The sequence below is a fragment of the Flavobacterium sp. genome, from assembly GCF_041392085.1.
In the GTDB taxonomy this organism is placed as follows: domain Bacteria; phylum Bacteroidota; class Bacteroidia; order Flavobacteriales; family Flavobacteriaceae; genus Flavobacterium.
In genome coordinates this window covers 57,672-288,357 of record NZ_JAWKMW010000004.1, presented here as the reverse complement: position 1 = coordinate 288,357, position 230,686 = coordinate 57,672, and the positions used below count along the sequence as shown (strand labels likewise).

The 230,686-nt window shown below is 33.3% G+C and carries 212 protein-coding genes (1 of these 212 running past the window's edge); 110 read left to right on the top strand and 102 right to left on the bottom strand.

Translation table 11 applies throughout. The features are described from left to right. The first annotated feature begins 92 nt into the window (after positions 1-92). The 27 genes from R2782_RS01345 (at position 93) to R2782_RS01215 (ending at position 28,928) form a co-directional block, all read left to right on the top strand. Positions 93-1,307: a hypothetical protein gene (locus tag R2782_RS01345; RefSeq protein ID WP_371266260.1), complete on the top strand. Its 1,215-nt coding sequence runs from the start codon at positions 93-95 to the stop codon at positions 1,305-1,307. A 25-nt stretch (positions 1,308-1,332) separates the two neighbouring features. Continuing rightward, positions 1,333-1,593 carry a DUF4212 domain-containing protein gene (locus tag R2782_RS01340; protein WP_187347468.1) on the top strand — a complete coding sequence of 87 codons (261 nt, stop codon included), beginning with the start codon at positions 1,333-1,335 and terminating at the stop codon, positions 1,591-1,593. 85 nt (positions 1,594-1,678) lie between these two features. Next, entirely contained in the window at positions 1,679-3,391 is a 1,713-nt protein-coding gene (locus R2782_RS01335) for a sodium:solute symporter family protein (protein WP_371266259.1), read from the top strand. Between the two features lie 261 nt (positions 3,392-3,652). Beyond that, on the top strand, positions 3,653-6,346 hold the full coding sequence (locus R2782_RS01330) for an ATP-binding protein (protein ID WP_371266258.1): 2,694 nt from the start codon (positions 3,653-3,655) through the stop codon (positions 6,344-6,346). A 1-nt stretch (position 6,347) separates the two neighbouring features. Beyond that, on the top strand, positions 6,348-6,719 hold the full coding sequence (locus tag R2782_RS01325; RefSeq protein ID WP_371266257.1) for a response regulator transcription factor: 372 nt from the start codon (positions 6,348-6,350) through the stop codon (positions 6,717-6,719). A gap of 64 nt (positions 6,720-6,783) precedes the next feature. Continuing rightward, positions 6,784-8,679 (top strand): acetate--CoA ligase, encoded by a 1,896-nt coding sequence (locus tag R2782_RS01320; RefSeq protein WP_371266256.1) that lies wholly within the window; start codon positions 6,784-6,786, stop codon positions 8,677-8,679. Positions 8,680-8,781: 102 nt separating this feature from the next. Then, a complete protein-coding gene (acs, locus tag R2782_RS01315; protein ID WP_371266255.1) occupies positions 8,782-10,689 on the top strand; it encodes an acetate--CoA ligase in 1,908 nt (635 codons plus the stop codon). 87 nt (positions 10,690-10,776) lie between these two features. Then, entirely contained in the window at positions 10,777-11,898 is a 1,122-nt protein-coding gene (locus tag R2782_RS01310; protein ID WP_371266254.1) for an NAD(P)/FAD-dependent oxidoreductase, read from the top strand. Continuing rightward, positions 11,898-12,608, top strand: a complete 711-nt coding sequence (locus R2782_RS01305) for a methyltransferase domain-containing protein (RefSeq protein WP_371266253.1) — start codon at positions 11,898-11,900, stop codon at positions 12,606-12,608. Before R2782_RS01310 ends, R2782_RS01305 begins: the two co-directional genes overlap by 1 nt. 10 nt (positions 12,609-12,618) lie before the next feature. Continuing rightward, a complete protein-coding gene (locus R2782_RS01300) occupies positions 12,619-13,671 on the top strand; it encodes a type III polyketide synthase (RefSeq protein WP_371266252.1) in 1,053 nt (350 codons plus the stop codon). Further along, positions 13,665-14,444 carry an SDR family oxidoreductase gene (locus R2782_RS01295; protein ID WP_371266251.1) on the top strand — a complete coding sequence of 260 codons (780 nt, stop codon included), beginning with the start codon at positions 13,665-13,667 and terminating at the stop codon, positions 14,442-14,444. Before R2782_RS01300 ends, R2782_RS01295 begins: the two co-directional genes overlap by 7 nt. Positions 14,445-14,456: 12 nt before the next feature. After that, a complete protein-coding gene (locus R2782_RS01290) occupies positions 14,457-14,885 on the top strand; it encodes a 3-hydroxyacyl-ACP dehydratase FabZ family protein (protein ID WP_371266250.1) in 429 nt (142 codons plus the stop codon). A gap of 1 nt (position 14,886) precedes the next feature. After that, positions 14,887-16,191: a beta-ketoacyl synthase gene (locus tag R2782_RS01285; protein ID WP_371266249.1), complete on the top strand. Its 1,305-nt coding sequence runs from the start codon at positions 14,887-14,889 to the stop codon at positions 16,189-16,191. After that, positions 16,188-16,442: an acyl carrier protein gene (locus tag R2782_RS01280; protein WP_371266248.1), complete on the top strand. Its 255-nt coding sequence runs from the start codon at positions 16,188-16,190 to the stop codon at positions 16,440-16,442. The genes R2782_RS01285 and R2782_RS01280 overlap by 4 nt, the downstream gene beginning before the upstream one ends. Continuing rightward, complete coding sequence (locus tag R2782_RS01275) at positions 16,439-16,915, top strand: 4'-phosphopantetheinyl transferase superfamily protein (protein WP_371266247.1); 477 nt, start codon at positions 16,439-16,441, stop codon at positions 16,913-16,915. The genes R2782_RS01280 and R2782_RS01275 overlap by 4 nt, the downstream gene beginning before the upstream one ends. Before the next feature lie 160 nt (positions 16,916-17,075). Next, complete coding sequence (kduI, locus tag R2782_RS01270; RefSeq protein WP_371266246.1) at positions 17,076-17,912, top strand: 5-dehydro-4-deoxy-D-glucuronate isomerase; 837 nt, start codon at positions 17,076-17,078, stop codon at positions 17,910-17,912. 1 nt (position 17,913) lies between these two features. After that, positions 17,914-18,699 carry a gluconate 5-dehydrogenase gene (locus R2782_RS01265; RefSeq protein WP_371266245.1) on the top strand — a complete coding sequence of 262 codons (786 nt, stop codon included), beginning with the start codon at positions 17,914-17,916 and terminating at the stop codon, positions 18,697-18,699. A gap of 11 nt (positions 18,700-18,710) precedes the next feature. Further along, a complete protein-coding gene (uxaC, locus tag R2782_RS01260; protein ID WP_371266244.1) occupies positions 18,711-20,114 on the top strand; it encodes a glucuronate isomerase in 1,404 nt (467 codons plus the stop codon). Between the two features lie 8 nt (positions 20,115-20,122). Continuing rightward, the gene (locus tag R2782_RS01255) at positions 20,123-20,461 is read left to right on the top strand and encodes a cupin domain-containing protein (RefSeq protein ID WP_371266243.1); all 339 of its coding nucleotides are present in this window, start codon (positions 20,123-20,125) and stop codon (positions 20,459-20,461) included. Continuing rightward, on the top strand, positions 20,462-21,466 hold the full coding sequence (locus tag R2782_RS01250; protein WP_371266241.1) for a PfkB family carbohydrate kinase: 1,005 nt from the start codon (positions 20,462-20,464) through the stop codon (positions 21,464-21,466). 34 nt (positions 21,467-21,500) lie between these two features. Next, positions 21,501-22,550: a PfkB family carbohydrate kinase gene (locus R2782_RS01245; RefSeq protein WP_371266240.1), complete on the top strand. Its 1,050-nt coding sequence runs from the start codon at positions 21,501-21,503 to the stop codon at positions 22,548-22,550. A 2-nt stretch (positions 22,551-22,552) separates the two neighbouring features. Then, positions 22,553-23,002, top strand: a complete 450-nt coding sequence (locus R2782_RS01240) for a YhcH/YjgK/YiaL family protein (RefSeq protein WP_371266239.1) — start codon at positions 22,553-22,555, stop codon at positions 23,000-23,002. Positions 23,003-23,005: 3 nt separating this feature from the next. Further along, entirely contained in the window at positions 23,006-23,665 is a 660-nt protein-coding gene (locus tag R2782_RS01235) for a bifunctional 4-hydroxy-2-oxoglutarate aldolase/2-dehydro-3-deoxy-phosphogluconate aldolase (protein WP_371266238.1), read from the top strand. Positions 23,666-23,741: 76 nt separating this feature from the next. Next, positions 23,742-24,260 (top strand): LacI family DNA-binding transcriptional regulator, encoded by a 519-nt coding sequence (locus tag R2782_RS01230; protein WP_371266237.1) that lies wholly within the window; start codon positions 23,742-23,744, stop codon positions 24,258-24,260. Between the two features lie 43 nt (positions 24,261-24,303). After that, positions 24,304-25,836, top strand: a complete 1,533-nt coding sequence (locus R2782_RS01225; RefSeq protein ID WP_371266586.1) for an MFS transporter — start codon at positions 24,304-24,306, stop codon at positions 25,834-25,836. A 5-nt stretch (positions 25,837-25,841) separates the two neighbouring features. Then, the gene (locus tag R2782_RS01220; RefSeq protein WP_371266236.1) at positions 25,842-27,308 is read left to right on the top strand and encodes a tagaturonate reductase; all 1,467 of its coding nucleotides are present in this window, start codon (positions 25,842-25,844) and stop codon (positions 27,306-27,308) included. A 9-nt stretch (positions 27,309-27,317) separates the two neighbouring features. Further along, positions 27,318-28,928: a UxaA family hydrolase gene (locus R2782_RS01215; protein WP_371266235.1), complete on the top strand. Its 1,611-nt coding sequence runs from the start codon at positions 27,318-27,320 to the stop codon at positions 28,926-28,928. A gap of 56 nt (positions 28,929-28,984) precedes the next feature. Here R2782_RS01215 and R2782_RS01210 read toward each other — a convergent pair whose 3' ends face one another. Further along, positions 28,985-30,001, bottom strand: coding sequence for a LacI family DNA-binding transcriptional regulator (locus R2782_RS01210; RefSeq protein ID WP_371266234.1), 1,017 nt, complete (start codon positions 29,999-30,001; stop codon positions 28,985-28,987). 249 nt (positions 30,002-30,250) lie between these two features. On the opposite strand from R2782_RS01210, the gene R2782_RS01205 reads away from it, so the two are divergent. Both R2782_RS01205 and R2782_RS01200 read left to right on the top strand, forming a co-directional pair. Beyond that, positions 30,251-31,018 carry a glycoside hydrolase family 28 protein gene (locus tag R2782_RS01205; protein WP_371266232.1) on the top strand — a complete coding sequence of 256 codons (768 nt, stop codon included), beginning with the start codon at positions 30,251-30,253 and terminating at the stop codon, positions 31,016-31,018. Beyond that, positions 30,963-31,385, top strand: coding sequence for a T9SS type A sorting domain-containing protein (locus R2782_RS01200; RefSeq protein WP_371266231.1), 423 nt, complete (start codon positions 30,963-30,965; stop codon positions 31,383-31,385). The genes R2782_RS01205 and R2782_RS01200 overlap by 56 nt, the downstream gene beginning before the upstream one ends. A 228-nt stretch (positions 31,386-31,613) precedes the next feature. Here the strand turns inward: R2782_RS01200 and R2782_RS01195 are convergent, their stop codons facing one another. Together R2782_RS01195 and R2782_RS01190 are read right to left on the bottom strand one after the other, a co-directional pair. After that, the gene (locus R2782_RS01195) at positions 31,614-34,019 is read right to left on the bottom strand and encodes a thiamine pyrophosphate-dependent enzyme (RefSeq protein ID WP_371266230.1); all 2,406 of its coding nucleotides are present in this window, start codon (positions 34,017-34,019) and stop codon (positions 31,614-31,616) included. A gap of 185 nt (positions 34,020-34,204) precedes the next feature. Beyond that, positions 34,205-37,036, bottom strand: a complete 2,832-nt coding sequence (locus R2782_RS01190) for an aminopeptidase (protein WP_371266229.1) — start codon at positions 37,034-37,036, stop codon at positions 34,205-34,207. 123 nt (positions 37,037-37,159) lie between these two features. Here R2782_RS01190 and R2782_RS01185 point away from each other — a divergent pair, with 123 nt between their 5' ends. After that, positions 37,160-39,124 carry an endonuclease gene (locus R2782_RS01185; RefSeq protein WP_371266228.1) on the top strand — a complete coding sequence of 655 codons (1,965 nt, stop codon included), beginning with the start codon at positions 37,160-37,162 and terminating at the stop codon, positions 39,122-39,124. Positions 39,125-39,175: 51 nt separating this feature from the next. Here R2782_RS01185 and R2782_RS01180 read toward each other — a convergent pair whose 3' ends face one another. Further along, positions 39,176-39,901 carry a TIGR00730 family Rossman fold protein gene (locus tag R2782_RS01180; protein ID WP_371266227.1) on the bottom strand — a complete coding sequence of 242 codons (726 nt, stop codon included), beginning with the start codon at positions 39,899-39,901 and terminating at the stop codon, positions 39,176-39,178. 31 nt (positions 39,902-39,932) lie between these two features. Continuing rightward, positions 39,933-42,764 carry an excinuclease ABC subunit UvrA gene (gene uvrA, locus R2782_RS01175; RefSeq protein WP_371266226.1) on the bottom strand — a complete coding sequence of 944 codons (2,832 nt, stop codon included), beginning with the start codon at positions 42,762-42,764 and terminating at the stop codon, positions 39,933-39,935. A gap of 116 nt (positions 42,765-42,880) precedes the next feature. Between uvrA (R2782_RS01175) and R2782_RS01170 the strand changes: the two genes are divergently transcribed. Further along, the gene (locus R2782_RS01170) at positions 42,881-43,402 is read left to right on the top strand and encodes a hypothetical protein (protein WP_371266225.1); all 522 of its coding nucleotides are present in this window, start codon (positions 42,881-42,883) and stop codon (positions 43,400-43,402) included. Positions 43,403-43,477: 75 nt separating this feature from the next. Here R2782_RS01170 and R2782_RS01165 read toward each other — a convergent pair whose 3' ends face one another. From R2782_RS01165 to R2782_RS01150, 4 genes are read right to left on the bottom strand one after another with little or no spacing between them, the layout of a single operon-like run. Continuing rightward, positions 43,478-45,292, bottom strand: coding sequence for a chloride channel protein (locus R2782_RS01165; RefSeq protein ID WP_371266224.1), 1,815 nt, complete (start codon positions 45,290-45,292; stop codon positions 43,478-43,480). Positions 45,293-45,328: 36 nt separating this feature from the next. Next, positions 45,329-46,000 (bottom strand): DNA alkylation repair protein, encoded by a 672-nt coding sequence (locus tag R2782_RS01160; protein WP_371266223.1) that lies wholly within the window; start codon positions 45,998-46,000, stop codon positions 45,329-45,331. Positions 46,001-46,010: 10 nt separating this feature from the next. Further along, positions 46,011-47,693, bottom strand: coding sequence for a gamma-glutamyltransferase (gene ggt, locus R2782_RS01155; protein WP_371266222.1), 1,683 nt, complete (start codon positions 47,691-47,693; stop codon positions 46,011-46,013). Further along, positions 47,690-48,274 carry an ACP phosphodiesterase gene (locus tag R2782_RS01150; protein WP_371266221.1) on the bottom strand — a complete coding sequence of 195 codons (585 nt, stop codon included), beginning with the start codon at positions 48,272-48,274 and terminating at the stop codon, positions 47,690-47,692. The genes ggt and R2782_RS01150 overlap by 4 nt, the downstream gene beginning before the upstream one ends. Positions 48,275-48,391: 117 nt before the next feature. Between R2782_RS01150 and glmM the strand changes: the two genes are divergently transcribed. Together glmM and def are read left to right on the top strand one after the other, a co-directional pair. After that, the gene (gene glmM, locus R2782_RS01145; RefSeq protein WP_371266220.1) at positions 48,392-49,792 is read left to right on the top strand and encodes a phosphoglucosamine mutase; all 1,401 of its coding nucleotides are present in this window, start codon (positions 48,392-48,394) and stop codon (positions 49,790-49,792) included. 1 nt (position 49,793) lies between these two features. After that, positions 49,794-50,441, top strand: a complete 648-nt coding sequence (def, locus tag R2782_RS01140; RefSeq protein WP_371266219.1) for a peptide deformylase — start codon at positions 49,794-49,796, stop codon at positions 50,439-50,441. Between the two features lie 2 nt (positions 50,442-50,443). On the opposite strand, the gene R2782_RS01135 is transcribed toward def, so the two are convergent. Both R2782_RS01135 and R2782_RS01130 read right to left on the bottom strand, forming a co-directional pair. Then, positions 50,444-50,848 carry a 5-fold beta-flower protein gene (locus tag R2782_RS01135; RefSeq protein ID WP_371266218.1) on the bottom strand — a complete coding sequence of 135 codons (405 nt, stop codon included), beginning with the start codon at positions 50,846-50,848 and terminating at the stop codon, positions 50,444-50,446. 4 nt (positions 50,849-50,852) lie between these two features. Then, entirely contained in the window at positions 50,853-51,914 is a 1,062-nt protein-coding gene (locus R2782_RS01130; protein WP_371266217.1) for a hypothetical protein, read from the bottom strand. An 8-nt stretch (positions 51,915-51,922) separates the two neighbouring features. On the opposite strand from R2782_RS01130, the gene R2782_RS01125 reads away from it, so the two are divergent. Next, positions 51,923-53,404, top strand: a complete 1,482-nt coding sequence (locus R2782_RS01125; RefSeq protein WP_371266585.1) for an aminotransferase class V-fold PLP-dependent enzyme — start codon at positions 51,923-51,925, stop codon at positions 53,402-53,404. A 1-nt stretch (position 53,405) separates the two neighbouring features. Here R2782_RS01125 and R2782_RS01120 read toward each other — a convergent pair whose 3' ends face one another. Further along, positions 53,406-54,275, bottom strand: coding sequence for a lysophospholipid acyltransferase family protein (locus tag R2782_RS01120; protein ID WP_371266216.1), 870 nt, complete (start codon positions 54,273-54,275; stop codon positions 53,406-53,408). 103 nt (positions 54,276-54,378) lie between these two features. On the opposite strand from R2782_RS01120, the gene R2782_RS01115 reads away from it, so the two are divergent. After that, complete coding sequence (locus R2782_RS01115; protein ID WP_371266215.1) at positions 54,379-55,020, top strand: rhomboid family intramembrane serine protease; 642 nt, start codon at positions 54,379-54,381, stop codon at positions 55,018-55,020. A gap of 56 nt (positions 55,021-55,076) precedes the next feature. Beyond that, entirely contained in the window at positions 55,077-55,763 is a 687-nt protein-coding gene (locus tag R2782_RS01110) for an SIMPL domain-containing protein (RefSeq protein WP_371266214.1), read from the top strand. A 63-nt stretch (positions 55,764-55,826) separates the two neighbouring features. Here R2782_RS01110 and R2782_RS01105 read toward each other — a convergent pair whose 3' ends face one another. The 6 genes from R2782_RS01105 to R2782_RS01080 form a co-directional block, all read right to left on the bottom strand. Next, positions 55,827-57,698, bottom strand: a complete 1,872-nt coding sequence (locus tag R2782_RS01105) for a monovalent cation:proton antiporter-2 (CPA2) family protein (protein ID WP_371266213.1) — start codon at positions 57,696-57,698, stop codon at positions 55,827-55,829. Further along, complete coding sequence (locus tag R2782_RS01100; protein WP_371266212.1) at positions 57,691-58,302, bottom strand: NAD(P)H-dependent oxidoreductase; 612 nt, start codon at positions 58,300-58,302, stop codon at positions 57,691-57,693. Before R2782_RS01100 ends, R2782_RS01105 begins: the two co-directional genes overlap by 8 nt. Positions 58,303-58,360: 58 nt before the next feature. After that, on the bottom strand, positions 58,361-59,707 hold the full coding sequence (purB, locus tag R2782_RS01095; RefSeq protein ID WP_371266211.1) for an adenylosuccinate lyase: 1,347 nt from the start codon (positions 59,705-59,707) through the stop codon (positions 58,361-58,363). A 149-nt stretch (positions 59,708-59,856) separates the two neighbouring features. Beyond that, entirely contained in the window at positions 59,857-60,546 is a 690-nt protein-coding gene (locus tag R2782_RS01090; protein WP_371266210.1) for an NAD-dependent deacylase, read from the bottom strand. A 46-nt stretch (positions 60,547-60,592) separates the two neighbouring features. Next, on the bottom strand, positions 60,593-61,396 hold the full coding sequence (locus tag R2782_RS01085; protein ID WP_371266209.1) for an anti-sigma factor domain-containing protein: 804 nt from the start codon (positions 61,394-61,396) through the stop codon (positions 60,593-60,595). Continuing rightward, complete coding sequence (locus R2782_RS01080) at positions 61,393-61,926, bottom strand: RNA polymerase sigma factor (protein ID WP_371266208.1); 534 nt, start codon at positions 61,924-61,926, stop codon at positions 61,393-61,395. Before R2782_RS01080 ends, R2782_RS01085 begins: the two co-directional genes overlap by 4 nt. 56 nt (positions 61,927-61,982) lie before the next feature. On the opposite strand from R2782_RS01080, the gene R2782_RS01075 reads away from it, so the two are divergent. Further along, positions 61,983-62,657, top strand: coding sequence for a TrmH family RNA methyltransferase (locus R2782_RS01075; RefSeq protein ID WP_371266207.1), 675 nt, complete (start codon positions 61,983-61,985; stop codon positions 62,655-62,657). A gap of 1 nt (position 62,658) precedes the next feature. Here R2782_RS01075 and R2782_RS01070 read toward each other — a convergent pair whose 3' ends face one another. The 6 genes from R2782_RS01070 to R2782_RS01045 all read right to left on the bottom strand — a co-directional run bounded on the left by R2782_RS01070 (position 62,659) and on the right by R2782_RS01045 (position 67,941). Next, positions 62,659-63,423, bottom strand: coding sequence for a carboxypeptidase-like regulatory domain-containing protein (locus R2782_RS01070; protein ID WP_371266206.1), 765 nt, complete (start codon positions 63,421-63,423; stop codon positions 62,659-62,661). An 86-nt stretch (positions 63,424-63,509) separates the two neighbouring features. After that, on the bottom strand, positions 63,510-65,366 hold the full coding sequence (locus R2782_RS01065) for a DEAD/DEAH box helicase (RefSeq protein WP_371266205.1): 1,857 nt from the start codon (positions 65,364-65,366) through the stop codon (positions 63,510-63,512). 149 nt (positions 65,367-65,515) lie between these two features. Then, entirely contained in the window at positions 65,516-66,100 is a 585-nt protein-coding gene (locus R2782_RS01060) for a non-canonical purine NTP diphosphatase (RefSeq protein WP_371266204.1), read from the bottom strand. A 445-nt stretch (positions 66,101-66,545) separates the two neighbouring features. Beyond that, on the bottom strand, positions 66,546-66,806 hold the full coding sequence (locus tag R2782_RS01055) for a hypothetical protein (protein ID WP_371266203.1): 261 nt from the start codon (positions 66,804-66,806) through the stop codon (positions 66,546-66,548). Beyond that, positions 66,787-67,179 carry a DUF6090 family protein gene (locus R2782_RS01050; RefSeq protein WP_371266202.1) on the bottom strand — a complete coding sequence of 131 codons (393 nt, stop codon included), beginning with the start codon at positions 67,177-67,179 and terminating at the stop codon, positions 66,787-66,789. Before R2782_RS01050 ends, R2782_RS01055 begins: the two co-directional genes overlap by 20 nt. A gap of 6 nt (positions 67,180-67,185) precedes the next feature. Continuing rightward, complete coding sequence (locus R2782_RS01045) at positions 67,186-67,941, bottom strand: NYN domain-containing protein (RefSeq protein WP_371266201.1); 756 nt, start codon at positions 67,939-67,941, stop codon at positions 67,186-67,188. A 164-nt stretch (positions 67,942-68,105) separates the two neighbouring features. Between R2782_RS01045 and R2782_RS01040 the strand changes: the two genes are divergently transcribed. Then, complete coding sequence (locus R2782_RS01040; protein WP_371266200.1) at positions 68,106-69,368, top strand: aminotransferase class I/II-fold pyridoxal phosphate-dependent enzyme; 1,263 nt, start codon at positions 68,106-68,108, stop codon at positions 69,366-69,368. 52 nt (positions 69,369-69,420) lie between these two features. On the opposite strand, the gene R2782_RS01035 is transcribed toward R2782_RS01040, so the two are convergent. Together R2782_RS01035 and R2782_RS01030 are read right to left on the bottom strand one after the other, a co-directional pair. Beyond that, on the bottom strand, positions 69,421-70,539 hold the full coding sequence (locus tag R2782_RS01035) for a GTP cyclohydrolase (protein WP_371266199.1): 1,119 nt from the start codon (positions 70,537-70,539) through the stop codon (positions 69,421-69,423). A 2-nt stretch (positions 70,540-70,541) separates the two neighbouring features. After that, positions 70,542-71,501 carry a transporter gene (locus R2782_RS01030; protein ID WP_371266198.1) on the bottom strand — a complete coding sequence of 320 codons (960 nt, stop codon included), beginning with the start codon at positions 71,499-71,501 and terminating at the stop codon, positions 70,542-70,544. A 119-nt stretch (positions 71,502-71,620) separates the two neighbouring features. Between R2782_RS01030 and R2782_RS01025 the strand changes: the two genes are divergently transcribed. From R2782_RS01025 to R2782_RS01000, 6 genes are read left to right on the top strand one after another with little or no spacing between them, the layout of a single operon-like run. Continuing rightward, complete coding sequence (locus tag R2782_RS01025; protein WP_371266197.1) at positions 71,621-71,884, top strand: DUF4834 family protein; 264 nt, start codon at positions 71,621-71,623, stop codon at positions 71,882-71,884. A 47-nt stretch (positions 71,885-71,931) separates the two neighbouring features. After that, positions 71,932-74,355: a YfhO family protein gene (locus tag R2782_RS01020; RefSeq protein WP_371266196.1), complete on the top strand. Its 2,424-nt coding sequence runs from the start codon at positions 71,932-71,934 to the stop codon at positions 74,353-74,355. Between the two features lie 29 nt (positions 74,356-74,384). Continuing rightward, positions 74,385-74,552 (top strand): hypothetical protein, encoded by a 168-nt coding sequence (locus R2782_RS01015; RefSeq protein ID WP_371266195.1) that lies wholly within the window; start codon positions 74,385-74,387, stop codon positions 74,550-74,552. Continuing rightward, the gene (locus R2782_RS01010) at positions 74,549-75,016 is read left to right on the top strand and encodes a hypothetical protein (RefSeq protein WP_371266194.1); all 468 of its coding nucleotides are present in this window, start codon (positions 74,549-74,551) and stop codon (positions 75,014-75,016) included. Before R2782_RS01015 ends, R2782_RS01010 begins: the two co-directional genes overlap by 4 nt. 50 nt (positions 75,017-75,066) lie before the next feature. Beyond that, positions 75,067-76,365, top strand: a complete 1,299-nt coding sequence (locus R2782_RS01005; protein WP_371266584.1) for a glycosyltransferase family 4 protein — start codon at positions 75,067-75,069, stop codon at positions 76,363-76,365. 17 nt (positions 76,366-76,382) lie between these two features. Then, on the top strand, positions 76,383-77,849 hold the full coding sequence (locus tag R2782_RS01000; protein ID WP_371266193.1) for an oligosaccharide flippase family protein: 1,467 nt from the start codon (positions 76,383-76,385) through the stop codon (positions 77,847-77,849). A 219-nt stretch (positions 77,850-78,068) separates the two neighbouring features. Here R2782_RS01000 and R2782_RS00995 read toward each other — a convergent pair whose 3' ends face one another. The 3 genes from R2782_RS00995 to uvrA (R2782_RS00985) form a co-directional block, all read right to left on the bottom strand. Further along, positions 78,069-78,692, bottom strand: a complete 624-nt coding sequence (locus R2782_RS00995) for a hypothetical protein (protein ID WP_371266192.1) — start codon at positions 78,690-78,692, stop codon at positions 78,069-78,071. A gap of 181 nt (positions 78,693-78,873) precedes the next feature. Continuing rightward, entirely contained in the window at positions 78,874-79,521 is a 648-nt protein-coding gene (locus tag R2782_RS00990; RefSeq protein ID WP_371266191.1) for a hypothetical protein, read from the bottom strand. 27 nt (positions 79,522-79,548) lie between these two features. Then, a complete protein-coding gene (gene uvrA / locus R2782_RS00985; RefSeq protein ID WP_371266583.1) occupies positions 79,549-82,341 on the bottom strand; it encodes an excinuclease ABC subunit UvrA in 2,793 nt (930 codons plus the stop codon). A gap of 268 nt (positions 82,342-82,609) precedes the next feature. Between uvrA (R2782_RS00985) and R2782_RS00980 the strand changes: the two genes are divergently transcribed. Then, positions 82,610-83,197 carry an RNA polymerase sigma factor gene (locus R2782_RS00980; RefSeq protein ID WP_371266190.1) on the top strand — a complete coding sequence of 196 codons (588 nt, stop codon included), beginning with the start codon at positions 82,610-82,612 and terminating at the stop codon, positions 83,195-83,197. Positions 83,198-83,474: 277 nt separating this feature from the next. Here the strand turns inward: R2782_RS00980 and R2782_RS00975 are convergent, their stop codons facing one another. Then, a complete protein-coding gene (locus R2782_RS00975; protein ID WP_371266189.1) occupies positions 83,475-85,610 on the bottom strand; it encodes a T9SS type A sorting domain-containing protein in 2,136 nt (711 codons plus the stop codon). Between the two features lie 67 nt (positions 85,611-85,677). After that, entirely contained in the window at positions 85,678-86,346 is a 669-nt protein-coding gene (gene nth, locus R2782_RS00970; protein ID WP_371266188.1) for an endonuclease III, read from the bottom strand. Positions 86,347-86,412: 66 nt separating this feature from the next. Here nth and bcp point away from each other — a divergent pair, with 66 nt between their 5' ends. Further along, positions 86,413-86,865, top strand: coding sequence for a thioredoxin-dependent thiol peroxidase (bcp, locus tag R2782_RS00965; protein WP_371266187.1), 453 nt, complete (start codon positions 86,413-86,415; stop codon positions 86,863-86,865). A 31-nt stretch (positions 86,866-86,896) separates the two neighbouring features. Here the strand turns inward: bcp and R2782_RS00960 are convergent, their stop codons facing one another. Continuing rightward, positions 86,897-88,369: a TonB-dependent receptor gene (locus R2782_RS00960; RefSeq protein WP_371266186.1), complete on the bottom strand. Its 1,473-nt coding sequence runs from the start codon at positions 88,367-88,369 to the stop codon at positions 86,897-86,899. A gap of 85 nt (positions 88,370-88,454) precedes the next feature. Between R2782_RS00960 and R2782_RS00955 the strand changes: the two genes are divergently transcribed. Genes R2782_RS00955 through R2782_RS00945 form a run of 3 tightly spaced genes read left to right on the top strand, consistent with a single transcriptional unit; the run spans position 88,455 to position 90,230 of the window. Continuing rightward, on the top strand, positions 88,455-89,222 hold the full coding sequence (locus R2782_RS00955; protein WP_371266185.1) for an MBL fold metallo-hydrolase: 768 nt from the start codon (positions 88,455-88,457) through the stop codon (positions 89,220-89,222). A gap of 1 nt (position 89,223) precedes the next feature. Then, positions 89,224-89,709, top strand: a complete 486-nt coding sequence (locus R2782_RS00950) for a hypothetical protein (protein WP_371266184.1) — start codon at positions 89,224-89,226, stop codon at positions 89,707-89,709. A gap of 29 nt (positions 89,710-89,738) precedes the next feature. Continuing rightward, complete coding sequence (locus R2782_RS00945; protein WP_371266183.1) at positions 89,739-90,230, top strand: hypothetical protein; 492 nt, start codon at positions 89,739-89,741, stop codon at positions 90,228-90,230. A gap of 2 nt (positions 90,231-90,232) precedes the next feature. Here R2782_RS00945 and R2782_RS00940 read toward each other — a convergent pair whose 3' ends face one another. From R2782_RS00940 to R2782_RS00910, 7 genes are all read right to left on the bottom strand, one after another. Beyond that, on the bottom strand, positions 90,233-90,877 hold the full coding sequence (locus R2782_RS00940; protein ID WP_371266182.1) for an alpha/beta hydrolase: 645 nt from the start codon (positions 90,875-90,877) through the stop codon (positions 90,233-90,235). 2 nt (positions 90,878-90,879) lie between these two features. After that, the gene (locus tag R2782_RS00935) at positions 90,880-91,191 is read right to left on the bottom strand and encodes a DUF4870 domain-containing protein (protein ID WP_371266181.1); all 312 of its coding nucleotides are present in this window, start codon (positions 91,189-91,191) and stop codon (positions 90,880-90,882) included. Next, positions 91,191-92,444, bottom strand: coding sequence for a dihydroorotase family protein (locus R2782_RS00930; RefSeq protein ID WP_371266180.1), 1,254 nt, complete (start codon positions 92,442-92,444; stop codon positions 91,191-91,193). The genes R2782_RS00935 and R2782_RS00930 overlap by 1 nt, the downstream gene beginning before the upstream one ends. Then, the gene (locus R2782_RS00925) at positions 92,441-94,378 is read right to left on the bottom strand and encodes a BatA domain-containing protein (protein WP_371266179.1); all 1,938 of its coding nucleotides are present in this window, start codon (positions 94,376-94,378) and stop codon (positions 92,441-92,443) included. The genes R2782_RS00930 and R2782_RS00925 overlap by 4 nt, the downstream gene beginning before the upstream one ends. A gap of 88 nt (positions 94,379-94,466) precedes the next feature. After that, a complete protein-coding gene (locus tag R2782_RS00920) occupies positions 94,467-95,810 on the bottom strand; it encodes a DEAD/DEAH box helicase (RefSeq protein WP_371266178.1) in 1,344 nt (447 codons plus the stop codon). A gap of 51 nt (positions 95,811-95,861) precedes the next feature. Next, the gene (locus R2782_RS00915) at positions 95,862-96,626 is read right to left on the bottom strand and encodes a TIGR02757 family protein (RefSeq protein ID WP_371266177.1); all 765 of its coding nucleotides are present in this window, start codon (positions 96,624-96,626) and stop codon (positions 95,862-95,864) included. Beyond that, positions 96,626-97,333, bottom strand: coding sequence for an ABC transporter ATP-binding protein (locus R2782_RS00910; protein ID WP_371266176.1), 708 nt, complete (start codon positions 97,331-97,333; stop codon positions 96,626-96,628). Before R2782_RS00910 ends, R2782_RS00915 begins: the two co-directional genes overlap by 1 nt. A gap of 142 nt (positions 97,334-97,475) precedes the next feature. On the opposite strand from R2782_RS00910, the gene msrA reads away from it, so the two are divergent. From msrA to R2782_RS00895, 3 genes are all read left to right on the top strand, one after another. Then, positions 97,476-98,123 (top strand): peptide-methionine (S)-S-oxide reductase MsrA, encoded by a 648-nt coding sequence (msrA, locus tag R2782_RS00905; RefSeq protein WP_371266175.1) that lies wholly within the window; start codon positions 97,476-97,478, stop codon positions 98,121-98,123. Between the two features lie 65 nt (positions 98,124-98,188). Then, a complete protein-coding gene (folE, locus tag R2782_RS00900; RefSeq protein ID WP_371266174.1) occupies positions 98,189-98,860 on the top strand; it encodes a GTP cyclohydrolase I FolE in 672 nt (223 codons plus the stop codon). A gap of 51 nt (positions 98,861-98,911) precedes the next feature. Then, positions 98,912-99,205 carry a hypothetical protein gene (locus tag R2782_RS00895; protein ID WP_371266173.1) on the top strand — a complete coding sequence of 98 codons (294 nt, stop codon included), beginning with the start codon at positions 98,912-98,914 and terminating at the stop codon, positions 99,203-99,205. 35 nt (positions 99,206-99,240) lie between these two features. Here R2782_RS00895 and R2782_RS00890 read toward each other — a convergent pair whose 3' ends face one another. The 7 genes from R2782_RS00890 to R2782_RS00860 all read right to left on the bottom strand — a co-directional run bounded on the left by R2782_RS00890 (position 99,241) and on the right by R2782_RS00860 (position 104,261). After that, positions 99,241-99,567, bottom strand: a complete 327-nt coding sequence (locus R2782_RS00890; RefSeq protein ID WP_371266172.1) for a DUF6787 family protein — start codon at positions 99,565-99,567, stop codon at positions 99,241-99,243. Between the two features lie 31 nt (positions 99,568-99,598). Beyond that, entirely contained in the window at positions 99,599-99,796 is a 198-nt protein-coding gene (locus tag R2782_RS00885; RefSeq protein ID WP_371266171.1) for a hypothetical protein, read from the bottom strand. Positions 99,797-99,805: 9 nt separating this feature from the next. Then, entirely contained in the window at positions 99,806-100,240 is a 435-nt protein-coding gene (locus R2782_RS00880) for a DUF6146 family protein (protein ID WP_371266170.1), read from the bottom strand. A gap of 102 nt (positions 100,241-100,342) precedes the next feature. Then, positions 100,343-100,900: a hypothetical protein gene (locus R2782_RS00875; protein WP_371266169.1), complete on the bottom strand. Its 558-nt coding sequence runs from the start codon at positions 100,898-100,900 to the stop codon at positions 100,343-100,345. Between the two features lie 67 nt (positions 100,901-100,967). Beyond that, positions 100,968-101,927, bottom strand: a complete 960-nt coding sequence (locus tag R2782_RS00870; RefSeq protein ID WP_371266168.1) for a D-2-hydroxyacid dehydrogenase — start codon at positions 101,925-101,927, stop codon at positions 100,968-100,970. A 51-nt stretch (positions 101,928-101,978) separates the two neighbouring features. Then, positions 101,979-103,049, bottom strand: a complete 1,071-nt coding sequence (serC, locus tag R2782_RS00865) for a 3-phosphoserine/phosphohydroxythreonine transaminase (RefSeq protein ID WP_371266167.1) — start codon at positions 103,047-103,049, stop codon at positions 101,979-101,981. 153 nt (positions 103,050-103,202) lie between these two features. Then, complete coding sequence (locus R2782_RS00860; protein ID WP_371266166.1) at positions 103,203-104,261, bottom strand: acyl-CoA reductase; 1,059 nt, start codon at positions 104,259-104,261, stop codon at positions 103,203-103,205. Positions 104,262-104,410: 149 nt separating this feature from the next. On the opposite strand from R2782_RS00860, the gene R2782_RS00855 reads away from it, so the two are divergent. Beyond that, a complete protein-coding gene (locus tag R2782_RS00855; RefSeq protein WP_371266165.1) occupies positions 104,411-104,761 on the top strand; it encodes a 4Fe-4S dicluster domain-containing protein in 351 nt (116 codons plus the stop codon). Positions 104,762-104,899: 138 nt separating this feature from the next. Next, positions 104,900-105,994: a redox-regulated ATPase YchF gene (gene ychF, locus R2782_RS00850; RefSeq protein WP_371266164.1), complete on the top strand. Its 1,095-nt coding sequence runs from the start codon at positions 104,900-104,902 to the stop codon at positions 105,992-105,994. Between the two features lie 86 nt (positions 105,995-106,080). Here the strand turns inward: ychF and R2782_RS00845 are convergent, their stop codons facing one another. Together R2782_RS00845 and R2782_RS00840 are read right to left on the bottom strand one after the other, a co-directional pair. After that, positions 106,081-106,287, bottom strand: coding sequence for a helix-turn-helix domain-containing protein (locus tag R2782_RS00845; RefSeq protein ID WP_371266163.1), 207 nt, complete (start codon positions 106,285-106,287; stop codon positions 106,081-106,083). A gap of 3 nt (positions 106,288-106,290) precedes the next feature. Next, the gene (locus R2782_RS00840; RefSeq protein WP_371266162.1) at positions 106,291-106,821 is read right to left on the bottom strand and encodes a DUF2975 domain-containing protein; all 531 of its coding nucleotides are present in this window, start codon (positions 106,819-106,821) and stop codon (positions 106,291-106,293) included. A gap of 176 nt (positions 106,822-106,997) precedes the next feature. On the opposite strand from R2782_RS00840, the gene R2782_RS00835 reads away from it, so the two are divergent. Further along, complete coding sequence (locus R2782_RS00835) at positions 106,998-108,854, top strand: DNA topoisomerase IV subunit B (protein ID WP_371266161.1); 1,857 nt, start codon at positions 106,998-107,000, stop codon at positions 108,852-108,854. A gap of 81 nt (positions 108,855-108,935) precedes the next feature. Further along, positions 108,936-111,587 (top strand): DNA gyrase/topoisomerase IV subunit A, encoded by a 2,652-nt coding sequence (locus R2782_RS00830; RefSeq protein ID WP_371266582.1) that lies wholly within the window; start codon positions 108,936-108,938, stop codon positions 111,585-111,587. Positions 111,588-111,676: 89 nt separating this feature from the next. Here R2782_RS00830 and R2782_RS00825 read toward each other — a convergent pair whose 3' ends face one another. From R2782_RS00825 to R2782_RS00795, 7 genes are all read right to left on the bottom strand, one after another. Further along, positions 111,677-112,456 (bottom strand): TerC family protein, encoded by a 780-nt coding sequence (locus R2782_RS00825; RefSeq protein WP_371266160.1) that lies wholly within the window; start codon positions 112,454-112,456, stop codon positions 111,677-111,679. Between the two features lie 34 nt (positions 112,457-112,490). Then, positions 112,491-112,859 carry a DNA topoisomerase IV gene (locus R2782_RS00820; protein ID WP_371266159.1) on the bottom strand — a complete coding sequence of 123 codons (369 nt, stop codon included), beginning with the start codon at positions 112,857-112,859 and terminating at the stop codon, positions 112,491-112,493. Beyond that, on the bottom strand, positions 112,856-113,431 hold the full coding sequence (locus tag R2782_RS00815; RefSeq protein ID WP_371266158.1) for a DUF1572 domain-containing protein: 576 nt from the start codon (positions 113,429-113,431) through the stop codon (positions 112,856-112,858). Before R2782_RS00815 ends, R2782_RS00820 begins: the two co-directional genes overlap by 4 nt. Further along, positions 113,415-113,642 (bottom strand): DUF6095 family protein, encoded by a 228-nt coding sequence (locus R2782_RS00810; protein WP_371266156.1) that lies wholly within the window; start codon positions 113,640-113,642, stop codon positions 113,415-113,417. Before R2782_RS00810 ends, R2782_RS00815 begins: the two co-directional genes overlap by 17 nt. Positions 113,643-113,689: 47 nt before the next feature. Beyond that, complete coding sequence (gene murQ, locus R2782_RS00805; RefSeq protein WP_371266155.1) at positions 113,690-114,502, bottom strand: N-acetylmuramic acid 6-phosphate etherase; 813 nt, start codon at positions 114,500-114,502, stop codon at positions 113,690-113,692. A 178-nt stretch (positions 114,503-114,680) separates the two neighbouring features. After that, positions 114,681-115,412 carry a ZIP family metal transporter gene (locus R2782_RS00800; protein WP_371266154.1) on the bottom strand — a complete coding sequence of 244 codons (732 nt, stop codon included), beginning with the start codon at positions 115,410-115,412 and terminating at the stop codon, positions 114,681-114,683. Beyond that, positions 115,412-116,176 (bottom strand): class I SAM-dependent methyltransferase, encoded by a 765-nt coding sequence (locus R2782_RS00795; protein ID WP_371266153.1) that lies wholly within the window; start codon positions 116,174-116,176, stop codon positions 115,412-115,414. Before R2782_RS00795 ends, R2782_RS00800 begins: the two co-directional genes overlap by 1 nt. A gap of 71 nt (positions 116,177-116,247) precedes the next feature. Between R2782_RS00795 and R2782_RS00790 the strand changes: the two genes are divergently transcribed. Next, positions 116,248-117,417, top strand: coding sequence for a class I SAM-dependent RNA methyltransferase (locus tag R2782_RS00790; RefSeq protein ID WP_371266152.1), 1,170 nt, complete (start codon positions 116,248-116,250; stop codon positions 117,415-117,417). A gap of 48 nt (positions 117,418-117,465) precedes the next feature. Here the strand turns inward: R2782_RS00790 and R2782_RS00785 are convergent, their stop codons facing one another. Beyond that, positions 117,466-118,176, bottom strand: a complete 711-nt coding sequence (locus R2782_RS00785) for a YebC/PmpR family DNA-binding transcriptional regulator (protein WP_371266151.1) — start codon at positions 118,174-118,176, stop codon at positions 117,466-117,468. A gap of 81 nt (positions 118,177-118,257) precedes the next feature. Then, positions 118,258-119,340 (bottom strand): glycine cleavage system aminomethyltransferase GcvT, encoded by a 1,083-nt coding sequence (gene gcvT, locus R2782_RS00780; protein ID WP_371266150.1) that lies wholly within the window; start codon positions 119,338-119,340, stop codon positions 118,258-118,260. Between the two features lie 154 nt (positions 119,341-119,494). Here gcvT and R2782_RS00775 point away from each other — a divergent pair, with 154 nt between their 5' ends. The 4 genes from R2782_RS00775 to R2782_RS00760 are packed head-to-tail and all read left to right on the top strand — an operon-like array spanning position 119,495 to position 123,845. After that, a complete protein-coding gene (locus tag R2782_RS00775; RefSeq protein WP_371266148.1) occupies positions 119,495-120,694 on the top strand; it encodes an alpha/beta hydrolase in 1,200 nt (399 codons plus the stop codon). A gap of 5 nt (positions 120,695-120,699) precedes the next feature. Beyond that, positions 120,700-122,112: a M17 family metallopeptidase gene (locus R2782_RS00770; protein WP_371266146.1), complete on the top strand. Its 1,413-nt coding sequence runs from the start codon at positions 120,700-120,702 to the stop codon at positions 122,110-122,112. Between the two features lie 3 nt (positions 122,113-122,115). Beyond that, positions 122,116-123,333, top strand: a complete 1,218-nt coding sequence (locus R2782_RS00765; protein ID WP_371266144.1) for an acetyl-CoA carboxylase biotin carboxylase subunit family protein — start codon at positions 122,116-122,118, stop codon at positions 123,331-123,333. 14 nt (positions 123,334-123,347) lie between these two features. Continuing rightward, on the top strand, positions 123,348-123,845 hold the full coding sequence (locus tag R2782_RS00760; protein ID WP_371266142.1) for a hypothetical protein: 498 nt from the start codon (positions 123,348-123,350) through the stop codon (positions 123,843-123,845). 83 nt (positions 123,846-123,928) lie between these two features. Here R2782_RS00760 and R2782_RS00755 read toward each other — a convergent pair whose 3' ends face one another. The 5 genes from R2782_RS00755 to R2782_RS00735 all read right to left on the bottom strand — a co-directional run bounded on the left by R2782_RS00755 (position 123,929) and on the right by R2782_RS00735 (position 129,058). Beyond that, positions 123,929-125,119 (bottom strand): hypothetical protein, encoded by a 1,191-nt coding sequence (locus R2782_RS00755; RefSeq protein WP_371266140.1) that lies wholly within the window; start codon positions 125,117-125,119, stop codon positions 123,929-123,931. A 70-nt stretch (positions 125,120-125,189) separates the two neighbouring features. Then, positions 125,190-126,017 (bottom strand): type 1 glutamine amidotransferase, encoded by an 828-nt coding sequence (locus tag R2782_RS00750; RefSeq protein WP_371266139.1) that lies wholly within the window; start codon positions 126,015-126,017, stop codon positions 125,190-125,192. Positions 126,018-126,225: 208 nt separating this feature from the next. After that, complete coding sequence (locus R2782_RS00745) at positions 126,226-127,335, bottom strand: carboxylate-amine ligase (protein ID WP_371266137.1); 1,110 nt, start codon at positions 127,333-127,335, stop codon at positions 126,226-126,228. Between the two features lie 32 nt (positions 127,336-127,367). Then, the gene (locus R2782_RS00740) at positions 127,368-128,324 is read right to left on the bottom strand and encodes a RimK family alpha-L-glutamate ligase (RefSeq protein WP_371266135.1); all 957 of its coding nucleotides are present in this window, start codon (positions 128,322-128,324) and stop codon (positions 127,368-127,370) included. 20 nt (positions 128,325-128,344) lie between these two features. After that, complete coding sequence (locus tag R2782_RS00735) at positions 128,345-129,058, bottom strand: esterase family protein (RefSeq protein ID WP_371266133.1); 714 nt, start codon at positions 129,056-129,058, stop codon at positions 128,345-128,347. 304 nt (positions 129,059-129,362) lie between these two features. On the opposite strand from R2782_RS00735, the gene R2782_RS00730 reads away from it, so the two are divergent. Continuing rightward, the gene (locus R2782_RS00730; protein WP_371266131.1) at positions 129,363-130,136 is read left to right on the top strand and encodes an META domain-containing protein; all 774 of its coding nucleotides are present in this window, start codon (positions 129,363-129,365) and stop codon (positions 130,134-130,136) included. Here R2782_RS00730 and R2782_RS00725 read toward each other — a convergent pair. After that, on the bottom strand, positions 130,133-130,537 hold the full coding sequence (locus R2782_RS00725) for a glyoxalase (RefSeq protein WP_371266581.1): 405 nt from the start codon (positions 130,535-130,537) through the stop codon (positions 130,133-130,135). The genes R2782_RS00730 and R2782_RS00725 overlap by 4 nt on opposite strands. 78 nt (positions 130,538-130,615) lie before the next feature. Beyond that, on the bottom strand, positions 130,616-131,917 hold the full coding sequence (locus tag R2782_RS00720; RefSeq protein WP_371266130.1) for an OmpA family protein: 1,302 nt from the start codon (positions 131,915-131,917) through the stop codon (positions 130,616-130,618). A gap of 268 nt (positions 131,918-132,185) precedes the next feature. Between R2782_RS00720 and R2782_RS00715 the strand changes: the two genes are divergently transcribed. Next, on the top strand, positions 132,186-132,575 hold the full coding sequence (locus R2782_RS00715; protein WP_371266129.1) for an acyl-CoA thioesterase: 390 nt from the start codon (positions 132,186-132,188) through the stop codon (positions 132,573-132,575). Between the two features lie 9 nt (positions 132,576-132,584). Here the strand turns inward: R2782_RS00715 and R2782_RS00710 are convergent, their stop codons facing one another. The 3 genes from R2782_RS00710 to nhaA are packed head-to-tail and all read right to left on the bottom strand — an operon-like array spanning position 132,585 to position 134,839. Beyond that, positions 132,585-132,860 carry a DUF3817 domain-containing protein gene (locus tag R2782_RS00710; protein ID WP_371266128.1) on the bottom strand — a complete coding sequence of 92 codons (276 nt, stop codon included), beginning with the start codon at positions 132,858-132,860 and terminating at the stop codon, positions 132,585-132,587. Between the two features lie 2 nt (positions 132,861-132,862). Next, positions 132,863-133,474, bottom strand: coding sequence for a short-chain dehydrogenase (locus tag R2782_RS00705; RefSeq protein ID WP_371266127.1), 612 nt, complete (start codon positions 133,472-133,474; stop codon positions 132,863-132,865). A gap of 3 nt (positions 133,475-133,477) precedes the next feature. Further along, positions 133,478-134,839, bottom strand: a complete 1,362-nt coding sequence (gene nhaA, locus R2782_RS00700; RefSeq protein ID WP_371266126.1) for a Na+/H+ antiporter NhaA — start codon at positions 134,837-134,839, stop codon at positions 133,478-133,480. Positions 134,840-135,046: 207 nt separating this feature from the next. Between nhaA and R2782_RS00695 the strand changes: the two genes are divergently transcribed. The 6 genes from R2782_RS00695 to R2782_RS00670 all read left to right on the top strand — a co-directional run bounded on the left by R2782_RS00695 (position 135,047) and on the right by R2782_RS00670 (position 146,906). After that, positions 135,047-136,579 carry a DEAD/DEAH box helicase gene (locus tag R2782_RS00695; RefSeq protein WP_371266125.1) on the top strand — a complete coding sequence of 511 codons (1,533 nt, stop codon included), beginning with the start codon at positions 135,047-135,049 and terminating at the stop codon, positions 136,577-136,579. Positions 136,580-136,970: 391 nt separating this feature from the next. Further along, on the top strand, positions 136,971-138,521 hold the full coding sequence (gene pelF / locus R2782_RS00690; protein WP_371266124.1) for a GT4 family glycosyltransferase PelF: 1,551 nt from the start codon (positions 136,971-136,973) through the stop codon (positions 138,519-138,521). A 75-nt stretch (positions 138,522-138,596) separates the two neighbouring features. Beyond that, positions 138,597-140,210 (top strand): hypothetical protein, encoded by a 1,614-nt coding sequence (locus R2782_RS00685; RefSeq protein WP_371266123.1) that lies wholly within the window; start codon positions 138,597-138,599, stop codon positions 140,208-140,210. Beyond that, positions 140,182-141,006 (top strand): endo alpha-1,4 polygalactosaminidase, encoded by an 825-nt coding sequence (locus R2782_RS00680; protein WP_371266122.1) that lies wholly within the window; start codon positions 140,182-140,184, stop codon positions 141,004-141,006. Before R2782_RS00685 ends, R2782_RS00680 begins: the two co-directional genes overlap by 29 nt. 222 nt (positions 141,007-141,228) lie before the next feature. Continuing rightward, complete coding sequence (locus R2782_RS00675; protein ID WP_371266121.1) at positions 141,229-142,980, top strand: hypothetical protein; 1,752 nt, start codon at positions 141,229-141,231, stop codon at positions 142,978-142,980. Between the two features lie 35 nt (positions 142,981-143,015). Continuing rightward, positions 143,016-146,906, top strand: a complete 3,891-nt coding sequence (locus R2782_RS00670) for a DUF2194 domain-containing protein (protein WP_371266120.1) — start codon at positions 143,016-143,018, stop codon at positions 146,904-146,906. A gap of 58 nt (positions 146,907-146,964) precedes the next feature. On the opposite strand, the gene R2782_RS00665 is transcribed toward R2782_RS00670, so the two are convergent. Further along, a complete protein-coding gene (locus R2782_RS00665) occupies positions 146,965-148,611 on the bottom strand; it encodes a DUF4832 domain-containing protein (protein ID WP_371266119.1) in 1,647 nt (548 codons plus the stop codon). 539 nt (positions 148,612-149,150) lie between these two features. On the opposite strand from R2782_RS00665, the gene R2782_RS00660 reads away from it, so the two are divergent. Continuing rightward, positions 149,151-151,070 carry a DUF294 nucleotidyltransferase-like domain-containing protein gene (locus tag R2782_RS00660; protein ID WP_371266118.1) on the top strand — a complete coding sequence of 640 codons (1,920 nt, stop codon included), beginning with the start codon at positions 149,151-149,153 and terminating at the stop codon, positions 151,068-151,070. Positions 151,071-151,073: 3 nt separating this feature from the next. Next, positions 151,074-151,694 carry a 3'-5' exonuclease gene (locus tag R2782_RS00655; protein WP_371266117.1) on the top strand — a complete coding sequence of 207 codons (621 nt, stop codon included), beginning with the start codon at positions 151,074-151,076 and terminating at the stop codon, positions 151,692-151,694. On the opposite strand, the gene R2782_RS00650 is transcribed toward R2782_RS00655, so the two are convergent. Together R2782_RS00650 and R2782_RS00645 are read right to left on the bottom strand one after the other, a co-directional pair. Then, positions 151,691-152,452, bottom strand: a complete 762-nt coding sequence (locus R2782_RS00650) for a rhamnogalacturonan acetylesterase (protein WP_371266116.1) — start codon at positions 152,450-152,452, stop codon at positions 151,691-151,693. The two genes, R2782_RS00655 and R2782_RS00650, sit on opposite strands and share 4 nt — an antisense overlap. Next, complete coding sequence (locus R2782_RS00645) at positions 152,439-153,419, bottom strand: pectinesterase family protein (RefSeq protein ID WP_371266115.1); 981 nt, start codon at positions 153,417-153,419, stop codon at positions 152,439-152,441. Before R2782_RS00645 ends, R2782_RS00650 begins: the two co-directional genes overlap by 14 nt. Before the next feature lie 8 nt (positions 153,420-153,427). Here R2782_RS00645 and R2782_RS00640 point away from each other — a divergent pair, with 8 nt between their 5' ends. Further along, complete coding sequence (locus R2782_RS00640; protein WP_371266114.1) at positions 153,428-153,553, top strand: hypothetical protein; 126 nt, start codon at positions 153,428-153,430, stop codon at positions 153,551-153,553. Positions 153,554-153,670: 117 nt separating this feature from the next. On the opposite strand, the gene R2782_RS00635 is transcribed toward R2782_RS00640, so the two are convergent. The 3 genes from R2782_RS00635 to R2782_RS00625 form a co-directional block, all read right to left on the bottom strand. Beyond that, complete coding sequence (locus tag R2782_RS00635; RefSeq protein ID WP_371266113.1) at positions 153,671-154,198, bottom strand: methylated-DNA--[protein]-cysteine S-methyltransferase; 528 nt, start codon at positions 154,196-154,198, stop codon at positions 153,671-153,673. 24 nt (positions 154,199-154,222) lie between these two features. Further along, positions 154,223-154,840: a matrixin family metalloprotease gene (locus R2782_RS00630; protein WP_371266112.1), complete on the bottom strand. Its 618-nt coding sequence runs from the start codon at positions 154,838-154,840 to the stop codon at positions 154,223-154,225. A 63-nt stretch (positions 154,841-154,903) separates the two neighbouring features. Next, entirely contained in the window at positions 154,904-156,880 is a 1,977-nt protein-coding gene (locus R2782_RS00625) for a thiamine pyrophosphate-dependent enzyme (protein WP_371266111.1), read from the bottom strand. Between the two features lie 187 nt (positions 156,881-157,067). On the opposite strand from R2782_RS00625, the gene R2782_RS00620 reads away from it, so the two are divergent. The 8 genes from R2782_RS00620 (at position 157,068) to R2782_RS00585 (ending at position 163,212) form a co-directional block, all read left to right on the top strand. Further along, on the top strand, positions 157,068-158,018 hold the full coding sequence (locus R2782_RS00620) for an isopenicillin N synthase family dioxygenase (RefSeq protein WP_371266110.1): 951 nt from the start codon (positions 157,068-157,070) through the stop codon (positions 158,016-158,018). Positions 158,019-158,170: 152 nt separating this feature from the next. Continuing rightward, the gene (locus tag R2782_RS00615) at positions 158,171-158,503 is read left to right on the top strand and encodes a translation initiation factor (protein ID WP_371266109.1); all 333 of its coding nucleotides are present in this window, start codon (positions 158,171-158,173) and stop codon (positions 158,501-158,503) included. A gap of 109 nt (positions 158,504-158,612) precedes the next feature. After that, positions 158,613-159,479 carry a nucleoside phosphorylase gene (locus tag R2782_RS00610; protein WP_371266108.1) on the top strand — a complete coding sequence of 289 codons (867 nt, stop codon included), beginning with the start codon at positions 158,613-158,615 and terminating at the stop codon, positions 159,477-159,479. A 66-nt stretch (positions 159,480-159,545) separates the two neighbouring features. Then, on the top strand, positions 159,546-160,073 hold the full coding sequence (locus R2782_RS00605) for a GNAT family N-acetyltransferase (protein ID WP_371266107.1): 528 nt from the start codon (positions 159,546-159,548) through the stop codon (positions 160,071-160,073). A gap of 99 nt (positions 160,074-160,172) precedes the next feature. Continuing rightward, positions 160,173-161,024, top strand: a complete 852-nt coding sequence (locus R2782_RS00600) for a substrate-binding domain-containing protein (RefSeq protein ID WP_371266106.1) — start codon at positions 160,173-160,175, stop codon at positions 161,022-161,024. 20 nt (positions 161,025-161,044) lie between these two features. Beyond that, positions 161,045-161,977 (top strand): transglutaminase domain-containing protein, encoded by a 933-nt coding sequence (locus R2782_RS00595; RefSeq protein WP_371266105.1) that lies wholly within the window; start codon positions 161,045-161,047, stop codon positions 161,975-161,977. Between the two features lie 77 nt (positions 161,978-162,054). Further along, positions 162,055-162,624 carry a DUF3575 domain-containing protein gene (locus R2782_RS00590; protein WP_371266104.1) on the top strand — a complete coding sequence of 190 codons (570 nt, stop codon included), beginning with the start codon at positions 162,055-162,057 and terminating at the stop codon, positions 162,622-162,624. A 12-nt stretch (positions 162,625-162,636) separates the two neighbouring features. Further along, complete coding sequence (locus R2782_RS00585) at positions 162,637-163,212, top strand: hypothetical protein (RefSeq protein WP_371266103.1); 576 nt, start codon at positions 162,637-162,639, stop codon at positions 163,210-163,212. Here the strand turns inward: R2782_RS00585 and corA are convergent. Next, on the bottom strand, positions 163,209-164,282 hold the full coding sequence (gene corA / locus R2782_RS00580) for a magnesium/cobalt transporter CorA (RefSeq protein ID WP_371266102.1): 1,074 nt from the start codon (positions 164,280-164,282) through the stop codon (positions 163,209-163,211). The two genes, R2782_RS00585 and corA, sit on opposite strands and share 4 nt — an antisense overlap. A gap of 68 nt (positions 164,283-164,350) precedes the next feature. Here corA and hutI point away from each other — a divergent pair, with 68 nt between their 5' ends. Further along, the gene (hutI, locus tag R2782_RS00575; protein WP_371266101.1) at positions 164,351-165,589 is read left to right on the top strand and encodes an imidazolonepropionase; all 1,239 of its coding nucleotides are present in this window, start codon (positions 164,351-164,353) and stop codon (positions 165,587-165,589) included. Positions 165,590-165,639: 50 nt separating this feature from the next. On the opposite strand, the gene R2782_RS00570 is transcribed toward hutI, so the two are convergent. Continuing rightward, entirely contained in the window at positions 165,640-166,524 is an 885-nt protein-coding gene (locus R2782_RS00570) for a hypothetical protein (protein ID WP_371266100.1), read from the bottom strand. A 107-nt stretch (positions 166,525-166,631) separates the two neighbouring features. Between R2782_RS00570 and R2782_RS00565 the strand changes: the two genes are divergently transcribed. Both R2782_RS00565 and R2782_RS00560 read left to right on the top strand, forming a co-directional pair. Next, entirely contained in the window at positions 166,632-167,672 is a 1,041-nt protein-coding gene (locus R2782_RS00565; protein WP_371266099.1) for a formimidoylglutamase, read from the top strand. A gap of 63 nt (positions 167,673-167,735) precedes the next feature. Continuing rightward, complete coding sequence (locus R2782_RS00560; protein WP_371266098.1) at positions 167,736-168,989, top strand: DEAD/DEAH box helicase; 1,254 nt, start codon at positions 167,736-167,738, stop codon at positions 168,987-168,989. Here the strand turns inward: R2782_RS00560 and R2782_RS00555 are convergent. The 3 genes from R2782_RS00555 to R2782_RS00545 form a co-directional block, all read right to left on the bottom strand. Further along, the gene (locus R2782_RS00555; RefSeq protein WP_371266096.1) at positions 168,986-171,175 is read right to left on the bottom strand and encodes a response regulator; all 2,190 of its coding nucleotides are present in this window, start codon (positions 171,173-171,175) and stop codon (positions 168,986-168,988) included. The two genes, R2782_RS00560 and R2782_RS00555, sit on opposite strands and share 4 nt — an antisense overlap. Before the next feature lie 73 nt (positions 171,176-171,248). Beyond that, entirely contained in the window at positions 171,249-172,943 is a 1,695-nt protein-coding gene (ettA, locus tag R2782_RS00550; RefSeq protein WP_371266095.1) for an energy-dependent translational throttle protein EttA, read from the bottom strand. 19 nt (positions 172,944-172,962) lie between these two features. Further along, the gene (locus R2782_RS00545) at positions 172,963-173,145 is read right to left on the bottom strand and encodes a CAL67264 family membrane protein (RefSeq protein WP_371266094.1); all 183 of its coding nucleotides are present in this window, start codon (positions 173,143-173,145) and stop codon (positions 172,963-172,965) included. Between the two features lie 151 nt (positions 173,146-173,296). Between R2782_RS00545 and R2782_RS00540 the strand changes: the two genes are divergently transcribed. Further along, the gene (locus tag R2782_RS00540) at positions 173,297-175,516 is read left to right on the top strand and encodes a M20/M25/M40 family metallo-hydrolase (RefSeq protein ID WP_371266093.1); all 2,220 of its coding nucleotides are present in this window, start codon (positions 173,297-173,299) and stop codon (positions 175,514-175,516) included. Positions 175,517-175,566: 50 nt separating this feature from the next. On the opposite strand, the gene holA is transcribed toward R2782_RS00540, so the two are convergent. Further along, the gene (gene holA / locus R2782_RS00535; protein ID WP_371266580.1) at positions 175,567-176,574 is read right to left on the bottom strand and encodes a DNA polymerase III subunit delta; all 1,008 of its coding nucleotides are present in this window, start codon (positions 176,572-176,574) and stop codon (positions 175,567-175,569) included. 59 nt (positions 176,575-176,633) lie between these two features. On the opposite strand from holA, the gene R2782_RS00530 reads away from it, so the two are divergent. From R2782_RS00530 to R2782_RS00500, 7 genes are all read left to right on the top strand, one after another. Next, entirely contained in the window at positions 176,634-177,086 is a 453-nt protein-coding gene (locus R2782_RS00530; RefSeq protein ID WP_371266092.1) for a type I restriction enzyme HsdR N-terminal domain-containing protein, read from the top strand. Positions 177,087-177,091: 5 nt separating this feature from the next. Continuing rightward, complete coding sequence (locus R2782_RS00525) at positions 177,092-178,087, top strand: glycosyltransferase family 2 protein (RefSeq protein WP_371266091.1); 996 nt, start codon at positions 177,092-177,094, stop codon at positions 178,085-178,087. Between the two features lie 86 nt (positions 178,088-178,173). Beyond that, complete coding sequence (locus tag R2782_RS00520; protein ID WP_371266089.1) at positions 178,174-179,010, top strand: flagellar motor protein MotB; 837 nt, start codon at positions 178,174-178,176, stop codon at positions 179,008-179,010. Between the two features lie 144 nt (positions 179,011-179,154). Further along, complete coding sequence (locus R2782_RS00515) at positions 179,155-180,216, top strand: GyrI-like domain-containing protein (RefSeq protein ID WP_371266088.1); 1,062 nt, start codon at positions 179,155-179,157, stop codon at positions 180,214-180,216. A gap of 69 nt (positions 180,217-180,285) precedes the next feature. Continuing rightward, the gene (locus tag R2782_RS00510; protein WP_371266087.1) at positions 180,286-180,828 is read left to right on the top strand and encodes an RNA polymerase sigma factor; all 543 of its coding nucleotides are present in this window, start codon (positions 180,286-180,288) and stop codon (positions 180,826-180,828) included. 30 nt (positions 180,829-180,858) lie between these two features. Continuing rightward, positions 180,859-181,272 carry a hypothetical protein gene (locus R2782_RS00505; RefSeq protein WP_371266086.1) on the top strand — a complete coding sequence of 138 codons (414 nt, stop codon included), beginning with the start codon at positions 180,859-180,861 and terminating at the stop codon, positions 181,270-181,272. A gap of 10 nt (positions 181,273-181,282) precedes the next feature. Beyond that, positions 181,283-181,735, top strand: coding sequence for a sensor of ECF-type sigma factor (locus R2782_RS00500; RefSeq protein ID WP_371266085.1), 453 nt, complete (start codon positions 181,283-181,285; stop codon positions 181,733-181,735). Here R2782_RS00500 and R2782_RS00495 read toward each other — a convergent pair. Next, a complete protein-coding gene (locus R2782_RS00495) occupies positions 181,732-182,799 on the bottom strand; it encodes a WD40/YVTN/BNR-like repeat-containing protein (protein ID WP_371266084.1) in 1,068 nt (355 codons plus the stop codon). The two genes, R2782_RS00500 and R2782_RS00495, sit on opposite strands and share 4 nt — an antisense overlap. A 159-nt stretch (positions 182,800-182,958) precedes the next feature. On the opposite strand from R2782_RS00495, the gene R2782_RS00490 reads away from it, so the two are divergent. After that, the gene (locus R2782_RS00490) at positions 182,959-184,221 is read left to right on the top strand and encodes a hypothetical protein (protein ID WP_371266083.1); all 1,263 of its coding nucleotides are present in this window, start codon (positions 182,959-182,961) and stop codon (positions 184,219-184,221) included. A 66-nt stretch (positions 184,222-184,287) separates the two neighbouring features. Here R2782_RS00490 and R2782_RS00485 read toward each other — a convergent pair whose 3' ends face one another. Together R2782_RS00485 and R2782_RS00480 are read right to left on the bottom strand one after the other, a co-directional pair. Beyond that, positions 184,288-185,328, bottom strand: coding sequence for an RluA family pseudouridine synthase (locus R2782_RS00485; protein WP_371266082.1), 1,041 nt, complete (start codon positions 185,326-185,328; stop codon positions 184,288-184,290). Continuing rightward, on the bottom strand, positions 185,321-185,935 hold the full coding sequence (locus tag R2782_RS00480; protein WP_371266081.1) for a PASTA domain-containing protein: 615 nt from the start codon (positions 185,933-185,935) through the stop codon (positions 185,321-185,323). The genes R2782_RS00485 and R2782_RS00480 overlap by 8 nt, the downstream gene beginning before the upstream one ends. A 104-nt stretch (positions 185,936-186,039) precedes the next feature. Between R2782_RS00480 and R2782_RS00475 the strand changes: the two genes are divergently transcribed. Genes R2782_RS00475 through R2782_RS00465 form a run of 3 tightly spaced genes read left to right on the top strand, consistent with a single transcriptional unit; the run spans position 186,040 to position 189,212 of the window. After that, the gene (locus R2782_RS00475) at positions 186,040-187,017 is read left to right on the top strand and encodes a D-alanine--D-alanine ligase (RefSeq protein WP_371266080.1); all 978 of its coding nucleotides are present in this window, start codon (positions 186,040-186,042) and stop codon (positions 187,015-187,017) included. A gap of 2 nt (positions 187,018-187,019) precedes the next feature. Continuing rightward, positions 187,020-187,475, top strand: coding sequence for a pantetheine-phosphate adenylyltransferase (gene coaD / locus R2782_RS00470; RefSeq protein WP_371266079.1), 456 nt, complete (start codon positions 187,020-187,022; stop codon positions 187,473-187,475). A 6-nt stretch (positions 187,476-187,481) separates the two neighbouring features. Then, on the top strand, positions 187,482-189,212 hold the full coding sequence (locus R2782_RS00465; protein ID WP_371266078.1) for a M14 family metallopeptidase: 1,731 nt from the start codon (positions 187,482-187,484) through the stop codon (positions 189,210-189,212). On the opposite strand, the gene R2782_RS00460 is transcribed toward R2782_RS00465, so the two are convergent. After that, entirely contained in the window at positions 189,213-189,809 is a 597-nt protein-coding gene (locus R2782_RS00460; RefSeq protein ID WP_371266077.1) for an NUDIX hydrolase, read from the bottom strand. 7 nt (positions 189,810-189,816) lie between these two features. On the opposite strand from R2782_RS00460, the gene pyrE reads away from it, so the two are divergent. The 3 genes from pyrE to R2782_RS00445 all read left to right on the top strand — a co-directional run bounded on the left by pyrE (position 189,817) and on the right by R2782_RS00445 (position 192,372). After that, positions 189,817-190,464: an orotate phosphoribosyltransferase gene (gene pyrE, locus R2782_RS00455; protein WP_371266076.1), complete on the top strand. Its 648-nt coding sequence runs from the start codon at positions 189,817-189,819 to the stop codon at positions 190,462-190,464. Between the two features lie 87 nt (positions 190,465-190,551). Continuing rightward, entirely contained in the window at positions 190,552-190,944 is a 393-nt protein-coding gene (locus R2782_RS00450; RefSeq protein WP_371266075.1) for an SRPBCC family protein, read from the top strand. Positions 190,945-191,016: 72 nt separating this feature from the next. After that, positions 191,017-192,372 (top strand): M28 family peptidase, encoded by a 1,356-nt coding sequence (locus R2782_RS00445; protein WP_371266074.1) that lies wholly within the window; start codon positions 191,017-191,019, stop codon positions 192,370-192,372. Here the strand turns inward: R2782_RS00445 and R2782_RS00440 are convergent. The 8 genes from R2782_RS00440 to R2782_RS00405 all read right to left on the bottom strand — a co-directional run bounded on the left by R2782_RS00440 (position 192,369) and on the right by R2782_RS00405 (position 201,532). After that, on the bottom strand, positions 192,369-195,374 hold the full coding sequence (locus R2782_RS00440) for a glycoside hydrolase family 3 N-terminal domain-containing protein (RefSeq protein ID WP_371266073.1): 3,006 nt from the start codon (positions 195,372-195,374) through the stop codon (positions 192,369-192,371). The two genes, R2782_RS00445 and R2782_RS00440, sit on opposite strands and share 4 nt — an antisense overlap. A 126-nt stretch (positions 195,375-195,500) precedes the next feature. Continuing rightward, complete coding sequence (locus R2782_RS00435; protein ID WP_371266072.1) at positions 195,501-195,983, bottom strand: ABC transporter ATPase; 483 nt, start codon at positions 195,981-195,983, stop codon at positions 195,501-195,503. 9 nt (positions 195,984-195,992) lie between these two features. After that, positions 195,993-196,601 carry a hypothetical protein gene (locus R2782_RS00430; protein WP_371266071.1) on the bottom strand — a complete coding sequence of 203 codons (609 nt, stop codon included), beginning with the start codon at positions 196,599-196,601 and terminating at the stop codon, positions 195,993-195,995. A 2-nt stretch (positions 196,602-196,603) separates the two neighbouring features. After that, positions 196,604-197,395 carry a (Fe-S)-binding protein gene (locus tag R2782_RS00425; RefSeq protein WP_371266070.1) on the bottom strand — a complete coding sequence of 264 codons (792 nt, stop codon included), beginning with the start codon at positions 197,393-197,395 and terminating at the stop codon, positions 196,604-196,606. A gap of 102 nt (positions 197,396-197,497) precedes the next feature. Then, entirely contained in the window at positions 197,498-197,944 is a 447-nt protein-coding gene (locus R2782_RS00420) for a phosphoheptose isomerase (protein ID WP_371266069.1), read from the bottom strand. A gap of 77 nt (positions 197,945-198,021) precedes the next feature. Further along, positions 198,022-199,347, bottom strand: coding sequence for a 4Fe-4S dicluster domain-containing protein (locus tag R2782_RS00415; protein ID WP_371266068.1), 1,326 nt, complete (start codon positions 199,345-199,347; stop codon positions 198,022-198,024). A gap of 5 nt (positions 199,348-199,352) precedes the next feature. Then, positions 199,353-200,318, bottom strand: a complete 966-nt coding sequence (locus R2782_RS00410) for an MlaD family protein (RefSeq protein ID WP_371266067.1) — start codon at positions 200,316-200,318, stop codon at positions 199,353-199,355. A 41-nt stretch (positions 200,319-200,359) separates the two neighbouring features. Continuing rightward, positions 200,360-201,532, bottom strand: coding sequence for an N-acetylmuramoyl-L-alanine amidase (locus R2782_RS00405; protein ID WP_371266066.1), 1,173 nt, complete (start codon positions 201,530-201,532; stop codon positions 200,360-200,362). Between the two features lie 135 nt (positions 201,533-201,667). Here R2782_RS00405 and R2782_RS00400 point away from each other — a divergent pair, with 135 nt between their 5' ends. Next, complete coding sequence (locus R2782_RS00400) at positions 201,668-204,343, top strand: putative LPS assembly protein LptD (protein WP_371266065.1); 2,676 nt, start codon at positions 201,668-201,670, stop codon at positions 204,341-204,343. 33 nt (positions 204,344-204,376) lie between these two features. Then, entirely contained in the window at positions 204,377-204,757 is a 381-nt protein-coding gene (locus R2782_RS00395; RefSeq protein WP_371266579.1) for a RidA family protein, read from the top strand. Positions 204,758-204,844: 87 nt separating this feature from the next. Here R2782_RS00395 and R2782_RS00390 read toward each other — a convergent pair whose 3' ends face one another. The 5 genes from R2782_RS00390 to R2782_RS00370 form a co-directional block, all read right to left on the bottom strand. Next, the gene (locus R2782_RS00390; RefSeq protein ID WP_371266064.1) at positions 204,845-205,216 is read right to left on the bottom strand and encodes a methylglyoxal synthase; all 372 of its coding nucleotides are present in this window, start codon (positions 205,214-205,216) and stop codon (positions 204,845-204,847) included. Between the two features lie 95 nt (positions 205,217-205,311). Next, a complete protein-coding gene (locus R2782_RS00385; RefSeq protein WP_371266063.1) occupies positions 205,312-206,163 on the bottom strand; it encodes a BadF/BadG/BcrA/BcrD ATPase family protein in 852 nt (283 codons plus the stop codon). A 69-nt stretch (positions 206,164-206,232) separates the two neighbouring features. Beyond that, positions 206,233-207,234: a type I glyceraldehyde-3-phosphate dehydrogenase gene (gene gap / locus R2782_RS00380; protein WP_371266062.1), complete on the bottom strand. Its 1,002-nt coding sequence runs from the start codon at positions 207,232-207,234 to the stop codon at positions 206,233-206,235. Between the two features lie 52 nt (positions 207,235-207,286). Beyond that, positions 207,287-208,273: a 6-phosphofructokinase gene (pfkA, locus tag R2782_RS00375; protein WP_371266061.1), complete on the bottom strand. Its 987-nt coding sequence runs from the start codon at positions 208,271-208,273 to the stop codon at positions 207,287-207,289. 156 nt (positions 208,274-208,429) lie between these two features. Continuing rightward, positions 208,430-212,887 carry a translocation/assembly module TamB domain-containing protein gene (locus R2782_RS00370; RefSeq protein WP_371266578.1) on the bottom strand — a complete coding sequence of 1,486 codons (4,458 nt, stop codon included), beginning with the start codon at positions 212,885-212,887 and terminating at the stop codon, positions 208,430-208,432. A 177-nt stretch (positions 212,888-213,064) separates the two neighbouring features. Here R2782_RS00370 and tsaD point away from each other — a divergent pair, with 177 nt between their 5' ends. The 6 genes from tsaD to R2782_RS00340 are packed head-to-tail and all read left to right on the top strand — an operon-like array spanning position 213,065 to position 218,311. Continuing rightward, positions 213,065-214,087 carry a tRNA (adenosine(37)-N6)-threonylcarbamoyltransferase complex transferase subunit TsaD gene (tsaD, locus tag R2782_RS00365; RefSeq protein ID WP_371266060.1) on the top strand — a complete coding sequence of 341 codons (1,023 nt, stop codon included), beginning with the start codon at positions 213,065-213,067 and terminating at the stop codon, positions 214,085-214,087. Further along, positions 214,088-214,792: a 16S rRNA (uracil(1498)-N(3))-methyltransferase gene (locus R2782_RS00360; RefSeq protein WP_371266059.1), complete on the top strand. Its 705-nt coding sequence runs from the start codon at positions 214,088-214,090 to the stop codon at positions 214,790-214,792. It begins immediately after the preceding gene. A gap of 8 nt (positions 214,793-214,800) precedes the next feature. Beyond that, positions 214,801-215,436 (top strand): DUF4159 domain-containing protein, encoded by a 636-nt coding sequence (locus R2782_RS00355; RefSeq protein ID WP_371266058.1) that lies wholly within the window; start codon positions 214,801-214,803, stop codon positions 215,434-215,436. A 25-nt stretch (positions 215,437-215,461) separates the two neighbouring features. After that, positions 215,462-216,550, top strand: a complete 1,089-nt coding sequence (locus R2782_RS00350) for an AI-2E family transporter (protein WP_371266057.1) — start codon at positions 215,462-215,464, stop codon at positions 216,548-216,550. Positions 216,551-216,561: 11 nt separating this feature from the next. Continuing rightward, positions 216,562-217,740, top strand: a complete 1,179-nt coding sequence (locus R2782_RS00345; protein ID WP_371266056.1) for a class I SAM-dependent methyltransferase — start codon at positions 216,562-216,564, stop codon at positions 217,738-217,740. Between the two features lie 4 nt (positions 217,741-217,744). Beyond that, positions 217,745-218,311 carry a hypothetical protein gene (locus R2782_RS00340; RefSeq protein WP_371266055.1) on the top strand — a complete coding sequence of 189 codons (567 nt, stop codon included), beginning with the start codon at positions 217,745-217,747 and terminating at the stop codon, positions 218,309-218,311. Here R2782_RS00340 and R2782_RS00335 read toward each other — a convergent pair. The 3 genes from R2782_RS00335 to hutH all read right to left on the bottom strand — a co-directional run bounded on the left by R2782_RS00335 (position 218,308) and on the right by hutH (position 221,240). Then, entirely contained in the window at positions 218,308-218,946 is a 639-nt protein-coding gene (locus R2782_RS00335; RefSeq protein WP_371266054.1) for a M15 family metallopeptidase, read from the bottom strand. The genes R2782_RS00340 and R2782_RS00335 overlap by 4 nt on opposite strands. Positions 218,947-218,975: 29 nt before the next feature. Further along, positions 218,976-219,464 (bottom strand): hypothetical protein, encoded by a 489-nt coding sequence (locus tag R2782_RS00330; RefSeq protein ID WP_371266053.1) that lies wholly within the window; start codon positions 219,462-219,464, stop codon positions 218,976-218,978. 276 nt (positions 219,465-219,740) lie between these two features. Then, positions 219,741-221,240, bottom strand: a complete 1,500-nt coding sequence (hutH, locus tag R2782_RS00325; RefSeq protein WP_371266052.1) for a histidine ammonia-lyase — start codon at positions 221,238-221,240, stop codon at positions 219,741-219,743. Positions 221,241-221,363: 123 nt separating this feature from the next. Between hutH and R2782_RS00320 the strand changes: the two genes are divergently transcribed. After that, the gene (locus tag R2782_RS00320; RefSeq protein WP_371266051.1) at positions 221,364-222,743 is read left to right on the top strand and encodes a TlpA family protein disulfide reductase; all 1,380 of its coding nucleotides are present in this window, start codon (positions 221,364-221,366) and stop codon (positions 222,741-222,743) included. An 85-nt stretch (positions 222,744-222,828) separates the two neighbouring features. On the opposite strand, the gene R2782_RS00315 is transcribed toward R2782_RS00320, so the two are convergent. Next, the gene (locus R2782_RS00315; protein WP_371266050.1) at positions 222,829-224,325 is read right to left on the bottom strand and encodes an NAD(P)H-hydrate dehydratase; all 1,497 of its coding nucleotides are present in this window, start codon (positions 224,323-224,325) and stop codon (positions 222,829-222,831) included. A 270-nt stretch (positions 224,326-224,595) separates the two neighbouring features. Here R2782_RS00315 and thrA point away from each other — a divergent pair, with 270 nt between their 5' ends. The 3 genes from thrA to R2782_RS00300 all read left to right on the top strand — a co-directional run bounded on the left by thrA (position 224,596) and on the right by R2782_RS00300 (position 229,093). Further along, positions 224,596-227,043 (top strand): bifunctional aspartate kinase/homoserine dehydrogenase I, encoded by a 2,448-nt coding sequence (gene thrA, locus R2782_RS00310; protein ID WP_371266049.1) that lies wholly within the window; start codon positions 224,596-224,598, stop codon positions 227,041-227,043. A gap of 101 nt (positions 227,044-227,144) precedes the next feature. Then, positions 227,145-228,065, top strand: coding sequence for a homoserine kinase (locus tag R2782_RS00305; protein ID WP_371266048.1), 921 nt, complete (start codon positions 227,145-227,147; stop codon positions 228,063-228,065). Positions 228,066-228,151: 86 nt separating this feature from the next. Continuing rightward, positions 228,152-229,093, top strand: coding sequence for an alpha/beta fold hydrolase (locus R2782_RS00300; RefSeq protein WP_371266046.1), 942 nt, complete (start codon positions 228,152-228,154; stop codon positions 229,091-229,093). Positions 229,094-229,146: 53 nt separating this feature from the next. Here R2782_RS00300 and R2782_RS00295 read toward each other — a convergent pair whose 3' ends face one another. Beyond that, entirely contained in the window at positions 229,147-230,187 is a 1,041-nt protein-coding gene (locus tag R2782_RS00295) for a PLP-dependent cysteine synthase family protein (RefSeq protein WP_371266045.1), read from the bottom strand. Positions 230,188-230,263: 76 nt separating this feature from the next. Further along, on the bottom strand, positions 230,264-230,686 hold the end of the coding sequence (locus R2782_RS00290; protein ID WP_371266043.1) for a S9 family peptidase. The gene runs 1,638 nt beyond the window's last position; only the last 423 of its 2,061 coding nucleotides appear in the window; its start codon lies off the right edge, out of view — the gene reads right to left on this strand; it ends in the stop codon at positions 230,264-230,266.

The window sequence follows — 230,686 nt, the reverse complement described above, 5'->3', positions numbered from 1 at the left end:
AAATATATATCTGAATTTTTTTCTTGTTTATAAAATTTCAATTTGGTACTCCGAAAAACAAATTTTTCTAACCTTAAAGAAACTTATAACATATGAAAAAAACAGTCTTACTTTTTATGACAACGTTTTGTTTTTTTAACGCTTTTTCACAAGGTTCTCCCGACTATGGAGGCGGAATGAAATTTAACCTTAACGAAGAAGGTTCAAAGTATATGCGTGTCATTGCTTGGGGGCAAATGTGGGGTCAATATAACGACAACTTACCCGAAGATAAAAAAGCAATTGAGTTTTCAACTCGTAGAGCACGGATTTTAACGTATGCTCAAATTACTCCTAAGTTTTTAGTCTTAGCCCATTTTGGATTAAATTCATTAAATGCCGACAATATGTCTCCAACCGGAAAGGGAGAGAGTTCACAACTATTCTTCCATGATTTTTGGGTGCAATACAGTCTGGGTAAAAACCACGCTATCGGTTCAGGTTTGCATTATTGGAATGGTATTTCGCGATTAAATAGTCAAGGGACATTAAACTTAATGACATTGGATAACAATCGTCAATCGTGGTCAACTTTAGGTTTGTCTGATCAATTTGCAAGACACCAAGGTGTTTATGTTAAAGGAAGTTTCGGTAAATTTCAATACCGGGTTGCTATAAACGAATCAATGACAAATAGTTTAGATAGTCGGGTTTTAGCGGATAATGTAAATACAACCATTTACGCCGGAAGAAAAGTTTTGGGTTCAAAGGAAGCAGGATTAAATTATGCCGGTTATTTTGAATATGGTTTTTTAGATACCGAAAGTAATTTTCTTCCATTTAGAGTTGGTTCTTATTTAGGAACAAAAAAAGTATTCAACGTAGGTGCTGGTTTCTTTCTTCATCCAAAAGGAAGTGTATACAATGATGGGACAACTAATGTTGGCGAAGATGTATCCATTTTTGCTGTTGACGCTTTTTATGATGCACCGCTAGGTGATAAAAAAGGAGCTATTACGGCTTATGCCACTTACCAAAATAATAACTATGGGAAAAACTATTTGTTTAACGCATACGGAACAGGGAGTTTTGTTTATGGACACGCCGGTTATATGTTTCATTCAGAAAAGTTGACAAAAATTCAGCCTTATTTATCTTATGCAACAAATAGTTATGATGCTGTGGATGATAATCGAAATGTATTTGGAGTGGGTACAAACCTCTACCTAAATGGACATAATTCTAAACTTACATTAGAATATAAAAATGAAAAATTCGGCGAAAGCAAAACGGGAACTATTACGCTTCAAGCCATGGTTTATCTATAATCTAACCTTTAAAACAAATTTAACTATGAGTAATCAAAACAATGCAACAGCCTATTGGAAAGAGAATTTACGTTACCTTCTCATTCTCTTGGCTATCTGGTTTTTCGTTTCCTATGGAGCGGGAATACTTTTCAAAGATGCTTTAAACAATATCAAAATCGGAGGTTTTCCACTTGGATTTTGGTTCGCACAGCAAGGATCAATCTATGTATTTGTGATTTTGATTTTTGTGTACGTTCGATTAATGAATAAACTCGACAAAAAATACGGTTACGACGAGGAGTAATATCCAGTTATCTGTTAACTGTAAAATAATAAAATTCATATAACTCAGTTGCTCAGTATCACAGCAACTCTAAAAAATAAACAAAATGGATGTACAAATTTGGACATATATCATAGTAGGAGTAACTTTTGCTCTTTACATCGGAATTGCAATTTGGTCGAGAGCCGGATCAACCAAAGAATTTTATGTTGCCGGTGGCGGTGTTTCACCGTTAGCTAACGGAATGGCAACAGCGGCAGATTGGATGTCGGCCGCTTCTTTTATTTCCATGGCTGGAATTATTTCCTTTGCAGGATATGATGGTGCGGTTTATCTCATGGGATGGACAGGAGGTTATGTTTTATTAGCTTTATTATTGGCTCCGTACCTCAGGAAGTTTGGAAAATTTACAGTTCCTGATTTTATTGGAGACCGCTATTATTCTAAAACCGCTCGTTCTGTTGCTGTTTTTTGTGCGTTAATTGTTTCGTTTACGTATGTAGCCGGACAAATGCGAGGAGTAGGAGTTGTATTCTCTAGATTTTTGGAAGTAGACATAAATACCGGGGTAATTATTGGAATGGTAATCGTTTTATTCTATGCTGTTTTAGGCGGAATGAAAGGAATCACTTATACGCAAGTAGCTCAATATTGTGTATTGATTTTTGCTTTCATGGTTCCCGCTATTTTTATTTCAATCCAAATGACCGGAAACCCAATTCCACAACTTGGTATGGGTGGAATAGTAGCAGATGGTTCAGGTACTTATTTGTTGGATAAATTAAACGGACTTCAAACAGAATTAGGATTTAGTGAATACACAAGTGGTTCAAAATCAATGATTGATGTTTTTGCTATAACCTTAGCTTTAATGGTTGGAACGGCAGGATTACCACACGTTATTGTTCGTTTTTTTACAGTAAAAAAAGTACGCGATGCCAGAAAATCAGCAGGATGGGCTTTATTGTTAATTGCAATATTATATACGACTGCCCCTGCAGTTGCAGTTTTTGCGAAAGCAAATTTAATTGAAACCGTTAGTGATAAAGAATATAGCTCAATGCCACAATGGTTTATGAATTGGGAAAAAACTGGATTGTTAACTTTTGATGACAAAAATGCCGATGGAAAAATTCAATATGTAGCTGACAAAGAAGCAAACGAATTAAAAATAGATAATGATATTATGGTGTTGGCTAATCCTGAGATTGCCAAATTGCCAAATTGGGTTATTGCTTTGGTAGCGGCAGGAGCTTTGGCGGCAGCTTTATCGACCGCAGCGGGTCTTTTGTTAGTAATTTCATCTTCTGTTTCTCACGATCTGATTAAGAAAATGATTAACCCGAATATTTCAGAAAAAGGTGAATTATGGGCGGCTCGTGGTTCTGCCGCAGTTGCCGTTTGTATTGCCGGATATTTTGGAATTAACCCGCCGGGATTTGTAGCTGCCGTTGTTGCCCTTGCCTTTGGTTTGGCTGCAGCATCTTTCTTTCCGGCTATCATTTTAGGTATTTTTTATAAAAAAATGAATAAAGAAGGAGCTATTAGTGGTATGGTTGTAGGAATGCTGTTGATGATTTTCTATATGCTGAAATTCAAATTCGGTCTCTTTGACGGAGGAAAAGAAGTAGTAGATTCCTTAAAACCGGATTGGTGGTTTGGAATTTCTCCCGAAGGTTTTGGAACCGTGGCTATGCTAGTCAATTTTATTGTAGCTTTGGTAGTTAATAAATTTACGACTGAGCCGCCACATGAAGTACAGGAAATTGTAGAAAATATTCGAATTCCTTCCGGTGCAGGTGAAGCAGTTGATCATTAAACGGATAAACAGAAGTTAATTACAATAACTCTGCTCTTAAAAACAAGGGCAGAGTTTGCGGTTAAAAAATAAAAATGAAAAAAAGACATCTTCAAAAATTTGTAATTCTTAGTTTATTGTTATGGATTGTATTTAACTTTCCTATTTTATTATTATTTAATTCAGCAAAACAAATATTAGGAATACCAATCATTTATTGTCATATTTTTTCTATCTGGACTTTATCCATTATCATTTCTTTTTACTTTATAAAAAAATACAATGAATAGCGAATATTTATTAGTCATATTGCTATTGTATCTTGGGTTGTTTTTTTTTATTGCTCAATGGGCAGAACGAAAAGGCAATTCAAAATGGACTAATAATCCTTACATTTATTCACTATCACTTGCGGTTTATTGCACTACTTGGACCTATTATGGAAGTATAGGTGTGGCAGCTAATTCAGGACTAAATTACATTCCTATTTACCTGGGGCCGGTAATTGCTTTTCCTTTATGGATACTTATTTTGAGGAAAATAATTCGAATCTCAAGAGTCAATAAAATTTCAAGTATCGCCGATTTTATATCACTTCGCTACGGTAACAGTCGCTTTTTGGGTGCAATAGTTACCATTATTTCTTTAATGGCCATTTTACCGTATATCGGATTACAATTAAAAGCAATTTCAGAAACATTTCATATTGTTACAAATACTCCTGAATCCAATAATGTTTTTTTAGATACATCGACTTATGTTGCTTTGGTTTTAGCACTTTTTGCTTCTTTTTATGGAACACGTTACGTAGATGCCTCAGAAAAAAGAAAAGGTATAGTAACTGCTGTTGCAATGGAATCGGTATTAAAATTATTCTTCTTCATTATTTTAGGATTATATGTTACTTTTTATGTTTTTGATGGTTTTGATGCTATTTATGCAAAAGCTTCTTTAATGGAAAGTTTCGAAGATAGAAATACAATTCATGGTCTGGAAGGCGGAATGAATTGGATGATGCTCGTTGTACTATCTTTCTTTTCTATTTTTTTATTACCCAGACAATTTCATATGTCGATTGTTGAAAACAATCGTGAAAAACATATTCAAACGGCTATTTGGTTATTTCCATTATACCTTTTATTATTTAACTTGTTTGTATATCCTATTGCTTGGGGTGGAAATATCCTATTTGAAGGAAAGAATATGAATCCGGATATGTTTTCGTTGTTAATTCCAAAATTGTTTGACAATACTTTTATGACCGTTTTGGTTTTTTTAGGAGGGTTTTCTGCTGCTATTTCAATGATTGTTGTTTCTTCTATCACACTTTCTACAATGTTAAGTAATAATATGTTAATACCCTATGGATTATTAGGGACATTACAAAAGGATAATCAAGCGAGTAATAGTGAACGAATTGTAAACATTCGTAGAATAGGGATTTTTTTATTAATAATCCTGGCGTTTATTTACTATCGCTACTTTATCATGGATTTTTCTTTAGTGTCTGTAGGAATGATTTCATTTGTTATTGTTGCTCAATTAGGCCCCGCATTTTTCGGAGCAATTTTTTGGAAAAGAGGTTCATTGAATGGAGCTGTTGCGGGTATCATTGTAGGAATGCTGATTTGTTTTTACACCATAATGCTTCCTTTTTTATTGAGTTCAATTAATCCGGAAAGTATTTTTTTTAAAGAAGGTTTCTTTGGTTATACTTTTTTACAACCCTTTCAATTGTTTGGATTAATTTATCTTGAACCGATTCCTCACGCACTCTTTTGGAGTTTATTATTCAATATTTTTGTCTACATGATTGTTTCAGTTAGTTTTAAAGGAAATTACCGTGAGCGAAATTATGCTGAAATGTATGTAGACATTGATAAGTACATAACCAATCATGAAAATGCATTTGTATGGAAAGGAACAGCTTATATCTCAGATATTGAAAAAGTATTGAAACGATTTTTGGGAGAAGAACGCACCAACCGTGCTCTTTCCATTTTTAAGATGAAATATAATATAGCTCCTGAAAATCTAATGGCTGATGCTCGATTAGTAAAATTTGCTGAGAACCTTCTAACAGGTCACATCGGCACTGCATCAGCTAAAATTTTAATAGAAAGTGTGACCAAGGAAGATAAGATAAGTTTGCCTGAAGTCTTAAAAATTCTGGAAGAATCAAAAGAAAATTTAATAATCAATAAAAGACTAACCGAAACATCTGCCGAATTAAAAGAACTCTCCACTCAACTAAAAAAGGCGAATGAAACTTTACTTTTAAAAGACAAACAAAAAGATGAATTTTTAGATACAGTTACCCATGAGCTTAGAACCCCAATAACCGCCATTCGTGCCGCAAGCGAAATTTTGCATGATGATGATGCTATTCCGGAAGAACTACAAAAACAGTTTTTGCAAAATATTATTACCGAATCTGATCGACTGAATAGATTGATTGATAAAATTTTGGATTTAGAAAAATTTGAAACGGGGAAACAGAAAATTTTTCCAACGCGAGGAAATCTCATCAATACAATATCAAAATCCATCTCACCTTTACATCAATTGATTTTGAATAAAAATATTCACATCGAATTCGATGAATATCAAAATAATGTGATGTTACATTATGATGAGGAACGCATTATTCAAGTAATTACAAATCTAGTTTCAAATGCAATAAAGTTTACAAGCGAAAAAGACGGAGTCATTATTTTAACAGTCATAGACAAACCGAATGATTACATTACTGTTACTGTATTCAATAATGGAAAAGGAGTAAATACAGAAGACCTAGAATCAATTTTTGATAAATTCTATCAATCAAGTAGTCAAACAATCAAGAAACCTATCGGAAGTGGATTAGGATTAGCCATTTCGAAGCAAATCATTGAAGCTCATAAAGGAAAAATTTGGGCAGAAAATGTTCAGAACGGAGTGGTTTTTTCATTCACACTGTATAAAAATTTAAAATAGTATGAAAAAGATTTTATTAGTAGATGACGAGCCTAACATTATCATGTCGTTGGAATATACATTTAAGAAGCAAAATTTTGAAGTTTTTATTGCTCGTGATGGTCAAGAAGCTTTAGATATCTTAAAAAATGAGCAACCGGATGTTATCATCTTAGATATAATGATGCCTAACGTTGATGGTTATGCCACGATTGAATCAGTGAAAAAAAATGATAAACTATCCGATTGTAAGGTCATTTTCTTATCGGCCAAGAATAAAGAGAGTGATATCGAAAAAGGAATGCAGTTGGGAGCTGATGCTTATATGACCAAACCATTTTCTATTAAAAAATTAGTGGAACAAGTGAATGAATTGCTTCCTACGAGTCCTTAGTTCAAAGGCTTTAGTCCTTAGGGTGAAGATTGATTAATCAATATTAGTATCAACACACAAAGAAATGAATTATTTAGAATTGTATCAAAAAAGTCTTGAAAATCCGGAACTATTTTGGAGAGAACAAGCTGAACATATTGAATGGTTTAAAAAACCGCAAACTATTTTATCAAAAGACAAAAATGATTATCCGATTTGGTTTGCAGATGGGGAATTAAATGCCTGTTATATGGCATTGGATAAACATATAGAAGATGGTTTTGGAGATAATATTGCCATTATTTACGATTCTCCGGTAACGCAAACTGTAAAAAAGTTTACCTATAATGAAGTAAAAAAGGAAGTTGCCAAATTAGCAGGAGGATTACTCTCGTTAGGAATAAAAAAAGGAGAAACAGCAATAATTTATATGCCAATGATTCCGCAAGCAGCTTTTGCAATGTTGGCTTGTGCCCGAATTGGTGTGACACATTCTGTTGTTTTTGGTGGGTTTGCTCCACACGAATTAGCTATCCGCATTGATGATTGCAAACCAAGAATCATTTTAACTGCTTCGTCAGGAATTGAAATAGATCGATTAATTGCCTATAAACCTTTAGTTGATGAAGCTATTGAATTAGCCAATTATAAACCGAAAAAAGTAGTGGTTTTCAATCGAAAATTAGGTGCTAGAGTTCCGTTCAAAAAATACGATGTCGATTATGATGCTTTAGTTTACGGTTCAGAAGAAGTTGAATGTGTTTCAGTAGGATCTACCCATCCGTTATATGTTTTATACACATCAGGAACAACAGGAAAACCCAAAGGAATAGTCAGGGATACGGGTGGATATGCTACCGCACTTAAATTTTCAATGGAATACATTTATGGAGCCAAACCAAACGAAGTGTTTTGGGCTGCTTCTGATGTGGGTTGGGTGGTTGGACATAGTTACATTGTGTATGGCCCTTTGATTAATCGAAACACAACAATCATCTTTGAAGGAAAGCCAATCAAAACCCCTGATGCTTCAACATTTTGGCGGGTTATGGCTGAACATAAAGTGAATATTATGTTCACGGCTCCTACGGCTATCCGAGCCATCAAAAAAGAAGATCCAAATGGGAACTTTATCAAACAATATGATTTGTCTTCTCTTCGTACACAATTTTTAGCAGGTGAGCGTTGCGACGTGGCTACATTAGAATGGTACAAGCAGCATATCCCCGTACCGGCTATTGATCATTGGTGGCAAACCGAATCAGGCTGGCCGATGATTGCTAACATGATGGGGGTAGAATTTTTGCCCATCAAACCGGGTTCTGCAGGAAAAGCTGTTGCTGGCTATGATATTCGAATTTTAAATGAAAATGGAGAAGAGATGCAGGCCAACGAAGAAGGTTTTGTAGTAATCAAACTTCCTCTGCCACCCGGGACGATGCTTGATTTATGGAATGATAGTGAGCGTTTTAAGTTAGGGTATTTAAATCAATTTCCGGGCTATTATTTTTCGGGAGATGGAGGCTTCAAAGATGAAGAAGGATATATTTACATTACAGGAAGAGTAGATGATGTTATAAACGTTGCAGGACATCGTTTATCAACAGCCGAAATGGAAGAAATTGTTGCATCGCACCAAGCAGTAGCTGAATGTGCGGTGATTGGTATTAATGATGAACTTCGAGGACAAATCCCGCTTGCAATGGTTGTTATTAAAGCAGGAATTGAAATGGAACATTTTCAAATGGAATATGAAATTGTTCATTTAATTCGTGACAAAATTGGTGCTGTGGCTTGTTTGCGGAATGTGATGATTGTACAACGATTACCCAAAACACGTTCGGGAAAAATTCTCCGTAAATTATTGCGAAACATTATAGATAATGTTGAATTTCAAATTCCTTCTACTATAGATGACGAGTTAATTATTAATGAAATAAAAGAAGTTTTTGAAAAATATACAGAAACTAAACAAAAATAAAATCATAAATACAATTTTACCTATATCTTTTTAGCAAAGATACATTGGTAGGAAAGATTAGATTCTTTATTTTTACATGAAAATTAGACAAAACAAAATAATATGAGTTATTATAAAATACACGACCTTGAGAATTATTTTAAAATGTATAAAAAATCAGTTCGTGAACCCCGAAAATTTTGGGACCGTATAGCTGATGAAAATTTTACATGGTATCAAAAATGGGACAAAGTATTTGAGTTTGATATGCAGGAAGCAAAATTCAAATGGTTTTTGGATGCTAAAGTGAATATTACAAAAAACTGCATAGACAGGCATTTAGCCAGAAGAGGTGATAAGACCGCCATTATTTTTGAACCAAATAATCCGGATGAGGTTTCTCAACATATTACCTACAATGATTTATACGCAAGAGTGTCTAAAATGGCAAACGTTTTACGTGACAAGGGAATAAAAAAAGGTGACAGGGTTTGTATTTATTTACCGATGATCCCGGAATTAGCCGTTTCAGTTTTGGCTTGTGCCAGAATAGGGGCTATACATTCTGTAGTTTTTGCCGGTTTCTCTGCTTCAGCTGTTTCAGCAAGGATAAATGATAGTGATTGTAAAATGGTCATAACATCCGATGGAGGATATAGGGGAAATAAAACCATCGATTTGAAAGGTATTATTGATGAAGCGTTAGAGAAGTCGCCTTGTGTTGAAACTGTTTTAGTGGTCAAAAGAACCAATGAAAAAGTAAACATGAAAGAAGGTCGAGATCAATGGTTGCAACCTCTTTTAGACGAGGCCATACCCAATAATGTTGCAGAAATCATGGATGCAGAAGATCCGTTGTTTATATTATATACCTCCGGTTCTACCGGAAAACCTAAGGGAATGTTGCATACCACTGCCGGTTATATGGTTTATACAGCCTATACGTTTAAAAATGTTTTCAACTATCAAGAAAATGATATTTATTGGTGTACTGCCGATATTGGTTGGATTACCGGACATTCTTATATCTTATACGGACCATTATTAAACGGAGCAACGACTGTTATTTTTGAAGGCGTTCCTTCTTATCCGGATTTTAGTCGCTTTTGGGAAGTGATTGAAAAACATAAAATTACACAATTTTATACGGCTCCAACGGCCATTCGTGCTTTAGCCAAAGAAAGTTTGGATTATGTGCAACGTTTTCCCTTAAAATCACTAAAAGTGATTGGTTCTGTTGGTGAACCGATTAACGAAGAAGCTTGGCATTGGTATAATGACCACGTAGGAGGGAAGCGTTGTCCATTAGTCGATACCTGGTGGCAAACCGAAACGGGTGGTATCATGATTTCGCCCATTCCATTTGTTACACCAACAAAACCCACATATGCTTCATTACCATTACCCGGAATTCAACCGGTTTTGATGGATGAATTACGAAATGAAATTGATGGTAATCAAGTCACCGGAAGTTTGTGTATTAAATTTCCATGGCCATCTATGGCACGAACGATTTGGGGCGATCATCAACGCTATAAAGAAACCTATTTCTCTGCATTTCCCGGAAAATATTTCACCGGAGATGGTGCTTTGCGGGATGAAGTAGGCTATTACAGAATTACGGGTAGAGTAGATGATGTAATCATTGTTTCCGGTCATAATTTAGGAACGGCACCTATTGAAGATTCTATCAATGAGCATCCTGCAGTGGCAGAAAGTGCCATTGTTGGTTTCCCACATGATATAAAAGGAAATGCGTTGTATGGATTTGTAATTTTAAAAGAAACGGGTGAAAGCAGAAACCAAGATAACCTGCGAAAGGAAATTAACCAACAAATTTCCGATCAAATCGGACCAATTGCTAAATTAGATAAAATTCAATTCGTATCCGGTTTACCCAAAACCAGAAGCGGAAAAATTATGCGTCGTATCTTGAGAAAGATTGCCGAAGGGGATTATTCTAACTTTGGCGATATAACAACTTTGTTGAATCCTGAAATTGTAGAGGAAATTAAGGAAGGAAAATTGTAAAATATTTTTAATTAATAGATTTAAAAACGCTCATTTTGAGCGTTTTTTTTATTTTATAATCATTTTTTTATTTTGTAAATTAGTTTAATGAACTTATCTCCCCAAATAGCAATTATCGGAGGCGGTCTGGCCGGATTAACCGCTGCGATTCATCTGACGAAATCGGGTAAATCGGTTTTACTATTTGAAAAAAACACTTATCCTAAACACAAAGTTTGTGGCGAATTCATATCAAATGAAGTGCTTCCATATTTTGAAGAGTTGGGTTTGAATATTGAATCATTACAACCAACTCACATTAATAAAACAACGATTTCTGTTTCTTCAGGCAAATCAATTTCAGCACATTTACCTTTAGGCGGATTCGGAATAAGTCGCTATAAATTAGATAATTATCTTTATGAAAAAGCAAAAGAGTTTGGTTGTCAAATTATTCATCAACAAGTGAATGAGATTGATTTTTCAAACGATTCATTTACAATTCAAACCGAAAATAACGAAACTTTCCAAGCCAAAGTAGTTTTAGCGGCTTTTGGAAAACGGTCAAATTTAGATGTTAAACTTCAACGAAATTTCATCCAAAAAAAATCACCGTGGTTAGCCGTAAAAGCTCATTATAAAGGCAATTTTCCGAATGATTTAGTAGAATTACATAATTTTGATGGTGGTTATTGCGGTGTTTCAAAAGTGGAAGATAATATTATCAATATTTGTTATTTAGCCAAATATGAATCTTTTAAAAAACAAAAATCAATTTCAGATTTTCAACTAAACGTTTTAAATAAAAATCCAAAACTGAAAGCTATTTTTGAAAATACAGAAATGCTTTTTGAAAAACCACTCACTATTAGTCAAGTTTCTTTTGAAACCAAAAAGCAAGTAGAAAACCATATTTTGATGCTAGGCGATACGTCCGGATTAATTCATCCGCTTTGTGGAAACGGAATGGCGATGGCCATTCACAGTGCTAAGATAGCCAGTGTATGCACGATTGACTTTCTTAACGAGAAAATCAATCGCAACGAATTAGAAATGAAATACGCCAAACAATGGAACTTCAATTTTAAATCCCGAATTCAAATGGGAAAAATGCTATCCAAATTATTACTCAATCCGGTTCTGAGTAATCGGATGATGAAATGGCTATTAATCTTTCCAAAATTACTACCTTTCCTAATTCAAAAAACACACGGAAAGCCAATTAAATAATGTTTGTAAACACCAATTTTCGCAACAGAGCAGAAGAATTAATGGATGATTTTTCTATGGAAGGAAATGAGCTAAAATCAGCTTTACAAACGATTGCATCAATTAATCAAAAATTAGGCGGAAACAAATTAACACTTAACGGCGTTAAAGAACTGCTTAAATTTGCAGATAGATCAAAAACAATCACTATTTGCGATGTTGGTTGTGGAAACGGCGATATGTTGCGTGAAATTGCAAAATTTGGACTTACAAACGGATATCAATTTGATTTAATTGGAATTGATGCAAACGCTTATACAATCAAAGAAGCCATACAATTATCTGAAAATTTCCCAAATATTAACTATATTCAGGAAAATATTTTACATAAACAAAAAAATCAAGTAAATTACGATATAACATTGTTTACCTTAATATTACATCATTTTAGTGATGATGAAATTAATCTAATTCTACAAGATTATTTAGCAAATAGTAAGCTCGGAATTATTATTAATGATTTACACAGAAGTTCAATTGCCTATCACTTATTTCAATTGGTTTGTTTTGTCTTTAAATTACAAGAAATGCCTAAAAAAGATGGTTTACTTTCTATCTTAAAAGGGTTCAAAAAAGAAGAATTAATTGCTTTTTCACGAAAAATTAACGCAATAGAACAAACGATTCAGTGGAAATGGGCGTTTAGATACCAATGGATTATTCGGAAATAAATAAATTAAAATGGCTATTAAACTAATTACTGTTGCAACGCAACTTCCGCAATATTCCAGAGAAACTTCGGAAATAATTCCATTAATGGATAATTGGCTTCACGGTCAAGAAGAGCGGTTTATCAGAAAAGCCAAAAAAATTGTAGAAGGTGCAAAAGTGGACAAACGCTACTCGATCATGCATCCGGAAGAAGTTTTTTCGCTTCAATCCTTCGAAGAACGAAACGCTATTTATTCACGTGAAATGATTGTTTTAGGCGAACAAGTACTCCAAAAGGCATTACATCAAGCAAAATGGAGTCCACAAAGCATTGACTACATAATCACCGTGAGTTGCACCGGAATCATGATTCCGTCCTTAGATGCTTATCTCATCAATCGATTAGAGTTAAAACAGGATATTGTCCGACTTCCGGTTACTGAAATGGGTTGTGTGGGAGGTATTTCCGGATTAATTTATGCCAAAAACTTCCTTAAAGCGAATCCCAACAAAAGAGCAGCTGTGATTACTGTTGAAAGTCCAACCGCAACCTTTCAATTGGATGATTTTTCCATGGCAAACATTGTTAGTGCCGCTATTTTTGGTGATGGAGCAGCGTGTGCTTTATTGTCTTCTTTTACGGAAGATAACGGACCTAAATTAATTGACGAAGCCATGTATCATTTTTATGACAAGGAACACATGATGGGCTTTGATTTGACAAATAAAGGATTAAAAATGGTTCTGGATATTGAAGTTCCTGAGACGATTGGCGAACATTTTCCGGCGATTATTCATCCGTTTTTAGAAAATAATAAGTTGACAATTCAGGATATAGATTATTTAATTTTTCATCCGGGTGGAAAAAAAATAGTACATTTAGTCGAAGATTTATTTTTAGATTTAGGGAAGAACATCGACGATACCAAAGAAGTTTTGCGATTATACGGAAATATGTCAAGTGCCACCGTTTTATTTGTTTTGGAAAGAATAATGCAACAAAATCCAAAATCAGGTGAAAGAGGGTTGATGTTGAGTTTCGGTCCCGGATTTACAGCACAACGAATTTTAGTAGAATGGTAAACGAATTTGAACATACTTGGGTAATTATCCTTGGAGGAAGTTCCGGATTAGGATTGGCTTCTGCTAAAAAGTTAGCTGAAAATGGAATGAATATTTGCATCGTTCACCGTAATACACGAGTGGAATTACCCGAAATTGAAAAAGAATTTGAAATTATAAAATCAAACAGCATTTCTTTTTTAAGTTTTAATGTAGATGCTTTGCAACCTGAAAAACGACAAGAAATCATTACTCAAATAAAATCTGAAATAGGTTCAGACAAAGTAAAATGCTTGATTCACAGCATTGCAAAAGGAAGTTTAAAAAGCATGACTTCCGAAAATTCATTAACAACGGATGATTTTTTATTGACTATAAACGCGATGGCAATTTCATTATACGATTGGACAAAAGCAGTTTTTGAAGCTGATTTATTTCATCACGATGCTCGAATTATTTCTTTTACAAGTGAAGGAAGTCTGAAACCAATCCCAAATTACGGAGCCGTGAGTGCAGCCAAAGCAGCGTTGGAAGCCATTTCAAGACAAATTGCCTTTGAATTTGTATCCTTTGGCATCAAAAGTAATTGCATTCAAGCGGGTGTAACGAATACGAAATCCCTTCAACTGATTCCGAATAGTGAAAAAATTAAAGAAATTGCTATTAGACGGAATCCATTCAAACGATTAACAGAATCCGAAGATGTGGCCAATGTGGTTTATTTACTTTGTAAAGAAGAAGCCAAATGGATCAATGGTTCAATTGTGAAAGTAGATGGTGGTGAAAGCCTTTAAAATCAAATTGTAATGAATGAAATCAATCTAATTTTAAGTAAACTTCCTTACCAAAAACCATTTCTTTTTGTAGATGAATTGCTTCAAATTAATGAAAATGGTGCAAAAGGAACATTTACTTTTGATGAAAAGTTAGATTTTTACAAAGGTCATTTTAAACACAATCCAATTACGCCGGGTGTCATTTTAATCGAAACAATGGCTCAAATTGGCTTGGTTTGTTTGGGAATTTATCTCACTTTAAATGAAGATTTTTCGCAAATCGCTTTTTCTTCCTCCGAAGTCGAATTCTTGAAACCCGTTTATCCCAACGAAAGAGTAACTGTAATTTCAGAAAAAGTCTATTTCCGTTTTGGAAAATTAAAATGCAAAGTTCGAATGATAAACAGTAAAAATGAAGAAGTTTGTAGCGGAACTTTGTCAGGAATAATAGTAAAATAAAATGCAAAAAAAACGTGTCGTCATCACCGGATTAGGTGTGGTTGCTCCCAATGGAGTGGGAGTGAACAACTTTTTGCATGCCATAAAAAACGGAATTTCGGGAATCAAACACGATGCTGAATTAGAACGATTGCAGTTTTCTTGTCAAATTTCGGGAACACCTGAAATTTCAGAAGAACTGAAAAGAGACTATTTTACAGAATTAGAATTAAAAAACTTTGATGCATCCGGAATTTTATATGGAGTTATCGCAGGAATGGAAGCGTGGAAAGATGCCGGATTATCCATTGAAAACAACGAAAATCCCGATTGGGATAGCGGAACAATATTCGGATCGGGAACTTCCGGAATCGAAAAATTTAGAGAAAGTATCTATAAAATAGACGATTTTCAAACCCGAAGATTAGGAAGTACTGCGGTTGCTCAAACAATGAATAGTGGCGTGAGTGCTTATTTGGCGGCCAAATTAGGTTTAGGAAATCAAGTAACTACCAATTCCTCCGCTTGTGCAACCGGAACAGAAAGCATTTTGATGGGTTATGACCGAATTATTTCCGGAAAAGCGAAACGAATGTTGGTGGGAAGCACTTCCGATAGCGGTCCATATATCTGGGGTGGATTTGATGCCATGCGGGTTTGTACATTCAAACACAATGATTCACCAGAAAAAGGCTCTCGACCCATGAGTGCAAGTGCTTCGGGATTTGTGCCGGGAAGTGGAGCAGGAGCACTTCTTTTGGAAGATTTAGAATCAGCTTTAGCTAGAAATGCAACAATTTATGTAGAAGTTTTAGGTGGAAATAGCAATTCCGGCGGGCAACGTGGAGATGGGACAATGACAGCACCAAATTCAATTGCAGTGCAGAAATGTATTGTTGACGCTTTAAGAAATTCAGATATAAATTCAAATGAAATTGATACAATTAACGGACACCTAACAGCCACAATAAAAGATGGCTTAGAAATCTTTAATTGGAGTAAAGCTTTACATTTACCTAAATCAAATTTTCCGCATATCAATTCCTTAAAATCAATGATTGGACATTGCCTTTCGGCATCGGGTAGCATTGAAAGTGTAGCGACAGTTTTACAAGTTTATCACGGATTTATTTTTCCATCGATTAATTGCGAAGATTTACATCCTGAGATTGATACTCTAGTAGAAAGGGAAAAAATTCCGCAACAACTTCTTCAAAAAGATATCAATATCGCTGTAAAAGCCAGTTTTGGTTTTGGTGATGTTAATGCGTGCGTAGTTTTCAAAAAGTTTAACGAAGTTGCTTACCTTCGTAAAAAAAGAAAATGAATAAAGAAGAAACTATTCTCAAACTGAAAAATATTGTAAAACCATACATTAAAAATCAGGAAGCTTTTGAAAATTTAAATGAAAACACAGACTTTATCAATGATTTGAAAATAAATTCAGCCAATTTGGTTGATGTTATTTTAGATATTGAAGAAGTTTTTGATATTGTAATAGACAATCCATCGATGGAAAGAATGCTCAATGTTCAAGCGGCATTGGATATTATAGAAACAAAATTAGATGAAAAATGATTGGAAATGATGTGGTAGATTTAGCTTTAGCAAAAGTTGAAAGCAATTGGCAACGAAAAGGTTTTTTAGCTAAACAATTTACTGAAAATGAGCAAAATATTATTTTTTCTGCTGAAAATCCAACGCTTATGGTTTGGATCTTGTGGAGTAGGAAAGAAGCTGTTTATAAAATCATCCGACAAGAAAATGGTTTGCGTGGATTTTACCCATTAAAAATTGAAAATACTGACTACGATTGCGGAATTGTTTGTTTTAATAAAACGAAATATTACACCAAAACAATTCAAAATGGTGATATGCTGCATACAATTGCTTTAAAAAAGCATCAATTTAATAAAATCTCAGAACTAAAATCTTCTATTAATATTCATAAAAAAGATGAAATTCCATATCTTATTAAAAATGGTAATAATCACTTCATAACAAAAAGTCATCACGGAAGATTTGAGAAAATATTACTCCTGAATACATAAATTATATTTTTTACAATTTTGATTGTAACAATTAGATTTTAACTGTTTTAAGTCCGCTTTTTTTCATATATCTTATTTTTCATCACTAAAAATTATACATATTTTAGTTTTATTAAAAATAATTATTATATTTGTGTAATCGATTACAACAAATATAGTCATGATAAATTTTAGTTTCAGATATGCATCAAATCCCATTGATGCAAGAAAGTACGACACACAAGAAATAAGAAACCACTTTTTAATTGATAATTTATTTTCGGAGAATGAAATAAATCTTATCTATTCAATGTATGATCGATATATTGTTGGAGGGGTCATGCCTGTTTCAAAAGAATTACAATTAGAGACTATTCCTTACTTAAAATCAGAAAACTTTTTAGATCGACGCGAGTTGGGAATTGTCAATGTTGGCGGAAAAGGAACGGTAATGGTTGACGGTGAAGTTTTTGAACTTAATAAAAAAGAAGCATTATATATTGGAATGGGAGCAAAACAGGTTCTTTTTTCAAGTAATGAAGAAAAACCAGCTTTGTTTTACATTAATTCAGCACCCGCTCACACTCATTTTCCAAACAAAAAAGTTACTAAAGAAAATGCAATCATAATTCAGTTAGGCGAAGAAAAAACGGCTAATAAAAGAATTTTAAACAAACTAATTGTCAATGAGATCGTTCAAACTTGTCAATTGCAAATGGGTTTGACAGAATTGTTGCCTGGAAATGTTTGGAATACCATGCCGGCTCACACGCACAACCGAAGAATGGAAGCCTATTTTTATTTTGATTTAGAAGAAGGGCAAACCATTTCTCATTTTATGGGAGAACCACAACACACACGTCACATTTTCATGCAAAATAACCAAGCGGTTTTATCGCCAGAATGGTCTATTCATTCAGGTGCCGGAACATCAAACTATTCCTTTATTTGGGGAATGGCGGGTGAGAATTTAGATTATAGCGATATGGATGTTTGTCCACCAAACGAATTAAGATAATATGAAATTATTCGATTTAACACATAAAAACGCTTTAATAACCGGAGGAACACACGGTCTTGGAATGGCTATTGCCGAGGCATTAGCTCAAGCCGGTGCTCAATTGATCATTACCGGAACAACGCCTTCCAAAATGGAAGAAGCGATTTTCTATTACAAATCCAAAGGATATGAAGCTACGGGTTATTTGTTTGACGTAACCGATGAAGTTGACGCTGCCAAACACGTTGAATTAATTCAAAAAGAAATTGGCAACATACATATTTTAGTGAATAATGCCGGAATCATCAAAAGAGAATTAGCCATCACAATGCCGGTAGCCGACTTCAGAAAAGTAATTGATGTTGATTTAGTCGGACCGTTCATTATGTCGCAATTGGTTGCAAAACAAATGATTGCAAGAAAGGAAGGTAAAATCATCAACATTTGTTCAATGATGAGCGAATTGGGAAGAAACAGTGTTTCGGCTTATGCAGCAGCTAAAGGCGGTTTAAAAATGCTGACTAAAAATTTAGCGACCGAATGGGCAAAACACAACATTCAAGTTAATGGGATTGGTCCGGGCTATTTTGCAACTTCGCAAACCGAACCAATTCGAGTGGACGGTCATCCGTTTAATGAATTTATTATTAATCGTACTCCGGCAGCACGTTGGGGGGATCCGGAAGATTTGGCCGGAGCAGCAGTTTTTTTAGCGTCTAAAGCTAGCGATTTTGTAAACGGACAAATTATTTATGTAGATGGTGGAATATTGGCTACCATTGGTAAACCATCGAACGAAGATTAAAAGCAATTGTAATGAAAACAAAATTTATACACGATAATTTTTTATTAGAAAATAAATATGCAGAGGAATTGTATCATAACTATTCTAAAAATCAGCCTATTATCGATTACCATAATCACTTATCTCCAAAATTAATAGCGGAAAACTATCAATTTAAAAATATTACGGATGTTTGGATTAATGGCGACCACTACAAATGGAGAGCCATGCGAACGTTGGGTGTGAATGAAAAATTCATTACCGGAGATGCATCCGACAAAGATAAATTCATTCAATGGGCAAAAACGGTTCCGTACACCATGCGAAATCCTTTGTATCATTGGACACATTTGGAATTAGCACGTTATTTTGATATTTATGATTTATTAAATGAAAAATCTGCAGAAGAGATTTATGAAGCAACTTCTCAAAAATTAAGCACTCCTAAATTTTCTTGTCGGAATTTATTAAAGAAAGTAAACGCTGAAGTGGTTTGCACAACCGAAGATCCAACGGACGATTTGGCTTATCACAAGCAATTAGCCAACAGTGATTTTTCGGTAAAAGTGAGTACTGCTTTCCGTCCTGATAAAGCGATTTTAATTGCAAGTGAAACGTATAATAGTTATATTGATTCATTATCTAAAGTGGTTGATTTTGAAATTAATACATTTTTTGATTTATGCAATGCTTTAAGTAAAAGAGTTGCTTATTTCAATGAAAATGGTTGTCAACTTTCCGATCACGGATTAGATCAAATTCTGTTTGAAAATTATACAGAAAGTGAAATCAATTCCATTTTTGAAAGGAGAAGAAAAAATCAACCGATTACTTCGTTAGAAGAGGCTAAATTTCAAACCGCCATTTTGTTGTTTTTATGTGAAAATTATCATCAACATGGCTGGGTGCAACAATTCCACTTAGGAGCTTTGCGTAACAACAATGCCAGAATGCACCGAATTTTAGGCCCGGATACAGGTTGGGATTCGATTGGTGATTTCTCTCAGGCTAGAAATTTATCTGCTTTGTTGAATGCGTTGGATTCGAAAGATAAATTAACCAAAACGATTTTATACAACCTAAATCCTGCCGACAATGAAGTAATGGCAACCATGATTGGAAATTTTAATGATGGAAGCATCAAAGGGAAAGTGCAATTTGGTTCCGGCTGGTGGTTTTTAGACCAAAAAGATGGTATGACAAAACAAATGAACGCCTTGTCAAACATGGGATTAATCAGTTGTTTTATTGGAATGTTAACCGATTCCAGAAGTTTTTTATCATTTCCGAGACACGAATATTTCAGACGTGTTTTGTGTAATTTATTGGGCGATGAAATCAAAAGAGGCGAATTGCCTGATGATATGGAATGGATTGGTAAAATGGTTGCAGATATAAGTTATCATAATGCTAAAAATTACTTTAATTTTAAGTAGTCAATCAAGTGGAAAGTAATGTTTTTTTTGAAAATGAATTAACCGATTGGGAAACTGTTGATGATAAAATAGAACGAAAGATAGTGGGCTATAATCAATCAATAATGATGGTTAATGTAAAGTTTAAAAAAGGTGGAATTGGTGAGATGCATCATCACATCCATTCGCAAGTCACTCACATCGCGGAAGGAAAATTTGAAGTAACAATTAATAATGAAACGAAGCTTTTGCAAAAAGGAGATTCTTTTTTTGTAGCTCCAAACCTAGAACACGGCGTAATTTGTTTAGAAGACGGTTTGTTAATTGATGTTTTTAGTCCAATGAGAGAGGATTTTATAAAAGTATAAATGAGCAGAGTAGTAACATTTGGTGAACTTTTACTTCGGCTTTCGCCGCCAAGTCATTTGCGACTCACACAGGCGAGATCCTTTGATATGTATTATGGTTGTGCCGAAGCCAATGTTGCTGCATCACTGTCAAAATTTGGAGTTTCTGTAAAATTTATTACAGCAGTTCCAGACAACGAGCTCGGCGAATCATCGCTCAGTATGCTACGTTCTTTTGGTGTTGAACCTATTTCTTTTATTCAAGGAAAAAGGCTTGGCATCTACTATTTTGAACAAGGTGCATCCGAAAGACCGGGAAAAGTGGTGTATGATCGTGAAGATTCGTCATTTTCAACCTTGAAAAAAGGAATGATTGATTGGGAAACTGCTTTTAAAGATGCTGATTGGTTTCATTGGTCAGGAATTACACCATCATTGACGTTGGAATTAGCAGAAATCTGTGAAGAAGCCTTAAAAGTTGCTTCACGAATGGGTTTAACTATTTCGGCCGATTTAAATTATCGTCCGACTTTATGGAAGTATGGTAAAAATGCCAATGAAATCATGCCAAATCTAGTCAAACATTGTGATTTACTGTTAGGCGGAATTGATGATTCAGAAAAAGTATTGGGCATAAAAATCAATGAAAAGGATACCCAAGAAGATATTTTTTCAAATTGGATGAAAGCATTTCCAAAATTAAAAAACATTGTCACCACCAAACGAATGGATGCCAATGCTTCGTCCAACGGAATCAGTGCTTCCTTTTGGAACGGAAAAGAATTATTGCATTCACAGAAATACAATATTTCACATTTAATTGATCGAATTGGTGCCGGAGATGCATTTATGGCAGGAATCATTTACGGAATGATAGCTTGGCCGAATGACAATCAAACTGCTTTAGAATTTGCTGCTGCTGCGACTTGTTTAAAGCATTCCATTTCCGGTGATATCAATTTAGCAACTGTCAATGAAATTAAAGCATTAATGGGCGGTTCCGGCGGCGGAAGAGTGTCTAGATAAATTGAAACAATTACATAATAATAAATTTAAAATAATGTCAAAAAAGGTAGTAACATTCGGTGAAATCATGTTGAGATTAGCACCACAAGGATTTTTAAGATTTTCTCAAGCAGATAATTTTGATGTAGTTTATGGAGGTGGAGAATCAAACGTAGCGGTTTCTTTAGCTAATTATGGAATTCCGGTTGATTTTGTAACCCGTTTACCAAAAAATGATATTGGAGAATGTGCCATGATGGAAATGCGTAAAAGAGGCGTTGGTGTTGATAAAATAGTTTGGGGTGGAGAACGTTTAGGAATTTATTTTCTAGAAACAGGTGCAGTAAGCAGAGGAAGTAAAGTAGTTTATGACAGAGCTTATTCTTCTATGTCAACCATTCAATCGGGAATGATTAATTGGGAAGAAGTTTTTAAAGGAGTGGAATGGTTCCATTGGACTGGAATTACACCGGCTATTTCTCAAAGTTCAGCTGATGTTTGTCTGGAAGCGGTGAAAGTTGCAAGTAAAATGGGGGTTACCATTTCAACCGATTTGAATTACCGTGCTAAACTTTGGAAATACTGTGACGCTGCAAAAAGAGAAGCAATCATGACTGAACTGACTTCGTATTGCGATGTAGTTTTAGGAAATGAAGAAGATGCAGAAATGCACTTCGGAATCAAACCGGAAGGTGCAGCTGTCCAAACGCACGGACACGATGTGAAAGCAGAAGCTTTCTTGTCAGTTTGTCAACAAATGATGAAAAAATTCCCAAGAGCTAAAAAGGTAATTACAACATTGAGAGGTTCAATTTCGGCTTCACACAATACGTGGGCAGGAGTTTTATACGATGGAAAACAAATGTTACAAACGCGTCAATACCAAATTACCGATATCGTTGATAGAGTTGGCGGCGGTGATAGTTTTATGGGAGGATTAATCTACGGATTATTAACCTATCCGGATGATGATCAAAATGCATTGGATTTTGCTGTGGCCGCTTCTTGTTTAAAACACACCATCAAAGGTGATGCGAATTTGGTTACTGTTGATGAAGTTCAAAAATTAATGGGAGGTGATGCTTCGGGTCGTGTAGCTAGATAATTATGATAGTAGATACAATCAATAACGCATCAAGATACACAAGTCTACATCCTTTGTTTGCCAAAGCATTCGAGTTTTTAAAAACAAATGATATTAATTCTTTAGAAGATGGTACAGTTGCTATTGAAGAAGGATTAAAAGTAATTGTTAGCAATAAAATGGGGAAAACCAAGGAAGAAAGCTTAGCCAAATTTGAATGTCATAATGAAAATATCGACATTCAATTTTGTGCCAAAGGAGTTGAAACCATTGCTTGGAAACCAAGAGAAAAATGTGTCAATCCAAATGGAGAATACAGTACAGAAAAAGATGTTTTGTTTTTTAATGACGAACCGGATATGTTTTTTCAATTAACAGATGCTCAGTTTGTTATTTTCTATCCGGAAGATGTACATGCTCCAATGATTGGTGAAGGTGCCATAAAAAAATTAGTATTTAAAGTTAAAATTTAAAAAATGAGTAATAGTCAAAAAGTTTCAGATGCAATTGTAAAACAAGGTATTTTACCGTTGTATTTCAATGCCGATGAAAATGTAACCATAGAAGTGCTTAGAGCTATTTACCGTGCCGGAATTAAAGCCGTAGAATATACCAATCGTGGGGAAGCTGCTTTGAAAAACTTCGCTAAAATGGTAGAGGTTCGTAATGCCGAAATGCCGGACTTATTGCTTGGAATAGGAACGATTAAAAATTTAGAACAAGCAAAAGCATTTGAAAAAGTTGGAGCAGATTTTTATATCAGTCCCGGATTTGTTCCGGAAGTTGCCAATTATTTAATTGCAAAAGATCTGTTTTACAGTCCGGGTTGTATGACACCAACGGAAATTATTGCCGCTGAAAATGCCGGAGTAAAATTCATAAAACTTTTTCCGGGAAACATGCTCGGACCTGATTTTTTAAGTGGTATCAAAGATATTTTTCCAAAATTATTATTCATGCCAACGGGTGGTGTAGATACAACTAAAGAAAATATTTCAGGATGGTTTAAAGCCGGGGTTTCTGCCGTTGGTATGGGAAGTAAATTAATCAGCAAGCAATTAATGGCAGACAAAGATTATACAACGATAGAGTTGGAAACCAAAAAAGTTTTAAAAATTATTCAATCAATAAAATAGAATTTTTTTAACACCCTGTTGAGTGTGATTTTTCAATAACATTGGATAAAAGCACTCAACAGAAAAAAAAATAAAAATGACGACTTTAAAGAAAATATCCCATTTGACAGGTTTTTCTATTTCTACTATTTCTAAAGCTTTAAATGATAAGCAAGATATTAATGTTGATACAAAAAAAATCATTCAGGAATTTGCTTTAAAAACAAATTATAGACCAAACAAAAATGCATTAGCACTGCGAAGTAGTAAATCAAGTATTATTGCAATAATTGTTCCCACTATTAATAATCATTTGTACAGTGAAATCCTTTTTGATATTCTAAAATGTGCAACTAGAAGAGGATACAGAAGTATGTTATTTCAATCGTTTGAAGACGTTTCAAAAATTAAACACTATTTAGAAGATATTAATGACGGTAGTGTTGATGCTACAATTGTTTTAACTACGAATAAAGAAATTGAAAAAGAAATAACAATTTCTAATAGAAGATATTTGGCCGTTGCCTTTGTTCAAATGGACCAAGAAAGCTCTACTTTTAAGAATAAAGAAAATTGTGCTGAGTTATTTGATAATTTGATTAATCAAATCAGCTAAAAATTAATTAGTAATTATACAAAACGTGACTAAAATAATAAATATGACGCATCAAACTTCTTCAAAAAAAGCAACTAAATTCAGATGGACCATTTGTGGTTTGTTATTTTTTGCCACAACAATAAACTATTTAGATCGACAAGTGCTCTCTTTAACTTGGAAAGATTTTATCCAACCTGAATTTCATTGGAATAATAACGATTACGGAAATATCACAGCTTTATTTTCAATTTTTTATGCCATTAGTATGCTTTTTGCAGGAAAGTTTGTGGATTGGATGGATACCAAAAAAGGGTTCCTTTGGGCAATTGGAATTTGGTCTGTAGGAGCCGTTTTACACGCATTTTGTGGTATAGCCACTTCAGGATTAATTACCGGAAGTTGGTTTGTAGGGTTCGAAGAATCCAAAGAAATTATAGGAACAATTAACAATACTTCATTGGTTATTAGTACCAGTGTTACTTTATTTATTTTCGCCCGATTTGTGTTAGCTGTTGGAGAAGCAGGAAACTTTCCGGCTGCAATCAAAGCAACAGCAGAATATTTTCCTAAAAAAGATAGAGCATTTTCAACAAGTATATTTAATGCTGGAGCTACAGTAGGTGCGTTAGCAGCACCTTTAACAATTCCATTCATTGCAAAAGCCTTAGGCTGGGAAATGGCTTTCATCATTATCGGTGCATTAGGTTTTGTTTGGATGGGGTTATGGATTTTTCTTTACAAAAAACCCGAATTACATCCAAAAGTAAATAAAGAGGAGTTGGACTATATCAATCAAGACCAATTAGATGAAAGAGAAAAAAGTAATGAGGAAAGAGAGATAGTATTATCTCTAAAAGACTGTTTCAACTACCGGCAAACATGGGCTTTTATTGTTGGAAAGTTTATGACAGATGGAGTTTGGTGGTTTTACTTATTCTGGACACCCGCTTATTTAAGTTCAGTTTACAAAATGGATAGTACGCAAAGTGCAATTCCGTTGGTAATTTTATATGTAATTACTTTACTATCAATCATTGGAGGTTGGTTGCCCAAATATTTTGTAGATAAACTTGGGTTGAATCCATACGAGGGTAGAATGAAAGCGATGTTGATTTTTGCTTTTTTTCCTTTATTGGCTTTAATGGCACAACCCGGTGGTGAAATTTCCTATTGGATTCCGGTCATTATTATCGGTATTGCCGGTGCGGCACATCAAGCTTGGTCAGCAAATATTTTTTCAACAGTAGGAGACATGTTTCCTAAAAAAGCGATTGCCACGATTACAGGAATTGGAGGAATGGCAGGTGGAATAGGTTCTTTTCTAATAAACAAAGGATCGGGTGTCTTATTTGATCATGCTCACAAAGCTTGGACAACTATTGATGGTGTTCCGCTACTGGAAAAATTTCCGCAATATATAAATGAACGAATGCCGGACAATTTGTTAACTGAAATAGAAAATTCGGGTTCCATCGTTTCAGATGGAATTGATAAAGGATACATGATCATCTTTTCAATTTGTGCAGTAGCTTACCTTATTGCCTGGGGAATCATGAAGACATTAGTACCAAAGTATAAAGTAATTAAATTTTAAAAGAAATGGAAAACTTGGTAAAGCAAAAATTGAAAAGAGAAAATATGGGGTTTTCAACAAAATATCCCATTAAAGTTGTACAATTTGGAGAAGGAAATTTTTTAAGAGCTTTTGTAGATTATGCGTTTCAAATTTTAAACAAAAAAACTGATTTTAACGGCGGAATAGCTGTAGTTCAACCCCTGGACAACGGATTGGTTCATTTATTAAATGAGCAAGACGGGTTATACATATTGTTTATGAATGGTGTGAAAAAAGGACAGAAAATTCAAGATGTTGAATTGATTACTAATGTTATAAAAGGAATTAATACCTACACTAATTTTCAGGAATACCTTGATTTAGCTAAAGAAGAATCATTGGAATTTGTGATTTCAAATACTACAGAGGCTGGAATTGAGTATGTTGATTCTGACACCAAAGAAATGCAACCACCTCATTCATTTCCCGGAAAGTTGTCGGTTTTTTTACACGAGCGGTTCTTACATTTTAAAGGCGATACTTCCAAAGGATTAACTATTATTCCTTGCGAATTAATCAATTATAATGCGGATACATTAAAAGATATTTTACATAAATTAGCCGACTTATGGGAGTTAGGTAGCGATTACAAAAATTGGTTAATTACTAGCTGTACTTTCCATAACACATTAGTTGATAGAATTGTGCCGGGTTATCCCCGTAATGAAATTGAAGAATATAACAACAAATTAGACTACCACGATGATATTTTAGTTACAGCAGAGCCATTTTTTCTTTGGGTGATTGAAGGAGATGAAAAATTGAAAGAGAAATTACCTTTTCACAATACAAATTTAGATGTCAAGATTGTATCTGATATGCAACCTTATCGGACGCGGAAAGTAAGAATTCTCAACGGTGCTCATACAGCAATGGTTCCTTTTTCCATTTTATATGGTAACCAAACGGTTAAGCAAACACTTGATGATCAGTTTACAGAAGCGTTTGTTGTCAATGCTATTTTTAAAGAAATTAATCCAACTCTACCAATGGAAAAAGACGAATTGGATTTGTTTGCAGAAGAAGTATTAGACCGTTTCAGAAATCCGTTTATTAAACATCAATTAGCGGACATTGCTTTAAACTCGATTTCAAAATTTAAGGTGAGGGTGCTTCCAAGTTTGTTAGCATACGTAAAAATAAACCATAAATTACCGGTTTATCTAACGTTCTCTTTTGCTTGTTTACTTCGCTTTTACAAAAAAGAGTGGCAAAACAGAGCTTTACCCGTAAATGATACGAAAGAAATAGTTTTATTTTTTGAAGATTTATGGAAATCTGACAATTTGGAATTTATAGTTGAGCAAACACTTTCAAACACAGAATTTTGGGATTGTGATTTAAATGAAGTAAAAGGTTTAACCGAAGCTTTGGTTTTTGCCTTGAAAGAAATAGAAAATGGAGGAATTGAAAACGGATTCAAAAGTTTTCAGAATCGATATGACTCTTAACAAACGATTATGCAAAAGAAATTAATAAAAGTTCATCCTACTGACAATGTAATTGTTGCTTTGGTAGATATAAACGAAGGCGAAACCTTGGTTTTTGAAGACAAGAAAATTACAATGGTTTCTTCCGTTAAGGCAAAACATAAGATTGCTGAGTTCGATTTTTCTGTGGGAGACAGTATTTTCATGTATGGTGTTTTGGTAGGTAAAGCTAGTCAAAATATTAAAAAAGGCGAAGTCTTAACAACACAAAATGTTACTCATCAGAGTAGTAAAGTAACTCATAAAACTGAGTCTACAACTTGGAATCCTCCAAATGTTGATAAGTGGAAAGAAAGAACTTTTATGGGGTATCATCGTGCAGATGGACAAGTGGGAACTACAAATATTTGGCTTTTTTTTCCATTAGTTTTTTGCGAAAATAAAAATATTGAACGCTTAAAAGAAGTGTTTGAAAAAGAGTTAATGCCCAAAAAAACAGACAGTTATCAAATGTTGCTACGTTCTTTAGTTAACGGAACAAACCCGACAGAAAGTGTTGAGGAAAAAAGTAATACGACGTTTGATAATATCGAAGTAAAATTTATTACCCACCAAGGAGGCTGTGGAGGAATAAGACAAGATTCAGAAAGTTTGGCCAGATTGTTAGCAGGATATGTAAATAATCCCAATGTTGCCGGAGCTACTGTTCTAAGTTTGGGCTGTCAAAATTTACAAATCGAATTGTTTCAAAAAACGTTAAGAGAAATTAATCCAAATTTAAACAAAGAAGTTATCATTTATGAGCAACAACAAATGGGAACGGTTGATGTGATGCTTCAAACAATCATCAAAGATTCTTTTGAAGCTATTAAAAGAGCTAACCAAATCCAACGCAAACCGGCTCCTTTGTCAAAACTTTGTATCGGTTTAGAATGTGGCGGATCAGACGGTTTTTCAGGAATTTCAGCAAATCCTGCTTTAGGTTATGTTTCAGATGTCATGGCTGCTTTAGGAGGAAAAAGTATTTTAGCAGAATTCCCTGAATTGTGTGGTGTAGAACAAGAATTAATGAATCGATGTGTAACGGAAGATAAAGCTAATAAATTTTTATCATTAATGAAAGCTTATGAAAAATCAGTTATTGCCGCAGGCTCTGGTTTTGATATGAATCCTTCTCCCGGCAACATCAAAGATGGCTTGATTACAGATGCAATGAAATCAGCCGGAGCTGCCAAAAAAGGAGGTACTTCTCCTGTGATGGATGTGTTAGATTATGGTGAATATGTTTCTCAACCCGGATTAACGTTGTTAAATACACCCGGAAATGATGTGGAAAGTACTACCGCTATGGTTGGTTCCGGAGCCACAATAGTGTTATTTACAACAGGTTTAGGAACACCAACCGGAAATCCGATTACTCCGGTTATTAAAGTATCTTCAAATTCCGTTTTGGCACAACGAATGAATGATATTATTGATATTGATACCGGCACAGTAATAAGCGGGGAAGAAACCATTGAAGAAGTTGGCGAAAATATATTAAACTACATTATTGAAGTAGCTAGTGGAAGATTGCTTACTAAAGCCGATCAATTAAAACAAGATGATTTTATTCCTTGGAAACGAGGGGTTTCATTATAGTTTTTTAGTTAGTATTGTATAAATCCGTCAAAGTATTTTAGACGGATTTATTATTTTTAGACTAATTTTCGGGTAGATTTTCTCAATATTAACTCCGGTTCTAAAACTACTTTCTTTTCAATTTTAATTTTATCCGAATTGTTTACTTGTTCTAAAAATACCTTTGCAGTCATTCTACCCATTTCAAGAGGAAATTGATCAATTGTACTAATTGATAACTCCATAAATTGAGTAAACGGTTCGTTACTAAATCCTATTACTGAAAAGTCAGTAGGGATTTTGATGTTTTTAGCTCTTAATTCTTGAATAGCACCTAGAGCGGCAAAGTCACTTGAAGAAAAAATTGCATCTGGTGGAATGTTCAGTTTCAAAAGTTTTTTTACTGCTTTTTTACCATCCTCTATTGTACTTTTTGTTTGAATGATATAGTCTTTTACAAACTCCAATTTGTTATCCAATAAAGCCTGCTTATAACCTAAAAAACGGTCTTTAAAAATTTCAATATTAGTATCTCCGGAAAAGTAAGCAATACGTTTGCAACCGGAATCAATTAAGTATTGAGTAGCTTTATAACCTCCGTCAAAGTCATTTATAGTAACAGAACTTACATTTTTCATTGTTTTTTTTCTGTCAAAAAAGACCAAAGGCACTTCTTTTTTCATAATCCTATCAAAGGTGGAGAGATTATTACTAGATGTAGAAATTAATATACCGTCTACTTGAGAGTTTAATAGAGCTTCAATGTTATCAATTTCCTTTCCTTCAACTCCATCTGTTTGACAAATAATAACATGATAACCATGTTTATTCAATTCCTCTTCGATACCGTGAATGACGGAACCAAAAAAGTTGCTGTCAATTCTAGGAACTACAACACCTACATTATTGCTTTTTCCACTTTTTAAAGCTAAGGCAAGTCTGTTTTGTTCATAATTCATTTTAGAAGCCATATTGGCAACTAGTTCACGGGTTGCTTCACTTATGTTAGGGTTGTTGTTTAAAGCTCTAGAGACAGTAGCAGCCGTTATATTTAGCTTTTTAGCAATGTCGTAAATGGTTGTCTTTTTTTTCATAAAAAAATACCCTCAAGGTTAGTACAATAATATACGGTAAATTTTTTAGACACAAATGTAATGATTAGATTGAATATTTATTTTTTTTCTTTTAAAAAAGGTGATGTTTCTTAGAGGCCGATTATTAATTAGACATAAAAATTATATTTTTTTTTTATTTTATTAAAAAAAGCTTGGTTATTATTATTGGATTAATTATTTTTGGTAATCGATTACATTGTTACAATTTTTAAAATGATTGCTCTTAAAATGCAGAAAAACAAGACACTTATTCTTTCAGTTATTGGGTTGCTTACAATGGCTTGTGGAGAAAAAAATAAAATTAATGAAGTTAAAGAGGGGAGTCCATGGGGGATGATGGAGTCTATTATTAACAATACCAAAGAGCCAAAATTTAAAAATAGTACTTATTCAGTTTTGGATTATGGTGCAAAATCGGATGGAGTTAGTTTGAATACAGAATCTTTTCGATTGGCAATTAAGGCATGTGCTGAAAATGGTGGTGGAAAAGTTGTTGTGCCAAGAGGTAAATTTCTCTCTGGGCCAATACATTTAGATGATAATGTTAACCTACATTTGGAGGAGGGGGCAGAAATATTATTTAGTACCAATCCGGTTGACTATCCTTTGGTACATACTTCTTTTGAGGGTATGGAGTTGATGAATTATTCACCATTAATCTATGCTAAAAACAAAAAAAATATAGCAATTACCGGAAAAGGTGTTTTGAATGGTCAGGCTGATAAAACGAACTGGTGGCCATGGAAAGGTAAAACTTCTGAAGGTGGTGTTTATGGCTATGTTGATGGGCAGCCATCTCAAAGGGACAGCTTGAATCTGCCGGCTTTAATGGAAATGGCTCAAAATGATGTGCCTATAGCCAAACGTGTTTTTGGTGAAAATCATTATTTACGTCCAAATTTCATTGAACCATTTGATTGTTTCAATGTGTTAATTAAAGATGTCAAAATCATTAATGCTCCATTTTGGATTATTCATCCAATATGCTACCACTAATCAGGATGGTAATGGTGATGGAGCTATTTTAACTACTAATTATACAGGTGGTGCTGGAACCTTATATGTTTATGGTAGTGCTGCTTGTAATTTATACAAACTTGAAGTTACCGGAGCAACAGTTGAGACTACATTGAGTTTAGATAGTTTGGATAAATTAACAACTAATGTTTTTGGAGCAGGAAATCAATTGTTTGTTCAAAATGTAGTTTCAAATACTGAAGTTAAAGTGTATGGAATTAATGGTGCATTAATCAAATCTATTAGTACTTCATCTGATACTAGTTTTGAACTCAACAAAGGACTTTATATTGTTAATGTAAAATCAGAGGAAGGTGATAAATCGGTAAAAGTTCTTATCAACTAAATTTATTTTTCAGTAGTTAGTTAAGTAATATTATTTCATTTTTTAAACAGTAGTAAACATAATTTACTACTGTTTTTTTATTTCAATAAAATGAGATTGATGTTCTAAGCTAACTACACAAAATGTAAAAGTGTTTTTTGTCAGAAAAGCAATAAGATACAAACTGTTAATATAGTTATAAGAAGTAATAATATACGTGTATAAATTCAATCTTTTAATCCTAACAGTTTAATACAAATTAGGGTATTCTTTCGGATTTACTTCGTGCAACATGGCATACACTTTTTCATAAATATCTTCAACAGATGGTTTACTGAAATAATCTCCGTCTGTACCATAAGCTGGTCTGTGAGGTTGGGCAGAAAGTGTCTGCGGTTTGCTGTCTAAATAATCGTAACCGTTTTGTATTTCTATTATTTGTTGAAGAATGAAAGCGGCAGCACCACCGGGCACATCTTCATCAACCACTAAAAGACGATTGGTTTGCATCAAACTTTTCTTAATGTCATGGTTAACATCAAAAGGCAAAAGTGATTGAACATCAATTATTTCACAGTCTATACCAACTTCTAACAATTCTTTAGCGGCTTGTTCAACCAAGCGTAAAGTTGACCCATACGAAACGATAGTTATATCGGTTCCTTTTTTGATGGTTTCAACTACACCAATTGGTGTAGTAAATTCACCAAGATTGGTGGGCATATTTTCTTTTAAGCGATATCCATTTAAACATTCCACAATCAAAGCCGGTTCGTCAGTTTTAAGAAGAGTATTGTAAAACCCGGCTGCTTTGATCATGTTTCTTGGAACCAATACATGAATACCACGAACAGCATTAATAATCATTCCCATTGGAGATCCGGAGTGCCAAATACCTTCCAAACGATGACCACGTGTACGAATGATTAAAGGAGCTTTTTGCCTTCCTTTTGTTCGGTATTGTAAAGTTGCCAAATCATCACTCATAATTTGAATTGCATACAAAAGGTAATCTAAGTATTGTATTTCTGCAATAGGGCGTAGGCCACGCATAGCCATACCTATTCCTTGACCTAAAATGGTAGCTTCTCTAATACCCGCATCTGCCACACGTAATTCGCCATATTTTTCTTGCAATCCTTCCAATCCTTGGTTAACATCGCCAATGTTCCCGGAATCTTCTCCAAAAATTAATACTTCAGGGTGTTTACTGAAAATAGCATCAAAGTTATCACGTAAAACTAATCGAGCATCTACAGCTTCATTCCCTTCATTATAAGTGGGCAAAACTTCTTTAACAGTCATAACCTGTTGAGCTGATTCAGAAAATAGATGCGAGCTAAACTTGGGTTGAATAGTTTCAATGTAATTTTTAATCCAAGAAGCCAATTGAGTTTGACTCTTTTCGCCCACAATCATGCGTAGAACTTTTCTGGCTATAGTAAGGATGTCTTTTCGAATAGGTTCTTTAATTTCTTTTAAGTCATTGGCATATTTTTGAATAAAAACACGATTTACGCTGGTAGAGGCAATGTTTTCTAATAAAGTTACCAATTCGTTTTGCTCTTTCTTAAATGGCTCAACAAAGGCAGTCCAAGCGGCTTTTTTACCTTCTAAAACCTCTTTTTTAGTTTGATTGTCAATTTCTTCAATTTCATCAGCAGTAGCAATATTATTTGCCATCATCCACAAACGCATTTGAGCTAAACAATCATATTCTGCTTCCCAAGCTAGGCGTGCTTCATTTTTGTATCGTTCATGGCTACCGGAAGTGGAGTGACCTTGCGGTTGAGTTAATTCGTTTACGTGAATAAGTACCGGAACATGTTCTTCACGTGCTATTTGGGCAGCTCGTTGATAAGTGCCAACCAACGCGGCATAGTCCCAACCTAAAACGGTCATGATTTCGTATCCTTTGTTCTTATCGTCCCTTTGAAAACCTTTTAGAATCTCAGAGATGTTTTCTTTAGTTGTTTGATAGCGTGCATGTACAGAAATACCGTATTCATCGTCCCAAACACTCATAACCATTGGTACTTGTAATACACCCGCTGCATTGATGGTTTCAAAAAATAAGCCTTCCGAAGTGCTAGCATTTCCTATGGTTCCCCAAGCAATTTCGTTTCCGTTTTCTGAGAATTTATTTTTTTTTGATAATTCTGATACGTTTCTATATATTTTTGAAGCTTGGGCTAATCCTAATAAACGAGGCATTTGTCCGGCAGTAGGTGAAATGTCTGCACTTGAATTTTTTTGTTTTGTTAAATCATTCCAATTGCCTTTTTCATCAAGTGAGTGCGTTGCAAAATGACCTCCCATCTGTCTACCACCACTCATTGGATCATGATTCAAATCGGTATGTCCGTATAAACCGGCAAAAAACTGTTGAATGGTTAACTGACCAATGGCCATCATAAAAGTTTGGTCTCGATAATAACCGGATCGAAAATCACCATTTTGAAATGCTTTGGCCATAGCCAATTGTGGTACTTCTTTTCCGTCACCAAAGATACCAAATTTTGCCTTACCGGTGAGTACTTCTCGTCTTCCAAGAAGTGAACACTCTCTACTTGTCATGGCAATTTTATAGTCGTTTAAAACTTCTGTTTTGAAATCTTCGAACGTCAACGCTTCTTTGGTTTCAGGTGTTGTCATAATTAAAAAAATCTAGTATCGAACAAATTTAAGTAAAAAGTTGGAATAATAACAAAATGAGAATAAAATTATATTTGTGATATTGTTGAAAAAAAGGTTTAAAAATTATGTTTGATTGATGTATTTATTGTAAATCAATTAAATTAATGAATTTAATTCAATTTATCGATGGTTTTTAAAGTTAATCAGAACCATTTTCTTGTAAATAAGCTAACGAGAACATTTGGACTGATAGTAACCATAAATCGGATTCGCTCGTCATAATTACTTTTTCCAATTTCCCAACCATTAGAAGAGTAAACAGGGAAATAAAGTTCAAAATAATCGGTAACCAAATTAAGTCGTAGACCACTATCGTAAACAAATTTGGCCGATTCACCTTTATTCTTTAAAGTACCGATATCGCCGTAAACTTCAATCCAATTCCAAATGTTTACACTAGAGTTAAATGTTGTAATCCATTCATTAGCATAAGGTGTATCTAATTTTGATTTAAAGGCTCCTTCGGCAACAATATATTGTTGACTGAACAATCCGGTTGTTTCAGAACGGCCATATAAACCATAGTCAAATAAATAATCAGTAGGACGGTCTAAAGCAAAACTAAAATAATCTGAATTGGTTTTACGATACAGAAATGACCCCGCAAAAAATCGTAGGTTAACTTGTCTGTTGCTCTCAAATAATTTTCGAAATTCTACTTCTGCTGCTAATTTTCCAAAGGAATTGGCAATTTGTAAATCTGTCCGAAGTGCAAAATGATTTTTTACTTCTGTTTTAACATTATGATACCGCATATTAAAAATGGAGTAATTTTCATTTCTCCCCTCTAAAGAGACAAAAGGAGATTGCTCACGCTCTACAATAATTTGTCTAATCATGAGTGATTCTTTTCGATTATCGCGATAATTATCCGGTCGTTTAAAGAATTGAACCATTGGGTTAAACCTCATATAACTTGCATCTTGTGCATAATCAAAAAACTGACCCGAAAATTGATACCGAATAAGATAAATAGGACTATTTCTTCTGAATTGATTTCCGATTACCCGAAAATTTCCAATTAATTTTTGAGTTAAAGTAGAATAGGCTGGATTGACATCAAACAATATCGGTTTGTTTAAAAATGTTTTGTTATGAAATCGAAATCCGGGCATCAAACCATTATACAAGTTATACTCTAATGTAGGTACATATAATATTTGATTGTGATAAGGGTCTTCTAAATCTTTTAAAAAATTAAATTTAATCGGACGATCATTGAAAGCAAAATTTTTGAGTGATTTCCAATTGTTCCGTAAGTTATATTCAGGCACTTCGTTTTGATAGTTTAATACGATTCTGTCTGCTTCGTTTTTTTTCATGGTGAATGTGCTATCATCTTTAATGTTCTCCAGCCATTCTTTAAAAACAATTTGATTTTTTTTTAATCCAAAAACAGGAATAGGAACAGTTGTTCCTGTTTTGTTTTGTACAGTAAATGTAATGCTATCATTTGATTTGGTGACGTTTGTAAATTTATAATCAATTAGTTTTCTTGAATTAATTATAGTTTCAAAAAACCAATCGATGTTCTTAGGACAATTTTTTCTGAGTATAATTTCAAAATCTTTTTCTGACGTTTGTTGGTTTTGATTTAATGCAAAAAAGGAGCTAATGCTCTGGTTTGCTAAATTGTTACCACAATAGTCATCCAGGTATTTTAAACTTAATCCGGCTCGATACTTACCGGCAATTTGTTCATTAAATTTGAGCAAGGTATTTTTTGGATTTCCGATTGGTTGATCTAAATTATTTCTAGCCATTAACATATAGTAATAACTATATTGCTCATTAAAATCCAGATTAAAAAGATTAAACCCTTTTAGGATTTTTAGTTTAGAAATATTTCCCATCATTTTCATATCGGGATAATGCTCATCGATATATTTCATCATTATGTAAACTTGGATAGCATCATAAATCCAATTTTCATCACGCGGATTAAGTTTCAAATTAATTTTTAAAAATTGATGAAGATAAGTTTTGAGAAATTTTATTTCATATAAAAATGAATCGGGAAAAGGACTGATAAATGCCGGCAACTGGTTTAGCCCGTAGAACGGATTACGCTCATAATCTGATTGAGAAACGATTACTTTTGAATTCTTACTTGTGCCAATATTTTCATTTGTGAATTTTACAATTTTATCAATTATAACTGCTTTTTGTATTTCGTCAAGACGATTATCTATGATATTAGTATAAACATCTGCAATAGCATTTTTATATCGATTAAAAGTTATTTTTTTTTCGGTATAAATGCTAAAATCTGTTTTTCCTTTGCCTTCCAATGAATAAACCGTAAAATTCTCTTTATTTTCAGAATTGATAATGTCTAAATCAGTGAAAAGCGTCTGCTCTTGAGGTATTTTAAATTGGATGTAAAAATCAGAAACCGCATTAGTAATGTCATCAACATTATAATTACTGTTCATGCAAAAACCATTTTTCTCTAATCGTGCAGGAGTTAAGTACCAATCCTTAAGATTAAAACCATCTTGGTTAGTATAACCAAATTTGGTGAATTTATCACTTGGTATTTTTACTTGATACGTTATAGTAAATTTTATTTTTTGACCCGGAGCTAATTTTTTTTTAAGTGAAACAGCAATCAAGTCAGGATGTCTTTCAGGTCTGCACCAATCCAAAAACGATTTGTTTTCATCAAGTAGGGTAATGTTAGATGTACTTCCTCTTTCATCCGGTTTGGCTAAATGAAAACTGCGAATAAATTCATCGGAAAAACGTTTTGCGAGGGGTGTGTTTTTAGTAGAGAATGCATTGTTCCAATCATTCAGAATAATGCTTCCTAAACTATCTTTACTACTGTTTTCAAATACAATCTCTTGATGTACTGTTAAGACTTTTTTTTCAGGAAGTAACTCAACATACATCACATTGCTATTCTGAGCAAGCAAATAGTTTCCACCTAATCCAATAGCAAAACAAAAGAGAATTTTTAGTACTCTATCCAATGGCAATTTTTTAGGTTGAAAGGTATTAAATTATTTACATCAAATCGTTATTAAAATGTTCAAATTGTTAAAATAACTAAATTTTAGGCTTTAATTCAGTAAATTTGCTCAAACTAAATAACCATGACAAAAAGATTACTTCTTTGGGTCTGTATTTTATTGCCATTTTGTTTCAATGCTCAGGTGGTGATTAATGAAATCGATACAGACACCCCCGGACTAGATGTATTGGAAATAATTGAATTAAAATCCGAGTCTCCTTATTTTTCTCTCGATGGTTATATTTTGGTGATGTTTAATGGTTTATCTAACGGAACAGGGACATTGAGTTATTACACTATTGACTTGAGTGGATTAACAACTGATGGAAACGGAATTGTTCTATTAGGAAATTCTCAGGTAAATCCGGCTCCATCAAGGCTTTTTCCTCAGAATACAATTCAAAACGGACCGGATGCTATTGCTTTGTACCAAGATGTTGTTGATGCCTTTCCTACAGACACGCCAGCTACTTCAATCAATTTAATTGATGCCATTATTTATGGTAATAGTGCAACACAAGCTACTGCTTTGCAATCTGCTTTAAATATTTCTGTACAAACTAATGAAAATGTAAATAGTTTAGCGGCTTCACAATCTATTCAACGAAAGAATGATGGTACTTACGAAGTAAAAACACCTACGCCAAGAGCTAATAATGACGGTAGTGGTATAATTTATAATGGAATTACAGTTACTCCCTCAGCTACAAGTCTCAGTGAGGGAGAAATGTTGACTATTTTATTTGAAACAGACTCTCCCGTAACTGAAACCATTAATATTACCCTAAGTTTAACGAATGGAACTTTTTTATCCGAAGATTTTTCCGGAAATCTTTCACTCACTATTCCTGTAGGAGCTTCAACGGCTTCAACGCAAATAGAAGTACTTAACGATGGTCTTAACGACGGAGACGAAGAAATGATTATAGTAGTAGGTTCTTTAGCAGAAGGATATATTACGCTTAACAACAATGTGAAAGTTCGTGTGTTAGACGTTAATTATCAAGTTGCCGACTGGGGAACTCCATTATCACCAACTTATGGAAATGTAACAAGTTCGGCTCCAAGCGGATATTATGATAGTTTAGAAGGACTTTCTGGGGATGCACTTAAACAGGCTCTCCAAGATATTATTGCAAATCCCGAAGTTGTTCGAGCACATTCGTATGGTGATGTGGTTGAAATTTTAAACAATGCAGATCAAAATCCGGCCAATAATAATCAGGTTTGGTTAATGTATGTAGAGCGTTCACAAACCAAGATTGATTATCAAACAGGAGCCAGTATAGTAGGTTTTTGGAACCGTGAGCATATCTTTCCGCAATCGCGTGGTGGTTTTTCGGGAGGAACTTCTTCTTTTCCTGACGGAATTGATACTTGGTTACCTACTAATGCTGATGATATTTTAGCGGGGCATTCAGATGCACATCATATCCGAGCAGAAGATGGTCAAGAAAATAGTTCCAGAGGAAACCGCGATTATGGTGGTAGCGATTACAATGGACCAACCGGAAATGCAGGAACATGGAAAGGCGATGTAGCTCGATCACTTTTTTATATGGCTGTACGTTACAACGGATTGAATCTCGTGAATGGAAATCCGTCTGATAATACAATTGGTGAAATAGGGGATTTAGGTTCTTTACTCTCTTGGAATGAATCTGATCCGGCAGATGATTTTGAAATGAATCGGAATAATTATATCTATACTTGGCAAATGAATCGAAATCCATTTATTGATTACCCTGAATTGGCAAATTATATTTTTGGAGAAAATTTTGGTGACCAGTGGTTTGCACCGCTTAGTGTAGTTGAAAACAATATAAATAGTGTAAAAGTTTATCCCATTCCGACTAAAGACGAAATTAACATTAGCGGAATTGAAAATCAGGCAAAAGTAACTTTGTACACGATAGAAGGAATTCAAGTATTCCAAACAATGATAAACGGATTTACACAACTAAAACTGAATGTAGCAACCGGAATATATTTAATGAATATTGAAACGGATACTCAAAAATTTACTAAGAAGATTATTGTCAAATAGTTAGGATTAAAAAACCGCAAATTTCAGAGGAATTTTGCGGTTTTTCTATTTTTAAAAGTTCGGACTCAAATTGTATTTTTTGTAGAAAGCATCAAGCACGGCTACTACTTCATCCTCTGTGTCAACAACTTTGATTAAATTCATGTCTTCAGGACTGGCATTTTTCTGTTTGTCAATCATAACATTTTTTATCCAATCTAACAAACCGGACCAAAATTCAGTCCCGACTAAAATTATTGGGAATTTACCAATCTTCTTAGTTTGAATTAACGTTACTGCTTCAAACAATTCATCTAAAGTGCCAAATCCACCAGGCATTACGACAAATCCTTGTGAATATTTGACAAACATTACTTTTCGCACAAAAAAGTAATCAAAATTTAAGTTTTTATCTTTATCAATATACGGATTGAAATGTTGCTCAAATGGCAATTCAATATTCAATCCCACCGAAGTTCCCTCTCCACGATGTGCTCCTTTATTTCCGGCTTCCATTATACCTGGACCACCACCCGTAATAACACCATATCCGGCTTTACTAATTTTATAAGCAATACGTTCGGCTAATTGGTAATATTTATCTTCCGGTTTTGTTCTTGCTGATCCAAAAATAGAGACACAAGGTCCAATTCTAGCCATACTTTCGTAACCATTTACAAATTCAGACATAATTTTAAAAATTGCCCATGAATCGTTGGTTCGAATTTCATTCCAAGTTTTTTGTTTGAATTTCTCTTGGATTCTATGATCTTCATTTTCGTACTGGTCTGCAGCCATTTTTCTTTTCGTATTAAATTAAACAAACGTGCTAAAATAGTTCTTTTTTAAGGAATTTAGCAGTTAGACTCTTTTTGTTTTTCACAATTTCTTCCGGAGTTCCCTTGCAAACAATTTCTCCACCGCCTTTTCCGCCTTCTATACCTATATCAATAATATAATCAGCCAATTTAATAACATCCATATTGTGTTCAATGACCAAGACTGTATTTCCTTTATCAACCAATTTGTTAATAACATCCATCAATACACGAATATCCTCAAAATGTAAGCCCGTCGTGGGTTCATCTAAAATATATAACGTATTTCCGGTGTCTTTCTTTGATAGTTCAGTTGCTAATTTGATACGTTGAGCTTCTCCACCCGAAAGTGTAGTACTTTGCTGTCCTAATGTGATATAGCCCAACCCAACATCTTGAATCGTTTTTACTTTTCGATGGATTTTCGGAATATTTTCAAAAAAATCTACCGCTTCATCAACTGTCATATTCAATACATCTGAAATGGATTTTCCTTTGTAGCGAATTTCTAACGTTTCTCTGTTAAACCGCTTGCCCATGCACGTTTCACATTCCACATAAACATCCGGTAAAAAACTCATTTCAATGGTGCGAACTCCTGAGCCTTCACAAGTTTCACATCGTCCGCCGGCCACATTAAAACTGAAACGACCGGCTTTGTATCCACGAATCATCGCTTCCGGTGTTTGTGTAAATAGGCTTCTGATTTCCGAAAAAACATCGGTATAAGTAGCCGGATTACTTCTAGGTGTTCTGCCAATCGGACTTTGGTCGATATCAATTACTTTATCAATATGTTCTAATCCTTCTATTTTTTTGTACGGTTGTGGTTTCTTTACAGCATTATAAAAGTACTCGTTCAAAATAGGGTAAAGGGTTTCATTGATTAGGGTTGATTTACCACTGCCCGAAACTCCGGTTACGCAAATAAGTTGACCTAATGGAAATTCAACGGTTACGTTTTTTAAATTATTTCCGGTGGCTCCTACTAATTTTAATACTTTACCATTTCCTTCCCGTCGTTTTTTTGGGACTTCAATTTTCATCTTTCCACTCATATATTGAGCCGTCATTGTACTCTCTAACAACAGTTGTTTTGGTGTGCCTTCACTGATGATTTTACCTCCAAACCGTCCGGCTTTAGGGCCAATATCTATTACCCAATCGGCTCGCTCAATCATATCTTTGTCATGTTCTACTACCAAAACAGAATTCCCAATATCGCGAAGATTTTCTAAAGAGTTAATTAATCGATCATTGTCTCTTTGATGCAAACCAATACTGGGCTCATCCAAAATATATAAAACACCTACCAATTGGGAACCAATCTGAGTTGCTAGTCGAATGCGTTGAGCTTCTCCTCCTGAAAGTGATTTTGAACTTCTGTTTAAAGACAAATAGTTTAACCCTACATCCAACAGAAATCGCAACCTTGCTTTGATTTCTTTTGTAATTTCGGAAGCAATGGCTTTTTGTTTTTCAGATAAATTTTCGTCAAGATTAAAAAACCAATCATATAATTCGGATATATCTAATTGCGATAAATCAGCTATATTTTTTTCATTGATTTTAAAATACAGTGTTTCTTTTTTTAAACGAGAACCCTTGCATTCCGGGCACTCAATTTCATCCATAAATTCTTTTGCCCAACGTTTGATTGATGAAGAATTACTTTCTTCATATTGGTTTTTTATAAAGTTAGCAATTCCTTCAAATTCAATTTTATATTCTTTGGTAATACCAAGTGTTTTCGATTCAACAGAAAATTTTTCTTTGCCTCCATTTAAAATCATTTCCATCGCTTCATCCGAAATGGTTTCAATAGCATCAGTTAATTTGAAGCTGTATTTTTCGCCAATGGTTTCCAATTGTTTAAAGATCCAGTTCGATTTATATTCTCCCAGTGGGGCAAATCCACCTTGTTTGATACTTAATTTAGTATTAGGAATAATTTTTTGAAGATTAATTTGATTGATTGTTCCTAAACCATTACAACATTCACATGCTCCTTTTGGTGAGTTGAAAGAGAAATTATTTGGCTCCGGATTGGGGTAGGAAATACCGGAAGTAGGACACATTAATGTGCGGCTAAAAAAGCGAATATCTTGAGTTTCATGTTCAATCACCATCATTACATCATTGCCATGATGCATAGCCGTTTTAATACTTTCAGAAAGACGTTTGTCCGTTTCTTGATCCGATTCAATCTGTAAACGGTCGATAACAATCTCAATGTCATGAGTTTTGTACCGATCTACTTTCATTCCAGAAACAATATCTTGAATTTCACTGTCTACACGTACTTTTACAAATCCTTGCTTTCCAATTTGCTGAAATAATTCTGCATAATGACCTTTTCGTGAACGTACAACAGGAGCTAAGATATTGATTCGTTTTCCACTAAACTGTTCTATTATTAGTGTTTTTATTTGCTCATCCGAATAGGATACCATTTTTTCGCCGGTATTATAGCTATATGCTTCGCCGGCTCTGGCAAATAGTAAACGAAGAAAATCATAAATTTCCGTAATGGTACCAACCGTTGAGCGAGGACTTTTACTAGTTGTTTTTTGTTCAATTGCAATAACGGGAGAAAGTCCGTCAATTTTATCTACATCAGGACGTTCCAATCCCCCTAAAAATTGTCTTGCATAAGCCGAAAAGGTTTCAATATAACGGCGTTGCCCTTCCGCATAGATAGTGTCAAAAGCTAATGAAGATTTCCCCGAACCCGAAAGTCCTGTAATCACTACTAGCTTTTCCCTTGGAATAGTAACGTCTATATTTTTTAGGTTGTGAGCCCTTGCCCCAATTACATCTATTGTCTCTTCAAAATGTTGCATACTTTTTTGGCAAAAGGCAAAGTTACGATTTTAGTAGCAAGATTTATTGTGACTAATAAGAAGAATTTGTTAAACAATTTCTATTTTTGAAAAAATAAAAAATGTAAACTTGAATTATGAAAATATTAGGTATCGGATCGAGAATTAGACATACAGAATTTGGTTTAGGTGTGGTAACCAATGTAACTTCCAAACATTACTGGGTTACTTTTATCGAAAACGGATTGGAAACTATTGATGTTGATAGTGAGTTTGAAGTGATTGAAGCTTTGGAGGATGAAGTAGATTCAGTAAGTTTTTATGAAGTAGAAAAGACCTTAAAAAATCTGCTTCAAAAATGGTCTGATGTCTCACAAATTGTACCGATTGCCGACAAATGGAAGGGAGGTAAACTTATTTTGGAACCCGGAACCGCCACACAAAGTAAAGAAGTGCCCATTGATACTTTTTTTCATAAAATTACAATGGTTCGTGACCGTTTACGCGTAATGGAACAAAAGATAAACGCAAGCAATTTAGACGAAGCAGAGAAAATAGATTTACAACAATATATCACACGAATTTACGGCAGCTTAACAACTTTTAATGTGTTGTTTAAAAGTACGAATGATTATTTTGTTGGGGAAAAGAGTAAGTAGTTTCAGTTGTAAATATCAGTAGAAAGGATGAACAACTTACTTAAAAAATGAAATACTACTCTTTATTTTTTAAATTTATTCGATTATCATACTTTTCAATCTGTTCCGATAAGCTTCAAAAATGGATGTTTTAGCAAACAAACCAATTACTTGATTGTTTTTTAATACCGGTAGAAACTCTTCTTGTGAACGATCAAATTTTTCCATGATAGTATCCATTGTTTCATCATAGTTAATTTGCTCTTTTGGAGGTCGCATAATGTCTTGTAGTGGGGTGAATTTTATTTTATAGCTATTGAATAGATAAGGTCTAATTTCTTCAAAATTAACGATACCAATCAATTCCTTAGCACCATTCACAACTGGAAAAACTGTTTGATTGTAATTGGACATTTTTTGAACTAAATCTTCCAAAGAATTAGATAATTGTAACGTTTGAATATTCATCAATATAAGGTTTGAAGGTGTAATTCCCGTAAGAATATTTCGGTCTCTGTCTTCTGTAAAAACCTCACCTTTGGCGGCCAAATTTTTGATATCGAAAGAATAGGGTTCATACCGTTTTGAAATAGCGAAACTTATTGATGATACAACCATTAACGGAACCATTAAACTGTATCCGCTTGTGATTTCTGCAATCAAGAAAATGGCTGTCAGTGGAGCATGAAACAACCCACTCAATATTCCGGCCATGCCAACCAATGTAAAATTACTAACCGGAAGTTTAAATCCTATTTGATTGAAAAAGCTAGAAAATACAAAGCCTAAATAAGACCCTACAAACAGCGAAGGAGCAAAGTTACCACCATTTCCGCCACTACCAATTGTAATGCTCGTAGCATATACTTTTATCAACATAGTTGCTCCTACAAAAAGCAGTAAAACCCAACCGTTGTCTTTAAAATTCTGTAACACAGTGTTTTCTAAAATTAGTTGCGGATTTGTATTAGCCAACATTTTGATACTTTCATAGCCTTCACCGAATAAAGTTGGAAAAAAGAATATAAGTATGGCTAAAATAAAAGCTCCATAAATTGCTTTACGGATTGGTTTTATTTTTGATTCTTCGAAATAATGTTCTATTTTACGGAAAGTTCTGGCATAGTTTATAGAAACAAAGCCCGAAAATACACCTAAAAGGATATAAAAAGGTAAGTTATGATAATCAAAATCGAGTTGTTTGCTGAAGAAGAAAAGAATTTCCTCTTTTAACAATATAGCAGACACGATAGCACCTGTTGCAGATGAAATCATAATAGGTATAAAAGCAGATATGCTCACATCCATCAAAACAACCTCTATGGCAAAGAGTACGCCGGCAATCGGTGCATTGAATGCAGCAGCTATTCCGGCTGCTACGCCACAAGCCAAAAGTAATGTTCTGTCTTTGTAAGATAAACGATAATTTTGAGCAAAATTACTGCCAAAAGCTGCTCCGGTAATAGTAATAGGTGATTCTAATCCCGCTGAACCTCCCATTCCCACAGTAAGTGAGCTTGTTATGATTTGAGCATACATTTGCTTTTTAGGTATAATTCCTGATTTTTTTGCAACAGCATACATAATTTGAGAAGTTCCCTTTTCAATTGTACCATCCAATACTTTTTTAACAACAAATGCAGTGAGTACAATTCCAATAAAAGGAAGAGTACTATTGCTGTAAGGTAAATGTAAAATGGAATCGATATATTGAGCAAAAATATACACCCAATGGGCAAAAGTCTTTAGAACAATCACAGCTAGAGCAGAGGAAATACCCACTAAAAAACAAGCCAAATATATAAACTGTCTTGGAGTAAGGAATGACTTTAAATAAAAAATAAATCCTTCCAGTCTCCTGAAGTTTTTTCTAAAAAAGATGTTGAAAGGTGATTTTTTATTGTCCGGCATTTAGTTGAAATATTTTGCAAAAATAACAATAAACGATTATTTCACTATGTTTCTAAGAGCTTCTTTTCTACTTAGTGGTTTTAGATTTGAATTTTCAACATAGTTTTGTACAGCAATAGGATTATATTTTCCATATTCTCTGAGAGCCCAACCAATTGCTTTTTGGATGAAAAAAGCATTGGATTGTTTGTGTTTTTCACACTCTGATTTTAATAGTTCAAAATAGGTATTTTTTTTATAACCCAACTGAAAAAGTATAGCACTCCTACTAAGCCACATGTTATCGGCATTGGAGAAGTGCTGAATCACATTTAGGGTTTTATCAGGAAATTGCAAAAGATAGTTTCCCAATAAGTATTTTGCTATCACATCTACACTATCCCACCAAGAATTTGTTGTAATCCACTTTTCAATTAGTGAACCATCATCCGGCAGGTAATTTTTGTTGATTTCTTTTACTATAATCTCTATCCCACAATAATGAAATTCGCGTTCTTTTTTAGTAAAAAGTATCCAACAGATATCTCTAAAATTAGATTTTATTTCAGCTTTGTGTTTTTTCCAAAGATGATGTAAGATTGCTTTTCTTTCCTCTGCTTGAATGCCTAAAAATGAAAAATTATATTTCATGTAAGCTTCCATCTGCTTTGCCTTTGTAGCGTTTCGATAAATATTTAGTTCTGTTTCTAATGCTTGAATAAAATTCATTGTAAAAAAGTTAATATCCGATGGCTTTATCATCGCCTCTTTTGTCTGCACCACCTTCATATTTACCGTTTGGCAAAACCAAAATAGCATCTACTTTTCCTAAAATAGGTGTCGCCTTTTCGTTGATATGGTATTTTTTCTTTTTTAGCGAATTCATTATTTCTATTGAAAAATAATTGGGTTCAAAAATCACCTCATCCGGCAACCATTGGTGGTGAAAACGTGGAGCATTTACTGCTTCCTGTATGCTCATATTATAGGTAGCCACATTTAAAAAAGTTTGCAAAACCGATGTAATGATGGTGGAACCTCCCGGAGTGCCTAAAACCATAAAAAGTTTACCTTTTTTTTCAACAATTGTAGGGGTCATTGAACTAAGCATTCTTTTTTGTGGAGCAATACTATTGGCTTCGGAACCGGTTAAACCAAACATATTAGGTTCACCGGGTTTGGCTGAAAAATCATCCATTTCATTATTCAGGAAAAATCCCAATTCATCACAGTATAATTTTGAACCGTAAGCATCATTAATTGTTGTGGTAGCAGAAACTGCATTACCGAACGAATCTACTATGGAATAATGGGTAGTTTCCATACTTTCAGAAAATTGAATATCTCCGTGAGCAATTGAATCAGAAGGAGTCGCTTCCTCAAAAGAAAAAGTTGACATTCGTTTTTTCAAATAATCCTTATCTAGTAATTCTTGAATGGGGATTTTTACAAAATCCGGATCACCCAAAAAATGATTTCTATCGGCAAAAGCTCTTCGTTCGGCTTCCACCAATAATTGAATGTATTTTTCAGAATTATGTTGAATTTTATACAAAGGGTAGGGTTCTATCATTTTTAAAATTTGACCTAGTGTGATTCCGCCACTACTGGGAGGAGCCATCGAAATCAATTTAAAATCATGGTAGGTAATCGATATTGGATTTCGCCAAACAGCTTCATACTTTGCTAAATCTTCTACAGTCATAATGCCGCCTTTAGCTTGAATATATGCAACTAATTTTTTAGCGGTATCTCCTTTGTAAAATTCATCTCTACCGTTTTTAGCAATTTCCGCTAAAGTTCTAGCCAATGTAAGATATCGAATTGTATCTTTCTCTTTAAATTTTGTAGCTAACAGCGTATTTTCATGATTTGCATTGATGATAACTTCGCGATATTTATTTAACCGTTCTTCTTGCTTTTTGGTTACAACCACACCTTTTTTAGCTAACTCAATTACCGGATTAAGGATAGTTTCAATTGGTAGTGAGCCAAATTTTTCATGTACGGCAAAAATTCCGGCAATCGTTCCCGGAACACCAATACTTTTGGCAGATTCTGTACTTAAACCTTTAATTACATTTCCGTTTTTATCTAAAAACATAGATGAGGTAGCAGCTAAAGGAGCTTTTTCACGATAATCTAAACTGCCGATTTCTCCATTATTTTTTCTGTAAACCATGAATCCGCCACCGCCAATATTTCCCGCATAAGGATAAGCAACGGCTAAAGCTAATTCGGTTGCAATCATGGCATCAAAGGCATTTCCGCCCTTTCGCATAATTTCAACTCCAATTTGTGAAGCTTCTTCACGAGCAGAAACCACCATTGCCTTTTCGGTAACTAATCCGGTTGAAATTATAGTTTGCTCCGTTTTGCATCCTATTAAAAAGAATAAAAATAAGAATGAAAAAGGTTTCATAAAGTAGCTAATTTTTCTTGGCAATGTTGTCGCAATTCTTTAAAAAAAGCAGTAAATTCTTCTTCAAATTCGGGATAAAATTCTTTTAATTCATTAATTGAAAGATGCATATCAACTCGGTTTTTAGTTCGATGATCCATCTGAAATAAAATCATTGATAGTCCTTCAATAGTGGCATAACTCACAAACCAATTACGGGCAATCATATAAGGCATCATCCCTTTGGTTCTTTCGGTTAAGATGTCATAATGACTTCGCAAATTTTCATAAAAATCGTTCGCCACTTTCTCTAAAGGTTGATTGGAATAGTTGCCCCAATTCTTAGCCAAAAAATGATCATAAAAAATATCGATAATTACACCTGAATAATGTCCGTATTTTTCATGCAAACGATGCTTACTTTTTCTAAAAATAGGATGAGCATCGGTAAATGTATCAATGGCTCGGTGTAAGATAATTCCTTTTTGAATTTCCTCGGGATAATTCAAATAATCGTTACCACGAATTCCGTCGGCCATGAAATTACCGATTTGAATTAGTTTATTATCACCCGAAAGATAAATATGTGCCAGAAAATTCATTTGCCTAAATTAGGAATTTATTCTTAAAAATTGAATTTTATATCATATTTGCAAACTTTCATTTTTTTATATTTGTACAGTTTTTACATCAAAAATAGTCTTAAATAATAAATATCAATGACGTTAATCAAATCAATTTCAGGAATCAGAGGAACAATTGGCGGAAAAGTTGGCGACAATTTAACACCGGTAGATGCGGTAAAATTTGCTTCGGCTTATGGAACATTTTTAAAAGCGGGAAACGGGAAGTTGGAAGCGGAAAGAAAGCTGAAAGTAGTAATTGGTCGCGATGCCCGAATTTCAGGGCCTATGATTCATAATTTGGTGGTTAATACGCTTGTTGGTTTGGGAATTGATGTAATCGATTTGGGTCTTTCTACCACGCCAACCGTAGAAGTGGCTGTACCTATTGAGAAAGCAGATGGTGGAATTATTCTAACTGCTTCTCATAACCCAAAGCAATGGAATGCGTTAAAATTATTGAATGCAAAAGGTGAGTTTTTAAGCGGAGCCGATGGTGCAGTCATCCTAGAAATTGCTGAAGCGGAGGCATTTGATTTTTCGGATGTAGATAATTTAGGCAAAATTACCGTAAACGATGCTTATATGGATATCCATATTGATGAAGTGTTGAATTTACCTTTAGTTGATGCTGAAGCCGTTGCCAAACGTAAATTTAAAGTGGTGGTAGATGGTGTCAATTCTTCGGGCGGAATTATTATTCCAAATTTATTAGAACAAATGGGTGTGGAAGTTGTTAAATTATATTGCGAACCTAATGGTCATTTTCCACACAATCCGGAGCCATTAAAAGAACATTTGGGTGATATTTGCGAATTGGTTGTGAAGGAAAAAGCCGATTTCGGAATTGTAGTGGATCCCGATGTAGATCGTTTAGCTTTTATTTCGAATGATGGCGAAATGTTTGGGGAAGAATATACGTTAGTTGCTGTGGCGGATTATGTATTGAGTAAAACTCCGGGTAATACCGTTTCAAATATGTCTTCGTCGAGAGCGTTACGTGATATTACCAAAAAACACAACGGAAATTACCAAGCCAGTGCGGTGGGAGAAGTAAATGTAGTAGAATTGATGAAAGCAACTAACGCTATTATTGGTGGTGAAGGAAATGGTGGTATTATTTATCCTGAGTTACATTATGGACGTGATAGTTTGGTTGGTGTAGCTTTATTTTTAACACATTTAGCTAATTTGGACATGACGGTGGCAGAACTTCGTGCTTCTTACCCGCAGTACTATATGAGCAAAAACAAAATTGAATTAACTCCTGAAATTGATGTAGATGCTATTTTGGTTGAGATGACAGCTAAATATGCTCATGAACAAATTTCTACGATTGATGGTGTAAAAATTGATTTTGCCACAGAATGGGTGCATTTGCGAAAATCAAATACGGAACCAATTATTCGAATTTACACCGAAGCTCCAACACAAAAGGAAGCGGATGCATTAGCAATTCGAATCATTGATGAAATCAAAGCTGTCATTTCAAAGTAAAATGAAAAAATCGATTTCGGTTATTTTTTTATTTGTTTCTATTGTAGCTTTTTCACAAAGGTTTACAAAGGAAGAACGCAACTTTATTTTGGAAGCCGATTCAACACAGCAATTCAAAGTAATTCAAATTACAGAACCGAATGAATTAATAATATTGAAAGCAGTTTCAACGGATATTAATCCCAAAGATAAATTACTTCCAATTGTAGCAAAAAGAATGTATTTAGCTATGCTAAATCCGGAAAACCCCGGAATTGGTATTGCCGCTCCGCAAGTGGGAATCAATCGAAATTTATTTTGGGTGCAACGTCTTGACAAACCAGGAGAACCGTTTGAGTTTTATATTAACCCAAAAATTGTTTGGCGTTCAGAATTACTTCGTAAAGGAATGGAAGGTTGTTTGTCAATTCCTGAAGATACAGGTAATGTGTATCGAAATTATACTATCAAAATTACTTATTTTGACTTAAAAGGGAATTTTAAAGAAGAAATAGTGGAAGGTTTTACAGCTGTTATTTTTCAACACGAAGAAGATCATTTAAACGGAATTTTGTTTACCGATAGAATAACTGAACAATCGGGTTGGAATGTTCAATCGATTAATAATGATGTAAACTTGTTTTTGAAGAATAAATTGAAACGCAACTAATCTTAAAACTTAAAAAAGAAAAATACCACGGCAACCCACTCTTTTTTGACACCTTTGGCATAGCCAATTGTTGAATAATTATTGTTCTGAACGGTTCCGTCGTCTTTGATGTAGCCTAAAGTGGAATAGTTGTTATTTTGAACAGTGCCGTTTTCTTTCACATAACCAACTGTTGAATAATTATTGTTTTGAATGGTTCCGTCGTTTTTGATGTAACCAATTGTGGAATAATTGCTATTCTGAATTGTTCCGTTTTCTTTGATGTAGCCAACTGTTCTGTAATTTCTGTCCTGAATTGTGCCATCGTTTTTGATATAACCGGTTGTGCCGTAATTGTTGTTTTGAATGGTTTGACCGATAGAAATCAAAGATGAAAAAAGAACAAAAAGGATTATGATTTTTTTCATGGTTTTAATTTTTCTCTAAAACGTCTTTCAAAGAAACTTTATAAATCCTGCTTAAACCGTTTTGGTATTTCTGAATTTCCGATTCAAATTCGCTTATGTTTTGAAAGGATTTTGTAGCGGGAAGACTTCTTTTACTCGTAAAAAATAATGTTTGGGTAGAAGCGTCATAAAACGGACAATAATCCATACTATCCGAATTAAATTCTTTCAAGTTGAATGATTTTTTCCAATTACCGTTTTCATCTTTAAAACTAATATACAAATCACCGCTTCCCAAACCATCCGGTGAGCCATAAATTGTATAGATTAAAAATGTTTCATCAGGTGAAATGTAGGCGTTGAATTCATATCCTTTGCTATTAATATTTTCATCTAAACGGATTGGGTTTTCATAATTTTTTCCATTCCAAACGCTCATAAAAATATCATCTTTTCCCATTGATTTATCAGAATCAGAAGTGTAATAGAGGTTTTTATTGCTTGCAACCGTAGGATAAAATTCATCGGCAGAAGTGTTTATCGGATTTCCAATATTGATAGGAGCAGACCATTCACTTTGATTGTTTTTTCGTTCCACATACCAGATATCAAAATCTTTTATTTTACCATTTTCTCTTAAAGGTCTATTGGAAGCAAAATAAAGTTTCAAGCCATCACTTGATAAAAAAGGTTCTAAATCTTTGTATTTTCCAGTAAACGAAACCAATTCGGGTTTGCTCCATTGGTCTTTGACTTTTTTTATAATTGCAATGGCAGATAATTTTTCATTCGGACTTACAATGGTAAAATATGCTTCATTTTGGTTGGAAGAAATCGTAAAATCCCTTATATGATAATAGTTTGAAAGAAACTCAAAAGCCGGTTCTACCGCATTATTTTGAGCCTTAACAAGTGAAGTAATACTTAATAGGAAAAGTAAATATTTTAGCATATTTGATTGTTTTAAATCAATCAAATATACTTGAATTAATGTGTTAAATATTCTGTTTGTAATTAATTTAACATAGATAACCCAATTGTTTTCACGATAGTAATTCCCAAAAAAATGTATCTTTGTCCAAATCATTTTTTGATATGACTACAACGGAAGAAACGACGCAATTAGAACTGTATTTTCAACAATTTCGTGAAGATATAATCGGAATCAATCAAGAATTTGTTTCGCCTTTCGGCAAGCAAAAAATGATTTATACAGATTGGACCGCCAGCGGAAGATTATATCGTCCGATTGAAGAAAAATTAATGAATGATTTTGGTCCTTATGTTGCCAACACACATACTGAAACCACGATTTCAGGAACGGCGATGACGATGGCCTATCATCAAGCGAGAAACATTATCAAAAAGCATGTGAACGCTAACGAAAATGATGTTTTGATTACTGACGGAACCGGAATGACCGGAGTGGTAAATAAATTCCAACGAATTTTAGGTTTACGGATTGCTGAAAATTTAAAAGAGTTTACCAATATTCCAAAAGCAATCAAACCCATTGTGTTTATTTCGCACATGGAACACCATTCCAATCAAACATCATGGTTAGAAACGATTGCCGATGTTGAAGTGATTCCCGCTGATACAGAAGGACTTTTCTGTTTAAATGAATTCAAAAAAATAATTGAAAAACATAAAGACAGAAGTTTTAAAATTGCTTCTATCACTTCATGTTCTAACGTAACAGGTATCAGAACACCCTACCACGAAGTGGCAAAAATTATGCATCAAAATAATGGTGTTTGTTTTGTTGATTTTGCTTGTTCAGGACCTTATGTAGAAATCGATATGCATCCGGATAATGAAAGTTATTTAGATGCAATTTTCTTTTCACCACACAAATTTTTAGGTGGACCCGGAACTTCAGGAGTGTTGGTTTTTAATAAAAACTTATACAAAAATAATGTACCCGATTGTCCGGGTGGTGGAACAGTTTCGTGGACCAATCCGTGGGGCGGACACAAGTACATCGACAACATTGAAGATAGAGAAGACGGAGGAACTCCGGGCTTTTTACAAGTCATCAAAACGGCCTTAGCTATTCAGTTAAAAGAAAAAATGGGTGTTCAGAATATTTTAGAAAGAGAGCATGAGCTGGTTGATTATGTTTTTGATCAATTGGGGTCAATAGCAAACCTGACCATTTTGGCCAATCAACATAAAAATCGATTGGGGGTAATCTCTTTTTACATTGACAATTTACACTACAACTTGGGCGTAAAATTATTGAATGATAAATTTGGTATTCAAACTCGTGGAGGTTGTAGTTGTGCCGGAACTTACGGACACTATTTGCTTCATGTGGATGAAGAAACTTCAAATGAATTAGTTTGCCAAATTACATCAGGAGATTTAATCAAAAAACCGGGATGGATTAGAATGTCTATTCATCCAACCACCACAACCGAAGAAATTAAATTTGTTTGTGAAAGTATAAAACAATTAGCCGAAAACCACACGACTTGGGCTAATGATTATGTTTATGATGGAAAAACAAACAACTTCCGTCACAAAAACGATTTAGTTTTAGAAAAAGAAATGGTGAAAGGTTGGTTTTTGTAGTTTATTTTACATACTTAAACCGCTTGTGCGTCCACAAATAATATTCAGGAGCCTCCAAAATCTGATTTTCTAACTTTTTCATGAACAAGTCTGTTATTTCGTAATCAGGAACTGTAGTAGGATTTTCGGACAAGGTTTTAAATGTTGCTTCGTAATAGCCGCGTTTAATTTTTTTTACTTCCATTAACAGTACAGTCATGTCAAATCGCTTGGATAGCATTTCGGCACCCGTTTGAAATGGAGTTGTAACCCCAAAAAAAGTCCCCCAATGGTGTGCTTTTGATGATTTAGGTGATTGGTCACTGGCAAAACCATAAATACCCAAATGACCTTTTCGATAATTTTTTTCAATAGTTGAAATTGTTTCTTTGGTAGTAATTAATGTTGCTCCGAACTTGGACCGAATATCACGAACCAATTTATCAAAATACCGATTTGCAATTTTTTTATAAATAGCAAAGCCTTCAAAGCCAAGGTTTTTGTTCATAGAGATAGACCATTCGTAACTGGCATAGTGAGATGTCAGAACAGCAATACTTTTTCCTTTCGACTCTAATGCTCTTAAATCACTTAAATTCTTACAAATAAACCGTTTGTTCATTTCTTTTTCAGAAATAGTGAGTGTTTTAATCATTTCTAAAAAAACATCACACAAATGATGGTAAAATTTTTTTTCAATTTGAAGCAGTTCTTTTTCGTTGAGGTGTGGTAATGCAATGGATAAATTTTTTCTAACCGTAATTTTTCGGTAACCAATTATATAATAAACGAGTAAAAATATAGTGTCGGATAAAAAATAGAGTAACCGAAAAGGAAGCACAGAAATTATCCAAAGGAGGGGATACGTTAGAATAAAAGCAATAAATTGCATGCCAAAATTTTTTGCAAATATAAGGTAATTTCATCTTTTATAAGTCAAGGTTTAACAATTGGTAAAGAAACAATTGTTATTTTTACGGTTCTAAAAAAAGTATATGAGTATTGCCTTAATTGTTATTATTGCCGCAAATGTATTGGTTAGTTTTAAAGCGTTTGACGATCAGTTTTTTTTCAGAAAATATGAATTTCATATTGGCAGTATTCGTGCCGGCGAACATCTGCGGATGATTACATCTGCATTTTTGCATGTAGACATAGCACATTTGGCTTTTAATATGCTGACTTTGTATTTCTTTACACCGGTTGTCATTGATTTTATGGGTGTGCCATCTTTTTTGATGGTTTATTTTGGAAGTTTGTTATGCGGAAGTTTATTGACTTTGCAATTTCATAAAGATGAATATCACTACAGAGCGGTTGGAGCTTCCGGAGCTGTGACAGGAATTTTGTATGCAGCGATATTGCTTAGACCGGATATGAGTTTGTATTTGTTTTTTATTCCAATCCCGATTCCGGCTTATATTTTTGGAATTGGCTATTTGCTTTATTCCATTTACGGAATGAAATCCCGAAATGATAACATTGGTCATACCGCACATTTTGGCGGTGCTATCGGAGGTTACTTAATCACACTATTCAAAGAGCCGCAAATGTTGACAGAAAACACCTTAATGGTCGTGTTATTAGCTATACCAATAGTTATTCTTTTTATCTTGGCTAAAGCAGGAAAAATTTAATGAAAATAATTTTGGCATACAAATTGAATTAGACCTTTACAATAAATCAAAACAAAATGAAAAAGTCAATTATTATTTTATTTACGTTAGTTGCCACGTCAATGAATGCACAAGAAAACAAGTTAGTACCACAAATTTCTGTTTCCGGAGAAGGAAAAGTAAAAGTTGCTCCCGATCAAGTTGTTATCAATTTAGGTGTTCAAAACACAGGGAACAATGCAGCCGAAGTTAAAAAAATGAACGATGAAACGGTGGATAAAGTGGTGAAATATATCAAAAAATTTGGTATTCCAACTTCCGATTTTCAGACAACAAGTGTGAGTTTATATAAATCGTACGATTATGAAAAAAAGAAACATAATTTTCAAGCGTCACAGTCTATTACCATTACTTTAAAAGATATTAAAAAATATGATGAATTGATGATGGGATTAGTTGATAAGGGAATTAATAATATCAATGGAGTTGAATTTAAGTCATCCAAAATAGAAGAGCATAAAGTCACAGCAAGAAAACAAGCGGTTTTGGACGCGAAGAAAAAAGCCGAAGATTTTGCTTCAGCCTTAAATCAAAAAGTTGGAAAAGCAATTTTGATTACGGATAATTCGCAACCGATGTATCAACCACCAATGTATAGAAATGTAATGATGAAAGCGGAAGGAATGGATTCTTCACAAGAAACGCTTGCCATTGGTGAAATTGAAATTATTACCAATGTGAATGTCAGTTTTCTTTTAGAATAAGTAATAAAAAAATCAAATTTAAAAGCCACGAATTCAATTGATTTCGTGGTTTTTTATTTTAGATTATTCAGAAATTTGTTTTTTCAGGTGTTCACTATCCCAAGCATGGTCAGAAGCCGAAAAATTGATGTGTAAATCATTTTTGAGCAATTGCTCTTGCATTTCGATTTCATCTTTTACGGTAGCCAAATAAGCCATTTTATCATGCCGTTTGGCAGCTAACTTGCGAATAGCCGCTTCATCATATTTGATAAATCGTTGTCCTTGACGAGTGGCGGAATATTTTCGATGCCCCATTTGTGTTAAAGCATCAACACCTAAATGAACAGCAGTATAAAGGGTTTCACGGTATATTTTTTCAACACCATGATCAATTAATTCATATGCATCCACTCTGTTTCGTGCTCTAGTTAAAATGTTTAGATGCGGAAAATGTTTACGCAAAATTTCGACCACGCTTAAATTTACTTCCGGATTATCAATGGCAGCAATAAAAATTTTGGCCTCCTCGGCTCCGGCAGCTTTGAGCAATTCCAAACGGGTGGCATCACCATAGTATACCTTGAATCCCATTTTGCGGAGTAAATCAACCCGGTCTGAATCATGATCTAAAATGGTAGCATTCACACCATTGGCACGTAGCAAGCGACCAATTGTACTACCAAAATGCCCAAAACCGGCAATGATAACCTCATTTTGCTCATCAATCTCATCGTGTTTTCTCTCTTCTTTTTCTTTGACACCAAAATAAGGGTCTATCCACTTTTCATTTATTAACAAAAGAAAAGGAGTTGAAAGCATACTTAATGCAATAATGGCCATTATTTGGTTAGCAAGAACGGTCGGCAAAATATTTAATTGCATCGAGAAACTTAAAATAACAAATCCAAATTCTCCGGCTTGACTTAAACCAAATGAGAAAAGTAAATTTTGGTCACTACTTTTTTTATACACTTTTCCAATACCGAAAAGAACTAAAAATTTCACCGCAGTGAGAATGGCTCCAAATACTAAAATAAATAGCGGGTTTTCAATGATTAATTTAAAATTGATGGACGCACCAACACCAATAAAAAATAAACCAAGTAACAGTCCTTTAAAAGGTGCAATATCACCTTCTAATTCATGTCTGAATTCAGAATTGGCTAGTACCACTCCGGCTAAAAATGCACCTAGAGCAGGGCTTAAGCCTACTAGTTGCATTAAATAAGATACGGCTACAACTAATAATAAAGCAGAAGCTGTAAATAATTCTTGTAGACGTGTTTTGGCTACCATCCTGAGAACCGGAATGATAATAAGTCTTCCGCTAAAATAGACAGCAACAATTGTAAAAACGACTATGAGTGTCTGAATCCAAGCATCAAAATCTGATATCAAAGAAGTATGAATGTTCTCTGTTACCACACTACTTCCTGAAACCATTAACGGAATGATAGCTAAAATCGGAATCACGGCAATATCCTGAAAAAGTAAAACGGCAAAAGAAGATCTTCCCATCGAGGTTTGCGAAAGTCCTTTTTCTTTTAACGTTTGTAAAACAATGGCTGTTGATGAAAGGGATAGGGCCAATGCAATCACCACAGTCGTTTGCCATGACCAATCTAAAAAAAATTGACAAAGTATAAAAATAGCGAAAGCACTTCCGATTAATTGCATGGAACCCATTCCAAGAATAAATTTTCGCATTTTCCAAAATTTGTAAGGATCTAATTCCAATCCGATGAGGAATAGCATCATAACAACACCAAATTCGGCAAAATGCATGATATCTTGTCCTTCTGCACCAATAAAACCGAGCACAAAGGGACCGATAAAAATCCCTGCAAAAAGATATCCAAGTATAGAACTTAACCCTAATTTCTTAGCAATCGGAACACAAACAATGGCCGATGTCAAATAAATGATGGCTTGTATAAAAAATCCGTTATCCATTTATTTTTTGTTTAGTAAACCATTCATTTATATAGAAATGTTCATTGATTTCGTTTGTTTTAATTTCTTTTTTAGTTAAATAGAGTAATAATTCTGCATAGGTATTAGCATGATGTAAAATTTCATCTCTATTCATTTTATGCGTTCCATGTACCACAAACGGTGGTAAATAATTCATTTTACATACCTTAGTGGTTTGGTTGAAGGGTTCTAATAATTCAGGAATCGTGAAACGATCTTTTCCTGAAGCACAATAATTTTCTTTTGCTCCACCTGTTGTAATTACTTGAAATAATGATTTCCCTTTTAATGCATTTCCGTTTTTACCGTATGCCCAATCGTATTCTAAAACCATATCAATCCATTGTTTTAGCAAAGGGGGACAGCTATACCAATACATGGGATGGTGCCATATAATAATATCGTGTTTTTCTAGTAGCGATTGTTCATGTTTTACATTGATGTCAAATTCAGGATATTCTTCATATAAATCGTGAAAAGTAATATGATTGGAAATAGGAATATGACGAACCAATTCCTGATTGACAAAAGATTTTTCAAACAGGGGGTGAGCGAAAAGAATTAAAATTTTGTTTTGTGTCATGCCCTAAAACTACATTTTTTTTTTCAAAAAAAGAAGTTTCAGTGATGCAATTATAAAACTAAATTCCAAGATAGTTTGATGGTGTAATTTGAAGTAATTCTGATTTAATCTGGTCGGAAACATTTAAAGTATGAATAAACTCATGAATCGTTTTTTGATTCATAACCTCATTAGTTCTTGTTAAGCCTTTCAAGGCTTCATAAGGATTTGGATAACCTTCTCTTCGTAAGATAGTTTGAATTGCTTCGGCTACAACAGCCCAGTTTCGCTCTAAATCTTCATCTAGTTTAGATGAATTTAATAACAATTTATCTAATCCTTTCAATGTAGCTTCAAAAGCAATAATTGTGTGTCCAATCGGTACACCAATATTTCGTAAAACAGTACTGTCTGTTAGATCCCGTTGTAATCTAGAAAGAGGTAATTTTGCTGAAAGATGTTCAAATACAGCATTGGCAATTCCTAAATTTCCTTCCGAGTTTTCAAAATCAATAGGATTAACTTTATGCGGCATAGCCGATGAGCCGATTTCTCCGGCTTTAATTTTTTGCTTGAAGTAATCCATTGACACATACGTCCAAATATCTCTATCTAAGTCTATTAGGATAGTATTGATTCGCTTTAAACAATCAAAAAAGGCAGCTATATGATCATAGTGTTCAATTTGTGTAGTTGGAAAAGAATGATGAAGACCTAGTGTTTCTTCTACAAACGAAGTTCCAAATTTTTTCCAATCAATTTGAGGGTAAGCCACATGATGAGCGTTGTAATTTCCGGTAGCACCACCAAATTTTGCAGCAAAAGGAATGTTGAATAACTGACGCATTTGTTCTTCCAAACGTTCTACAAAAACACTAAATTCTTTTCCTAATCGGGTAGGAGAGGCCGGTTGTCCGTGTGTGCGGGCAAGCATTGGAACATCATTCCATTCCTGACTTAAGTCTTTCAATTTAGAAATCACATTGACTAAAAGTGGTAAATATACTTTTTCAAAACTTTCTTTTAACGATAGCGGAATGGCTGTATTATTGATATCTTGCGAGGTTAACCCAAAGTGAATGAACTCTTTATAATTCTCTAAACCTAATTGTTCAAATCCTTTTTTGATAAAATATTCAACAGCTTTTACATCGTGATTGGTAGTTTTTTCAATTTCTTTGATAGATAATGCATCAGCACTTGAAAAGTTACGGTACAAATTTCGCAATTTTTCATATATATTAGTGTCAACCGATTGCAATTGTGGTAACGGGATTTGACAAAGACCAATAAAATATTCAATTTCAACTAAAACCCTATATTTTATTAGAGCTTCTTCAGAAAAATAAGCAGCTAAGGAAACCGTTTTGTTACGGTATCGGCCGTCAATCGGAGAAATGGCATTTAATTCGTTTAAAGCAATCATGCGTTGAGTTGTTGTTGAGTTAGTCTAAAAATTTTGAGCGATTTTTAGATTTGCAAATATAGTCTTTAATGCAAAAAGGTAAAAGAAAATTCGACCGACTATTCATAATTTACAAGATTCCCTAAGCTTTTTAAACGAAAACTAAGGGGTTATTTCAATTTCAGCAATTTTTCTCTTAGTACCATCATTCCTTCGGAACCAGAAAGCGGAATGATTTCTAACGGATTTGCTAATTGAGTTACACTTGCCGGTTTTGGATCGATATAAAAAATGGGTGTTTTCGGTTTGGTGTGGTGTAGAATTCCTGCAGCAGGGTAGACTTGTAATGACGTTCCGATGACAATAAAAATGTCTGCTTTTTCTGCCCATTCAATAGCTTCTTCAATAGCAGGGACATCTTCACCAAACCAAACAATATGAGGCCTCATCTGAAAACCGTTTTTATCTTTGTGTGCAGTTGTTAAGTCATCTTGCCAATCCAAAATATAGTTTTTATCCCTAGTACTGCGAACTTTCAATAATTCGCCATGCAAATGTAAAACCTTTTTACTTCCGGCTTTTTCATGTAAATTATCAACATTTTGGGTGATGATTTGAACATCAAATTCTTTTTCTAATTCAGCTAAAATTGAATGGCCTTTATTTGGGAAAACATCTCGTAATTGTTTGCGTCGTTGGTTGTAAAAGTCAAGTACTAATTCTGGATTATTATTCCAACCTTCCGGCGAAGCTACTTCTAGGATATCATGACCTTCCCACAATCCATCTGCATCACGAAAGGTTTTAATCCCGCTTTCGGCACTAATTCCTGCTCCGCTTAAAACGACTATTTTTTTCATATTAAAAAAGAAACCCTCTCATTTTTGAAAGGGTTCAGGATATATTTTAGACTTTCCCTAACGTATATAACTGTTCTAAGGTTGGACTTGTACTTCCTCCAGCAGGTTCGAGTGTAATTCCAAATGCTTCAGCTTCTACAACGTTGTCAACAGCAAAAATTCGTTTGTTATTGCTTTCAAAATCATCTAATAGACCTATACTCAAAGGTGTGAGTGGATTTAATTTTAAAGCCCATACTTGATAAACGAATCCATCCGGAGGTTCCGGTAAACCAATACCATCTACATATACTGTTTGTGTCTCCTGATTCCAATATATTTTAGCAAAAGCAGTAGGTGATACTTCTTGACCGGCTAAAGGAATGATAGTGTTTTTTGGATCTCGCACTAATGAGAGTGCTTCTTCATTTGTTTTATTTTTTAATTCTAACTCAACAATGGATTCTTGTAGTTTCCCTTTTTCTTTTTCAATATTACCAATTATCTCTTTTTTATCTTCAACTTGTTGGTATAAAAAACTTCCTCCAACTAACAAAGCCACAGCGGCAGCCCATCCAAAATATTGCGTAATTTTTGTTTTAGGTTTCGTTACAGTTTCAGGTTTTAAGTCAACTATTTTGGTTTCATTGCCAAATATTTTCTGTTTGATTTCTTCGTAATTTTTACCGGATAGTCGCGGAGATAAACTTCCGGATATATAAACCATCGCTTTCTCAATTTCTAAAATTTCAGCTTGTATTTCATTATGCTGTTTAGCCATTTTCATGACTTCATCAATTTCTGATTCATTTAAAATTCCATAAACAAACAATTCCAATATTCCAGAATCTATATATTCTTGTGTACTCATATTACTTGTAATAAGTTTCGTAAATCATTAATACAGTTTCTATTTTGAGTTTTGACAGTTCCTAATGGTATTTCAAGCTCGTCTGAAGCTTCTTGTTGTGTAAAACCTTTGAAAAATAATAAGTCGATAATCTTAATACATTTGGGTTTTAATTTTTTTACAAATTCTTGAATGCCAATAGAATCAATTTTATTATTGAGTCGTGAGTTATCGTCAAGTAAATGTACGAAATTATCTGCGGATAGGTTTTTTTTACTGTTGTTATATCCTTTAGAACGAAGTTTATCAATGGAGCTGTTTCGGGCAATATTTACAATCCAAGTATAAAATCTGCCTTTTTCGTCACTGTAAGAATCAATATTTTTCCATATTTTTACAAATACATCTTGTAATACATCTTCGGCTTCTTCGCGGTCATGGACTAAATTACTTATTATTCCGAAGAGACTTTTTGAGTACATGTCATACAAAAGAGTAAATGCTCGATCATCTTTTTTGTAAATCAAGGGCAATAGTTCTTCTTGAGTCATAGCTTAACTTTTGATGTAGCCAAGATAATAACTTAGAATAGAAAAAACAATTTTGTATGGATGAAATGTTAAATTCGCCCGACTATCTGAACTATTTAGAGAGTTTTTTAACCGAAAGCAGAAAGGTTAAATTTTTAGAAGTGTTGCAATCTAGAACTAATCATTTTACAGTTGCTATCGAAGATGTTTATCAAATGCACAATACTAGTGCCGTAATGCGTAGTTGTGATGTGTTTGGATTACAGGAATTACATGTTGTGGAACAAAAATATGGAAAGAAAATAGATGCACAGATTGCCATGGGAGCTCAGAAATGGGTGGATGTCTATCAATACCAATCTAATCAATCTTGTTTAAAAGCATTGAAAAATAAAGGTTATCAAATAGTTGCTACCACTCCTCATTCGGATTCTTGTTTGTTAGCCGACTTTGATATTTCTGTAAAATCAGCCTTCTTTTTTGGAACCGAGCGGGATGGTTTATCTGACGAGATAATGAATCAAGCCGATTGTTTTTTGAAAATTCCTATGGTTGGTTTTACTGAAAGTTTAAATATCTCCGTTGCTGCTGCTATTATTCTTCAGCACCTGACAGATCGTTTACGAAAATCTTCAATTGAATGGAAATTAACTGAAGATGAAATAATTAAAAAGAGAATGGATTGGGCAAAAAAATCAATTAAAAGTATTGATGATATTGAAAAAAGATGGAAAGAAATGACGGTTAAATAAATTATTTTCGTTTCAAAATTTTATATTCTTCGTAGCAGTCATTTATAGCATCCAAAACTTGTAAATCATTGGCGGTTTTAATAAATGATTCAGAATAATTGCAGCGTTCCAAGATTTCAGGAATTTCTTTTTTATCTACACCTAGCATTACGGCTATGGTTTCACGATCGTATTTTGACTCTAAAAGGTTTCTAACCGTATCGTCTTTTTTCATTTCTTTAAGTTTCCTAAGTTCTCGTGGTTTGTTTCCAAAGAAATTATAAAGCATATCGGTAGGATTAAAAATAGAGCCTAAGACACGATTAAATGCATTGGGAGAATATTGTCCTGCCTCGTAGCCGTAATTTAATCCGGAGATTCCATAACGGGGATTTTTATTTATCGGGATTAATTTAGCATCTACTTGTAGGTAGCCTGTTAGGTTATAAGGTGTTAACACAACTTCTTCCAAAGCGATTGCTTTTTCTGTAAGTTTAATTTCGGTGTTTTTAGATTTTAACCAATCATTTGTAACTCGCACTCTAATGGATTGAAAACCAATTAATGAGATGTGGAGTGTATCATTTATTTTTGCATTAATTTCAAAGATACCTTTCGGATCGGTAATTGTCCCTTTGACGGAATTCAAATTAATGATATTTACGTTGGCGAGTGGTTTTGAATCAAGATCATTTAAAACAGTAGCAGTCACTTTGTCTGTTCGGTCAGTTTCCTGAGCGGATAAATGATAAGTGAAGATCAATAAAAAAACTACAAAATATTTCATAGGAAGATTTAACGGTTTAAAAATACTAAATCGCATGAACATATTTTGTAGTTTCACTATAATTATAAGAAAATTAACAAATGCCGTTAACTTCTTCTGGGTCTTCTACTTTTTGCAGCTTCAAATGAACGACTTGCAGGTCTATCACTTTCACTTCTTCTAGGCCTTTCTGAAGAGGAGCCATTATCTCTACGAGACCTGAATCCGCTTTCTTTTCTTTCACTTCGTGAAGAAGTTCTTCTGTCATTTTTACCATCTCGAGTGCCAAATCCTCTATCTCTACCTTTTGAATTTCCGGGATTTCTTCCATTGTGATCTCGTCTGCCTCCACCATCATTTTTAGAAATTTCTACATTTATTCTTCTACCTTCTAATTCCATACCGTTTAAAACACTCATGACTTTTTCGGTATGTTCTGAGTCAGTATTGAAAAATGAAAAACCTTCTTTTACATCTACTTTATAAACATCTTCACGTCCTAAAGCCAAGGTATCGCGTAAGAAATCTTTCAATTGCATCCAATCAAAATTATCTCTTGAGCCTATATTAACAAAGAAACGGGTTGCTCCACTTGTGTTTTCTTTCGAACCCCTATCATCTCTTCTGTCTGAACCGGCACTTTGGGAAGTCAGATCTCTATTCTTTTTGTAATAATTGATAAAACGGTTAAATTCAACGGAAACCATTTTTTTAATTAGCTCTTCCTTAGATAGTCCATCTAAAACTTCATTAATCGCCGGAAGGTAATTGTCAATTTCATGATCTACCTCGGTATCTTTAATTTTAGTAGCTAAGTGTAATAATTGAATTTCACAAATTTCAATACCTGAAGGAATTGTTTTTTCTTGAAATTTTTGTTTTATGATACGTTCAATTGAAGCAATTTTACGTAATTCACTCTTGGTTACAATAACAATGGAAGTTCCTAATTTTCCGGCTCTTCCTGTTCGACCTGAGCGGTGATTATATGTTTCAATTTCATCGGGTAATTGGTAATTGATAACATGAGTAACATTATCTACATCAATTCCTCTAGCGGCTACATCTGTTGCTACTAACATTTGAATCTGACGACCTCTGAATGATTTCATCACACTATCTCGTTGGGCTTGAGATAAGTCTCCATGCAATGCAGCAGCATTATAACCATCTTCAATTAATTTCTCTGCAACATGTTGAGTATCTCTTTTTGTTCTACAAAAAATAACAGAGAAAATATCCGGATTGGCATCTGCTAATCGTTTTAAAGCTTCATAGCGGTCACGAGCATTGACTAAATAAAACTCATGCGAAACGGTTGCTGATCCTGAGTTTTTTGTTCCAACAGTTATCTCAACCGGATCAAACATAAATTTTTTTGCAATACGGGAAACTTCTGCCGGCATGGTAGCAGAGAAAAGCCAAGTGTTTTTTTCATCCGGAGTAGTTGAAAGAATGCTGACAATGTCATCGTAAAATCCCATATTCAACATTTCATCCGCTTCATCCAAAACACAATAATTGATTTGCGAAATATCTACATAACCACGGTTTATCATATCCTGCATTCTTCCGGGAGTTGCTACAATAACTTGTGCACCACGTTTTACCTCTCTGGCTTGTTCAGATATACTCGCACCTCCATATACTGCAACAACATTTATTCCTTTTTCGTATTTAGAATAAAGTTTTAATTCGTTGGTAATTTGCAAACAAAGTTCACGCGTTGGAGATAAGATTAATGCTTGTGTATTTCTGTTATTAGCATCAATTTTTTGAATAAGGGGGAAACCAAATGCTGCAGTTTTTCCTGTTCCAGTTTGAGCTAAGGCAACTAAGTCTGTTTCACTTTCTAATAAAACCGGAATCGCTTTTTCTTGTACTTCAGACGGATTTTCAAATCCAAGGTCTTTAATCGCGAGCAGAAGCGATTCGTTAAGACCTAATTGTTCAAATTTATTCATATCATTTTTTAAATTGGGTGCAAAGGTAGGTTTAAAAAACCATATAAACTAATTAGTTAAGCTATTGATTTTTAATAAGATAAAATTTTCTTATTCGAGTTAAAATTCTGAATTGTATCAATATAATTTTAACAGCTTTCTAAATCAATTCATTTTAATTCAATTTTATTCAGAAAATTGATTAGTTTTTCAACTGCTAAACCACGATGACTAATTTTAGATTTTTCGGTTATTGGCATTTCTGCGAAGGTTTTTGAATATCCGTTAGGAATAAAAATAGGGTCGTAGCCAAACCCTTCTGTACCTCTTTTTTCATTGATAATTTTACCTTTAATTATTCCTTCAAATAAGTGTTGATTTCCATTTAAATTCAAGCAAATCACAGTTTTGAATTGAGCATTTCTGTTTTTTTTATCTGCTAAATTGGTGAGTAATTTATCCATATTGTCATCCGCATTTTTTTGCTCACCGGCATATCGTGCAGAATAAACACCTGGTTCACCGTTTAATGCATCCACCTCTAACCCGGTGTCGTCGGCAAAACAGAAATAACCATATTTTTCGGTAACATGTTTTGCTTTTAGAATGGCATTTCCTTCGATAGTAGACGCTGTTTCGGGAATTTCTTCAAAACAACCAATGTCTTCTAAACTTAAGATAGTAATTTCTTCTAGAAGTAATAATTGAATTTCTTTGATTTTGTTTAGATTATTTGAAGCGAAAACGAATTGCATATATTTTTTTTACAAAAGTATAGTTTTTTAGGTTGCCACTAATTGATTAAATCTCAAAAAGATAGTTGAAAAAGATTAAACTTGAAAGGAAGGAATTAATATATAATTGTAGTTTTAGTTTTTTACAAAAAAATTGAGTAATATCTGTTTTTTTGAGGTATTAACAGGAGGATTAAGTTATTTAATTAGGGTGTTTTTTTGTATTATTGTTTATTTTATTTCTATTTATTTGAGTGTTTAGAAGTGTTTTTTTACTTGAACAAAAGTTAAATACTGCTTTAGAATATAAAATTTGTTTATCATTGTGTGAATTTATGGTTGTTTTTCGTTGTTTATAGAATGCAGACCATCTTAAGCTGAAATGCTTATCCACTAAAAATAAAAATACCACCGCATGAAATACTACTACGAAGCCCCATCGTTTATTGTTTTCTATTTATTTTTATTATTGTTTAGTAGCTATCAAACTCAAGCTCAACTTATTCTTAAAGAGGAAACTTTTAGCAAAAGTCCAATTTAGTTTGAAGACGTACAGGTGGAACCAATTGTGATTTTCTTTCCAATTTTTTAGATTTTCATGTACGTCTTCTTTGAGATATTCGTTAATTACGTGCAATAAATCATCCATTTGGTTGTAAAAAGCCAACAAATCAGCAGTTAGTGAATTTTTAACTTGATTTTCTTCTTCAACATAGTTCTCCAGCATTTTTAAATCCTTTATTTTTAATTGTATAAGGATTGTGCATGCCTACTAAATTGGCACAAACCTCACACGATATGTAATCTTCATTAGTCATTTCTCCAGATAGAATTTTTTTATAAATACTGTCTAAAAAAGTAAAGTTTGTCCTCATTTGATGGATATTTAGTGAATCACTGTACATGTCTTCACTGATTATCTTAAAAATTGACAGTTGTAAATTTTGTTGTTTTTGCTTTTCATTATAATTGTTAATATTTACAGCAATCATTATTCCAATAACAACTAGAATAATTTCTCCTATAGCATATTTTAAGTAGTTGATTATCTTACCTTTTTTGATGTAATTAAAGCGAATTTTTCTAAAAAAATTATTCATTTTCAATTATTTTAACCTTACATACACCAGTTTAATCCCTTTTTTATCAGATTCTCGTTCGTGAATTTCCAATAGATGAGTGAGTGATTTCATTAACGGAGTTAATTTAGAAAAACCAAAATTTCTCGGATCAAATTCCGGTTTTTTCTTCACAATTAAATTGCCAACATCACCCAAAAATGCCCACCCATCATCATCTGCGATATCTTCTATACTTGATTCTATGATATCAATAGTATCTACATCAATTTTAGACATTACTTTATCTTCTTTCTTTTTATCGGTTGAAGTAGTATTGGTTTTTTTCTTTTTGGCACCTTCCAACACTTCAATAAAAATAAATCGATCACAAGCACTAATAAAGGGTTTTGGCGTTTTTTGTTCTCCTATCCCGATTACTTTCATGCCGGATTCTCGCAAACGAGTGGCAAGTCTGGTAAAATCACTATCGCTTGAAACTATACAAAAACCATCTAATTTTCCTGAATATAATAAATCCATAGCATCAATAATTAATGCAGAATCTGATGAATTTTTCCCGGTTGTATAGCTATATTGTTGAATAGGTGTGATGGCATTTTCGAGTAAGACATTCTTCCATCCGTTGGCATTCGGACGTGTCCAATCGGCATAAATCCGTTTGGTGGTAGGTGTTCCGTATTTTGTAATTTCTTCCATCATACCTTTGATATTACTAAACGGAACGTTATCGGCATCAATTAAAACGGCTAATTTTAAATCATTGTCATCGTGTTGACTCATAAAAGCTAATTTAGTAATCAAATATACTGATATATAAACACTTTTAGGTGTACTTTTTTAATTAAATGAATTGAAATATTAGTTACTCATCATTACATCAAAAATATTATGAAAGTAGATATGAAATCATTACTTTTGCGACGTTTTTTAACACATAAAAAGTCATGGTAAAAGATTTATTCGAAAGAATTCAGAACAATAAAGGTCCTTTGGGGAAATGGGCGTCACAAGCTGAAGGGTATTATGTTTTTCCAAAATTGGAAGGAGATTTGGGACCACGAATGCAATTTCACGGAAAAGAAATTTTAAACTGGTCAATTAACGATTATTTAGGTTTAGCAAATCACCCTGAAATCAGAAAAGTAGATGCCGAAGCAGCTCAGCAATGGGGAGCAGCCTATCCGATGGGTGCTCGTATGATGAGTGGACACACAAATTATCATGAACAATTACAAAATGAATTAGCAGAGTTTGTTGGTAAAGAGGCGTGTTATTTATTAAACTTTGGTTACCAAGGAATGGTTTCTACAATCGATGCGTTAGTTACTAAAAACGACGTTATTGTTTATGATGTCGATTCTCACGCTTGTATTATTGATGGTGTTCGTTTACATATGGGTAAACGTTTTACATACAAACACAATGATTTAGAGAGCATTGAAAAAAATATCCAACGTGCTGTTAAAGTGGCAAATGAAAATGGTGGTGGAATCTTGGTGATTACAGAAGGTGTTTTCGGGATGAGAGGACAACAAGGAAAATTAAAAGAAATTGTTGCTTTAAAAGAAAAATATAACTTCCGTTTATTGGTTGATGATGCCCACGGTTTCGGTACTTTAGGTAAAACGGGTGCCGGAGCAGGAGAGGAGCAAGGATGTCAAGACAGTATAGATGTTTATTTTTCAACTTTTGCTAAATCAATGGCTAGTATTGGAGCATTTATTGCCGGAAATAAAGACATTATTGATTATTTAAAATATAATTTGCGTTCTCAAATGTTTGCAAAATCATTACCAATGATTCAAACGATTGGAGCATTAAAACGTTTAGAAATGTTACGTACAATGCCTGAGTTGAAAGATAAACTTTGGGAGAACGTAAATGCATTACAAAATGGTTTAAAAGACAGAGGATTCAATATTGGTGACACAAATACGTGTGTAACACCAGTATATCTTGAAGGTTCTATTCCTGAAGCGATGGTAATGGTAAACGATTTACGTGAAAATTATGGTATTTTCTTGTCGATTGTTGTTTATCCTGTAATTCCAAAGGGAATTATTTTATTACGAATGATTCCAACAGCTTCACATACATTAAAAGATATTGAAGATACTTTAGCTGCTTTTGAGGCTATCCGAGAGAAATTAATAAACGGAACCTATAAGAAAATAGCAGAAGCTAATGTAGTCGATATGGAAAAATAATTTTTTTACTTATAATTAAAAACCACTCTGTAAAAAGAGTGGTTTTTTATATTTATAAATCAATGCGATACGTTCTTCTTTTTCGATCCACAACAGAATTAAAATTTTTCCATAAGTTGTGAATTGCATTATTTTCTTCTAATTCAGGAGTTCGATTGCATTGTGTAATTCCTTTTTCTTTAAAAACCCGGTAATATTCTTTAAAGATAAGTGAGGTTACACCTTTGTTCTGATAATAAGGGTCAATTCCGAGCAGGTAAAATAGTACTTCTTTACTATGTTTTCTAGCCTGTAAAAGATGATAAAAACCAAAGGGGAATAATCGACCGTTTGCTTTTTGTAGTGCTTCAGAAAAACCGGGCATGACTATACTAAAAGCAACCATTTTATCATTTTTATCCATTACAAACAGAATATACTCCGGATTTACATAAGGAATGTATTTCTTTTTAAAATATTCTTTTTGTCTTTCTGAAACTGCTACAAAAGAGGCTAACTTTTCATAACTTTTATTAAACAAATCAAACATTTTATCAACATAGGGTAATATTTCATTCGTTTTGGTAAACGTGATTAATCTTAATTCATATCTTTTTTCAATTAATTCACTTGCCTTAGTAAAGGCATCCGGTTTAACATTAGAAAATGAAAAAATACTTTCGAAATATTCTTTCTCTTTTACAAAACCCAACTGTTCCAAATGTTCTTTATAGTAAGGATAATTATACCAAGTTATCATTGAGCCTAATCGGTCAAAACCTTCTGTTAAAACACCTACTTTGTCTAAGTTTGAAAAACCCATCGGACCTTCAACATATTCCAAGTTGTTTTTTCGTCCCAGCTCGTAGACTTTGTTTAAAAGTGCTTTGGTTACGTTAATGTCATCAATTACATCCCACCAACCAAAACGTACTTTCTTTTTTTGTTGATTATTTACTTCTTCCCAATTAATAATGGCAGCTATTCGACCAACAATTTTATTTTCTTTATAGGCTAGATAAAAATAGGCTTCTGCATTGTCGAATGCCGGATTTTTTTCTTTGTTAAATGTTTCCAATTCATCTGTAATCAATGGGGGTATCCAATACGGATGATTTTTATACAGTGAAAACGGAAATTTAACGTAATCAGTAAGTAGTTTTTTTGAATTTACTTCAATTATTTGTATCATAATTATTCTCCTCCTTCTACTTCATCTTTACGCTTTTTCTCTTTTTTTTCTTTCTTCTTTTTATCTACTCTTTTTCCGCCTTCTTCGTCATTTTCAATTTTAACAGGTTTGTGTTTTTTATCAAATCGCCAAGACAAACCTACACCTCCGTATAAGATATCCGGTGTATCTTTAAAGTTCTTACTTATGGAGGCATCTACCTGTAAATTGTTTTGAAGCAAATAGGCTGCTCCAATTCTAAAAATACTATCTGCGTAATAGTCGCCTTTAATTCCTTGATTTTCAATAAAACCAGACCATTTTGGATTGAATCCTCGTGTCAAGGTCAAGATATATCCCAATGATTTGTAATCGGTTGTAAATTTGTCATAAAATATATTCGTAACCATAACCCAGCGTGTGCCGAAATGATTCTGAGCTATGACCATGATTTTAGGACTCATACTCGGTTCATTCGGATAAGCGTAATCTTCGTTAGCAAATCCAAAATTCATACCTGCATAAACTGCTACGGCCGGAATTAATTGTTTCCATTTAAATTTATGATTAGCCTTCCAACTATATAAATTGGGTTTGTCTTCCCCTTTTTTAAAAGGGTCGTAAACTAAGTATTTAGCCCCTAATGTTGTGGTTCTAAAACCACTTCTGGTAGTTTCAACCAAAGGTGAATAATATTTGTCGTATTGGTATTTTACATTGCCAATAATTTCTAATTGTTCAAATAAAAACCCGTAACGTAGGTCTAAATCAAAACCAAATCCATTTGAATTGTAGCGAGAAAGATTATGATCTTCTCGTATTCCATAGAGACCACTTTCCATTTGAAAAACATTTTTTCCAACCGAAAATGCCGCCATTGAAAGTCCGGGACGGTTAGAATTAATCATGTCCGTGTGTTGGGCAAATAGACTTGAAAAACTTAAGAAAAATGCAATTTGAAGGAGTTGTAGAGACTTTTTCATGGGAGTAATGAGGTTGAATGACTGATTAGAAACCAAAAATAAGACTTTTTATTATTTATTTAAGAATGTTAATTTATTTTTCAGCAACGTAATTCTTATTTTTACCAAAAATATTACTTATGCAAACAGCTTCAGTACCCGGTTTTGTGAGAACCATTTTAATTATTGTTGGTATCTATTATGCATTTAAAATAGTAGCTCGTTTTTTAATGCCAATTGTTTTGAGAAAAATGGTTCAAAAAGCTGAACAGCAGTTTAATCAATCTACACATCATACTCAAAGTTCAAATCAGCAGAAAACCCAGTCAACATCATCCAAATTTGAAAAGCCAAAAGCAAAAAAGCAAGTGGGGGAATATATTGATTACGAAGAAGTGGATTAGTTTGTTTACTTTCGTTTAACTTTACATCGATTTTATAAAAATAAGGCATGAAGTATTTTAAGAGATTTCTTCCCCACTTTTTAGCTTTTTTTGGTTTTGTAATTCTTTCGCTGGTATATTTTTATCCGGTTTTGCAAGGAAAACAAATTGCACAATCCGATATTATTCAATATACCGGAATGGCAAAAGAACAAAACGATTTCAGACAACAAACAGGTGAAGAACCTTTTTGGACAAACGCTGCTTTTGGCGGAATGCCGACCTATCAGTTAGGGGCAAAATACCCGCATAATTATGTAAAATCGTTAGATGGATTTTTGCGTTTTTTGCCTCGTCCAGCAGATTATTTGTTTTTATATTTTCTAAGTTTTTATATTCTTTTATCTGTTTTAAAAGTCGATCCGCTCAAAGCATTTTTTGGTGCTTTAGCGTTTGGATTTTCTACCTATCTCATCATTATTTTAGGAGTAGGGCACAATGCCAAAGCTCATGCAATAGCTTATATGCCAATGGTGGTTGCGGGAGTTTTACTTGTTTTTCAAAAACGATTTATCGTTGGCGGATTGCTTACGATGTTGGCGGCAGCTCTTGAAATACAGGCCAATCATTTTCAAATGACGTATTATTTGTTATTGCTGTTGATTGTGATTTCTGTTTATTACATTTATAAATTAGTTAAAGCGAAAGAGTTCAAAAATATAGGAATTACTTTTGTCGTTTTTATTATTGCAGGTCTTTTTGCTTTGGGGGCTAACGCTACTAATCTATTGGCTACAGCTGAGTATACCGAGTTTAGTACCAGAGGTAAAAACGAATTAACTATAGGTTTAGAAGGTGAAAAATTGGAAAACAAATCGGGGATGACGTATGAGTACATTACCGAATACAGTTACGGAATTGCCGAAAGTTTTAATTTAATTGCCCCACGATTATTTGGTGGTGGAAATGCTGAAAAGCTGGATAAAAAAAGTGCTTTGTACGAAATGTTTATTGGCTTAGGTGCTCCTGAAAATGACGCCTTAGAATATGCCTCTCAAGCACCTACGTATTGGGGAGACCAACCAATTGTTGCAGCACCGGCTTACATAGGAGCCATTGTATTTTTCCTTTTTGTATTGGCCATGTTTGCCGAAAAACGAAAAGTTAAATATACTTTTTTAGTTGGAGCCATTTTTTCATTACTGCTTTCTTGGGGAAAAAATTTCCCGATTCTAACCGATTTTTTTATTGATTATTTTCCGCTGTATAACAAATTTAGAGCGGTTTCTTCTATACAAGTCATCTTAGAATTATGTATGCCGGTTTTAGCGGTTTTGGGGTTGTATTCGTTCTTTAAATTAGAAAAAGAAGAACAATGGAAAGCACTTTGGAAATCTTCGGCAATAGCGATTGGAATTTTTGCATTACTATTTGTTTTGAAAGGAATGTTTGACTTTTCTTCTGAAAGTGATGCCTATTATAAACAAGTATATCGTGAAATTGGAGAACCTTTTGTGAAAGCATTAATAGATGATAGGAGAGCCATGTACACTTCCGATCTGCTTCGTTCGATGGGATTGATTTTAGCAGTTTTTGCTCTTTTTTGGTTGTTTACAAAAGAAAAGCTTACGCAAACAATAACTGTTACCTTAGTTGGAACATTGATGGTTTTGGATTTATATGTTATAGATAAAAATTATGTAAACGCTGATGATTTTGTTAATGCAAGACAAGTGAGTGAACCTTTTCAACCTACTGAAGCTGATTTACAAATTTTAGCAGACAAAGATCTAAATTTCCGTGTTTTTGAACCTAGTCAGCAGATGGCTGGGGCTAGAACATCGTATTTTCATAAAGCGATTGGAGGATACAGTGCGGTTAAACCGCAACGTATGCAACAATTATACGATTATCAAATTGCCAACAATAACATTCAGGTGTTGAATATGTTGAATGTAAAATATGTTATTCAAACAACCGATGAGGGTAGACCTATTCCACTTCAAAATCCTAATGCTAATGGTAATGCATGGTTTGTGAGTAATGTCAAAGTTGTTCAAAATGCGGATGAGGAAATGCGTGCTTTAGATAGTTTAAATACTAAAAATGAAGCGGTTGTTGAAAAAGAATTTATGAAAAAAGTGAGTGTACAATCGTTTGTAAAAGATAGTTTAGCAATAATAAAATTAGAAGAATACAAACCGAATTATCTTAAATATACATCGCAAAACACAAATAAAGGTTTAGCAGTTTTCTCCGAGATTTATTATCCAAAAGGATGGAAGATCACTATTGATGGGAAAGAAGCTGAACAAATCAGAGCAAATTATGTTTTAAGAGCATTAGAAATTCCGGCAGGAAAACACATTATAGAATTCAAATTTGAACCGGAAGTGGTTAAAACCGGAAGTTCAATAGCTTTATTTAGTTCCATTGGAATGTTATTGCTTTTAGCAGGTGGAATTTATTTTGAAATAAAGAAAAAAGAATAAATAATAGATTTTCATATAATTAATGTAGTATGAAAGAACCTGAAATAAATAAAGAAAAAATTGAAGAAAGAGAGGCTAAAAGAATTGCTGAAATTAAAAAGCTTTCTTATGCTCAACGACTTGAAAATTTCTTAAAGTTATTAGAAATTTCTTATGCTTTAAAGAATGCACCTAAAGTTTATCCAAATAAAAAATGATTGAAGAAATAATAAATATTTGGAAAGTTTTTGAAGTAAATAATGTAAAATACATTACGATTGGAGGTTTTGCAGTAAATATTTATGGTTATTCAAGAAATACTGGTGATTTGGATATTTTGATTGAAGACTCATTAGAAAATAGAAAAAATTTAAGAAAAGCTTTTATTGAAATTGGAATTGGAGATTTTGAATCAATAGAAACTATGCAATTTATTCCAGGTTGGTCAGATTTCACTTTATTTTTTGGTTTGCGTCTAGATGTTATGACTTCAATCAAAGGTTTAGAAAATGTACCTTTTGAAGAATTGTTAGAAAAGGCAACTAAAGTTATAATGGGAAATGTTGCTGTAAATTTTATTGATTACGATAACCTAATTATCGCAAAAAAAGCAACGAATCGATTAAAGGATCAATTAGATTTAGAGGAATTAAATAAAATCAATAATCCGAATAAAGAGTAACATTTTTTACTTTTCAGACTACAATACAAAAAACTTTAACCAAGAATAAACTGAAACCAGAAGCACAAAAAATTTTAATCATTACCTACTATTGGCCACCAGCCGGCGGTCCCGGTGTACAACGTTGGCTAAAATTTGTCAAATATTTACCGGACTTTGGTTTTGAACCACATGTTTACATTCCAGAAAATCCAACCTATCCAATTGTTGACGTAAAGTTGATAAACGAAGTTTCTGATGAAGCAATCATTATCAAAAATAAAATCAAAGAGCCGTATCGTTGGGCTTCTTTTTTATCAAAAAGTGATACAAAAAAAATTAGTTCCGGAATCATCCCAAGTAAAAAGAAACAATCGATGATTGAGAAAATAATGCTATGGATTCGCGGCAATTTTTTTATTCCGGATGCACGCGTTTTATGGGTGAAACCTTCGGTAGCTTTTTTGAAAGATTATATTGAAAAACATCAAATAGAAACAATTATTACAACCGGACCACCCCACAGTTTGCATTTAATTGGTTTACATTTGAAAAAACAATGCAACATAAAATGGATTGCAGACTTTCGTGATCCGTGGACAACCATTGGCTATCACAAAGAATTGATGCTCAATGAGAAATCAGAAAAAAAACACAAAGAATTAGAAAAAATTATTCTCAATTCTGCCGATAAAATCATTGTAACCAGTCCAACAACAAAAGGTGAATTTTCCAAATTAACGTCAAAACCAATCGAAGTAATTACAAATGGCTATGATGTTGAAAAAGTGATTAAAACCGAATTAGATAAGAAATTTTCTATCGCTCACATCGGCTCGTTTTTATCCGATAGAAACCCGAGAATTTTATGGAAAGCTTTAAAAGAATTAATCAAAGAGAACGCCGACTTTGCTGCCGATTTTCAATTGAAACTGATTGGAAAAGTAAGTGAAGATGTATTAGATACCATAGATGAATTCAAGTTAGGTAAATTTGTTACTAATTTAGGGTATGTTTCACATGACGAAGCTGTCTCACACCAAAGAAGTTCACAAGTTTTGCTGTTAATTGAAATTAATGCGGAAGAAACCCGTTGCATTATTCCCGGAAAATTATTTGAATACATGGTTTCCGAACGTCCTATTATTGCCATCGGACCAAAAGCCTCTGATTTCGAAGGTATATTAAAAGAAACGAATACGGGGCAGTTTTTTACCTACTATGAAAAAGCTCAACTTAAAGAAACAATATTAGCTCATTATCAGCTCTACAAAGAAAATAACTTGAAGGTTTATCCTGTTGGCTTACAATATTATAGCAGAAAAAGTCTAACAGAAAAATTAGTAATAACTTGTTTGACTAATAACTAATCACTATTCACAAAAAAATGGGCATCGTACTCAATCAATCCATCAAAAACACCATCATTACCTTTATCGGTTTTACTATTGGTGCAACAAATGCATTGTTTATGTACACGCATTTTTTGGGAGAAGATTATTATGGATTAACCGCATTTTTACTTTCCTCAGCCAATATTATGATGCCGCTAATGGCGTTTGGAATTCAAAATACATTAGTAAAATTTTATTCCGAACATAAATCTGAAGATGAAAAATCTCGTTTTCTAAATTTAGTTTTAGTATTACCTTTTGTGATAATTATTCCTATTTTTTTGATTTTGTTTTTATTTTATGGAGAAACAGCGATGTTACTTTCCAAAAAAAATCCAATTATTCATAATTACGTTTGGATAATTCCTGTTATCGGATTGTTCATGGGCTATTTTGAGATTTTTTATGCATGGGTCAAAGTACATTTAAAATCGGTTTTTGGCAATTTTGTAAAAGAAGTATTACTTCGTGTATTCATCAGTATTTTTCTTTTTGCTGTTTATTTTGATTGGATTAGCAACATTCAGTTTATATACAGTTTGGTGTTTATTTATTTTACGATGATGGTTATTATGGGATTAGTGGCTTTTTCTGTTCGAAAACCGCAATTTCATTTGAAGTTTCCTAAGGAAAAAAGAGAAGTAATTGTGTATTCTGCCTTTATCATATTTTCCTCCAGCATTGCAGTACTTTTATTGGATATTGATAAGTTTATGATTGGGCAATACATTCCAATTAATGAAGCGGCTTATTATTCGGTGGCGATTTTTATTGCGTTAACGATTTCCGTTCCCATGCGGGCCATGCACCAAATTACGCATCCAATTACTTCTGATTTAATGATAAGAAAAAGATACGATGAGCTCAATGATTTATATAAAAAAGCAGCCATCACCTTGCAAGTGATTGGTGGATTTATTATGTTAGGAATTTTAACAAACATTCACCAAGTCTATGCATTATTACCCGAAAAATATAGTGGTGGAGTAGCAGTGGTGTTTTTAATTTCTTTTTCTAAATTTTTTGATTTGATGTTAGGAAATAATAATTCTATTATTTTTAATTCAAAGTATTATCGCACTGTTTTATTGTTGGGGTTGTGTTTGGTTATTTTAACCGTAACATTGAACATCTTTTTTATTCCTAAATTTGGTATTGAAGGAGCTGCTATTGCCACTTTTATTTCAATTGGTTTATATAGTTTAGCAAAATTACTTTTTGTGGTTTTTAAAATGAATTTATTTCCGTTTACCAAAAAAACAATTGTGTCATTGGGAATTATTGCCATTACTTTTATTGTCTTTTATTTTTGGAATTTTTCCTTTCATCCCGTTGCGAATATTTTGCTTAAATCGATTTTAGTTACATTATTCTATTGGGTTTTAAATTATAAGTTCATGGTTTCGGAGGATGTAAACAAGATGATGGACAACATTCTGCTTAAAATATCGGGTAAATAGGGTTGTTGAGTTTTCATTACAGAATTCGTTTGTATTGAAGATAGATGCGGATAGCCTTATTCGCTGGGTTTAAAAAAAACTAGATGAATTTAGAAGTCAGAATTTAGAAAATTGAAGAAAGAGAAAAGAATAAAGAAAATAACAAAAAAGAGAAAGCCCTGCTACTTGTAGATATTCGCAGGACTTTCATCAACCAAACTTAACCAAACTTCTAACCAATTATTTATTTTTTTCTTCTACTACTGTTTGTGCTCCATCTGTTTTATAATAGTAGTTACTGTTGTCGTTATAGGTATACCCACTTGTGTAGTAAGAATTATTACCATAATAAGAAGTATGAGCATAACCATAATTTCCTCTTGTAAAATTCACTTGACCTATCGTACGGATTAACATTCCTCTACTGTTATATACCATTTGCATACCTCCGATTTGAGTAAGTGCAAAACGATTGTATCGCATAAAGACAGATCCGATTCTACTCACGCGGTTTCTGCTGTCATAGTTAATGAAAGTATTTCCAACGCGACGTACTCTACCAAAACTATCATGTTCAATTCTAACTCCGTAATTTACAGCTACTGTGGTGTTACCTCGGGTGCCTCCTCTGCGGTAGAAGATGCCACCTTGACTATCTTGCGGACGTGTATTAAAATCGAAATCTCCGTTTAAGAATACATAGAACTCGATGCCTCGTTCCATGAAAATAATTGGTTCTGCTTCCATATAATGATTTGCAGAAGTCACATTTCTTTCAAAATCAGAAAAAGTTGCTTTTTCTGTTGCTAAAGCCAAACTTCCAACCAGTAAGTTTGTGGCTACTAAGAGGGTAATTTTTTTCATGACACATTCGATTTAAACTTTTTGCTTACTCTTAAGTTTTTCAGCTTTCACTAAAAAACTGATTTGTTTCAGTTTCTTGTTTTGTTATTTTCAATTGCTGTGCCAAAAATGTATTTTGTGTTGTGAATGAGTTGTTAATGATTTTTAAGTGGTTGATATTTAGTCTTTTGTGATTAATTTTCTATTGTTTCAAAACAATATCTTTTACAGTAATATTTATTTTGACATTATCATATTCAACTAAATTCCAAGTAGAAGTTTCACCTAATGTATTTTTATAAATGTAAGATTGAACTAAATAATTTTGTCTTGGGTTAAAATTTTTATTCCCTTCATAAAGATGATGGATAGACCATCTAAAATTTGAGAATTTATTTGATTCAAAATGAATAACCTCTAATTCATATGTGCGAAAAGGTTTTTTTCTTTTTTTATTCTTATAGCTATTTATAATTAACTTAGATTTTAAAGAGTCAATAGGAGTTTCAATATATTCGAATTCATGTTGGTAAACTGAATTATTTGAATTAAATCTTTTGGAGTTAATATAATTAAAAATTAATTGATTTTCTTCCTTTTCATTAATTACATCAATATCAAAATAATGAAAATAATTGTTTTTTTGGTCCATAATCCAGCCGCTAAGTTTCCCTTCAGAATTATAATATAGTTTTAAGATATATTCTTCGCTCAAACTATTTGAATAAACAATTGATTCAAATGTTCTATCAGAATCTGCGGTTTTATATTTAGTTACAAAATCAAAGGAATAATTTTGAGAATAAACTTGCGTCAAAAAAAGTAATAAAAAATAGATATAAATTTTCATGAAAAATAATTTTCATAAATATAAAAATTATTTCAACTTCTCCTTCAAATATTTACCTGTAATCGATTTTTTGTCTTTTGCCACTTCTTCCGGAGTTCCGAAAGCCATTAATTGTCCGCCGTTTTCGCCACCTTCGGGACCAATATCAATGATGTAATCGGCACATTTGATTAAATCCAAATTATGTTCAATCACAATAATAGAATGTCCTTTTTCAATCAATGCTTCAAACGAAGCGAGTAATTTTTTGATGTCGTGAAAATGCAAACCGGTTGTGGGTTCATCAAACACAAATAGAGCTTTGTCTTTGGTTGTTCCTTTTACTAAAAAGGAGGCAAGTTTGATCCGTTGTGCTTCTCCACCCGAAAGCGTAGAAGAGGATTGACCCAATTGCACATAACCTAAACCAACATCTTGCAACGGTTTCAATTTCTGAATGATTTTGGTTTGCTTGTGCTCATCAAAAAAAGCAACAGCATCATCAATGGTCATAGTTAAAATGTCATCGATGTTTTTTCCTTCAAATTGGACTTCGAGAATTTCTTTTTTAAAGCGTTTTCCGCCACATGCTTCACATTCCAAATGGACGTCGGCCATGAATTGCATTTCAATGGTTACTTCACCATCACCCTTGCAAGTTTCACAACGACCGCCATCGACATTAAATGAAAAATGTTTGGGTTGATAACCTCTGATTTTGGATAGTTTTTGTTTGGTAAATACATCCCGAATATCATCGTATGCTTTGATATAAGTTACTGGATTTGAACGTGAACTTCTTCCAATCGGATTTTGGTCAATGTATTCAATGTGTTTAATATGCGAAAAATTTCCTCTTAATTCGGTAAATTGTCCAGCTTTATCACTAACACCCTCTAATTTTTTTTGTAAAGCAGGAAACAGTATTTTTTTTACTAATGTACTTTTACCGCTTCCAGAAACACCGGTTATCACAGTAAGACAATCCAACGGAAAGTTAACATCAATATTCTTTAAATTATTTTCACGAGCTCCGATAATTTCGATATAATTTTTGAATTTTCGTCGCGTTTTAGGAACTTCAATTTCTAATTCTCCGTTTAAGTATTTGGCCGTTAATGAGTCTGCTTTAAGGATTTCACTAAAATTTCCTTCAGCTACTAAATTTCCTCCATGTGTTCCGGCCTCCGGACCAATATCGATGATACGGTCGGCAGCTTTCATAATATCCTCATCATGTTCTACAACGATTACTGTATTGCCAAGGTTTTGTAAGTTTTTTAATACTTGAACTAAGCGTTCAGTATCTTTGGGATGTAATCCTATACTAGGTTCATCTAAAATATACATCGATCCCACCAAACTACTACCAAGCGAAGTCGCTAAGTTGATGCGTTGCGACTCACCACCGGAAAGAGAAGCTGAATTTCGGTTTAGGGTGAGGTAGTTTAATCCCACTTCCTCCAAAAAATGTAAACGGTTATTGATTTCAATTAATAGTCGTTTGGCTACCTTTTGATCGTATTCTGAAAGTTCTAATTCTTGAAAAAAGATAATTAAATTTTTTATTGGTAAATCTACCAACTCCGAGACAGTTTTGCCTCCTATTTTTATATTGTTTGTTTCAATGCGTAAACGTTTTCCTTTGCACGTAGGGCATTTTGTTTTTCCTCTGTAACGCGAAAGCATTACACGGTTTTGGATTTTATAATTTTTTTCTTCTAGCTCTTTAAAAAAATCATGTAACCCGGTAAAATACTTATTCCCGTTCCATAATAGTTGCTTATGTTCTTCCGATAACTGAAAAACCGGTTTATGAATTGGAAAATCAAATTTATATGCATTGTTTACTAATTGGTCACGATACCAACTCATGCTTTCTCCCCGCCAAGGGAAAATAGCATTTTCATATACGGATAAAGCAGTATTAGGTATGACTAATTCTTCATCAATTCCAATCACATTTCCGTAACCTTCGCAAGTTGGGCAAGCTCCATAAGGATTATTAAAACTAAACAAATGAATGTTGGGTTCCAAAAAAGTGATACCGTCTAATTGGAAGTTAGCACTAAATTCCAGTGTTTTTTTTGTGTCTACTTCTTGGAGAAAACATTCACCTTTTCCTTCATAAAAGGCCGTTTGAATGGCATCGGCCAAACGGTTTAAAAATTCTTCTTCTTTCTTTACTACAATTCGATCGATGATTAGAAGAATATCTTTATTGTCTAAGGTGTGTTGTTCTAATTCATCCAATCGAATAATTTCATCATTAACCAATATACGAATAAAGCCTTGTTGCAATAATACTTTCAGCTTATCCTCTAAAGCCCGACCTTCTTCTAAATGAATAGGAGCGAGGAGAAGCCATCTACTCTCCGGTTCAAACGTTTCAATTATTTGTACTACATCCGATACACTGTGTTTTTTTACTTCTTGTCCCGAAATAGGTGAAAAAGTTTTTCCGATACGTGCAAAAAGTAATTTAAGATAATCATAGATTTCTGTTGATGTTCCTACCGTTGAACGAGCATTTGTTGTATTCACTTTTTGTTCAATGGCAATGGCAGGAGCAATACCTTTGATATATTCTACTTTAGGTTTGTCTAATCTGCCTAAGAATTGACGTGCATATGACGATAAACTTTCCACATAGCGTCGCTGACCTTCAGCATATAACGTATCGAATGCCAAACTGGACTTTCCGGACCCCGAAAGTCCCGTAATAACCACTAATTTATTTCTGGGAATTGCTACATTAATGTTTTTGAGATTATGTAATTGAGCTCCTTTTATTAGGATGTTTTTTTTGGGGTCGAGCAGTAAAAAATCTTCTGTTGTCATTGCAAATAAGGAAAGAGTCGCAAAGATAGTGTTTTGAATACGCAATTAAAAGTATGTTTTTTTCTATTTTTTGTAAAAATGTAGCTTTAATTACGGTTTTCCTCATTTATTGCATTAAGAATGTTAAAATTTACTGTAATATTTGCTTGTTAGGATAAAATTATGTTACATTTGGCTATTATTTAAACTTAATTTAACAACTGCTTATAGAAAAAAAATACTTTTTTAGAAAAATTTAGTTCGCAACACGAAATTAAAAAGTATGACTATGGCTACTGTTAATCAACTCCCAGACGCTTTATTGGTTAAGAATTACATTGCTGGTGATGAGCAATCGTTGGCTATTCTTATTGAAAGACATCAATCTAAAATTTATGGATTTATCTATTCTAAAATTGCAGATCGCGACATTACAGATGATGTGTTTCAAGATACCTTTATTAAAGTTATTAAAACATTAAAATCAAATTCTTATAATGAAGAAGGTAAGTTTTTACCATGGGTGATGCGAATTGCTCACAATTTAGTCGTTGATCATTTTCGAAAAACCAAAAAAATGCCAATGCAACGTGAAACAGAGGAGTATTCTATCTTTTCATATATGTCTGATAACTCGATGAATGTAGAAGGTAGAATGATAACGGATCAAGTGGAATCCGATTTACAACGTTTGTTAGATGAATTACCCGCTGACCAAAAAGAAGTATTGGTAATGCGTATGTATCAAGACATGAGTTTTAAAGAAATTGCTGATTCTACCGGTGTTAGTATCAACACTGCTTTAGGAAGAATGCGTTACGCATTGATGAATTTACGTAAAGTAATTGAAAAAAATAAAATAGTTTTAACGAATTAAATACTATTTGGAGAACTTTTGCGTTGTAGATAAAAACAAACATAAATATCTATGGCAAAACTTTACACTAGAAAAAAGTTAGCGACTCCAAAGATGTTACCTAAAAAAGAAACTATAAGTTTTTTGCTCAACTACTCCAAGGCACTGAGCATTGTTAAAGTAGGTAACATGTCTTTCGAAACTATTGCTAACTAAAAGGAACATCCCGATTATAGTCGGGATGTTTTTTTTATGATAAAATATATTTCCTTGATGACAAATAATAGAGTTGTAGAATCTAATTTTTTATCAGCTTATAAGTCATTTTATTATTTTCAGAAGAAATATTGATAAAATAAAAACCCGAATTAAGTAAACTAATGTCGATGGGTTTTAAATGATTCACCTTTCCTTTTGTTAGTTTTTTTCCATTTACAGAAATTATTTCATAGTAAGCATTTAACTCATTTTCCATTGAAATCATAATAGCGTTAGTTGCAGGGTTTGGAGTAATTTTAAAATTATTAAAATTATTTTCACCGATAGATAAAGGAGCAAATTGTGTGGTTACCGTGTTTGTTATAATCGGTTGATTAAAATCAAAATAGATAGCTGAAGATGAACTGGCAATATCACCCAAAGTAAAATTATTTTTTAATTTAATTTTGTAAAGCATCCAACCATTACTCAATTCAGGTTCAATTTCTTCATAAGGTAAGTTAATGTTTGGAAAAGAATAGGTTAACTCATTTCCATTTAAAATTTCGATATTAGCATTATGACTTTCTGCAATAGGTGTGAAGGTTGTCCAATCTAAATTCGCATCTAATGTTTCTTTTATAATGACAAAAGCTGCGTTCGCAGTACCTGAATTTTGAAAACGAGTTAAATAGGTCAGGTATTCGTTTGCTTGACTTTCTTCAATAAATGCACCTTCTAAAACTGTCTTATCATTCGGGTCAAAAGAACTCACAACCGTTTGATTAATTACTTTGGTGTTATCAAGAGGTGTGACATCGCTAGCGATAGGGTTAACCATTGCTGAAAAACTAAGAACATCATTTATTTCAACTGTTGGAGGGGTAAAAACGGAAAAAGTAACAGGAATTGATCTCGTTTCAAAAGGAAGAAGATTACTAAAATTCCATTCTAAAGATGAACCGACTACTGTATCGGGACTAGGCGTGGCATTGCTAAAGCTTAATTTACTATTATCAAATGATAATGATACTGTTCCATTCATAACTGTTGTTCCGTTGTTATGGAAGAAAATAATATAATTAGCCACAAACCCGGGTATGGCATCATTTGTATTTATAAAAGAGATACTTAAATCGTTAATAGTTGTAGTGCTGGAAATACAGAAATTTTGATTGCCATAGTTAACTGAATTAACATTTGCTGTAGAATTTACAATTCTCGATGCTGGATTTGACGTAAATAAAGGACTTAGATTTTCTAATGCAGTAATGGTGTAAGATTCATTAATATTCGGAATATTAATAGAATAATTACCATTTGTATCGGTATAGGTGCGATAATTGAAGTTGTTGGTAAGTGCCCTAACAGCTCTTCTGGGGAAATTTATTCCGGTAGCACAATTATTATTGTTTAAATTAAATTTTACATTTCCGGTAATTGTATGAGGTGGAAGAGTAGTTATAGGAATAATTGAATATTCATTATTTGGATTTGGGCAACCTGAACAAACATCTCCATTAAAGTAAATATATTGATATTCACCACAATAGTCTATTCCTTCTCCGATTGCAGAATTATAAACATATCCAAAATTAATTTCTTCTTGCGTGATATAGTGTATTCCTGTTGCAGTATTTCCTGAAATGGTTACAGATGCATTATTATCAGTTACTGTCAATAATTCATAACCCATATTAAAGTCGGTGTAAATTGTATAAGTATAATTGATAACATCACCTACATCAACTATCGAATTATTATTTAAATCCTGATATTCTCCGGATTGCCAACCATACATAAAATCATAGAAGTACACATTAGTTGGTGCATCTAAGTCATAAAAATCAGTATAATTTGGATTTGAGAACGATCCAGGATCTGCTGATATATCAGATATAAAACTGCCTGACTCTGTTTCGGCTTCGGTAATTGCAAAAAAAGATAGAGCACAATAGGGGTAATTAAATGAAATTTCAACCTCAATTACTGCCGTTTCTTCACCAACTTGTAATGATTCTACATAAGCATCGAGGTAAACTTCATCAGGTGAACTTGAGAATATACTTATATTTGTTAATTCTTCATCTCCAAGGTTCTTTACTTTAATCTTTGCTATTCCATCTTCAACGACCATCAAAATCCCAATTCTCGGATCATTAACTGAATGAAATTTATTTTTAGCATTTGCATTCAAACAGAATATAATAAGTAAGAAAAGTAATGTTTTTTTCATTGAATTAGAATAATTAGTTAATACAAACAAATATAAATTAATTGCCAATTATTTTGTTAATATGTAGTTATTTTTTTAAAGTTTTACTTGTTTTGCTAAAATCCATCAAAATCGATTTCCTTCCAATTGTTTTCGTAATCACATCCTTTTCCAAGTCCCAACCACGAGCCGGCGAATATTCTCGTCCGTACCAAATAATTTGAAGGTGCAAATCATTCCATAATTCTTTTGGAAAAATGGCTTTTGCATCTTTTTCGGTTTGTACCACGTTTTTCCCATCGGATAAATTCCAACGATACATCAAACGATGAATATGTGTATCCACCGGGAATGCCGGCACACCAAATGCCTGACTCATTACAACGCTTGCGGTTTTGTGTCCAACAGACGGTAGGGCTTCCAAGGCTTCAAAACTTTGCGGTACTTCGCCATTGTGTTTTTCAATTAGAATTTTAGATAATCCGTAAATGCCTTTTGATTTCATCGGTGAAAGTCCACAAGGACGAATAATTTCTTTAATTTCTTCCACACTCATTTTCACCATATCATTGGGATTATCAGCTTTAGCAAATAAAAGAGGTGTAATTTGATTCACTCGAACATCGGTGCATTGAGCAGAGAGCAACACCGCTATCAACAAAGTGTAAGGATCTTTATGGTCTAAGGGTACAGGAATCGACGGATATAGCTCATTTAACGTATTTATAACAAATGTTGCACGTTCTTTCTTTGTCATTTTTGGTAAATTTGAGTTGTAAAAATAACTTTAATTAAACAACTTAGCAACTCAATACTACAAACTATGACAACATTACAAAAAGGTGATAAAGCACCCAATTTTTCTGCAAAAGACCAAGATGGAAACATACATACCTTATCCGACTATAAAGGAAAAAAATTAATAGTTTTCTTTTATCCTAAAGCGAATACACCGGGATGTACTGCCGAAGCCTGTGATTTACGTGATAATTTTGCCCGTTTTCAAGCCGGAAATTATGCTCTTTTGGGAGTTAGTGCTGATAGTGCTAAAGCACAAACAAGTTTTAAAAATAAATTCGATTTCCCTTTTCCACTTTTGGCCGATGAAGATAAAGCTGTCATTCAAGCCTTTGGAGTTTGGGGCCCAAAAAAATTCATGGGGAAAGAATATGATGGAATTCACCGTACCACCTTTATCATTGATGAAAACGGAATTATAGAGGACATAATTAAAGAAGTGAAGACAAAAGCTCATGCGAAACAAATTTTAGGATAAAAAAAACAGCCATATTAAATGGCTGTTTTTTTTAATTGGTATGTTCCTCTATTATTTTCTTAGGGTCGTATCCAAAGAGGTTATTTTTCTTAATTATTTCAGCAACACCTTTGGGTAACATTTCTTCCCAACCATCAGCTCCTTTGGCAATCATACGCAAAACATGACGCGAATAAATTTCTAAGTTATTTTGATTGGCAATTTCAATATCGACTACTTTACCGTTAAATTTAAAGAATTTATACAATTCTTTCATTCTCGGATGCACTTTTAAGTTTTCAGAATTGGTAATTTCACCATTTTCTTCTTTCATCGGATAAAGAAAAACTTTCAAATCACGATAAAACAATTTACCAAATGCTTCCAAAATTCCACCACTCAAATGACGATAGTATTTTTCGTCAAAAATATCAACTAAATTGTTTACACCCATGGCTAATCCCATTCTGGCTTTGGTATAATTAGAGAAATATTCAACTACACGGTAGTATTCTTGGAAGTTTGAAATCATTACATATTGTCCGAGCGAACAAAGTAATTCGGCACGGTCCATAAAATCCCGTTCATCAATTTCGCCTTCGGAGCGTAAATTGGAAAGCGTTATTTCAAAAATGACTAAAGTATTATCGGCTTCTACTTTATTTTCGGAGATAAACATTTCTAACGACTTTTCATACATATCCATGTTTACTCGGGTAACCGGTCGAAAACTTCCGCGAAGGGCTAAAATATTTTTCTTGTATAGTATTGAGGCAGGAAGAATATTATTACCATCCGGACCAAACATTACGGCATCGGTCATTCCGTTTTTTACCAACTGTAAACTCATCAGTCTATTGTCTACATTGGCAAATCGAGGACCAGAAAAATTAATGGTATCAATTTCCAATTGATCTTTGTCTAAATGGTCATATAAATAACGCAATAATTTTTTTGGGTCATTGTATTTATAAAATGCACCATAAATTAAATTTACACCAAGAATACCAAGCGTTTCTTGTTGTAATCGAGCATCATTTTCTTTGAAACGAATATGAAGGATAATTTCATTATAATCTTCATCAGGTTCAATTTGGTATTTGATTCCTACCCAACCATGACCTTTAAATTGCTTTGCAAAATCAATTGTTGCAACCGTATTGGCATAACTGAAGAACATTTTATTGGGATGTTTTACACGATCCAGTCTTTTTTCAATTAAGTCTACCTCGTGAGACAACATTTTTTTTAACCTACTTTCCGTTACATAGCGACCATCTTTTTCAACACCGTAAATGGCATCACTAAAGTCTTTGTCATAGGCAGACATTGCTTTTGCTATTGTTCCGGAAGACCCGCCAGATCTAAAAAAATGACGAACTGTTTCTTGACCGGCACCAATCTCTGCAAAAGTACCATATATGTTTTCGTTAAGATTGATTCTTAAAGCTTTATCTTTGATTGAAGGGATTTGTTCAATAGCTTTATCTCCCTTAAGTTTTATTTCCATTGCTAATCTTTCCATTTTCCTAGATAATACATTGCAAAGTTAACAAATATCATACCTTAATAAAAGATAAATAATGCTATTTTTGTGAAAATTTAACGTCTTGAAAGTATATTTTTTAGGAACAGGAACGTCACAAGGTATTCCGGTAATCGGCAGCAATCATTCTGTGTGTAAAAGTAACGATGCTAAAGATAAACGATTAAGGGTTTCGGTTTGGATTTATGATGATAATTATTCAATTGTAATTGATTGTGGCCCTGATTTTAGACAACAAATGTTGAAAGCCGGTTGTACAAAAATTGACGCCATACTTTTTACACATGAACATGCTGATCATACGGCCGGTTTGGATGATATTCGACCATTTTTTTTCAAACAAGGTGATATTCCAATTTATGCTCATCAACGAGTGATTGATAACTTAAAGAAACGATTTGATTATATTTTTGAAATTGAGAACAAATATCCCGGAGCTCCATCCGTTGCGGTGAATCAAGTAGTGCAAAATTGTAATTTTTCTATTGGTCAAAAAATAGTTGTTCCCATTCAAGTAATGCATGGAAATCTTCAGGTTTTCGGTTATCGAATCGATAATTTTGCTTATCTAACCGATGTAAAGACCATTGCGGAATGTGAGTTAAAAAAACTTGAAAATTTGGATGTTTTAGTTGTGAATGCATTACGTGAAGAACCGCATGAAACACATTTTAATTTAGATGAAGCATTACATTTTATAGCTCTAATCAATCCTAAAAAAAGTTATTTGACACATATCAGTCACTTACTTGGTTTTCATCAAGAGGTACAACAAAAATTACCAAAAAACGTTTATTTAGCATACGATAATTTAGAAATTTCAATTGAATAAAATGAAAAAATCACTAACTCTTTATTTATTAATTGTATCACTTTTGATGACAGTTTTTACGTATATGTATTACTCCAAAAAAATAAAGTTTGAGCAAGAACGTTTCTCAAGTTTAAAAACAAAGATGAATGATACAATTCAATCACTTAATTACAGATTGTTTGATGCCAATTATTTTACACTACGCCACAACGACCAAGCCCAAAATTATTTAGAAGATTATTCAATCGAAAAATTAATTCCAAAAATTGAGGCAACCTTAATGGGGCTAAATGACAATCCGGAAGGAAATCCGATGGTCGATTTTGGTAAAATAAACGATAAAAAATTTATCATCAATAAAATAGAAGTGCTTAATCATCGTTGGATTATAGCTGATTTCAGTAATGGGGAACTTTGGGGAGAAGTATTGTTGCAGTATTTTATTGAAGAAGATGAATCGTTAAATTTTAAAATAATTCAGTCAACTTTATATCCAAAACAGTAAAACTTTTGTATATTTAATTCTTTTTTGGTATGAAAAATTTGTTGCTTTTTTTAGCTTTGGTAATTAGTTTAAATTCCTGCAAAAAGTTTGATCAGGAAGCCGTTCCTGAGTTTACTCAAAAGCAAACACTATTAGATACCATTACTAGTGCTGATAAAGATGAAGATGGGTGTTTGGCAGCAGCAGGTTATGTTTGGTCAACACTCAACAAAGAATGTATTAAAATCTATGAATCGGCAATTACACTTTATCCGCAAAGCAATCAGAATAATGAGGATGAAACGAAAAATGCATATATTGTATTTGGGGAAAATGGAGGTAATGAAGCTGAGCTTTTTTTGCCTAATCAAGTAGAGTCTTTCATTCTTGTTCGAACAGCAGAAGGACAACCTTGGCAATTTAATGAGTGGCAACTCATTCCATGGAAAGGTTTTGTACTTAAAAAAGGGGATGAAATTTTATTTTCCGGCGATGGTAGCATTGGACCAAAAGTAACCGGAAGTGATAAGGTAGAAGACTAATTTTAACGATTTTCTCCCAACCAATTTCTAAAATCATAAAAGTTTTGCGGGGAAACACCGTGGCCAACCGGATATTCTTTATACACAAATTTAATTCCCAATTTTTCCAAAGTCGGACTTGTTTTTCTTGCCCAATCGATTGGAATTACCTGATCAACAGTTCCGTGTGAAGCAAAAATTTTTAAATTAGAAAAATTATTTTGCTGAAAATTTTTAGTTGCCATTTCCGGGTTTAAATATCCGCTCATAGCCACAATTTTTGAAATTTTTTCAGGATAGGAGAGAGCAATAGCATAACTTAAGATTGCCCCTTGGCTAAACCCAATTAAAGAGACTTTTTCTTTATTAATCGGATATTTTGCAATTAATTCATCGATGAAGTTTGCAATTAAATCTCTGGATTGTTTGGCTTGGTTTACATCAGAAAATTTGGTGTCATCTGCCTCAAAATTGATGGCATACCAAGCATAACTTCCGTACATTAAAGGATAAGGAGCTTGAGCAGAAACCACATAATACTCCTCCGGAAGTTCGGAAGCAAACGAAAACAAATCCTCCTCGTTACTACCGTAACCATGTAGTAAAAGCAATAACGGATTTTTTTCTTGAATGATTTTTGGTTCTCGAATCAAATAGTATAGTGACATAGTTATAGACTCTTAAATAAATTTTGATAAAAATCGCCCACTAATGGAACTTTTTTTTCTTCACCATTTAATGCTCCCATGAATCCATAAATCCAAAGGATAAAGAAGAAAATATAAAAGGCAGAAGATATCATCCAATTATCAAAATAACCAATCGGATAACCTAAAGCAAAAAAGGTTAAAAAAATTCCTAAAGCTTGTCTAATATGAAAACTAGCAAAAGATTTTTTCTGCTCACTATTCATAAAAATGGCTATAACAGCACCAATAATTGTTAAATAAGCTACAATTGCAGCGTTTTTATTTTGTTCCATTACGCTAAAACTAATTTTCCGTTATTGTAAATTCCGTAAACTTTTCCAATCATTTTTTCACCTAAAAAAGCGGAGTTTTTTGATTTAGAAAGCATATTTTCCTTTCTAAATGTCCATTCTAAATTCGGGTTGAAGAAAGTGAAATCAGCCGATGCACCTTCTTTAATTTCATGATTTTCAACACCAAAAGTTGCTTTTCCATTTGTTAATTTGGAAATTATCACGTCTGGTGGAAGTATATTTAATAAAGCTCCAAAAGCACTTTCTAAACCAATCGTTCCGTTTTTGGCCAAATCAAATTCCATTTTTTTGTGTTCAATATCAATTGGATTATGATCAGAAGTTATCATATCAATTGTTCCGTCTAAAACTCCCTCAATTAGAGCTTTTCGGTTTTTCTCATCGCGTAGAGGTGGACTCACTTTGAGGCGGGTATCAAATTCAATTAATTTTTCATCCGTTAAAAGTAAATGATGAACGGCAACACTACAAGTAACCTTCAAACCATTGGCTTTTGCATCTTTGATTAGTTCGACCGATTTTGCTGTGGATATGGTTGGGATATGTAACTTACCTCCCGTATATTCGAGAATAAACAAGTTTCGGGCAACCATTAACTCTTCGGCAAGTGTAGGGATTCCCTTTAATCCTAAACGTGTTGATACCACACCTTCATGTACCACACCACTTCCTTTAATTTTTTCATCTTGTGAAAAGGCAATAACTAAACCATTAAAATCCTGAACATATTGCAATCCGATTTTGAGTAAATTTGCATTGGTGATATTTCTTCCATAATCACCAAATGCTATTGCTCCGGCATTTTTCATATCTACTAATTCGGCTAAATCATTACCCTCAGAACCTTTGGTTAGTGCTCCAATAGGAAACAAGTTCACAGCATTGTTCCTCGCTTTTTCTTTTACAAATTGTACTTGCGATTGATTATCAATAACCGGAAACGAATTAGGTTGCAAGGCAATCGATGTAAAACCACTTTTTGCAGCTACCAATAATCCGTTGGTAATGGTTTCGCGATCTTCAAATCCGGGTTCACCTAACGAAACAGAGCTATCAAACCAACCCTTTGAGAGATGAAGATTTTCTAAACTAATTTCTTCAAAATCTTTTTCTGAAGGTAAGTTTAAACCAATTTTTTCAATTGTTTTGCCTACAATTTTAAGGTCTCTTTTTTGGTTGTGATGCAAACCGTTCGGGTCGATGATGGTTGCGTTTCGAATGATTAACTTCATTTTACCAATTTTTGAATGAGTATTTCCAATACAACAAATAATAAGGCCAAAATTACAAACCATTTCCACATTTCATTATTTGTTCGATTGGTTTGCATAGTGTCAAAAACAGCTTCTAAGGAAGAGCTGGTTTCGTAATTTTCTGCTAAGTTACTGTTATCTATCCGTAAATCACTTTCTGATCTTTCATAATTGAAACTAATATTTTTAATGATTGAATTATCTTTCAACGCATTATAATTGCCTGCTATTTTAGGATTTTCAGAAAAAGTTAACGTTACTTTATTATTTACTATTTGCTGTTGAGGAATAAAGCGTTCTCTTTTTTCATCTGAAGTTTCAATTTCAATTATTTCATCTTTTGATAAAAGCTGGTCTATTGTTATTCGTGAAGCGGAGCCTACTGTTAAAGCATTTATTGCAGATTGAGTACTTTGAGCAGCCATATTGTAAAAGGTAGGCACAATGAGTGGTGAGTTTTTAAAATTTGAATTTTCCTTATTGATTGGGGCTGAAAAAACATAAAAAGAAGCCAGAGAATTTGAAATTCCTGATAAAAACGGACTTTGGTCTTCGTAAATTAATATGGATGGGTAAGCACTTTTTAGCCTGAAATTGCTTTTTGTATTTGGGTATTGAAAATTAACTACTTTCTTTTCAAAGACTTTATTAAAAAGAGGATGAGCAAATGAAATGGATGTAATTTGATTTTCTTTTTTTTGCAAGTCGCTCACCGAAAAAGTACCGAAATTTTGCAAAAAACGGTTAAAGAAATCTGTATTGGTCGCTGCAGAAGGAATAAAAATAATGTTTCCGCCTTTTTCATAAAATGACTTCAAAGTCGTTTGTAAGGTTTGAGGAATATCCATTATTTCATTGAGAATAATCGCATCTTGTTTTTCCAAAATGTTATAATCCAACGATTTCAATTCAAATTGTGAAAACTCAAATTCATTTTCGGTGTAAATTTTTGTCAAAAATTGATTTTTTTCTTTTTCACCAATGGCAATTACAGCAGTTTTTATAGGTTTTGCAATGCTGAAATAGTAATAATTGTCATATGGTAATCCAGGTTCATCAATTACAACATAACCATTGAAATCTGCTTTTGGGATTGTAAAAAATAACTCTTTATCGGTTTGATTAAATTTAACTTGTGTTTTGGCAATGAGTTGTTTTTGATTGTAAACAGCAACAGGAAATTCTAGTTCTGTTTGGCCAAATGATTTTAATTTTACCCCAATTTCATAAAAATTATCTAAGGTTTGATGGATATAAACACTGTCAACAGCAATATTATTTTTTTGCTCTATTTCAGGCAAGATAAAGATAGGGTTTATTGTTTTGTCGATGGGTTTAAAATGATTGGCTTGTAAATTTATTGCATCAGTAATTATTAAAACATCCTTATTAAATGGTGTTTTTCTGGATTTTATTTTTAGTAGACTTTGATCTAATTGAAACGAGGTGGCACTGTAATCCAAATTCATCAATTCTTTTTGAATAGACCTACTATCGGTACTCCAATACACATCATCATTAGTCATTAAAGAAAAGGTAGTGTTTTCAGGTATGTTTTCAAGTAATTCTTGAACAACTCTTTTAAGTAATTCTCCCTGCTTACCTTTTGCTTGCATACTAAACGAATTATCTAAAATAATATATAATTCATTGGTTGCATTAGTATTGTCTTTTGCTTTAAAAAAAGGTTGAGCAAAAGCAAAAATCATCGCAGTTAGCAATAATAAACGAGTGACTAGTAATAGCCATTTCTTAAGTTTAGAGCTTTTTCTGGTTTGGATTGTAAGCTCTTTTAAAAACTTTACATTTGTAAAAGATTCCTTTTTAAAGCGACGAAGTTGAAATAAATGCACTAAAATTGGAATGACCAATAAGAAGAGAAAATACAGAATTTCTGAATGTTTAAACTGCATTAATTGAAAGTTTGTCAAAGATAACTTTTATATTTTAACGACACAAATCTAAAATGCTAACCACAAGCTCAAAAACGATGGTTAAAAATTATTTTTTCTTTCTTTTTTCATCTCTTTTTCGTTCAATACCGCGGTTTCTAGATTCTGTCTTACGAGGATTTCGTTTTCCTGGTCCACCTAAGTTTACTTTTTTGTTCTTGTCTTTTTTCTCATGAAATGCTTCGCCACCTTCTTTCTTTGGACGTTTCAGAAGCATTTTTATTTTTTTCTTTTCCTTTTCAAATTCCAACAACTTTTCTTCAATTTCAATGTTAGGAAGCGGTAAAAGATCAATTTCTTTTTCCATTAAAATTTCGGACTCAATTTGAATTTCTTCTTCTCTTGGACTAATAAAACTAACGGCTATACCATTTTTATCCGCACGGCCGGTTCGACCAATTCGATGAATGTATTGTTCTGGAACTTCCGGAAATTCCATATTAACAACGTGAGTAATATCAGAAATATCCAAACCACGTGCCATAACATCAGTTGTAACAATTCCTCTTAATTCCCCGGCTTGAAAAGCAGTCATCGTATTCAAACGGTAATTTTGCGATTTATTCGAATGAATTAATCCGAATTGTCCCGTAAATTCTTCTTCTAAAGCTTCAGAAACTAAATCGGCTGTTTTTTTATTGTTGATGAAAATCAATAACCGTGACATACTTTCATCGGATTGCAATAATGCCTTCAATAAATTTAATTTAGTTAGAAAATTGGGAACTTTGTAACCAACTTGTGTAATTTTTTCCAACGGTGTTCCGGAGGGGGCTAATGAAACTTCCTCAGGGAAATCAAAATATTCCTCAATCATTTCATCTACTTCATCTGTCATGGTAGCAGAAAATAAAATGTTTTGTCTTTTTGCTTTCAACATTGATAAAATAGAGGTAACTTGAAATCGAAAACCTAAGTTAAGCATTTCGTCAAATTCATCAATGACTAATTTTTGTATTTCATCAAAACGAACAACATTGTCTAAGGCTAAATCCATTACGCGACCGGGTGTTCCGACTAAAATATCTACCCCTTCATAAACAGCTGTTTTTTGGGTGTTAATATTTACTCCACCATATACTCCTAGTGTTCTAACAGACATATAGTTCGTTAATTTGATTACCTCTTCGGCTACTTGTACAACTAATTCTCGGGTAGGGACTAAAATCAACACGCGGGGAGTGTGCGAGTTTTTGAATTTCCAATGTTTTAAAATAGGTAATAAATAAGCTAATGTTTTACCGGTTCCGGTTTGAGCAATGCCCATTACATCACGTCCTGATAAAATAACCGGCATAGATTTAATTTGAATAGGAGTAGGGGTTGTGAAGCCTAAATCATCTATCGCTTTTTGCAATGATTTAGGTAAATCAAATTCCAGAAAAGTAGACATAAAACTTATTTTGAGCAAAGGTACGGAATTTAACTCAAAGGTAGCTTGATGTTAAAATCCTTCAAAAACACCTAATCCGAATAGAGCAAAGTCATATTTTACAGGGTCGTTTTTATCCATAATCCGTAAATTTGAATCTAACTCAATAAGTGCTTTTGCATCATTTTGTTTACGGTTTAGCAGCCCTAACTTTCGTGCTACATTTCCGGAATGCACATCTAGAGGACAGGAAAGTTTTGCCGGAGATATTGTTTTCCAAATTCCTAAATCTACGCCTGCACTATCATTTCTAACCATCCAACGAAGAAACATGTTGATACGTTTCGCAGCTGAATTATTCATTGGGTCAGAAATATGTTTTTGGGTACGGTAATCGTGATCAATTTCAAAAAAGACAGTTTTGAAATTAGTGATGTTTTGTTGAAGCGTATTTATTTTAATGTCTTTGCTGAAAACAGTTTCTAACCCATTGTGATTTTGGTAAATATTTTTTAATCCTTTTATAAAAGAAATACAATCGTTTCCATTAAATGTTCGATGAACAAAATCACTTACTTTTTCTAAATCATTTTTATTATGATTCATAACAAAATCATAGGGTGAATTCCCTAATTTAGACATTAATTTCTGACTGTTATTAATAATCATTTTACGATTTCCCCACGAAATGGTTGCTGTTAAAAACCCGGCAATTTCTATATCTTCTTTTAAGGAGTAAAGATGAGGAATCTGGATAGGGTCACTTTCTATGAACTTAGGATGATTGTATAATTGAACTTTTTCGTCAAGAAATTCTTTTAATTCATTTTGGTTCATTAATCAGTTGGATTGGTTAAGGTAGAAAAATCAATCCACCCAGTATTATGATCAAACAAACCATCTTTCATAACTAACTTTCTATCTGCCATATTGGCTAGCATTTCGTTATGCGTAACTATTACAAACGTCTGTCCAAACTCATCTCTCAGTTTAAAAAATAATTCATGTAAATTTTCTGCAGAACCTGTGTCTAAATTACCCGACGGTTCGTCTGCAAAAATAACAGCCGGTTTATTAATTAAAGCTCGGGCAACAGCTACACGTTGTTGTTCGCCACCAGATAGTTCTCCGGGTTTATGATCCATACGATGAGACAAACCTAAAAACAGGAGTAGTTTTTTCGCTTCTTCCTCTGCTTCTTGTTTGGGTTTTCCGGCAATGAAGGCAGGTATACAAACATTTTCTAAAGCAGTAAACTCAGGTAATAATTGATGAAATTGAAAGATAAATCCAAGTTTTAAGTTTCTGAATTTAGATAATTGTTTGTCATTCATATTCAACACGTTCTCCCCATCAATTATCAATTCAGTTCCAATTTCTGCAGTTGGTTTTTCCAATGTGCCTAAAATTTGAAGTAATGTTGTTTTTCCAGCTCCAGAAACTCCCACAATTGCAATTACTTCACCTTTTTTTATGGCAAGATCAACTCCTTTTAAAACATGTAATTGATCAAAATATTTATGAATTCTTTTTGCTAATATCATGAAAAACAATTTTTACAAAGTAACAAAGATTATCATTATTTTAAACAGAATCATTTCTATTATTTATGGTGTAAATAATAAAATTAAGTTAAAGAACTAATATTGTTTAATTTTATTGTATATTTGTTAAACAAAATTAAATATGAAAAATACTATATCCTTTATTTTTGCTTTCTTACTATTTTCTTGTCAATCACAAGAAAGTAAAAATCTTTTCTTAGAAAATAAACAACCTATTAAAATGAACATAGCAAACGGTTTAGAATTAGCCACTTTTGCCGGTGGATGCTTTTGGTGTATAGAGGCAGTTTTTTTAGAAATTGAAGGTGTAAAAAAAGTCGTGTCCGGTTATATTGGCGGCACAACTAAAAATCCAACTTACAGAGAAATCGGGACAGGAATGACAGGTCATGCCGAAGCCATTCAAATTACATTTGATCCCAAGGTAGTTTCCTATGGTGAATTGTTGGAAATTTTCTTTGCCACACATGATCCAACTACACTAAATCGCCAAGGTAATGACGTGGGAACACAATACCGCAGTGAAGTATTTTATTATAATGATGATCAAAAACAATTAACAGAAGCTTATATTAAGTTAATGACTGATGAAAAAACATTTAAAAATCCAATTGTGACAAGAGTTTCCGCAGCTTCCGTTTTTTATGAAGCAGAAGATTATCACCAAAATTATTATAACTTAAACAGAACTCAATCGTATTGCAGTTATGTAATTACGCCCAAAATAGAAAAATTGAAAAAGATTTTTAAAGATAAATTAAAGAATTAATCACCTAAAAGTTTTAACACCGAACAGCTTTACAAAAGCCTTGATGTAATTTAAAAAACGACGCTATGAACAATCAAATTGAAAAAGAAATATTTGAACTTTTGGGAGACGAACATCAGATGACTTCCGCTGAGACACCATTACGACCTGATGCATTTGAAAAGTCTGACAACGAGAAAATGGCCACGATAGAAAAACATTTCCATATTATCATGGAAGAAATGGGATTGGATATGACCGATGACAGTTTACGTGGAACACCACATCGGGTAGCTAAAATGTTTATTCAAGAAATTTTTAGTGGATTAAATCCGGCGAATAAACCCAAAATTTCTGTTTTTGAAAACAGTTATCATTATGACAAAATGTTGGTTGAGGCTAATATTAGTTTTAATTCTACATGTGAACATCATTTTTTACCTATTATTGGAAAAGTACACATTGGTTATGTCTCAAATGGAAAAGTGATTGGTTTGTCTAAATTAAATCGAATTGTAGATTATTTTGCACGTCGTCCGCAAGTACAGGAGCGTATGATTATGCAAATTTTTAACGAACTTAAAACAGTTTTAAATACAGAAGATGTTATTGTAGTGGTCGAAGCAGAACATTTGTGTGTGTCTAGTCGAGGAATTAAAGACAGTTCAAGTTATACTTCGACAATTCAATATGGTGGAATCTTTACAGAAAAAGAAAGCAGAAATGACTTTTTTAACTTAATAAAAAAAGAAAAATAACTTTTGGCATTACTTTTGTCTTTATATAAGTACAATTTAAAAAAGTTTTTAATGACAAAAGAAGTTGAAGTTCAGACAATTAAAGATACAAAAACCAGGGATTTATTATTGAGTATTCTGTTTGATGGTATTGGTATGTTATCGTATTTAGTTCCGTTTTTAGGAACAATATCTGATGTCATTTGGGCACCAATAGCCGGATTACTATTAATGCGAATGTACAAAGGAACTGTTGGAACAGTAGGCGGATTTATAGTTTTTGTTGAAGAATTGCTACCCGGAATTGATTTTATCCCTACTTTTACCATTACCTGGATTTATACTTATCTGATAAAAAAGAAATAAAAATCATAAAAACTGCAATTTAATCCATGCAGTTTTTATTTTTTTGTCAAATTTTTTTCAAACCAATTGGCGATACATCCTAACTTCATACTGCGAAGCATTTTCTTTTCAAAAGTCCAAAAAAATGCAAATTGCCCGAAAAGAAATCCAAATAGAACCAATAAAACTTGATAGATAGGAAAAATGGCAATTAAACGGATCGGCAAATACAACCATCCGAGGTTTTCATTCGTTAAACCAATATAATTCGTAAATGGTTTTGATAAATATGCAGAAACAGAACCGGTTATTGCAAAAACAATAAAAATAATACTAAGTTGAAAGTTAGACTTAACACCCCAACGGGATTTTAATTTTTTCATAAGACAAGAAGAGACATTCAGAAATAAGAAATTAGTTCAGCTTTTCTTTTTTTGATTGTTTGATGGTTTTAATAAGTAACAAAATTAAGGCTAAAGATTTAAAAAGCATTCCTAACAGCAAAAATAAATTAGCATTGGAGTAGTGTGTGATTTTAAAATAAGAACCAATTATCACCAAAATTATTCCTAATAGGAAAGAAATAATGATATAGAAAAATTTTTGCAACATAAAAGTTAATTAAATTCTGGCAGAAAATCCGCCTAATTGTTGTTTATAGGTTTGTTGAAAATAAACTAAATAATTAAAAAGCAAATAATTTACTTCGTATCCATAATCAATCCCACGACGATAATCAATTTGCATTTGATACAAATTAGGATTATACCGCATGGGTTGCAAAACACGATTGTTGTATTCGGCAACCCAAAATTGGTTGCGTGTTTCAAGATAGTTTTGAGAATAATAATTTCTAGGCATGGCTCTACTGGCTAACCAGAAATTAAAACCAGGTTCAATGATGATGATTTCGTATTCCAACTCATCATTTGCAATTCTAACGGTATCTGAAGCCATTGATGCTATTTCGTTTTTGTCTGAAACAGCAGTTGATTTATTACCTGAACAGGCATAAATTAAGTAGCATAATAAGAATACAAAAACTACATTTTTCATATCATAAAAGTACAAAAAATGAATGATTAAGCCATTTAATTAAGTATTTTTAACAAAAAAACCACTCCGCAAGAGTGGTTTCTAAACAATCTTATAAAATCTTTATTTACCGAATAATTTTCCAAGCATTCCACCGATACCTCCCTTTTTTGTAGCTGCTGCAATTGCATCTTGCATATCAACTTTTCCATCATTATTTTGATCTAAGCCAAACTGACCACCATATTTGGTAATCATATCCATTAAATTTGAATTACCTGAACCGCCTGATATTGCATTTACTAAATCACTAACTTCAAATCCTTTGACGTTGGGGTCTTTAGCTCTCCCTATTAATGAACCAAGTATTTGCGGAATCATGTTTGTAGCAACACCATTGGCTGCATTACTGTCTAAGCCGACTTTTTGATTCAAATTGCCGGATACTTGCTCGATTAATTGTTTGACTACCGGATTTGTGGTAGAACCGGCATTATTCCCTTGGAAAAGTCCGGCTAATTGATCTATTTTTCCATCAGTTGCCATTTTTTGTAATCCTGAAAGTAATGAGTTTTCAGTTTCTTTCATGACACTGTCGTTCAATTGATTGGGAACTGCATTGTTATGCACAACAGCTTCATTTCCGAATTGTTGTACTAATTGTGTTAATTGATCTAACATAGTATAGGCTTTTAAAATTTTCTATACGAAGTTAAGCAATTATATAAAAACTTGTATATGAACAGTGTTATTTTTCTGTTTTTAGTAAACTGATAATTTGTTCTGCTAATTCGGTTCCAATTCGGTCTTGTGCTTCTAATGTTGCAGCACCGATATGAGGGGTAAGTGAAATATTAGGATGCATTAATATTTTGATTTCTGGAGTAGGTTCGTTTTCAAAAACATCTAATCCGGCAAATAATACTTTTCCTTCGTCTAAGGCCTCTATTAAAGCAACTTCATCAATAACACCACCACGGGCAGCATTTACAATGCCAACATTGTCTTTCATGATTTCTAATTCTTCTCGACCAATTACATAACCATCTTGAGCAGGAACATGTAAAGTAATAAAATCCGAATGTTTTAATAAATCCTCTATAGGTTCGGTTACAATATCTACATTAATAAATTGACCATTATAGAAATCAACCCGAATAACTGCTTCTCCAACATATTTATCTGAAGCAATTACCTTCATGCCTAGACCAAGAGCCATTTTTGCCACCGCTTGCCCAATCCTTCCAAAGCCAATAATACCTATTGTTTTTCCACGTAATTCAATTCCGTTGGCATATGCTTTTTTTAATCCGTCAAAATTTGTATCCCCCTCCAAAGGCATATTTCTATTGGCATCATATAAAAAACGAACACCGGAAAATAAGTGAGCAAAAACCAATTCTGCAACCGATTCTGATGAAGATGCCGGTGTGTTGATAACATGAATTCCTTTTTCACGAGCATATGCAACATCAATATTATCCATACCAACACCACCACGACCGATGATTTTTAGACTCGGACAATTATCGATGATATCTTTTCTTACTTTAGTTGCACTACGTACTAATAAGACACTTACTTGGTTTGTGTTTATAAAATTGGCCACTTGCTCTTGGGCCACTTTGGTTGTAATTACTTCAAACCCTCCTTTTTCTAGTGCTGTGATTCCACTTGGAGAAATTCCGTCATTGGCTAATACTTTCATAATTTTTGTTTCTGAGTAACTAAGATTCTAAGAACTTGTTTATATTTTTTTCTAACTTTTACTTTCTAATTCCTTCATTACTTCAACTAAAACCTGCACACTTTCTAAAGGCATTGCATTATACATTGAAGCTCTGTATCCTCCAACAGAACGATGACCAGGTAATCCTGAAATTCCGGCATCTTTCCAAAGTTTATCAAAAATAGGAGCGTGGGCTTCATCATTCAATAAGAACGTTGCGTTCATGTTGCTTCTGAATTCAGTAACAGCAGTTCCTTTGAATAATGGATTTCGGTCGATTTCTGAGTACAATAAATTCGCTTTCGTTTCATTTATCTTTTCAATGGCCGCAATTCCGCCTAAATTTTTCAACCATTGTAAGGTTAATAGCGATGCATAAACAGGAAAAACGGCCGGTGTGTTATACATACTTTCCTTGTCGATATGCTGTTTATAATCCAAAATAGAGGGAATGGTTTTTCCTGATTTTCCTAAGATTTCTTCTTTCACTACGACCAAAGTTGTTCCTGCTGGCCCCATATTTTTCTGAGCTCCGGCATAAATTAAATCAAACTTTGAAAAATCTAATGTGCGTGAGAAAATATCAGAACTCATATCACAAACCATAGGTATTGCAAGGTCTGGAAATTCTTTCATTTGTGTCCCAAAAATGGTGTTGTTGGATGTACAATGGAAATAATTCGCATCTGATGGCACAACATAATTTGTTGGAATATGGTTGTAATTTTCAGCTTTTGACGAAGCAACAATTACTGTTTCTCCAAACAGTTTAGCTTCTTTTATGGCAGCATTTGCCCATGTTCCGGTATCTAAATAAGCGGCTTTTCCATTCACTTTCATTAAGTTGAATGGAATCATTAAAAATTCTAAACTTGCTCCTCCGTGAAGAAATAAGGCCTGATAACCTTTTCCTTCCAATCCTAAAAGTTCTAATGCTAACGCTCTTGCTTCATCCATCACGGCAACAAAATCTTTGCTACGGTGTGAAATTTCTAAAATTGATAAACCGGAATCATTAAAATTTAAAATGGCTTGAGCAGATTTTTCAAATACCTCTTGAGGCAGAATACAAGGACCCGCACTGTAATTGTGTTTTTTCATTTTATTCTGAATTTATTTCAGAATCTTTTGTTTCTGAAATAGTAAAATTATTTTTAGAACAGCAAATTTCTGAAATTCGTCATGAAATGTCTGTTTTTTGAGAGTGGTATTTATAATAGATTATTAACAAAAACGTTATAGTTAAAAAGAATTTTATAAAGCACATAAAAATTCCATCGTGTCTACATTATCTGCATAATCCCAAAGTTGTGGTTTTTGAGTTTGTCCAAAAGGAATACTGTTTTGGGTCAATCCATTTGAAACAATGCATTGAATTTGTTCTTCCTCATCCGTAAGTCGTTTTTTTAAATCCACTATCGAATCGTAATATTCGTAAAAAACAGCAGCAATAGGAGAGGAGTAATGTTTATCTTCTTTTATCATTAAAAACCCATTATCCAATAACTGATAATTGCTCATTAAAAAAACAGCTTTATTATAATCATAATTATTAGCATATTTTTCATACTGAATGACTTCTTGATAGTTGTATATTGCCTTGAAAAAGGAATCAAAGTTATATCCTGATGGGACAAATAATTTAGAGACATTTCTGCAACCTAATCCAAAATAGCGGAAAATATCTTCACCTAAATTCATTAAATCGTTTTGTGATTCTTTTCCTGTTAAAATAGCAACAGAATTTCTGTTTTTTCTAATAATTGAGGGTACATTTCTAAAGTAATAGTCAAAGTAACGTGCTGTATTGTTACTTCCGGTAGCAATTACTGCATCAAAATTCTCTAATTTTCCATCTATAAACTGGATTCTTTCTTCTAAACTTTTATCAACTGCAATTAGATAATCAGCCAAAAATTTTATCAAATGCTTATCATTGGATGATGTTTTTACTAAAGCTGTATGGCCTGATAACAAGACAGAAATAAAATCATGAAAACCGACTAACGGAATATTTCCGGCTAAAATTATTCCGATTGTTTTAGGTTGCACTTTTGAAAAATCATAGTTTGAAAGCCATTTTGATAAATTTTCATCAGTCAATGCTTCTGACCATGAATTTACAGCAAAACAAACCTGTTCTTTGGTGAACCAGCCATTGTGCGATTGAGATAAATCCAATAGTTTTTCAAACGAAGTGAAAAAATACTCATTCAAAAGTACAGTTTCTTGAGCTTGAGATTTTAAAGAAGAAAATTGAGCCAAAAATTTACCCAATTCCACAAAAGCTGTAATTTTTGTTTTTTGTAACATTTGATACTTGTTTATAACTTGTTTTGATTGTACTTTTGCACAAAAATAAGAAATTGAAAGTTGGCAATTGCCAATAGTTGAAAGTTTAAAACTAGATTTAAGAGAACAAGTTTAAACTTTTGAACAATTGAACTTTTAAACAGAAAAAAATGGCTATCATTATAACAGACGAATGCATTAACTGCGGAGCTTGCGAACCTGAATGTCCAAATACGGCAATTTATGAAGGAGCAGACGATTGGCGTTACAAAGACGGAACTAAATTAAGTGGTAAAGTGATTTTGCCTGATGGTACAGAAATTGACGCTGATGCGGCACAAACACCAATTTCAGACGATATTTATTATATTGTTCCCGGAAAGTGTACCGAATGCAAAGGTTTTCACGAAGAACCCCAATGTGCTGCGGTTTGTCCGGTAGATTGTTGTGTACCGGACGATAATCATGTGGAAAGTGAAGAAACACTATTAAATAGGCAAGCTTTTTTGCATAATGAATAATAAAACTCCTCTTGAATAGAGGAGTTTTTTGTATTAAAAAAATACTATTCAATTTTAAACTTTATATTTGCACCCAATTTTTTAATTTAATAACGGTTGCTAGTCAGTAACTAATTCTAGAAACCGAAAATCTATACTATGAAAGCAGGAATTGTAGGATTACCCAATGTTGGTAAATCGACGCTATTTAATTGTTTGTCAAATGCAAAAGCTCAAAGTGCAAACTTTCCGTTCTGTACCATCGAGCCTAATATTGGAGTGGTTAACGTTCCTGATCCGCGAATTGCCCGTTTGGAAGAATTGGTCAAGCCGGAACGGGTTCAAATGGCAACCGTTGATATTGTTGACATTGCCGGATTGGTAAAAGGAGCTAGTAAAGGAGAAGGTTTGGGAAATCAATTTTTAGGAAACATCAGAGAATGTAACGCTATTATTCATGTGTTGCGATGTTTTGATAATGACAACATTGTGCACGTTGATGGTAGCGTAAATCCCATTCGAGACAAAGAAACTATCGACATTGAACTACAGTTAAAAGACTTAGAAACGGTAGAAAAAAGACTAGAAAAAGTAAATCGTGCAGCCAAAACCGGTAATAAAGAAGCTCAAGTTGAACAATCGTTGTTAAACCGAATTAAGGAAGCCTTATTACAAGCAAAATCTGCTCGCACAGTAATTCCTCAAAACCAAGACGAAGAAGAATTATTCGAAAGTTTTCAGTTAATTACTTCTAAACCTGTTTTATATGTATGTAATGTTGACGAGGCTTCTGCAGTAAACGGAAACAAATATGTTGACCAAGTTCGCGAATTAGTAAAAGATGAACAAGCAGAAGTGATTGTACTTTCTGTAGGAGCAGAAGCGGATATTACCGAATTGGAAAGCTACGAGGAGCGTCAACTATTTTTGAATGATATGGGATTATCAGAACCCGGATCAGCAGTTTTGATACGAGCTGCTTACAAGTTGTTAAAACAACAAACATATTTTACGGCTGGAGTAAAAGAAGTTCGGGCTTGGACTATTCCGATTGGGGCAACTGCCCCACAAGCTGCAGGTGTGATTCATACAGATTTTGAACGAGGTTTTATTCGTGCAGAAGTAATTGCTTACAATGATTATGTGAATTACGGCTCAGAAGCTAAAGTAAAAGAAGCAGGAAAATTGCGTGTGGAAGGAAAAGAATACATTGTTAAAGATGGTGATGTAATGCATTTTAGATTTAATGTTTAATCATAAAAAATATCATTTTTTAAAATTCAAAAAACCGTCTTGTTCTACGAGACGGTTTTTTGCTATTTACTAATTTTTTTAACTTTTTAATTTTCTCTAAACTCCAAAATATCTCCGGGTTGGCATTCCAAAACTTCACATATAGCTTCTAGCGTACTGAATCGTATGGCTTTCGCTTTTCCGGTTTTTAATATTGATAAATTAGCTAGGGTTAAACCCACTTTTTCAGAAAGTTCATTCAACGACATTTTTCGTTTTGCCATCATTACATCTAAGTTTACAATAATCGCCATAATCTAAACTGTTAAATCGTTTTCATCCTGAATTTCGGTTCCTCTTTGCATAATTACAGCAATTATGTAAATTAAACCCGCAAAAAATAAAATTTCATTTACGTTCCAATCAAAGTTTATTTCTTGTATTCGTTTGCTTACCCAATGAACATTAGCGTTCATAACTGCTCCAAAAATTCCTGTTACAAAAACCCAACAACTAATTTCAAAAACAAATTTTGTAGTTTCAGTTGTGAAAGGTTGTTCAAACTTTAAAACAGTAAACAATTTCACTACTTTATAAGCGATAAACGTTTTAAAGCCATTCATTAAAATAAATGAAATCATTACAATATGATATTGAACAATATCTTTTGTAAATAATAGTCTTAAATCAATTGGCTTATACAATTTAAAGGTTTCAGTTTCGGCTATGAATAAACTCGCAAAATAACTACAAAGTAAGATTCCTGTTTCTACACACAAGCCGATAAATACTATCCAGAAAAGTACATTCATGATAGTTAAAATAGTTTTAGAAGGTTTTGTATTCATTTTTAATAAGCTTTAAAATTTATTCAAAAATATAAAATATTTATTGATAAACAATAAAATTTTATTTTTTTATTCAAAACAACATTTGTTAACGATAATTGTCGATAACTTACAGTTAGAGTGCTTTTATTTTAGGCTCATTTCCTATACATTAGCAAAAAATCCTTTTTTTAGCAATGTCAGAACAAAATCAATATACCGAAGACAATATCCGTTCACTCGATTGGAAAGAACATATTCGTATGCGTCCCGGAATGTATATTGGAAAGTTAGGTGATGGTTCTTCACCAGATGATGGTATTTACATATTACTCAAAGAAGTACTCGATAACTGTATTGACGAATTTGTTATGGGGGCCGGTAAAACCATTGAAGTTACTATCAAAGACAAATTGGTTACCGTGCGTGATTACGGACGTGGTATTCCATTAGGAAAGGTTGTGGATGTGGTTTCGAAAATGAATACGGGAGGAAAATACGATTCCAAAGCATTTAAAAAGTCGGTGGGTTTAAATGGAGTAGGTACCAAAGCTGTTAATGCTTTGTCTAATTACTTTCGAGTAGAATCAGTACGTGATAATCAACAAAAAGCTGCCGAATTTTCTGCCGGTAATCTTACTGTGGAAGAAGAAGTTCAAGATTCCACGAAACGAAGAGGAACAAAAGTTAGTTTTGTAGCAGATGACACTATTTTTAAAAATTATAAATACCGTAACGAGTATGTCATTAAAATGCTCAAAAATTATTGTTATCTCAATACGGGACTAACAATTTATTACAACGGTGAAAAATATTACTCCGATTATGGCTTAAAAGATTTATTGGAAGAAAACATTCATGAAGAAGACATGGTGTACCCGATTATACATCTTTCAGGTGATGATATAGAGATTGCTATTACACATAGTAAATCGCAATATTCCGAAGAATATCATTCGTTCGTAAATGGTCAAAATACAACGCAAGGAGGAACACACTTAAATGCTTTCAGAGAATCGGTTGTAAAAACAATTCGTGATTTTTATAACAAAGGTTTTGAAGCTTCAGATATCAGAAAATCAATTGTTTCTGCTGTTTCAGTTAAAGTAGAAGAACCGGTATTTGAATCGCAAACCAAAACCAAATTAGGTTCTACGGATATTGGTCCGAATGGCCCAACGGTGCGAACTTTCATCAACGATTTTATATCCACCAAACTCGATAATTATTTGCACAAAAACCCCGAAGTAGCCGAGGCTTTGTTGAAGAAGATATTGCAAGCCGAGCGGGAACGTAAAGAACTTTCGGGTATTCGGAAATTAGCCAAAGAAAGAGCCAAAAAAGCGAGTTTACACAATAAAAAATTACGCGATTGCCGCGTTCATTTAACCGATGCTAAAAATCCCAGAAGTTTAGAGAGTACACTATTTATTACTGAGGGAGATTCGGCTTCGGGTTCCATTACCAAGTCGCGTGATGTCAATACACAAGCCGTTTTCAGTTTGCGTGGAAAGCCTCTCAATTCCTACGGAATGACCAAAAAAATTGTGTATGAAAACGAAGAATTTAACCTTTTGCAAGCCGCTTTAGATATCGAAGAAGATTATGACAATTTACGTTACAACAACATTGTAATAGCTACAGACGCCGATGTGGATGGTATGCATATTCGGTTGTTGTTAATAACGTTCTTCCTACAATTCTTTCCGGAATTAATCAAGGAAGGGCATTTGTATATCTTGCAAACACCATTATTCAGAGTACGTAATAAAAAGGAAACCATTTACTGTTACAGTGAAGAAGAACGAGTGAATGCTATTGAAAAACTAAAACCCAAACCGGAAATCACCCGATTCAAAGGATTGGGGGAAATATCACCCGATGAGTTCAAGCATTTTATTGGAGAAAACATTCGTTTAGATCCGGTTATGTTAGACAAAGCCACTTCAATCGAAACCTTACTGGAGTTTTATATGGGTAAAAATACCCCGGATAGACAAGATTTTATCATCAACAATTTGAAGGTGGAGTTGGATGTGGTTGAAAAAAACTAAATAATACTATTTTCATTAAGTTAATCATCAATGATAAACGAAGACGAAGAAAACAACATCCCTAACGAAGACAATGAAGACATGAGTAATGCCTCACCACAAGAGGGATTTGAAGATGTTCGTATGTCAGCGGGAAAAAATTTTTACGAAAATAACGAAAAGTCTGAAGATACCATTACCAAAGTTACAGGAATGTACAAGGATTGGTTTCTCGATTACGCTTCCTATGTAATTTTGGAACGTGCCGTTCCGGCTATTGAAGACGGTTTTAAACCCGTACAACGCCGTATCATGCACTCCATGAAAGAATTGGACGATGGACGTTACAACAAAGTAGCCAATATCGTAGGACATACCATGCAGTACCATCCACACGGAGATGCAAGTATTGGCGATGCGATGGTGCAAATCGGTCAAAAGGATTTGTTGATTGATATGCAAGGAAACTGGGGTAATATCCTAACCGGTGATGGAGCCGCTGCATCTCGTTACATTGAGGCTCGTTTATCAAAATTAGCTCAAGACATCTTATTTTCTCCTAAAATTACAGAATGGGGATTGTCGTATGATGGTCGTCGTGCTGAGCCTATCAATCTTCCAGTGAAGTTTCCATTGCTGTTGGCACAAGGTGCTGAAGGAATTGCTGTTGGTTTATCCACGAAAGTATTACCACACAATTTCAACGAATTGATTGATTGTTCGATTAAGGTTTTGAAAAATAAACCGTTTACCTTGTATCCTGATTTCCCAACGGCAGGAATTGCTGATGTTTCCAATTACAACGATGGAATGAGAGGCGGTCGTGTGCGAGTGCGTGCCAAGATTTCGCAACTGGACAAACAAACGTTGGTGATTACACAAATCCCGTTTTCTACCAATACCGGTACGTTGATTGACAGCATTCTAAAAGCCAATGAAAAAGGGAAGATAAAAATCAAAAAAATTGAAGACAATACGGCAGCAGAGGTTGAAATTCTAATTCATCTTCCACCTGGCGTTTCTCCGGATAAAACAATTGATGCCTTGTATGCCTTTACTGCCTGCGAAACTTCGGTGGCTCCATTAGGGTGTGTGATTGAAAATCATAAACCTTTGTTCATAGGGGTTTCCGATATGTTGAGAATTTCGACTCATCGTACGGTTGAATTGCTCAAACGTGAATTGGAAATTCAGTTGGATGAACTCGAAAACAAATGGCATTTTTCAACATTAGAAAAAATATTCATTCGGGAAGAAATGTACATTGATTTCAAATTGTACAGCGATAGGGAATCATTATATGCTTATATGTACGATCGTTTTGAGCCGTTTAAAAAACAATTGATGCGGGAAATTAACGATGATGATTTACAGAAGTTAACGCAAATACCAATGATTCGAATCACACGTTTCGACTCGGATAAAGCTGATGATGCAATAGCCAAATTGGAAGCTGAAATGGAACAAGTGAAGCATCATTTAGCCAACATCATTGACTACACGATTGATTTCTTTACGAAACTTAAAGAAAAGTACGGAAAGGGCAGAGAACGCCAAACCGAACTTCGTAGTTTTGATACGATTGAAGCCACCAAAGTGGTTTTGCGAAATACCAAATTATATGTCAATAAAGAAGAAGGTTTTATTGGGACCGGACTCAAAAAAGACGAATATGTGGCCGATTGTTCCGATATTGATGATGTAATTGTTTTTTTACGCGATGGTAAAATGATGGTGACAAAAGTGGATGATAAAAAATTTATAGGTAAAGACATTATTCACATAGCCATTTTTGATAAAAATGATAAACGTACCATCTACAATATGATGTATCGCGATGGCAAAAATGGTACTACTTTTATCAAACGATTTAATGTTTCAGGGGTTACGAGAGACAAATTCTATGATTTAACTCAAGAAAAACCAGGTTCTATGGTTTCTTACTTCTCGGCAAATCCAAATGGTGAAGCAGAAGTGGTAACGATTTTGTTACGTCAAGTTGGAAGTGTAAAAAAATTGAAATGGGATGTTGATTTTGCAGATATTGCCATCAAAGGACGTGCATCACGCGGAAATACGGTTACCAAATACCCAATTAAAAAAATTGAATTAAAAGAAAAAGGAATTTCCACATTGCGTCCCAGAAAAGTGTGGTTTGATGATACTGTTCAACGCTTGAATGTGGATGGTAGGGGTGAATTGCTAGGAGAATTTCGTCCGAATGACCGCTTGTTGATTGTCAACCAATCCGGAAAATTGAAAACAATTATTCCTGAATTAACCACCCATTTTGACGAAGACATGGTGGTCTTGGAAAAATGGAACCCTAAGAAGCCAATTTCCGCTATTTATTTTGATGGAGATAAAGAACGTTATTACGTAAAACGATTTTTGGTGGAGAATGAGAACAAAGAAGAGATTTTCATTTCCGAACACGAAAAGTCACAATTGGAGATTGTTTCTACCGATTGGCGTCCGGTTGCCGAAGTTATTTTTACCAAAGTAAAAGGCGTTCAAAAAGACAATCAAATTGTCGATTTGGAACAATTTATTTCGGTAAAAGGAATTAAAGCTCTTGGAAATCAATTAACAACTGATAAAGTAAAACAAATCAATTTGTTAGAACCGCTCCCTTTTGAAGAACCGGAAGAAGAAGCTCCGGAAGAAATGGAAGTTTCAGGAGAAGATAATGTTTCTGATGATATTCAAACGGAGTTGGATGATGATGGACAGATAACGTTGAGTTTGGAGTAGTTTTTTTATATAAAATATAATAATTAGGTTCTCACAAAAAAAGTAGTTTTTGTTGAGAACCTCTTTTTATTATACTAATTAATTCTATTTTAAGATTGTCCGTTTTTCTTACGCATTTTCATATTAAGAAATTCTACAGCCAAAGAAAATGCAATAGCAAAATAGAGATAACCTTTAGGCACGGCTCCCACATGTTGTCCGGCTAATTCCGCATTAGATAAGTGCATACTTTCTGTAATCAACATAAATCCGATTAAGATTAAGAAAGCCAAGCCAAGTATTTGAATCGATGGATTGGCGTTTACAAAATTTCCAACCGGAACAGCAAAAAGCATCATTACGCCTACAGATATTACAACTGCAGTTACCATAATATACAAAGCACCTTCAATGCCGTTTGTCATTCCAACCGCAGTCAAAATACTATCCACAGAAAAAATTAAGTCAATCAAAAGAATTTGAAAAATCACATTACCAAACGATTTGGCCGCAGATGTTTTTAACTCTTTTTCTTCATCGCCTTTATGGTCTACTTTTTCGTGAATTTCTTTAGTGCTTTTATAAATAAGAAACAATCCGCCGACAAATAACACCATGGCTTGACCAGTGAAGCTACCACTAAACCAACCCCAATCTATGGTGAACCAAGGAGCTTTCATGGCTATCAAAATAGTAATACCGAAAAGCAAAGCAATACGCATAAACATAGCTAAAAATAAACCTAATCGAGTGGCTTTTTTGCGTTTTTCTTCGGGTAATTTTCCGGTTACAATGGAGATAAAAATGATGTTGTCGATACCAAGAACAATCTCTAAAAATGTTAAGGTTAAAAGAGCAACCCATGCATCGGGATTTGCAAATACTTCCATACTGTTTGGTTTGATTAATGATGATTATACGAATCTAATCTACTTTTGTTACAATGCCTTTTTGTTTGGCAGATTCACCAACAAAAGAATATTCAAATGTATAGTTTTTTTCTGTTGTAGTTAAAATTTTCATATGAATGGCTTTTTTTTCTTTCATTCCTTTTGGATGAAGTTTTTGCAACACAAATTCGCAATCATTTATCCATCGTACAGAAGAAGAATCAGTTTTTCCACGAAAGGTTTCTATTTGTAAGGTATCATTTCGTTCAAAAATTGAAATCTCTTTTTTACCATCAATTTCTTGTTCAAATTGAAATTTTCCGGTTTTAAAATCGGTGCAATTTCTTTCTTGTTGGTAGCAAGAAATTAATAATATACTAAGGAGTGGAAGTAGTTTTTTCATTGTAATTTTTTTAATTCATCATCAGTAAAATTCTTAATGCTTTTTTCTTTAGAAAATTTATCTGCATTATAATTGTTTGATTTATTTTTAGGAATGGATAAACTTTTCCATTCGGTTTTCTTTACCATTTTGGCATAAAAGACGATTTGCCCAATATGATAAGGATAATGAGCCAATTGACGGTTGATAGCTTCTAAAACGGTATGACCTTCGTTTCGAATATAGATGATTTCGTTTAGTTGTTCCGGTTGTAAACTATTTAACGCATCAAATAAACAGTGCCAACCTTTTTCCCAATGAGCTAAAAGTTCAGGTTTGGTTTGGATAATTTCTTCAAATTCTGCATCCCGATTTCGCCACTCTTTTTCGCCATCGGTGGTGAGAAAGTCGGTCCATCGCGAAAGCATATTTCCCATCAAATGGTTTACAATAACCGCAATTGAATTTGTGTCTTCATTCACAGAAATAAAAAGTTGCTCCGGTTCCAATTGTTCCATCGCTTTTTCTCCCAAGGTTTTATAGTAGAGAAATTGTTTTTTCACACTTTCGAGGTAATTAGTTTTCGTTTCCATCAAATAAACTTTTTATGATTGTTTTAATACCTCTAAACATGAGAGTTACAGAAGTTAAACAAATAAAAATGCCAACACCTAAAACGATATAATGAACCCAAGTGTGTTTATTCATAAACGAATTATGAATGAGAATTGGTCCCAAAAACATCAAGGGAATAGCACCGATACTGTATTTTAATCCTTTGAATAGGAGTTCTTTGTTGTCCATATTTTAGTTGCTAAGGTTCTGAGAGACTGAGTTTCTGAGGTTGATTACTACGACAGATAACTTTCTACCGCTTTTCGCACACTACCAAATTTCTCTAACAAAATTCCTGCTTCTTCATAACTCACAGGTATTTCGCTCATAATCATACGAATGCCACGATTCACTAATTTATTGTTACTCAATTGCATATCCACCATTTTATTGCCTTTCACTTTTCCAAGTTGAATCATTGTGGCGGTTGAAATCATGTTTAAAACTAACTTTTGAGCCGTACCGGCTTTCATACGTGAACTTCCGGTGACAAATTCGGGTCCAACGACCACTTCAATCGGAAATTGTGAAACGTGTGCAAGCGGACTCCCTTCGTTGCACGTAATACAACCGGTTGGAATGTTATTTTGATTACACTTTTCCAAACCACCAATCACATACGGCGTAGTTCCGGAAGCAGCGATTCCAATTACAAAATCATTTTGATTGATGTTGAATTCCGATAAATCTTTCCAAGCTTGTTCAGTATCATCTTCTGCAAATTCAACCGCTCTTCGAATGGCTTTGTCGCCACCGGCAATAATTCCTACGACCAAATCAAATGGAACTCCGAACGTTGGCGGACATTCTGAAGCATCGACCACGCCTAATCGTCCCGAAGTTCCGGCACCAATATAAAAAAGACGTCCACCGTTTTTCAATTGACTAACTACTTTTTGAACGGTTTTTTCAATTTGTGGCAATGCTTTTTCAACCGCTAATGGAACGGTTTTATCTTCGTTATTAATGTTCTCTAATAGTTCAGAAACCGACATCTTTTCCAGATGTTCGTAGTGAGAGGATTCTTCGGTAGTTTTGTTAAAAGACATGTTTTTAATTTTCACTCAAAGATAAGTGAATTTTAAATGTTGCCAAAGTTGAAAAGACTTAAAAAAAGTTACTGAGTTGCTGAGCTGCTGAAAAGCTGAGAATCTGATTTTTTTGATGATAATGATGAAGTATAAGGTCATCCCAAATCAGAAAACCGACAACAGACAACAGAAAACCTTAATGAGAATGCCCCATTTCCATCAAAAACGCCAATAAAAATCCCAAAACAATCATCGTGATTTTCGCTAAATTAAATTTGTGGTCCTCATTACTTTCAAAAATAATGGTGGAAGAAATATGAAACAAAATACCCACTACAATGGCTGAAATTTCTTTGGAATAATGTTGTGCAAAATGCAATTGTTCTGCGAGTAAAGTTCCAAGCGGCGTCATCAAAGCAAATGCAAACATAAAAGCAAAAACCATCCATTTGTTCATCTTGGCATTTACAAAAAATAGCGTTAGAATAATTGCAATAGGGAAGTGATGCACCGCAATTCCATAAGCTAAATTAGTGTTTTCGTGAATTGGGAATCCTTCTAACAACGCGTGAATACATAAACTGATAAATAATAACCATGGAATTTGATGTACCTCATTGTTTTCATCAGTATGCACGTGAACGTGACCGTGTTCGGCTCCTTTGGAAAAAAATTCTAATACAATTTGGAACAAAATCCCAATCATGATAAAAACTCCAACCGGAATAATTGAATCCACATATTCGCCATCGTGAACATGATGAGCATCTTCAAATAATTCAGGCAATAAATGCAGAACTGTCAACGAAAGCAAAAAAGCTCCACTAAAAGCCAATAATAATTTAATGTTTTTTTTCTTTTGAGGTTTTAAAAACAAAGCAATAAAAAAACCTAAAATTACAGCCGAAAAAGTGATGATATACTGCATTATTTAAAAATCAAAATTAAACGTTCAGATTGTGTTTTGTAGAATTTTCGGAGTTTATAATCGCCAAAAACATCCAGTAAATAAATTCCGGCTTCCTCCATCATTTTTTCAAAATCCGCTAATCGAAGTGCTTGCACTTTTTCGGTAAAATGAAACGCTTTTCCTTTATCCGAAAATGAAATTTCTTTATAAATGTGGTTGTCCTTTTCATATCGTTTTATATGAAAATCAATACCATCAACGGTTTTCGTTTCTTCAGGAATTAAATTTTCTAACACAAAATCTACATTCATAAAATCAATTACGGCAAATCCATATTCGGTCAAACTGTCTCGAATGGCCTTTAATGTGATTAAATTATCGGCGTCATCCCCAAAATAGCCAAAACTGGTAAATAAATTGAAAATAGCATCAAACTTTTCTTCGAATGAAATCCGCATGTCATGAACCACAAAATTCAATTTTTCATTGGATGATTTTGCAGCTTCTTTTATACTGTTTTCAGATAAATCGGCTCCCGTTACATCATAACCCAATTGATTCAAATAGATTGAATGTCGGCCTTTTCCACAAGCTAAATCAAGAATCTTGGCTTCTTCAGGTAAATTCAAATATTCAGTTAAATTATCCATAAAAACCTGAGCTTCATCATAATCTCGGTCTTTGTAAAGAATGTGATAATAGGGCGTGTCAAACCAAGAGGCATACCAATTATCGGTGATTGGTGATGGATTATTGGAAATAGGTTGTTTAGATTCTGACATTAATTGGTTAGATGCTTTAAGAACGTGCAAATTTAGTGTATTTTTGCCAAGTTTTACAGATTTAAACAGTCATGGAAAAGAATTTTAAGATGGTAGCCAAAACCTTTTTTGGTTTTGAAGAGATTTTAGCCAAAGAAGTGCAGCAATTGGGTGGTCAAGATGTGAAAACCGGAACACGAGTTGTCACTTTTTCCGGCGACAAAGGTTTTATGTATAAAGCCAATTTATCGTTGCGTACGGCTCTTAAAATTTTAAAACCAATAAAAGGATTTAAAGTATTCAATGAAAGAAGTTTATATGATGGTATTTCAAGTGTTAATTGGAGTGAGTTTATGAACGAAAAACAAACTTTTGTAGTTGATGTTACGTTATATTCCGAAGCTTTTAACAACTCACAATTCGTTGCTTTAAAAACAAAAGATGCGATTGTAGATCAATTTCGTGAAAAAACCGGTGTTCGTCCGAGTATTGATAAAGATTTTCCGGATTTGCGAATACACATTCATTTAGACCGTGATCAATGTACGGTTTCATTAGATACTTCAGGAGATTCTTTACATCATAGAGGCTATCGTTCAGCTACGAATATTGCACCAATAAACGAAGTGCTGGCAGCCGGGATGTTATTATTATCCGGTTGGGATGGAACCTCTCATTTTCTCGATCCAATGTGCGGAAGTGGAACGATTTTAGCCGAAGCAGCCATGATTGCTTGTAATATTCCTGCCAATATCAACCGAAAAGAGTTTGCCTTTGAAAAATGGAATGATTGGGATAATGATTTATTCGACCAAATTATTGATAGTTTGATGAAGAAAACCAGAGAATTTCATTATACGATTAAAGGTTTTGATAAAGCTCCAAGTGCTGTTCGAAAAGCTCAAGACAACATTCAGAATGCTAATTTGGATGATTATGTTACGATTGAACAGAAAGACTTTTTTGTAACCGAAAAGCAAACCGAAGGTCCACTTCACATGGTTTTCAATCCGCCGTATGGTGAACGTTTGGATATTGATATGGAACGTTTTTATAGAGAAATTGGCGATACGTTTAAACAAGGTTATCCCAACACACAAGCTTGGTTCATCACAGCTAATCTAGAAGCGTTGAAATTTGTGGGATTAAAACCTTCCCGAAAAATCAAATTATTCAACGGAAAATTAGAAGCGAGATTGTTAAAATATGATATTTATGAAGGAAGTAAGCGAGCGAAATTTCAGAATAGGGAAGAGGAATAATATTAATGCATAAAAAAAACTCCCTTTTTCAAGAGAGTTTTTTTGTTTTTATTCCTGCATCGTGTGATACACATTCATCACATCATCGTCTTCTTCAATTTTTTCCAATAGCTTTTCTACATCTGCCATTTGTTCGGCAGTTACTTCTTTGGTGATTTGCGGAATTCTCTCGAATCCGGACGATAAAATCTCGATGTTTCTGTTTTCCAATTCTTTTTGAATTGCACCAAAACTTTCAAAGGGAGCATACATTAGAATTCCGTCTTCATCGGCAAAAATTTCTTCTACACCAAAATCTATCATTTCTAATTCTAATTCTTCTACATTTTGTCCGTCAGCCGGAATTCTGAAATTGCAAGTATGATCAAACATAAATTCTACTGAACCTTGTGTTCCTAACGTTCCGTTACATTTGTTGAAATAACTTCTGATGTTGGCTACTGTTCTGTTGTTATTGTCAGTGGCTGTTTCAATCAAAATGGCGATTCCGTGCGGAGCATATCCTTCAAACAAAACCTCTTTAAAATTGGCTGTGTCTTTGTCTGATGCTTTTTTAATTGCTCTTTCCACATTGTCTTTCGGCATGTTGGCCGCTTTGGCATTCTGAATAACAGCTCGTAAGCGGGAATTGGTTTCCGGATTCGGACCTCCTTCTTTTACAGCCATTACGATGTCTTTACCAATTCTGGTAAATGTTTTGGCCATCGCTGACCAACGCTTCATTTTTCGTGCTTTTCTAAATTCAAATGCTCTTCCCATTTCTGTTAATTTCTATATTCTGTTTTCGTTGTTCAAAATTATGATGCAAAAATAATACTTAAACCGTTATTTCAAAATGTTTTACTTCTTATAAAACGGCATTTTTACAACCTTTGCTTTTACTTTGTTATTTCTGATTTGAATGTAGATTTCAGAATCAACATCAGCAAATTGAGTTTTCACATACCCCATTCCGATTCCTTTTCCAACAGTAGGAGCCATTGTACCGGATGTTACAATTCCAATGTTGTTTCCATCGGCATCTACGATTTCGTAATCGTGACGTGGAATTCCTCTTTCCAACAATTCAAAACCGACTAATTTTTTGGTTACACCTTCTTCTTTTTGTTTTTTCAAATTTTCAGAATTTGTGAATTCTTTGGTGAATTTGGTAATCCAACCTAAGCCTGCTTCTAAAGGCGAAGTGGTGTCATTGATGTCGTTTCCATACAAACAAAAGCCCATTTCTAAACGCAATGTATCTCTGGCAGCTAATCCGATTGGTTTGATACCGAAGGGGGCTCCGGCTTCAAATACTTTGTTCCAGATGTGCTCAACTTCTGAATTTTTACAATAAATTTCAAATCCGCCCGAGCCGGTATAACCGGTTGCAGAAATGATTACATGTTCGATTCCGGCAAAATCAGCCACTTCAAAATGATAGTATTTAATTTCGGACAAATCAATAGATGTCAACGATTGCATGGCTTCAACCGCTTTCGGACCTTGAATAGCCAATAGAGAATAGTCATCTGAAAGGTTTTTCATGTCCACACCTAAATCATTGTGGGACGAAATCCAATTCCAATCTTTCTCAATGTTGGAAGCATTTACGACCAATAGATATTGTTCCTCTTTCATGCGATACACAATCAAATCATCTACAATACCGCCTTCTGCATTGGGTAAACAAGAATATTGTGCTCTACCTATGGTTAACGTTGACGCATCATTAGAAGTCACTTTTTGAATTAAAGCCAAGGCATTGGGGCCGGACAACAAAAATTCACCCATGTGCGAAACATCAAAAACGCCTACGCTATTGCGTACAGTTTCATGTTCTGCGGTTACTCCTTCGTATTGTACCGGCATATTGAATCCGGCAAACGGAACCATTTTTGCTCCTAAACTTTCGTGAATATGCGTTAATGCTGTATTTTTCATGTGTAATATTTGTAAAATTTGAAGTGGCTAATGTATTAAAAATAATGCGATTTTGAGGTGATATTTTGTACATAAATTTGATAATTGTGAATAAAATGAGGCTTTACTTTTCATTCTTTCATAAATGCATCAACCTGAAAAAAAATTTTTTATCATGAGTGGAAAGGCCTATATTTACTCATTAAATTTTTTTGCATACGAATTGACTCGTACTATGAAGCCGGAAGAAAATACGCTATCGCACCAACCAGATAAAGAAATAATTGAGCCTCAACTGAATATCTTGCTAACCACCGATGAAGATGATGATCGTCCGGTATATATTTCGGGAAATTTTAATCAATGGATTACGCAGGATAAAGGCTTTCAAATGGAAAAAGTGGCTAAAGGTTTGTATCATTACAAATTTACTCATGATTTTGTGTATCCTGAAGAATTGTTGTACAAGTTTACCCGTGGTGATTGGAGCGAGGTTGAAATCGACAAATATGGAAACCGAACCGAAAACCGTTCCTGTAAACAACATTCCGGGGTTAGAAAAGAGCATGTGGCCAAATGGCGACACAATTGGTTGCCTTTTAAACCTAATTTTTTACCAAAAGTTCATTTAATTTCCAAGGAGTTTGAAATTCCACAGCTAAATAAAACCCGAAAAGTTTGGGCGTTGTTACCACATGACTATGAGACGTCTAACGAGCATTATCCGGTGATGTATTTGCAGGATGCTCAAAATTTATTCAATGAAAAAGCCCAATATGGTAATTGGGAAATTGACAAAAAACTTGCTGTAATGGCCGAATATAAAATCGGTAAAATTATAGTTGTTGCTGTGGAACATGCAGATAATGAACGAATAATAGAATACAACGTAGGTAATACAGTTTTAGGTGCCGGACAAGGAAAAAAATACATTCGCTTTCTAACCGATACATTAAAACCATTTGTAGATGCCAATTTCCGAACTAAACCCGAACGAGAGCACACCGGAATAGGGGGAAGTTCAATGGGTGGGTTAGTGAGTATTTTTAGCGGCATCATGTATCCGGAAGTATTTGGGAAGTTGATGATATTTTCACCCTCATTATGGGTGGTACCTAAAATAAAATTATCTTTTTTAGATATGGACGAGCCACAAGAAACGCGTATTTATTTGTATGCCGGCGGAGATGAAAGTGCTACAATGATAGATCATGTTAAAAACTTTAAAAAGCGATTATTAAAACGAAAATCGTTAGAAGATAAAATGAAAGTACGATTAAGCATCAACGAATTTGGTAAGCACAATGAAGTCTATTGGAGTGATGAATTTCCGAAAGCTATTGAATGGTTGTTTTTTAGTTTAAAAGAAGAGTAAATGTGATGAAAACAAAGTATTTAAAGAAAGTTAGTTCAACAGAAAGTTTAATATTAGTTCCGGTTTTGGAGACGGATGAAGCGGTGCAATATTTATCGTTATCGGTTTCCAATTCTATTTTTTCAGGGAAGAAAGATACTCTTTACGCCATAGAAAAAGTGGGCGTCGTATATCTATTTATTGGTTTGGGAAAAAAACCGTTAGTGACCGATTTAAAGAAAATATTTCGTAGAGCTGCACAAAAGCAAGCCGCATTTTTTCATAAGGAAACCTCACTTTTTCTACCTGATTTTTTTATAGATGATTGGGTTTCTGCCACAGTAAATGGTCTGCTTTTAGGGACTTATCAATTGGGGCATTACAAAAAAGAAAAAAAAGTGCACCCGCTACAAGAAGTCAAATCCGTTTTGAATATTGTAAGTACTACAAATTTTCAAAAAGCTGTTGAATTAGGTATGAAAACAGCATATGCTCAACTGGAAACTTTTTATATGGTAGACTTACCTCCTAATAAAGTAACCCCAAAACATTTGGCCAATTGGGCAGCTGATTTAGGAAAAAAATTCAAATTGGAAGTAGAAATCATTGGGGCTAAAAAAGCTAAAGAAATTGGTTTACATGCCTTTATTTCTGTGGGAAAAGGGAGTGCCAATGAGCCCCAATTTATTATATTGGATTACCATCCTAAGAATGCTCAAAAACATTTTGGTTTGGTTGGTAAAGGAATCACGTTTGATACGGGGGGTTTAAACATTAAAACCGCCGGAATGGTGCATATGAAGTGTGATATGGCTGGAGGTGCAACCGTTTTAGGAGCGATGCAATTGATAGCCGATTTGAAGTTGCCCCATCGTGTAACAGCTATTGTTCCGGCTTGTGAAAATTCGGTGGACGCCCAATCGTTTTTACCGAGTGATGTAATTGAAAGTTATAGCGGACATACGATTGAAATCATAGACACCGATGCAGAAGGCAGATTGATTTTAGCAGATGGATTATCGTATCTCATTAAAAATTATAATCCTGAAATCATCATAGATATTGCTACCTTAACCGGAAGCAGTGTGGCTACTTTTGGTTATGAGTGTGGTGCATTGTTTACTAATAATGAGCAATTATCTAAAAAACTTCAAGAGGCCGGTACCAAAACAGGTGAACGGTTATGGCCTTTACCGCTTTGGGAGGCGTATCAATCCGATATAGAAAGTGAAATTGCCGATGTGAAAAATTATTCTGGCAAACCGGTTGCCGGAGCTATTTCTGCCGCGAAGTTTTTAGAATTTTTTACAGAAAATCATCCCGCTTGGGCACATTTAGATATTGCCGGTGTTTCTTTTGTGGATGATGAATTTGCCAAAACCAAACATGCTTCGGCATTTGGTGTGCAATTAATTACTACTTTTATTCAAAATCAATAGGTTATGGAACAATCAACCAAAACATTTATTTGTATTTCCAATTATTTTAAAGGAAATGATTTTTTAATTAACATGAAGCGATTGGGAAACAAAGTGTTCTTGATTACTTCCGAAAAATTACGAGATAAACCTTGGGCTTTTGATTCCATTGATGAAATTTTTTATATGCCCGGCCAAGACATGGATTGGGATTTGGATATGCTTTTACAGGGCGTAGCCGGATTGATGCGAAAAGAAAAAATTGATGCCATTGTTGCGTTAGATGATTTTGACGTTGAAAAAGCAACCTTTTTGCGTGAAAATTTACGTGTAGACGGAATGGGTCAAACCACCGGAAGGTACTTTCGGGATAAATTGGCCATGCGAGTAAAAGCACAATCTGAAGGTGTTCCGGTGCCGGCTTTTAGTGCGTTGTTTAATGATGACTACATCAATCATTTTGCGGATACCGTTTCACCGCCTTGGGTATTGAAGCCCCGTTCGGAAGCTTCAGCAAGCGGAATTATGAAGGTGCATTCGAAAGAAGAACTATGGGGGAAAATTAATGAGTTGGGCGATAATCGCATAAAATATTTAGTGGAACAATTTAAACCAGGTGCGGTATATCATTGTGACGGATTGAATTTTAACGGAAAAGTATTATTTAGTATCACTTCACAATATTTGGCTACACCAATGGAGATTTCGCAAGGAGGTGGGATTTTCAGAAGTGCTAACATTCCGTACAACAATGCTGATGATAAAGCCATCAAAAAAGTGAACGAGCAAGTGATGAAAGCATTTGGGATGAAACACGGTGCGACGCATACTGAATTTATCAAATGCAATGAAGACGGAAAAATTTACTTTTTAGAAACGTCTTCGCGAGTAGGTGGAGCTCACTTAGCTGAAATGGTGGAAGCTGCTTCCGGTATCAATTTATGGGGAGAATGGGCCAAAATTGAAGATGCATTGGTGAGAGGAAAGGAATACAAAGTTCCTTCGCAAAGGAAACAATATGCCGGAATTGTGTTGACGTTATCCAAATTTGAACAGCCGGACTTGAGCGGATTTAATGATAGTGAGGTTTGTTTCCGTGTGCCTTTGGAATACCATGCGGGATTGATTGTGAAATCAGAAAAACACGAACGTGTTCGTGAATTATTAGATGATTATGCAGAGCGATTGGTAAAGGATTTTGCGACTGTGGCTCAACAGGAAAAAGTGAAGAAGTTGCATTAATTTAAAGAAAATTATTGAAAACCTACCACTCCAATAACTTCCATAAACACACTTTTTGCCTTTGGAAAGAAGTTTCTCAAACGGATTTTTATTTTCAGCAATCGCAGTTTAAAAGTAAGTCGGGAAGTGAATATTTTTTTACTGAGGAAGGAGTGTACCGCATTTCCAACCATTGGGGAAGAGCCGCCAATTGCCGTTGGCGTTTGTTACCGTTAACTGACTATAAAAACCAACACACCAAAATTGGTTTTGCTCGCTGGACCGATTTTTACCACAATGACGAAATCGCCAACTTATTCTTTATTCAAGTAAATTGGGAACAGAAAACAACTGACTTTTACCATAAAGACATGCCATTTTATGATGGAAAAGCAACGTTACGAAATGCGTCAGAAACCGCAAAAACACTCAAAAAAATCAAATTGATTTTGAATGATGATACTTGGGCGAAGTATCTAGAGTATGAGGATTTGGAGGAGTTGAGGATAGAAACGGTGAAAAAATTAATCTAAATGTAATTTAACATTAAGTAACAAAGGAAAGTTGAGGGATTCATTAAGACTTAATAAAAAACTTAATTTCTTAATGTTAAAAATTATCGCTCAAACATCCCAACCGTTCCACCAACCCAATCTTTATCTTTATTGAATTTCACACCAATCATTTCGCCTCGGCTGAGTCGGACTAAGTTTGTAACGAGAGTAGGTGAGGGAGCATCTTTTTTCCAAACGGCTAATAACCGGACTTCGGCTTTTACTTTGCCATCCGGTGATTGAATAATTGGAATGTAATTTACTTTCTTTTGTAGAATGTATAAGTCTTTTTCAGTAACAGCTTCGATGTCTTCTTTTTTCACGTGGAAGATGACGCCACTTCCGGAAAAGGAAAACAACGGTTTGAGTACGTAGTTTTCTAAATCGGTTGGAATTTCTTTTAAATCGCTTAATAAGGTGGTTTCAATGAAATATTTTCCTTTTAAATAAGGCAAAATAAATTTACTAATTCTGAAAAACCAATTCGGATGACCGGCCCATTCTACGTCTAAATCGGCAGAAAAATCAAAGTTAAGTTGTAAATCGGTACGCAAATCCAATTCATCAAAGATTACTCGGTTATAAATGCGTTTTACTTCAATTTCAATTCCTTTATCATTGGTATAAAACAGTTTTTTTTCCTTCTGAATTAATTCCGTCACACAAACTACCGGAATTCCGATGTCACGTTTACAGTAGTAAAAATCAATTTTAGTATTTTGTTTTTCCGGTTCAATTTCAAGGAGAATTACGTTTTCTTTCGGATGATTATTGCAAATTGCTTCTTCGATTAATTTTAAATAGGATTTGTTATCCAAACCATTTAAAAAAGGAGTCAATTCCTTCAGAAAAGGGTAGAAGTCAACAAATTTCTGCGACAAGTGACTCTGAAAATTAAATAACGACGGAAATCCTTGTACTTCAATTAACTTCGGAATAACTTTTCCGTCTTCCTCGCAAATACCAAAATCGATGGCTAAAAAAGTGGTATGATTATCTTCGTTTGGCACTTTTCTATTAAGTTCTAATGCTTTGTTTGTTAGCTCCTTAAAATTATCTTGTTGAATAAAAGTGATTACTTGATTGCAACCTTCCAATAATTGTTCTTTCAATTCATTTGGAATAAAAAAAGGTGTTTCTCCAATTCTGAAAGTCGGTTTATAATTAAAATCAGTTGCGATTGAATCAAGTAACTGATTGTATTTTTCTATTGAGAATTCTTCGTTAAATTGTTTTCGAAAAGTTGTATTCATTGTAAACACTTTTAAAAAAAAGACACAAAAGAAAATACTTGAGTGTCTTTTAAGGATAAAAATTTGAAACTTAGTTAGAGAGTATTTTTTTATGTTTCATCAAATCGTTGATGGCGATGCGAAGAAAGTTTGGTATGATAGTTTCGTTGGTACGATAGATTTTCTCCTCATCTACCAAATCTTCTAACATTTTTAGAAATTTTGGACGACCTTTCATCGTAATAATTTTTTCTTTGAAACTTTTATTTCGCATATGAGCTAAAAAACTTAAGGGGTCGGCTTCCGGATGAAATTGCAAACCAACAAATTCATTTGAAAAACGAATGCCCATAATCGCTCGTTCATACTGTACATGATCACGTATTTTTTCTAACGCAATGATTTGTGCCCCCATTTTTTTCAAGTTCTTCAACTTGGGTTGCACCACTTGAAAATCACGACTATCGATGGTATAAAACGGATTTTCTAAACCTTCAAACAACGGATCTGTTAGACCTTCATTCACTTTGTGCGTGGTCATTACACCAAAAGAAGTATCTTTTCGCTTGTTGATTTCAGCTAAACCAAAATGTTTACAAGCCATTTGAAACGAGTGGCAAATAAACAAAACATGTTTTTTCATTTCATTTTCATTGTTCCAATTCCATAACGAGTCGATAAAGTTAAAATAGTTAACATCCCAGACACCATCACCTTCTAATGGATTGCCGGGGCCACCGGTTGAAATGAAAATATCAAATTTTTTGATGTCGGGTAATTCATTTTTACCTCGAACGTCAAAAACCTGAAAGGAAACCATTTGATTAAAACGGTTGATAATATCATAAATACAACGCATTCCCTGATTGGGTTCACCGTCGTACATATCTAAAATCGCTATTTTTATTTGTGAATTCATTTGGTAACTACTTTATGATGCAAAGATAACTTATTTAAAAAGAAAAGGTTGTTTGCTACTTTTTGCTTTATAAAAAATATATTAACACTTCTGCCTTTTTGGGTACGAGATTACTCTACCAGTTCGCTTTCGTTCGAGTCTTCTTTCGAATTCGTCATCTTTCAGAATGACAAAAGTATCTCTAATTTAAAATTCTACCTTCAAAATTCTAAATTCCTTTTGTAAACTCACTTGTAATAAAATCAACTACTTTAGTTAGGTCTTGTGTTTGTTCATAAATGGCTAATTGTTTGGCGGCTCCGGTTCCTTCTCGTAGAATGGTGTGCACGTAATTAATTTCGTCTCGACTTCCTAATTCATCCACCACATCATCAATAAATTCGAGTAATTCGAGAATTAATTCTTTGGTAGACACTTCTTTTTGGAGACCAAAATCAATCATATTGCCTTGCACTCCATAACGAGCGGCTCGGAACTTATTTTCTTTAATCAATGCCAATCGATAAACATTAAAACTTGTATTTGCTGTATTTAACTTATACAGTTTTGCTACGATAGCTTGGATAATTGCGACAATACAAATAGTTTCATCCACGGTTAAACTCATATCGCAAATGCGGAATTCAATCGTGTTATAAAACGGATGCAAACGCAAATCCCACCAAATTTTCTTTGGATTATCAATACAATTTGTTTTAACTAATGTTTCTAAGAAATTATCATATGACTGAACTGAATCAAAATATTCCGGTAAACCGGTTCGAGGAAATTTGTCAAAAACCTTGGTTCTAAAAGATTTGTAGCCGGTATTTCTTCCTTCCCAGAAAGGGGAATTAGTGGAAAGTGAAAAAATATGCGGTAAAAAGTAGCAGGCCTGGTTGATTAATTGTAAGCCCACCTCACGACTTTCAATTCCAACGTGGCAATGCATACCGAAAATCAGATTGGAACGTGCGGCATCTTGCAGTTCATTCACAATAGTATGATAACGTGGGTCGTCTGTAATGGGTTGATCTTGCCATTTGGAAAAAGGATGTGTTCCGGCCGCACCTACAACCAAACCCTGCTTTTCCGCTAGTTCTACTATTTTTTTACGAAGAAAAGTGATTTCTTCTCGAGCCTCTTTTACATTTTTACAGATGTTTGTGCCTACTTCAACAACGGATTGGTGCATTTCTGCCTTCACTTGTTCTTTAAGAATGATTTTGGCTCCATCCACAATTTTAGACATATGTGAACGTAAATCTCTTGTTTCCGGATCAATAATTAAATATTCTTCTTCAACACCCAATGTAAATACGGGTAACGCTTTCTTCATATTTGCTCAATTACAGTTTTATCAAAATTAAATTAAAAACGTTTAGCTTCATTCACAGAGCCTTTCATGAAAGTGCCCCACGTAAGGTTCATTTGTCCGTCTTTGTGTTTTTTTGCATATTCAATGGCCATTTTAGCAGCTTCTTCAACTACCCATTCAAAATTTTCTTTTCCCACAGATGTCAATTCTGCATCCGGTGCAGGATTACCAAAATCAATTGCATAGGGGATACCGTCTCGTACGGCAAACTCAACGGTATTGAAATCATATCCCAAGCCTTTGCATAAACGCAATGTATAGTCTTTCACGGTAGCGAGGAGTTTTTTATCGGCCGGAGGTCCATCTACAACATAGCGTAAATGATGTGGGTTACGTGGTTCGTAAGGCATAATTCGTACTGCTTTTCCTCCCAAACAATACACACGGAAATATTGGTCAAAAACAATTTCTTCTTGTAGCAGCATTACTAACTGTCCGGTTTCTCGGTGAATATCCCAAAACTCGTCACGATTTTCTAATCGATACACATTTTTCCAACCACCTCCTGCGTAAGGTTTCATGTAAGCAGGAAACTTTACATAATCAAAAATTGTTTCCCAATCCATTGGGTAAGCTAAATTTCGGAATGATTTGCTCGTTGTATCATTAGGGTGTTCTGCAGAAGGTAAAATCACCGTGTTGGGAAGTGGCACGCCTAAAACATCAGCCAAACAGTTGTTGAAAAACTTATCATCGGCACTCCACCAAAAAGGATTATTAATAACAGCCGTACCTGTAAGAGCTGCATTCTTTAAATAAGCTCTGTAAAAAGGCACGTCTTGCGAAATTCGATCAATAATAACGGCATATTCAGTAGCTTTATTTTGTATTACTTTATCAATAGAAACTGCCTCGGCAATAATCCCTTTTTCATTTTTTGCATTTACACGTTCAATGAATGCTTGCGGAAAGGTATCTTCCATTCCAAATAAAATTCCAATTTTTTTCATAGTTAGTTATGTTATTTTGTTTAAAAAAATTTAATTCTTGACAAATAATGAGGGAACATTTCTTTCCAAACCGGCCAGTCGTGTTCACGATCTTGTCGTATATCAAGCCAATGAGGAATATCACGATGAGCTAAGACTCGGCTCAGTTTTAAATTTGCGTCAAAACAAATATCCCAATTTGAGGTACCGAGTACAATATCCATATTCCACAATTCCCGATCGTTTAATCCTTGTAAATAATCTTCAGGACTGTTGTAAAAAACATTATCATCATGAAAACCATCCATGAAACTTTTGATACTGAATGCTCCTCCCATAGAGAACATATGGCTGACATAACCTGGATGTCGAAAGGCAAAATTTGCCGCATGATATCCGCCAAAGCTACACCCTGCTACAGCGACTTTCCCGGAATAGGTATTGTTTTTTACACGCTCAACAATTTCATGACAAATCATTTTATCATACCAAACATGGTTTTGAATTCTATGTACAGGATGGATTTTTTTATTATAGAAACTATCTTTGTCAATGCTGTCAGGACAAAATATTTGAATTAATCCCTGTTCAATATACCACCTTGCCGAAGCTATAAGTCCTTGATCTCTGTTTTCATGAAAACTTCCCATGGAAGTGGGAAATAAAATAACCGGATAACCGGCGTGACCAAAAACTAACATTTGAATCTCTCTACCCAGATTTGGAGAGTGCCATTTGAAGTATTCTTCTTTCATACCATTCATTTTAACAATAATAGTAAAAAAATATTACAATTAATGATAATAAAATGGGTTTTATGTATTTTTATGATATAGTCTTTAACGATTTAAAAAGGGTGTAAAATGCTCAAAAATAAATATCATTTTCACTATTCGATTTCACTATTTGCAAAAAAATCACCTAAATATTTTTGACGTTTTTTATTTTAGATATTCAAATTTTGACAAACTTGGTACTATATTTCAGCAAAGTACATATATTTAATTGAAATACTAATTAAAAGTTGTACATTTATTAGTAATTTAAAGTCATATTTAAGTGAAAAATATTCTATTTCTATACTTCATTTATTTTTTAATGGGATGTTCTTCTCAATCAGATATTCCTAATCTTGCAATTATTAATGAGACACCATTATTAAAGTCAAAATCAGCAGGCTATTTTAAGTCAATTGGGCAAAACCCTTTTTGGTCTTTAGAAATTGCAGAGGATGAAATTCGCTTCAAAGAAATTGAATCCGGTAAGGAATGGGTTTCTGCTCACGTAGAACCTATACGTGCAGAGGATTCAAACATTAAATTATATCGTTTGAACACTTTAACGGGAGAAATGTTGGTTAATATAAAGTCAAAGAATTGTTCAAGTGGATTATCTGATTTAATGGTTGATTATCAGGTTGATATCGAGATTAAAGACAGTAATTTAGAAGATGGTAAACGCTATTATTCCGGATGCGGAAATTATGTTATTGATTATCGTCTATTTGATGTTTGGTATTTGGAAGAATTAGACGGGAAAAAAGTAAGTTCAGTTGATTTTGCGAAAGAAATTCCTTCTATAGTAATAAATTCAGCTGAAAAGATATTTTCCGGCTATGGAGGATGTAACCGAATAAGCGGTACTATATTTCAAGAAAGAGAATTATTACGATTTACGAACGTCTTAGCGACCCAGATGGCTTGTGAAGAATCAAATAAAGAAAATAAATTTATACAGAGTCTTCAAAGTTCAACAGCTTATAAAATTAAAAACAACCGCTTGTATTTAATTCATTCTGATAAAATCAAAATGATATTTAAGAAAATGGATTAAGACGCTTGTTGTGAATCAAACAACAAGATATTATTTTTTAGCCTTTCAATTAACATGTTCATCATTCTTTTATTGAGGTTTGATGAATTTTTAATGTAATCATCATATTCTGCAAGGGTGAATAGACCAATTACCATTCCTTTTAAAGAGTTTCTGAACTTGATGTCTTTTTGGATTGAATTTTCAATAAACTGCATTTTTTTTTCAGTAGAATAAGTATAGAAATCATTCTTGTGTTTAGCAATATAATTTTTAAATACATCAATAAATAAATCATTTTGCAGTTTTAGAATAGGGCCGATAGTTAGATTTTGAAATTTTTCTTCGCTTGAGGATTGATCTGAAATTATGCCAAGTGCATCCCCTCTGTTTTCGATTATATAATTATCTCTTGGTGTCATCATTTTTATTTTAAAGTTAAAAAAAAACCTCTGTTCTAAAACAGAGGTTTTTTTTAGTTATTAAGAATCGGTTGTTAATTATTTCACTTTAAAAGTTACTCTTCTTACCAATTTTCTTGCACCGGCAGAATCTTTGTCAACTGAGGTGTCTTCTCCTTGCGAAATCACATTTAATCTATCCGCAGTAATTCCGGCTTTCATCAAAATTTCTTTTACATTAGAAGCTCTATCATTCGCTAACTTGTTGTTGTAAGGAGTGTTTCCAATTTCATCAGCATGACCGATAATATCAACTGAAGATTCTGGATTATTTCTTAAATAAGTTAAGATGAAATCAATTCCTTCTGTAGAAACATTAGTTGGCTGTTTTTTGTTGAAATCAAAATATGTCGCTACGTATCCGTCGTTGATGAATTTTTTCATCATTTCAGATGTTTCTCCATCAGCATTGTACGTTTGATTTGTTACGTATGTATTGTTCAAATATTTTTCTAACTCATCCGGTACACCGTTTTGGTTAATATCAACCATTCTTCCTTTTGTATCAACAGCTACTCCAGCAATAGAATTCGGTTCAACATCCAAATAATCCGGTACACCATCTTGGTCGCTATCACTCATGTCATTTTCAATTTGTCCTACACGTTTTTCAAGTGCATTAATTTCTTCTTGTTGTTTATTTGTAATAGTAGCCCAATCACCGTGTACTTTATGAGAACCAAAAGAGTAAGATAATCCTAACGATGTTGAATACATACTTCCCGCAAGGTTGTTGTTTTCGTCAGAATAGGCACCATCCCAATTAAAATGTTGTCTAACATTCGATATAAGTGTAAAATCAGCCGTTACAGCTAAATTTTTTGTGATTCTGAATTCAGGAGTAAATCCAACCATGATCCCTCCATTCCATTCGTTTTTACCTTTATTGATACCCATTTGAGGTGACATGTTTGCTACTTGAATACCACCATGTAATAACATTCCAAAACGACCTAAACTTTCTTGAATATCGAATAGTCTTGCGGCATTGACCACCCCTTGAAGACCAATTCTAATTTGTCTCATTTCAAAATCTAAACTCTCATCACTCAAATTTTTAAGGTTGTCATACGCTCCGTCTAATTTCAAACCGAATTTAGGACTAAACATATATCTGACACCTAAATTGTAATGATTGAAAGTAAAACTTCCTAAAACTTTGTCAGGATTGCTGGCAAAATAACCAGTACTGTAAGGCTTGATACCTTTACTTTGTCCGGCACTAAGCTCAATTGACCATTTATTGTACTCATCAACTTTTGAAACTTCAGTTGAATCTTGAGCAAAAGATGTTGCCTGAATAAAAATTGATAGGGAAAGAATAAGTAGGTTTTTTTTCATTTTGGTGTCTATTATATTGAAATAAAAAGTTTTTACGGTTGCAAAGATAGATTAAAAGTTGATTATTTCAACTTTTTTGTTAAAAAATATAAAAAAATAATAGCCTAGTTTCAAAGGTGTTAGCTTATTAAGCTAACTATTTGATTCAATATAATTACCATACTAATACGGCAACTAGTAGCGAAAACCATTTCGTTAATTTGGAACTAAATACTCTTCTTATCAGTCAATATCACTTACATTTGCATAAATTTTTATGATTTAGCTTATGAGATTTCACACGAGGAAATGGGTAAAACCGGAAGATTTAAATCCAAATGGCACCTTATTTGGAGGTAGATTATTAGCTTGGATTGATGAAGAAGTTGCACTCTATTCAATTATACAGCTCGAAAATGCAAAGGTTGTTACCAAGCATATGTCTGAAATAAATTTTAGGAGTTCGGCAAAACCGGGAGATATTGTTGAAATTGGAATAGATGTGGTTAAGTTTGGTCAAACTTCCATTACCTTGACATGTGAGGTTAGAAACATTATGACGCGTGAAACTATAATATCGGTTGAAACAATTACCATGGTTAACTTAAATGAAGAAGGAAAGCCGTTTCCTCATGGCAAAACAAAAATTGAGTTTGTGAAAGACCGACTTGAAAAATAATACTTTAATTTAGTTTGCGAAGAATTTTTTTTCAATATAAAATGTCCCGAAGGGAATAATCGAGGCTAAAACCAATAGCATAAAAAATTTAGTATTCCATTTTTGCGAAAATTTAAGCAGAAGAGCTAAGGCTACATACATAATAAATAATATCCCATGAGCCATTCCTATGGTTTTTACATAAATTTCCTGATTAAACAAATACTTCATAGGCATTGCAAAAAACAGTAATGCCAAGAGCGAAATTCCTTCTAAAAGAGCTATTTTTTTAAAATAATTCAACATCTCTATAGCATTTGGTAGATAGCAAAGCCATAAACTACAAAACGAAGTAGTCTTAGCAAGGCAAATGCCAAGAAGTTTTTGAAATTAAATTTGATCATACCTGCCGCCATGGCCGCCATGGCAAACGGAAGAGGCAAAAGTGCACCAACAGCTATCAATAAACCTCCCCATTTTCGCATGTTCACAATATGTTTAGTCATTTTAGTGAACATGAAATTGTTAACGGATGGGATTATTAACATGGCTTTACCTAGTAAATAGGAAACAACTCCACCCAAGTAGGAAAGAATAGCTAATAAGGTAAGATAAAGAATTGGGTAGTTTGTATTTTTTGTCCAAGCAATAAAAATATCGGGGGGAATCAGCCCTAAAATAGATTCGGACGCAAAAAAAACAGAAAATATTGTAAAGTCACTATATTTTTGAGTTAATAAAGTTAATGCTTCATTAATATTGATTACATTATAATGTACATAAACTAAAAGACTTATTATCAATGCTGTTGGTAAAAAAGCACTTTTTAATCCATCAAGAATAAATTTATAGAAACCGGTATAGGTATAATACATGTGGAGTTGTCTCCATTTGTTTTTCTTAATTTTTTCTCGTTGCATAATTTAATGTGTGTCAGCTTCGGTGATAGTAATATCTGATTTTTTAGTACTGAAATACAAAAACAAAAATCCTAAGGTACCACCCAATAGTGATGCAAATAAAATTCCCATTTTTGCTTGTTGTATTAGGATTTGATTTTTAAAAGCCAAATTTGCAATAAAAAGTGACATTGTAAATCCTATAGATGCCAAAAGTCCAACCCCAATTAAATGTTTGTAAGTCATACCTAGTGGTAAGTTGGCTAATTTTAATTTTATAAAAAGCGATGTGGTTCCTACAATACCTATAAATTTACCAATTAATAAACCAAAAATTACTCCTAAAGCTACCGAACTTGTACCTGAGCTTGTTGAATCAGATGAAATTGTAACGCCTGCATTTGCCAATGCAAAAATGGGCATTACCACAAATGTTACAAAGGGATGCATGCCATGTTCAAGTCTTTGAAGAGGAGTCATTGCTTGTTTAGACAGTGTTCTCATATCTTCTAAAATGTGAAGCTGTTCCGGTGTAACAGTTGGCACGCCGTTTGGGTCAGCTTGTTTGAATTTATGAAGATAGTCCTTCATTTTTTCTATGAATCCTATTTCGTCGATTTTAACATTAGCCGGAATAGTGAATGCTATTAATACCCCGGCAATTGTTGCGTGAACCCCGGATAATAAGAAGGCCATCCAAACTCCTCCTATACCTAAAATTCCATAGTAAAATGAATTTCGAACTCCAAGTAAATTAGATACTATTAATAATAATAAAAACAATGTACCTACAATCAAGCTTGTGAAAGATATATCAGAGGTATAAAAAAAGGCTATCACTAATACAGCACCCAAGTCATCGGCAATGGCAAGAACCGTTAAAAAAACTTTTAAAGAGGTTGGTACTCTTTTGCCTAATAAAAATAGAACACCCAAGGCAAAAGCAATATCTGTAGCCATTGGAATTCCCCAACCGCTATGTGCTTCCCCCGAGGGGTTAAACCAAAGATAAATAATTGCTGGGAAAATCATTCCGCCAAATCCGGCAACAATAGGGAGTATCGCTTTTTTGGGGTTAGATAACTCCCCGCCAATGATTTCTCTTTTTAATTCTAAACCAACTACGAAGAAAAAAACAGCCATTAATCCATCATTGATCCAATGATGTAATGTTTTGTCTAATATGAAATTGTTGTCAAGACCAAAACTTATTTTATGCTCCCAAATGTGATGATAGGCATCTTTCCAAGGCGAATTTGCTAAAATTAAAGCCACAACTGCAGATAAAAATAAAACAATTCCACCTGTTGTTGATTTTCCGATAAATCGATTTACCGGATCAATAACCCATTTGTCAATAGGTGTAATTTTAATCTTATACTTCATATTTAATTTATCGGCTTTTTCAAAAGGGTTGTAAAATTAAGAATAATCATTGAATATTGAACTGATGAAGGTTTTTTTAGTTGTTTTTTATGTATAATTTAACCTTTTATCGGAAACATATTTAAATTTTGAAATTTATTAACTTAAAAAATTTAATTGTAGGGTTTTATCTGTGTATTTTTGCAAAAATCCATTTTTTCTATTTTTATGTCAAAAAAAGATATATTACTTGAAATTGAAGAGAAGAAAAAGCTCTACAGTTACCAGTTGGGTGATATTGATCTGATTTTTGATAAAATTAATACTGCTTCACACAATTATCATTTGTTGTATCAATTGCCTACGGGCGGAGGTAAAACAGTTATTTTTTCTGAAATCACAAGACGATATCTAGAAAAGTTTGACAAAAAAGTAGTTGTACTGACCCATCGAATCGAATTATGTAAGCAAACCTCAAAAATGTTGAAAGGGTTTGATGTTAAAAATAAAATCATCAATAGTGTAGTCAAAGAGTTGCCGGATCAGGAGGAATATTCATGTTTTGTAGCGATGGTTGAGACCCTTAAAAACCGCTTGAATGATGAAAAATTACACATTGACAATGTTGGGTTGTTAATTATTGACGAGGCACATTTTAACTCGTTTAGAAAATTATTTCACGCGTTCAAGAATACTTTTTTTCTCGGAGTTACTGCTACGCCATTAAGCTCCAATATTAAATTACCGATGAATGAAAATTATCACGAATTAATTGTCGGCAACAGTATTGGTTCATTAATAGATAAAGGATACTTGGCCAAAGCCACAACCTATAGCTATGATGTAGGTCTGACCTCTTTAAAAATTGGCATTAATGGAGATTATACCGTAAAATCTTCCGATGAATTGTATACCAACATGGCTATGCAGGAAAAATTAATTCATGCATACACTGCTCATTCATTAGGTAAGAAAACATTAATTTTTAATAACGGAATAATTACTTCTTTAGGGGTTTTAAGCATTTTTAAAGAGGCCGGTTTTAACAATATTAAACATTTGGATAATACAAATTCAAACGAGGAGCGTAAAGAAATTATAAGATGGTTCAAAGAGACCCCCAATGCGATTTTGACCTCTGTTGGAATCTTAACCACCGGTTTCGATGAACCAACTGTTGAATCGATTATATTAAACAGGGCCACAAAATCACTAACACTGTATTTCCAAATGATTGGTCGCGGTTCTCGTAAACTTCCCAACAAAGATGAATTTACCATAATAGATTTGGGTAATAATGCAGCCCGATTTGGCCTTTGGACTGATCGATTAGATTGGCAACACATCTTTAAATATCCTGAACAATACATTCATAATCTTAAGGGTGATGTAGAAATTGAAATGAATTTCATCTACAAAATGCCACCAGAACTTAGAGCAAAATTTATTAAATCAGACAATATCGATTTTGATGTAGAAGCTGAGTATCGGAGTGTATTGTCAAAAAATTTACGCCCAAAAGTTGTGATAGAAAAATCAATTCTACAACACGCCTCTATGTGTGTAGATAATTCTCAGACATTGCTTGAGGCAAAATCATTAGCAAAAGAATTGAATGATGATATTGAGAGTAGGGTACGTCATTATACAAATTGCTTAAGTAATTCAACAAAAAATTATAGAGATTGGTTGATTGAGGATTACAAAACAAGACTTGTTATTGCAATCGGGAAAAAAATCAGAGAGAAAATGATTTTTTGATAGGAATACGGACTCAAAAAGTTGTTAAACCAGTAGTTTGTTATTTCATTTTAATCATTTCGCTAACCGTTAATCGGTAATATAAGTTACTCATCCGCAGCACTATGCAGTTCGTCGATAAAATGAGTGTTTTCAACAGATTTCAGAGGATTTATTTTGTGCTTTTTATATTTAATTCTACTTTTGAATTGTCTTTTAACCGTGTAAAGTATTATTAATTATTTGTTAAGAATGTTTTATCCCGTTAAAAAACATTTTTAGAAGTCGTCCCCAAAAAGCCGGCGTTCCAAAAAATACCACAATACCACCCTAAGATTGTTATAATGCACCAAATTGTCTGGTTCTGCATAGGCAGATTCATCGACGAACGGAATATTATTATCTAAAAGTTATGAGTAAAAAGCACGATGTAATGTTAATTTTAGAAGGAACCTATCCTTTCAATGGGGGGGGAGTTTCCACGTGGGCACACATGCTTTGCAATGAAGTAAAAAATTCAAATTTTACACTCTATTCAATAAATGCTGAATTTGAGTCTAAAACCAAATATAATTTAAGTGAAAACGTAAAAAACCTTATCCAAGTTCCTCTTTGGTCGCCAATGGAACCACAGGAAATGATTGATTATGGAAAAAAATACTATAAAATTATTTCCCAAAAAGAAAAAAATGATTTGGATAAAATAAACCAAATCTTTATTCCTATTTTTCAGGACTTATTGAGACATATTTTTTCTAATAACAGAGATGTTAGAGCGTTTGATGAAACAATCCAAAAAATGTGGCGTTTTTTTCAAAAGCATGATTACAAAAAAACAATGAAAAGTGAGCCTGTTTGGAAGACATTCTGTTACATGGTTTCTGATTTAAATACTGAAGAAGAAAACGAAAAGGTGTCCTTGTTTGATTTAACATCGGGAATGCGTTGGATTTATCGTTTTTTAATTCCGCTTTCCGTTGATGTGCCCAGAGTTGATGTTTCTCATCTAACTTTATCAGGTTTTCCTGTAATTCCGGCTTTGGTTTTAAAATATAAATACGGTACACCTATGGTCGTTACTGAGCATGGTGTGTTTATTCGTGAGCGTTTATTGGCAATTAATTCTTCTGAGTATTCTTTTTTCTTAAAGAAAATGTTAATTAAATTTTCAGAATGTGTTACTGAATTAGTTTACTATAAAGCAGACAAAATTTTGTCTGTGAATAAATTTAACATCAAGTGGGAGAAGATGTATGGTGCAGATCCTGAAAAAATTGAAATCATCTATAACGGAATTGACCATAACGTGTTTAAACCGAAATCGAAACCTGAGCATTTAAAAGATATTCCAACAGTAGTTGCCGCTGCTCGTATTTTTGATTTGAAAGATATTATTACAATGATAAAATCATGTGCAGTAGCAAAACGTCAAATACCTAATGTTCAATATTTGGTTTATGGTGACAATAATGCTGTGCCGGAATATACGGCAGAATGCGAAAGTTTGATAGAAGAATTAGGTTTAAGGGAAAACTTCAAACTAGCCGGTTATCATGACAAACCAAGCGAATTGTTTTGTGAAGGTGATATATCAATATTAACTTCAATTTCTGAAGGTTTTCCTTATACAGTCTTGGAATCAATGAGTTGTGGAATACCGGTTGTGGCCACAGATGTTGGAGGTGTTACCGAAGCGTTAGACCAATCTTGCGGATATATTTGTAAACCAAAAGATGCGGAAGATATCGGAAATAGAGTAGTAGAGTTACTTAATAATAAAGAATTAAGAGAACAAATGGGAATAAACGCCAGAAAAAAAGTAATTGATAACTTTACTATCGGAAAATTTATCACTGCTTATGAAGAGGTTTATGAAAGAGTTGTTACACGTGAAGTTAAAGAAGTACAAATGCCAATTTTAATCCAATCCTTAGATGAAATAGAAACAGTAAAAGCTTCTTAAAAAAAAAACCCACCCAAATTTACGCCTAAACCCAAACCTAACCAAAATAGAATGTATGTGTTCTACTAATGCAAAATGGAAAAGCATAGTGAAAATATTAAAATATTAATTGATAATGTTAAAGATAAGATAGGTAAACCGGTAAGTAGCAGAGTTGTTGCTGCCACTATTGAATCTTTTGGCATTAGAGATATTGATACAGAAGCTGATTATGGGGTTTCTGATATTCAAGATTTAGCAAATTATGTTTACAGACAACTGACTACGTCTTTGGAGCATAAAGAAAGTTTAAATGCTAAACAACGCGAATATATTGCAACTAACCCGGAAACTATTCAGCTTTCGGACTACTTGGCGGTTAAAGCTAAAATTTTTGCACAATATTACCCGTTAGGAATCTTTCATTTACTTCCAGTTTTTCTTCAAATTGCAGCCATCGTTGTTTTTGGTTATTCGTTGTGGACACATGTTCATTTTAATCATTTGCAATCTACAGCGGTTGTATTAGGGGTAATTATTGGTATCGTTTCCACTGGTGGTTTTGTACAGGTAATTGGTAGACAAGCAACTTTTTATTGGAATTACCATGACTATTCCATGACAAAAAAAACGATTGACTATCTCCTAAAATTAGGCATTAAAACACTCTTCATTGTTTTTGCAATTATACTTTTTGTCAATTCATTTGTTCATATTTATCCTTTCAAAGTATTGTTTATTGTTTTTGTATATGCTTTTTTGATTGGCTTAGTACTACTGATTTTAGCACCTTTACACACTATCAGACAACGTTGGATGATTACCGTTGCGGTTATCATAGGTACTTCTGTAACCGTTGTTTTGAATAAATATTCATCGTTATTGATTTATTATACACACTGGTTTGGAATCTGTGCTGCAATTATTTCGGCAAGATTATATATGCATTTTTTCTTTAAAGGGTTGTTAAAGAAAAATCCACCAAGAGCCGATTTAAATATTAAAACTTCGGTTTTTATTTATCAAAACCACCGTTACTTTTTATACGGAATTTTTATTTATCTTTTTATTTTTATAGACAGAATATTAGCTTGGTCCACTAGTGTAGATGGACAACTTCCTTTTATTGTTTATTTTGAAAAAGATTATGAATTAGGCATGGATATGGCAATTTTAGTATTCTTGTTACTTTCAGGAGTTTTAGAGTTTAGTATTGCTTCTTTTACCAGATTTCTGGATATAACCCAAAAATTAGTTCAATTTGAAAATTCTAAACTTTTTAACAAAGAACTACACAAATTATATTGGCAAAATATCATTATTTTATTAATAACCGCAGCAGTAATTTTTGTGGTTATTTATCAATTAATTTTTGCTTCATGGGGTTACAAAGGTCAATTTCATGAAGATTTAGAAGAGTTGAGTGTAAACGTCACCTTGTTTGGTGGAATTGGGTATTTCTTTTTAGCATGGGGAATGCTTAACACTTTATACCTATTCACTTTAGGACAAACAGAGCAACCTTTAAAAGGAATTATCTATGCTGTTGTTATTAATCTTTCAATTGGTTTTGTTCTTAGTCGCTTTGTGAGTTTTGAGTATAGTGTTGTGGGCATGTTAGTGGGAGCATTGTTTTTTATGTTTTATACTTTAAAACATATTTTTCGTTTTTTCAAAAAACTTGATTATCATTATTATGCGTCGTTTTAATTTGTTTTTTTGGCTTTTGCCCTCCTTGTTAACTACACAAGTGTTCAGTAATACGGTAAATAAAAATACTGTTTTAATATGCTATGGTAAACTAGATTCTGCTAAAATTAAAGGCTATAATTATGTTATTCTTGAGGAAAAAAATTTTAAAGCAGCAGATATTAATCAAATAAAAAAACATAATAAGAAAGTACTAGCCTATATTAGCTTAGGTGAAGTGAATAGTAATGCAATTCATTATAAGTTACTAAAGAACAGAGTTTTAGGCAAAAATAATAATTGGGACAGTTATTATTTGAATTTAAAGGATCAATCCACAGCTGTGGTGCTTGTATCGTTGATTAAAAAAGTGTTAGAGAAAGGTTTTGATGGACTGTTTTTAGATAATATTGACAATTTTTCATCTTTTGGACCTCAATTTAATCAGCGAAAGGAGTTAGTTAATTTAATTAAGAGAATTAAAACCGAGTATCCAAATCATGTTTTAGTACAAAATTCGGGATTAGAATTAATTCCGGATACCAAAGATTTTATTCAATCTGTTTTATTCGAATCTGTCGCGTCAGACTATACTTTTCAAGATAAAATCTACAAACTAAGAGAAAACGGTGATTTTAATCAGCGATTAAAAAGGATTAAAGAGATTACTGTGAAATATAAAATTCCGGTAATATTGATTGAATATGCAGATAGCAAGCAACTATATGACCAAATTGTGAAACGCATTGAGCCAACTAAATTTAACTATTTCATTGGTAAAATAGATTTGCAATCTATACCTAATTTCAACAAATAAACGATGATTTTATCTAGTTCCATATTAGTAGGTTTCATTAGGCTCGTTTTCTTGCTGATGTTTTTGTATTACTGCAACAACAAATTAGTTAAACGAGAATATAGTCATAATCTAATTCAGTTTATTGTAAATGAGTGGTTTAAGTATGGGAGTATATCTTTGATAGTCGTTTTTAGTTTAATTCAACTTAGTATTTACAGCTTAATTAATTTTGTGTTAATCATGCTGTTTATCATGTTAGTTGATGTGGTGGGAATTAAAAATGTCAAAAATCCAATTCGCTATTTTAAAGAAGTTTCTAAAGCTCGTTTTTTCGAATTTTTAAAAGATAATGAAAACCGAAAACCCATACGCGAACTTATTCGTTTGGAGAGACCTAAAAAAATAAAAGATGACCGCGTTTTTATATTTTATGCAACGTTGGTTCTAATTGTAGTTGCTTTTATCGGACGGTATTATTTTTATGTCTATGATACATATTTGCTTTCTGATTTATGGATTTCAAATTTAAATAAAGTTATTTTATTTGATGAAAACGCTTGGTTCAACGGTACAGTTTCTGCTGAAGGTGAATTGGCTATTAGTAATTTATACTCAAAATTAGTTGATATTAGCCCTGAAGTAGGCTTGCAAAGTTTAGCTATTTTAGAGGATATTTTGCTAAGTATTATTGTTTTTTGGACCATTCGTAAAATTACAGCGTCACGAATTTTAGCTCCATTAATTGCTTTTGTGGCTTACGTTTTTTTATATACTTTTTCACCTATTGAAATCCACTATCTTTTACAGAATGAACCTGTATTGATGGGGTTAACTTTTGCTATACCGGCAATGGTATACATTTTAAAACCTGATGTAATCAATTATAAAAAGACAAATTTCTTCATTACATTAATCATTTGTTTTTTTGCTATCGGTTTGATTGATTTGTTTACTTTATTAATTCTTATGCCGCCCTTTTTTATTTTGGCATTAGTATTTGTATCTAAAAGTGATATAAGTTTTAGGTGGATTGCTTTTGTCTCCTATATTCTTGGTGTAACATTTGTGTTGTCTCTTTATTATTGGATGTGTTTATACTATCAAAATGATTTTTTAATCTTTTTACAATCCAGTTTAATTTCTGTTTCTTCTTTTACTTATATGCCCAATTTGATTGTGCCTTTTGATGAGTTGTTACAGTATTATCAATATGGTTCTTTGTTTAGCATTGTTATTTTACCCTTTTTAATTTGGTATAAAAAAGAGCTATGGAAACCATCACTTGTTTTTATGTTATACTTTAATGTGTTGGTTGCATTTAATTTTATTCAAATAGAATGGATTGATTCCGATTTACTTCGTTTGGCCTTAGCTGTTTTTGTTCCTATTTGTTTCGGAATATCGGTTGCTGTTTTACTCAGATTGTTATTTCCCTTATACAAAGGTTTGCTTCGCTTTAAAATACCTCTTGCTGTTGGAATGGCTGTATTTGCTTTAGGGGGAATTGTATTTACTCAAATAACACCGCTAAACAATATTAAAACGTCTGATAAAACACCTCGAATGGTTTTAGATGCTTATGATAAAATTTTACACGAATTTTTTCCGCACAGTTATGCTGTAGTTAATGATAATGTTGCACAAACAATGAGTATCAACAAACACTTTTTTATCAACTACGAAGATTTTTTGTTTGGTTACTTAGAAAGTGATTCTATTTACCATCGCAACAGAAAAAAACCTAAATTTTTTATTGAAAATCCGCAATATGTTATTCCAAAAAGTATTCTTGTTTTTGTGTACCATGATAATTCAGAAAAAGCAAATCAATTTGCAGACCAAAATCAATTAGAGCCTTTACTAAAAGAACATATTAAAACGCTCGAAAAACGAGGAAGAGAAGTTTCTTTGTATTATGAAAGCCCCTATGTAAATGTGTATGAAATTGTAAATGAACCCAAGTCAAGTAAGATTGATGACCTAATCTATTGAGTATGAAAACCCGTGCAAACTTTAATCGACTAGTCATGCATAGCCTTTTGGTAGTTGTACTGCTATTATCAAGCTGTGCCGACTTCGATGCTATAATGAATCCTAATAATATTGATTTATTTTCAAAAGATCAAGCTGGAAAAAACGGCTTGTTAAAGCATTATTCGGATGCCGATTTAAACCTTCCGCCTTTGGTTGAGTATGTTGTGGATTTTGAAAATCCAATGAGTGTTAAATACAGTAATCACCTTAAGAAGTTATGTAATTACACTAAAATACCGTTCAAAAATATTAATCTCAAAGCGTGGAATGCTAATTTGGAAATAGCCGCTTCTACGCGTGTTTTGTGTGTTTTAGAAACAAAAAAATTAAATGATGCTTCGGTTACAAAGATTTTAAAATTTGTTTCCGATGGCGGAACATTATACTTACCTTATGCTTGTGAAGACAAACGATTTGGATTTATGATAGGGATGAAACCCAATTCAGAATATGCAACCGATGTAACTTCATTGGGAATTAGTTTTAAAGAAAATTTCATTCCAACTCTAGCTGGTACTTCTACCAGAAAAGCAATTGCTCATTTTGGTATGAGTGGGGTTAATTTTGATTACTCAAAAATAAAAGTATACGCAACATCCATCAATAACCAATCTTTTCCGGCCATTTTAGAAAGCAAAATAGGTGAGGGGAGAGTGATTAACTTAAACTCGACCTTTGAGTTTGAAAAAATGGACAGAGGAATTTTGTTTTCTGGAATGATGATGGGCTTGGAAGGAATTCCATACCCGATTGCAAATACAAATACAATTTTTTTAGATGATTTTCCATCGCCTTTATACGATACAAAAATGGAGCCTATCAAATCGGAAATGAATTTATCTATTTCTGATTACGTAAAGAATGTATGGTGGCCGGATATGAAATCATTGGCAAAAAAATATCAAATAAGTTATACTGCCGTTCCTGCATTTGATTATAATGTAAAAACAGATCCTCCATTTTTATTTTCGCAATGGGATGCCAAAAAAATTTCAAGCGGAGGTAGAGTAGAACCCATTAGCAGCTGGTTGATGCGAGATTGTATGAAAACCGGGCATGAATTAGGTTTTCATGGTTATAATCATGTTTCGTTGGTAAAAAGAGATTGGAAAAAGCAGGAGTTCATTGTAACTGCATTAGAAGGTGTTCAAAAAAAATGGAAAGTAAGTAGTTTTGGTGATTTACCTATTTCTTATGTTCCTCCTTCAAATTACATTGACCAAATGGGGCTGAAAAGGTTAAAAGAAGGACTACCCTCCATTAGTTTTATGTGTAGTTTGTATCTAGGAGAAACGTATGATGGTGGAAACAGAGAGTTTGATTTTGATCCGTATCACCACGATATGTTCGATTATCCACGAATCTCCAGTGGATTTGAGATTGATGACAATTCTAAATACAACATTCAATCATTGTATTTATACACGGGAATTTGGAATCATTTTGTTCATCCGGATGATGTATATCAAATTCCGAGTCCTTTTAACAAAAGTGCCGGTGAATTTGAATTACGAAATCCTAAAGGATTAGGCTGGCGAAAAACAAAAGGAAAACAAGGGGGGTTATTAGCACAGTTTGATAACTATTTGAAAGAATTTACCACTGCATTTCCTCAATCTAGATTTTTAAATGCCGGTGAGGGAGGTTTTATTGCATTGGATTGGAGGGCTTCTAAATTTAATCACAAGACCTATAACGGAAAATACATTGTTGAAGAATTAAAACCAGAAAACTCAACCTCTAACAGTCAATATTGGTTTTTATATGGAACAACAGAAAATGCAGAAAATATAGAACTTCAACTAAAATCAATTGCCGTAATCTATTCCAAAACAAAATACCTCGACGGTTTTTTGTATTCAGTATATACCAATGAGCCTTCAATTAAAATCAAAGATTATAGAGAATACCGTGATAAAGAATTAGACTTTATTTACAGTAAAGTTAAAAACGACTATTATACTTATATCGCAAAAGTTCAAGAGTTTGAAAAAGGTGATGATGTTTCTGAAGATTATGAAGAACAAATTCGATTGGAAAAAGCAGCCTTAAAACAGCGAATGCTTTCTGAATCAACTATTGATTATCCTACTTGGAGTAAATATGCCGAATACATGTCGTGGGAAAATAGGGGAGATGAAGTCTGGATAATGCTCGAGAAACACTGCTCTAAATACCCAACAAAAGAAAATGTAATGTATTCGCAAGAATTAGATAAATTAATTGGTTATCCAAATGATTTAGCTATGGAAAAGTGGATAAATGCTCAATTATTGGTAAATCCTAGAGATAAAGATTTGCTGAATAGTTATGTTGCCAATTTTAATACACCTGAAAACAAGGAAAAAATTAAGCAAGCATTAATTGCTCTTTTAGGTGTTGATACAGGAAAGGAAAGCATGTTTAATTACTTGCAACATTTATTATGGTATGAACCACAAACAGCATTGGTTGAATTAGAAAAAATTGAACCCTCTGAAGATTACAGAGCATTGGCTACTAATATTACATGGCTTTATGCGAATGAAAAAAATTACCAAAAAGCCTATGATTGGTCTTTTTACAGTACAGAAATTGATATTGCTAACAAAATGGAATGGCTGTTTCAATTAAAACAATACGACAGTTTAATTAACGAATATAATAATCACATAGCTAAAAATCCGGATGATTATAAGACAAAAGCCTTAATGGCCAATTATTATCATGATATGGGTAAATTTAAGGAGGCTTGGGTTTTAGCCAGTGAACTTCCAGAATCTAAAGAAAAGGAATCGCTCAGAAAATCATTAAACGCAGATGTGGTGTATCAAGATGACTTTTTACAGCAAGATTTATTAGCCAATTATCCGGAATTGTTTTTAGATAATGTTAAAATGGCTGTTACCAAAACAAACCGTTTAAAATATGGTAATTTTATAGAGTCTGAGAATGAAATTCAAACAAACAGAGATAGAATGGCTTCATTAATGACAAGACATTCGTATAACTTTTATGATAAGAAAAAAAATCTTCATCGTTTAGCCGGTACCTATTCTGAATTTTTTCCTTTGATTCGTTCTACGGTAGATACTATTATAACCGATATTCGCCCACAAAGTAGAGCAGATAATGAGCAATTGATTATTTCAGATGACAATAGGTTTACACGAGTTTATGGGATTGAATACCAATATAAAAATCCTTTTTCCTTTGATAAATATCAATATTGGTCGCGATTACGACTTGAAATGGACAATTATCAGCGAACGTATTTCCAATTTGGAGCTGGAATAAGCAAAACTTTCAAGAAAAACTTTAGCTCTGCACAAGTAAATGTATTTCCGGTGCAAACAGCACCGGGGCACGCTAAAGAAATTTATCATGTTCAATCATCTCTTTACCAAAGTGTTTATTTTATGAAAAAAATCAATGCTTCGTTGTCAATTGAATCAAATTACTATACAAAGAGTAAAACCAATACTGATTTTATCACGGATAATAATATTGATATTTCGGCTACACTACGAGTTGGTTGGGATGATGGGGAAGAAAAGAAATCAAAACTTATTCCTTTTTTAGAATCCTCAATTCAAAAAGGTTCTACCGATTTAAGTGATGGATATCCTTATTGGATGTTGGATAAGCGATTGTTTGGTGGAGGCGGACTCAGCTACAGCTATGGTCTGGATGCAAATGATTTTAAAGCAAAAGTAGAAGCTGCCTATTTTTTTGATGATTATGCAGAAGTCTTTCAGCGATTTTCAGGCTCTTTGTCTTATCGATTATTTAATTACACTGCTTTAATGGCTAGTTTTGAACTTTTTAACCAGGATAAGTTCTATTCTAACACCATTCAATTTGGATTAAAGCACAGTTTTAGAGAAAAGTACCGAACAAAATAAAAAATGATGAAGTACATTAATTTGTACTTCATCATTCAACTAAAAACATTGATTTGTTTTAGTGTTTTACAATAAATCTTCTTGAATCATTGGTTTCTCCATTGTTAAATTGAATGAAGTATACACCATTGGTTAATGTTTGAGTATCAAAACGTACTTTGTTTCCGTTTTGTGTTGCATTTAATTTCATTTGCTGGCCTAAAGAATTGTACACAGCAAAGTTATAATCAGCAGTAACATCAAATTCAACAATTAACTCATTGTCAGCAGGAACGGGATGTAAGATTACTTTCAAACGATTACTATCGGCAATACCAAGTGTTTCAGTAATTTCAACTTGGTGGTTTAATCTATTGTATCCGGTTGAAGCTTCCCAAACATTATTGTTAGCAAATCGAATGGCATACTCCGGTCTGTTTGCTAATGATTCATAGGCATCAGGAAGATGCAAATACATATCATAATTTCCTGGGATGATTCCATCCGGTAACGTTAAATTTTCAGTAATTGTAATTTCGTCATGCCATAGTCTTGGATCAGAATCTAACATAATAGGAAAGACATCATTAGTAACAACATTTTTTAATACGATATAAGCATATCGTTCATTAAACGGTGCGGCATAACCAACATTATTAATATTAAGCGTAATGGATAATTGATTATCCAATGTAATGCTATTTGGTAATTGGGCACTGGTTAATTCAAAACGGTACCCAAGGTTTTTTTGAATATCTTGATAACAATCTCCGGTTTGCCAACCGTTAATTACACTTGGATGATAATCTAAATTAAGGTAGGACCAATGGAATTTAGCCATTTCAAATTGAGCAGTGGTGCAATTTGTTCTGGATTCAAAAACTGCACATGTTTCTCCACCCATTGGTAAAAACTGAGTTTCTTGATCTAAATAAGGGTATTCTGTATTTACATTAGAATACGTTCCTACATCTGTATTACTAGACAAAAAACAATCATTGTGATGACCAATTCTAGCTAAATTTGTATTTGTGTAGGCTTGACTTGGTGGTAATGGAGCAGGAGTATTGTACATTTGTTGCTTCATCTTTGGATAGCGAATTTGTACGGCTCTTGTGTTTGGGAGGGCATCTAATATAGCGTCTGTAATATTCTTACGATGGGCATAATTTGAAGAAGTTAAATTGGTTTCGTTATAACCCCAACCGCCAAATTCGGCTTGGTCTGTATAATACCATTCACCCCAAGCTCCAATAAATCCGGCTTGCATTACGGCAATTACATCGGCATTAGCAATTAGTAAAGGCTTTATTTGATTGATATGCTCCAACATTCTCGTTTTTGTAGCATCTAAAACAACATCATCACCGTAATCGTCAGAATACGCAAATCGAATAACACTTTTTAAACCTGCATTTCGAATTCTGTTAAAATCCGTTTGCATATTATTTAAATAGGATTGCGGAATAGAAGAATTAACAAAATCATTCAAATAGAAATACCTAAAAACTAGGGTAATATTCTGGTTAACACGGTAATTGGTTAATGAAGATTGATTTAATAGATTATAACCACTTGTAGATGATGATTCAGTATCACTGTACTTATAAAATCCTCGTTCAGGATTCGGAAAGTTGGCACTCGATGCAGTATAAGTTACTGTAGTTGTCTGTGCACCTCCATAAATAAATAGAAGAGCACCAAAAAAGGTAAATACTTTTCTCATAGTAGTAGGTCAGTTTGTGCTAAATTTGGGTTAGCGGATTAAACGTTTTTTTAGTTTTTTATTTTTTACTTACAATGTTGTGGCTCATTGTATAACGGCTCAAATATAGATGAAATGTAAATTTTTATCGATAAAATACGTTAAAAAATTACACAAAAAATCGATGAAATGCATTAATATTAAATTTATGTAAGATTAGTTTTTAAATTTAACAAAATTTTATGTAGGTTTTATTAGCTGTTTTTAGAATTCTTTTAATTTTATAGCTATTTAAAATCAACTACTTAAGATTTTTTTACAATGAAATTTAACTTGTTGTATATTATCTTTTCTTTGATGTTGTAATCATCACTATTGATACTTAATAAACTATAATTTATATTATGTAAAATAGAAATGTAAAAAATTTTGGAGTATCAATTTTTCTATCCATTCTGTTCTTCTCTATTGATTTAGATGAAAATAATATAAAATGAAATACAAAAACTAAAGTTAATAAAATAGAATTTATGTAAATTTATATTTTAATTGATAAAGCCATGAAAAACTCAATTGCTGAACGAATTGCGGATTTTTTAAAAAAATTTCCTCCTTTTTCAAGTCTTTCCTATGCCGAATTACTCACAATATCAAATGAAATACAAGTATTACATATTGAAAAAAATAATGTTTTGTTTAAAATAGGAGATGCTACTCATCCTTTTTTTTATGTTGTTAAGGAAGGTGCAATTGGTCTCTCTGTTACCTCGGATACGGAGGATGTTTTAATCGATAAGTGTGATGAAGGAGACATTTTGGGTCTTCGTCCTTTTTTTGCTAAAGATAATTATTTAATGACGGCAAAAGCACGTGAAGAAAGTCTGTTATATGCAATCCCAATAGAAGTTTTTAAACAATACGTTAGTCAAAATGTTGATGTTTTAAATTTTATTTTAGAAAGTTTTGCTTCTAATACCAGGAACCCTTATGATAAAGAACATAAAGGTAAATTGATTTCTGAAAATGTGATTTACTCAGAGCAAAGTTCTGAAATACAATATTTTCAGCCTATTGCCTATACCAAAAATCCAATTACAGTCTCTAGAAAAGATAGCATTAAGCTTGTTGCTACAATAATGACGCAACATAAAATTGGAAGTGTAATTATTCAAGATAATAATTTGCCTGTAGGAATTATTACAGATAAAGATTTACGTTCCAAAATAGCCACAGGTCTTTTTCCAATAGATATTTCAGCAGAGCAGATTATGTCTGCTCCTGTTGTTACGGTAGCAGAAAACATTTCGATTGCAGAAACACAAATGATGATGTTAAAGCATAATGTTGGTCATTTGTGTGTGACAGAGGATGGAACAAACAAGTCGACTATAATTGGTGTTATTTCTGAACATGATGTAGTTGTTGCACAAGCAAATAATCCCGGGGTTTTATTGAAACAAACCAAACGAGCTACACGGTCAAAAGAACTAAAATTAGTTCGAGAAAAGTTAAATGATTTGATACAAAATTCTTTGGATAAAAATATCCCCATTCAACATATTTCTTCCCTTGTAGGAGAAATTAATAATACCATCACCAAAAGAGCGGTAGAGTTAGCTATTGAAAAAATGGATGAAGCCCCCCCTACTCGATTTGCTTGGCTAAATATTGGAAGTCAAGGTCGTAAGGAACAATTATTAATGACCGATCAAGATAATGCTTTGGTTTTTGAAGATGTTGAAGAAGAACACTATAATGATGTAAAAAAATATTTTCTTGAATTAGCTGAAAAAGTAACCAAAACATTAAATAAAATCGGTTACGAATTTTGTCCGGCAGAAATGATGGCAAGCAACCCAATGTGGTGTAAGTCTGTTACGGATTGGAACAAACAATATAATTCATGGATTAATAAACCGGGGGAAAATGGAATTTTAATGTGTTCAATTTTTTTTGATTATGATTTTATCGTTGGTGATGAAAATTTAGTCGATTCAATTACGGAAAACATTTTTGCCAATTTACAGAATAATCAATTGTTTTTTGCCTATCTAGGTACGGATGCATTAAAGAATCCACCACCATTGGGCTTTTTCAGACAATTTTTAGTTGAAGATGACGGCGAACATAAAGATACCTTTGATATTAAAAGCAGAGCCATTATGCCATTGGTAGATGCGGCTCGTTTATTATTGTTAAGTCAGAACATAAGAGGGATAAATAACACGTATCACCGATATAAAAAATTAGCAGAAGTTGAACCGCAAAATGAAGAATTATTTGAAAGTTGTGCTGAGGCTTTTGCTACACTTTCTTTTTTTCGAACAACAGAAGGATTAATGAATGATAATAATGGTAGGTATCTGAATTTAAACGAGTTGTCTAAATCAGATAAAGTAAAACTTAAAAATTCTTTTCAGCCTATTCGTGCTATTCAGGATGCTATTAAAAATCGTTTTCAACTCACCTATTTTACGTAATTTATGATAGTATTTGATTGGTTAAAAAAAGGAAGTAAAGATTATCCGAAGTTTTGGACTCATTATCTTGAAAGTTTCGAAAATCATTCTAACAATTTAAAACAGAATCGCTATGTGGTTTTTGATTGTGAAACGACCGGTTTAGATTATCGTAGAGATGTTATATTGTCAATTGGTGCTGTTGCAGTTGTTGATAATAGTATTTTAGTTAATGATTCGCTTGAACTTTATTTAAAACAAGAGCTATATAAACCCGAGACAGTTCATATACACGGTATTTTAAAAGAAGGTAAAGAAGAAAAAATTGTAGAAGCTGAAGCTATTATTCGGTTTTTAGAATTCGTTAAAAACGCTACTTTGGTTGGTCATAACGTTAGTTTTGATATTGAAATGATTAATCAAGCCCTAAAACGATTAGAAGTTGGAAAACTTAAAAATGAAAGTATGGATACTGATGCCATGTATCAAAAGTACAAAGGGTTACAAGAAGATCAACACTCTTCACTTGATGAATTGTGTAAAAATTTAAAAGTTGAAAAAAGCGAACGGCACACTGCTTCAGGAGATGCTTTTATTACAGCTTTGGTTTTTTTAAAATTGAAGAAAAGGCTTTTACTAAACTAATTTAGATATTTTGCGAGAGCTAAATTTTGTTTTCGTAATTCTGTTGCAAAAAGTTTACAAATTTCAGATGCTCCCAATACAGACAAATGGGTGTTGTCTGTAATTCCGTCCGGAAAATATTCATTTTCCCCGGCAGCAAAATGAAGGTGTAATTTTTTTGATTCTTCCATACCGAACGATATTTCCATTTGTTCCGTGAGGTATTGCATGTCAATAAAAGGCACATTCATTTCTTGTGCCACTAAACGGGCTTGCAAAGTATAATTTCCGTGCGAATCCAATAACACACCCTCAGCATTGAATTTTCTTCTTGCAATGGATGAAAACAAAATCGGAATGGCTCCCTTGGCTCTAGTTTCTTCAATGTAACGAATTAGATTATAGCGATATGCCGTTTGAGGATTGGTATATCTTACTGGATCTGTTTCCTTACCATCATTATGTCCAAATTGAATGAAGACATAATTGCCGGGTTGCATCGAATCCAGAACAGGCTGCCAATGACCTAATTCCCTGAAACTTTTGGTGCTTCTCCCATTTACTGCGTGATTTTTAATAACTACGTTGTCATTAAAAAATTGTGGTAACAATTGTCCCCACCCTCGTTCAGGGTTTTTATCCGGGTTCTTTTTGTTGGCCATTGTAGAATCTCCAATCAAATGAATAGTTAATTTATTATCAGTAATTTCGTCGGTTTTTGAACTTTTACAGCCAATCAATAGAATAGTAATAATGAAAAGAAATTTATATTTTTTCATACCAAAATGGATTTGTTGAATCATCATATAAAATGTTTTTTAATGTATATTTTTTAGATTGTTTTTTGGATAATTGATGCGACCATTTCACTCTTGACTTTTCATTTGCTTCTACTCCATTATTATTGTATTCGGCATAAAATGATGTTTTTTCAGCTTCCGGTTTAGACCAATTGTGCCAACCTTCCGGTAAAATATGGTTTCCTAATTTACAATTGATAAAGACGGTCTTAGCATAAATTCGCCAAGGTCTTCCTAAATAAACTTTTGTTATGTTTTGATTAGATGTTAAGTTACAATCTTTAAAAACAAATCCGTATTGTGCTTTTTCAGGTGTAGAAGCAGCTGTGATATATGAATTTTTTTTGCTGTGAATTCGACAAGAATCAAACACTGCAGTAGCACTTCCAAAAATAAAATCGGTTGTACCTTCAATATAGCAATTAGTATAGAATTGTTTTCCGGTACCGGAGGCATACAAGGTATCTTGATTCCCTAAAATAGTACAATTAGCGATAATTACACGATTGGATGTAACAGATAATGCTACTGCTTGACCAACTTCACCGGAAGTGTTTTCAATGGTAAGATTTTTTATTTTTACGTCATCACCTTGAATTTGTAAAGTATAGGTGTAAAATGTGCTGTTCCTCCCCTTTTTCATTTTATCAAAATAATCATCAAAACTTATAATTGTTTTTTCTCTGTTTTCACCAACAAGAGAAAGGTTTGAATTCCATTGATGGATATTTATTTTCTCGTTATATTTTCCGTTTTTTATGAATATAGTTATTTCTTCATACGGAAATGCTTTTGTGTTATTAATTGCTTCTTGGATTGAAGTAAAATCACCCGAACCATCTAGCGATACAACTATATTTTTTTCTTTTTTAGAAAGATTTACGGTATTTTTATTTTGCCATTTTTCATATTTATCCAATACTTTTTGCGGCCAATTTACATACACTTTTAGAAGTGAAAGAAGTGAAAGCACAAGATGTCACTAACTACCAATTCGGAGAGGGTTACCCTTCAGGTGTTTACAACTTGGTTGTAACACAAGGTAATGAAACAAGAACTGTACGTGTAGTAAAACAATAAAGCAAAGTCCTAGAGAACTAACGTTCTACTACACTAAGCTGAATAAAGTAAAGCCTCCGAATATTCGGAGGCTTTTTTTATTAAAAATGATTTAAGTGAATCATTCACTAGTTAAACCTAAAACAACTCCAATTGACCTCCTTGTTCTAAAAACAATAGTTTCTTTTTAGTTGCTAAACCACCGGCATACCCTACTAACTCTTGATTACTACCGATAATCCGGTGACAAGGAATAATTATTGACAGAGCATTGGCTCCATTGGCTGAAGCCACAGCCCTTATCGCTTTGGGATTTTTTAATTGCTTAGACAAACCCAAATAGGTTTGTGTTTTTCCATAATCCACTTGTTGCAATGCTCTCCAAACAGATTGTTGAAAATCGGTTCCCACTAACAATAACGGTAAATCAAAAGTTGTACTTTTTTTATCAAAATAATTTTCTAATTGGTTTTGTGTTTCAATGAGTAAAGGTGTTTTTTTATTTACAAATTCAGCTTGTAAACCTTTTAAAATGCGATTGTCAATTTCCTTACGCATTTTACGGTATCTCCAATCACATAAACACAGTTGGTTGTTGAAGTCGCCCATGATAAGCTCTCCAACCAGCGATTGATAATAGTGAATATGAATTATTTTTGTTTGCATTGCCTTGTAGCGACCTAAAAATACTCAATTCAATTTACTTTGACAACCCGAACACAGTTTAAGGCGAGCATTATCAATTGTAACCACACTTTCAACCACATCGGTCATAACACATTGTTTATCCGGACAATGTGGCAAACCTAAATTATGTCCAAATTCATGTACGGCAACTTTCTTTAACCTGGAAAAATGAATTGCTTTGTTATTATGTTGAATACGAAAAGTAGAAATTATACAACTCTTTCCCGGACAGTATGCTAATCCCATAATTCCCCAGTCTTGGTATTTGAGAATAGGTTCTTTTATTTTTCCGTTTTCTTTTTTGGTTGTGGAAATGTCTTTTTCGGTCAAACCAATGATGTAATCTAATGAATCGGCAAGTTCTTTCTTTTGAAGTTTTATAATTTTATCAGCTCTGTAGCGTGGCGATTTTACTTTAGTAAAGGTTGAATTGACATGTGGTTTATTTGGTAGTACAACCGTTTCTACTCCATAAAATTTATGAATAATTTCAGCGATAGTATCTGCTTTAGCTCTTGGAAAATTAGCATACGGCAAGATGCCAATCTTTGTTGCTAAAGAAGTTTTTTGGTTACAACTCCAAAAGAAAGCTACTATTAACACCAAGGAAGTCAACCTCATTTTTTACGATTTAAAAACACGAATATATCCTAAACCAGAAAACCGACAACAGACAACCGATAACTAATACGCCATCAAATCCAACAACTCTTTTTCAAATCGCTCTTTCGGTAAATATTGTTCTTCCAATGCTTTCACAAAAGGAATTGGCGATTCTAAACTCCCTACTCGTCGAACCGGTCCATCCAAATATTCAAAACAATTTTCCATAATCATCGCAGATATATCACTGGCAATTCCACCAAATAAAGTATCTTCATGAAGAATGATGCATTTATTGGTTTTCTTTACAGACTTAAATATGGCCTCAGTATCTAATGGTAGTAGCGTACGTAAATCCAACAAATCAGCACTAATTTCAGGATGTTTAATTAGCGTATCCAATGCCCAATGTACACCTGCACCAAAGGAAATAACAGTTACTTTAGTACCTTCTTTCAATAATGCTGCTTTTCCAAACGGAATGGTGTAATAATCGGTTGGAACATCTTGGTAAATACTTCTATACAATTGTTTGTGTTCAAAATACATCACCGGATTTGGGTCGTTAATCGCAGTGTTTAATAATCCTTTTGCATCATACGGAAATGCAGGATATACTACTTTTAAACCAGGCGTTTTCGTAAACCACGCTTCATTGGTTTGCGAGTGAAAAGGTCCGGCTTGTGTTCCGCCACCACAAGGCATTCGAACTACTACATCGGCTTTTTCATTCCAACGGTAATGTTGTTTGGCTAATAAATTCACAATGGGATTAAACCCTGTTGAAACGAAATCCGCAAACTGCATTTCTACTATCGCTTTATGTCCGTTTATTGATAATCCCATTCCGGCAGATACCACAGCACTTTCACAAATCGGCGTATTACGTACACGTTCTTTCCCGAACAATTTCACAAAACCATCCGTTACTTTGAACGCTCCACCATATTCGGCAATATCTTGACCCATAATCACCAAGTTAGGGTGACGTTCCATCGATTGTTTCAAACTTTGTGTAATAGCATCAATTACACGGATATTCTCAGTTATATCAGAATGTGTAAACTCTTCAAAATCATATGGCTTATAAACATCATTTAATTCTTCACTTAAATCAGCAGTAAAATCCGGTTCTTCAAAAACCAATCGGATGTGTTCCTCCATTTCTTGCTTAAAAGCCGTGCGAATAGCATCATCATATTCATTGGTTAACAAACCTATTTCCTTTAAATATTCTCTGTAATTATCAATCGGATCTTTTTTTGCCCATTCGTCCATTAAGTCTTGTGGGACATATTTGGTTCCACTCGCTTCTTCATGTCCTCGCATTCTAAAGGTCAAAAATTCCAATAAAACAGGTCTCGGATTCTCCCGTAAGGAAGTCACCAATTCAGAAACTTTGGTAAATACTTCCAAAATATTATTTCCATCTATAATATGACTTTCCATACCATATCCAATACCTTTATCCGCTAAATTTGCACAACGGTATTGCTCATTAGTAGGTGTGGATAATCCATAACCATTATTTTCAATCACAAATAAAACCGGTAATTCCCATACTGCTGCAATGTTTAAAGCTTCGTGAAAATCCCCTTCACTTGTAGCACCTTCACCGGTAAAAACCGCTGTGACTTTTCCATTCTTTCTAAGCTTGTTAGCTAACGCGATTCCATCTGCAACCCCTAATTGAGGTCCTAAATGTGAAATCATACCAACTATCTTATATTCTTGTGTTCCAAAGTGAAACGAACGGTCACGCCCTTTGGTAAAGCCACTTTTCTTACCTTGCCATTGAGCAAATAAACGTTTTAGCGGAATATCACGAGTGGTAAAAACACCTAAATTTCGGTGCATCGGAAGGATGTATTCATCTTTTTCTAAAGCGGAAGTAATACCTACTGAAATGGCTTCTTGACCAATGCCTGAAAACCATTTGGAAATTTTACCCTGCCGAAGCAGAATAAGCATTTTTTCTTCAATTAAACGAGGTTTTAATATGCGAATGTATAAATCAAGCAGTGTAGTGTCGGAAAGATTTTTTCTATCGAAAAACATAATTTGGGTGTTTAAAACGCTTCCAAAAGTACAAAAAATAACAATTTCAACTTCTTTTGTGATACTTTTTTATAAAACGATTTCGTAACTGTTAATAACTTTCAATTTTGCAATCTAAAATATTTATTTACATTTGTATTTACAAGCATTCAACTCACTTTGAGTTATTAACAAATAATCATTTAGTATGCAAAAAATTCCTAGTGTTGACTTGCGTGATTTCCTATCGGATGACCCGGTACGCAAACAAAAATTTGTAAATGAAATCGGAAAAGCTTACTCAGATATTGGGTTTGTAGCCCTCAAAGGTCATTTTTTGGATGACCGCTTAGTAGACGAATTGTACAGTGAAGTGCGTAACTTTTTTTCGCTACCTGTAGAAACCAAGTCCAAATATGAAATTCCCGGAATTGGTGGGCAACGTGGTTATGTATCTTTCGGAAAAGAGCACGCCAAAGGTCGTTCAGCCGGTGATTTAAAAGAATTTTGGCACTTTGGTCAATATGTTAGTGAAGGGTCAAAATATGCCGGAGAATATCCGGATAATGTAGAAGTTACCGAATTACCTAAATTTAACGAAGTAGGTAAAGAAGCCTACCAAATGTTGGAAAAAACAGGTGTTTATGTTTTAAGAGCTTTAGCTTTGTATTTAGGGTTAGATGAATTCTATTTTGATAATTACATCAAAGACGGAAACAGTATTTTGCGTCCGATTCATTATCCACCTATTACTGATGAACCAAAAGATGCGGTGCGTGCAGCAGCTCATGGAGACATCAACTTGATTACCTTATTGATGGGAGCTCAAGGCAAAGGATTACAGGTACAAAACCACAATGGTGAGTGGATTGATGCCATGGCCGAACCGGATGAATTGATGATTAATGTAGGCGATATGTTATCCCGTCACACCAACAACAAATTAAAATCGACCATTCATCAAGTAGTGAATCCGCCCAGAGAATTATGGGGAACTTCTCGTTATTCCATTCCATTCTTTATGCATCCGGTGAGTGATATGCGTTTGGATGTTTTGGAAGATTGTATTGATGAAAACAATCCAAAATTATACGAAGACATTTCAGCCGGAGAGTTCTTGCATGAACGTTTGGTTGATTTGGGATTGATAAAAAAGTAATGAATAATAACTCATAAAAGAAAGACATTGAGTTTTGGCTTGATGTCTTTTTTGATTTAAAGTGGCTGAGCTAATTAGTTACTGAGTACCTAAGTTTTACGGCTTAATTTCTCAGAAACTCAGAAACTCAGCATCTCAGCAACTCGAAAAAAATGGACCTAAACGAACAACTCAAAAAACTCTTCCCAGACCATCAACCTTCCAACGAACCGGAGCAAGTTGAGGAAACGCCTCATGAATTATACGTTCAAAAAGAACCCATGATTTGCCAGTACGAAAAACGAAAAGGCAAACCTACTACCATTATTTCCGGCTATGAAGGAAAAGATGAAGACTTTAAAATCTTAGCCAAAGAAATAAAAAGTAAATTTGCGGTCGGAGGCAGTTTCAAAGACGGCGAAATCATCATTCAAGGTGATTACCGTGACAAAATAATGCAATATTTAAAAGATAAAGGATTTAAAACTAAACGTGTAGGAGGATAATTTTTTGTTTCAAGTTTAACGTTTCAAGTTAATGTTTACTCAGTTTTTGGGTTTTCAATAAATTTTGAAGCATCCAACTTGAAACCTGAAACCTGAAACTAAAGAAAAAATGATACAATCATCTGAACTCATACTCAACCCCGACGGCAGTGTTTACCACATCAATTTATTGCCGGAACAAATTGCTCATGACATTATTTTTGTGGGAGATCAAAATAGGGTAGAAAAAATTACTAAGCATTTTGATTCCATTGAATTTACAACACAAAAAAGAGAATTCAAGACACAAACCGGAATGTATAAAGGCAAACGCATCACCGTCATGTCCACCGGAATAGGTCCGGACAACATTGATATTGTGATGAACGAATTGGATGCGTTAGTCAACATCGATTTAAAAACCAGAACGATAAAGGAAAAATTGACTTCTTTAAATATTGTGCGAATTGGAACATCGGGTTCGTTACAAGCCGATATTCCGGTAGATAGTTTTGTGATGAGCGTTTATGGTTTAGGATTAGACAATATGCTTCGCTCCTATTTAATTGATGCTATTTCAGAAAAAGACATTGAAGAAGCCTTTATCAATCAAACCAATTGGGATTTGCGAAAAGGTCGCCCGTATGTGATCAAAGGAAGTAATTTACTAATTAAAAAATTTGAAAGCAACCGGATTAAGAAAGGTTTCACCGGAACAGCAGGCGGATTTTATGGCCCGCAAGGACGTGTTTTACGATTGAACATTCAAGATGTAGAACTAAATTCTAAAATGGATGCATTTAATTACAACGGCATTCAAATGACCAATTTAGAAATGGAAACCGCCGCTATTTATGGTTTGGGAAAACTATTAGGACATCAATGCCTGTCCTTAAACGCAATAATTGCCAACCGAGCAAACGGAACGTTTAGTGAAGATCCGTATAAAGCCGTGGATGCGTTGATTGAATATGCGTTGGATAAATTGGCGGAGTGATAATATGCCAATAAGTCAATGTGACAATTGTTTAAATTTCATCAATCTGTTTTCAAAAATTTGAATATGAATTTAATCCTTGAAACCAATCGCCTTCTCCTTCGCCCGCTTGAACTAAGTGATGCCCAAGCCATGTTTGAAATGGATAACAATCCGAATGTTCATCGCTATTTATGGCAAAGTCCAATACAGGAAATTAGTGAAACCCTCAAGATTATTGAAATGGTGCAAAAACAATATGTTACAAATAAAATTGGGCGTTTTGCCACGATTCTGAAAGAAACAGGTGAATTCATTGGTTGGACAGGGATAAAATTTGTGAATGACCACGTAGAGAATGGTAACACCAATTTCTATGATTACGGCTACCGTTTAAATGAAAAATTTTGGAACAAAGGTTATGCTACCGAAGCATCCATCGCTTGGTTAGATTATGGTTTTAACCAAATGAACATTGATAAAATGCACGCCTATGCACACGCTCAAAACGGAGCATCCAACCATGTTTTACATAAGGTAGGCTTTAATTTTATAGAAAATTATCCGGATACAGAGGGTGTGATTTGGAAGTGGTGGATGATGGAAAAACTGTAAACGTTGTCTGTTGTCGGTTATTAGTTTGTTCATTTGTCTTTAAAAACACTTAATATCGTTGTCTTACTACTTAATACTCCCATCTTAATACTAAAAAAAATGAAAACCATCAAAATAGCCGGCGTTCCCGAACATTTCAACTTACCTTGGCATTTGTGCCTTGAAAATGGTGAATTTGAAGAAGCGGGTATCGATTTACAATGGACCGATGTTCCCGAAGGAACCGGAAAAATGTGTCAAATGCTTCGTAATGGCGAAACGGATATTGCGGTAATTCTTTCCGAAGGAATTGTGAAAGATATTATTGCCGGAAATCCATCAAAAATCGTTCAAGTGTATGTGGAAAGTCCGCTCATTTGGGGAATTCATGTAGATGCAAAGTCTGATTACAAAACTCTTTCCGATTTAGAAAACACAAAAGTTGCGATAAGTCGAATGGGTTCAGGCTCCCATTTGATGGCAATAGTAAATGCTCAAAATCAAGGTTGGAAAACCAATGATTTGCAGTTTGAAATCGTGAATACAATTGATGGAGCCGTTGAAGCATTGTCAGCCGGAAAAGCCAACTATTTCATGTGGGAAAAGTTCATGACCAAACCCTTGGTGGACAACGGTACATTCCGCAGAATTGCCGACTGCCCTACGCCATGGCCCTGCTTTGTGATTGCTGTTCGTAATGAAATGCTAGAAAAACATCCTCAAACCATTGCATTAATTTTAGAAATCATTAACGCAACGACAGAAGAATTCAAAAATATACCTAGTATTAATCGTACACTATCAGAGCGATATAACCAAAAAGTAGACGATATCAATCAATGGTTAAATCAAACCAGGTGGTCACAAAAAAACATAACAACAGCAACGTTAAACAAAGTTCAAAATCAACTTTTGGACCTAAACATTATCAATAAAAAAAGTAATTTTGCTGAAATAGTGCACAGCTTTTAGCATTTTGCCGTTTTAGTGAGATGAAAGTATTTGGAACATTTAACATAGACGAACTTAAAACAAAGTTTCAAGTAAAAAGACCTTGGGATGATGTTATTATTTTTGTGTTAAATGTGCTCATTGCAATCCCAATTTTTATCATACTGCATCAAAACTTAAAAGATCCAAACTGGTTTTTTAATTTTGATAGAATTTTGATTGGAATTATTTTATTGGTTCTAATTCAACTTATTTTAAGACTTATTAGAACAATTATTTTATTAGGTCTTGCAACTTATTTACTAATTTTAATCTACGGAACTATTTTTAGTGGTTACGGATTTGAATCTGTTTTTCAAGATTATGGTTATATGATTTATTCAATGTCTGAAGACCCCAACCCCCAAGATATTGTTATATCCAAATTACTTCCTTTTCCTAATAAAAACCAAATTATTAAAGCAATAGAATATGATCAACCTCAAGTGCGAAATTTTGCCTTAACCGCAACAACCTTGCATTTTAGAGATATAAAAGGACAACACGAGCATCGTAAAATGATACAATGTTTTGCTGTTTTTAAAGAAATTAGAAATCGATGGAATTACGTCAACGATCCCAAAGGACAAGAATATATTGCTCATGCTACTGAAAGTCTAATTCATTTTTCAGGTGATTGTGATGATCATGCCATATTAATGGCAGCTTGTATCAGAGCAGTTGGTGGTACACCACGGTTAATTCATACCGGAGGCCATATTTATCCGGAAATGTTAGTAGGCAAAAAGAGTGATTTAGAGGCAGCAGTTTATCTTATTAAAGAGGTGTTATTTGTAGATGAGAGTAAAAACAAAGAAATTCATTATCATATTGATGAGCGAGGTCAAATTTGGCTAAATTTAGATTATACTGCCCGCTATCCGGGAGGCCCATTTATGTCTGAAGAAATTTTAGGAGCATTAACATTGAATTAATTGTATTAGAGATTTTGGTTAATTTTTTTCTTTCCAACAATGCTTTTTATATATTTACATCTTATAAAACCCCAAAAATGAAAAAAATTATTTTTAGCTTATTGGTTTTTACACAAGTTATGGTGGCTCAGGAAAACAATTCCTTTAACTTGGGTAAAAATGAAATCAAGTTTGATGTTGTCTCTGTGGTTGCTTTAGGAAAAATTCACATCAGTTATGAACGTTTTCTTAGTGATGATTTTTCAATTGGAATCAGTGGTAATTTTAACCAAAGTAAATCTAGAGAAAAAGATTTTGAAAGTGGTAAAAACCGTACCTTAGAGGAATACCAAATTATTCCTTTTGTACGCTATTCTTTATCTAAAAGTCAAATCCGCTATTATTTTATTGAAGTTTTTGTCTCAGCCAACCAAGGAAAATACAGAGAATTAGAACGATTATTGGATGCAAATAATAACGGATATTACCAAGCCGTTCAAAAGGACTATTCTGATTATGCTATTGGAGCTGCCATTGGACACAAATTTTACATCAAAGAAAAATTAGGTGTTGATATTTTTGTAGGAATGGGAAAAAATCTTTTTAGTAGTGGTGAGAGTCCTGACGTTATTTCACGTGTTGGGGTTAATTTAGGTTATCGATTTTAATACAGTTTGTTTATGAAAGCATTACACTATACATTTTTGTTCGCATTAGTTATTCTTTCCTTATCTTGTAGTAAGGAAGATGAAGAATTTTACAATGCAGTTTACACTACTATTCCCGGTTTGGTTACTATTGAAACAGAGTCAAATTATGAGGTGAATGATATACTATGGTTAAATACAAATTCATTTTCAAGGTATTTGTCGGAGCCTAATCAAACTACACTTTTAGATGTTTATAGAACTACCAATTCACAAACATTTAGTTTTTTATACCGTTTGGAAAAACAAGTAGACGGTGAATGGGAAAATGTCTCCGTAGGCAATAATTTTATTGAAAATAAAGGCGAAATGACTATTGGTAATTATATTACAGGTATTGCTCTTTATAACAATAGTAATGAATCTTATGAGTTTAGAGGAGGGTTGGTTTTAACAGAACCTGGACAATACCGTATTGGCTTTTTTAGCGGATTTAACGGTTCAAATTTTGACATTATTTCTGAAAGTGCCAATCGTTCAACTTTTTTAACCATTGCCACAACAGCAGTAAATACCGTAAACGGATTTTACACTTTTACAGTCAATTAGAACCATTTTTTTCGTTTAAAATAATACATCATTCCTAAAACTAAAATAAACATAACTCCCATTGTGATAAAATATCCGTTGGGAGCTTTTAATTCTGGTATGTTTTCAAAATTCATACCATAAACACCCACAATAAAAGTTAGTGGAATAAAAATGACGGACACCACTGTTAGTGTTTTCATGATTTCATTCATCCGATGACTTTGAGCAGAAAAATAAAAATTAGAGGCACTATCCAACGTATTGATGTCGTAGTCAACTTGATCTAATAACTCTAAACTTTTTTGGTGCAATCGTGAAAAAAATGAATAATTTGATTTTTCAATGCCATTAAAATCATCATCATCCTGCATCGATTTTAAGTTGAAAAGTGAATCTTTCAACGGAATAATCGAGCGTTTTAAATAATTTAAATCTTCACTGCATTTTTCAATTCTAACCAAAACATCCTGACTCTCATTCACCTTTGCTTCAATTTGAAGCAGTTCGATATGATCTTCATATTTTTCTATGGTTATATAAAAGTTCTCCATTACAGCATCCAACATCAGATACAGCAAGAAATCATTTCGTTTTTTGCAGACTAAGCCAGTGTTGGTTTTTATTCGTTCTCTTATATGTGTGAAAAAATCACCTCTTTTTTCCTGAAATGAAATAATCAAATTATCTTTCAATAGAAAACTAATTTGTTCTACGCGTACACTGGTGTCTTTTTCAGGCAAAATGGATTTGATACTAAAAAACAAAGCATTTTGAAGTTCTTCCATTCTTGTTCGTTTGGCTACATTTAAAATATCACCGGCGATATAACCATCAACACCGATAGTCTCAACAATTCGCTTAATAAGTTCTCCATTATGTAGACCATGAATATTGAGCCATTTAACATCTTCTGAAGCCAATAATTCATCTATTTCAACTTTATCTAAGTCTAGGTTTTTGGTTTCAGTATAGGATTCAGAATTGTACACAAACAATTGCATTTCAATTGGCTGATCATTATGTTGCCCGGTATATTCAAAATGGTTGGGTTGTACTTTTCTTCCCTTTTTATATTTTAGTCGTTTCACAGTTATATTTTTTATAAATTTAAGAGAATTAATTTTTTCATTCTATTTTTACAGAAAATATTTTTCTCATGCAGATACTCATTGTCAACATTAAAGAACTTATTCAAATTAGGGAAAATGGAATTCAGAAAGTTTCCGGTACCGAAATGGCTAATTTACCTTTATTAAAAGATGCTTTTTTGTTGATTGAAAATGATTTAATAGTCGATTATGGTTTGATGAGTGAATGCCCTTCTCTACCCGATGCTCGGATGATTGACGCAAATGGAAAAGTAGTTTTACCAACTTGGTGCGACAGCCATACTCATCTGGTATATGCCGGCAATCGAGTACAGGAATTTGTAGATAGAATTAATGGATTAAGTTATGAAGAGATTGCCAATCGTGGTGGTGGCATTTTAAATTCAGCTCAAAAACTGAATGAAACGAGTGAAAATGAGATTTACGAACAATCAAAAGTGCGTTTAGAAGAAATCATGAAATTAGGTACCGGAGCCATCGAAATTAAATCCGGTTATGGTTTAACCGTAGACGGCGAAATTAAAATGCTACGGGTAATCCGACGATTAGCAGAAAACTATCCTATTAAAATAAAAGCTACGTTTTTGGGTGCTCATGCATTTCCGAAAGAATTCAAAGAAAACCATTCAGGTTATATTGATTTAATTATTAATGAAATGTTACCTAAAATTGCTAAAGAAAACTTAGCCGATTACATTGATGCTTTTCTTGAAACCGGCTATTTTTCTGTAGAAGAAACTGAACGAATTATAGAAGCCGGTAAAAAATACGGTTTACAAGCCAAAATTCATGTCAATCAATTCACAGCTATAAACGGAATTGCCACATGTGTAAAACACAATGCTTTGTCGGTTGATCATTTAGAAATTGTAACTGATGAAGATATCGAAGTGCTTAAAAATACACAAACGATGCCAGTCGCTTTGCCTTCTTGCAGTTATTTCATCAGCATTCCATACACACCCGCTCGAAAAATGATAGAAGCTGGTTTGCCATTGGCTTTAGCTACTGATTATAATCCGGGTACAACACCTTCAGGAAATATGAATTTTGTTGTTGCTACCGCTTGTATTAAAATGAAAATGACTCCCGAAGAAGCTATTAATGCAGCAACAATAAATGGTGCCTATGCGATGGGAATTTCAGAAACGTACGGAAGCATCACCAAAGGTAAAAAAGCCAACATTATCATCACTAAACCCATTCATTCGTTTTATCAATTGCCGTATGAATTTGGAAGTAATTTGATTGAGAATGTTTTTATAGATGGAAAAATCATAGCATAAAAAAGGAGCAACATTACATTGCTCCTTTTTCTATTCTATTTAATTAATTCTTATTTCAAAGTGAAACTGGTTTTTCCAACCAATTCACCTTTGTCAAAAATATTTACATAGTAAGTGCCTTTTTCAAAGTTTTCACCCGGAAGGTTTTCAGAAACATTGACGGTGTTGTTTTCATATTGAACAGTAGAGATAAAACTGTAGGTTAATGACTGATCACCAAATTCGATTAGTTTTTTCTCACCCAATACATTGTTTTTACTGTCAATTACTTGAATGTAATACGATTTATCACCTGATTTAGCTACTTTATTTTCAGCAATCGTAAAACTTACTTTTAAGATATCTGCTCGTCTTGCTCGCTCAGTGGCCACTTCTTTACCGGAACTTTTAACTTTGTAAGCTCCTGTTTTTAAGTTTAAGATGGATAATTTAGAGGCTTTTTCAACGGTTTTTGATAATTCTTCATTTTGACCTGACAGTACTTGGTTGTATTGTTGAGCTTCCACTAAAATTGTTTTGGTGCTGTCAATTTCGGTAGTTAAATCTTGATTCATCTTTTTCAAATTCTCATTTTCTTGAATCAAATCATTCATTTTGGACTGTAAGTTAGCAATTTGTTTTTTATAACTAGCTAATGTACCGGCATCCACTTTTGCTTTCTTTAACTCTTCCATTAACTTGACAACTTTGTCGCGTTCCGCTATTAACTCCTCAGACATCGACGTGTTTTCGGCAATAGCAGCATCGTAAGTAGTTTTTAATTGAGCTAATTCTGCTAAAGCAGTTTCTTTTTCTGTGGTTACAGATGATAATTCGGTTTCTACTTTCTTAGCATCGGAACTCATTTTAAACATGTAGCCCAAACTGGCTAAGAGCAAAAGAGATAATACCAAAATTATCGCTTTTAATTTTGAATTGTTGTTTTGATTTTCCATAAGATTAGTTGATTTTTAGGCAAAGTTAATTTTATTTTAGATTCGTTTTGCATATGCATAACGTTATTTTGCATAAAAATAGTATTTTTGATTGCAATTATTTTTATATGGAGAATCTGGTTCCGTTTACTTCGATAGAATTAGGAAAAATCACCAATCACAGAAGCGGTGAAATAAAATTTGGCGAAAAAATGTTAACGGTCCCAAAAGAGGGAGACCCTATTCAGTTTATCGCAAATTGCAAAGCTAAATTTGTGCTGTTTGGTATTCCTGAAGATATTGGTGTACGTGCCAATTTTGGTCGTCCCGGAGCAGCTTCGGCATGGCAATCAGCAATTAAAAGTATAGCCAATATTCAGCACAATCGTTTTTGTAAAGGGAGCCAACTTTTAGTACTTGGTTCTTTGGATGTAAAAAATGAAATGCAGTTAGCTGAAAAATTAGATTTTCATAATGTTAATGACCGTAAGACATTCTCAACTTTGGTTGAAAAAATAGACAAAGAGGTTTCTCATATTATTTTTACTATTGTTAAAGCCGGAAAAATTCCGATTATAATAGGAGGCGGACATAACAATGCCTATGGTAATATAAAAGGAACTGCTTTAGCAAAAAGCAAACCAATTAACGTAGTTAACTTTGATGCCCATTCTGATTTTAGAATCTTAGAAGGGCGTCATAGTGGTAATGGTTTTTCGTATGCCTTTGACGAAGGATTTTTAAAAAAGTATTTTATTTACGGTTTACACGAAAGTTATACATCTAAAAATGTACTGCTGCGATTGAAAGACTTAGAAGATCGCGTACGTTTTAACACCTATGATGAAATTGCTATACGAAAAGTAAAGAACTTTGAACAAGAATTAAATCAGGCATTAACTTTTATCAAAAATGAACCGTTCGGAATTGAAATTGATTTAGATTCTCTACCAAATATAGCTAGTAGTGCCATGACACCAACGGGGTTTTCAATAGAGCAAGTACGTCAATTTGTTCATCATTTTGGAAAACATTTTCATTCTACGTATTTACATATTTGTGAGGGAGCTCCTGATTTAGCAGAGGATAAAAACCCTCAATTAATTGGAAAATTAATAGGTTATTTGATTACGGATTTTATGAAGGCAAAGGCCGTATTGGAGGAGTAAGTTCAATTTAAACATTATTTGAGACAAAAAAAATTGACCTATCTTTGTCGCAAATAAAAACTTATGACTTTTCAGGATTTACATCTTCTTTCCAATATACAACATGCCTTGTCTGATGAAGGCTATACAACCCCTACTCCAATTCAACAACAAGCCATTCCAATTATTTTAGAAGGAAATGATTTGGTAGGTTGTGCTCAAACCGGAACGGGAAAAACAGCCGCTTTTGCTATTCCTATTCTGAATACATTACACCGAATTGTGGGTTCTGCTCAAAAAAGAAAATACATCAGGACTTTAGTGGTTACACCTACTCGTGAATTGGCAATTCAAATTGGTGAAAGTTTTGAAACGTATGGAAAATACACCAACATTAGACAATTAACAATTTTTGGTGGTGTTAGCCAAGTTCCTCAAGTAGATCAATTGAAAAAAGGGGTTGATGTTTTGATTGTTACACCGGGTCGTTTGTTGGATTTGCACAAACAAGGTTTTATTGATTTAAATCATTTACATACGTTGGTTTTGGATGAAGCCGATCAAATGTTAGATATGGGTTTTATTAATGATGTTAAAAAAATTATCAAGCTAACGCCTGATAATCGTCAAACATTACTGTTTTCTGCCACAATGCCAATAGCCATTCGGGAATTAGCGGATAGTTTTTTAACCGATCCAAAATATGTATCTGTGACACCAATTTCTTCAACAGCTGAAACGGTGGAGCAACGCATTTACTTTGTCAACAAAGAAGACAAACGAAAACTACTATATCATTTGATTCGAAATGAAGGTTTAAAACAATTATTGGTTTTCTGCCGAACTAAACACGGTGCTGACAATGTGGTCAAAGCTTTAAAGAAAAATGGTGTTAATGCTGAAGCCATTCACGGAGATAAATCACAGTCGGCTCGTCAACGTGTTTTAGAAGCATTTAAAAAGAATGAAATTTCGGTTTTGGTAGCCACTGATATCGCTGCTCGTGGAATTGACATTGAAAGTTTACCATTTGTGTTAAATTTTGATTTGCCAAATATTCCGGAAACTTATGTTCACCGAATCGGCAGAACCGGTAGAGCCGGAAATGGTGGAATTTCAATTTCTTTTTGTGGAAAAGATGAAGAAGTATATTGGAAAGACATTCAAAAGTTGGTCAAAGTGAATGTGAAAACCATCAAAGATCATCCGTATCCATGGACAACAACTGAAGTAACTAAATCAGAAGAACCAACAAAAAAAGATTATCGTAATACAAAAAAGAAGAATACTTCCAGAAAATCAGACGCTTCTAAAAAAAATAAAAAGCGTTGGTATTAATGATTGCTTCTCATTATTTGTTCAATACATTGAAGCAATTTTGAAGGTTCAAAAGGTTTTATTAATACGTCATTCATACCAACCTCAAAAGCTTCGTCTGTAATTTCATCTTTGGCAAAAGCAGTTAAAGCAATTATTGGAGTAGTATTTCCCTTTTTTCGGATTAAACGAGTTGTTTCAAAACCGTTAATCAGAGGCATATTAATATCCATTAACACGACATCAAAATGTTCTTTACCCAACGCCTCAATTGCTGCGTAACCATCGTCCACAATTAGGAACTTGAAGTTGTTTTTTTCCAATATTTTTCTAGTTACCATTTGGTTAATTTTGTTGTCTTCAACAACAAGAACCTTGTAAATTTGATTATTGGATAAATCAACCGGTATATTATTGATTATTTCACTTACTTTAGAACTATCTGAATCAAAGCCAATGGTAAATTCAAATGCTGTACCTTTACCTTCCTCACTTTTTACAAAAATTTCACTATCAAACAACTTAACTAATTTTTTAACAATAGATAATCCTAAACCTGCACCTTGGTAGTCGTCTTCTTTACGATCAATTTGCACAAACTTGTCAAATATTTTACCTAAATCTTTTTCGGCAATACCCATTCCGGTATCAATTACTTCAAACTTAACATAGCAAGTTTGATCTACCTTTTTGGTTAGGTTTGCGACTATTTTTACTTCACCATCTTGGGTAAATTTTAAGGCATTACTAACTAAATTCATTATGATTTGAGACAATCTGATTTTATCTCCCACGAGAAACTCAGGAATAGTAGGGTCAATTTGTATTAGGATAGTGTTATTGTTTCGGGTTGCTATAAAAGAAAGAGAATTAGACACCATTTTGATTTCGTCTGCTATATTCATAATAACATTCTCCAAAACTACTTTGTTTTCTTCAATTTTATTGATTTGAAGCAAGTCATTTACTAACGATAGCAGATAGCGAGCAGAAAATTTTAAAGAACTTAGGTGTGGACTGTGAGCTAATTCTTTGTGCTCATCAGAAAGCATATTTGTTATGCCAACTACTCCATACAAGGGTGTACGTAATTCATGACTTATAGTTGAAATAAATTGAGTTTTTAATTTAGAAGCTTCTTCAGCTTTTTCTTTAGCTAAATTTAATTCTTCATTCTTGGATTCTAAATAGTCATTAATTTTTCTTCTGAAGATATTATTTCGGTATAAAATATAGAGGAGAAACATCATCAGTAGTAAGAATATTAATATAAGCGTTACAATAATTTTTGTTTTTTTTAAACTATCAGCTTGAAGTTTTCTTTCACTTTTTATCTTTTCAATTTCTTTTTTAGATTCGTCTAATTCGATTTTTAAACCGACTAATCCTATATTTTTAATATTTTCGGATCGAAATACCCTGTCTTTCACCTCTTCATGATTATCCAAGGTTAAGTAAGCATTTTTATAGTCGCCTATTTGAAATAAATGATTTGCATATTGTTCGTAACTATCCGATAAATAGGAATCTAATTGATTGTTTGAACTAATTTCAATTGCTTTTTGAAAATGTATTTTGGCTTTTGTATTGTCTTTTAGATAACTAAACTTCATACCCAACAACAAATTCAAGTAGGTTTCGGTATCGGGATATCGGATATAATCAATATATTTTTCAGCAAAATTTAAGTTTTCTATTGCTTTTGTATAATTTTTCTTCTGAAAATAAGCCCATGAAAGATTTATTTTTGTGAGGACAGTCGAGGCAGTATCTTTTAAGCGATTCGAATATGTTAATGATTTAATATAATAAGCTATCCCATTGTCTATATTGCTTTTACGATACAAGTATATATTTCCTATGTTATTATAAAACCATGTTTTAAGTGTATCGTTTTTTGCTTTTTCAGAAAAAAAAATAGCTTTATTATAAAAATCAAGAGCCTTGTCTTCTTCCAAAATCTCTTCGTAAGTTCCTGCTATTGAATTATAAGCTAAAGCAATGAGGTTATCGTTTTTTAATTGACTTGCTAAACGTAAAGCTTCGTTAGAAAGTAAAAGTGATTGTTTATATTTTGTTTTAAAATGTAAACTGTCCGATGTAGTCAACATATTCAAAACATCTTCTCGGGTTGCTTTTGTTGCTTGAGAAAAAATGGATAAAGGCAGAAGTAAACACAGCAGTAGGAAACTGAATTTTCGGGACATTCGTAAAGATATTTTATCAAATATAATTTAAAATAATGTAAAAAAATCCTGATTTCTCAGGATTTTTTTACTTTTAGTTTCTTACCAGTTTTTTATACTTAATTCGTTTTGGGGTTAAATCACCTCCTAAACGTTTGCGTTTGTTTTCTTCGTATTCAGAGAAACTACCTTCAAAGAAATATACTTGCGAATCACCTTCAAAGGCCAAAATATGCGTGCAAACCCTGTCTAAAAACCATCTGTCGTGTGATATAATCACTGCACATCCCGCAAAATTTTCCAAACCTTCTTCTAATGCTCGCAAAGTGTTTACATCTAAATCATTGGTTGGCTCATCGAGTAACAACACGTTTCCTTCTTCTTTTAAGGTAATGGCTAAATGTAAGCGGTTACGTTCTCCACCCGAAAGTGTAGCTACTTTTTTATTTTGATCGCTTCCACCAAAATTAAATCTACTTAAATAAGCTCTTGAATTGACTTGTCTTCCGCCCATCATAATCAATTCCTGACCATCACAAAAGTTTTCCCAAATGGATTTTTCCGGATTAATATTGGAATGGGATTGATCCACATAAGCTATTTTTACGGTTTCACCTATCGAAAACGTTCCTTTGTCCGGCTTTTCTTCACCCATAATCATTTTGAAAATAGTGGTTTTTCCGGCACCATTCGGACCAATAATACCCACAATTCCCGCTTGTGGGAGGGTGAAATTCAAATCTTCATACAACAATTTGTCTCCATACGCTTTAGCAACCCCTTTTGCTTCAATTACATTTGTTCCTAAACGCGGTCCGTTTGGAATATATAATTCTAATTTTTCATCCAATGCTTTTTGGTCTTCATTCAAAAGTTTATCGTAATTCTGTAAACGGGCTTTTTGTTTCGTTTGACGTCCTTTTGCACCTTGACGCACCCATTCTAACTCACGTTCTAATGTTTTTCTGCGTTTGGAAGCTACTTTTTCCTCTAATTCTAAACGTTTTGATTTTTGGTCTAACCAAGAAGAGTAATTTCCTTTCCATGGAATACCTTCTCCTCTATCCAACTCTAAAATCCATCCGGCCACATTATCTAAGAAATAACGATCGTGTGTAACGGCAATTACCGTTCCCGGATATTGTTGTAAGTGTTGCTCTAACCACAAAACTGACTCCGCATCCAAGTGGTTGGTTGGCTCATCTAATAATAAAACATCCGGTTGTTGCAACAATAATCGACATAAAGCCACACGTCTTTTTTCACCACCGGACAATACTTTGATCGGTGTATCTGAATCCGGTGTACGAAGTGCATCCATCGCTACTTCTAATTTATTATCAATTTCCCACGCTCCAACGGCATCAATTTTATCTTGCAATTCAGCCTGACGGTCCATCAATTTTTGCATTTTATCGGCATCCTCATAGACTTCCGGTAAACCGAACATATCATTGATTTTGTTAAATTCTTCTAAAAGGGCAAAAATTTCTGCAGCACCTTCGCGAACAATTTCAATTACAGTTTTGGTTTCGTCTAATTGTGGCTCTTGTTCGAGGTAACCTACTTTATATCCGGGAGCAAAAACAACATCACCCTGGTAATTTTTATCTACACCGGCAATAATTTTAAGCAAAGATGATTTTCCGGAACCGTTTAAACCTAAAATACCAATTTTAGCTCCATAAAAAAAGCTCAAATAAATATCTTTTAAAACTTGTTTGTTCGTGCTGGAGTAAGTTTTACTCACTCGTGACATCGAAAATATTACTTTTTTATCGTCTGACATTTTTAGTTTTTTAATAAAGTTATACTCTTCCTTTCAAAGCATTAAACACCCAAGCAATGGCAAAAAAACCGATTCCTACGGCTGCAAATCCCCAACCGGCAACATCTGCATAGCGGTAAATTCCCAATCCGATTAAAATTAATCCCATTAAAATCATGATAAAGGTGGCCCACGCTAAGACTGTATTTTTATTCATTCCCATAATTCAGTTATTAGTTTTTGGAATTACAAATATCGTTAATAATGTTATAATAAAAAATCAAAAATGATTGTAAACAAATCATAAACTGTTGGTAATAATTTATCCAGCCGTATTGATTTAATATATTTGCAACTTTAAATTAATATTAATCATGTTCAAATTTAAATCAAGCCTTTTATTTTTATTGCTAACCTTTGTTTTTGCTACGGCTCAAGAGCGTCACTTAAAAAATATCAAACAACTTACTTTTGGTGGCGATAATGCGGAAGCTTATTTTAGTCCGGATGGAAAAAAATTAACCCTTCAAGTGACTAATAAAGCGTTTGGTGTTCCGTGTGATCAAATTTTTATGCTGGATTTACAGGAAAAAGAATTCAATGAAAAAAGTTTAAAATTGATTTCTACCGGAAAAGGAAGAACCACTTGCTCTTATTATATGCCGGATGGAAAGCATCTTTTATATGCTTCTACACATGCTGATAATCATGCTTGTCCTGCTCCTCCTAAATCGACCGATGGAAAATACCTTTGGGCGATTTATCCTGAATTTGATATTTACATTGCCGATTTAAATGGAAACATCACCAAAAAATTAACTGATTCTCCCGGTTATGATGCTGAAGCGGTAGTTTCACCTGACGGAAAAAAAATTGCGTTTACCAGCATTAGAAGTGGTGACTTAGAAATTTACACCATGGATATTGATGGTTCTAATTTAAAACAAATCACTTTTGGTTTAGGTTATGACGGAGGTTGTTTCTTTTCACATGACAGCAAGAAAATTGTATTTCGTTCTTCCCGCCCTAAAACAGAAGAAGAAATCAAAGAATACAAAGATTTATTGAGTCAAAATTTGGTTGCTCCTTCGGAAATGGAAATTTATACTTGTAATATTGACGGGTCTGATTTAAAGCAAATTACCAACTTAGGAAAAGCCAATTGGGCTCCTTATTTTCATCCGTCAGACCAAAAAATTATTTTTTCTTCTAACCATCATTCAACAAGAGGATATGATTTTCAATTGTATATGATTGATATCAATGGTGAAAATTTACGTCAAATTACGTGGGAAAGTGAATTTAATGCCTTTCCGATGTTTTCACCCGATGGAAAAAAATTGGTTTTTTCGAGTAATCGAATGCAATCGAAACCGAGAGAAACCAATGTGTTTATTGCAGATTGGGTAGATCATGACGAGGCGGAATTGACGCAACCCAAATCGTTGAAAAAACACATTTCCTATTTGGCATCAGATGAATTACAAGGGCGATTAACCGGTTCTAAAGGTGAAGAATTGGCGGCTAATTATTTGGTAAAAGAACTAAAAAGTTTAGGCTTGAAGCCCTATGACGGAAAAAATTACATTCAAAAATTTGACTATAAAGTACGTTTAAATCCGCACGATTCGACGCAAATTAAACAAAATTCAGGAAAGAATGTGGTTGGCTTTTTAGACAACAAAGCGACTAAAACCATCTTGATTGGAGCACATTATGATCATTTGGGATTGAATGAGCACAACCATTCTTCTAAACCCAATTCAAAGGGAGAAATTCACAATGGTGCGGATGACAATGCTTCAGGTGTGGCAGCTGTTTTAGAATTGGCTCGCATGTATTCTAAAAATAAATCGACTGAAAAAGTAAATTATTTATTTGCCTTTTTCTCTGGTGAAGAAGACGGACTAATCGGTTCAAAACAATTGGCCAATGTGTTGAAAAACAATCATCCGAATATTATCAGCATGATTAATTTGGACATGATTGGTCGCTTGAATGAAATGAAAAACTTGACGGTAGGTGGAATTGGAACCAATCCCAACTTTAAATCAATTGTGGAACGAAATAAACCGGCCGGATTTGCCGTAACGTTGGACGAAAGTGGTATGGGACCCTCGGATCATACTTCCTTTTATTTGAAAAATATTCCGGTTTTGTTTTTCTTTACGGGAACCCATTCCGATTACCACAAACCATCAGATGATGAAGAAAAAATCAATTATTATGGAGTCCGCAACATTACCGATTATGTTTTTAGAGTGTGTAACGAAATTGCAGCCTTAGATAAAGTAGAATTTGTTCCCACCAAAACAGATGCTCCTAAAACCGCACCAAAATACAAAGTCACATTAGGCATCATGCCGGATTATACCGACCACGGAGACGGATTACATGTAGATGGTGTAACGGATAACAGACCAGCTCAATTAGCAGGAATACAAGGCGGAGATGTGATTCTAAAAATTGGCGATTGTGAGATTAAAGAAGTTTATGGCTACATGAACTGTTTATCAAAAATCAATTCCGGTGATGAACTACCGGTTACGTTTAAACGCAATGGGGAAACGAAAACAGTGAATGTGAAGTTCTAATTTCTAAAAAATAATATATCAACCATCAATCTCCCCCTAATGGTGGTTTTTTATTTTGCAAAAATGGTAGTCAGCAACTCTTTGTATAAATCTTCATCGTTGAGTTGATTGGCTCCTACTCCTTTGCTTTTCACATCAATTTCGCGGAGTTTGGCTACGATGGCACTGACTTTTTTCATGGGATAATTTTTCAAAGCGACATCATAATCTTTCAAAAAGTAGGGATTCACTTTTATCACTTTTGAAACATTTCCGGGTGATTTGTCTTTTAACCCATGGTATTGTAACAAAGCGGAGAAAAAACTAAATACCATTCCAACAGTCAATACCATCGGATACTCTTTTTTGTTTTGCGAAAAATGTTGAGCAATTCGGTAGGATTGTAATTCGTTGCGGTCACCAATGGCTTTTCGGAACTCAAACTGATTAAAATCTTTGCTAAACCCGATATTCGTCTCAATATGATTCGGATTAATTACCGTGCCTTTGGGTAAAATGATTTGTAGTTTGTCTAATTCATTGCTGATACGACTCAAATCGGTTCCTAAAAACTCGACCAACATCGCGGCAGCTTTCGGTTCAATGGAATAGTCCTTTGGCTTTAACACTCTGAAAATCCAAGCGGCGACTTGATTTTCATATAACTTTTTACTCTCAAAAAGGAGTCCGTTTTTTTCAATGGTTTTGGTTAATTTTTTACGTTTATCCAACGTTTTATATTTGTATGCAATCACCAAAACCGTTGTGGGTTGAGGATTTTCGGCATAACTTTCCAATTTATCAATGGTTCTGGAAAGTTCTTGTGCTTCTTTCACAATCACCACTTGTCGGTCGGCCATCATGGGATAGCGTTTGGCATTTCCTACAATGTCTTCCACGGTTGCATCACGTCCGTACAGCACCATTTGGTTAAATCCTTTCTCCTCTTCCGACAATACATTATCTTCAATATATTCCGTTAATTTATCAATATAATACGGTTCTTCACCCATTAAAAAATAAATAGGTTTGATGTTTCCGTTTTTAATATCGTTTATAATTTTTACAATTTCATCCATCATAGAGCTTGTCTTGGCGAATAAGTTGGCTGTTTGTTATAAATAAGTACATTTGCGGTATGCAAAAACTGAATTTTCCCGACTATTCCTTTCGCTTCAAAAATAGTGAAAATAACTTGTTGGTTTTTGATGAAATCAGGAAAAAATTTGTGGTACTCACTCCGGAAGAATGGGTTCGTATTCATGTTGTTCAATTCCTTATTAAAGAGAAAAACTATCCTAAATCATTAATTAATGTAGAAAAAGTTATTAATATTAATGGTTTAATAAAGCGTTATGATATAGTTGTTTTTCAACCAGATGGAAAAATTTTTTTAGTTGTTGAATGCAAACAATCCAACCTTGTCATTTCGCAAAGTGTTTTTGATCAAATTGCCCGATATAATTTGACATTAAAAGCCAATTATTTAATGGTTACCAACGGATTGAATCATTATTTTTGCCAAATGGATTTTGAGAAGGAAAATTATTTGTTTTTGAAAGATATTCCTAGTTATAACGCAATAACATAATCATTTTGAAAAAAATCGCAGTTGTAATTCTGAATTGGAACGGAGCTAAACTTTTAAAAGAGTTTTTGCCTTCGGTGGTAAAGTATTCGTCAGAAGCAGCGGTTTATGTAGTAGATAATGCCTCAACAGATAATTCTTTATTAGTTTTGAAAGAGGAATTCCCATCTGTTAAAATCATTCAAAACAAAGAAAATTACGGTTTTGCTCAAGGCTATAATAAAGGATTAGTTTCCGTTGAAGAAGAAATTTATTGTTTGGTCAATTCTGATATTGAAGTGACTGAAAATTGGCTCACTCCTATCCTAATCCATTTTGAAGAACATCCAAATACGGCGATTGTTCAACCCAAAATTTTAGACTATAAAAAGAAAACCCATTTTGAATATGCCGGTGCGGGTGGCGGTTTTATTGATAAATTTGGTTATGCATATTGTCGCGGACGTATTTTTAACACCATTGAAGAAGATAAAGGACAATACGATGATACAGCAAAAATATTTTGGGCTTCAGGGGCTTGTTTTTTTATTCGGAAAAAAACATTTCGAGAATTAAATGGTTTTGACTCGGCCTTTTTTGCTCATCAAGAAGAGATTGATTTATGTTGGAGAAGTTTTAATCTGAATTATGATATTTATTATTGTGGTCGCTCAACCGTTTATCATCTGGGAGGAGCCACTCTAGCAACGTCTAATCCTAAAAAAACCTTTTTGAACTTTAGAAATTCATTGTTAATGCTACTTAAGAATTTGCCTTCTAACAAATTGTTTTTTGTTGTTGTTATTCGATTATTTTTAGATGGATTGGCCGGAATTCAATTCGCCCTAAAAGGAAAATTCCAACATACTTTCGCAATCATAAAATCGCATGTTTCATTTTACTTATGGTTATTCAAAATTTTGCAAAAGAGAGGTAAGTTTTATAAACAAAATTATTATCAAACTAAAAGTATTGTTTACAATTATTTTATTAAAAAATACACGATATTTACACACAAATTTTAACAATAGTTTATAGTTTGAATTGTAATTCTATTGATTGATTGACGTTAATTTTGTAAAAAATAAAAAAAGTTTAAAAGTCTAAAATTATGAGAAGAACAGTTGTATTGTTATCCATTGTTGCCTTAACCCTTGGGTCATGTGGTACCAAAAAGAAAATTGCAGCCTTAGAAGCACAAAATAAAGAATGTCAGGATTTGCTCAATTCTGCCACAACTAAATTAAATTTATGTTTGAGCGAAAAAGAATTACTAACCAATCAGGTTAATGATTTAAAGAAAAACAACAGTGATTTAATTAACAACTTAGGCAATTTAACTACTTTAACAACCAAAGGTGCAGAAAATCTTGAGAAATCGCTCGAAAGTTTAAAAGAAAAAGATTTAAAAATTTCACGTTTACAAGATGCTTTAACAAAAAAGGATAGTGTTACCCTTGCATTGGTTACCAGTTTAAAAGGTGCTGTTGGCGTTTCTGACCCGGATATTGAAATCAATGTTGATAAAGGTGTAGTGATGATTTCAATTGCAGACAAGTTACTTTTCAAATCGGGTAGTTATGAAATCAGTGACCGTGCAAAAGAAATCTTAGGTAAAGTTGCCAAAGTAGTAAATGATAAACCTGACTTTGAATGTATGGTTGAAAGTCATACCGACAATGTACCTTACAGAAATGGTGTTTTATTAGATAATTGGGATTTAAGTGTAAAACGTGCGACTGCAGTTGTCCGTGTTTTAACTAATACTCACAAAGTTAATCCACGTCAATTAATTGCTGCCGGAAGAAGCGAATACTTACCAATAGTAGAAAATAATACTGTTGAAAACAGAGCTGCTAACCGAAGAACCAGAATTATTGTGATGCCTAAGATTGATCAGTTTTATGATATGATTGAAAAAGAAATGAAAAATCAAAGCGGAAAGTAATACTTCTCTGCTTTATTATTAATAATTACGCCACATTTTTTGTGGCGTTTTTTTATATCAAAAGCATTATGCGATAGCACTGTTTGTTAAAACAAAAAATAATTTTTCTACCTTTACATAGTTATTTTAACTCATCTTGTTGCAATGAAGATACTAAAGTATATTTTGCTGTTGATTTTGTTGTTTTTTTTAGCACTTACAGTTTATTTATCAACTGCTAAAGGGGTATTTACTGTTACAAAAAGTAAAATTATTTCTATTGATAAAACGACCGTTTTTCACTATGTGAATGACTTTCAAAATTGGGAGTTTTTTTGGAAAACTAACGATCATAATAGAAAAATTAATTACCCAATAAATACAATTGGTGTAGGAAGTTCTTTGCGTTGGACAGATTCAAATGGAGACAGTTTTGTGAAAACTATTTATTTGAAAGAAAACGATAGTATTGCTCAAAAAGTAAATTGGTATGGTGAGTCAGGAGAAGCTTACATTACTTTTAAAGATACTATTGGTGGTACTAAAGTTACTTGGAATACTAGTGGAGAATTGGATTTTATGGGTAAATTAAAGTCTTTGGTTTCCGGAGGATTTGAAAATAAACTGCGTTTAGATTTTGAAAATAATCTTACTACTTTAGAAAATGTATTAAATAAAGAGATATCAACTTATACTGTTGATTTAGATGGGGTTGTTGAAGTAGCACATCAAAAATATTTAAAACGGAAAGACGAAAGTAAAATATCCGAATATTACAGTGTGCTTCAAAAGTCATTACCCATGCTTCATCGATTCGTGCAGGATAATAATATTAAAACCAACAACCAACAATTTGCAGTATTTGATACGTATGATATCGAAAAAAACAAAACGATATTCTCTCTCGGCACAACATTAAAAGATATTATTTATACCACTCCGGAAAGCGAATTTACTGTTGACAGTATCCAGCCTCATCAAGCCTTGAAAATTATGTTAAAAGGTGATTATTCACATAGTAAAGAAGCCTGGGATAAAGGTTTTGATTACCTTAAAAAAAATAATTTAGAACAAGATTTCAATGGTGCTTTTAGAGAAGTATACGTGAAAAATAAAATTGGAGTAAAGCAACCCTCACAATGGATAACTGAAATCTATATTCCTGTAAAAAAACATTCAATTAAGACCATTAACACTACCTCAATTAATCCAGTAAATGAAGAATGATATTGATTTAATTTTAATAATATTTTAAACCTTTTTTAGTTCACATAGTCTAATCTGATAAACAAGGTTTTGCAAGACGAAAAAGAATTTTTAGAAGCGTTACTCAATCCGCTAACGCAACGAGTTGCCTTTCAGGAGCTAGTCTCAAAATACCATCGCTCACTTTATTCTCATATTCGGAATATAGTGTTAAATCATGATGACGCTGATGATGTTTTGCAAAATACATTCATAAAAGTATATGGTAACCTTAATAAATTTAAGGGAGAAAGTAAACTTTTTTCTTGGATATACCGCATTGCAACCAATGAAGCATTAACTTTTTTGCAACAAAAATCAAAACGATTTCAAATAACAAGTGAGGAGTATTTGTTCAAGCAAACTGAAAAAATGCAAGCAGATGAGTATTTTGACGGCGATGAAATTCAATTGAAATTACAAAAAGCAATTGCGCAATTACCGGATAAGCAGCAATTAGTTTTTAAAATGAAATACTTTGAGGAATTAAAATATGAACAAATTTCTGAAATTTTAGGAACTACAATTGGAGGTTTAAAGGCTACCTATCATATTGCAGTAAAAAAAATTGAAGAATATTTAGCACAAAATTAAACCATTTCTATTTTTTAAAGTCTAATGAACATGAATGAAAAGCATACCACTAAATTACCAAAAATTAAATCAGGATTTAAAGTTCCTGATAACTACTTTGAAGGACTGGAATCAAGAGTTTTAGCTCAATTGGAAAAAAATGAACCCAAAGTAATTGCATTGCAATCATACAGAAAATATTGGGTTTCAGCCATCGTAGCTGTAATAATTTTGGCAGTTAGTATTCCTCTATACCAAGCTTGGAAGATAAACAATACTTCTCTTGATAACGAAAGCATTGAGCAATATTTAAGTTATCAGCCCAATGTTTATATTGAAGATATTATTAGCCATTTAGATGATTCAGATTTTATTTCCTTGCAAAAAGAGCAGTCGTTAGAAGTAGAATCTATTGAAAAATACTTACTTGAAAACGAAACAATTGAGCACTATCTCATTGATTAATAAAGACATCATGAAAAAAAGTTATATTATTACACTACTATTTTGTTTGATTTTTGCTTTAACAGGTTTTGCTCAAGGTAGCAAAAGGGATAAAGTAAAAGCTTTAAAAACAGCTTTTATAACTACCGAGTTAGCTTTAACGCAACAAGAGGCAGAAAAATTTTGGCCAATTTATAATGCCTATGAAGATGAGTTGTTTGAATTACGTCATGAAAAAATGAAGTCGTACATGAAACGAATGGATGCTGATTTGAATGGAATGTCTGAAAAAGAAGCAACTGTTTTACTCTCTCAAATGGAAAGTGTAGAAGAAGAAACGCATCAATTGAAAAAAAAGTTAGTAGCCGATTTAAAAAACGTAATAAGTTCTCATAAAATTGTAAAGCTTAAAAAAGCTGAAGAAGATTTTAATCGAAATCTATTGAAACAATACCGTGAAAACCGTTCTTCAAAACGCTATTAATCATTTGATGTAAATTTTATCTTAATAATCTTATTTTTTCCTGCAGCTATAGCATTTCGTTCATCTATGAATCGAATCGTGTGTAGATTTTGCTCATCACTGATTTTTTTCCAAAAATTACCGCTGTCATCTGAAAAATAAATACCTTGCGGACCTACACTTACGGCTAAAAGCCCACCCGATTCCGGAACAAACTGTATGCAAGAAGTATATCCAAAAGCCTCACCGTCTGATATTAATATCCAAGATTGACCACTATTAATTGTTAAGGCTTTGTTTTTAGAGTTTTCATTTTGATTTTCATAATCACCTCCAGCAATAATGCCAATGGTATCATTATAAAAATCGGCGGTGAAGATTCCGGCCATGGGTTTTCCTTGATTCATAGGTGTTTCATGGACAGTCCATGTTTTACCCTTGTCTTTTGAAGAGAAAATCCGGGCTTTTGTACCTCCAGTTACTATCCAAGTGTTATTACCCTTCACAACTAAACTGGTATTGCTGGCAGCAAAACCGGCTTCACCTATCTCAATTTTAGGCAAATCTTTACAAGGTACTTTTTCCCAAGTTTCGCCACCATCTCTGGTAATTGCAATAATCAGACAATCATTTTGAGGATCACCCATTGCTATTCCTTCGTAATCATTCCAAAATTGAATGCCGTTGTAAAATGCTTTAGGGTGTTTGTCTTCAAAAACTTTAGTTGCCAAATTATCTTTTTTCGATACCCGATATATAACAGCCGGATTTTCAGTACTTATTAAGAAAATAGATGAACTGTTTTTAGCTATTCCCCTAAAATGTGGTTTGATAGAATCTGAAGTGATTTGTTTGATTAATCTGTTAGACTTATCAAATTTACAATAACCGAAAGTTCCCTTATCTGTAGCAAACCATACCTTGTCCTTTTCTAAAGTAATCGCACGTACACTCATTGTATCTGATAAAAGTGTGTCAATTTCTAATCCGGTAAAAGGAGCCCGTAAGTTAGTTATCTGTTTCTTTTTAACATCTTGACAAGATAATAGTAAGGCTAATAGTAGAATTTCACAAATTTTACGCATTTTGTTAAGATTTTTTCAAATATAAAAACAATAATTAATTTTACAAGTAAATTTTTACAAAAAAATCTTATAAAAATAGTTCGTAAAAAGTATTGGCATAAATATTGTAATGGTTTAGTTGAAAAGTTAACAATCAATAAACTTTTAATGTAAAACAAGATGAAAACTAAATTACTTACCCTTTGTTTTATGGTTATCGGGATGATAAGTATAAAAGCCCAAGACAGAACTACTGTACGAGCAAATTCTATTGATATTAGCGATAATCTAGATTTAAGAGCTGTTGCCTCTATTTTTGGAGAAGCTACCGATTTAGAAGATTTTGAAAGAAGATTAAATGATCCTTCAAATCCAATTTCTAATTTAGATTTAAACAACGATAATCAAGTAGATTACTTGCGAGTCATTGAAATGGTTGAAAACGGAACGCATTTAATCATTGTACAATCTGTTTTAGGTAGAGATTTATTTCAGGATGTGGCTACTGTTGAAGTTGAAAGAGATCAAAATAACAACGTTCAAGTTCAAGTTGTAGGTGATGTATATATGTATGGGGCAAATTATATTTACGAGCCGGTGTACATTCACAGACCAATTATTTTTACTACGTTTTGGGTAAGAACTTACCGTCCGTATTGTTCTCCTTGGTTTTGGGGATACTACCCAACATATTATTATGCTTGGAATCCATGGCCTATCTTTCGCTATAGAAATCATGTTAATGTATTTATTAATGTCAATAATACTTGTCACTATGTAAATTACAGACGAAGCACTAGAGCGATTGCTATGCATCATACGCGAAGAGGAAATGCATATGAAGTATTACACCCTACTCGATCGTTTTCAACGCGAAATAATGGTTATAAAAACCGATATGAATTAACACAAAACAGAACGACAAGAAACCAAGCCATAAGTAATGATGTTTCAGTAAGTAACACAAGAAGTAATCAACTTTCGCAAGTTTCCTATACAGGAACAATAAACGATGGTGTTAGAAGTAATTCATACCAAAGTAATCCAAGAACTAGAGAAACGGGAACAAGACAAACAAAAGAAATGGCTATTAACTCACCGAGAAATAGCACAAGAAATTTTAGTTCTAATGCGAATTCTGAAACAGTTGAACAACCAACACCTCGAATAAGAAATAATTCTTCATCAGGAAGTGCTACATTTTCAACTCCCCGAAGTACACCTAAAACAAATAGTTCTACTTTTGGAAATGCAACTAATGAGCCAAAGGTAAAATCTACACCACGTGTCTCTGGTAATATGAGTTCACCGAGAAATGTATCGACACCAAAAGTAAAATCATCTTCGCGTTCTTCCAATCAAATGAGTACACCTACAAGAAATTCTTCAAAGTCTCAAAGTTCAGGAACAAGAAGTTCAATCAATTCTTCTCGTAGAGGGTAAGTAAGCCTCTTGAGATATAAAAAGCAGCATATCTAATGATTTTGCTGCTTTTTCATTTTTTAAAATTTATGCTTCATCCAGTGAATTCGATTTTGAATAATTCCTCCATCTTTCGATACAGTCTATCATATCTTTTGGAATATCAGAATCAAATCGCATGAATTTTTTAGTAGTAGGATGCTCAAAGCCTAAAGTTTTAGCGTGTAAAGCATGACGAGGCAAGATTGTAAAACAATTTTCTACAAACTGTTTGTATTTTGTAAAGGTTGTTCCTTTCAAAATGAGGTGGCCCCCGTATCGTGCATCATTAAACAGTGGATGACCAATATGCTTCATATGGGCACGAATTTGATGTGTTCTTCCCGTTTCTAATTTACATGAAATAAGCGTGACATAGCCAAATCTTTCTAGTACTTTATAATGTGTTACAGCGGGTTTTCCAAGCATTTCATTATCATAAACAGCCATTTGCATGCGGTCTTTTTGATGTCTGCCAATAAAGCCACCAATGGTTCCCTCCTCCTCAACTGGATTTCCCCAAACCAAGGCAATATATTCTCGTTCAGAAGTTTTTTCAGCAAATTGTTTAGCCAAAAATGCCATAGCTAAATCTGTTTTTGCAATGACTAATAATCCTGATGTATTCTTGTCAATTCGATGCACCAGTCCGGGACGTTCTGAGCTATTCATGGGTAAATTTTCAAAGTGAAAAGCCAACGCATTAACGAGTGTTCCACTATAGTTTCCATGACCGGGATGTACAACCATTCCGGCTTCTTTATTGACAATTAACAACTGATCATCTTCGTAGATAATATTAATTGGAATATCTTCCGGCTCTAACAGATATTCATAAGGCGGATGCTCCATGAGGTACCGAACAACATCTAACGGTTTAACCTTGTAATTGGATTTAACAGGTATATCGTTTACTAAAATATTTCCGGCTATTGCGGCTTGTTGTATTTTATTACGCGTAGTATTTTCAACAACTTGCATGAGGTACTTATCAATTCGAACCATTGATTGCCCTTTGGGTACCACAAATCGATGGTGTTCAAATAATTCGTCGTCGGAGTCTAATTCTACTGTAGGTATATTACTCATGTGTATCCTCAAATTCCTGTAATTGCATGAGACTATCAATTTCAGTTTCGTCAAAAGCTATTTTTCCATCACCTAGAACCAAATCAATTTTGGATGTTTTCATAATTTTAGAACCGGGTTTTACTGCAACACCTTTGTGTTTCATTTCTAAAACCATGTCTTTTCCCAAATAAGGTTTATAAGTTACGGTGCCTACTTCTAAACCTATTGATTTTAATGTTGGCTCTGCTTGACGATACGTTTTTTCTATCAAATCAGGTAATGTTACATATGCATAACCAGCTGCATTAATTTTCAAATAAACCTTTCTATTTGCTTTTACTTTAGATCCCGTTTTAGGTTCTTGTTCAACAACACTAAATTTTGGGAATTCCTCCTGATAATCTAATGTGTCTAATAAAACATAATCAAGTTCTAAATTTTCTAGTTTTGTTTCGGCTTGCTCTACACTCAATTTACTTAAATTAGGCACGGTTATTTCTTGACCATGATTAGTTATAAATGACAGCATATTAAAAAAGACAAAAGCCAAAATTGCTACAATGACGAAAGCAATCATAATTTGTCTAAAAAAGACTTTACTAGTAAGATATTTTCTTAAACTCATCCTATTTTGTTTGTTGCAAAGATATAAAATAATAAACCGTTTTTTCTTTCAATAAATAAATGATAATTTTGTTAAAGTATAACTTAATTTTCTAACGCAATTCAATGAAAAATGTTGCCATTATTATGGGTGGATATTCTAGCGAATATCAAATTTCGCTTACAAGCGGCAGTGTTGTCTATACTTATTTAGATAAAACAAAATACAATGCCTATAAGATTCATGTTTTTAGAGAGAAATGGGTTTGTGTCACTGATTCCGGTGCTGAATTTCCAATCAATAAAAATGATTTTTCTGTAATTGTTGAAGGTAATAAAATAACGTTCGATGTAGTTTTCAATGCTATTCACGGTACTCCCGGTGAAGACGGTTTGATGCAAGCTTATTTTGAGCTGTTAGACATACCTCAAACCAGTTGCGACTATTATCAGTCGGCATTAACTTTTAATAAAAGAGATTTACTTTCTGTTTTAAAACCCTATGGAATTAAAACCGCCACTTCTTATTATTTGAATTTAGGTGATGCTATTGATGCTGATTTAATTATTAAATCAGTTGGATTGCCTTGTTTTGTTAAACCTAATAAGTCAGGTTCGAGTTTTGGAATTTCTAAAGTGAAAAGCAAAGATGAATTGATTCCTGCAATTGAAAATGCTTATAAAGAAGATAACGAAATCATTATTGAAAGTTTTTTAGACGGCTTAGAAGTTTCAGTTGGCGTTATAAATTACAAAGGAAAAGTAACTGTTCTTCCCATCACTGAAATTGTTTCAGAAAATGATTTCTTTGATTATGAAGCGAAGTATTTAGGTAAATCACAAGAAATTACTCCGGCCAGAATTAGTGATGAATTGAAACAAAAAGTAGAAACTGTTGCTAAAAGAGCTTATGAAGTGTTGAAAATGAAAGGTTTTTCACGAAGTGAATTTATTATTGTAGACAACGAACCGTATATGTTGGAAATGAACACTATCCCGGGATTAACCACTGAGAGTATTTTACCTCAACAAGCTAAAGTTGCCGGAATTTCGTTGACAGAATTGTTTGATAATGCCATAGAATTGGCTTTGAAACCAAATTAATTATGAAAAAAGCAATATTCCCAGGTTCGTTTGACCCTATTACATTAGGGCATTTTGATATCATTCAACGAGGAATTTCTTTGTTTGATGAAGTAATTGTTGCCATTGGGGTGAATGCAGAAAAAAAATATATGTTTTCATTAGAGGAACGAAAATTGTTTATCGAAAAAGCGTTTCTTAATGAACCAAAAGTTAGGGTAATCACTTACGAAGGATTAACTATCGATTTGTGCAGAAAGGAAAAAGCTGATTTTATTCTTCGTGGATTACGAAATCCGGCCGATTTTGAATTTGAAAAAGCTATTGCCCATACAAATAGAAAGTTATCAAAGATTGAAACCGTTTTCTTGTTGACAGCTTCCAAAACATCTTACATTAGTTCCAGTATTGTACGAGATGTAATTAGAAATGGAGGTGATTATTCCGTACTGGTACCTGAATCGGTTAAAGTAAAATAGCGTTTAATGAAGAAAGTACAACTTATAATCACTCTAATGGTAAATCTATTTTCAGTGTATGGACAACAAAATAATTGGTTGACTCCTTATGAAATAGGAAATAAAAATCAAACAACGACTTACCATGAAGCCATTGACTTTTACGATGCTTTAGACAAACAGTTTGAAACAATTAAAATGGTAGAGATGGGTCAAACGGACTCTGGTGAACCACTTCATATAATCCTTTTTAATCCGGATAAAAACTTTGACTTAAACAAAAGAAATTCCAAAGCAATTTTATTGATTAATAATAATATACATCCGGGTGAACCTGATGGTGTGGATGCTTCTATGATGCTTTTTCGTGATTTGGTTTTGCAAAAAATCCCTGCACCCAAAAATACAATTGTTGCAATGATACCTTTTTATAATATCGGAGGAACATTGAATCGGAACTCTTTTTCACGAGCCAATCAAAACGGACCGGAATCCTATGGTTTTCGTGGTAATAGTAGAAATTTTGATTTAAATCGCGATTTTATTAAATCAGACACCAAAAATGCACGAAGTTTTGCAGAGATTTTTCAATTAGTAAACCCCGATGTTTTTATTGACAATCACGTAAGTAATGGTGCAGATTATCAATATGTTTTAACCTATATTCAAACACAACATCAAAAATTGGGAACTGATTTGGGTAATTTTTTAAAGGATGAAATGACGCCTTCAATCAGAAAAGAATTGTTGAAAAAGAATATTGAAAGTATTCCTTATGTTACGGTGTATGGATCTACCCCCGACAAAGGGTTCACCCAAATGTTGGATATACCCAGGTATTCTACCGGTTACGCATCTCTTTTTCATACTATCGGTTATATGCCTGAAACCCATATGTTGAAGAATTATAAAGACCGTGTAAAAGTTACCTATGAGTTTATGTTGGAAACTATTTTATTCACTGATGTTAACTATTTGGAAATTAAAAATTTAAGAGAAAAAAACCAACATCAATTTAAGCCGGGTACTTTGTATCCTCTACAATGGAAAATTGACAGTGCAAAAGTGGAGCAAATAGATTTTTTAGGTTTCCAATCAGGCTTTAAAAAAAGTGAAATTTCGGGTAAAGACAGGCTATATTATGACCGAAATAAGCCTTTTAAAAAGAAAATTCCGTACTATCAATTTTATTCACCTTCAAAACAAGTTGAGATTCCATTTGCGTATGTTGTACCAAAATCGTGGTGGAATGTGATTGATTTATTAAAATTGAATAAAGTAGAGATGATTGAATTGAAAAAAGATACACTCATTGAAGTAGAAAAATATAAAATTACCGATTACAGCACAAGTAGTTCCGCCTATGAGGGTCATTATTTACATTCGAATACAACAATAACTAAATCGAAAGAAAAGGTTGCGTTCAAGAAGGGAGACTATTATATTACGACCCAACAATTTGCCGTAAAATATCTATTGGAAACGTTAGAGCCTGAAGCACCTGATTCCTTTTTTAATTGGAATTTTTTTGACGCTATTTTACAGCAAAAGGAAGGTTATTCTGCTTATGTGTTTGAAGATTTAGCAGTTGAAATTTTAGCTAAAAATCCAACTTTAAAAGAAAAATTTGAAAAGAAAAAAACCGAAGACAAATCATTTGCAGAGAACGGTTCTATTCAATTAGATTGGATCTATAAGAACTCAGAATACTATGAAATTTCTCACCTTAGCTATCCGGTTTATAGGGTTTTGAATTAATTAAATTGTTTCTTTTTCAAATATTAGTTTAATATTTTCGTAAGAATTGTTCAAACATGAAACAATATTTTCGGGTTTGACCCATTCTACTTTTTCGATTCCTTCTTCTAACTGACCAATCATTTTACCTGAATAGCTGGTTTTCATTTCAAACCAATGGGTAATTTTTAATTTATAACGACCATTGCGTTTGAAGATATGATAGGTTTTACTCAATTTTCGGGTAATTTTTAGCCCTTTAACACCGGTTTCCTCTTCTACTTCGCGAAGAGCTGTATCTTCAATTTCTTCACCTTTCTCAATACCACCTTTCGGTAAATCCCACTTTTTATTTCTAAAAATAAACAAAACTTCATTCTTATCATTATAAACCAGTCCACCACCGGCTTTTTCGACAGGTATTTTTGACTTTAGTTTTTTAAGAATTTCCTTCTCATCCGGGTGATACAAAAAAGCTTTATCTACTTTATTCTTAAAAATCTTAATGATAAGTTGTTTGATATCAACACTATCCAATAAAAATAATTGAAAATCTGTTTCTTTTTGAATTTGATTTGTCAAAAAAAGTGGTTTGTCGTTCACAAAAACTTTATACATTTGTACTATGATTTTTAATAAAGATACAGCCAAAAAAACAGCCGAATTGCTTTTACAAATAAACGCAATTAAATTAAATCCTAAAAATCCTTTTTTATGGGCTTCGGGCTGGAAATCGCCTATTTATTGTGATAATAGAATAACACTCTCATTTCCACCGATTCGGAATTATATTCGTGAAGAATTTTCCAAAAATATTGAAAAAGAATTTGGAAAACCTGATGTTATTGCCGGTGTAGCTACAGGAGCAATTGGAATTGGCATGCTTGTTGCTGAATACATGGGACTTCCGTTTGTTTATGTTAGACCTGAGCCCAAAAAACACGGTCGTCAAAATCAAGTGGAAGGCTTTTTGCAAAAAGGTCAAAATGTTGTGGTAGTCGAAGATTTAATCAGTACCGGAAACAGTAGCTTACTTGCCGTTGAAGCACTCAAAGAGGCCGGAGCAAATGTTAAAGGGATGGTAGCTATTTTTACATATGGTTTTGATATTTCTGTTGAAAATTTTAAAAAGGCCAACGTAACACTACATACACTTTCCAATTATGATAATTTATTGGAATTGGCTGTTGCAAAAAAATATATTACAGAAGTAGAGCAGCACACCTTGCAAGAATGGCGAGTAAGTCCTTCAACTTGGGGTGTGGAAGTTTAGCTCAGAGAATTAGTAAAAAGAAAAATTTAATCAGTTTTCGGAGAACTGACAACAAACAACCGATAACTGACAACCAACAATAAAATAATGAATTTAGAAAGCCCAAAAGTTACCGTAGAAAAATCAGCCTCTTACTTGTTTGATTCTTTAAGTGATGTTCGCAATTTTGAAAAATTAATGCCGGATAGCATTGCCAAATTTGAAGTAACCGGAGAAGATTCTTTTATTTTCGGATTAAAAGGAATGCCTGAAATCAAACTGAAAATGAAAGAAAAAAACGCTCCAAGTCAAGTGGTCTTGGGGGCTGCTTCAGACAAACTTCCTTTTACTTTAATGGGAAATATCAATTCGTTGTCTGAAAATAGTTCAGAAGTACAATTGGTTTTTGATGGTGAATTTAACCCAATGATGGCCATGATGATTAAAGGTCCAATTTCAAAGTTTATTGAAACGTTGGCTGAAAATATGCACAAATTATAAGTATATCAATTCAATTTATTCTGTCCTTTTCTTTTTAAAAATACATATTTTGTATCTTTGAAAGAAAAGGATATGAAATTTTACCTTCTTCCATTACTTTTATTATTTTCAACCATTACTTTTTCTCAAACAGATAGTCGAATTTATGACATCATAGAATCTGTTTCTACCAACCGATTACAAAAAGACATTGCTACACTCGCCAATTTTGGCACCCGAAATACATTTAGTGATACCATTTCAAATACTAGAGGTATTGGAGCTGCTCGCCGTTGGATAAAATCTGAATTTGAATCTATTTCTAAACAGTGTAAAAATTGTTTAGAAGTTTTTTATCAAAAAGATTTTGTAACCACTAATGTAGGTGAACGTGTACCAAAAGATACTTGGATTGTGAATGTGGTAGCCGTTCAAAAAGGCACAAAATACCCTAATCGTTACATTATCATGACAGGCGATATTGACTCCAGAAATTCAGATACGATGGATTATGAAGGCGATGCTCCCGGTGCAAATGATAATGCAACCGGAATGGCCGGAACGATTGAGGCTGCACGCGTTTTATCAAAATATTCATTTGAAAATAGCATCATTTATCTAGGATTGTCCGGTGAAGAACAAGGTTTGTTTGGCGGCAAAGGTTTTGCCGAATTTGCTAAGAAAAATAATTGGGAAATTATTGGTGTATTAAATAATGACATGATAGGTAACATCGAAGGTGTAGATGGTGTGATTGATAATCGAAGTTTCAGAATTTTCTCGGAACCTACTCCTCCAAACGAAACCGAAAAGCAAAGAAATCAACGTCGCTTTTATGGTGGTGAAGTCGATGGTATTTCGCGACAATTGGCACGTTACATGCACAAACAAATTCAAACGTATATGCCGGAAATGAATCCAATGATGATTTATCGATTAGATCGTTTTGGTCGTGGTGGGCATCATCGTCCGTTTAATGATTTGGGTTATGCAGGTATCCGAATAATGGAAGCTCATGAAAATTACAATCGCCAACATCAAAATTTACGAACTGAAAATGGCATAGCATATGGTGATGTTTTAGAAGGCGTTAATTTTGATTATGTGGCTAAATTAACTGCAGCTAATGCAGTTGTTTTGGCTAATTTAGCATGGTCTCCTCCTGCTCCAACCAATGTGTTAATTGGTGGGATTGTTGAACCAAATACCAAATTACGTTGGGATAAAATAAATGATAATTCGGTAGCCGGGTATAAAATTTATTGGCGTAACACAACTTCATCACAATGGGAATATAGTCGCTTTGTAGGTAATGTTGATAATATTGAATTAAAAGGAATTGTAATTGATAATTACTACTTTGGTGTAGCATCTGTTGGAAAAAACGGACATGAAAGTATAGTTACATTTCCTAATGATATTATTCGAAAAACATTCAAAACCAATTAATTTTCAGGAATTATTGCGTCATAAATCACTTGCTGAATATCTTCTCTAATGTTATTCTTGGATAACAAATTTTGAGTTGCATCAGGATAAGTTCGATTGGATAAAAAGATATATACCAGTTCCTGTTCAGGATCAGCCCATGCCATGGTTCCTGTAAATCCGGTATGACCAAAACTCGTCATTGAAGCACAGCCGCAAGTTGGCCCTGATTTTCCTAATTGTGGTTTGTCGAAACCAATTCCTCGGCGATTTCCCTCCGGACAATAATAACAAGTATTAAATACATCAAAAGCTTCCGGTGAAAAAAATTGTTGACCCCCATAATTCCCTTTTTGAAGAAAAAGCTGCATGATTTTTGCCATATCCATTGAATTGGAGAAAATACCGGCATGACCACCTACTCCACCTTCCATAGCCGCGGTCATGTCGTGCACGTAGCCTTGAATAGTTTGGTGACGAAAATAATTGTCTTCTTCAGTGGGCGGAATAATACTCATATCAACCTTTTTTAATGGATTATAAAAGGTGTGTGTAGCTCCGATTTTGGTATAGAAATTCTTTTCACTTAATTCATCTAAGGTTTTGCCGGTAGATTTTTCTATAAAATGTTTAAGAATGATAAATGTAAAATCACTGTATTTATATTCTTTTTTAGGCAATAACTTACTCTTAGCAATAGCATATAGAATAGAATCTTGATAATCTTTTCGTAAATATAAATTTTCTGCTACTTGGAAAGGGAAATCTTCGCTGTATAATTTTCTATAATATTTTTCAGATGGAATTTTATTACTATCCAATGTCTTTTTATAAAAAGGTTCCCAAGCTTGTAAACGAGCGTAGTGAGAAAGTAAATCTTTAAAGTTTATATTTTCTTTATCGGTTCCTTTAAAAATTGGGAGCATATCTCCTAATTTAGAATCTAATGTTACTTTCTTTTTGTCATATAACTGCAACAATGTTGGAAGTGTTGCTACAATTTTTGTTAATGAAGCTACATCATAAATATCAGCGTTTTTTACAGCCACTTGATTATCATAAGTATGAAAACCAAAAGCCTTCTGATAGATTACTTTTCCTTTTTTGGCAACCAATATCTGACCTCCCGGAGTCATTTTTTCACGCATTGCCTTTTGCATAATTGCATCAATTTTTTCAAGAGTTAAGGAATTTACACCAACATTCTCCGGATGAGTAAAACCTAATCGATTGATTTTTTCTGTTATTAAACCATGGTTGAAAGTAAATTCATCATTGATAGAAACGGGTAATTTCCCTTTACTACTAATTGCTCCAAAAATAAGCTCTGCAACAGCAGTTTGGGCAATTTCATTATTTTGATATCCTATAATTAAGCCATCAATGTCTTCAAATGAAGAAAAAGCACTTAAAGCATATGGCTTAACAAAACATGATAGAATAACTTTTTTACGCTTTGCAATTTCATTTATCCATCGAATTTCTTCATTAGAAAAATCATGTTTTTTCCATGCTCCGTCAGCTTTGTGGTATCCAATGATTACATTGCTGTAGTCGTTTAATTCTACTAAAAGTGAATCTAAATTTGTGTTAGAAATAGCAGTGACATCGGTATAATTATTAAGCATTTCCAAAAATATATCATTTGTATCATCACCCATTTTGACATAGGCAATTTTATTCTTCTCTAAATTTTTGATGGGAAGAATTGTAGCTTTATTGCGAACAACAGTTACAATATTTTCATATAATCGATATTGTAGTGCTTCCATTTCAGGGGTATTAATGGATGCTGTTAGGTGTTGAATATCTATTGGTTTGTACTTGTTTAATCCGGCTTTGAATTTGTAATGTAAAATCTTTTTTACCGAATGGGCTAGTCGTTCTTCAGAAATTAATTGTTGCTCATATGCCGCTTTGATTTTTTGAATAGCTACGGGTACATTTTCCGGAAAAAGTAAGATGTCGTTTCCGGCATGAAAAGCAGCCAAATCAATATCTCCCGGACTTTTGAAATTACTGGCACCTTTCATGTTGAGGGCATCTGTAAAAATCAATCCTTTAAAATTTAGTTCATTTTTCAACAAATCAGTTACAATCGTATTTGAAATGGATGAAGGATAACCTTTTCGGGTTTCAAAACTCGGCACTTCGAGATGAGCCACCATTACACTGGCCAGTCCTTTATTAATTAATTTCTTATAAGGATATAATTCTACATCTCTAATCTGTTCTTGCGTAAAATTTATAACCGGTAATGTATAATGAGAATCAGAAGAGGTTGCTCCATGTCCGGGAAAGTGTTTTCCGGTAGCAAAAATGCCATTACTTTGTAATCCATTCATCAAAGCTAAAGCACGTTCTGTTACTTTTTCTTTATCTTCACCAAATGAGCGATTACCAATTATAGGGTTTTTGGGATTAGTATTGATGTCTAAAACAGGAGCAAAATTAAAATGAACACCTAATTTTTTTGATTGTAGTGCCATTTGTTTACCGGTTTCTTCTATTAATTTGAGATCTTGAATGGCACCTAAAGTCATATTCCATGGAAAACGATTGACAGAATCGAGTCGCATGCTTAATCCCCATTCTGCATCGATTCCAATAAACAGAGGTGTTTTTGTAATCATTTGAAAATGATTGGTCATTTGTGCTTGACGAACAGGTCCGCCTTGAAAGAAAATTAGACCTCCTACTTTCTGCTCTGTAATTAACCTATTTAATGATGTAATGTGAGCAGAATCTTTATTAGAATAGGCAGCTACCATAAAAAGTTGTCCGATTTTCTCTTCTAGTGAAAGCGAATTATATATACTATCAACCCATTTTTTTTCAGTTGCTGTTTCTACAGTATAGTTAATGAAAGGACTTCCAATTTTATCTGATTTTGGTTGAATAAAATGAACTGAATCTTTTGGTGTATGATGGATTTTATTTTGGACAATTTTGTTGGTCGCACAATTCACAACTATAATTAAGGTGAGTAGTAAGGGTATGACTTGAGCAAATTTGGATTTCATAAAAACGAGTTTCTCTCTTGATAACAATCAAACTTAATGCCTTGTTATAAAATTCTATTACAAAATAGAATTAAAATTGATAGAAAAATTAAAGTAAAGGAAATTTTGATAAAAAGTCAAGTTTTTTTAAAAGAAACGGCTATGCCAACTGTCTTCTGCCGGTACTTCCCAACTTTCTTTCCATTCCTCGATTGTATTGACAAGATTATTAAACACGATTGTATTAGGAGAAACGGCTTTTTCTTTAGCCAACCTTTTGAAATCGATTAAGGATTTGTATGTTAGAAATTCTCCTTGTTTATAGGTTACATTCATTTTATCCAATAAATCAACCTTATATTTTTGTTCTAATGATTGAATGAATTCTACTGATTTATCAATCGAGCATCCTGTTGCTTGTTGAATTTCCTGATTTACGGCAATAATTATAAAACGGTTATATTTTGTAATGTAGGAAGACTCTAAGGAGTTTCCATGAGCTGTCCAGTTTTTTAAAAATTCTTCTAAATCAGATTCTATCATAGCAAGCTCATCATCCGAAAATTTACGATTTGATTGATAAATCCAAATTCTGGATTCTTCGGGAAGATTTTTAAATGGTACGTACATTGTTTTAAGTTATAATTTTTTAATGCCTTGAATTACTTTATAGTATCTAAAATCGTTGACTTTCGGATCATAAAACTCTTGCTCAAAATAATCTACTACAAGTTTATCATTTTTGTCAACGAGGCCATCAGTAATCAAATGTACATTTTCAAAAAAATACAGTATCAACAAACTGTGTATTCTTCCGTTACTTTCTTTTACTGTAATAGTTTGAAAATCGCCTTTTCTTGTCTCAATATATTCAACTTCCATCGACATGGTTGGAATCTCTTCTGCATCCAATACATCATCTCTACTTCCCAAAGCAATAATAAAATCTGGGCAATGATGAACCATTTTCATAGCAATTTCTTCACCCAACTGTCCCATCGCTTCATCATCGTTAAAATTTAAATTAACCGGTACGTCAAAATCATTTTTGTGATTAGAAAAACTATTGATTATACATAAACCAAAATCCAATTGAATTTTTTCTGCATCATCGTTTTTTGCATCTATCTTTTTACCGTAAACACATTCACAAGTCTCTTTAGCAATAATATCGTAAATAGCTTCTTTATTCTGACTAAAGACTAAGATGGTAGTTAAAAATAATAATAAAGTAATTTTATTTCTCATCTTTATAAATCGTGAGCATTTGCTATTAATTCGGCCACATCCATAACTTTAATTGCTCCTTCTTTTTCTTTGTTTTTAACACCATCCGTCATCATGGTGTTACAAAACGGACAACCCGCAGCAATGATGTCCGGATTGGTTTCTAAAGCATCTTCTGTCCGTTCAATATTCACTTCTTTATTACCCGGTTCTGCATCTTTAAACATTTGTGCACCTCCGGCTCCACAACATAATCCGTTAGCTCGTGAACGTTTCATTTCGACCAATTCTACATCTAATTTTTGAATTAAATCACGAGGAGCTTCATATACATTATTTGCTCTTCCTAAATAGCAAGGATCATGAAAAGTGACGCGTTTACCTTTGAATTCACCACCTTCAATCGTTAATCGCCCATCATCCAACAATGATTTTAGAAATTGGGTGTGATGCATTACTTCATATAATCCACCTAATTCAGGATATTCGTTTTTAATTGTATTAAAACAATGCGGACAAGCTGTAACCACTTTTTTAACCTCGTAGGCATTCATCACCTGAATATTCATTATGGCTTGCATTTGAAATAAAAATTCATTTCCGGCTCTTTTTGCCGGATCACCTGTACAACTTTCTTCGGTACCTAATACCGCAAAAGAAACATTGGCACGATTTAGTATTTTGACAAATGCTTTGGTAATTTTTTTTGCTCTATCATCAAAACTTCCGGCACATCCTACCCAAAATAATACTTCGGGTTGTTTGCCTTGAGCCATCATTTCGGCCATCGTTGGAACTACTACGTTTTCTGCCATTTTTTTATGATTTTGGATTGTTGGATTCTCTGATTTTAGGATTTTTAGATTTGTTTTAAAAGTATCATAATCCAAAAATCGAACCCTCTAATAATCGTAAATTTATTCATGATGTTCATCATCAAAAACTTGAATTGTAACTTCTTTTTCTACTAAATCTGTAAATTTTCCTCTGTAACGGGTCGCTTTTACTAAATGATTATCAATCCAATGATAGTTTCCACCTCTTGGTTTTCCCATTACCATTCCGTGGTATTTAAAGCCATGTTGTTTTAACCAGCGTTCTGTATATTCTCTATGTGCTTCTGTTCTGGAGGTAAAAAAGAAAATAATATGTCCTTCATCGTACCACTTATTTAATGTTTTCAGTGCATCCGGATAAACTTCAGCGGTGAGCATTCGTTCAGGCTCTTCGTTGGGAATGTCATCACAAATAGTACCATCTATATCAATTAAATAATTTTTAATTCCTTCCGGTAAAATTGGGCTTAAATGTTGACCATTTTCCGTAATGCTTTGTAGCTTTTTTTCAATGTCTTCCGTTTTCATTTTAATTTTTTTTAGTTTCACATCCATTAAACATCTTCCCAAGCCTCACACATATGGGAATTTGTTTGGTTTATAGGTTAATTTTCGTCTTTCCAATTCAAGCGATCCATTTGGTTGTATTGCCAAGGAGCACCATTGTTTTCTATATTTGTCATCATTGCATTTAATGACATAGGTGCTGCACTTTGTTCCATTACCAAATACCTACGCATATCCATAATGATTGATAATGGACTAATGTTCACCGGACATTCTTCTACGCATGCATTACATGATGTGCATGCCCAAAGTTCTTCAGGAGTAATGTAATCATTTAGCAATGATTTATTATCAGGAACAAAAATGCCATTGTTACTATCCATATTTTTACCCACTTCCTCTAACCTATCACGCGTATCCATCATTATTTTTCGAGGTGATAATTTTTTACCGGTTTGATTAGCCGGACAAGAAGAAGTACATCTTCCACACTCTGTGCAAGTGTATGCATTGAGCAATTGAACCCAATTTAAATCGTGTACATCACTAGCTCCAAATTTTGCAGATACCACATCAGTATTTACAGGAGCAGCAAAAGGGTCTGCATTTGGATCTAACATCAATTTTACTTCATTGGTTACACTTTCCAAATTATTAAATTTTCCTTTAGGATTTAAATCAGCAAAATAGGTGTTTGGAAAGGCTAATAGAATATGTAAATGTTTAGAAAAGTATAAATAATTCAAAAACACTAAAATTCCACAAATATGTAACCACCAAGCGGTACGTTCGATGACGATAACAACTCCTTCTGATAAGCCGTTAAATAAAGGTGCAATAAATTGACTGATTGGAAAGCTACCTGCTTCATCATAATGGTGCACGTCCATTTCTTGTAGCCAATAATCTGAGGCGTTCATCACTAAAAACAGAGTCATTAAGACTATTTCAAAATATAAAATATAATTTGCATCGTTTTTTGGCCAAGATTTCATGTCAGAGTTGACAAATCGTTTGAGTTTGATAACATTTCGTCTTAACCAAAAAACGATTACTGAAACAATTACCAACACGGCTAAGATTTCGAATGAAGCAATTAGAATGTTATAAAAACCACCCATAAAAGAAAATACGCGGTGTGTTCCAAAAAGTCCATCAATAATAATTTCTAACAATTCTAAATTTATGATTATAAACCCAATATATACAATTATATGAAGTATTCCTGCAATGGGTCTTTTAACCATTTTGGATTGGCCTAAGGCAATCATAGCCATATTTTTCCAACGTTCAGAAGTGTTGTCTTTTCTATTTACATCTTGGCCAATTTTTATATTTCGAATTAACTTTTTTACGTTGATTGAAAAATAACCAAATCCTAAAAGGAGGATGATGGCAAACAGTATATTGTCTAAATAACTCATAAAAGTTAATTTTTATTTTTTGTAGAATCGGTTTCTGTTGGGGCTACATAGGGTTTGTTTTTCTTTCCAAATAATGAAACATTCACATAACGTGTTGGATTTAACCTTAAATCTTGTAATAATAGTTCAAGTTCTTTTGAAGCTTTGGTGAAATTAGTATACATTTTATCATCATTCAGTAATTTACCCATTGTACCATTACCGGCTTCTACATTTGCAATTATCTTGTTTACATTTACTAATGTTTTTTCCAAATTTTCGACAGTTTGTTTCAGGTTTGATTGAGCTAAAGAGTCAGAAAGTTTTTCAAAATTAGAAGAAACTTTTTCAAAGTTATCTACAACATTATTGAGTTTACCTTTATTATTGGTTACTATTTCGTTAGCCGAATTAGAAGCTTGACTCAAAGCTGTTAAGGTTTCATTTAATTCAGCGAAGCTATTTTTCAAATCTTTTTTTGCTTTTTCATCCAAAAGTGTATTGATGTTTAGCAAAACACCGTCTGCACTCACCATAGCTTTTTCAATTTTTTCCTGAAGTGGCGTTAAGCGTTCAGAAACTAATTCGGTTAATCCCGGTTTAACACCTCCTTTTAAATAATCCCCATCATGAGCAAAATTTGTATCATTGAGGTTAGGGACAATTTGAATTTGTTTCCCGCCGATAAGTCCCGGCTCATATATTCTTGCTTCACTTGATTTAGCTATTTCAAAATCAGTATCAATTTGTAATTCTACTTTTAATTTTCCTGATTTATTTAAAAAAGAGATTGATTTTACCTTGCCAATTGCAAGTCCGTTTATCGTAACCGGAGCAGATGGTAGAAGGCCCTCTACATCATCGTACAATACATAAAACGTTTTATGGTTTGATAAAATATCGGTACCTTTTAAAAAGCTGTATCCCCAAATAAATAGTAATACGGATGATATAACTAAGATGGCTGTTTTAATTTCTTTTGATAATTTCAATGGAATACGATTTAATACAAATTTATAAAACTAAATTTATTTTACTGTTGCAATGCTTCCTGAATAGTAATTTTTTTTCCGTTTTTAAACGCTACTAAAAAAGAAGAGTCATAGCCTTTGTTTTTAGCTTCAGCTAAATTTTGTTTTGCTTCTTCATAACTAGATGTTTGGCCGTAAAAATATTTATACAAACCATTTTCCGCTATACGAGTAATAGGTTCTAATCCTTTGAAGTTTTTTGGCAAGAGTTCTAATTTTGTTCCACTTGCCGAAATTTGCACCTTAAATACAACTCCTTTAGAATCGGAGTATTTAGTATCTACAACTCGTTCTTCAGGTTTTGTTGTTGTTGTTGTTGTTGTTGTTGTTGTTGTTGTTGTTGTCTCATCAGGAATTTCTGCACTTGTTTGTACAGGTTTTTCATCAACTATTGGCGTTGTATTTCCGTAATATTCTTTTTTATAGGATAAAATTGCTTCTGTGATACCCTTCGCTAATTCATCTTGTCCTTTTTCAGAATTTAAATACGCACCTTCCGGCTTGTAAGAAAGAAAACCTAATTCTGTAAGAACACTTGGCATGGCAGTTTGGTTTAAAACTAAAAATGGCCCCTGTTTAACTCCTCTGTTTTTTCTGTCTAGTTTATTAGTGTATTCGTTCTGAATTTTTGTTGCGATGGTTATACTTTGATCTAAATACTCTTCTTGTAACAGGGTTATGCCGATTACGCTTTCGGGTGAATTTGGATCGTATCCTTCGTATTTCATTTTATAATCACTCTCTAATGTAATTACGGCATTTTCTTTCTTTGCTACTTCAAGATTGGAAGCGTTTTTTGTTAAACCCATTACAAAAGTTTCTGTACCGTAGGCTTGTCCTCTAGGGGCGGCATTACAGTGAATGGATAAAAACATGTTCGCATTTGCTCGATTGGCAATTCTGGCACGTTCAATCAACTCCACAAAAACATCTGTCTTTCGGGTATAAATTACTTGTACATCACTATATTTTTCAAGCTGTTTACCAACTTTTAACGCTACGGCCAAAGCAATATTTTTTTCAATAAAACCATAATAATTTGCTCCTAAGTCTTTCCCACCATGGCCAGCATCTAAGACTACTTTAAACTTGCTGTTGGTTTGTGCTAATAATGAAGTTGTTGACATAAAAATCAACAGAATACTTAAAAATTTAATTCTATTAAAGATATTCATTTTTTTAAAAGTTAATTTTAATTAAAACTCTAGGTTTTAAATTTTAATATTTACTTATTTTTGACCCAAAAATTATATGTAAGTTTGGCACTCCAAAAATCAAGCCATACATTTACAAAAATAGTATTTAAACCTTTGCGTACAAACTTATTTCATATCGTTTTATCAGCATTTTTCCTAACAATTGGGATTCAAAAAAATTACGCTCAGCATTTACCGACCAAGACGTTGCAAATTAAAGCAGAGAATGAATCTGACAGCTTGATATTCAATAAGGAACGTTTTACTGAAATTAATGATACGATAAAAAAAGACAGTCTACCTAAGCTTGAAAAAAAATCATTATTAGAAGGGAAAATAAAATATACAGCAACTGATTACGCCAAAATTGACCAAAAAAATAAACTGATTACTTTGTATAATAATGCCGAATTGTATTATTTGGATATTGAATTAAAGGCAGGTATTATTGTAATGAATTATGAAAAAGATGAAGTATACGCCGGAAGAATTAAAGATTCAACAGGAGCATATACCCAATTACCGGTTTTTAAACAGGGTTCTAATGTGGTGGAACCCGACTCTATTCGATTCAATACAAAATCAAAAAAGGCGTTGATTTGGAATTCAAGAACAGATCAAGGGGAATTTCGTGTGAAAGCCGAAATTACTAAAAAAGAAAATGATTCGGTCTATTTCTTAAAAAAAGCTCGTTTTACTACTTCAAAGGATATTGACAATCCTGAATATTATTTTCAAACGAATAAAATTAAATTGGTTCCCAAGCAAAAAGTGGTTACCGGTCTAACCAATATGGTTATTGCGGACGTGCCGACACCTATTGCTATTCCTTTTGCTTTTTTTCCAATGACAGAAACCAGTCAGTCTGGTTTGATTGTCCCTACTTTTCAAGATACCCGACGACAAGGATATTCTTTGCAAAATGGAGGCTATTATTTAGCCTTAAGCGATTATTATGATTTAGCCATAATGGGTGATTATTATACCAACGGAAGTTGGGCACTTCGTTTTGAATCTTCTTATGCTTGGATGTATAAATTCAGAGGGAATTTTAATGTTCGATTTGAAAATCTCATCCAAAGTGAACGAGGTTTTCCGGACTACAGTAAGTCAAAAATATATAACATTCAATGGTCACATTCTCAAGATACAAAGTCAAATCCTTCTTCCCGGTTTTCAGCTTCTGTAAATTTGGGAAGCAGTACTTTTTTTCAACAATCACTAAATCAGGTAAATATAGGCTCTACACTAAATAATAACTTAAGTTCATCTATATCTTACTCAAAGACATTTAATTCTGTTCCCCAAGTAAATATGTCTTTGACGGCTACTCATAATCAAAATTCCAGAACGCAGGAAATCAATATGACATTGCCTACTTTACAAGTAAATGTTGACCGTATTTTTCCATTTGCACCCAAAGATGGTCCAAAAAAAGGGTTTTTTAAAAATATCAATTTTCAATACAACCTTAGAGGAGAAAACCGATTTGCTACTACAGATTCTTTATTTTTTAAATCTGAAATGTTTAAAGATGCCAACACAGGTTTTCAACATTCTATTCCTTTAAGTACTAACTTTAAAATTTTTAAATATTTTAGCGTATCTACTAGTGCCAATTATAATGAAGTTTGGTATTTAAAAACAATCAACCGTCGTTTTGATTCTGACAGCAATACGGTTGTTACGGAAGATGTTAATGGTTTTGATGCCTTTCGAACGTATTCCTTTTCCACAAGTGTTGGAACCACAATATATGGAACTTTTAATTTTGGTGAAACGAAGAAAATACAAGCTATTCGTCATGTAATGAGACCTTCTGTTTCCCACAGTTACACACCAAGTTTCGAACAATATTATGACACCTATGCAATGGATGCAAGTGGAAGGATGGCTGAATTTACTCGTTTTGAAAAAGGCATTTTCGGAGCTCCCGGAAATAGCTACGCCAATAGTTTAGGGTTTAACCTTAGTAATACTTTTGAAGCAAAAATGACTGATAAAGACAGTACTAAAACCGAACCTAAAAAAGTTATGCTGTTAAATCAATTGAATTTTTCCACTAGTTATAACATGGCAGCAGATTCATTAAGATGGGCACCGGTAAGAATGAGTGGAGGAACAGCATTGTTTAATAACAAAATGAATGTAAATTTTGGAGCCACTTTAGACCCCTATGCAATTAATGGAGCCGGAAGAAGAATTAACACTTGGAATATAGATAACGGTGGAAGTTTATTCCGTATGACAAGTGCCAACATGACCATCAATTATTCACTTTCTAGTGAAGGAAACAAAAAAAACAACGAAAATTCTCAAGGTGCTCGAAATGGAGGTCGTGAGGATGATTTGTTTGGCACGAATACGGATTTGAGTAATCGAAGGCAAAGTCAGTTTGATGACGATAATATTGATGATGCTGAAAATAAGGAAACCACAGAATTTTACAACGCAAAACTTCCTTGGGATTTAACTTTTGCCTATTCATTAACCTATGGCAACAATAATAGGGAAAAAAAAATAACCGGAAATTCGGTCATGATTTCAGGTAATCTTGATCTTACTCCTCGATGGAAAGTCGGTGTTTCAACAGGATATGATTTTGTACAACAAGGAGTAACGTTTACCCAATTTCGATTTGAACGCGATTTACTGAGTTGGCGAATGGATTTTAATTGGTCTCCTTATGGTGATTATGCCTCTTGGGGATTTTTTATAGGAATCAAATCATCTGTTCTGAGCGATATTAAATGGGATAAACGTGCATTACCGGATAGACAATTAAGATAGTCATTTTTATTATAATTTTTACTTTTATTGATGATGAAAAAAATAATTTTTACTGATAAAGCTCCTGCTCCTATTGGTCCTTACAGTCAAGCCGTATTGGTTGGAAATACATTGTATACTTCAGGTCAAATTGCTATAAATCCAAAAACGGGAGATTTAGTTTTGGATAATATTGAAACAGAGACCAAGCAGGTAATGGAAAACATGAAAGCTGTATTAGAAGCTGCTGATATGTCTTTTGAAAATATCATTAAAACTACTATTTTCATTATGAACATGAATGATTTTGCAAAGATAAATGGTGTTTACGGAAGTTATTTTGATGAAAATTCAGCACCTGCAAGAGAAACTGTGCAAGTGGCAGGATTACCCAAAGGTGTGAATGTAGAGATTTCGATGGTGGCAGTTAAGTAGATATTGGTTCTTAATTGATTGTTCTCTGTTGGTTTTATGAATAAAACTCGGAATTTAGTTTAATGATTCAACATGCAATTCAAATTTTTAATCAATTAATAGTCCATTTAATAATAGTTGGGCAGTTGCTTCATTAGTTGCTAACGGAATATTGTGTACATCACAAATTCGAATAAGCATATTCACATCAGGTTCGTGTGGATGACTTGACAATGGATCTTTGAAAAAAAGCACCATTTTTGTTTTTCCTTCGGCAACTCTTCCTGCAATTTGTGCATCACCTCCTTGCGGACCAGAAAGCATTTTTTTTACTTTAAACCCAGCATTTTCAGCTTTGCTTCCGGTAGTTCCGGTGGCTATTAATTTAATTTTTTCATGTAGCAAAATGGGTTTGTTTTTGTTTAAAAATTGTACCATATCAGCTTTCTTTCCATCATGAGCTATAATTGCTATTTCCATATTCTAAAAAAATTAGCTTTAAATATATAAAAATAAAAAAGAAAAATCATAGTTATAAAATTATGATTTTTCTTATTGGTTTTGAACGTTAAAATTTATTTGTTTAAAACATGATAAGCGATAAGACCATCGATAGGTCTGCGTAATACATTTCCTGTTTTGATGTCATATTTTGTCAAAATTTCATCTAATTCTTCTTTTAAATAAAACGCAATTGAGCCCACAAAATGAACATAAACATCTCTACAATTATCATATTGCATGATGTAGTTTTTAGCAAACTTTTTTAATTCACTTTTAATGATTTTTTTACAAAAATCATTTTCCTTGTGCTTGATAATGAATTTTGCTAAGGTTGCTAAATACGCATTTGGATTTGGTTCTTTATACAAGTTGGCTTTAATAAAATCAGCATCTAAATTAAATTCTGCTTCAAATTCTTTAGCCAATTCTTTAGGCATTTTGTTGAAATAATAACCTCTTAATAAATGTCTGCCAAATCGATTGCCCGAACCATCATCCATTACAATATATCCTAAAGACTGTACTTTCTGATGAAGAACCTTACCATCAAAATAACTGCAATTTGAACCTGTACCCAAAATACAAACAATGGCTTGTTCATCTTTGGGTGTGGTAGCATAAACAGCCGCATAGGTATCTTCTTGCACGTCTACTTCAGCGTTTTTAAAATAGTTTTGAAAAATTTCTTTCAAAAAAAGTTTCATTCTATCTGTGCCGCATCCTGCTCCATAAAAAAACAATTGTTTTACTTTGTCCTTATTTTGCGAAATATCAAATTTATCATTTAAACGGCTGATGATTTCCTCTTGATCCAACACTTCAGGGTTTAAACCCAACGTTTGCGTTGTAAATTGAACTTTACCATTATCATCAATGGAAATCCAATCGGCTTTGGTTGAACCGCTGTCTACTAGTAATTTCATTTGGTTGAGTTTGTTTGTTAGAAAAAAAGTCCTGTTATACAATTAACACAACAGAACCTTTTATGAAAATTATAGTTTTGCAATATGCACAGAAAGATCAATCAATTTACTTGAATAACCATATTCGTTATCATACCATGAAACCAATTTAAAGAAAGTTGAATTTAATCCAATACCCGCTTTAGCATCAATGATTGATGTTCTAGGATCTGAAACAAAGTCTTGAGACACTACATCATCTTCGGTAAAACCTAAAATACCTTTTAATTCGTTTTCGGATGCTTTTTTCAAAACGGACATAATTTCATCATACGTAGTTTCTTTGGCTACTTTTACGGTTAAATCTACCACGGAAACATCTGCAGTTGGCACACGCATTGACATTCCGGTTAATTTTCCGTTTAATTCAGGAATTACTTTTCCTACTGCTTTTGCAGCTCCGGTAGACGCCGGGATGATATTTAACAATGCTGCTCTACCTCCACGAAAATCTTTTCTTGAGGGACCATCAACGGTTAATTGAGTTGCCGTAGTTGCATGAATAGTTGTCATTAAACCTTCTACTATTCCAAAATGATCATTAATCACTTTTGCTAATGGAGCTAAACAGTTTGTAGTGCAAGAAGCGTTTGAAACAATAGTGTCTGCAGCAGTAGCTTTATCATGGTTAACACCCATTACAAACATAGGTGCGTCTGCTGAAGGAGCAGAGATAACTACTTTTTTTGCCCCACCTTTAATATGTGCATTTGCTGAGTCTAATGTTGTAAATATTCCTGTACAATCGGCAACAACTTCTGCTCCTACTTCATCCCATTTTAAATTAGAAGGGTCTTTTTCAGCGGTAACTCTAATTTTCTTATCATTTACAAAAAGTTGACCTTCTTTTACCTCTACTTTTCCAGCAAATCGTCCGTGAACGGAGTCGTATTTTAATAAATAAGCCAAGTGATCTACTGCCAGTAAATCATTAATTGCTACAACTTCTACATTATCTCTGTTGAATGTTTCTCTGAAAACAATTCTTCCGATTCTTCCAAAACCGTTAATTCCTACTTTTACTTTTGACATTTTTGTTTGTTTTTAGTTTAAAATTGTTAAACTGATTGTTATACTTATTTTTTTATGTTGACATTATATCTGAAACGCGTAATAATTCTAAGTCGATAGGATAATGACCTTTAATAGCTTGTTCTAGTGGTGTTAATGTTACTTCGTCTTGAATAATACCGGCCATGTAATTTGATTTTCCTTCCATCAATGATTCAACGGCTTTTACACCTAATCTACTGGCTAATACCCTATCAAAGCAAGAAGGAGCACCACCTCGTTGCATATGACCCAATACAGAAACTCGAATGTCATACTCGGGTAAATGCTGTTCGATATAATCTTTTAATTCAAATACATTTTTACCCATTTTATCACCTTCTGCAACTACAACTATACTAGAAGATTTTCCTGAATTTCTACTTTTTTCAAGTGATTCCAATAATCTGTCTAGGCCTAAATCTTCTTCTGGAATTAATATTTCTTCAGCCCCTGCCCCTATTCCTGCATTTAAAGCTATATGTCCGGCATCACGTCCCATAACTTCCACAAAGAAAAGGCGGTTATGTGAACTTGCTGTATCACGAATTTTGTCGATGCATTCAACCACCGTATTCAAAGCAGTATCATATCCTAAAGTATGACTTGTTCCATAAATATCATTATCAATTGTTCCGGGAATACCTATTACAGGGATGCCATATTCTTTGTTGAAAATTTCGGCACCGGTAAAGCTTCCATCTCCACCTATAATAACCAAACCATCTACCCCAACTTTATACAAGTTTTCATAGGCTTTCTTTCGTCCTTCAGGAGTCATAAATTCTTTGGACCGAGCAGATTTTAAGATAGTACCTCCTTTGTTTACGATATTGTTTACTGAACGAGGCCCCATTTCTTTAAAGTCACCTTCTATCATGCCTTGATAACCTCTATAAATTCCTATACATTCTATGTTGTGATAAGCACAAGTTCGCACAACAGAACGAATAGCTGCGTTCATTCCGGGAGAATCACCACCAGAAGTTAAAACACCTATTTTTTTTATAGTTTTATTCATTTTTCTACGTTTATAATGTAAAATTAACAAAGATTAGTGACTTAAAATAGTGCTTTTTTGAGTAATTGACATATTAACCAAAAATCAATCGTTTTCGTTGATAAGTTTTTGATATACATCAATAAAGGAGTAAAAGACTAGCTATTTTAAATATTGTTATGGAATATCTTCGATATTAGGAAGAGTTGTTTGCTTTTTTTCTGTTTTGACTTTTTTTCGTTCATTAGTAAATTTGATGAATTCAGGAGCAAAATCTGAATCAGGTATGTCATCATTAGTGTTTTTTTCTTCTTTAAGTTTTGCGTTTTTGAAGACTTTTGTAATTAATTCATTAAATGTATCAAAATCAACTTGATATGACACACCAATTCCTTGCGTATAACCAATACCTTCTCCAACATAATTAATATCGCTTTCTCGATTAAAAACACGCATATTTAATGTTCCATCATCATTTACACGATACAATATTTCAACATCACCTACAACAGCAGCATCATTGATACCTCCTACGGGAACTCCCAAATTACCATTCACTGAAATGCGTTCATTCAAATTAAAAGAAGTAGTTACACCCACATTGCCATCACTTTCTCTACCCGGTGTATTGTCGGGTGCTACATAATTAACACCCATTGAAATTTTACTGTCTTCATCATTGAAGAGATTGTCAAAAACTCCGCTAACAGTTTCAAACAAATTGTTGTACAATGCATTCTGTCCTAATGCTCCTTCCGGACTTAAAAAGCTACCTGATGCTAGTAGATAGAGTGCTTGTGTTTGACGCGTATCTTTGTCGTCTAATTTTGTTTGAATTTCAGATTTTAGAACGGAACTAATTGTTGGAAAATTGATATTGAAATCCGGTTCAGGATTACTGATAGTACCATTGATGGCAATACCAACTTCTACAGGTACCTTTTGATTCACGGAAACATTATTAAGTAATACTCCCGGATTTGCTCTAGTATTGTAAACAGCCTCAAGATTTAACCTTGCTCTGAGTGGATCGCCTTCCCAAATGATACTTCCGTATTTTTTTACATCAAACCGTTTACTAACCAAACCGCGGTATTTAAAGTTGTATATGCCTTCATAAACTTGATAATCCCCAAAAATATTGAATTTGCCAAACGTATTGATTTGCATTGTGATAATCCCTACACCTCTTCCTTTCATATTATGTCCGGTTTCTTTGTCTAAAATTACCTCAATTTCAGCATCTTCAGTTAGCGTTAAATCAAAATCAAGTTCTAAACCATGATAATTTCTATTGATATTTTTAAGGTTGGTGTTATAGTTGTACTTTTCTTCGGGTGTAATAAATCGGATGTAATTTTTTTCTCCAACCGATTGCACATTTGAAATTGGGATTTTTATTGCAGTTCCTTTCTTTGAAGTAGCATCAACAGCAATAAGCAATGCATCTGTTGGTCCACTGATGCTTGCTTTCCCATCTATAAATGCTTTTCCGTAATAGTATGCTTCCTCGCTATCTTGTGTATCCAGAACCACTAAATTAGATGAGTTAATTTGTAAATCGAGTTTCCAATCTGACAAATTAGTATGTCGTATGTTTCCTTCTAATACTCCTGTTGTACTATATTTTGAATCGGTGATTTCGATATTGCGTAATAGAAACTGTCGCTCTGTTAAATCAACTATGGCATTTTTTTCTAATTCATAATCAACATTCAGATAAGGAACTGTTAAGCCGGCTTCATTAAGAAAAAGTCTACCATTAATTTCGGGATTTGATAATGCTCCTCTAAAATTAGCATTTCCTGTTACTAAACCGCGAATGTTTGTAATGATATCACCTCCCATTGTACTAAAGGCTCCTATATTAAAATTATTTAATCTGACATCTAAATCCATTATTGGATTTTCATCCATAAAAGTAATATCTCCTTCAGTTAAAAAACTTTCAAAATAGTCGTTTTTTATACTGGCATTAACAGAAAATGTTTTTAAATCTTCTTTTCCTTTAACATCAAGATTTAACTTACCAAAATCAATATTATTTACCTTCATTTGCTCAACTTCTATAGAAGCATAAGGTTCAAATATCTCGGCATTTTGTTTAAAATCAATCTCACCGCTCATATTACCTTCCATATCAAAGTTTTCAATATCCGGAATTAATTTACCTACATTTACATGATTAAAATTTAATTTTAAATCTTTAAAATCTGAACCATTAATTTCACCAAAAAAATTGATTTTTTGCTCTTCATGCGTCATCGAAAAATTTTCGAAAATAAAATGGGAGAATTTTTTATCAAAAACAATTCTGTTTTTATTATTATTTTCTTCGTTGAGATACCATAAATAATCCTTAAAATTCAATTCTGATTTAAAAATACCAACCACACTGTTTTTTTTGTCGTCTATAGTATGGTATGCATCAATATTGTAATAATCATCAGATTTTTTTCCTCCTTTGAACTCTGTCCTAAAAAATAATGTATCTCTTTTTGTTACATTGATTAAATGGAAATCAGCTATATTATAGTGTTTTGTTTTAACACTGTCAATGTTCACATAGGTGTTAAATAATGGGTTTTTATTATCTACTTGGATATCAACTTTTTCAAATTTGTTTTCAAAGGCAGTAATTTCAGGAGATATGAAATCTAATTTAAAATCATTATTGTCAGAATGTATACTTCCTTTGATAAATGTATTGGAACTGACTTTGATTTCAGGGTAAAAAATTTCAATAATTTTATTAAAAATAGAAAAATTAAATTTTAAATATTGACCTTTTTTGGTGCTGTTTGGACTATAATTTGCATAAATACTCCCGAGTGAATTTTCTACTAATAGCGGTAATTGGTTGAATTCAAATTTTCCAATGAGTTTTCCTTCAATAATGTCAGGAGAATTTATGGCGACTGTTCTTTCTCGTTGGTTATCAAAAGTTGACGTTATATTGAAAGAATTGAAAATATATATATCTCTATTGTTTTGATAAGAAGCCTGCTCAACCAAAATATCACCATGAATATTATCTAAGCTATTACCGGAAAGATTAGTATATATTTTTCCTTTGAAAATGGAGATAGAATCATTTTTAACAAAATTGAGTTTACTTAAATTAGCATAATCCACTAATGCATCAAATTCATATTGGTTTTCTCGTTTGGAAACATCAACAATGCCTTTAAAGTCCATGAATAAATTGGGGTCATTAATATTGATTTCTCCTTTGAAAACTGGTTTTTTGAAATTTCCGTCAATGATAATTTTTTGGTAATTGTATTGATTGTATTGGAATCGACTCACATTTCCTTTTATTTTTGTGTCAATAAATTGTTCTGTAAACCCCTTCCCGTTTACGTTAACATTCATTGAAACAAGTCCTAACTCTTTTTGATTCAATAATGAACCTAAATTAAAATTATTCAGTACCACATTTCCTTTGTAAGAAGCGTTGTCAATTACTTGGATATTATTCATTGCTAAATCTGCTTCTAATATCCCCAAGGCAGAATGAATAATTAAATCTGTTTGAATGGTTTCAAAAGTAAGTTCTGCTTTACCTTCAATGGCAAATTGACCAAATTTTTTAAGTGAAGTAGGAAGTGATTTTCCCAGTATGTTAGGCAGTAATGATACTAAGTCATTGTAATTTGAGGCCAAGTGGTTAAAATCACCTTTCATATAAAAAGAATCATACTTAGTTGAAAAGATGTTCTTAAAATTTATTTCGCCAATAATTTTTGTTCCGTTTTGATCAGCTAAAATAAGATCTTGAGTGGTAAAATTATTCAAAGTACCTAACAGGCTTGTTTTAAAATCAAATCGGTTGTTTTTTCCTAATTCTTTATAAAAATAACGAATATCATTTGTGGCAACCGACGCAGTATCAATAGTAGCATGAAAAATAACCTTGTTATTAAAATCGGCAAAATCTTCTATTTTGTACCGTAAGGCTACGTTGGCATTCACAAATGATTGATTAGTTTTGAGTGTTAACTTATCAAGTAAAATATTTTCTTTGGTATAAGTAAATTCCGATGCTATGTTTTGTACTTGTAACCCACGGAAATCTTTGAAATTTAATTTATAAATTGAAGTGTAAACATCAGATCCTTTGATTTTAAAATCATTTAATGTAGCATTAATACTGAGAAAATCTAGAATTTTTTGGTTTTGTAGGTTTTCATCAATCATTAAAAAACGACTATCAGAAAGGTGTAAAGATTCGGCCAACATTAAAAATTTACCAGAAGATGGTTTCCCATCATCAAAAGCATCAATAAAATTATCCAGGTTGGTAAAATTCTCTCCTTTGTATTGCTTTAATTTAAAGTATAACGAATTCACATTAATATCTCCAAAAAGTAAATCACCCTCCATTAGGCGATTTGCATCCAAGATAGTTGTTTTAATTCGTGTGGCAAAAAAAAGAGTGTCCTCATGGTGGTCTCTCACTAAAACCTCTTTTAACTTAATGCCTCCAAAAATGGTAAAACCAACCTGTTTTACAGTGATGTCTGTGCCATATTCTTTGTTGATTGTATTAGTCAAATATTGACCAATCTTTGTTTGAACAGGTGGTAATGCTAAGAGTATCCCTAAAAAGAGTAACAGTAGTAGCAATACCACTATGGTTCGAATTACTATTTTTTTAAATTTTTTGATACCTTTAAATGTTATAAATTTGCAGTGTTTCAAATAAAAAGTGTACTTTCATCATGCACAAAAATAATTATTTATGATTGAAAAAAGTATGTTGTCTTTTAAAATAAACAAAACAAATATATTCAAATTCCATGCCTTTTTATGACAAATAATCCCATTTATATTTTAGCGATTGAAAGTTCGTGTGACGATACAGCTGCTGCAGTATTGAAAAACGACAAGGTACTGTCGAATTTAGTGGCTCGGCAGCAAATTCACGAAGAATATGGTGGAGTTGTTCCCGAGTTAGCCTCTCGTGCACACCAACAAAATATTGTTCCGGTTGTGGATATGGCTCTTAAAAAAGCTGGAGTCAATAAAAATCAATTACACGGAATTGCCTTTACCCAAGGGCCTGGTTTAATGGGTTCGCTTTTAGTTGGTAGTTCATTCGCTAAATCGATTTCAATGGCATTAAATATCCCTCTTTTGGCTGTAAATCATATGCAAGCCCATATATTGGCTCACTTTATTGATGAAGAAGGATTTGACAAACCTACCTTTCCATTTTTAGCTCTCACAATTTCCGGAGGTCATACGCAAATCGTAAAAGTTTCCGGTTTTTTTGATATGAAAGTTATTGGAGAAACCACTGATGATGCAGTGGGTGAAGCATTTGACAAAACAGCAAAAATATTAGGATTCCCCTATCCGGGAGGACCTTTGATTGATCAATTTGCAAAAGAAGGAAACCCGAATGCCTTTCCGTTTACGAAACCCAAAGTGGATGGTTTGAACTTTAGTTTTTCAGGTTTGAAAACCCAGATTTTGTATTTTGTGCAGAAAAATACGGCTATAAATCCAAACTTTATTGAAGAAAATAAGGCTGATATTTGTGCTTCTGTTCAAAATATCATTATAAAAATATTGATGGATAAGCTAAAACTGGCTGTTCAAGAGACCGGAATCAATCAAATTGCGATTGGAGGGGGTGTTTCTGCAAATTCCGGTATTAGAAAAACAATAAAAGAAGCAGAAGTGAAATACGGTTGGAAAACCTATATTCCAAAATTTGAATATACTACAGATAATGCTGCGATGATTGGCATAGTGGGTTATCAAAAATATTTACTTAATCATTTTGAAAATACCTCGGTAGTTTCGAAAGCAAGAATAGAATTCTAAATGCAATTATTTTACTATAAAGACATAAATGAGCATTCAACTTCTTTTTCTTTTGATAAAGAGGAAAGCAAGCACATTGTAAAAGTTTTACGTAAAAATACCGGGGATATTTTATTTGTTACCAATGGATTAGGTATTTTGTTTAAAACTGAAATCTCAATTGTTTCGGTTTCAAAATGCACGGTAACTATTCTTTCTTTTGAAAAACAAGAACAACCAAGATTTCACTTGCATTTGGCTGTTGCTCCAACCAAAATGAATGACCGCTACGAATGGTTTTTAGAAAAAGCAACTGAAATAGGTATTCAGGAAATCACCCCAATTTTCTGTGATCATTCTGAACGGAAAACAATCAAAACAGAGCGATTTGATAAAATATTACTTTCTGCAATGAAACAATCTAATCAATATTTTTTACCGATTTTGAATGAACCGATTCCGTTTAAAGAATTTGTAAAAAAACAATATAACGGACAAAAATTCATTGCTCATTGCGAAGAAACAGATAAAAAAACCTTAAAATCAGTTTTAAATGCAAATGAAGAATGCACTGTATTAATTGGTCCCGAAGGCGATTTTTCTGTTAAAGAAATAGAAATTGCTTTAGAAAATCAATTTATTCCTATATCTTTAGGCAATACAAGACTTCGAACAGAAACGGCTGCATTGGTGGCTTGTCATACAGTGGTTTTGATGAATGATTAATAACTTCGATGAGAAAAATAATTTTTATATTTTTTGTATGCTTGACCGCAAACGCTCAAGAAATTGCCCTTTTAAAATACAATGGTGGTGGTGATTGGTATGGTAACCCTACTTCGTTGCCCAACTTGATTAAATTTTGTAACCAAAATATTAATACCAAAATCAAACCTAAACCGATTACTGTTGAGCCGGGAAGTTCAGATTTGTTTTCGTATCCGTTTGTCCATTTAACGGGACATGGAAACGTAGTTTTTAACGATAATGAAGTTGAGAACCTCAGAAATTATTTGACTTCAGGAGGATTTTTACACATTGATGACAATTACGGGATGGATAAGTATATCAGAAAAGAGATTAAAAAGATTTTCCCGAATAATGAGTTGGTTGAAATTCCGTCTAATCATAAAATATTTCAAACTCCTTATTCGTTTCCAAACGGTATTCCCAAAATTCACGAACATGATAAACAAAAACCGCAAGCATTAGGTATTTTTATCGATGGAAGACTAGCTTTGGTATATACTTTTGAAACCGATTTAGGCGATGGATGGGAAGACGAAGAAGTACATAATAATCCCAAAGAAGTGCGTGAGAAGGCATTGAAAATGGGAGCCAATTTAATGTATTACGTTTTTGTAAATTAATTTAGTTACTTTAGTAGAACTTTCTATGACTTCTAAAACAATAGCAAACGGGATTCTAAGAGCTGTAGGTGTTTTAGCACTAGTTGCCTTGGGTTCATGGTTTTTATATTCTATTCAATCCGTTATCATTTATTTGGCTGTAGCTTTAATTCTTACACTTATCTGTTACCCTGTTGTAAGTTTTTTAAAGGCAAAATGTAAATTCAATAATTTTTGGGCAGTTATTACGACTCTATTTTTATTGATTTTATTCTTTTTTCTGTTTGGTTTAATGTTTGTCCCATTAATTTCTTCACAAGCTGATAGTTTATCTTTACTGAATACTGAAGCTATTGAAGAAAAAGTGACACTTTTATACTATGATTTGAGTTTATACCTTATTGATCACGGTATCTTGGTAGAAGATATTTTTCAAGACGTTGATGTTGCCTCCTACATGAATTTGAATATTATTCCTTCTTTTTTAAACAAAATTATCTCAACATTAAGTTCGATAGGAATTGGCATTGCTTCAGTCCTTTTTATCACATTTTTCTTTTTAAAAGATAGGTTAATCTTTATGGCTGGTGCCAAAAGAATTATTCCTGATAGTTTAGAAGAAGAAGTTTTGAATTCTCTTAAAAAAATTAATAATTTGTTGACACGTTATTTTCTAGGCTTGTTACTGCAATTGTTTATCGTATTTATTTTATATTTTATAGTGCTTCTTATTTTTGGTGTTGAAAATGCTTTTGTTATTGCTTTCATCTGTGCAGTATTAAACATTATTCCCTATGTCGGACCGCTAATTGGGAGTGTTTTAGCCGTAGCATTAACCATGATTGGAGGAATTGGCGGTGATTTTCAAACGGAAATTTTACCCAAAGCAGTTTATGTTTTGATAGGCTTTTTTGTGGTACAATTAATTGATAATAATCTCAATCAACCGCTCATTTTTTCAAGCAGTACAAAATCACATCCATTAGAAATTTTCTTAGTTATTTTAATTGCCGGAATGGTTTCCGGTATTGTAGGGATGATTATTGCAGTGCCAATTTATACTATTTTGAAAGTTGTAGCTAAAGAATTTTTTCCAGAAAATAAATTCATTCAATTAATTACACGAAAAATTTAAATTGCTCACAGTTGAAAGATTTATTGTCAGAAGAAGTTCAGCACTTTATCAACTCAAATACAGAAGTTTCTATCAGTCAATTGGCTTTACAGAAAAATCCGTTTCCGGAGTTAAATTGGAAAGAAATTCTAAATCAAATTGATGCCAAATCCAAAGCAAAAGATAAATTACCTACATGGTTTTCAGCCAAAAATATACTTTACCCAAGTAAAATTTCAGTGGAGCAAACTTCTTCTGAAAAAGCGGCCATGTATAAATCAAAACTCTTCTCTGGAAATAAAATAATTGATTTGACCGGTGGTTTTGGTGTAGATACATATTATTTTTCCAAACGATTTTTAAAAGTTTTTCATTGTGAACATAATTTACAATTAGCTGAAATTGTAAAACATAATTTTAATCAACTGAAAGTTGAAAATATTAAATGTTATTTTGGTGAAAGCGAAGAAATTTTAAAAAATTTAGACGCACAATTTGATTGGATTTACATCGATCCGTCCCGAAGAAATGAGGCCAAGGAAAAAGTTTTTATGCTCCGGGATTGCGAACCCAATGTGCCTGAATTACTTGAATTCTATTTTAATTATTCATCTAAAATTCTTATGAAAACGGCTCCTCTACTCGACTTATCTGCTGGTTTAAAAGAGCTAAAAAATGTTTCAACTATTCATATTGTAGCTTTGGAAAACGAGGTGAAAGAGTTGCTTTGGGAAATTCATCAGGGTTTTACAGGAAATCCTAAAATCAAAACAGTAAATCTGACCAAAAACAAAGAGGAAAATTTTGAATTTATCTTTGGTGAAACTACTACTGAAATTGATTATAGCATTCCGAAAAAGTTTTTGTACGAACCCAATGCAGCCATTATGAAATCTGGAGGTTTTAACGAAGTCGCTTTTCAATTTAACCTAACAAAACTGCATCAGCATTCGCATCTCTATACTTCTGATACAAAAATTGAATTTTGTGGAAGAATTTTTGAAATTACATCTGTACTTCCCTATCAAAAAAAGGAAATGAAGTTATATTTAGAAAACAAAAAAGCGAATATCACTTGTAGAAATTTTCCTGAGACTGTTCAAAATATCCGAAAAAAATGGAAAATTTTTGAAGGAGGAAATTTATATACTTTTTTTACTACGGATTACAAAAACAACAAAATTGTGTTACTTTGCACCAAAATTGAATAAAACCATGAGATGTTTATTTTTCTTCCTTGCATTATTGTATTTCATTCCTAACTATGCTCAAAAAAGATGTGATTATGATGTTGAAGTGAATGACAGTATTGGCACACTTAAAACGACCAAAGAATTCTTGATGTACGAACGTAAATTTGGTAATAACGAAAGTTATGTTTTTTTTTCACTTTCTAATGATAATGGTACACCGGTTTTAAATTTTCAGTTAGTACATAAAAATAGTGATTTTATTAAAGCCTATTGCATTGATGCAAAAACTAAATTGTACTTACAATTAGAAAACGGAAAGATAGTAACCTTGCTTCACCCCAACATTGAAAATTGCGGTAGTTTTATGCGAAATGATGAACGAAATGTACGCATATTATCCGCTAATTTTTTGTTTATGAAAAACAATTATGAAGATTTGAAATCAAGTCCGGTTGTTTCCATGCGAGTAAAATATACTACAGAAACGGTCGATTATATAATTAAAAAAGAAATGCAATCAGAATTGCTGAATCAATTTAGTCGTCCGCAGTATTATTTTATAGATTATTTACATTGTGTAGAGAATTAGTCGCAACTCCATTTAAAATTAGCAACTTTGTCGTTTTCATCAGTAACAAGGTTATAATGCCACCACTCTGATTGAAAAACCTTAAAGGAACAACTTTCCATAATTTCTCGGAGTAACTTTCTGTTTTTGAGTACTTCTTCCGGTAGATTTTCATACGTATGAGCAGCTTCTTTACCAAAGTAATCAAAAGTAGTTCCCATATTGAGTTCTATATTATTTTTGTCAACTAAAGTAATATCAACCGCTCCTCCTCTATTGTGAATGGATCCTTTTTGGGGATCCGCAACATAAATCGGATTTGAAACAATAGCCCACATTTTCTTTTGTACATCTAATGGACGGTAGCAGTCAAATATTTTAATGGTATATCCCTTTTTTTTAAACTTCTCATTGGCTTCGATTAGCTTTTTTATCGTTTTATAGCGTAAAAAGCACTGGGCACAATCATATACTTTCGTGTTCAGAAAATTATTTTCGGTGGCATAACGCATGTCATAGATAAAGTCTTTTGAAAAATCATTTAGATTAACAAAAGTAGAATCATGAATTGATTGACTTATTTTAACTTCTTTTAAATCTTGTCCAAAAGATGAAAATGATGTTGCGAGTAGAAAGTAAATTGAAATCCGAAACATTCGTTTAATTTTGAATAAATATAATGCAATTATTCTAAAAACTCAGACCAATAATCATGAATCAATTCTTTGTGTTGTTCGTAAAAGAACTGTGCTTTTTCTCTCGAACGAAAAGCTAAAAATTGTGGCAGTATGGCAACGCCATAATACGGGATAAATTCACCGTTTTTAATTTGTGGAAAAATAGCATAATTGTCTAATTGATTGCTCCATCCGCTAAAATATGATTGGAGTAATTGACTTAATTGAGCTTTTGCTAAAGCCGATTTGGCTTGATTTTCGGTAACAAAAACATTTTTGTTTTCTTCGTTTACGGGACGATTTTCATATCCTTCAATCTTTGAAAAACTATCTATATAAAAACCACTTACCTCCTTTAAATCCATCCAACTTTCCAAAAGTTTCGGATTTTCTTCGAGGTATTTCTTTAAAGCTCCAATCTCATCCAGATTTTTCTTCTGCTGAAGTTCCAGAGCATTCAAACGGTTAATTATGTTCAATTTTTCTTCAGGTGTCATCGGTACAACCTTTTCTAATGCGTAAAAAATTGTGTTTAGTAGTTGGGGCTACATAACAAGTACTTCATAAAAAGTCCTGAAAGGTATGATTTTATTAGTAAAAGTTATCAATCAAAGGTGTAAAAAGTAAAAAAAATCGTTGAAAAGTATGTTGTTTTCTCATTTTTAATGAAACATCAAACATATATTGAAACTCTTTGTTTTTGATAGTATACAAAGATTGAGATAGAATGCTTTATTTTTACATAATAAAAACAAGTGATTTGTACTTAGAAATTAATTAATTTCAATCTCAAAACTCCTTAAAAAAGCAATCGAGTTTTCAATATCATAATGCAAAATGCGGTCTTCTTTGACAAAAGGGACTTCCGTGCGATATGATTTTAAAAATTGTTCGATAAACTCACTTGATTTAAGGGGCTTTCTAAATTCAATGGCTTGTGAAGCATTCATCAATTCAATAGCTAAAATGCGTTCTAAATTTTCAACAATTTTAAAACACTTTGTCGCCGCATTGGCACCCATACTCACGTGATCTTCTTGACCATTACTGGAAACAATGCTGTCAATACTAGCGGGAGTGGCTAATTGTTTGTTCTGACTTACGATGCTTGCAGCCGTATATTGCGGAATCATAAAACCTGAATTTAAACCGGGATTATCCACCAAAAATGCTGGTAAGCCACGAAGACCTGAAATCAATTGATAGGTCCTTCTTTCAGAAATACTTCCTAATTCAGCCAACGCAATTCCAAGAAAATCTAATGCTAACGCCAATGGCTGTCCGTGAAAATTTCCACCGGAAACAATAATATCTTCGCCTACAAAAATGTTGGGATTGTCTGTTACAGAATTAATTTCCGTTTTAAAAACGCGTCGAACATATTCTAGTGTATCTTTTGATGCACCGTGTACTTGTGGTATGCATCTGAAAGAATACGGGTCTTGAACATGTTTTTTCTTCTGATTGATAATTTGACTTCCTTCTAAAAAATCAGTGATTCGTTGAGCTGTTTCAATTTGTCCTTTGTGCGGACGAACTAAGTGAATCAATTCGTTAAATGGATCAATTCTTCCATCAAAACCTTCTAACGAAATGGTTCCGATTAAATCGGATAGATATGATAATTTATATGCTTTTAATAAAATATGAACGCCATATGCACTCATAAACTGCGTTCCGTTGAGTAAAGCCAAACCTTCTTTGGATTGCAAAACGATGGGTTTCCAATTAAAATGCTTGAGCACTTCTTTAGAATACACTTTTTTGCCTTCAAAATATACTTCACCTTCACCTAACAACGGTAAACTTAAATGGGCTAACGGAGCCAAATCGCCTGAAGCTCCTAACGAACCTTGTGTATAAATAACTGGTAGAACATCATTATTGAAAAATTCGATCAATCGTTCCACCGTTTCCAATTGAACACCTGAATTTCCGTAACTTAACGATTGAATTTTAAGTAACAACATCAATTTTACAACTGCGTTTGGTACTTCCTCACCTGTTCCGCAAGCGTGCGATTTTACTAAGTTTTCTTGAAGTTGCGAAAGATTTTCATTCGAAATTTTCACATTACATAACGAACCAAATCCCGTATTAATTCCATAAATCGGTTCCGTTTGTGATTGCATTTTTTTATTTAAATAATCACGGCATTTTTGGATATTGACTTTTGCTTCTTCCGATAATGCCAACGATTTATTTTCAAGTAAAATTTGATTGATGGTTTCCAATGAAAGCACATCGGAACTAATATAATGATAATGGTCCATTTATTGTTTGGTTGAGGCTCCAAAATTCCGCAAACGTTTGCATAAATGCAACACAATTGTGGTTTTTTTAATAACAAAATGTAATTGAAATTGACTACATTTGATTATCTAAACTATTCTACAATGAAAAAAATACTTTTTTTATTGCTTTTTATTTGCCTCCTCTCTTGTCAGGAAAAAGATATAATCACATCCATTTCCGGAACAATTAAAGGAACAGATGCTAAAGAAATGGAATTGGAAGGAATTAATTTTTCAAAGAAAATTCCGATTCAAACCAATGGTATCTTTTCTGATACATTGGATTTACCTTATGATGGAATGTACTATTTGATTCTAACAGATGAGAAATCATTTTATGTGTATCTGGAAAAAGGATTTCAACTTCAATTGGAAACCAATGCCGATGATTTCATCAATTCTTTGAAATATAGTGGTAGTGGAAAAGATGAAAACAATTACCTTGTTCAAAAAAACAAACTCATCGAATCCAAATATGGTGACCAAAGTAACTTTGAAAATGTGATGAAAATCTTTTCAGTTGAAGAAAACGTTTTTCTTGAAAACATAGAAAGTCTGAAAAAAAATATTTTGGAAAAATTAGCTTCTTCCAATATAAAAAATGAAGTGTTTGTCAACAATGAAAAAAAAGAAATTGAAATCTTAGCTTTAAAATATCAAGAACAATTTGCCCCTTATCATGGTTATTCTATCAATAATAGGGAATATAAAACCAGTGAAACTTTTCCTAAAGCCGGAGATGATTATAATATGAATGATGAAGAAACTTTCAAACATTCTTATTCGTATCGAACATTAATTGGGGGTATTTTTCAACGCATCATGTACGAGACGCCATCTGAAGACAAAACCCCTTTTGATAAAGGAATAAGTAAACTCAATACTATTAAAAGTGAAATGATTCGAAGTGAATTAGTCAAAAATATGATGTATGAAATGAATCTTTCAGCCAAAAATATTGATGTGATTTACAAAGAGTTAATGAAACATTCAATTGATTCGGTTTTTAAAAACAAAACTACCTTAAAATATGAAACTTTAAAAAAGTTAGTAAAAGGTTCGCCCTCACCTACTTTTGATTATGAAAATATCAATGGAGGAAAAACTACTTTGGAAAGTTTAAAAGGAAAATTCGTTTACATTGATGTTTGGGCTACCTGGTGCGGACCTTGTATTGCAGAAATACCGGCTTTGAAAGAAGTTGAAAAAGAATACCACGGAAAAAATATCGAATTCGTCAGCATTTCAATTGATGATAAAAATGACCATGATAAATGGAAAAAAATGGTAGCTGATAAAGAATTAAATGGAATTCAATTATTCGCAGATAACGACTGGAAATCAGATTTTGTAAAAAAGTATGCGATTGATGGTATTCCGAGATTCATCTTATTAGATACCGAAGGTAAAATCGTGAATGCCGATGCTCCAAGACCTTCTGATGCTAAATTGAAAGAAGTATTGTCGGAACTTGGGTTATAGAGTAAATGATTATTTTTTTAAACCATTAAGCAATTAAAAATCATTCAGATGAGAACGACTTAATGAACCTTAATTTCTTAATGGTTTACTTTTTCAACTCCAAAAAAACTTTCCCCAAATACTTTATAATATCCGATGCTATAAAACCTTCGTAACCCATATCATTCATAGCAATATCCGCCGTACGGCCATGAAAATAAACCCCTAAAAGTGCTGCATCCAAAGCAGTATAACCTTGTGCAAGAAAGCTTGTAATCATTCCTGATAACACATCGCCACTTCCCCCGGTTGCCAAAGCTTGATTTCCGGAAGAATTGACATATACATTTTTTTCATTAATAATTAATGTGTAAGCTCCTTTGACTAAAACAACCAAAGTATAGGTTTTGGCAAATACTTTTACTTTTTCAATTTTATCAAAATCATCATTCCATGTTCCAATCAATCGCTCTAATTCTTTAGGATGCGGTGTTAAAATGGAATTTTTCGGCAATAAATTCAGCCATTCTTGATGTTCTGAAAGGATATTCAACGCATCGGCATCAATCACCAACGGAATGGAATTGCTTTTTAAAAAATGATAAAACGCTTGTGAAGTTTCTGTATCTTGACCAATTCCCATCCCAATTCCGATTGCTTTGAGTTGAAAATTAAATGCTATTTTGCTTATTTTATGATAGCTTTCATCCGTAATAACCATAGCTTCCGGTATTGCAGTTTGCAAAATATCATACCCACATTTTGGAATAAAAACGGTTGCCAATCCACATCCTGAACGCAAAGCAGCTTGTGAAGCCAAAACCATTGCACCTATTTTCCCGAAACATCCTCCAATTAATAAAACATGTCCTTGTGTACCTTTATGCGAAAATTTTGAAATAGGTTTATACCGCTTTTTTATTTCACTCAAATCTGTGTAATAATAATTAGTTGGAATGGATTCGATTGATTTTATATCCAAATCAATAGGAAGAAAAACGATTTCTTCAATAAAATTTTCATTCTCTGGAAGGTAAAATGCTAATTTAGGAAACTGAAAAGTGAGAACAACATCTGAATGGATAGCAACGGTTGTTTTTTGATGTAAAAATAACCCCGAAGGTACATCTATAGCTACTTTAAATGAGTTGTGATAATTGATTTTTTGAATAAGTAGTTGAAGCCAACTGTCCATTTCCCTGGTTATTCCAATTCCAAAAATAGCATCAATGATAATATGATTTTCGTCTATTAAAGGGAATTCAGCATCACTATCAAGAACTTCATAGGTTAAATTACATTCTTTTAACCGATGTAAATTTGTTTTAAAGCCTTCTGAGTAATGATCATTAAAAGGTACAACATACACATGTACATCAAAATAATTTTGTTTTAGCATTCGAGCAATAACTAATCCGTCTCCTCCATTATTTCCAACACCGCAAAACAAGTGATAAATCGTTTTTTTATCTTGAAAATGATTGACCAACCATAAAAAAGCTTGTAATGCAGCTCTTTCCATTAACTCCAAAGAAGAAATTTGTTGCTTCTCAATTGTTAATTTGTCAAGTTCTTTGATTTTTTCGACACTAAAAATTTTCATCTGTTATCGGAATAGAAAGTTTATTGAAGTATTCGTAAAAGTTTAAAATTCCTTTTTTCTTTACGTAAATTTATTACATTTGTTTCAGATGAAATCACAAAAGGACATATTTTATTCAAATTCATTCTTCAATTTGTTGAACGGATTATTTTTTGGCACATCTTCTACAACTACAACCCCATTCGGGGTATAATTTTCACATATCATCCAAAGCTTTGCTTATTCGAAAGAATAAAATAAAATCCATGTATTCCATTAAAAAATAGTCAAATGAAAGTTTTAAAATTCGGAGGAACTTCGGTTGCCAATGCTCAAAATATAAAGTTAGTACTCGAAATTGTTGAACAAAAATCAAAAGAAGATAAGCTGATTGTTACTGTTTCTGCATTCAGTGGTATAACCGATTTGTTATTGTCTGCAGCTTCTAAAGCAGCTTCAAAAGATGATTCGTATCGTGATGTCGTTTTGCAAATTGAGAAAAAACACCTCGAAGCGATTAAAGAATTGTTGCCTACAAACGAACAAACGGCTTTACTGCATTACTGTAAAAAGAATGTTACTTTATTAGAAACATTGTTAGACGGTTGCTATTTATTGGGCGAATTAACTGCCAGAACAGCCGATATGATAGTAAGTTTTGGTGAATTATTATCATCATATATAATTGCAGAAGCGATGAAACAAAAGGTACCAAATACTAGTTTCAAAGACAGTCGAGAACTCATCAAAACCAATAATAATTTTGGAAAAGCGGAAGTTTATTTTGAAATATCAAACAAAAATATTCAAAATCATTTTTTAGATAATACTACGAAAGTAACAGTTATTCCTGGTTTTATCGCTTCATCAATGAGCAATAATACAACTACTTTGGGTCGAGGTGGTTCCGATTATACGGCAGCAATTGTAGCTGCAGCCTTGAAAGTAAAAGAGTTGGAAATTTGGACAGATGTGAATGGAATGTTTACTGCCAATCCGAAAATTGTGAAACAAGCACAACCTATTGAAAAGATTACCTATGAAGAAGCAATGGAATTGTCGCATTTTGGAGCAAAAGTGCTTTATCCTCCTACTATTCAACCCGTTTTAAGTAAAAATATTCCGATTTGGATAAAAAACACCTTTGAACCGGAAGCTTTTGGAACATTTATTTCTTCCGAATCAAATCAGAATGCAAATCCGATTAAAGGGATTTCGCATATTGATAAAATCAGCTTGATTACCTTAGAAGGTTCCGGAATGGTGGGTGTTGCCGGCGTTTCTAAACGTTTGTTTGAAGTACTTTCGAATCATGCTATCAATGTTATTTTTATCACACAAGCTTCATCTGAACATTCTATTTGTATCGGAATATTAAATGCCGATGCCGATTTAGCAAAAACATCCATTGATAAAATTTTTGAGTTGGAAATTGATCAACAAAAAATCAATCCGTGTGTGGTTGAAAAAGACTTGTGCATCGTAGCTTTGGTGGGCGAACAAATGAAAAACCACCAAGGAATCAGCGGTAAAATGTTCAGTACGTTAGGAAAAAACAATGTGAATATTCGTGCCATTGCCCAAGGGGCTTCAGAACGAAACATTTCTGTGGTAATCAATGAAAATGATGTAAAAAAAGCTTTGAATACACTACACGAACGATTTTTTGAGGAACAAACCAAACAGTTAAATTTGTTTGTAATGGGAGTTGGAAATGTGGGTGAAAAATTCATTGAACAAATTCACCAACAAAAGAAATTCTTAAAAGAAAATTTAAAAATAAATCTGCGTGTAATTGCTCTCTCCAACTCTAGAAAAATGATTTTTGAGGAAGAAGGAATTGCCTTAAAAGATTGGAAAGCCCTTTTAGAGAATGGAGAAAAGACTTCAATTCCTGATTTTATTGAAAAAACAAAAGCACTAAACTTTCGAAATAGCATTTTTGTTGATATTACGGCTAATGCAGAAGTTTCAAAAACCTATGAACATTATCTTCGCAAAAATATTGCAGTTGTAACGTGTAACAAGATTGCTTGTTCTTCAGAATACAATAACTATCTGAATCTAAAACGCTTATCGCGAAAATATAATGCTCCTTTTTTGTTTGAAACCAATGTGGGTGCTGGTTTACCCATTATCGACACCTTAAAACATTTGATTGCTTCGGGTGATCGAATTCATAAAATTCAGGCTGTATTATCGGGCAGTTTAAACTTTATTTTTAATAACTTTAGTGAAAGTTATAGTTTTCATGATGTTGTAAAAGAAGCCGGTGTGCAAGGATTCACTGAGCCCGACCCAAAAATTGATTTAAGTGGTGTGGATGTGGCCCGAAAAATTTTGATTCTTATTCGCGAAAGCGGTTATCAAATGGAAATGGAAGACATTGAGAACATTTCTTTCTTACCTAAAGAATGTATGCAAACTACTAATAATGAGGATTTTTTTAAATCCTTAACCAAACATGCTAATCATTTTGAAAGCTTACTAAAAGAGGCAAAAGAAAAAGATTCTCGATTAAAATTTGTCGCCAAATTCGATAACGGAAAAGCTAGTGTTGGTTTGCAATTCATTCCAAATGAAAGTCCGTTTTATAATTTAGAAGGAAAAGACAATATCGTCGAATTTTTCACCGATCGTTATGTAGACCAACCGTTAATCATCAAAGGTGCCGGTGCCGGTGCGGCTGTGACTGCATCGGGTATTTTTGCGGATGTGATTAGGATTGGAAATGTATAAAAAAAGTTACTGAGTAGCTGAGAATCTGAGTGCCTGAGTTTTTTAATTCAGAGCTTTAACTCAGAATCTCAACTACTCAGGCACTCAGCAACTCAGAAAAAATGAACCAAATAAAAATATTTTGCCCTGCCACTGTCGCCAACTTATCCTGTGGATTTGATGTCTTAGGATTGTGTTTAGAAGGCATTGGCGACGAGATGATTATTCGCAAAAGTGAGCAAAAAGGACTGCGGATTACTAAAATAACCGGAGCTGATTTGCCCTTGGAAACCAAAAAAAATGTGGCCGGTGTAGCTGGCATGGCGTTACTTCACCACCTGGATTTAGCATTTGGATTTGATTTAGAAATCCACAAAAAAATCAAAGCCGGAAGCGGAATCGGAAGCAGTTCTGCCAGTGCCGCCGGAATTGTTGTAGGAATCAATGAAATCTTAGGCAATCCACTATCTAGAAAAGAGTTGATTCCGTTTGCCATGGAGGGCGAATTTTTAGCCAGTGGAAGTTATCATGCCGATAATGTGGCTCCGGCCATTTTAGGTGGATTTACTTTAGTAAGAGGATATAACCCGTTGGAAGTAATTAAAATCAATAGTCCAAAAGAATTATTCGTAACAATTCTCCACCCACAAATTGAAGTAAAAACATCAGCTTCAAGAAAAGTTTTGCCAAAAGAAATTTCACTAAAAAGTGCTATCAGCCAATGGGGTAATTTGGGTGGTTTTATTAGTGGATTGTATACTGAGGATTATAGCTTACTTGGTCGTTGTTTACACGATGAAGTTGCTGAACCTGAACGAAAAAAGTTTATCCCAAATTTTGATGAAGTTAAAACTGTTGCATTAGAAAATGGTGCTTTAGGTTGTGGAATTTCTGGGTCAGGACCGTCGATTTTTGCGTTATGCAAAGGAGTTAAAATAGCTGAAAAAGTTGCAAATAATATTCGTAAAGTTTACTCTGAAACAGGAATTGAATTTACTGTTTTTATATCTAAAGTAAGTGATAGTGGCGTGATTAAAATATAATTCAATTATAGTTATATATTAATAAATTAAGCAATTACTAACTTCAAAATTATTTAGTTAAATTTACAGAAATATAGAATCACCGGATGAATAAATCTTTTTTTGTTTTATTTTTTGTAGGCATCTTTTTATCGAGTTGTAGTAGTCAAAAAGGGACACATTTTGATGATTATGTTTTTCGAAGAAAAGGTGAAAGAACCAAATATCTTAAAGCATATAATGAAACTTTAAAACTGTGGAAAATTCCATTTTCTGAAGAAAATATTAATACAAGTTACGGAACAGCCCATGTGATTCTATGTGGTCCTAAAAATGCAACTCCTCTAGTTTTATTACATGGGATGGATGCAAGTTCAACAATGTGGTATCCAAACATTAAAGCATTGGCAAAAAATCACCGTGTCTATGCTATTGATTTTTTAATGGAACCCGGTAAATCAGTTTCTTGTGGTGAAACTATTTCAAAAGAGGAAACAGTTGCATGGTATAATGAAATTTTTAGACATTATAATTTAAAGAAAATTAAAATTGTTGGAGCCTCTCGTGGAGGTTGGTTAGCCACTTTGCTAGCTACGCAAGAAAACCACAATATCAGTAAAATGATTTTGTTGAGTCCGGCTCAAACTTTAGAAAATTTAGATAAATTACACAAAGCATCTTCTGCTTTAATGTTTAAGCTTTTTCCAAATAAGAAAAAATTAAAAAAAACACTGGACGCTTTTTCTTTTTATCCAGAAAAAATAAGCTCGACCTACAAGAATCAGTTTTATTTAGCCAATAAATTTGCCAAAACAAATACTAGTTTTTTACAAATGCAACCTTTTTCAAAGGAAGATATAGAAAATATCACTATTCCGGTCTTAATTTTGATAGGTGATCATGATATTGTCAATTCTCAGAAAAGTTTAGATAAAGGAGAAGAACTTCTTCCCAAAGGAGAGGTGATGACAATAAATAATGCGGGTCACTTTTTAACTATCGATCAACACGAAATTGTAAATGAAATAATGGTTGAGTTTTTAGAATAAAAAAACTCCGAGTAGATTAACTCGGAGTGCTTAAAGTATTTTTGTAGTAATTATTACTTAATAAATTCTATTTTCTGTACTTCTTCCATATTGACACTATCAAAAAAGCCTTGTTCATTCATCCAATCGTCACTAAAAACTTTACTCATATAACGAGAACCATGGTCTGGGAAAATAGCAATGACATTTGAATTAGCATCAAACTCTCCCTCTTCGGCAAATTGTCTGATTGCTTGAACTACTGCACCGGAGGTATAACCTACAAATAAACCTTCTTTGAAAGCGATCTCCCTTGTAGTGTGAGCACTTTCCTCATCGGTCACTTTGATAAATTTATCAATAATGTCAAAATCTGTAGCTGTTGGAATAAGATTTTTTCCTAAGCCTTCAATTCGGTAAGGGTAAATTTCTTCACTGTCAAATTCTTTGGTTTCATGATATTTTTTTAACACGGAACCATAAGCATCAACTCCTAAAATTCGAATGTTTGGATTCTTTTCTTTCAAAAATTTAGCCGCACCTGAAAGTGTACCACCTGTACCACTACAAGCAATAAGATGCGTAATTTTACCGTTAGTTTGTTCCCAAATTTCCGGGCCGGTAGTATTATAATGTGCATCAATATTTAGTTGATTAAAATATTGATTGATGTAGATTGAACCTTTTATTTCTTCGTGCAGTCGTTTGGCAACATTATAGTATGATCGTTCATCATCTGCGGAAACATGAGCCGGACAAACATATACTTTTGCTCCCATGCTTCTCAACATGTCTATTTTATCTTTTGACGATTTAGAACTTACGGCTAAAACACAATTATACCCTTTGATGATACTCACCATAGATAAGCTAAAACCTGTATTTCCTGATGTTGTTTCAATGATTGTATCTCCGGGTGAAAGTAAACCTTGTCTTTCTGCTTCTTCGATTATGTAGAGAGCAATTCTGTCTTTTGTAGAATGCCCTGGGTTGAACGATTCAACTTTTGCATAAAAATTACCTTCTAAGTTTTCTGTAATTCTATTGAGTTTAATTAACGGTGTATTACCAATTAAATCCAATACACTATTATAAGCTTTTATCTGTTCTTTCATAAAAAATATGTTAGTCAAGGCAAACTTTTCTTGTTTTTGGAAACCTTAAAACCTTGCAAATTTATAAAAAAAAAATTTACTTTTCAATTCCTTCTAAATCTAAAAGAAAACTGAACTCATTAGCAAGCTCTTTTAAGGCTTCAAATCGGCCCGAAGCTCCACCATGTCCAGCATCCATATTGGTATTTAAAAATAATAAATTCTTGTCTGTTTTTAGTTCTCGTAATTTTGCTACCCATTTGGCAGGCTCCCAATATTGTACCTGAGAATCATGTAAACCGGTAGTTACAAGCATGTTTGGGTAATTTTGAGCTTTTACATTGTCATAAGGGGAATAGGATTTCATATAATCATAGTACACTTTATCATTCGGATTACCCCACTCATCGTATTCACCGGTAGTTAAAGGAATTGTTTCATCCAACATCGTGGTAACCACATCCACAAAAGGTACTGCAGCGATGACACCATTGTATAATTCCGGTGCCATATTAACCAC

Coding starts and splice junctions, on each gene's coding strand:
- R2782_RS01345 (WP_371266260.1), top strand. CDS start 93: ATGAAAAAAACAGTCTTACTTTTTATGACAACGTTTTGTTTTTTTAAC.
- R2782_RS01340 (WP_187347468.1), top strand. CDS start 1,333: ATGAGTAATCAAAACAATGCAACAGCCTATTGGAAAGAGAATTTACGT.
- R2782_RS01335 (WP_371266259.1), top strand. CDS start 1,679: ATGGATGTACAAATTTGGACATATATCATAGTAGGAGTAACTTTTGCT.
- R2782_RS01330 (WP_371266258.1), top strand. CDS start 3,653: ATGAATAGCGAATATTTATTAGTCATATTGCTATTGTATCTTGGGTTG.
- R2782_RS01325 (WP_371266257.1), top strand. CDS start 6,348: ATGAAAAAGATTTTATTAGTAGATGACGAGCCTAACATTATCATGTCG.
- R2782_RS01320 (WP_371266256.1), top strand. CDS start 6,784: ATGAATTATTTAGAATTGTATCAAAAAAGTCTTGAAAATCCGGAACTA.
- acs (WP_371266255.1), top strand. CDS start 8,782: ATGAGTTATTATAAAATACACGACCTTGAGAATTATTTTAAAATGTAT.
- R2782_RS01310 (WP_371266254.1), top strand. CDS start 10,777: ATGAACTTATCTCCCCAAATAGCAATTATCGGAGGCGGTCTGGCCGGA.
- R2782_RS01305 (WP_371266253.1), top strand. CDS start 11,898: ATGTTTGTAAACACCAATTTTCGCAACAGAGCAGAAGAATTAATGGAT.
- R2782_RS01300 (WP_371266252.1), top strand. CDS start 12,619: ATGGCTATTAAACTAATTACTGTTGCAACGCAACTTCCGCAATATTCC.
- R2782_RS01295 (WP_371266251.1), top strand. CDS start 13,665: ATGGTAAACGAATTTGAACATACTTGGGTAATTATCCTTGGAGGAAGT.
- R2782_RS01290 (WP_371266250.1), top strand. CDS start 14,457: ATGAATGAAATCAATCTAATTTTAAGTAAACTTCCTTACCAAAAACCA.
- R2782_RS01285 (WP_371266249.1), top strand. CDS start 14,887: ATGCAAAAAAAACGTGTCGTCATCACCGGATTAGGTGTGGTTGCTCCC.
- R2782_RS01280 (WP_371266248.1), top strand. CDS start 16,188: ATGAATAAAGAAGAAACTATTCTCAAACTGAAAAATATTGTAAAACCA.
- R2782_RS01275 (WP_371266247.1), top strand. CDS start 16,439: ATGATTGGAAATGATGTGGTAGATTTAGCTTTAGCAAAAGTTGAAAGC.
- kduI (WP_371266246.1), top strand. CDS start 17,076: ATGATAAATTTTAGTTTCAGATATGCATCAAATCCCATTGATGCAAGA.
- R2782_RS01265 (WP_371266245.1), top strand. CDS start 17,914: ATGAAATTATTCGATTTAACACATAAAAACGCTTTAATAACCGGAGGA.
- uxaC (WP_371266244.1), top strand. CDS start 18,711: ATGAAAACAAAATTTATACACGATAATTTTTTATTAGAAAATAAATAT.
- R2782_RS01250 (WP_371266241.1), top strand. CDS start 20,462: ATGAGCAGAGTAGTAACATTTGGTGAACTTTTACTTCGGCTTTCGCCG.
- R2782_RS01245 (WP_371266240.1), top strand. CDS start 21,501: ATGTCAAAAAAGGTAGTAACATTCGGTGAAATCATGTTGAGATTAGCA.
- R2782_RS01240 (WP_371266239.1), top strand. CDS start 22,553: ATGATAGTAGATACAATCAATAACGCATCAAGATACACAAGTCTACAT.
- R2782_RS01235 (WP_371266238.1), top strand. CDS start 23,006: ATGAGTAATAGTCAAAAAGTTTCAGATGCAATTGTAAAACAAGGTATT.
- R2782_RS01230 (WP_371266237.1), top strand. CDS start 23,742: ATGACGACTTTAAAGAAAATATCCCATTTGACAGGTTTTTCTATTTCT.
- R2782_RS01225 (WP_371266586.1), top strand. CDS start 24,304: ATGACGCATCAAACTTCTTCAAAAAAAGCAACTAAATTCAGATGGACC.
- R2782_RS01220 (WP_371266236.1), top strand. CDS start 25,842: ATGGAAAACTTGGTAAAGCAAAAATTGAAAAGAGAAAATATGGGGTTT.
- R2782_RS01215 (WP_371266235.1), top strand. CDS start 27,318: ATGCAAAAGAAATTAATAAAAGTTCATCCTACTGACAATGTAATTGTT.
- R2782_RS01210 (WP_371266234.1), bottom strand. CDS start 30,001: ATGAAAAAAAAGACAACCATTTACGACATTGCTAAAAAGCTAAATATA.
- R2782_RS01205 (WP_371266232.1), top strand. CDS start 30,251: ATGCAGAAAAACAAGACACTTATTCTTTCAGTTATTGGGTTGCTTACA.
- R2782_RS01200 (WP_371266231.1), top strand. CDS start 30,963: ATGTCAAAATCATTAATGCTCCATTTTGGATTATTCATCCAATATGCT.
- R2782_RS01195 (WP_371266230.1), bottom strand. CDS start 34,019: ATGACAACACCTGAAACCAAAGAAGCGTTGACGTTCGAAGATTTCAAA.
- R2782_RS01185 (WP_371266228.1), top strand. CDS start 37,160: ATGACAAAAAGATTACTTCTTTGGGTCTGTATTTTATTGCCATTTTGT.
- R2782_RS01180 (WP_371266227.1), bottom strand. CDS start 39,901: ATGGCTGCAGACCAGTACGAAAATGAAGATCATAGAATCCAAGAGAAA.
- uvrA (WP_371266226.1), bottom strand. CDS start 42,764: ATGCAACATTTTGAAGAGACAATAGATGTAATTGGGGCAAGGGCTCAC.
- R2782_RS01170 (WP_371266225.1), top strand. CDS start 42,881: ATGAAAATATTAGGTATCGGATCGAGAATTAGACATACAGAATTTGGT.
- R2782_RS01165 (WP_371266224.1), bottom strand. CDS start 45,292: ATGCCGGACAATAAAAAATCACCTTTCAACATCTTTTTTAGAAAAAAC.
- R2782_RS01160 (WP_371266223.1), bottom strand. CDS start 46,000: ATGAATTTTATTCAAGCATTAGAAACAGAACTAAATATTTATCGAAAC.
- ggt (WP_371266222.1), bottom strand. CDS start 47,693: ATGAAACCTTTTTCATTCTTATTTTTATTCTTTTTAATAGGATGCAAA.
- R2782_RS01150 (WP_371266221.1), bottom strand. CDS start 48,274: ATGAATTTTCTGGCACATATTTATCTTTCGGGTGATAATAAACTAATT.
- glmM (WP_371266220.1), top strand. CDS start 48,392: ATGACGTTAATCAAATCAATTTCAGGAATCAGAGGAACAATTGGCGGA.
- def (WP_371266219.1), top strand. CDS start 49,794: ATGAAAAAATCGATTTCGGTTATTTTTTTATTTGTTTCTATTGTAGCT.
- R2782_RS01135 (WP_371266218.1), bottom strand. CDS start 50,848: ATGAAAAAAATCATAATCCTTTTTGTTCTTTTTTCATCTTTGATTTCT.
- R2782_RS01130 (WP_371266217.1), bottom strand. CDS start 51,914: ATGATTTGGACAAAGATACATTTTTTTGGGAATTACTATCGTGAAAAC.
- R2782_RS01125 (WP_371266585.1), top strand. CDS start 51,923: ATGACTACAACGGAAGAAACGACGCAATTAGAACTGTATTTTCAACAA.
- R2782_RS01120 (WP_371266216.1), bottom strand. CDS start 54,275: ATGCAATTTATTGCTTTTATTCTAACGTATCCCCTCCTTTGGATAATT.
- R2782_RS01115 (WP_371266215.1), top strand. CDS start 54,379: ATGAGTATTGCCTTAATTGTTATTATTGCCGCAAATGTATTGGTTAGT.
- R2782_RS01110 (WP_371266214.1), top strand. CDS start 55,077: ATGAAAAAGTCAATTATTATTTTATTTACGTTAGTTGCCACGTCAATG.
- R2782_RS01105 (WP_371266213.1), bottom strand. CDS start 57,698: ATGGATAACGGATTTTTTATACAAGCCATCATTTATTTGACATCGGCC.
- R2782_RS01100 (WP_371266212.1), bottom strand. CDS start 58,302: ATGACACAAAACAAAATTTTAATTCTTTTCGCTCACCCCCTGTTTGAA.
- purB (WP_371266211.1), bottom strand. CDS start 59,707: ATGATTGCTTTAAACGAATTAAATGCCATTTCTCCGATTGACGGCCGA.
- R2782_RS01090 (WP_371266210.1), bottom strand. CDS start 60,546: ATGAAAAAAATAGTCGTTTTAAGCGGAGCAGGAATTAGTGCCGAAAGC.
- R2782_RS01085 (WP_371266209.1), bottom strand. CDS start 61,396: ATGAGTACACAAGAATATATAGATTCTGGAATATTGGAATTGTTTGTT.
- R2782_RS01080 (WP_371266208.1), bottom strand. CDS start 61,926: ATGACTCAAGAAGAACTATTGCCCTTGATTTACAAAAAAGATGATCGA.
- R2782_RS01075 (WP_371266207.1), top strand. CDS start 61,983: ATGGATGAAATGTTAAATTCGCCCGACTATCTGAACTATTTAGAGAGT.
- R2782_RS01070 (WP_371266206.1), bottom strand. CDS start 63,423: ATGAAATATTTTGTAGTTTTTTTATTGATCTTCACTTATCATTTATCC.
- R2782_RS01065 (WP_371266205.1), bottom strand. CDS start 65,366: ATGAATAAATTTGAACAATTAGGTCTTAACGAATCGCTTCTGCTCGCG.
- R2782_RS01060 (WP_371266204.1), bottom strand. CDS start 66,100: ATGCAATTCGTTTTCGCTTCAAATAATCTAAACAAAATCAAAGAAATT.
- R2782_RS01055 (WP_371266203.1), bottom strand. CDS start 66,806: ATGCTGGAGAACTATGTTGAAGAAGAAAATCAAGTTAAAAATTCACTA.
- R2782_RS01050 (WP_371266202.1), bottom strand. CDS start 67,179: ATGAATAATTTTTTTAGAAAAATTCGCTTTAATTACATCAAAAAAGGT.
- R2782_RS01045 (WP_371266201.1), bottom strand. CDS start 67,941: ATGAGTCAACACGATGACAATGATTTAAAATTAGCCGTTTTAATTGAT.
- R2782_RS01040 (WP_371266200.1), top strand. CDS start 68,106: ATGGTAAAAGATTTATTCGAAAGAATTCAGAACAATAAAGGTCCTTTG.
- R2782_RS01035 (WP_371266199.1), bottom strand. CDS start 70,539: ATGATACAAATAATTGAAGTAAATTCAAAAAAACTACTTACTGATTAC.
- R2782_RS01030 (WP_371266198.1), bottom strand. CDS start 71,501: ATGAAAAAGTCTCTACAACTCCTTCAAATTGCATTTTTCTTAAGTTTT.
- R2782_RS01025 (WP_371266197.1), top strand. CDS start 71,621: ATGCAAACAGCTTCAGTACCCGGTTTTGTGAGAACCATTTTAATTATT.
- R2782_RS01020 (WP_371266196.1), top strand. CDS start 71,932: ATGAAGTATTTTAAGAGATTTCTTCCCCACTTTTTAGCTTTTTTTGGT.
- R2782_RS01015 (WP_371266195.1), top strand. CDS start 74,385: ATGAAAGAACCTGAAATAAATAAAGAAAAAATTGAAGAAAGAGAGGCT.
- R2782_RS01010 (WP_371266194.1), top strand. CDS start 74,549: ATGATTGAAGAAATAATAAATATTTGGAAAGTTTTTGAAGTAAATAAT.
- R2782_RS01000 (WP_371266193.1), top strand. CDS start 76,383: ATGGGCATCGTACTCAATCAATCCATCAAAAACACCATCATTACCTTT.
- R2782_RS00995 (WP_371266192.1), bottom strand. CDS start 78,692: ATGAAAAAAATTACCCTCTTAGTAGCCACAAACTTACTGGTTGGAAGT.
- R2782_RS00990 (WP_371266191.1), bottom strand. CDS start 79,521: ATGAAAATTTATATCTATTTTTTATTACTTTTTTTGACGCAAGTTTAT.
- uvrA (WP_371266583.1), bottom strand. CDS start 82,341: ATGACAACAGAAGATTTTTTACTGCTCGACCCCAAAAAAAACATCCTA.
- R2782_RS00980 (WP_371266190.1), top strand. CDS start 82,610: ATGGCTACTGTTAATCAACTCCCAGACGCTTTATTGGTTAAGAATTAC.
- R2782_RS00975 (WP_371266189.1), bottom strand. CDS start 85,610: ATGAAAAAAACATTACTTTTCTTACTTATTATATTCTGTTTGAATGCA.
- nth (WP_371266188.1), bottom strand. CDS start 86,346: ATGACAAAGAAAGAACGTGCAACATTTGTTATAAATACGTTAAATGAG.
- bcp (WP_371266187.1), top strand. CDS start 86,413: ATGACAACATTACAAAAAGGTGATAAAGCACCCAATTTTTCTGCAAAA.
- R2782_RS00960 (WP_371266186.1), bottom strand. CDS start 88,369: ATGGAAAGATTAGCAATGGAAATAAAACTTAAGGGAGATAAAGCTATT.
- R2782_RS00950 (WP_371266184.1), top strand. CDS start 89,224: ATGAAAAAATCACTAACTCTTTATTTATTAATTGTATCACTTTTGATG.
- R2782_RS00945 (WP_371266183.1), top strand. CDS start 89,739: ATGAAAAATTTGTTGCTTTTTTTAGCTTTGGTAATTAGTTTAAATTCC.
- R2782_RS00940 (WP_371266182.1), bottom strand. CDS start 90,877: ATGTCACTATACTATTTGATTCGAGAACCAAAAATCATTCAAGAAAAA.
- R2782_RS00935 (WP_371266181.1), bottom strand. CDS start 91,191: ATGGAACAAAATAAAAACGCTGCAATTGTAGCTTATTTAACAATTATT.
- R2782_RS00930 (WP_371266180.1), bottom strand. CDS start 92,444: ATGAAGTTAATCATTCGAAACGCAACCATCATCGACCCGAACGGTTTG.
- R2782_RS00925 (WP_371266179.1), bottom strand. CDS start 94,378: ATGCAGTTTAAACATTCAGAAATTCTGTATTTTCTCTTCTTATTGGTC.
- R2782_RS00920 (WP_371266178.1), bottom strand. CDS start 95,810: ATGTCTACTTTTCTGGAATTTGATTTACCTAAATCATTGCAAAAAGCG.
- R2782_RS00915 (WP_371266177.1), bottom strand. CDS start 96,626: ATGAACCAAAATGAATTAAAAGAATTTCTTGACGAAAAAGTTCAATTA.
- R2782_RS00910 (WP_371266176.1), bottom strand. CDS start 97,333: ATGATATTAGCAAAAAGAATTCATAAATATTTTGATCAATTACATGTT.
- msrA (WP_371266175.1), top strand. CDS start 97,476: ATGAAAAATACTATATCCTTTATTTTTGCTTTCTTACTATTTTCTTGT.
- folE (WP_371266174.1), top strand. CDS start 98,189: ATGAACAATCAAATTGAAAAAGAAATATTTGAACTTTTGGGAGACGAA.
- R2782_RS00895 (WP_371266173.1), top strand. CDS start 98,912: ATGACAAAAGAAGTTGAAGTTCAGACAATTAAAGATACAAAAACCAGG.
- R2782_RS00890 (WP_371266172.1), bottom strand. CDS start 99,567: ATGAAAAAATTAAAATCCCGTTGGGGTGTTAAGTCTAACTTTCAACTT.
- R2782_RS00885 (WP_371266171.1), bottom strand. CDS start 99,796: ATGTTGCAAAAATTTTTCTATATCATTATTTCTTTCCTATTAGGAATA.
- R2782_RS00880 (WP_371266170.1), bottom strand. CDS start 100,240: ATGAAAAATGTAGTTTTTGTATTCTTATTATGCTACTTAATTTATGCC.
- R2782_RS00875 (WP_371266169.1), bottom strand. CDS start 100,900: ATGTTAGATCAATTAACACAATTAGTACAACAATTCGGAAATGAAGCT.
- R2782_RS00870 (WP_371266168.1), bottom strand. CDS start 101,927: ATGAAAGTATTAGCCAATGACGGAATTTCTCCAAGTGGAATCACAGCA.
- serC (WP_371266167.1), bottom strand. CDS start 103,049: ATGAAAAAACACAATTACAGTGCGGGTCCTTGTATTCTGCCTCAAGAG.
- R2782_RS00860 (WP_371266166.1), bottom strand. CDS start 104,261: ATGTTACAAAAAACAAAAATTACAGCTTTTGTGGAATTGGGTAAATTT.
- R2782_RS00855 (WP_371266165.1), top strand. CDS start 104,411: ATGGCTATCATTATAACAGACGAATGCATTAACTGCGGAGCTTGCGAA.
- ychF (WP_371266164.1), top strand. CDS start 104,900: ATGAAAGCAGGAATTGTAGGATTACCCAATGTTGGTAAATCGACGCTA.
- R2782_RS00845 (WP_371266163.1), bottom strand. CDS start 106,287: ATGGCGATTATTGTAAACTTAGATGTAATGATGGCAAAACGAAAAATG.
- R2782_RS00840 (WP_371266162.1), bottom strand. CDS start 106,821: ATGAATACAAAACCTTCTAAAACTATTTTAACTATCATGAATGTACTT.
- R2782_RS00835 (WP_371266161.1), top strand. CDS start 106,998: ATGTCAGAACAAAATCAATATACCGAAGACAATATCCGTTCACTCGAT.
- R2782_RS00830 (WP_371266582.1), top strand. CDS start 108,936: ATGAGTAATGCCTCACCACAAGAGGGATTTGAAGATGTTCGTATGTCA.
- R2782_RS00825 (WP_371266160.1), bottom strand. CDS start 112,456: ATGGAAGTATTTGCAAATCCCGATGCATGGGTTGCTCTTTTAACCTTA.
- R2782_RS00820 (WP_371266159.1), bottom strand. CDS start 112,859: ATGAAAAAACTACTTCCACTCCTTAGTATATTATTAATTTCTTGCTAC.
- R2782_RS00815 (WP_371266158.1), bottom strand. CDS start 113,431: ATGGAAACGAAAACTAATTACCTCGAAAGTGTGAAAAAACAATTTCTC.
- R2782_RS00810 (WP_371266156.1), bottom strand. CDS start 113,642: ATGGACAACAAAGAACTCCTATTCAAAGGATTAAAATACAGTATCGGT.
- murQ (WP_371266155.1), bottom strand. CDS start 114,502: ATGTCTTTTAACAAAACTACCGAAGAATCCTCTCACTACGAACATCTG.
- R2782_RS00800 (WP_371266154.1), bottom strand. CDS start 115,412: ATGCAGTATATCATCACTTTTTCGGCTGTAATTTTAGGTTTTTTTATT.
- R2782_RS00795 (WP_371266153.1), bottom strand. CDS start 116,176: ATGTCAGAATCTAAACAACCTATTTCCAATAATCCATCACCAATCACC.
- R2782_RS00790 (WP_371266152.1), top strand. CDS start 116,248: ATGGAAAAGAATTTTAAGATGGTAGCCAAAACCTTTTTTGGTTTTGAA.
- R2782_RS00785 (WP_371266151.1), bottom strand. CDS start 118,176: ATGGGAAGAGCATTTGAATTTAGAAAAGCACGAAAAATGAAGCGTTGG.
- gcvT (WP_371266150.1), bottom strand. CDS start 119,340: ATGAAAAATACAGCATTAACGCATATTCACGAAAGTTTAGGAGCAAAA.
- R2782_RS00775 (WP_371266148.1), top strand. CDS start 119,495: ATGAGTGGAAAGGCCTATATTTACTCATTAAATTTTTTTGCATACGAA.
- R2782_RS00770 (WP_371266146.1), top strand. CDS start 120,700: ATGAAAACAAAGTATTTAAAGAAAGTTAGTTCAACAGAAAGTTTAATA.
- R2782_RS00765 (WP_371266144.1), top strand. CDS start 122,116: ATGGAACAATCAACCAAAACATTTATTTGTATTTCCAATTATTTTAAA.
- R2782_RS00755 (WP_371266140.1), bottom strand. CDS start 125,119: ATGAATACAACTTTTCGAAAACAATTTAACGAAGAATTCTCAATAGAA.
- R2782_RS00750 (WP_371266139.1), bottom strand. CDS start 126,017: ATGAATTCACAAATAAAAATAGCGATTTTAGATATGTACGACGGTGAA.
- R2782_RS00745 (WP_371266137.1), bottom strand. CDS start 127,335: ATGAAGAAAGCGTTACCCGTATTTACATTGGGTGTTGAAGAAGAATAT.
- R2782_RS00740 (WP_371266135.1), bottom strand. CDS start 128,324: ATGAAAAAAATTGGAATTTTATTTGGAATGGAAGATACCTTTCCGCAA.
- R2782_RS00735 (WP_371266133.1), bottom strand. CDS start 129,058: ATGAAAGAAGAATACTTCAAATGGCACTCTCCAAATCTGGGTAGAGAG.
- R2782_RS00725 (WP_371266581.1), bottom strand. CDS start 130,537: ATGACACCAAGAGATAATTATATAATCGAAAACAGAGGGGATGCACTT.
- R2782_RS00720 (WP_371266130.1), bottom strand. CDS start 131,917: ATGAAAAAAAACCTACTTATTCTTTCCCTATCAATTTTTATTCAGGCA.
- R2782_RS00715 (WP_371266129.1), top strand. CDS start 132,186: ATGAGATTTCACACGAGGAAATGGGTAAAACCGGAAGATTTAAATCCA.
- R2782_RS00710 (WP_371266128.1), bottom strand. CDS start 132,860: ATGTTGAATTATTTTAAAAAAATAGCTCTTTTAGAAGGAATTTCGCTC.
- R2782_RS00705 (WP_371266127.1), bottom strand. CDS start 133,474: ATGCAACGAGAAAAAATTAAGAAAAACAAATGGAGACAACTCCACATG.
- nhaA (WP_371266126.1), bottom strand. CDS start 134,839: ATGAAGTATAAGATTAAAATTACACCTATTGACAAATGGGTTATTGAT.
- R2782_RS00695 (WP_371266125.1), top strand. CDS start 135,047: ATGTCAAAAAAAGATATATTACTTGAAATTGAAGAGAAGAAAAAGCTC.
- pelF (WP_371266124.1), top strand. CDS start 136,971: ATGAGTAAAAAGCACGATGTAATGTTAATTTTAGAAGGAACCTATCCT.
- R2782_RS00685 (WP_371266123.1), top strand. CDS start 138,597: ATGGAAAAGCATAGTGAAAATATTAAAATATTAATTGATAATGTTAAA.
- R2782_RS00675 (WP_371266121.1), top strand. CDS start 141,229: ATGCTGTTTATCATGTTAGTTGATGTGGTGGGAATTAAAAATGTCAAA.
- R2782_RS00670 (WP_371266120.1), top strand. CDS start 143,016: ATGCATAGCCTTTTGGTAGTTGTACTGCTATTATCAAGCTGTGCCGAC.
- R2782_RS00665 (WP_371266119.1), bottom strand. CDS start 148,611: ATGAGAAAAGTATTTACCTTTTTTGGTGCTCTTCTATTTATTTATGGA.
- R2782_RS00660 (WP_371266118.1), top strand. CDS start 149,151: ATGAAAAACTCAATTGCTGAACGAATTGCGGATTTTTTAAAAAAATTT.
- R2782_RS00655 (WP_371266117.1), top strand. CDS start 151,074: ATGATAGTATTTGATTGGTTAAAAAAAGGAAGTAAAGATTATCCGAAG.
- R2782_RS00650 (WP_371266116.1), bottom strand. CDS start 152,452: ATGAAAAAATATAAATTTCTTTTCATTATTACTATTCTATTGATTGGC.
- R2782_RS00635 (WP_371266113.1), bottom strand. CDS start 154,198: ATGCAAACAAAAATAATTCATATTCACTATTATCAATCGCTGGTTGGA.
- R2782_RS00630 (WP_371266112.1), bottom strand. CDS start 154,840: ATGAGGTTGACTTCCTTGGTGTTAATAGTAGCTTTCTTTTGGAGTTGT.
- R2782_RS00625 (WP_371266111.1), bottom strand. CDS start 156,880: ATGTTTTTCGATAGAAAAAATCTTTCCGACACTACACTGCTTGATTTA.
- R2782_RS00620 (WP_371266110.1), top strand. CDS start 157,068: ATGCAAAAAATTCCTAGTGTTGACTTGCGTGATTTCCTATCGGATGAC.
- R2782_RS00615 (WP_371266109.1), top strand. CDS start 158,171: ATGGACCTAAACGAACAACTCAAAAAACTCTTCCCAGACCATCAACCT.
- R2782_RS00610 (WP_371266108.1), top strand. CDS start 158,613: ATGATACAATCATCTGAACTCATACTCAACCCCGACGGCAGTGTTTAC.
- R2782_RS00605 (WP_371266107.1), top strand. CDS start 159,546: ATGAATTTAATCCTTGAAACCAATCGCCTTCTCCTTCGCCCGCTTGAA.
- R2782_RS00600 (WP_371266106.1), top strand. CDS start 160,173: ATGAAAACCATCAAAATAGCCGGCGTTCCCGAACATTTCAACTTACCT.
- R2782_RS00595 (WP_371266105.1), top strand. CDS start 161,045: ATGAAAGTATTTGGAACATTTAACATAGACGAACTTAAAACAAAGTTT.
- R2782_RS00590 (WP_371266104.1), top strand. CDS start 162,055: ATGAAAAAAATTATTTTTAGCTTATTGGTTTTTACACAAGTTATGGTG.
- R2782_RS00585 (WP_371266103.1), top strand. CDS start 162,637: ATGAAAGCATTACACTATACATTTTTGTTCGCATTAGTTATTCTTTCC.
- hutI (WP_371266101.1), top strand. CDS start 164,351: ATGCAGATACTCATTGTCAACATTAAAGAACTTATTCAAATTAGGGAA.
- R2782_RS00570 (WP_371266100.1), bottom strand. CDS start 166,524: ATGGAAAATCAAAACAACAATTCAAAATTAAAAGCGATAATTTTGGTA.
- R2782_RS00565 (WP_371266099.1), top strand. CDS start 166,632: ATGGAGAATCTGGTTCCGTTTACTTCGATAGAATTAGGAAAAATCACC.
- R2782_RS00560 (WP_371266098.1), top strand. CDS start 167,736: ATGACTTTTCAGGATTTACATCTTCTTTCCAATATACAACATGCCTTG.
- R2782_RS00555 (WP_371266096.1), bottom strand. CDS start 171,175: ATGTCCCGAAAATTCAGTTTCCTACTGCTGTGTTTACTTCTGCCTTTA.
- ettA (WP_371266095.1), bottom strand. CDS start 172,943: ATGTCAGACGATAAAAAAGTAATATTTTCGATGTCACGAGTGAGTAAA.
- R2782_RS00545 (WP_371266094.1), bottom strand. CDS start 173,145: ATGGGAATGAATAAAAATACAGTCTTAGCGTGGGCCACCTTTATCATG.
- R2782_RS00540 (WP_371266093.1), top strand. CDS start 173,297: ATGTTCAAATTTAAATCAAGCCTTTTATTTTTATTGCTAACCTTTGTT.
- holA (WP_371266580.1), bottom strand. CDS start 176,574: ATGGATGAAATTGTAAAAATTATAAACGATATTAAAAACGGAAACATC.
- R2782_RS00530 (WP_371266092.1), top strand. CDS start 176,634: ATGCAAAAACTGAATTTTCCCGACTATTCCTTTCGCTTCAAAAATAGT.
- R2782_RS00520 (WP_371266089.1), top strand. CDS start 178,174: ATGAGAAGAACAGTTGTATTGTTATCCATTGTTGCCTTAACCCTTGGG.
- R2782_RS00515 (WP_371266088.1), top strand. CDS start 179,155: ATGAAGATACTAAAGTATATTTTGCTGTTGATTTTGTTGTTTTTTTTA.
- R2782_RS00505 (WP_371266086.1), top strand. CDS start 180,859: ATGAATGAAAAGCATACCACTAAATTACCAAAAATTAAATCAGGATTT.
- R2782_RS00500 (WP_371266085.1), top strand. CDS start 181,283: ATGAAAAAAAGTTATATTATTACACTACTATTTTGTTTGATTTTTGCT.
- R2782_RS00495 (WP_371266084.1), bottom strand. CDS start 182,799: ATGCGTAAAATTTGTGAAATTCTACTATTAGCCTTACTATTATCTTGT.
- R2782_RS00490 (WP_371266083.1), top strand. CDS start 182,959: ATGAAAACTAAATTACTTACCCTTTGTTTTATGGTTATCGGGATGATA.
- R2782_RS00485 (WP_371266082.1), bottom strand. CDS start 185,328: ATGAGTAATATACCTACAGTAGAATTAGACTCCGACGACGAATTATTT.
- R2782_RS00480 (WP_371266081.1), bottom strand. CDS start 185,935: ATGAGTTTAAGAAAATATCTTACTAGTAAAGTCTTTTTTAGACAAATT.
- R2782_RS00475 (WP_371266080.1), top strand. CDS start 186,040: ATGAAAAATGTTGCCATTATTATGGGTGGATATTCTAGCGAATATCAA.
- coaD (WP_371266079.1), top strand. CDS start 187,020: ATGAAAAAAGCAATATTCCCAGGTTCGTTTGACCCTATTACATTAGGG.
- R2782_RS00465 (WP_371266078.1), top strand. CDS start 187,482: ATGAAGAAAGTACAACTTATAATCACTCTAATGGTAAATCTATTTTCA.
- R2782_RS00460 (WP_371266077.1), bottom strand. CDS start 189,809: ATGTATAAAGTTTTTGTGAACGACAAACCACTTTTTTTGACAAATCAA.
- pyrE (WP_371266076.1), top strand. CDS start 189,817: ATGATTTTTAATAAAGATACAGCCAAAAAAACAGCCGAATTGCTTTTA.
- R2782_RS00450 (WP_371266075.1), top strand. CDS start 190,552: ATGAATTTAGAAAGCCCAAAAGTTACCGTAGAAAAATCAGCCTCTTAC.
- R2782_RS00445 (WP_371266074.1), top strand. CDS start 191,017: ATGAAATTTTACCTTCTTCCATTACTTTTATTATTTTCAACCATTACT.
- R2782_RS00440 (WP_371266073.1), bottom strand. CDS start 195,374: ATGAAATCCAAATTTGCTCAAGTCATACCCTTACTACTCACCTTAATT.
- R2782_RS00435 (WP_371266072.1), bottom strand. CDS start 195,983: ATGTACGTACCATTTAAAAATCTTCCCGAAGAATCCAGAATTTGGATT.
- R2782_RS00430 (WP_371266071.1), bottom strand. CDS start 196,601: ATGAGAAATAAAATTACTTTATTATTATTTTTAACTACCATCTTAGTC.
- R2782_RS00425 (WP_371266070.1), bottom strand. CDS start 197,395: ATGGCAGAAAACGTAGTAGTTCCAACGATGGCCGAAATGATGGCTCAA.
- R2782_RS00420 (WP_371266069.1), bottom strand. CDS start 197,944: ATGAAAACGGAAGACATTGAAAAAAAGCTACAAAGCATTACGGAAAAT.
- R2782_RS00415 (WP_371266068.1), bottom strand. CDS start 199,347: ATGAGTTATTTAGACAATATACTGTTTGCCATCATCCTCCTTTTAGGA.
- R2782_RS00405 (WP_371266066.1), bottom strand. CDS start 201,532: ATGAATATCTTTAATAGAATTAAATTTTTAAGTATTCTGTTGATTTTT.
- R2782_RS00395 (WP_371266579.1), top strand. CDS start 204,377: ATGAAAAAAATAATTTTTACTGATAAAGCTCCTGCTCCTATTGGTCCT.
- R2782_RS00390 (WP_371266064.1), bottom strand. CDS start 205,216: ATGGAAATAGCAATTATAGCTCATGATGGAAAGAAAGCTGATATGGTA.
- R2782_RS00385 (WP_371266063.1), bottom strand. CDS start 206,163: ATGAAATTACTAGTAGACAGCGGTTCAACCAAAGCCGATTGGATTTCC.
- gap (WP_371266062.1), bottom strand. CDS start 207,234: ATGTCAAAAGTAAAAGTAGGAATTAACGGTTTTGGAAGAATCGGAAGA.
- pfkA (WP_371266061.1), bottom strand. CDS start 208,273: ATGAATAAAACTATAAAAAAAATAGGTGTTTTAACTTCTGGTGGTGAT.
- tsaD (WP_371266060.1), top strand. CDS start 213,065: ATGACAAATAATCCCATTTATATTTTAGCGATTGAAAGTTCGTGTGAC.
- R2782_RS00360 (WP_371266059.1), top strand. CDS start 214,088: ATGCAATTATTTTACTATAAAGACATAAATGAGCATTCAACTTCTTTT.
- R2782_RS00355 (WP_371266058.1), top strand. CDS start 214,801: ATGAGAAAAATAATTTTTATATTTTTTGTATGCTTGACCGCAAACGCT.
- R2782_RS00350 (WP_371266057.1), top strand. CDS start 215,462: ATGACTTCTAAAACAATAGCAAACGGGATTCTAAGAGCTGTAGGTGTT.
- R2782_RS00340 (WP_371266055.1), top strand. CDS start 217,745: ATGAGATGTTTATTTTTCTTCCTTGCATTATTGTATTTCATTCCTAAC.
- R2782_RS00335 (WP_371266054.1), bottom strand. CDS start 218,946: ATGTTTCGGATTTCAATTTACTTTCTACTCGCAACATCATTTTCATCT.
- R2782_RS00330 (WP_371266053.1), bottom strand. CDS start 219,464: ATGACACCTGAAGAAAAATTGAACATAATTAACCGTTTGAATGCTCTG.
- hutH (WP_371266052.1), bottom strand. CDS start 221,240: ATGGACCATTATCATTATATTAGTTCCGATGTGCTTTCATTGGAAACC.
- R2782_RS00320 (WP_371266051.1), top strand. CDS start 221,364: ATGAAAAAAATACTTTTTTTATTGCTTTTTATTTGCCTCCTCTCTTGT.
- R2782_RS00315 (WP_371266050.1), bottom strand. CDS start 224,325: ATGAAAATTTTTAGTGTCGAAAAAATCAAAGAACTTGACAAATTAACA.
- thrA (WP_371266049.1), top strand. CDS start 224,596: ATGAAAGTTTTAAAATTCGGAGGAACTTCGGTTGCCAATGCTCAAAAT.
- R2782_RS00305 (WP_371266048.1), top strand. CDS start 227,145: ATGAACCAAATAAAAATATTTTGCCCTGCCACTGTCGCCAACTTATCC.
- R2782_RS00300 (WP_371266046.1), top strand. CDS start 228,152: ATGAATAAATCTTTTTTTGTTTTATTTTTTGTAGGCATCTTTTTATCG.
- R2782_RS00295 (WP_371266045.1), bottom strand. CDS start 230,187: ATGAAAGAACAGATAAAAGCTTATAATAGTGTATTGGATTTAATTGGT.